Annotated in this window: 171 protein-coding genes, 2 tRNA genes and 2 pseudogenes; 91 read left to right on the forward strand and 84 right to left on the reverse strand. The window is 67.8% G+C overall.

Features of this window, described 5'->3' with window-relative positions; translation table 11 throughout:
* Positions 1–1,031: 1,031 nt before the first annotated feature.
* Entirely contained in the window at positions 1,032–1,397 is a 366-nt protein-coding gene (locus CMC5_RS49240; protein WP_082362891.1) for a YraN family protein, read from the forward strand.
* A 489-nt stretch (positions 1,398–1,886) separates the two neighbouring features.
* On the opposite strand, the gene CMC5_RS28725 is transcribed toward CMC5_RS49240, so the two are convergent.
* Both CMC5_RS28725 and CMC5_RS28730 read right to left on the reverse strand, forming a co-directional pair.
* Complete coding sequence (locus tag CMC5_RS28725) at positions 1,887–2,717, reverse strand: methyl-accepting chemotaxis protein (RefSeq protein WP_050433391.1); 831 nt, start codon at positions 2,715–2,717, stop codon at positions 1,887–1,889.
* A gap of 106 nt (positions 2,718–2,823) precedes the next feature.
* Positions 2,824–3,657, reverse strand: a complete 834-nt coding sequence (locus CMC5_RS28730) for a HEAT repeat domain-containing protein (RefSeq protein ID WP_082362892.1) — start codon at positions 3,655–3,657, stop codon at positions 2,824–2,826.
* A gap of 1,291 nt (positions 3,658–4,948) precedes the next feature.
* Between CMC5_RS28730 and CMC5_RS28735 the strand changes: the two genes are divergently transcribed.
* From CMC5_RS28735 to CMC5_RS28780, 9 genes are all read left to right on the forward strand, one after another.
* The gene (locus CMC5_RS28735; protein WP_156338928.1) at positions 4,949–6,298 is read left to right on the forward strand and encodes a carboxypeptidase regulatory-like domain-containing protein; all 1,350 of its coding nucleotides are present in this window, start codon (positions 4,949–4,951) and stop codon (positions 6,296–6,298) included.
* 130 nt (positions 6,299–6,428) lie between these two features.
* A complete protein-coding gene (ftsY, locus tag CMC5_RS28740; RefSeq protein WP_245677796.1) occupies positions 6,429–7,880 on the forward strand; it encodes a signal recognition particle-docking protein FtsY in 1,452 nt (483 codons plus the stop codon).
* Between the two features lie 317 nt (positions 7,881–8,197).
* Entirely contained in the window at positions 8,198–9,130 is a 933-nt protein-coding gene (locus CMC5_RS28750) for an outer membrane beta-barrel domain-containing protein (protein WP_082363538.1), read from the forward strand.
* Positions 9,131–9,183: 53 nt separating this feature from the next.
* Positions 9,184–10,065 (forward strand): porin family protein, encoded by an 882-nt coding sequence (locus tag CMC5_RS28755; RefSeq protein ID WP_245677797.1) that lies wholly within the window; start codon positions 9,184–9,186, stop codon positions 10,063–10,065.
* 135 nt (positions 10,066–10,200) lie between these two features.
* Positions 10,201–10,980 carry a HEAT repeat domain-containing protein gene (locus CMC5_RS28760; protein ID WP_245677798.1) on the forward strand — a complete coding sequence of 260 codons (780 nt, stop codon included), beginning with the start codon at positions 10,201–10,203 and terminating at the stop codon, positions 10,978–10,980.
* Between the two features lie 154 nt (positions 10,981–11,134).
* Positions 11,135–12,748 (forward strand): hypothetical protein, encoded by a 1,614-nt coding sequence (locus tag CMC5_RS28765; protein WP_245677799.1) that lies wholly within the window; start codon positions 11,135–11,137, stop codon positions 12,746–12,748.
* Positions 12,749–12,831: 83 nt separating this feature from the next.
* Positions 12,832–14,253, forward strand: a complete 1,422-nt coding sequence (locus CMC5_RS28770; RefSeq protein ID WP_245677800.1) for a cytochrome c3 family protein — start codon at positions 12,832–12,834, stop codon at positions 14,251–14,253.
* Between the two features lie 108 nt (positions 14,254–14,361).
* Positions 14,362–14,616, forward strand: a complete 255-nt coding sequence (locus tag CMC5_RS28775) for a hypothetical protein (RefSeq protein ID WP_050433398.1) — start codon at positions 14,362–14,364, stop codon at positions 14,614–14,616.
* A gap of 77 nt (positions 14,617–14,693) precedes the next feature.
* Positions 14,694–15,809 (forward strand): hypothetical protein, encoded by a 1,116-nt coding sequence (locus CMC5_RS28780; protein ID WP_050433399.1) that lies wholly within the window; start codon positions 14,694–14,696, stop codon positions 15,807–15,809.
* A 22-nt stretch (positions 15,810–15,831) separates the two neighbouring features.
* Here CMC5_RS28780 and CMC5_RS28785 read toward each other — a convergent pair whose 3' ends face one another.
* A complete protein-coding gene (locus CMC5_RS28785; protein ID WP_425394842.1) occupies positions 15,832–16,722 on the reverse strand; it encodes a diguanylate cyclase in 891 nt (296 codons plus the stop codon).
* 179 nt (positions 16,723–16,901) lie between these two features.
* Here CMC5_RS28785 and CMC5_RS28790 point away from each other — a divergent pair, with 179 nt between their 5' ends.
* On the forward strand, positions 16,902–21,218 hold the full coding sequence (locus CMC5_RS28790) for a sigma-54-dependent Fis family transcriptional regulator (RefSeq protein WP_050433400.1): 4,317 nt from the start codon (positions 16,902–16,904) through the stop codon (positions 21,216–21,218).
* Between the two features lie 100 nt (positions 21,219–21,318).
* Here the strand turns inward: CMC5_RS28790 and CMC5_RS28795 are convergent, their stop codons facing one another.
* The 5 genes from CMC5_RS28795 to CMC5_RS28815 all read right to left on the reverse strand — a co-directional run bounded on the left by CMC5_RS28795 (position 21,319) and on the right by CMC5_RS28815 (position 27,772).
* The gene (locus tag CMC5_RS28795; protein ID WP_050433401.1) at positions 21,319–22,020 is read right to left on the reverse strand and encodes an SCO family protein; all 702 of its coding nucleotides are present in this window, start codon (positions 22,018–22,020) and stop codon (positions 21,319–21,321) included.
* An 11-nt stretch (positions 22,021–22,031) separates the two neighbouring features.
* Entirely contained in the window at positions 22,032–22,955 is a 924-nt protein-coding gene (gene cyoE / locus CMC5_RS28800) for a heme o synthase (RefSeq protein ID WP_425394843.1), read from the reverse strand.
* A gap of 404 nt (positions 22,956–23,359) precedes the next feature.
* Entirely contained in the window at positions 23,360–24,628 is a 1,269-nt protein-coding gene (locus CMC5_RS28805) for an ICP22 family protein (RefSeq protein ID WP_050433402.1), read from the reverse strand.
* A gap of 115 nt (positions 24,629–24,743) precedes the next feature.
* On the reverse strand, positions 24,744–26,624 hold the full coding sequence (locus CMC5_RS28810; RefSeq protein ID WP_050433403.1) for a prolipoprotein diacylglyceryl transferase: 1,881 nt from the start codon (positions 26,622–26,624) through the stop codon (positions 24,744–24,746).
* 302 nt (positions 26,625–26,926) lie between these two features.
* Entirely contained in the window at positions 26,927–27,772 is an 846-nt protein-coding gene (locus tag CMC5_RS28815) for an SDR family NAD(P)-dependent oxidoreductase (RefSeq protein WP_050433404.1), read from the reverse strand.
* Positions 27,773–28,150: 378 nt separating this feature from the next.
* On the opposite strand from CMC5_RS28815, the gene CMC5_RS45090 reads away from it, so the two are divergent.
* Positions 28,151–29,470 (forward strand): DnaJ domain-containing protein, encoded by a 1,320-nt coding sequence (locus CMC5_RS45090; RefSeq protein ID WP_050433405.1) that lies wholly within the window; start codon positions 28,151–28,153, stop codon positions 29,468–29,470.
* A gap of 103 nt (positions 29,471–29,573) precedes the next feature.
* Here the strand turns inward: CMC5_RS45090 and CMC5_RS28825 are convergent, their stop codons facing one another.
* From CMC5_RS28825 to kamD, 3 genes are all read right to left on the reverse strand, one after another.
* On the reverse strand, positions 29,574–30,008 hold the full coding sequence (locus CMC5_RS28825; protein WP_050433406.1) for a hypothetical protein: 435 nt from the start codon (positions 30,006–30,008) through the stop codon (positions 29,574–29,576).
* A 104-nt stretch (positions 30,009–30,112) separates the two neighbouring features.
* Positions 30,113–30,871, reverse strand: coding sequence for a lysine 5,6-aminomutase subunit beta (kamE, locus tag CMC5_RS28830; RefSeq protein ID WP_082362894.1), 759 nt, complete (start codon positions 30,869–30,871; stop codon positions 30,113–30,115).
* Complete coding sequence (kamD, locus tag CMC5_RS28835) at positions 30,868–32,427, reverse strand: lysine 5,6-aminomutase subunit alpha (protein ID WP_050433407.1); 1,560 nt, start codon at positions 32,425–32,427, stop codon at positions 30,868–30,870. Before kamD ends, kamE begins: the two co-directional genes overlap by 4 nt.
* Before the next feature lie 282 nt (positions 32,428–32,709).
* On the opposite strand from kamD, the gene CMC5_RS28840 reads away from it, so the two are divergent.
* Positions 32,710–33,252: an inorganic diphosphatase gene (locus CMC5_RS28840; protein ID WP_050433408.1), complete on the forward strand. Its 543-nt coding sequence runs from the start codon at positions 32,710–32,712 to the stop codon at positions 33,250–33,252.
* Positions 33,253–33,497: 245 nt separating this feature from the next.
* On the opposite strand, the gene CMC5_RS28845 is transcribed toward CMC5_RS28840, so the two are convergent.
* Positions 33,498–34,112 (reverse strand): hypothetical protein, encoded by a 615-nt coding sequence (locus CMC5_RS28845; protein ID WP_218920085.1) that lies wholly within the window; start codon positions 34,110–34,112, stop codon positions 33,498–33,500.
* A 680-nt stretch (positions 34,113–34,792) separates the two neighbouring features.
* Positions 34,793–36,043 carry a hypothetical protein gene (locus CMC5_RS28855; RefSeq protein WP_050433411.1) on the reverse strand — a complete coding sequence of 417 codons (1,251 nt, stop codon included), beginning with the start codon at positions 36,041–36,043 and terminating at the stop codon, positions 34,793–34,795.
* Between the two features lie 962 nt (positions 36,044–37,005).
* On the opposite strand from CMC5_RS28855, the gene mntA reads away from it, so the two are divergent.
* From mntA to CMC5_RS28870, 3 genes are all read left to right on the forward strand, one after another.
* A complete protein-coding gene (mntA, locus tag CMC5_RS28860) occupies positions 37,006–37,410 on the forward strand; it encodes a type VII toxin-antitoxin system MntA family adenylyltransferase antitoxin (protein WP_050433412.1) in 405 nt (134 codons plus the stop codon).
* A complete protein-coding gene (gene hepT, locus CMC5_RS28865) occupies positions 37,403–37,834 on the forward strand; it encodes a type VII toxin-antitoxin system HepT family RNase toxin (protein WP_050433413.1) in 432 nt (143 codons plus the stop codon). The genes mntA and hepT overlap by 8 nt, the downstream gene beginning before the upstream one ends.
* A 70-nt stretch (positions 37,835–37,904) precedes the next feature.
* The gene (locus CMC5_RS28870) at positions 37,905–38,891 is read left to right on the forward strand and encodes a hypothetical protein (RefSeq protein WP_245677803.1); all 987 of its coding nucleotides are present in this window, start codon (positions 37,905–37,907) and stop codon (positions 38,889–38,891) included.
* Positions 38,892–39,024: 133 nt separating this feature from the next.
* Here CMC5_RS28870 and CMC5_RS47920 read toward each other — a convergent pair whose 3' ends face one another.
* A complete protein-coding gene (locus CMC5_RS47920; RefSeq protein ID WP_245678597.1) occupies positions 39,025–40,692 on the reverse strand; it encodes a hypothetical protein in 1,668 nt (555 codons plus the stop codon).
* 249 nt (positions 40,693–40,941) lie between these two features.
* Here CMC5_RS47920 and CMC5_RS49245 point away from each other — a divergent pair, with 249 nt between their 5' ends.
* Positions 40,942–41,100: a hypothetical protein gene (locus CMC5_RS49245; RefSeq protein WP_281180737.1), complete on the forward strand. Its 159-nt coding sequence runs from the start codon at positions 40,942–40,944 to the stop codon at positions 41,098–41,100.
* Positions 41,101–41,448: 348 nt separating this feature from the next.
* Here the strand turns inward: CMC5_RS49245 and CMC5_RS49250 are convergent.
* Positions 41,449–42,192: pseudogene (locus CMC5_RS49250) on the reverse strand (metallophosphoesterase family protein); the annotation flags it as partial.
* A gap of 185 nt (positions 42,193–42,377) precedes the next feature.
* On the opposite strand from CMC5_RS49250, the gene CMC5_RS28880 reads away from it, so the two are divergent.
* Together CMC5_RS28880 and CMC5_RS28885 are read left to right on the forward strand one after the other, a co-directional pair.
* Positions 42,378–42,764 (forward strand): hypothetical protein, encoded by a 387-nt coding sequence (locus CMC5_RS28880; protein ID WP_156338929.1) that lies wholly within the window; start codon positions 42,378–42,380, stop codon positions 42,762–42,764.
* 99 nt (positions 42,765–42,863) lie between these two features.
* On the forward strand, positions 42,864–44,045 hold the full coding sequence (locus CMC5_RS28885) for an AAA family ATPase (RefSeq protein ID WP_050433416.1): 1,182 nt from the start codon (positions 42,864–42,866) through the stop codon (positions 44,043–44,045).
* Here CMC5_RS28885 and CMC5_RS28890 read toward each other — a convergent pair.
* The 10 genes from CMC5_RS28890 to CMC5_RS28935 form a co-directional block, all read right to left on the reverse strand.
* Positions 44,000–45,676 (reverse strand): MFS transporter, encoded by a 1,677-nt coding sequence (locus CMC5_RS28890; protein WP_050433417.1) that lies wholly within the window; start codon positions 45,674–45,676, stop codon positions 44,000–44,002. The genes CMC5_RS28885 and CMC5_RS28890 overlap by 46 nt on opposite strands.
* A 115-nt stretch (positions 45,677–45,791) precedes the next feature.
* Entirely contained in the window at positions 45,792–47,585 is a 1,794-nt protein-coding gene (locus CMC5_RS28895) for an amidohydrolase (RefSeq protein WP_050433418.1), read from the reverse strand.
* A gap of 316 nt (positions 47,586–47,901) precedes the next feature.
* Positions 47,902–48,546, reverse strand: a complete 645-nt coding sequence (locus CMC5_RS28900; RefSeq protein WP_050433419.1) for a hydrolase — start codon at positions 48,544–48,546, stop codon at positions 47,902–47,904.
* A gap of 298 nt (positions 48,547–48,844) precedes the next feature.
* Positions 48,845–49,930 carry a LysR family transcriptional regulator gene (locus CMC5_RS28905; RefSeq protein ID WP_063796367.1) on the reverse strand — a complete coding sequence of 362 codons (1,086 nt, stop codon included), beginning with the start codon at positions 49,928–49,930 and terminating at the stop codon, positions 48,845–48,847.
* A gap of 225 nt (positions 49,931–50,155) precedes the next feature.
* Complete coding sequence (locus CMC5_RS28910) at positions 50,156–50,968, reverse strand: OmpA family protein (protein WP_050433420.1); 813 nt, start codon at positions 50,966–50,968, stop codon at positions 50,156–50,158.
* 286 nt (positions 50,969–51,254) lie between these two features.
* A complete protein-coding gene (locus CMC5_RS28915; protein ID WP_050433421.1) occupies positions 51,255–52,874 on the reverse strand; it encodes a hypothetical protein in 1,620 nt (539 codons plus the stop codon).
* Positions 52,875–52,965: 91 nt separating this feature from the next.
* A complete protein-coding gene (gene wecB, locus CMC5_RS28920; protein WP_050433422.1) occupies positions 52,966–54,084 on the reverse strand; it encodes a non-hydrolyzing UDP-N-acetylglucosamine 2-epimerase in 1,119 nt (372 codons plus the stop codon).
* A gap of 125 nt (positions 54,085–54,209) precedes the next feature.
* On the reverse strand, positions 54,210–55,088 hold the full coding sequence (locus CMC5_RS28925) for a glycosyltransferase (protein WP_050433423.1): 879 nt from the start codon (positions 55,086–55,088) through the stop codon (positions 54,210–54,212).
* Between the two features lie 85 nt (positions 55,089–55,173).
* The gene (locus CMC5_RS28930; RefSeq protein WP_050433424.1) at positions 55,174–55,896 is read right to left on the reverse strand and encodes a class I SAM-dependent methyltransferase; all 723 of its coding nucleotides are present in this window, start codon (positions 55,894–55,896) and stop codon (positions 55,174–55,176) included.
* Positions 55,896–56,711: a methyltransferase domain-containing protein gene (locus tag CMC5_RS28935; RefSeq protein WP_050433425.1), complete on the reverse strand. Its 816-nt coding sequence runs from the start codon at positions 56,709–56,711 to the stop codon at positions 55,896–55,898. Before CMC5_RS28935 ends, CMC5_RS28930 begins: the two co-directional genes overlap by 1 nt.
* Before the next feature lie 280 nt (positions 56,712–56,991).
* Between CMC5_RS28935 and CMC5_RS28940 the strand changes: the two genes are divergently transcribed.
* From CMC5_RS28940 to CMC5_RS28955, 4 genes are read left to right on the forward strand one after another with little or no spacing between them, the layout of a single operon-like run.
* Entirely contained in the window at positions 56,992–58,161 is a 1,170-nt protein-coding gene (locus CMC5_RS28940) for a glycosyltransferase family 4 protein (protein WP_050433426.1), read from the forward strand.
* Between the two features lie 11 nt (positions 58,162–58,172).
* Positions 58,173–59,348: a glycosyltransferase family 4 protein gene (locus tag CMC5_RS28945; RefSeq protein ID WP_050433427.1), complete on the forward strand. Its 1,176-nt coding sequence runs from the start codon at positions 58,173–58,175 to the stop codon at positions 59,346–59,348.
* Positions 59,345–60,976, forward strand: coding sequence for an oligosaccharide flippase family protein (locus tag CMC5_RS28950; RefSeq protein WP_245677804.1), 1,632 nt, complete (start codon positions 59,345–59,347; stop codon positions 60,974–60,976). The genes CMC5_RS28945 and CMC5_RS28950 overlap by 4 nt, the downstream gene beginning before the upstream one ends.
* Positions 60,977–61,035: 59 nt before the next feature.
* On the forward strand, positions 61,036–62,418 hold the full coding sequence (locus CMC5_RS28955; RefSeq protein WP_050433428.1) for an amidohydrolase family protein: 1,383 nt from the start codon (positions 61,036–61,038) through the stop codon (positions 62,416–62,418).
* Between the two features lie 156 nt (positions 62,419–62,574).
* On the opposite strand, the gene CMC5_RS49255 is transcribed toward CMC5_RS28955, so the two are convergent.
* Both CMC5_RS49255 and CMC5_RS49260 read right to left on the reverse strand, forming a co-directional pair.
* A complete protein-coding gene (locus CMC5_RS49255; RefSeq protein ID WP_425394816.1) occupies positions 62,575–62,703 on the reverse strand; it encodes a hypothetical protein in 129 nt (42 codons plus the stop codon).
* Between the two features lie 492 nt (positions 62,704–63,195).
* Positions 63,196–63,459, reverse strand: a complete 264-nt coding sequence (locus CMC5_RS49260; RefSeq protein ID WP_082362899.1) for a hypothetical protein — start codon at positions 63,457–63,459, stop codon at positions 63,196–63,198.
* Positions 63,460–63,524: 65 nt separating this feature from the next.
* Here CMC5_RS49260 and CMC5_RS49265 point away from each other — a divergent pair.
* The 5 genes and pseudogenes from CMC5_RS49265 to CMC5_RS28975 form a co-directional block, all read left to right on the forward strand.
* A pseudogene (locus CMC5_RS49265) lies at positions 63,525–63,914 on the forward strand (5'-nucleotidase C-terminal domain-containing protein); the annotation flags it as partial.
* A 24-nt stretch (positions 63,915–63,938) separates the two neighbouring features.
* On the forward strand, positions 63,939–64,094 hold the full coding sequence (locus CMC5_RS47935) for a hypothetical protein (RefSeq protein WP_245677805.1): 156 nt from the start codon (positions 63,939–63,941) through the stop codon (positions 64,092–64,094).
* A 34-nt stretch (positions 64,095–64,128) separates the two neighbouring features.
* Positions 64,129–65,760 carry an L-glutamate gamma-semialdehyde dehydrogenase gene (gene pruA, locus CMC5_RS28965; protein WP_050436196.1) on the forward strand — a complete coding sequence of 544 codons (1,632 nt, stop codon included), beginning with the start codon at positions 64,129–64,131 and terminating at the stop codon, positions 65,758–65,760.
* Between the two features lie 373 nt (positions 65,761–66,133).
* The gene (locus CMC5_RS28970; RefSeq protein ID WP_050433430.1) at positions 66,134–67,627 is read left to right on the forward strand and encodes a PPC domain-containing protein; all 1,494 of its coding nucleotides are present in this window, start codon (positions 66,134–66,136) and stop codon (positions 67,625–67,627) included.
* Positions 67,628–67,678: 51 nt separating this feature from the next.
* Positions 67,679–69,841 carry a M3 family metallopeptidase gene (locus CMC5_RS28975; RefSeq protein ID WP_050433431.1) on the forward strand — a complete coding sequence of 721 codons (2,163 nt, stop codon included), beginning with the start codon at positions 67,679–67,681 and terminating at the stop codon, positions 69,839–69,841.
* Between the two features lie 141 nt (positions 69,842–69,982).
* Here the strand turns inward: CMC5_RS28975 and CMC5_RS28980 are convergent, their stop codons facing one another.
* Complete coding sequence (locus tag CMC5_RS28980) at positions 69,983–73,246, reverse strand: tetratricopeptide repeat protein (RefSeq protein ID WP_050433432.1); 3,264 nt, start codon at positions 73,244–73,246, stop codon at positions 69,983–69,985.
* Positions 73,247–73,406: 160 nt separating this feature from the next.
* Between CMC5_RS28980 and CMC5_RS28985 the strand changes: the two genes are divergently transcribed.
* Entirely contained in the window at positions 73,407–73,694 is a 288-nt protein-coding gene (locus CMC5_RS28985; protein ID WP_050433433.1) for a hypothetical protein, read from the forward strand.
* Position 73,695: 1 nt separating this feature from the next.
* On the opposite strand, the gene CMC5_RS28990 is transcribed toward CMC5_RS28985, so the two are convergent.
* Both CMC5_RS28990 and CMC5_RS28995 read right to left on the reverse strand, forming a co-directional pair.
* Positions 73,696–74,952 (reverse strand): serine/threonine-protein kinase, encoded by a 1,257-nt coding sequence (locus CMC5_RS28990; protein WP_050433434.1) that lies wholly within the window; start codon positions 74,950–74,952, stop codon positions 73,696–73,698.
* A gap of 146 nt (positions 74,953–75,098) precedes the next feature.
* Entirely contained in the window at positions 75,099–76,016 is a 918-nt protein-coding gene (locus tag CMC5_RS28995; RefSeq protein ID WP_342673970.1) for an FHA domain-containing protein, read from the reverse strand.
* 395 nt (positions 76,017–76,411) lie between these two features.
* Here CMC5_RS28995 and pilB point away from each other — a divergent pair, with 395 nt between their 5' ends.
* The 6 genes from pilB to CMC5_RS29025 all read left to right on the forward strand — a co-directional run bounded on the left by pilB (position 76,412) and on the right by CMC5_RS29025 (position 83,620).
* Positions 76,412–78,109, forward strand: coding sequence for a type IV-A pilus assembly ATPase PilB (gene pilB, locus CMC5_RS29000; protein ID WP_050433436.1), 1,698 nt, complete (start codon positions 76,412–76,414; stop codon positions 78,107–78,109).
* Positions 78,110–78,111: 2 nt separating this feature from the next.
* On the forward strand, positions 78,112–79,266 hold the full coding sequence (locus CMC5_RS29005; RefSeq protein WP_050433437.1) for a type IV pilus twitching motility protein PilT: 1,155 nt from the start codon (positions 78,112–78,114) through the stop codon (positions 79,264–79,266).
* Positions 79,267–79,418: 152 nt separating this feature from the next.
* Positions 79,419–80,099, forward strand: coding sequence for a transcriptional repressor LexA (gene lexA, locus CMC5_RS29010; protein ID WP_050433438.1), 681 nt, complete (start codon positions 79,419–79,421; stop codon positions 80,097–80,099).
* Positions 80,100–80,336: 237 nt separating this feature from the next.
* Positions 80,337–80,603: a DUF4398 domain-containing protein gene (locus CMC5_RS29015; RefSeq protein WP_245677806.1), complete on the forward strand. Its 267-nt coding sequence runs from the start codon at positions 80,337–80,339 to the stop codon at positions 80,601–80,603.
* Positions 80,600–81,748 carry an OmpA family protein gene (locus CMC5_RS29020; RefSeq protein ID WP_050433440.1) on the forward strand — a complete coding sequence of 383 codons (1,149 nt, stop codon included), beginning with the start codon at positions 80,600–80,602 and terminating at the stop codon, positions 81,746–81,748. Before CMC5_RS29015 ends, CMC5_RS29020 begins: the two co-directional genes overlap by 4 nt.
* A gap of 204 nt (positions 81,749–81,952) precedes the next feature.
* On the forward strand, positions 81,953–83,620 hold the full coding sequence (locus CMC5_RS29025) for a hypothetical protein (RefSeq protein WP_245677807.1): 1,668 nt from the start codon (positions 81,953–81,955) through the stop codon (positions 83,618–83,620).
* A gap of 46 nt (positions 83,621–83,666) precedes the next feature.
* On the opposite strand, the gene CMC5_RS29030 is transcribed toward CMC5_RS29025, so the two are convergent.
* Complete coding sequence (locus CMC5_RS29030; protein ID WP_281180740.1) at positions 83,667–84,101, reverse strand: PilZ domain-containing protein; 435 nt, start codon at positions 84,099–84,101, stop codon at positions 83,667–83,669.
* Between the two features lie 84 nt (positions 84,102–84,185).
* On the opposite strand from CMC5_RS29030, the gene CMC5_RS29035 reads away from it, so the two are divergent.
* Positions 84,186–85,826: a TIGR02266 family protein gene (locus tag CMC5_RS29035; protein WP_245677809.1), complete on the forward strand. Its 1,641-nt coding sequence runs from the start codon at positions 84,186–84,188 to the stop codon at positions 85,824–85,826.
* 101 nt (positions 85,827–85,927) lie between these two features.
* Positions 85,928–86,911 (forward strand): hypothetical protein, encoded by a 984-nt coding sequence (locus CMC5_RS29040; RefSeq protein ID WP_156338930.1) that lies wholly within the window; start codon positions 85,928–85,930, stop codon positions 86,909–86,911.
* A 210-nt stretch (positions 86,912–87,121) separates the two neighbouring features.
* On the opposite strand, the gene CMC5_RS29045 is transcribed toward CMC5_RS29040, so the two are convergent.
* The 8 genes from CMC5_RS29045 to yajC all read right to left on the reverse strand — a co-directional run bounded on the left by CMC5_RS29045 (position 87,122) and on the right by yajC (position 96,285).
* Positions 87,122–87,196 (reverse strand) — tRNA-Val (locus CMC5_RS29045).
* Between the two features lie 54 nt (positions 87,197–87,250).
* The gene (locus CMC5_RS29050) at positions 87,251–88,450 is read right to left on the reverse strand and encodes a pyridoxal phosphate-dependent aminotransferase (RefSeq protein WP_050433444.1); all 1,200 of its coding nucleotides are present in this window, start codon (positions 88,448–88,450) and stop codon (positions 87,251–87,253) included.
* Between the two features lie 180 nt (positions 88,451–88,630).
* Positions 88,631–89,746, reverse strand: coding sequence for an MlaD family protein (locus CMC5_RS29055; protein WP_050433445.1), 1,116 nt, complete (start codon positions 89,744–89,746; stop codon positions 88,631–88,633).
* 33 nt (positions 89,747–89,779) lie between these two features.
* Positions 89,780–90,559 (reverse strand): ABC transporter ATP-binding protein, encoded by a 780-nt coding sequence (locus tag CMC5_RS29060; RefSeq protein WP_050433446.1) that lies wholly within the window; start codon positions 90,557–90,559, stop codon positions 89,780–89,782.
* A gap of 59 nt (positions 90,560–90,618) precedes the next feature.
* The gene (gene recJ, locus CMC5_RS29065; protein WP_082362902.1) at positions 90,619–92,406 is read right to left on the reverse strand and encodes a single-stranded-DNA-specific exonuclease RecJ; all 1,788 of its coding nucleotides are present in this window, start codon (positions 92,404–92,406) and stop codon (positions 90,619–90,621) included.
* 103 nt (positions 92,407–92,509) lie between these two features.
* Positions 92,510–93,751 carry a protein translocase subunit SecF gene (gene secF / locus CMC5_RS29070; RefSeq protein WP_050433448.1) on the reverse strand — a complete coding sequence of 414 codons (1,242 nt, stop codon included), beginning with the start codon at positions 93,749–93,751 and terminating at the stop codon, positions 92,510–92,512.
* A gap of 24 nt (positions 93,752–93,775) precedes the next feature.
* A complete protein-coding gene (secD, locus tag CMC5_RS29075; protein ID WP_050433449.1) occupies positions 93,776–95,950 on the reverse strand; it encodes a protein translocase subunit SecD in 2,175 nt (724 codons plus the stop codon).
* A gap of 53 nt (positions 95,951–96,003) precedes the next feature.
* Positions 96,004–96,285, reverse strand: a complete 282-nt coding sequence (yajC, locus tag CMC5_RS29080; protein ID WP_063796368.1) for a preprotein translocase subunit YajC — start codon at positions 96,283–96,285, stop codon at positions 96,004–96,006.
* A 427-nt stretch (positions 96,286–96,712) separates the two neighbouring features.
* On the opposite strand from yajC, the gene CMC5_RS29085 reads away from it, so the two are divergent.
* The 3 genes from CMC5_RS29085 (at position 96,713) to infC (ending at position 100,005) form a co-directional block, all read left to right on the forward strand.
* Positions 96,713–96,784, forward strand: a tRNA-Val gene (locus CMC5_RS29085).
* Between the two features lie 208 nt (positions 96,785–96,992).
* Entirely contained in the window at positions 96,993–98,951 is a 1,959-nt protein-coding gene (gene thrS / locus CMC5_RS29090; RefSeq protein ID WP_245677810.1) for a threonine--tRNA ligase, read from the forward strand.
* Positions 98,952–99,276: 325 nt separating this feature from the next.
* Positions 99,277–100,005, forward strand: a complete 729-nt coding sequence (infC, locus tag CMC5_RS29095) for a translation initiation factor IF-3 (RefSeq protein ID WP_050433452.1) — start codon at positions 99,277–99,279, stop codon at positions 100,003–100,005.
* Positions 100,006–100,847: 842 nt separating this feature from the next.
* On the opposite strand, the gene CMC5_RS29105 is transcribed toward infC, so the two are convergent.
* The 4 genes from CMC5_RS29105 to glgB all read right to left on the reverse strand — a co-directional run bounded on the left by CMC5_RS29105 (position 100,848) and on the right by glgB (position 106,996).
* Positions 100,848–102,578, reverse strand: a complete 1,731-nt coding sequence (locus tag CMC5_RS29105; protein WP_169796697.1) for a serine/threonine protein kinase — start codon at positions 102,576–102,578, stop codon at positions 100,848–100,850.
* Between the two features lie 40 nt (positions 102,579–102,618).
* A complete protein-coding gene (locus CMC5_RS29110; protein ID WP_050433455.1) occupies positions 102,619–103,593 on the reverse strand; it encodes a hypothetical protein in 975 nt (324 codons plus the stop codon).
* A gap of 120 nt (positions 103,594–103,713) precedes the next feature.
* Positions 103,714–104,508: an SMI1/KNR4 family protein gene (locus tag CMC5_RS29115; protein ID WP_063796369.1), complete on the reverse strand. Its 795-nt coding sequence runs from the start codon at positions 104,506–104,508 to the stop codon at positions 103,714–103,716.
* 49 nt (positions 104,509–104,557) lie between these two features.
* Positions 104,558–106,996: a 1,4-alpha-glucan branching protein GlgB gene (glgB, locus tag CMC5_RS29120; protein ID WP_063796370.1), complete on the reverse strand. Its 2,439-nt coding sequence runs from the start codon at positions 106,994–106,996 to the stop codon at positions 104,558–104,560.
* Between the two features lie 164 nt (positions 106,997–107,160).
* Between glgB and CMC5_RS29125 the strand changes: the two genes are divergently transcribed.
* Genes CMC5_RS29125 through CMC5_RS29135 form a run of 3 tightly spaced genes read left to right on the forward strand, consistent with a single transcriptional unit; the run spans position 107,161 to position 110,357 of the window.
* Positions 107,161–108,735, forward strand: a complete 1,575-nt coding sequence (locus CMC5_RS29125) for an aldehyde dehydrogenase family protein (RefSeq protein WP_050433457.1) — start codon at positions 107,161–107,163, stop codon at positions 108,733–108,735.
* Positions 108,736–108,776: 41 nt separating this feature from the next.
* The gene (locus CMC5_RS29130) at positions 108,777–109,220 is read left to right on the forward strand and encodes a hypothetical protein (protein WP_050433458.1); all 444 of its coding nucleotides are present in this window, start codon (positions 108,777–108,779) and stop codon (positions 109,218–109,220) included.
* Positions 109,221–109,280: 60 nt separating this feature from the next.
* Positions 109,281–110,357, forward strand: coding sequence for a serine/threonine-protein kinase (locus tag CMC5_RS29135; protein WP_050433459.1), 1,077 nt, complete (start codon positions 109,281–109,283; stop codon positions 110,355–110,357).
* A 68-nt stretch (positions 110,358–110,425) separates the two neighbouring features.
* Here the strand turns inward: CMC5_RS29135 and CMC5_RS29140 are convergent, their stop codons facing one another.
* Positions 110,426–111,604 (reverse strand): hypothetical protein, encoded by a 1,179-nt coding sequence (locus tag CMC5_RS29140; RefSeq protein WP_156338931.1) that lies wholly within the window; start codon positions 111,602–111,604, stop codon positions 110,426–110,428.
* 379 nt (positions 111,605–111,983) lie between these two features.
* Here CMC5_RS29140 and CMC5_RS29145 point away from each other — a divergent pair, with 379 nt between their 5' ends.
* From CMC5_RS29145 to CMC5_RS29170, 6 genes are all read left to right on the forward strand, one after another.
* Entirely contained in the window at positions 111,984–112,883 is a 900-nt protein-coding gene (locus CMC5_RS29145; RefSeq protein ID WP_050433461.1) for an STAS domain-containing protein, read from the forward strand.
* A 61-nt stretch (positions 112,884–112,944) separates the two neighbouring features.
* Positions 112,945–113,847, forward strand: coding sequence for a PAS domain-containing protein (locus tag CMC5_RS29150; RefSeq protein ID WP_050433462.1), 903 nt, complete (start codon positions 112,945–112,947; stop codon positions 113,845–113,847).
* A 44-nt stretch (positions 113,848–113,891) separates the two neighbouring features.
* Positions 113,892–114,797, forward strand: coding sequence for a PAS domain-containing protein (locus tag CMC5_RS29155; protein WP_050433463.1), 906 nt, complete (start codon positions 113,892–113,894; stop codon positions 114,795–114,797).
* A gap of 446 nt (positions 114,798–115,243) precedes the next feature.
* Positions 115,244–116,560, forward strand: a complete 1,317-nt coding sequence (locus CMC5_RS29160) for a hypothetical protein (protein ID WP_050433464.1) — start codon at positions 115,244–115,246, stop codon at positions 116,558–116,560.
* Positions 116,561–117,417: 857 nt separating this feature from the next.
* On the forward strand, positions 117,418–118,377 hold the full coding sequence (locus CMC5_RS46125; protein ID WP_050433465.1) for an acyl-CoA thioesterase: 960 nt from the start codon (positions 117,418–117,420) through the stop codon (positions 118,375–118,377).
* Positions 118,378–118,416: 39 nt separating this feature from the next.
* Positions 118,417–120,381 carry a CocE/NonD family hydrolase gene (locus tag CMC5_RS29170; RefSeq protein ID WP_050433466.1) on the forward strand — a complete coding sequence of 655 codons (1,965 nt, stop codon included), beginning with the start codon at positions 118,417–118,419 and terminating at the stop codon, positions 120,379–120,381.
* A gap of 110 nt (positions 120,382–120,491) precedes the next feature.
* On the opposite strand, the gene CMC5_RS43280 is transcribed toward CMC5_RS29170, so the two are convergent.
* Both CMC5_RS43280 and CMC5_RS29180 read right to left on the reverse strand, forming a co-directional pair.
* The gene (locus CMC5_RS43280) at positions 120,492–121,346 is read right to left on the reverse strand and encodes a nuclear transport factor 2 family protein (RefSeq protein WP_050433467.1); all 855 of its coding nucleotides are present in this window, start codon (positions 121,344–121,346) and stop codon (positions 120,492–120,494) included.
* Positions 121,347–121,488: 142 nt separating this feature from the next.
* Complete coding sequence (locus CMC5_RS29180) at positions 121,489–122,082, reverse strand: Uma2 family endonuclease (protein ID WP_050433468.1); 594 nt, start codon at positions 122,080–122,082, stop codon at positions 121,489–121,491.
* Between the two features lie 148 nt (positions 122,083–122,230).
* Between CMC5_RS29180 and CMC5_RS29185 the strand changes: the two genes are divergently transcribed.
* The 3 genes from CMC5_RS29185 to CMC5_RS29195 all read left to right on the forward strand — a co-directional run bounded on the left by CMC5_RS29185 (position 122,231) and on the right by CMC5_RS29195 (position 124,367).
* Positions 122,231–122,680 (forward strand): hypothetical protein, encoded by a 450-nt coding sequence (locus CMC5_RS29185; protein WP_050433469.1) that lies wholly within the window; start codon positions 122,231–122,233, stop codon positions 122,678–122,680.
* A 15-nt stretch (positions 122,681–122,695) separates the two neighbouring features.
* Positions 122,696–123,436, forward strand: coding sequence for an N-acetylmuramoyl-L-alanine amidase family protein (locus CMC5_RS29190; protein ID WP_050433470.1), 741 nt, complete (start codon positions 122,696–122,698; stop codon positions 123,434–123,436).
* Positions 123,437–123,545: 109 nt separating this feature from the next.
* A complete protein-coding gene (locus tag CMC5_RS29195) occupies positions 123,546–124,367 on the forward strand; it encodes an alpha/beta fold hydrolase (protein ID WP_050433471.1) in 822 nt (273 codons plus the stop codon).
* 84 nt (positions 124,368–124,451) lie between these two features.
* Here CMC5_RS29195 and CMC5_RS29200 read toward each other — a convergent pair whose 3' ends face one another.
* From CMC5_RS29200 to CMC5_RS29220, 5 genes are all read right to left on the reverse strand, one after another.
* Positions 124,452–124,778: a YnfA family protein gene (locus tag CMC5_RS29200; RefSeq protein WP_050433472.1), complete on the reverse strand. Its 327-nt coding sequence runs from the start codon at positions 124,776–124,778 to the stop codon at positions 124,452–124,454.
* Between the two features lie 93 nt (positions 124,779–124,871).
* On the reverse strand, positions 124,872–125,252 hold the full coding sequence (locus CMC5_RS29205; protein ID WP_050433473.1) for a hypothetical protein: 381 nt from the start codon (positions 125,250–125,252) through the stop codon (positions 124,872–124,874).
* A gap of 44 nt (positions 125,253–125,296) precedes the next feature.
* On the reverse strand, positions 125,297–126,415 hold the full coding sequence (locus tag CMC5_RS29210; RefSeq protein WP_050433474.1) for a glycoside hydrolase family protein: 1,119 nt from the start codon (positions 126,413–126,415) through the stop codon (positions 125,297–125,299).
* An 85-nt stretch (positions 126,416–126,500) separates the two neighbouring features.
* Positions 126,501–127,568 carry a DMT family transporter gene (locus CMC5_RS29215; protein ID WP_050433475.1) on the reverse strand — a complete coding sequence of 356 codons (1,068 nt, stop codon included), beginning with the start codon at positions 127,566–127,568 and terminating at the stop codon, positions 126,501–126,503.
* Between the two features lie 66 nt (positions 127,569–127,634).
* Positions 127,635–128,813 (reverse strand): D-Ala-D-Ala carboxypeptidase family metallohydrolase, encoded by a 1,179-nt coding sequence (locus tag CMC5_RS29220; protein ID WP_050433476.1) that lies wholly within the window; start codon positions 128,811–128,813, stop codon positions 127,635–127,637.
* Between the two features lie 504 nt (positions 128,814–129,317).
* Between CMC5_RS29220 and CMC5_RS29225 the strand changes: the two genes are divergently transcribed.
* From CMC5_RS29225 to CMC5_RS29240, 4 genes are all read left to right on the forward strand, one after another.
* Positions 129,318–131,009 carry a DUF1592 domain-containing protein gene (locus CMC5_RS29225; protein WP_050433477.1) on the forward strand — a complete coding sequence of 564 codons (1,692 nt, stop codon included), beginning with the start codon at positions 129,318–129,320 and terminating at the stop codon, positions 131,007–131,009.
* Positions 131,010–131,131: 122 nt separating this feature from the next.
* Positions 131,132–132,385, forward strand: coding sequence for a DUF1552 domain-containing protein (locus tag CMC5_RS29230; RefSeq protein ID WP_245677811.1), 1,254 nt, complete (start codon positions 131,132–131,134; stop codon positions 132,383–132,385).
* A 26-nt stretch (positions 132,386–132,411) separates the two neighbouring features.
* Positions 132,412–133,662: an FG-GAP repeat domain-containing protein gene (locus CMC5_RS29235; RefSeq protein WP_050433479.1), complete on the forward strand. Its 1,251-nt coding sequence runs from the start codon at positions 132,412–132,414 to the stop codon at positions 133,660–133,662.
* Positions 133,663–133,746: 84 nt separating this feature from the next.
* Entirely contained in the window at positions 133,747–134,784 is a 1,038-nt protein-coding gene (locus CMC5_RS29240; protein WP_050433480.1) for an SMP-30/gluconolactonase/LRE family protein, read from the forward strand.
* Between the two features lie 26 nt (positions 134,785–134,810).
* Here CMC5_RS29240 and CMC5_RS29245 read toward each other — a convergent pair whose 3' ends face one another.
* From CMC5_RS29245 to CMC5_RS29315, 13 genes are all read right to left on the reverse strand, one after another.
* Positions 134,811–136,475 (reverse strand): gamma-glutamyltransferase, encoded by a 1,665-nt coding sequence (locus tag CMC5_RS29245; protein WP_050433481.1) that lies wholly within the window; start codon positions 136,473–136,475, stop codon positions 134,811–134,813.
* A gap of 101 nt (positions 136,476–136,576) precedes the next feature.
* A complete protein-coding gene (locus CMC5_RS29250) occupies positions 136,577–136,990 on the reverse strand; it encodes a hypothetical protein (RefSeq protein WP_050433482.1) in 414 nt (137 codons plus the stop codon).
* Between the two features lie 244 nt (positions 136,991–137,234).
* The gene (locus tag CMC5_RS29255; protein WP_063796371.1) at positions 137,235–138,602 is read right to left on the reverse strand and encodes a glycoside hydrolase family 5 protein; all 1,368 of its coding nucleotides are present in this window, start codon (positions 138,600–138,602) and stop codon (positions 137,235–137,237) included.
* Between the two features lie 604 nt (positions 138,603–139,206).
* The gene (locus tag CMC5_RS29260) at positions 139,207–140,451 is read right to left on the reverse strand and encodes a vWA domain-containing protein (protein WP_050433483.1); all 1,245 of its coding nucleotides are present in this window, start codon (positions 140,449–140,451) and stop codon (positions 139,207–139,209) included.
* Positions 140,448–141,797, reverse strand: coding sequence for an AAA family ATPase (locus CMC5_RS29265; protein ID WP_050433484.1), 1,350 nt, complete (start codon positions 141,795–141,797; stop codon positions 140,448–140,450). The genes CMC5_RS29260 and CMC5_RS29265 overlap by 4 nt, the downstream gene beginning before the upstream one ends.
* A gap of 344 nt (positions 141,798–142,141) precedes the next feature.
* On the reverse strand, positions 142,142–142,381 hold the full coding sequence (locus CMC5_RS29270; protein ID WP_156338932.1) for a hypothetical protein: 240 nt from the start codon (positions 142,379–142,381) through the stop codon (positions 142,142–142,144).
* 150 nt (positions 142,382–142,531) lie between these two features.
* Positions 142,532–142,879, reverse strand: coding sequence for a hypothetical protein (locus tag CMC5_RS29275; protein WP_050433486.1), 348 nt, complete (start codon positions 142,877–142,879; stop codon positions 142,532–142,534).
* Complete coding sequence (locus CMC5_RS29280; protein WP_050433487.1) at positions 142,876–143,886, reverse strand: formate dehydrogenase accessory protein FdhE; 1,011 nt, start codon at positions 143,884–143,886, stop codon at positions 142,876–142,878. Before CMC5_RS29280 ends, CMC5_RS29275 begins: the two co-directional genes overlap by 4 nt.
* A gap of 267 nt (positions 143,887–144,153) precedes the next feature.
* Positions 144,154–145,092: an NrfD/PsrC family molybdoenzyme membrane anchor subunit gene (gene nrfD / locus CMC5_RS29290; RefSeq protein WP_050433489.1), complete on the reverse strand. Its 939-nt coding sequence runs from the start codon at positions 145,090–145,092 to the stop codon at positions 144,154–144,156.
* Positions 145,089–145,988, reverse strand: coding sequence for a 4Fe-4S dicluster domain-containing protein (locus CMC5_RS29295; protein WP_082362906.1), 900 nt, complete (start codon positions 145,986–145,988; stop codon positions 145,089–145,091). Before CMC5_RS29295 ends, nrfD begins: the two co-directional genes overlap by 4 nt.
* Positions 145,988–149,224, reverse strand: coding sequence for a formate dehydrogenase (gene fdh / locus CMC5_RS29300; RefSeq protein WP_082362907.1), 3,237 nt, complete (start codon positions 149,222–149,224; stop codon positions 145,988–145,990). Before fdh ends, CMC5_RS29295 begins: the two co-directional genes overlap by 1 nt.
* A 133-nt stretch (positions 149,225–149,357) precedes the next feature.
* The gene (locus CMC5_RS29310; protein WP_050433492.1) at positions 149,358–150,749 is read right to left on the reverse strand and encodes a PQQ-dependent sugar dehydrogenase; all 1,392 of its coding nucleotides are present in this window, start codon (positions 150,747–150,749) and stop codon (positions 149,358–149,360) included.
* A gap of 215 nt (positions 150,750–150,964) precedes the next feature.
* Positions 150,965–151,192 (reverse strand): hypothetical protein, encoded by a 228-nt coding sequence (locus CMC5_RS29315; protein ID WP_156338933.1) that lies wholly within the window; start codon positions 151,190–151,192, stop codon positions 150,965–150,967.
* A gap of 185 nt (positions 151,193–151,377) precedes the next feature.
* Here CMC5_RS29315 and CMC5_RS29320 point away from each other — a divergent pair, with 185 nt between their 5' ends.
* The gene (locus CMC5_RS29320; RefSeq protein ID WP_050433494.1) at positions 151,378–152,310 is read left to right on the forward strand and encodes an ABC transporter substrate-binding protein; all 933 of its coding nucleotides are present in this window, start codon (positions 151,378–151,380) and stop codon (positions 152,308–152,310) included.
* Positions 152,311–152,327: 17 nt separating this feature from the next.
* Here the strand turns inward: CMC5_RS29320 and CMC5_RS29325 are convergent, their stop codons facing one another.
* The 4 genes from CMC5_RS29325 to CMC5_RS29340 all read right to left on the reverse strand — a co-directional run bounded on the left by CMC5_RS29325 (position 152,328) and on the right by CMC5_RS29340 (position 159,036).
* On the reverse strand, positions 152,328–154,859 hold the full coding sequence (locus CMC5_RS29325) for a Vps62-related protein (protein ID WP_169796699.1): 2,532 nt from the start codon (positions 154,857–154,859) through the stop codon (positions 152,328–152,330).
* 502 nt (positions 154,860–155,361) lie between these two features.
* On the reverse strand, positions 155,362–156,636 hold the full coding sequence (locus CMC5_RS29330; protein ID WP_050433496.1) for a hypothetical protein: 1,275 nt from the start codon (positions 156,634–156,636) through the stop codon (positions 155,362–155,364).
* A gap of 44 nt (positions 156,637–156,680) precedes the next feature.
* Positions 156,681–158,066, reverse strand: a complete 1,386-nt coding sequence (locus CMC5_RS29335; protein WP_156338934.1) for a hypothetical protein — start codon at positions 158,064–158,066, stop codon at positions 156,681–156,683.
* 118 nt (positions 158,067–158,184) lie between these two features.
* A complete protein-coding gene (locus tag CMC5_RS29340; protein WP_082363540.1) occupies positions 158,185–159,036 on the reverse strand; it encodes an SDR family NAD(P)-dependent oxidoreductase in 852 nt (283 codons plus the stop codon).
* A 152-nt stretch (positions 159,037–159,188) separates the two neighbouring features.
* On the opposite strand from CMC5_RS29340, the gene CMC5_RS29345 reads away from it, so the two are divergent.
* The 4 genes from CMC5_RS29345 to CMC5_RS29360 all read left to right on the forward strand — a co-directional run bounded on the left by CMC5_RS29345 (position 159,189) and on the right by CMC5_RS29360 (position 162,888).
* Entirely contained in the window at positions 159,189–159,833 is a 645-nt protein-coding gene (locus tag CMC5_RS29345) for a TetR/AcrR family transcriptional regulator (protein WP_050433499.1), read from the forward strand.
* 80 nt (positions 159,834–159,913) lie between these two features.
* Positions 159,914–160,513 (forward strand): Uma2 family endonuclease, encoded by a 600-nt coding sequence (locus tag CMC5_RS29350; RefSeq protein WP_050433500.1) that lies wholly within the window; start codon positions 159,914–159,916, stop codon positions 160,511–160,513.
* Between the two features lie 247 nt (positions 160,514–160,760).
* Entirely contained in the window at positions 160,761–162,215 is a 1,455-nt protein-coding gene (locus tag CMC5_RS29355) for a serine/threonine-protein kinase (protein WP_169796700.1), read from the forward strand.
* A 73-nt stretch (positions 162,216–162,288) separates the two neighbouring features.
* Positions 162,289–162,888: a Uma2 family endonuclease gene (locus CMC5_RS29360; protein ID WP_050436198.1), complete on the forward strand. Its 600-nt coding sequence runs from the start codon at positions 162,289–162,291 to the stop codon at positions 162,886–162,888.
* Positions 162,889–163,073: 185 nt separating this feature from the next.
* Here CMC5_RS29360 and CMC5_RS29365 read toward each other — a convergent pair whose 3' ends face one another.
* Positions 163,074–167,324, reverse strand: coding sequence for an MYXO-CTERM sorting domain-containing protein (locus tag CMC5_RS29365; RefSeq protein WP_050433502.1), 4,251 nt, complete (start codon positions 167,322–167,324; stop codon positions 163,074–163,076).
* Positions 167,325–168,221: 897 nt separating this feature from the next.
* Between CMC5_RS29365 and CMC5_RS29370 the strand changes: the two genes are divergently transcribed.
* The 9 genes from CMC5_RS29370 to CMC5_RS29410 all read left to right on the forward strand — a co-directional run bounded on the left by CMC5_RS29370 (position 168,222) and on the right by CMC5_RS29410 (position 177,923).
* Positions 168,222–169,247 carry a 1,9-bis(guanidino)-5-aza-nonane synthase gene (locus CMC5_RS29370; RefSeq protein ID WP_050436199.1) on the forward strand — a complete coding sequence of 342 codons (1,026 nt, stop codon included), beginning with the start codon at positions 168,222–168,224 and terminating at the stop codon, positions 169,245–169,247.
* Between the two features lie 29 nt (positions 169,248–169,276).
* Entirely contained in the window at positions 169,277–170,020 is a 744-nt protein-coding gene (locus CMC5_RS29375; protein WP_050433503.1) for an SDR family NAD(P)-dependent oxidoreductase, read from the forward strand.
* The gene (locus CMC5_RS29380) at positions 170,020–171,462 is read left to right on the forward strand and encodes an FAD-binding oxidoreductase (protein WP_050433504.1); all 1,443 of its coding nucleotides are present in this window, start codon (positions 170,020–170,022) and stop codon (positions 171,460–171,462) included. Before CMC5_RS29375 ends, CMC5_RS29380 begins: the two co-directional genes overlap by 1 nt.
* A gap of 137 nt (positions 171,463–171,599) precedes the next feature.
* On the forward strand, positions 171,600–173,204 hold the full coding sequence (locus CMC5_RS29385; RefSeq protein ID WP_050433505.1) for an ABC-F family ATP-binding cassette domain-containing protein: 1,605 nt from the start codon (positions 171,600–171,602) through the stop codon (positions 173,202–173,204).
* Between the two features lie 99 nt (positions 173,205–173,303).
* Complete coding sequence (locus CMC5_RS29390) at positions 173,304–174,044, forward strand: cell envelope integrity TolA family protein (RefSeq protein ID WP_156338935.1); 741 nt, start codon at positions 173,304–173,306, stop codon at positions 174,042–174,044.
* Positions 174,023–174,655, forward strand: a complete 633-nt coding sequence (locus CMC5_RS29395) for a S1 RNA-binding domain-containing protein (RefSeq protein WP_050433507.1) — start codon at positions 174,023–174,025, stop codon at positions 174,653–174,655. Before CMC5_RS29390 ends, CMC5_RS29395 begins: the two co-directional genes overlap by 22 nt.
* A 215-nt stretch (positions 174,656–174,870) precedes the next feature.
* A complete protein-coding gene (locus CMC5_RS29400; RefSeq protein WP_050433508.1) occupies positions 174,871–175,473 on the forward strand; it encodes a hypothetical protein in 603 nt (200 codons plus the stop codon).
* Positions 175,474–175,479: 6 nt separating this feature from the next.
* Positions 175,480–175,707 (forward strand): hypothetical protein, encoded by a 228-nt coding sequence (locus CMC5_RS29405; protein ID WP_050433509.1) that lies wholly within the window; start codon positions 175,480–175,482, stop codon positions 175,705–175,707.
* A gap of 473 nt (positions 175,708–176,180) precedes the next feature.
* Positions 176,181–177,923 carry a hypothetical protein gene (locus CMC5_RS29410; RefSeq protein ID WP_156338936.1) on the forward strand — a complete coding sequence of 581 codons (1,743 nt, stop codon included), beginning with the start codon at positions 176,181–176,183 and terminating at the stop codon, positions 177,921–177,923.
* An 81-nt stretch (positions 177,924–178,004) separates the two neighbouring features.
* On the opposite strand, the gene CMC5_RS29415 is transcribed toward CMC5_RS29410, so the two are convergent.
* Positions 178,005–179,660: a right-handed parallel beta-helix repeat-containing protein gene (locus CMC5_RS29415; RefSeq protein ID WP_050433511.1), complete on the reverse strand. Its 1,656-nt coding sequence runs from the start codon at positions 179,658–179,660 to the stop codon at positions 178,005–178,007.
* A 180-nt stretch (positions 179,661–179,840) separates the two neighbouring features.
* On the opposite strand from CMC5_RS29415, the gene CMC5_RS29420 reads away from it, so the two are divergent.
* Positions 179,841–180,713: an SDR family oxidoreductase gene (locus CMC5_RS29420; protein WP_245677813.1), complete on the forward strand. Its 873-nt coding sequence runs from the start codon at positions 179,841–179,843 to the stop codon at positions 180,711–180,713.
* Positions 180,714–180,829: 116 nt separating this feature from the next.
* On the opposite strand, the gene CMC5_RS29425 is transcribed toward CMC5_RS29420, so the two are convergent.
* Together CMC5_RS29425 and CMC5_RS29430 are read right to left on the reverse strand one after the other, a co-directional pair.
* Positions 180,830–182,095, reverse strand: coding sequence for an efflux RND transporter periplasmic adaptor subunit (locus tag CMC5_RS29425; RefSeq protein ID WP_050433512.1), 1,266 nt, complete (start codon positions 182,093–182,095; stop codon positions 180,830–180,832).
* Positions 182,092–185,259 (reverse strand): efflux RND transporter permease subunit, encoded by a 3,168-nt coding sequence (locus tag CMC5_RS29430; RefSeq protein ID WP_050433513.1) that lies wholly within the window; start codon positions 185,257–185,259, stop codon positions 182,092–182,094. The genes CMC5_RS29425 and CMC5_RS29430 overlap by 4 nt, the downstream gene beginning before the upstream one ends.
* Before the next feature lie 132 nt (positions 185,260–185,391).
* Here CMC5_RS29430 and CMC5_RS29435 point away from each other — a divergent pair, with 132 nt between their 5' ends.
* Together CMC5_RS29435 and CMC5_RS29440 are read left to right on the forward strand one after the other, a co-directional pair.
* A complete protein-coding gene (locus CMC5_RS29435; RefSeq protein ID WP_050433514.1) occupies positions 185,392–186,315 on the forward strand; it encodes a LysR family transcriptional regulator in 924 nt (307 codons plus the stop codon).
* Positions 186,316–186,404: 89 nt separating this feature from the next.
* Positions 186,405–187,472, forward strand: coding sequence for an enoyl-CoA hydratase/isomerase family protein (locus CMC5_RS29440; protein ID WP_050433515.1), 1,068 nt, complete (start codon positions 186,405–186,407; stop codon positions 187,470–187,472).
* On the opposite strand, the gene CMC5_RS29445 is transcribed toward CMC5_RS29440, so the two are convergent.
* Both CMC5_RS29445 and CMC5_RS29450 read right to left on the reverse strand, forming a co-directional pair.
* Positions 187,459–188,484: an AraC family transcriptional regulator gene (locus CMC5_RS29445; RefSeq protein ID WP_082362909.1), complete on the reverse strand. Its 1,026-nt coding sequence runs from the start codon at positions 188,482–188,484 to the stop codon at positions 187,459–187,461. The two genes, CMC5_RS29440 and CMC5_RS29445, sit on opposite strands and share 14 nt — an antisense overlap.
* Entirely contained in the window at positions 188,481–189,389 is a 909-nt protein-coding gene (locus tag CMC5_RS29450; protein ID WP_050433516.1) for an NAD(P)/FAD-dependent oxidoreductase, read from the reverse strand. The genes CMC5_RS29445 and CMC5_RS29450 overlap by 4 nt, the downstream gene beginning before the upstream one ends.
* Before the next feature lie 544 nt (positions 189,390–189,933).
* Here CMC5_RS29450 and CMC5_RS43285 point away from each other — a divergent pair.
* The 5 genes from CMC5_RS43285 (at position 189,934) to CMC5_RS29470 (ending at position 195,718) form a co-directional block, all read left to right on the forward strand.
* The gene (locus CMC5_RS43285; protein ID WP_082362910.1) at positions 189,934–190,158 is read left to right on the forward strand and encodes a hypothetical protein; all 225 of its coding nucleotides are present in this window, start codon (positions 189,934–189,936) and stop codon (positions 190,156–190,158) included.
* An 84-nt stretch (positions 190,159–190,242) separates the two neighbouring features.
* Complete coding sequence (locus CMC5_RS29455; RefSeq protein ID WP_050433517.1) at positions 190,243–192,903, forward strand: glycosyl hydrolase; 2,661 nt, start codon at positions 190,243–190,245, stop codon at positions 192,901–192,903.
* 140 nt (positions 192,904–193,043) lie between these two features.
* Positions 193,044–193,652, forward strand: coding sequence for a hypothetical protein (locus CMC5_RS29460; RefSeq protein ID WP_156338938.1), 609 nt, complete (start codon positions 193,044–193,046; stop codon positions 193,650–193,652).
* A gap of 146 nt (positions 193,653–193,798) precedes the next feature.
* Complete coding sequence (locus CMC5_RS29465) at positions 193,799–194,683, forward strand: AAA family ATPase (protein WP_050433519.1); 885 nt, start codon at positions 193,799–193,801, stop codon at positions 194,681–194,683.
* Between the two features lie 183 nt (positions 194,684–194,866).
* Entirely contained in the window at positions 194,867–195,718 is an 852-nt protein-coding gene (locus CMC5_RS29470) for a hypothetical protein (RefSeq protein ID WP_050433520.1), read from the forward strand.
* Positions 195,719–195,820: 102 nt separating this feature from the next.
* On the opposite strand, the gene CMC5_RS29475 is transcribed toward CMC5_RS29470, so the two are convergent.
* On the reverse strand, positions 195,821–196,822 hold the full coding sequence (locus CMC5_RS29475) for a beta-ketoacyl-ACP synthase III (RefSeq protein ID WP_245677814.1): 1,002 nt from the start codon (positions 196,820–196,822) through the stop codon (positions 195,821–195,823).
* A gap of 103 nt (positions 196,823–196,925) precedes the next feature.
* On the opposite strand from CMC5_RS29475, the gene CMC5_RS29480 reads away from it, so the two are divergent.
* Both CMC5_RS29480 and CMC5_RS29485 read left to right on the forward strand, forming a co-directional pair.
* On the forward strand, positions 196,926–197,708 hold the full coding sequence (locus CMC5_RS29480; RefSeq protein WP_050433522.1) for a hypothetical protein: 783 nt from the start codon (positions 196,926–196,928) through the stop codon (positions 197,706–197,708).
* Between the two features lie 42 nt (positions 197,709–197,750).
* Entirely contained in the window at positions 197,751–199,307 is a 1,557-nt protein-coding gene (locus CMC5_RS29485; RefSeq protein ID WP_050433523.1) for a hypothetical protein, read from the forward strand.
* Positions 199,308–199,358: 51 nt separating this feature from the next.
* On the opposite strand, the gene CMC5_RS29490 is transcribed toward CMC5_RS29485, so the two are convergent.
* Both CMC5_RS29490 and CMC5_RS29495 read right to left on the reverse strand, forming a co-directional pair.
* Positions 199,359–200,027, reverse strand: a complete 669-nt coding sequence (locus CMC5_RS29490; protein WP_050433524.1) for a DUF7002 family protein — start codon at positions 200,025–200,027, stop codon at positions 199,359–199,361.
* On the reverse strand, positions 200,027–201,631 hold the full coding sequence (locus tag CMC5_RS29495) for an adenylosuccinate synthetase (protein WP_050433525.1): 1,605 nt from the start codon (positions 201,629–201,631) through the stop codon (positions 200,027–200,029). Before CMC5_RS29495 ends, CMC5_RS29490 begins: the two co-directional genes overlap by 1 nt.
* A gap of 481 nt (positions 201,632–202,112) precedes the next feature.
* On the opposite strand from CMC5_RS29495, the gene CMC5_RS29500 reads away from it, so the two are divergent.
* On the forward strand, positions 202,113–203,609 hold the full coding sequence (locus tag CMC5_RS29500; RefSeq protein WP_050433526.1) for an MFS transporter: 1,497 nt from the start codon (positions 202,113–202,115) through the stop codon (positions 203,607–203,609).
* On the opposite strand, the gene CMC5_RS29505 is transcribed toward CMC5_RS29500, so the two are convergent.
* The 4 genes from CMC5_RS29505 to CMC5_RS29520 all read right to left on the reverse strand — a co-directional run bounded on the left by CMC5_RS29505 (position 203,599) and on the right by CMC5_RS29520 (position 208,995).
* Positions 203,599–204,717 (reverse strand): sialidase family protein, encoded by a 1,119-nt coding sequence (locus CMC5_RS29505; RefSeq protein WP_245677817.1) that lies wholly within the window; start codon positions 204,715–204,717, stop codon positions 203,599–203,601. The genes CMC5_RS29500 and CMC5_RS29505 overlap by 11 nt on opposite strands.
* A gap of 206 nt (positions 204,718–204,923) precedes the next feature.
* The gene (locus CMC5_RS29510; RefSeq protein ID WP_050433527.1) at positions 204,924–206,708 is read right to left on the reverse strand and encodes a radical SAM protein; all 1,785 of its coding nucleotides are present in this window, start codon (positions 206,706–206,708) and stop codon (positions 204,924–204,926) included.
* Positions 206,705–208,567 (reverse strand): radical SAM protein, encoded by a 1,863-nt coding sequence (locus CMC5_RS29515; RefSeq protein WP_050433528.1) that lies wholly within the window; start codon positions 208,565–208,567, stop codon positions 206,705–206,707. Before CMC5_RS29515 ends, CMC5_RS29510 begins: the two co-directional genes overlap by 4 nt.
* Positions 208,568–208,617: 50 nt before the next feature.
* The gene (locus CMC5_RS29520) at positions 208,618–208,995 is read right to left on the reverse strand and encodes a hypothetical protein (RefSeq protein ID WP_050433529.1); all 378 of its coding nucleotides are present in this window, start codon (positions 208,993–208,995) and stop codon (positions 208,618–208,620) included.
* A 113-nt stretch (positions 208,996–209,108) separates the two neighbouring features.
* Between CMC5_RS29520 and hxsC4 the strand changes: the two genes are divergently transcribed.
* Both hxsC4 and CMC5_RS46130 read left to right on the forward strand, forming a co-directional pair.
* Positions 209,109–210,149, forward strand: a complete 1,041-nt coding sequence (gene hxsC4 / locus CMC5_RS29525; RefSeq protein WP_169796702.1) for a radical SAM protein HxsC4 — start codon at positions 209,109–209,111, stop codon at positions 210,147–210,149.
* A 106-nt stretch (positions 210,150–210,255) separates the two neighbouring features.
* The gene (locus CMC5_RS46130; protein WP_050433531.1) at positions 210,256–210,993 is read left to right on the forward strand and encodes a glutathione S-transferase family protein; all 738 of its coding nucleotides are present in this window, start codon (positions 210,256–210,258) and stop codon (positions 210,991–210,993) included.
* A gap of 12 nt (positions 210,994–211,005) precedes the next feature.
* On the opposite strand, the gene CMC5_RS29535 is transcribed toward CMC5_RS46130, so the two are convergent.
* Positions 211,006–212,520 (reverse strand): hypothetical protein, encoded by a 1,515-nt coding sequence (locus CMC5_RS29535; protein ID WP_050433532.1) that lies wholly within the window; start codon positions 212,518–212,520, stop codon positions 211,006–211,008.
* 215 nt (positions 212,521–212,735) lie between these two features.
* Here CMC5_RS29535 and CMC5_RS29540 point away from each other — a divergent pair, with 215 nt between their 5' ends.
* The 5 genes from CMC5_RS29540 to CMC5_RS29560 all read left to right on the forward strand — a co-directional run bounded on the left by CMC5_RS29540 (position 212,736) and on the right by CMC5_RS29560 (position 219,866).
* The gene (locus tag CMC5_RS29540) at positions 212,736–213,659 is read left to right on the forward strand and encodes a sigma-70 family RNA polymerase sigma factor (RefSeq protein ID WP_169796703.1); all 924 of its coding nucleotides are present in this window, start codon (positions 212,736–212,738) and stop codon (positions 213,657–213,659) included.
* Between the two features lie 117 nt (positions 213,660–213,776).
* The gene (locus tag CMC5_RS29545) at positions 213,777–214,400 is read left to right on the forward strand and encodes a hypothetical protein (RefSeq protein WP_156338940.1); all 624 of its coding nucleotides are present in this window, start codon (positions 213,777–213,779) and stop codon (positions 214,398–214,400) included.
* Positions 214,401–214,434: 34 nt separating this feature from the next.
* On the forward strand, positions 214,435–217,185 hold the full coding sequence (locus CMC5_RS29550; RefSeq protein ID WP_050433535.1) for a serine/threonine-protein kinase: 2,751 nt from the start codon (positions 214,435–214,437) through the stop codon (positions 217,183–217,185).
* A 743-nt stretch (positions 217,186–217,928) separates the two neighbouring features.
* Positions 217,929–218,903 (forward strand): CPBP family intramembrane glutamic endopeptidase, encoded by a 975-nt coding sequence (locus tag CMC5_RS46135; protein WP_050433536.1) that lies wholly within the window; start codon positions 217,929–217,931, stop codon positions 218,901–218,903.
* A 159-nt stretch (positions 218,904–219,062) separates the two neighbouring features.
* Positions 219,063–219,866, forward strand: coding sequence for a phytanoyl-CoA dioxygenase family protein (locus tag CMC5_RS29560; protein ID WP_050433537.1), 804 nt, complete (start codon positions 219,063–219,065; stop codon positions 219,864–219,866).
* A 123-nt stretch (positions 219,867–219,989) separates the two neighbouring features.
* On the opposite strand, the gene CMC5_RS29565 is transcribed toward CMC5_RS29560, so the two are convergent.
* A complete protein-coding gene (locus CMC5_RS29565; protein WP_050433538.1) occupies positions 219,990–220,583 on the reverse strand; it encodes a Uma2 family endonuclease in 594 nt (197 codons plus the stop codon).
* A 294-nt stretch (positions 220,584–220,877) separates the two neighbouring features.
* Between CMC5_RS29565 and CMC5_RS29570 the strand changes: the two genes are divergently transcribed.
* Positions 220,878–221,417 (forward strand): hypothetical protein, encoded by a 540-nt coding sequence (locus CMC5_RS29570; RefSeq protein WP_050433539.1) that lies wholly within the window; start codon positions 220,878–220,880, stop codon positions 221,415–221,417.
* A 193-nt stretch (positions 221,418–221,610) separates the two neighbouring features.
* Here the strand turns inward: CMC5_RS29570 and CMC5_RS29575 are convergent, their stop codons facing one another.
* A complete protein-coding gene (locus CMC5_RS29575) occupies positions 221,611–222,210 on the reverse strand; it encodes a hypothetical protein (protein WP_156338941.1) in 600 nt (199 codons plus the stop codon).
* Between the two features lie 1,721 nt (positions 222,211–223,931).
* On the opposite strand from CMC5_RS29575, the gene CMC5_RS29585 reads away from it, so the two are divergent.
* On the forward strand, positions 223,932–229,658 hold the full coding sequence (locus tag CMC5_RS29585) for an NHL domain-containing protein (protein ID WP_156338942.1): 5,727 nt from the start codon (positions 223,932–223,934) through the stop codon (positions 229,656–229,658).
* Positions 229,659–229,725: 67 nt separating this feature from the next.
* On the forward strand, positions 229,726–230,493 hold the full coding sequence (locus CMC5_RS49270; protein WP_425394817.1) for a DUF6968 family protein: 768 nt from the start codon (positions 229,726–229,728) through the stop codon (positions 230,491–230,493).
* Positions 230,494–230,686: the final 193 nt, after the last annotated feature.

Raw genomic sequence — 230,686 nt, forward strand, 5'->3', positions numbered from 1 at the left:
TCCGCTGACGTTGTGCCAGCAGATCCCCAGAGCTGGGCGTCTGCTCGCCTCCGCAAGTCTCAAGTTCCGATTGGAGGCGCGTCCTGCCGCCGAAGGAGCACGTTCTGATGACTCGATCGATTGTGTCCGGCTTGCTCGGCCTCCTCAGCGTCGCCATCGTAGGCAGCCTCCCACTGGCCTGCCAAAGCGGTGGTGTTGGAGATCCGTGCATCCCGGAGGATGAGTACGATCCAGGGTTTGCCGGCTTCAAGGTGACCGAGGAGAACATCGAGTCTCGCTCGTTTCAGTGCCAAACCCGTATCTGCCTGGTGAACCACTTCCAGGGACGCTCGAGCTGCCCACTGGGTCAAGCGGCACCTGTAGCGTGCGACCCTGCTGACGGTGGGACAGAGGTCGGTGGCAACACCAGCTGCCAGGTGGACGAGGCTTGCACCCAAGCAGCGGTCTACGCTCCCGAGTGCGATAGTGACGCAGACTGCCCCAGCGGTGTTTGCGATCCGACTCGTAAGATCTGCGGGTGCTCAGACAGCAGTCATTGTCCGGGAGGTGCCACGGGCAACTGGATCTGCGAGGAAGAAGGCGACGGAGGGTTGCAGGTCTGTCGATCATATGTGTGTTTCAACCCGACCAACGGCTGCCAAACGGCTGAGGCGGGTACGGATAACGAAGGAAAAGCCTGCTGCGTACCTGGTACCAACACCCCTGTTGCAGCTCCCGTATGCGGGCAGTGCGGTTCGAGAAACGCCGAAGCGGCCGTCTACTGCTCTTGTCGCTGTGGCGCAGCAGAGGGCTCGAACAACCCCGAGGACGAAAATTTCAATTTCTGTGAGTGCCCAGATGGCTTTGAGTGCTCAGAAATTCGTCGCGATGTTGGACTTGGCGATCCTCTGATCACCGGCAAATATTGCATCAAGCGCGACACGACTTACGACAGCGCCGACGCTAACGGGTCGTGTGGTAGCGTAGCTGGGAGACTTGACTCAGCCTGCGCCGGTCAGCTGGCTCAGTAGAGACGTGCACCGTCTGTCACCTTGACGACCCCGTATCAGCAGTTAGGTGTTCGTGCAGAATGCATCGTCGCTGAGCACCTGACTGCTAACGGGTTAAGGATCTTGGGGCGCAATATTCGAGTCGGTCGGATTGAGATCGATATCGTTGCACAAGATGAGCACGTAATTGCGATTATCGAGGTCCGCACCCGAGGACCCGGTTCGTATGTGCGCCCCTTGGACAGCATCGACTCAAGAAAACGTGCGCGGCTCCGAAGAGCTGGAACGATATTATGGGAACGTTCATTCTCACGCATTTCCGAAGTGACGAGAATGCGTTTCGATGTGGCAGCGGTTCACTTCCAACCGGATGCCGCAACGATCGAATACATTAAAGCTGCGTTCTGAATGTCTGGTCGCCGATTTGCAGTCGGTTCTGGCGCTTTGACGCTTGAAAATCGAAACATCCTCCCGGCTTCCTTGCGAAAACAGCAGAAGCACTAGGGCTTTTAGCTGGCTACGGCGCTCCTCCGTGCGCCCAAAGCGTCAAGCTCTTCTGCGGATCTTCGTTGACTATGTTGCGTGAGGGCCCCGGGGAACCGCTCATGGCCCCACGGTGCCCCCGCGCCACCGTCGAGTCGATGTTGAGCCATCGCCTGTCGATCTCAGCCGGCGCGCTTGATGCACGCTAGGCGGGGCCTAGCCTCTTCTGACACCAGAGCCCATGAAGCACACACTCGTGAAGTGCTCACGGTCAGGACGTCTGCTCGTCAACCTGCGACCGCACTTCCCTGCAAAATTTTCCCGATGTGACAATGCAGCTCCACTTCTCAGCAGAAATCCTGGTTTCTGATCTGAGTCTTACCTGCGCTCCCACCGTTCCTCGCGAAGCGCAGTTCATCCATCGAGCTGCTGCCTCATGTCACGACGCAGTTCTTTGAGGAGGGTTATCCCATCCTGAGAAGCCTCAAGCTCGCTAGCCTCAATCTTCTCAAGGATCACATCGACCTTGGCGATCTCAGCCTGCTGTCTGGCACGAAGGTCATCGACCATTTTTTCGAACGTGTCGAAGAAGTGTTGCAGTTCATCCCCTTTACGCAGCCGCTCCCGTACGAGGAGCTGCCCCTCCCCCACTTGTCGCAAAAGTCGCTTCATCTTGAAGATTGGACCAGCAACCTTGTGGGTGAAGACAATTCCCGCAAGCCCGATGCCAACGACCAACAGTGACAAGACGACGACGAGAAGACTCAGAAAAGTGCGCTGTTGCTGCGCAACCTCTCCTGCGTGACGTTCTAGGTCAGCGGCTTGTTGCGCAAGAGTTTCAGCATCTCGTGTCAACCTGCTCTGATCATCCGTCAGCTTCTCTTCTTTGCCTTTGGTGTCTTCCTCGAAGATCTTCGCAAGCTCGGGGTAATCGCGATACTCCTTGGCGATGTTCATCTTGACGATGTCACTCGCAATGCGACTCTGTTCGATCGCCTGTTGGTGACGCTTCACGGTCTCCTGTCCCTGCGCGACCGTCAGCTTTCCTTGAGCAACAGCGGCTTCACTCTGACGGATGATCTCCGAACTGGTGCGCCATAGGATAATCCCTAGTGCGAGTGAAAGCGCTGCAGCGATCCCCGCCAACATCCCGGCATATTTGAGCTGAAAACGCCTATCAAGCAGGTAGTTCCTCGCGCTGCGATGGTACTGCGGATGCGCGACCGTGCTCGAAGCATCACTCATAGGATCCTCTGCGGTTCGGTACTCAGTGCTTGGCGAAAATCCAAAGTCTACGGCGGGAGCACACACGGTATGAGATGGTGTCCCCGAGATCTATCGGCATAGCGGCTCAAAGTGATGCCACCACTTTTTGAAACGTCTCAACGGCGTTTTCTATGCACATTTTCATGAGCACGTTCTCGCTCTCCTTGTCAGCCGAGGGAGTATCGCTCTGCGTGAGCTTCGGTGCGAACTCCCCTTGAAGTGCTTTGCCTGGATACGTCCACATGCTCACACGAACAACCTGAGTGAGGTTCCCGCCGGAGTACACGGGGGGTTCGACAGTTGCGATCAGATAGAAGCCCTTCAGCTTCTTGTCGCCGTTCACAACCTTACCGCCCTGCGCGAGTGTCTCGCCTTTTGGAGCGACGGCGTAACCCGGTTTGGCCAAGACCTTCGCTTGCATCGTTGATCGAACCATCGCCTCAATCTCTGCGGCGGGCCTTCCGCTCTTGTTCGAGATCTCGATCGCGACATAGAACTTCGTGTCGGGACCTGGAGGTGGAGGAGTCGGGACTCCACCGTTCTTGATCAACGCAATCGACTTCTGCAGCTGAGTCTTTACTGACGCAGACGTCTCTTGCTTCTCCGCCTTCTGAAGACAGGGGAGAGCTGAGGATTTACCTAGCTTTCCGAGCGCTGCTGCTACAGCGACTTTCACAGTGCCGCTCGTGTCACTCAGCGACTCGCAGAGAGGTTTGACTGCCCCCTCATCCCCCGATGCTCCAAGAGCCAACGCTGCTTGCGTGCGAACTCGCTCGTCGGTCCCCTTGAGCTGCTGCGTGAGCTGACCGATGTTCGCCCCCTTTTGGGCAGAGCTGGGAGCAGCCCCTAGCAACAGCGCTAGCGCCAGGAGCGATGAACAGAGCAAGAGCGCAGGACGTGACATTGAGCCCTCCAGCATACACAAGCGCTGTTCCCACTTAGCGCACGGATTGTCCAGCTGACGCCCCGATCTCGATGCACACATGCTCACACTCCTAACCTCGGGGTAGCTCCTATCTACCTGCCACCTGTCTGTCCGCCACGCTCAGGCACAGCAGACACGGAGCCTAATTGGACGCGCTTCTTCCTGGCTGCTTCAACACTTGAGTTCGAAAGTTAGTCGGACGGAGCGTCCACCGCATGATTCTGTAATGCGCGAGGGCACACACCAAGCAACCAACCACCCCGCTCTCGTTCTCATGCAAATCGCTGCCGCCCACCCACTCCTCCGCCGGATCGCTCAGCTTCACCTCTGTTTGTCGACAGGTACGCGCACAGCGATCACTTAGGGCGAAGAGACCGATTATTTAGCACTGAGGGCGCGCTTCGAAGCGGACCTAGCAGCCACCAGCATTTCAGTGAAAGGTCGTTTTTGCGATCTCGACAGCCGATCCCCGACTGGAGGTCGCGCATGCCCCACGGACTCTTCCAAGTCGTCGCCGAACGCCCACGACGTCATCTTTTTACGAAGTCAAGCCCTCCAACATACTGCCACCGGCGACGATCAACAGAGGGAAACCTCCACGCCAAGCATCACTGACCTCGTGCCCGGCCCCGTCATCCTCTCGGAGCTTTCGCTTCTCATGCGGTCGACGTGCTCTCTTTCCGAAACTCCTCTACACAACGCTTCAAGTCCTCGAGACGGGCGGCACACAGATGAAGTCGTGACGCGGGTCGAGGAGCCTGGAGCGGGTCTGGGGTAGCCACCGCACCGACATGGCATCGCACCAAGTACTTCCCTCCCCGACGCTGGTTGGCGAATACTGCCTCACATGAGGTCAACGTCACCACGTACTGCGCGGCGTGCATGGTGGACGGCAGCATTGAGCCTTGCTGCGGTGGCGACGGCAACTCCGGCTCGGGGACAGTCCAATGCTCACCACCGCGTACATGTTCGTGGAAGCTCTCAGCTCGAGGCTGTTTCATGGTCGGAGTCCAATACCTTCGTTCTGAGAGGGCTGCTGCTAGACGATGCAGGAGTTCCTATTTCCCAGGCCCCTCTCACCGTCGCTCCCGTCGGCAAGCCTGAAGCAGGCGCATCCCTGCCCCAAGCTAGTAACTGCTCAGTTCGTCTTCGGGGAGCCACCCAGGCTCTGCGTACCTCGTCCGAAGGGTACCTGGTCGAAACCAGCGAGCGCGGCACCTTTTGCATACGAGGGCGCGCAGAGCTGGCAACCGGCGGGCTACGTCTCCGGTTCGCTGGAAACAGTTTGTACGACGGCGCAGAGCGGCTGATCCAGCTCGAAGTCGCCGGCACATCGCTGTCACCCGTTACCCTCAGGTTCACTCCAGCTGTTGAAGAAATCGACCTGGATCGAGAGCAGACTCCGATCGTGGTCGCCCTTCACATCGAACGACGACAACCTCCCCATTTCGAACAGAGCGCGCTGGAACAACGGGAAGGGCTTGTCGTCCATCTAGAGGACGAAGCAGGCAAGAGGCTCGGAGAGGCCATCACATCAGGTGATGGAAGGGCACGCTTCGACCTACGCACGGCGGCTCTACCCGGCCCAGGACAAGGCGAGCTACGCGCCAGCTTTCCGGGTACCGAAGCGCTCGTTCGCGCAGTAGTGACGCAGCGAATTCTGAGATACGCACAGGCTTCTCTCTCTCTTGCTCATCCGATCGAAGCAGCCGACGCCGAAGAAGGTGTGGCCATCGACGTGTCGGCGTCATCATCACGTGGCCCCGTGGATGGAGGCTTGATCGAAGCCCTGCGTGGAAGCGAGATCGTTGGGACTGCCATGGTTCACAACGGTCACGCGCGACTCCTTGCCGTGTTCAGTCCGGGCCCGGATACCACCGCCTCCCTCTCGCTCCGCTATGTGCCGTCAGCACCTTGGTGGCGCGCTGGTGCTCCACTGCAAGTCGAGGCACCAGTCCGTGAACCCGGCATAGTTCGACAGATCTGCATCGGCGCTCTGGTTCTAGCGGTCGCCAGCTGGATCCTCGGCGGCTGGAGACGCGCCCCCAAACCTGCCGAGGCCACACGCAACGCGACCACTCCACTCGTCCCGACAGGCCGAGCTGGTGTGAAGGTCGTGAACTCCGAGGGACGCACGCGGGGATGGCGCGGAGTCATCACTGACGCACACGATGGCGCCTGCATCGCTGGAGCAACGATCATCATTGTCGCTCCTACCTTTGAAGGGGATGGGGTGGTCGCGCGCGCTTCATCCGACCAGTTCGGAGCATTCTCGCTCGACGCGGAACCACGACAGGACGCGCGACTGATCGTCGATGCGCCCCACCACAGCACGTACACCCAGGCCCTCCCGAGTCCGAGCACGCTGGCCATCTCGCTGGTCACCCGCCGCAGAACGCTCCTCGACAACCTCATTCACTGGGCCAGACGCCGAGGTGCCCCCTTCGAGACGTCTCCTGAACCGACGCCCGGACATGTCCGTAGAGCCGCCAATCGCTCCAAGGATCCTGATGTTGAACGTTGGGCAGGCTGGGTCGAGGAAGCAGCATTTGGACCCAAAGTGGTTGACGAACACCTCGAGAACGAAATCCGGAGCGCCGAGCCAGGTTTCGTCGCTGAACGAAGCAAGGATTAGAGAGACTTTCTTGGCGACGTTCCGGCAGATCTGAGGCTTCAAGCCCACGGGGGCCACGCCTCGTGTCCCGGCGCCGTTGACGTACGTAGCGCGTCCCATATAGTCGGCCCGACGCCGGAGAACGCCCAACGTGGAACCTTCCTATATCGTCGCGATCATCCTGGGGGTGATCCTACTCCTCGCGGTTATCTTCTTCCTCGGGAGAAAGAAGCCAGAGCTGCCCCAGGGGCGGCAGGAGTCGCCGAGGCTCGCAACGCCTGACGAACCAGCCAAGCCTTCTGCTGCCGAGAAGAAGGGTCGGCAAGAGCGTGCGACCGAGAAGCCCAAGTCGGTCAAGTCAAGCGAGACTCCCCCCGCCACGAGGGAACCAGCATCTGCAGGGCTCACCTCTACGGAACAGGTCTCGACCAAGCCTGAAGCGGAAACCCCTCCACCTCGAGAGAAGAAGCCTGAGTCTTCCGCGCCCGAGAAGGCCGCATCGGAGAAGCCCAGCACCGAGGCTTCACTCCGCGCAAAAACAGCGGAGGAGCAACTCGAGGAGAAGAAGGCCGAGCCCTCTTCGAAAAAGGCCGAAACGCCTTCCGAGAAAAAACCGACGAAGCCAGCTGTCGCCCCCAAAGCAGCCGCTCCCCGGAAGCAGGATGTCGAGGGACTGCGAAAGGGACTCTCCAAGGTTCGAGAGAAGGAAGGGTTCTTCGGTCGCCTGAGGTCATTGCTCACGGGCAAGAAAGAACTCGATCCCTCGATCGTGGAGCAGCTCGAAGATGTGCTGCTCACCTCGGATGTAGGCGTAAAGACCACCGAGGTCCTCCTCAGCGCCATCCGAGAGTCGCTGAGCCGACAAGAGCTCGCTGACGACGAGAAGGTATGGGAGGCCCTGCGCGCACAAGCCGCTCGCATTCTTCATGTCAGCGGAGGCGGAGGCCTGCGCCTCGATTCAAGCCCGACCGTCGTGATGGTCGTCGGCGTCAACGGCGCAGGGAAGACCACGACGATTGGAAAGCTGGCCACTCAACTCAAGAGTGAAGGCAAGACGGTCGTCTTGGCTGCTGGCGACACGTTCCGAGCTGCTGCAGTGCAGCAGCTCGCCGTCTGGGGGAAGCGGGTCGGCTGCGAGGTCGTCCGAGGCAAGGACGGCGCCAATCCAGGGGCGGTGCTCTTCGACGCCATACAGAAAGCGAAGGAGATCGGCGCAGACGTCGTCCTCGCAGACACGGCGGGACGTCTCCACACCAAGACGAACTTGATGGACGAGCTGACGAAAGTCGCGCGTACCATGACCAAGGCACTCGATGGAGCGCCCCATGAAACCCTGCTCGTGCTCGATGCGACAAACGGCCAGAATGCCCTACAGCAAGCCGCGATGTTCAAAGAGGTCCTTCCTCTCACCGGGATCGTCCTGACCAAGCTCGATGGGACGGCGAAAGGCGGCGTCATCCTGGGCGTCACTGCCGAGCAGGGGGTCCCGGTTCGATACATCGGCATCGGGGAGAGAGCAGAGGATCTGCGAGAGTTTGACGCCGACGAGTTCGTGGAAGCGATGCTCGGTCGCCCCTCCAAAGCCGAGGAGGCCGCCGCGTGAACCCGGGCATCATTCAGTCTCGTAACGTTCCGAAAATGACCTACTCTGGTCGAGAGGAGTTGTCCGACTACGGGGTCCAGGGCCGTGTCCAGGCGAGCATCGGGGAGCCGGTGGCACCGACCCCCCAGTACTTCTTCGGACAGGTTTACCAGCATGGAGCACCGGAGGATTTGGTTGTTGATCGCGCGATTTTTCACGTGATATAGTCCGTCCGGCTCGGCGCCAGGCCGATTTGTTTAATAAATTCGCATAGTTAGGGAGCTGTTCACCTCGGCGATGAACGCCCATACGTCGCACGGACTGCGAAAGGGATGGCGATGAACCAGGCTCGCGTGGGGCTTTTCATGGCGGCTGCGCTGCTGGCAGTGCCGCTAACCGCATCGGCTCAGCAACAACCAAAAGAGATCAACCTCGACGAGCCGGAGGCCCCCGAGGAGACGCCGGCCGATGTCCCCGTTGAAGAGCCGGCGGATGGAGACTCTGGTCTAGGTGATATCTGCAAGATTGATCCTGGAGCCTGTCCGTCAATTGACATGGACAAGGCTGCGGCGAGGGATCTGAAAGAGGAAGTCTACGCCGTTCAGCAGATCTACGCACTGCGTCGGCACCGCTTCGAGGTGAACCCCTACTGGGCGGTCACGATGAATGACCAGTTCGCGGGACACCCTGGTCCAGGGCTCGCAGTCAACTGGTACATTACCAATGTGCTCGCAGTCGGCATCAACGGTAACTTTTACGCTGGCTTGAACTCAGTCTCGGACTTCAACTTTCAAACCAGCCGAGCTGCGCGTGTTGGTCAACCGATCACCGAGTACGCTTGGAATGCGAACGCCAACTTCACGTACGTTCCGGCGTATGGAAAGTTCGCGGGTTTCGGGGATTTCATTTTCCACTACGACTTCTACGTCGTGGGTGGCGTCGGAGCGATTTCGACTCGCCCGATCGCCGTCGTGGACCCTGACAACCGTACGTTCAACTTCGAGCCGAAGATCACGTTCCGCGTGGGCGGCGGGTTGCGCATCTTCTTCAACCGCTGGTTCGCGGCGATGCTCGAGGTGAGTGACTACATCTTCTTCGATAAGCTCGAGAACCCGTCAATCGCTTCAGGTACTGACGGAGACGACCGTTCTAACGCTCAGAATCCCAATACCTGGCTCGCAGAGGGGACTAGCTTCACGAACAACGTCCAGGCGCAGGTTGGTATCTCAATCTTCCTGCCGTTCACGTGGGAGTACCGGCTGCCGAAGTAGGGCTGCGGGCGGAGAGAAAAGTTAGGGATGGTTCAGCCAACGACGGGGAAGGCATGATGCGTCGATTCGTCAAAGGCCTCTGCAGCGTGCTCGCGGCGCTGTCTGGCTGTGCGGTACTGATGGCGACCTCGCCGGCGGAGGCGCAGGAAATTCAGCTCACGGGACCACTCGCCGGTGCACCGGCAGTGCGCAAGCTCCGGCTTTATCGGGAAGGCCGCGTGGAGCTCAGTCCGAGCGTCTCGTTCTCTCTTCTCGATGAGTACCAGCGCACGATCATGCCAGGTCTGCGCGCCACTTATCACTTCACAGATTGGCTGGGAGTTGGCGTGTGGGGAGGCTTCGGCTTCCAGTACACGACCAACCTCACCGATGAACTCCAGGAGAAAGCAGTCAATGCACGCGACTGCGCCAACCGCGAGTTCACCAAGGCATGCCGGCTCACCGCTGGTAACTTGACGAGAGGGAACCTCGCGGAAGATCAGCTGGGTCGGATGCAGTGGATCGCCGCTCCACAGCTCACCTTCGTACCGTTTCGCGGAAAGCTGGCGTTGTTCGCCGAGCTTTTCGTCGACACCGACGTAAACATCTTCGTAGGACCTGCGTTTGTCGGTCTTCAGGAGAGGAGAGAGTGCGGCTCTTCGGGAACTCCCTGCTCTAACCCTGAGAGTTTCTCGTTGGAGAGTCGACTGGCGATTGCTCCGACATTCGGGCTCGGGATCAATTTCTATCCCACCAACTTCTTCGGATTTGGCGTCGAGTACCGAGGGCTTCCGTTCTCCTGGAACACCTCCGGGTTCGACAACTACGGTGGTGGGCCCAACGGCGATTTTCCTGACACCGCCGTGAACAGTGAGGATCGGCAGTTCTTCTTCAACAGCCTGCTGACCCTCAACCTCACCTTCTTCCTTCCCACCAAGGTGAAGATTCAGGACTAGGCGATGCCGAACTGACCGTGGCCTCCAAAGGTCGCGGTCAGGTGCTATCCTGCCCTCCGCCACAGGGACGACAGTCCCTCACCCAGTGTCTCAAATTCCATCTAGCTCGAGCGTTGCTCGGCACCGGATGGCGGCGTGCCGCCGGAGGTAGTGTTGGGTATTTTCGACTTCCTTCGCAAAAGTTCTGCGCCTTCGAGCGCTCCCCCGCTCGATAAGAAGGTCGCAAGCTACGCCAAGGTCGCTGCCGACAAGCGCGCGCAGGCCTACGATCGCATCGAGGCAATCCAAACGTTGGCGTCGATGAAGAGTGTCGACGCAGCGAGTGCCCTTCTGAAGCGATTCACCTTCACCATCGATCCATCCATCACCGATCAAGATGAGAAGGAAGTGGCCTTCCAGGGCGTGGCGGATGCTGGGAAAGGCGTCATCCCTGCCATCCGAGACTTCTGCATCAAGGCCGAGACCCTCTCATGGCCCATCAAGATCCTGCGCTCGTTGCTCGATGATGATGAGTACCGCGATGAACTCATCTCTCTGCTCGAGATGTTCGATACGGAGTACACCCGCAACGTTGAGCCCAAGCAGCAGATCATCACCGCGCTGGGAGGGCTCAGTGGTGGCGAAATTCGAGAGGCCGTCGAGCGTTTCCTGGATGACGTCAACGAGACCGTGCGCTTTCACGCCGTCCAGACGACCTTCGCCCAGGGGAGTGACGAAAGCGTCCCTGCTTTGATCAAAGCCATCACCACCGAAGAGTCGGTCCGCATCAAGAACAAGGTTGCGGAAGGGCTGATGGGTCGAGGCTGGATCATTCCTGAAGAACTGAGAAGCGCAGCACGAGAAGCCCTGAGGGACTCGGGTGGCTTCGTCATCGCAGACAGTGGCCGAGTGCAGCGCGGCTCCGGCTTCGGCTGACATCCACCACCCCGTTGACAGCGTCAGCTTAGCTGGACGACCATTTCTCCATGTGTCGTGTGCGCCAGCTCTTCGCGCTCATGAGCACTGACGTGGAGCTCGTCCTGGCGAGAAAGCGACGACGGTCGACATGACTCGACCTACGACGCCACGAGTGCGGTTCATCGCATTCGTGACCGGCGCTGCTTCCCTCTTCACGACACACCCAGCTCGGGCGGTCGATGTCGAACTCCAGTCGACGACGCTCACTCAGGCGTACGAGGTGACTAGCCCCTGGGGCTCTCCCAACCTGGATCGACGCCGGTTGCTTCAGACCATCTCCCTCGGGTTGTACAACCTTCAGGGTCAACACAGCCCAAATCGTCCCGACTACTCGGTGATGATGATGCTGCGGCTCGACGCTGACTTCGGCGCCAACGCCCATCTCTCCGGCGCAGATGCCGGCGGTGAGACGGACTATGCGCGCGGCGGCGGCGCCCGCTACCTACCTGGCTACCAAGCCGCCTTGGTCGACGTGATGTTCGGCTACGTCGAAGGCAAACGCCTCGCCGACGGCTGGCTCGGGTTCCGGCTGGGGCGCCAGTACATCGTCGACGCTCTCGGCTGGTGGTCCTTCGACGGAGCCCGTGTGCAGCTGACCACCCCCTACTTCGTGCAAGCCGAGATCTACGGCGGATTCGAACAGCGCGGTGGCCTCCCCCTCTCGACATCCCGGTATGAACCCCAAGGAATCTGGCGGGGCAGCCATGCCCGCTTCGGGGCCGCGGCAGGGCAACCGAACTCCACCACCTACCCGTCCTACCAGTTCTCCGCTCCCGCTCCTGCGTTCGGCGTGGCGCTCGAGACATCGGGCCTGAGCTTCGCCCATGGCAGGTTCACGTACCGACGCGTCTACAACACAGCGGCTTCCATCACCCAACAGTTCCCAGGCGCTTCCGGTAACTATCCCACGCTCGACGAGGTTCGCATCTCGCAGGAGCGCATCGGCTATGAACTTGGCGCCAACCTCCCCTCGGTGGGCGGGCTCAAAGGCGGCTTTTCCTACGATCTCTACAACCAGCTCGTCGGCATGGCACAGGGCAGCATCGACCTGTACCTCGGTCAACGCCTGACGGGAGGTGTCGACGTCGACTATTTCGTCCCCACGTTCGACGCTGACTCCATCTGGAACTGGTTCACGCGAAGCCCGATCACGACTGCCACGGGCCGCGTCAACATGCGACTCTCCGAGAGATTCGACATCGCGGCATCAGGGGGCGTGAGAAGCTGGTCCACCGATGCAGACCCGGAGAGCTTTCGTAGAGGGCAATGTGCCGAGCTCGGCCTCTCGATCTCCACATGTGACGGCGCCTTCTCGGAGACCGACTCACTGAAGAGCTACACCCGCGCAGAAGAAAACCGCACAACCTCTCTGAGCGCCGACGCACTTGCGAACCTGTCCGGACGCTACCGCCTCCTCAGCGCAGAACTCGGCCTGCGCGCCATGCTGCAGGCCGGAAAACAAGGTCGCCGCCTTGGAGCCGATCTGAGCGGAGAGAAGCGGCTCGACGGCGGCCGCTATGCCTTCAACGCCCGCGTCTCACTGTACGACTGGGACGACCCACTGCGCCCTGATCGCAGCGCGACCTCGTTCATGTATGTGCTCGGCGCCGGTTACCGGCTGCTCCAGATGGCGGACATGCGCCTGGAGTGGGAGCACGACATGAACCGCTTGGTCGGCCACCGATTCCGTGTGCTCGGGGCACTCTCTCTTCGGGTCTCGCGATGATGGCCGACCAGCGAAGCACCACCCAGAGCGGAGCCTCACGAGCGGAGCACCCCCTCCCCGCATGGCTCGCCTTGCTCGTGTGCATGAGCGCCCTGGTCCTGGCGCTGCTCTCCCCCACCGCCGCGGCCCAGTCGCGCCCATCACAGCAGGCCACAGGTGACGCCGACACATCGTCCCCAAGCCCCTCTTTCCACGCCCCCTCCAGCGTCGCTCCTGCCCTCCCTTCCCCTCCAGCGGCGGCTCCCCCCTCGGCGCCTTCTCCCCCCCCTCAGCCCGCGCAGGCGCCTCCTTCTGACGCCTACAACTCGGGCCTCTCCCCCTTTCCTGGCGACGCCGAAGTGCCCCTCGCCTTCATGCCCCCTGGCACCGCCGTCAGCCCCGTCCCCAGCGACGAGATCTTCCCGCCTCAGACCATCCCCCTGCGCTTCAACCACAGGAAGCACGTCCAGGAACTGAAGCAGCCGTGCAAGTCATGCCACGCGGCAGCCTTCACCAGCCGAACCGTCACCGACCGCCTCCTCCCTGCAGGCACCCAGTGTGACAGCTGCCATGACGTCGATCATCGAGACCTGAACCACGTCGAAGCGGGAACAGATGCCAACGGCCAGTGCTCTTACTGCCACCTCGGCGAGAACGCCGGCGCAGGGGGCAAGGTCGCGCACGTCGTGATTCCACACGCCAACCTCCGCTTCCCCCACGACAAACACCTCGCCCGCAACATCCAGTGCGGCCAGTGTCACGGTCAGGTCGGTGAGCTGGAGCTGGCCACACGGGATCAGCTTCCGCGCATGGCGGGATGCTTCACGTGCCACAACATGAGTGGCGCAGCGCAAGGCGAAGCCAAGGGTGAGTGCACCGTCTGTCACCTCACCCAGCCGGACGGCCGCCTCGTGCAGTCCTTCTCCACGGGCGACCTCTTGCCGCCCCGCTGGCTTCACAACGCAGCGCATACAGCCGACTGGATCGAGCGGCACAAGATCGTTGCAGGCGCCAACAGCGAGCTCTGCGCCTCCTGCCACTCCCCTCAATACTGCGCGGATTGCCACGATGGCCGAGTCCGACCGCGCAAGGTGCATCCGAACGACTGGCTATCGATGCATCCCCAGGCAGCGCGGCAAGACAACCCACGCTGCGTGAGTTGCCATCAACAGCAGACGTTCTGTGCGGACTGTCATCGACGCACGGGTGTCGCCCGCGACGTTGCCAGCGGCAACCGACCGGTCGGTCGAAGATTTCACCCACCACCTGCCGAGTGGACGCTCGCACCGCGTGGCGCCAAGCATCATGCTTGGGAAGCGGAGCGCAACCTCAACGCGTGCGTCTCGTGTCACACCGAGCGTGACTGCGTCACGTGTCACGCGACCAAGGGATTGTCGGGTGGACAGGGCGTGAACCCGCACCCGCTCGGCTTCGAGCACAAGTGCAGGGCGGCCTTCACGAAGAACCCGCGACCATGCCTCGTGTGCCACCAGTCGAACGACTCGTTCCTTCGGAACTGTCGATGAGAAGTCGACAGACGACCGGATATTCCTTGCGTCATCCTTCCGGCGGCGGGTATAGCCAAGGGCGCGTACCCCCTGCAATGGATGCCGGGAACGCCAAGGAGAGTGGGCGTGAAGGAGCTGATCAAGTACCTGCTCGACAATCTCTACCTCGATTTTCAGGGGGAGATCACCCTGGAAACGGTCCGTGGTTTTCTGCGGGAAGACGATGGCCGCGAAGCTCGCCAGCTGCTGGCGAAGCTGATCGAGGAGAAGGGCGTCGAAGATATGCTGATCACGCTCGCCGACTGCCTGAAGGAGCAAATCCAGTCGGGCATCAACGAGAAGGTCGTCCGCGAGCAGCTCTCTATCTACTCGGACAGCTGACCTCGACACCACGTCTCGTCCTTCGGTTCGCCTTCTCCCTCGCGACCCTCACCCCGACGACGGGCTGCGACTGGGGAATGACCGGCTCCCAGCCTCCGGACCTCACGCCACTCACACTCCTTGAGGTCCGCGCGACCACAGACCTCGACACAGCCCTCGAGCCTCGACGCAACCCACTCGCTGCCGACGGCTCGACGCGCGTCCTCCCGACCGCGAGCTTCATCCTGAAGTTCGACCGCTTCCTCTCCCCCAGCACTGCGACCAGACAGTCCGTCTGCATCCACTCCGCGCTGACGGCCTCCATCCGCACCTCCTCGGAGTGCCAGCAGCTCCCAGCCGCGACCCGACTGCTCCTCGAGCCCACGTACAACCCCGTCGAGCGAGAGGTGATCTACCGGCAGCGACCGGACCAGCCACCTCTGGCTCCCGGACAGAAGTACCGACTCATTGCGTTCCGACCCTCCGATGAGGACGCCTCTGGCTTCAGAGCCTTCGACGACGCTCCCCTGCAAGCCACCCGGCAGTTCGACTTCTCCGTGCTCCCAGAGAGCCCCCCGGGCGCGACCCAGGAGCGCCTCCCTCAGAGCGACTTTTATTGTCGCCGCGATCCAGCATGCCTCGCGCAATGCACCGACGATGCCTGCCGACAGCAGTGCACGCTCTGGGGATCGGGTGTCGAGCCCTACCTCCGGCGCTGCTCCTCGGGGGCTGGCTGCCACGCCTCACCGGACACGGCGGGCTCCGGCCTCAGCCTGCTGAACAGCGATCTCATCCAGCGCACGGCCATCGGCAAGACTGCGCACCAGACGCAGACGGGCGAGCATGCCGACGAACCCGAGTTCAGCCCGCGTCGGTTCGGCCGCGCCATGCCCATCATCGATCCACAGAACCCGGGCAACAGCTACCTGCTCTACAAGCTGCTCATCGGCCCGAACGCCATCGATCATACCCTCGACCCCGACGACGCCATGCAGCTCGAAGGCGAACTCGCACGCCTCCACACCTCCGTCGTCGTCGGCCTGCCGATGCCCCCGCAGCGCACGCCCTCGTTCTGGTTGCACGACCCGAACCTGCCCGACGTAGACCCTGCCAGCATCGTCCCGCGCGTCGACGGCGGCGACATCGACATCATCACCGCGTGGATCATCCTCGGCGCTCCGATCCGCGACTGCGCCGAACCTCCCTACGAGTGAGCCGTGAGGCGCTGGTGACCCGTCAACCGATCACCCGGTTTCGACCGTCACGCTTCGCCTGGTAGAGCCGCTCGTCGGCCTGCCGGTACAGCTCCAGCGTCGAACAAGGCGCGTCGGGGCGAATGCTCGCCACGCCGAAGCTCGACGTCACAGGGATCTCCACCTCCTCGAACCTGAACGACGCCTCTGCGATCAAGGACCGGAGCTTCTCCGCCACCAGGCAGGCACTCTCCTGCGTGATCTCCGGCAGGATGAGCGCAAATTCCTCCCCCCCTACCCGCGCCAGCACATCGTCCCGTCGGATGTGAGAGGACACGAGCGCCGCGTACTGCCGCAGCACAGCGTCACCGGCGAGGTGACCTCGGGTGTCGTTGATCCGCTTGAAGTGATCGATGTCGAACACGATGAGCGACAGGTGCCGCTGGTACCGCGTCGCGCGAGAGACCTCACGCTCGAGCGCGGCATCGAACGACCGCTTGTTGTGGACCTGCGTGAGCGCGTCGCAGGTCATCAGCCGATAGATCTCCTCGTGGTACGCGAGTTCGATGTTCCCGCCTTGCATGAACTTGAAGATGGTCCGCCCGATCTTGAGCTGGTCGCCGTCGCGCAGCACCCGCTCTTTCACGGCCACGTCGTTCACGTACGTCCCGTTCGTCGAGCCGAGATCGCGCAGCAGATAGCCCGTGCCGCTCCAGCTGACGGATGCGTGCCGTCGACTCACCGCGTCATCGTCCAGAGGCACGTCACACTGCATGGACCGCCCGCATTCGATCGTCTCGGTACCGAGCGGCAGACGCCTCCCGAGATCAGGACCGTGACCCGCACCCGAGAGCGTGCGGATGATCACCAGACACGCCGTTCCAGGCCCTGCAGGCTCGTCCGAACCCGACGCAGGCGCCCCGATCGTCACGATCGTCCGACGGTAATCGGTGTCTGAGTCGAAGTCGGATTCGGAGTCTGACACGCCCCCGAAGTACACCAGAGCTGACCGCGGACGGCAACGCGCCCATCGCCAGGGCAACCGAGTTGACATCGCCCCTACCATTCTGGACTATTATGGGGGTGCAGCATCGCGGACATCCGTCATCTACGTTGGCATCTCGGTTCGCCTTGCTGGAGCGGGCGGGCGTGGGTGGCTCGGCGGAGGTGTGGCGGGCGACGGAACTCGGGACGGGACGGCTCGTCGCGCTCAAGCTGGCGCGGGAGGCGAGCGGGAGAGAGGTGCTTGCGCGAGAGGCGATGCACGCAGCCCTCGCCCCTTCTCCCCGACTCCCCGAGCTGCTCGACGTCGGCTGGAGCCCCGAAGACCAGCAGGCATATGTCGCGCTCCGTTGGGTGGAAGGCCGACCGCTGACCAGGGTGGCGGAGGGCACGGAAGACCCTACCTCCCTCGCACTTCTCATCGCGCGTGACGTCGCAGAGGCGCTCGCGGACCTGCACGCGCTCGGCCTCGCGCACGGAGATCTGAAGCCCGACAACCTCCTCATGACGCCGGAGAGGCGGATCCAGGTGATCGATCTCGGTCTCGCCTGTCCCCTCCATCAGACGGACGTGGAAGGAGCCACGCTCCGCTACCTCGCGCGCGAAGACGCAGACATGGGGGATGCGCGCGCGCGCGACCTGCTCGCGCTCGGTGTCCTGCTCGCAGAGATGGCCTCTCCTCGGGTCGCAGCCTCCAGCGAGCCGCTCCGCGAGGCCCGCGCAGAGGCGATCTCCCCGAGCGGACTGGGCGCCCACGGCGCCTCACCACAGGGCCTTCGGCTCCAGATGATCTGCCGCGCGCTCCTCTCCCCGAGCCCCGCTGCGCGCCCCTCTGCAGCCTGGGTCACGGACGCGGCCTCCCTCACCGCGCCTCCCGCCTCTCCCGACCACGACACCACCAGCGGGACTCGTGAAGTCCCGCTCCCTGGCCCCTCCGAGACGCGCCACGACGCCACGACGCGCCACGACGCCACCGAGCGCGACCGAAAGGAGCGCGACCCGAGGCGGATCCGCGCGACCTACCTGCGGCTCCGACGCATGGAACTGGAGCGGGCCACGGGAGCCCACGAAGACACCGCGCCGTGGCTCGGAGAGACAATCCAGCTCGTGCGGCGAGCGCGTGCGCTCAGCGGCGCCCCGTCTCCCGTCGCCTGCGAGCTACAGCCCCTCGACCACCACGGCCTCGCCCGCTGGTTGACGGCGCTGGTCGGACCGAGCGCCGCCGGGTGGCCGCTCGGCACGCTCACTGCGATCCCGGAGCGGACACTCGCCACGGCCTTGAAACACCTGGCCTACCGCATCCCGCCGCGCGCCTGGACCCTTGCCGACGTCGAGTCCGCGGCGCTCGGGAACGAGCATGCCCCCCGCCCCACTCCTGCCACGCTGACGCACGACGCGCCGCTCGACGCCGCCACGGCCGCCCAGCTCACACTCGCCATCACGCGCGTCCCCCCCGATCCCCTGTCGCTCGAAGCCATCGAGCGCCTCCCCAGCGTTCCCCCTGTGCTCCTCGTGGCCGCCGCCGACGCGCTCCGTCGCCTCGGCGAGGTCGGTCGCGCACGGAGCCTGGTGCTCCGTCAAGAAGCCACGAACGCACCAGAGACGGCCGCCCTGGCTGCCGAGGTGCTGCGACGGGCGGGCGATCGAACCCTCGCAGAAGTTCGCGCCGACGCCGCGCGCCGGACCAACACCGACCCGGAAGGCCGCGCCAGCGCGACCCTGGCTCGGCTCCGCATCGACGAAGGCCACCTCGACGACGCCGAGCGCCTCGTGGGTACCACCCTCACGGCCTCCTGTTGCGAGATCCGCGCCCTCTGCGCGATCCGACGCAGCGACGAGCCCCGCGCGCTCGCCGAGGTCGATCGCGCAGCGGCCCTCGCATCCACCGCCGAAGAGCGCGCGCGCGCCACCGCCCTCCGCGGCTATGCGCTGCACGGCCACGATCCCGAGGCGGCGCACGCGGCCTTCAGCGCCGCCGTCGACCTCGCCGTCCGCGCAGGCGCCGTCGTCGAAGAGGCCACCTACCGCACGGGCGAGGCGGCTTCCGCCGTGGACCTCGGCGAGCTCGGCGCCGCGATCACCACCTCCACCCGGGCGGCGCTGCTCTGGGAGCACCTCGGCCGCCCCGCCCAGGCCGCGCGCGCCTTGCTCGCCTGCGCTGCCGCGTACGCCACCGCCGGCATGATCCACGAGACCACGCGCGCCGCGCACGAAGCCATCGCCCGCGCCCGCGACGCGCACGACACCCATGCCGAGGCCTACGCCTGGTGGGCCATCGCCGACGTCCTGCCCTGCCGCGACGCCACCACCGCCCCCGAAGCCCCGACCGAACTCGACGAAGGTCTGCACGCCGCCGAGCGCGCCGCCCACCTGCTCGGCGACGTCGACGGCGACGACGCCCTCCGCGCAGGCGCCCGCCTGCTCCGCCACCGCTCCCTCACCCTCGACCCACGCCGCATCCAGACCCTCGACACCCTCGCGGGTGGCGACTCCCCGACGAGCACAGCAGCGCGCCTCGACTGGTGGGGCGCCCGCGCCCTCCAGCAGCTCCATCCAACGGCCCCCATCTTCCCCGAGCGCGGCGACCTCGTCCTCCAGGCCCTCCACGCCCTCTCCGGCGCCCGTGCCCCGGTCGCCGCCCGCGGCCCTGCCCTCGCTGCCGGCCTCGACCTCGCCACACGCCTCGGCGCCACCGAACCAGCCCGACGCCTCCTCGCCTCGCTGACCGACGTCGCCCACGATCTCCTCCGCCGCGTCGACCGCGCCGCCCTCTCCACCTTCGACAGCCAGCTCCCCGTCCCCCCCTCCTCCATCGCCGACGCCGTGCGCCTCCTCCCCTGGATCACCCGTGCGCAGGTCGCCCCCCAGGACAACCTCCGACCCGAGCAGGCCCGCGATCTCGCCGCCCTCGTCGGCTCCCTCGGCGATCGCGAGCGCCTCGGCCCCCTCTTCAACCGCGTCGTCGACGCCCTCGTGATGTGGACCGGCGTCGAGCGTGGCCTCCTCCTCCTCAAGGCCCCCAACGGCAACCTCCGCCCTCGCGCTGCCCGCAACCTCGCCCGCGCCGACCTCGGCCCCGAGCAGCTCACCCTCTCGCAGACCCTCGCCCGACGCGCCCTCGACGCAGGCGAACCCGTCATCGCCGTCGACGCCGCCGGCGAACTCCCGAGCCTCCACCACAGCGTCCACGCCCTCAAGCTCCGCAGCGTACTCGCCGTCCCCCTCATCGCCCGCGGCGAAGCCCTCGGCGTCGTCTACCTCGACGACCGCGTCCGCCGCGGCGCCTTCGGCCCCGACGAGCTCCGATGGACCCGCACCATCGCCGCCCTCGCCGCCCTCGCCATCGCCGACGCCCGCGACCAGGTCCTCCTCCGCCGCACCGCCCGCCGCGCCGAACGCGCCTCCGCCCGCCTCGCCGAAACCCTCGCCCGCCAGGAGACCGCGCTCGACATCGCCGAACGCCAGCTCGCCGAAGCCCGCGGCCACCGCGGCACCCGCCACCGCTACGGCACCCTCATCGGCGAGAGCGAGCCCCTCCTCGCCATGCTCCGCCTCGTCGATCGCGTCGCCACCGCCGACATCCCCGTCCTCCTCTCCGGAGAGTCCGGCAGCGGCAAAGAACTCGTCGCCCGCGCCATCCACGACAACGGCCCCCGCGCCGACAAACCCTTCGTCAGCGAGAACTGCGGCGCCATCCCCGAGAGCCTCCTCGAGTCGGCACTCTTCGGCCACGTCCGCGGCGCCTTCACCGGCGCCGACCGCCCCCGCGCCGGCCTCTTCGAGGTCGCCGACCGCGGCACCCTCTTCCTCGACGAGATCGGCGAGATGAGCCTCTCCATGCAGACCAAGCTCCTCCGCATCCTCGAAGACGGCCTCGTCCGCCCCATCGGCTCCGAGCGCACCCGCAAGGTCGACGTCCGCGTCATCGCCGCCACCCACCGCGATCTCGAGGCCATGGTCCGCGCCCGCACCTTCCGCGAAGACCTCTTCTACCGCCTCAACATCATCCTCCTCCGCATCCCACCCCTCCGCGACCGCGCGAGCGACATCCCCCTCCTCGTCCAGCACTTCCTCCGCAAGCACGGCAAAGGAGGAGAGCGCATCAACCGCGCCGCCATGGAGCGCCTCATGGCCCACACCTGGCCAGGCAACATCCGCCAGCTCGAGAACGAGACCCGCCGCGCCCTCGTCCTCTCCGACGGCCCCATCGACGTCGAGCACCTCTCCCCCGAGCTCACCCGCCCCACCGCCGCCCAGCCCCAGGAACTCGGACTCAACGTCCGCCAGCGCATCGACGCCCTCGAGATCACCCTCGTCCGCGACGCCCTCACCCGCACCCGCGGCAACCAGACCCAGGCCGCCAAGCTCCTCGGCCTCTCACGCTTCGGACTTCAGAAGATGATGAAGCGCCTCGCGATCGAGCTGTGACCTCCTCGCGGAGCGGAAGCGCATCGCGCGCGCACGCGGATCAGCGCACGACGAAGCAGCGCCTCGCGATCGCGCTGGACTCGGATCGCAATGCCCCGCCTCAGGATGCTTCGAGCAGCACCCCGAGATCGCGCAGCAGCTTCTCCATCCCCTCGTCGTCGGCCTGGTAGTAGCCCCGGATCGTCCCCTCACGATCGACGAGCACCAGCCGCTCCCCGTGGAAGATGTTCATGATCCCATCGCCGGGCTCGGCGCGCCCCATCGCGACCTTGAACCCCTGCACCACCGTCGTCTCGATCTGGTTCAGCGGACCGGTCAGGAACGTCCAGCGCCCCTTCACCGCACCGCTCTTCGTCGCGTAGCGACCGAGCACCTCGGGCGTGTCCGTCTCCGGATCCACCGTGAAGGTCACCAGATGGACCGCGTCCCCGTGCTGCTCCGTCCGGCGCTGCAGCTCGGCCATCCTCTCCGTCAGCTTCGGGCACACCGTCGGGCAGGTGGTGAACACGAAATCGGCGACCCACACCTTGCCCCGGAGCTGCTCCAGACCGAACCGCTGCCCCTCCGTGTCGAGCAGCTCGAACGGGGGCAACGGGAAGCGCACGTCGGGCTCGATCATCCCGCGGCTCCGCGTCGAGAGCAGCACCGCGACGGCCACCCCCGCGCACACCACCAGGAGCCACAGCACCTTCCGCAGCGCCCCGAGCCCACCTCGCCCCGACCCCGCGGACATGCCACCAGTCGCCCCACCGATCCCCTGCGGTGCCTCCAGCTCCTCGGATGGCATGCTGCTGCTCGACATCCCCTCTTCTCCTAGAACCCGGCCATCAGCGCCGCGAACAGAAGCACCAGGTAGATCATCGACCCGAAGAACAGCCGCCGCGCCCAGCCCAGCCCTGCCGTCGGCCGCAGCCCCGCTGCGCCCAGCGCGAAGAACCCACCCCCGAGCGCCAGCGCCGCCACCAGGTACACCGGCCCGGCCACACCCGACACCGAGAGCATCGCCGACACCATCACCAGCACCGCGCTGTACAGCACGATCTGGACCCGCGTCGCCCGGTCCCCCTTCTCCACCGGCAGCACGCGCATCCCTGCACGCCGGTAGTCCTCACAGCGGAACGTCGCGATCGCGAGGAAGTGCGGGATCTGCCAGAGGAACATCACGCCGAACAGCAGGAGCCCCGGCCAGTCCATCCGCCCCGTCACCGCCGTCCAGCCCAGCAAGGGCGGGATCGCCCCTGGCACCGCACCGATGGGCAAGGCCAGCGACGTCTTCCGCTTCAGCGGCGTGTACACCAGCACGTAGCTCAGCAACGCCAGCGCCCCGAGTGCGCCGGTCACCGCGTTCACCGCGAACCACAGCAGTGGCACCGACACCAGTGACAGCGCAATCCCGAACGCGAGCCCCACCTCGGGCGAGAGCCGCCGCGCGGCCAGCGGACGCTCACGGGTCCGCGCCATCAGCCGATCCGTATCGCGCTCGATGTACATGTTCAGCGCGTTCGCGCCGCCGACCACCAGCGCCGTGCCGAGCAGCGCCAGCGCGAGCGTCCCGATCGAAGGCACCTCCCCCCCGAGCGCGCGCTCGAACCGGCTCGCGACCCACATCCCCCCGAGCATCGTCACCACCACCATCGCGGTGACCCGGGGCTTCGTCAGCCGCACCATGTCGCGGACCATCGACGACGCTCCCGCAGGCGGAGGTGGAGCGTCACGGCCGTGGACGGCTTCGTTCATCGCAACGGTGGAAGTGGCAGCAGGCGCCGACGTCATCGCGGGCGGAGCCTAGCGCGACGTCCGCGCCCCGGGGAGCCACTTGCGCCCGAAAACCCCACGAAAAACGCGCCGAGGACGGTTGACTGGCCCCTCCTCGTCGACCGGCGCACACCGCGAAGCGCGGCGATTTGCCGCGGGCGCGGCGAGCCGCCGCGGAGAACGAACGCACCCGCGGCATGAAGCCCCACCCTCACGCGGCGTGCCCCCCGCCATTCCATCGCCCCTCCTGGATTTTCCAGAGACTCCACCCCGCTCGCGAGTCGCCATCGCCCCTCGTCGCGGCCCCCCACGAGACCACCACGCAGCCCACCGGCGAGACCCTTACACAGCACCCCCACGAGACCACTGCACGGGAGTCGACGACATCACCGCTCCACTCCGTCCTCCCGCACCTTTTCCCCGGCCCCAGCATCTCCCGCGCGCACGCCGTCACCGCGCACGTCAGCATCGCCGGAGCGCTCTCCCTCGCCGTCCCTCGCGCCGTCCTGCAGCTCCGCGTCCGGCTCCGCCTGCGCCCCTGCCCCCGGCTCCGCCTGCGCCTCCACGCCTTCCGCCGCAGCCGGCTCCTCCCCGCGTCCTTCCGCCTTCTCGCCGTGCCCACCACCCGAGGCACGCCCTCGGTCCGCACCGAGCAGCGCCGCCCACAGACCGCGCTCATCACGCGCGGCCAGCAGGATCCCCATCGACGCCAGCGACAGCGAGATCGCTCCCAGAGGCGCCCCCACGGCACCGCGCGACAGCAGCGCGAGCGCCACCACCGCCGACAGCGCCGGCGTCGGACGCCGCACCGCGAGGGCCAACCCCGCCATCACGAACGACAGCGCCGCCACGAAATGCTGCGCCCCCAGCGGCGCCGTCGGGAGCGGGCGCACCACCAGCCGATCCAGCATCCGGAACACCAGCAGCTCGCCAGGATGCACCTCGTTGCTCGCGGCACTTGCCGCGTAGCGCGTCGCCACGAACGCGAGCCCCAGCGCCAGCAGCACCATCGGGCTCAGGAGTGGCGACGACGTCGGCGCCTGATCCGACCCCGCGCTTGCCCTCGGATCCCGCCGCTTCACGAGCCCCGCCGCGGCGACCAGCGCCCCCAGCCCATCGAGCACGAACGCCGCCGTCGAGAGCCCCTGCGCGACGCTGCCCACCGCGACGGACGACGTCGCAATCGCGCGCACTGCCAGCAGCGCACCGGCCAACCGCAGGAGCCCCCCGAGCCCCAGGAGCCCGAGCACCAGCGCCGCGTGCCGCGAGAACACCGCGCGCCGCGCGTCCCATGCCGCAACCAGCGCCAGGGTCCCCACGATCCCTGCGATGAACACCGCCATCACCTCGGGCACCCGCTCGCGCCCCGACGCGTAGATCACCTCCAGCGCCACCAGCGACGACGTCATCACCGCGAACACCCGCAGCGCGATCGGGCTCCGGCTCTGCGACACCAGCGACACCAGCGACGACGTCGCCACCACCGCCAGCAGCGCGAAGAGCTGCGACAGCATCCCCCCCGCGCGATCGAGCTGGAGCACCAGCCCCTCCAGCCCCACCGTGATGCCCCCGATCGAGGGCGCCAGCATCTTCCCGATCAGCGTCGCCAGCACCCCGAGCGCCGCCAGCGGCCACAGGAACCGCAGCGCAGGCACCGCGGTCAGCGTGCGACGGGGCGCACCGTGGGCGGCAGCGCCGGATGCGCCGGATGCGCCGGATGCGACGGGCGAAGTGGACGTAGAACCGGACGTTGCCGCCTTCACGGGTCCTTCAGCGTTTGAGCGGCAACAAGGGGGACGACGGCGGACCACCCGGCGCGCCCTCCGAGGAACCGCGCGGCTTCTTCTCCGGCAGAGGCGTCGGCGTCGCTGGCTGCGCGGCGCCCCCCTTCAGCAGATACGGGCGCGCATTGCGGGTCGTGCAAGCGTCGAACGGATCGCGGTGGAACTCCCAGTGCAGGTACACGTTCCCGTCCGGGCTCACGATCGCCTCGGGCGCCTCGCCGAACGGCGACGACCGGTGCACCGAGTTCAGCGCCACGATGTCGAACGCCGTCAGCCCGCTCGTCCGGGTCACCCCCAGCCGCACGATGCGCCCCGTGTCCTTCGCCAGCACGATCTCCAGGTGCGTCACCAGGTTCGGATTGTTGAACGCATGCGACTTCGACAGGTCGTCCAGCGACGCCAGGAACTCCTCCGCGAAGATCGGGTGCAGCCGGTTGTGGATCCGGTTGATGTACGTCGCGAAGGGCACCCGCGCCGCGTTCAGCGCCGTCTGGTTCCCCACCTTGACGGTCGGATCGTAGTTCTCGATCGCCGCCCGCCACCGCTCCCACTTGTTCGTCTCCCAGGAGCCGCGGTGACGGCTCCGCCGTGACGCCCCCTCGGCAGCGCGCTCCCTCTTGAGCGTCTCGTGCCCCACCGCCGCTTCCACACCCGCCATGCTCAAGTTCAGGTTCGGTCCCCCCGGCGTCCCTGGTGCGCCGAGCCCGATCGAGCCCACCTTCACGGGCGGCTCGTACGGCTTCGGCTTCCGGCGACGCCCTGCGGTGCGGCTCTTTCCATCACCACCCGGGTTCGCTGGATCCAGCGTGTAGCCCCCCTTGTCGGCCGCGATCGCCTCGGGAGACGCAGGCCCTGCACCGCCCAGCGAACCCTTCTCCGCCGGCTGCTCCGGACGCGGTGCCTTTGGCCCTGCCGCCCCCTTCGGCCCACCCGCCACCGACGCGGGCGCGCTCGGCGGCGGCCCTTCCTTCTGCGCTGGAACAGGGGACGCCGACGGCGACTCCTTCGCCGGGTTGTGGTGCTCCGCCGTGCGGCTGTCCGGCGCGGCTTCACCAGGCGCCTTCGTCTCGTCGCCGGCCTTGTCCTCGCTCTGCGCGCTCTTCTCCTCGTCGCTGTCGCCGACCTTGTCCTTCGGCCCCGCGGACTGCCCTGGCGACGGCTTCGGATCGTCCTGATCCTTCGACCGGATCTGCGCCATGGTCTCTTCTTCGACCTTGTTGGCCTGATCCGCGATCCGGTTCGCGTTCGGGTTGTCCTCTTGCTCCTTCTCGACGTGCTGGCTCACCGCGAGGCGCCGATCGATCTCGATCGGATCGGGGGGCTTCGGCGGCTCTGGCTTCGGCTCGTCCTTCTTCGGCTCCGGCGGCGGAGGAGGCGCCGCGGCCATCGGAGGCGGCGGCGGAGGCGTGAGCGGCGGCAGCGCTGGCTTCGGCGGCTCCGGCTTCGGCTCCTCTTTCTTGGGCTCTTCTTTCTTCGGCGGAGGCTTCGGCGGCTCCTTGGGCTTCGGCTTCTCCTCCGGCTTCTTGGCCTTCGGATCGGGCACCGCGTTCGGATCCGGCGGCGCGTTCGGATCCGGCTTCGCGTCCGGATCGGGCGTCGCTTCCTCGTCCGCCTGGTCTGCGTCACCCTTCTCCGGCGTCGTGCTCGGCGGCGGCGGCATGTCCGGCGTCGGGTTCAGATCGGTGAAGATCTCGAACGTGGTGTCCGGGTGACGGAGCCCGTCACGCAGCGAGAACACCATCCGGCGCCACTCCGCCCGATCTTCGAGCTCACGCGCCACCTGGACCGCGCTGCCCCCGCCCGCCATGTGCGCCAGGATCGCCACGGAGACCCAGAGAGCGAGCGGGATATGGGCGTCACGTGCCATTCGGTATGAAGCTCTCTACCGCCCCCGCCCGTCGCAGCGCGCGCTAGGGTGCCGTCAACCTAGCATCGGGGTATGCCAGCAGCAACGTTCCAAGCGCACGCTGGCAGCCCTGAACACACACGGAACCACCCTCTCCAGGTCCACACCCGAACCTCGAGGTTCCCTTGTGAAGTCCACGCCTTTCCGGCATCGCTCTCCGCGTCGCCGGCGCGTGCCAGAGCCCGCTCCAGGTGCTGGCTTGCGCCCCGCGTCGGCGCTGCCGCTCGCCCGCCGCGGCCACGTCCCCCCGCGCCGCGCCTGGCTCACACCTTGACGATGGCGTCCCAGTTCTCGGCGATCTCCGAGGCCGTCCACACCGCCCCCTCGTCCTTGAACTTCCCGGGCGACTGCACGACTTTGTAAGCATACATCTGCGACCCGGCCACCGCGAGGACGTGCCCCGTCCGATCTGCGCACAGGTCCGATGCCAGGAACAACGCCGCGGGTGCGACATGCTCCGGCGTCATCGTGTCGCGCGCCGACTGGAACATCGGCAGGTCTTCCGTCATCCGCGTCTTCGCGATCGGCGCCACCGCGTTCACCGTGATCCGCTGCTTCTGCAGCTCGATCGCCGCCGTCCGCGTGAGCCCGTAGATCCCCGCCTTCGCCGCCGCGTAGTTCGACTGCCCGAAGTTACCGAGCATCCCGGACACGCTCGTCGTGTTCACGATCCTCCCCCCGTTCCCCTGCGACACCATCTGCCGCGCCGCCGCCTGCGTGCACAGGAACGTCCCCTTCAGATGGACCGCGATCACGCTGTCCCAGTTCGCCTCGTCCGTCTTGAGCAGCGTCTTGTCACGCAGGATCCCTGCGTTGTTGACCAGCACGTCCACGCGCCCGAACGCATCGACCGCCGTCTGCACGATCCGCGCGGCCCCCTCCACCGTCGCCACCGAGTCGAAGTTCGCCACCGCTTTCCCGCCGGCGGCCTCGATCTCCGCCACCACCTGACGCGCCATCGCGTCGTCCGCGCCCACCCCATCGCGAGCGCCCCCCACATCGTTCACCACCACCCGCGCCCCCTCCCGAGCGAACAGCAGCGCCTCCGCGCGGCCGATCCCGCCTCCAGCGCCCGTGATGATCGCCACCTTCCCGTCCAAGAGACCCATCGTGACCTCCACCGAAGCGCCCTTCGGCGCCCCTGCTCCCTTTGGCACCGAAGCCCCCCGGACGACAAGCGCACAAGGCGCCCCGTGCTGAAGCGCCTGACCACGAGCACCTCCCGCCCCTGCGCCAGCGCCCCCTGGACGACGGCCGCCTCGACCCGCAGCGCTGGCGCCATTCGACCCAAGGCACCTGGATCCGCCGCTCGGGCGCCCCTGGACGAAACCCGCCGCGACCCGCTGCGCCGACGCCCTCTGGACGACGGCCGCCTCGACCCCTGTGCTGGCGACCCCTCGCCTGCACGCTCTCCCCGCCGCGCCCCGCACCTTCCCCTTCGCCGCTTCTTTGTCCCGTGCTCCCCGCGGATGATAACGGCGAGGTCGATGCACCTCCCCAGCCGCTTGTCGACGTCCACCCTGGGCGACCTCCTCGGCGCGCTGTACCGAGACAAGACCACCGGCCTGCTCGACCTCTGCGAGCTGTGGACCCCCACGGGCAGCACCGTCCCTGGCCGCCAGCACCGCATCCTCCTGCACATGGGCCTCGTCACGGGCGTCGAGACGGCGTTCCCCGCCCTCCGCCTCGGCGAGCTCCTCGAGCGCCGCGGGATCATCCTCTCCACCGGCGTCGCGCGCCTCGCCGCGGTCACCGCCTCTCGCGCTGGCCGACTCACCGGCGAGCAGCTCGTCTCGTCCGGCCTCATCAGCCGCGACGAACTCGAACACACCCTTCGCACCCAGCTCCGCACACGCCTCGACGCCCTCTTCAACATTGACGAAGCGTCCATCTGCTTCCACACCGCGCGCCCCCTGTGCGACTCCCTCCGGAGCATCGGCCCCCTCGACCCCACCGAGGTCCTCCACGGCCGCGCCCGCGCCCGCGATCGCCGCCGCCCGGCCTCGCCTTCTGCAACCCCTCGCCCCCCGTTCGCGAGCAGCGCCGCCCCGCGCACCGCAGGCAGCACGCCTCCGCCCCCGCACACGGCACCGTCGCCCGCAAGCGCGACCCCTCGCCCCCCGCAAGCGACTGCCTACGCGACCGGCGCAACCCCGCGCCCCCCGCAAGCTGCCGCCTACGCGACAGGCGCAACCCCGCGCCCTCCACAAGCTGCAGCCTACGCGACCGGCACGACGCCGCGTCCCCCGCAAGCTGCCGCTTACACCACCGGCACAGCCTCGCGTCCCTCCTACGCATCCCCTCACACGACCGGCGCGACCCCGCGTCCTCCGAGCGCCGCCCCTTCTTCCACCGGCTACGCCTCCACCGGCTACGCCTCGACTGGCCACGCGTCCGCAGGCGCAGGCTACGCCTCGCGCAGCACGTCTTCCCACGCGCCCTCATCGCGCAACCCTTACGCACAGAGCGCTTCCTCCCCGCGCCCCTCATCGCAGAGCACCTCCGGGCAAGGCACCTCCGGGCAAGGCACCTCCTCTTCGCGCCCCTCATCCCACGGCGCCTCCTCGCGCAGCGGCGCTGGCGCAAGCTCCGCTCCTCCCCCGGGAAGCGCCCGTGCCTCTCGCCACGACGAGCGCAAGCGCAACGCCCTCCACCTCCTCGGCCTCGCCGAAGGCGCCACCGAGACCGACGTCCGCCGCGCCTTCCGACGCATGGCGGCCCGCCTCCACCCCGATCGCGCCACCACCGGCGACGCCACCGCCCGCTTCGCCGAGCTCTCCGCCGCGTACCACGTCCTCGTCGCGTGAACGCAGCGACACGCCTTCACGGATCACCGACGCGAGACCTCAGCGACTTCGCGCACTCCCTGCGGCACCCGAGCTGAAGTCGCCAACCCGGTCCGACGTTCCGTCACCAGCGCGAGTACATCGATCCCAGCGTCACCGACGTCGACACCCCGAAGGCGTTCTGGATCTCCACCAGGCAGAGCTTCCTCGGATCGGTGCGGTCCACGACGACGACGCACGGTGCCCCGGCCTGCACGAGCTGTCGGAGCGTCTCCGGCACCACGAGCGAGGAGGGGACCTGCTGCCATCCCCCCTCCAGCTCCAGCAGGATCTCGATGCCCACCTTGTAGAACCGCACGGACCCCACACGCCCCGACAGCGCCCCCGCATCGACGGACTGGAGCCTGCCGCGAACACGCAGCCCGGTCGCGAGCAGGTGATCGAGCTCGCCACGGCCGGCGTGCAGCGCGCGGTGAACAGCAACGACGAACAAGGCCATCAGACCGCCGTTGACGATCACGCCGATGAGGATGAAGAGGGGGATCCAGAGCTTATCCATCGTGCGCACTCCCTCAGCACCGCGCCCCCATCCCCGCGGTCACGATCTCGCGCTCTCGCAGCAGACCTCGTCGTGACCGCATCCCCGCGGCCACGACCTCGCGCCTACTGCTCCAGCTTCGCCGGCGGATAGGCCCGCCCGATCATGTGCTCCATCACGTACGACGCCACCGCGTTCGGCTTCGTCCCTGGCCCGAACCCCGCATCGAAGCCCAGCTCCACCGCCAGCCCGTGCGTGATGCGCGGCCCACCGAGCAGCAGCAGCACCTTCTCCCGGAAGCCCTGCGCCTTCACCATCTCCACCAGCGCCGCCGAGTTCTCCTTGTGGCAGTTCCGCTGCGTGATCACCTGCGACACCAGGATCGCGTCAGCGCCCAGCGCCTTCGCCTTCTCGCACAGCTCCTCGTTCTCCACCTGCGCGCCGAGGTTGTGCGTGTCGAAGCACTTGTAGCTCTCGAGCCCCTTCTCGCCCGCGAACCCCTTGTAGTTCAGGATCGCGTCGATCCCCACGGTGTGCGCATCGCTCCCCGTGCAGGCCCCGACCACCACCACCTTGCGCCCCAGCTTCTTGCCCTGCGCCTCCACGTCCTCGCGCGTCAGCGGCTGCGCGGCCAGCTCCTCCACGTGGATGTCGGACATGTCCACGAGGTGCGGCGAGTGCCCGTACACCACGAAGTAGGTGTACTCCCGGCTCACCTGCTCCATCGCCGTCACCAGCGGGTCGCGCAGACCGTGCGCCTCGGCGAACCGCTTCGCCGCCTCCCGCGCCCGATCCCCGGGCAAGATCCCCAGGGTGAACGACATCTGCACCATGCCGTCCCCTTCACGATCCCCGTAAGCCCTCAGGTATCTCTGCTCCGTCACGGCGCCTCCGGGCGCTCCAGCGCCTCCAGGATCGGGTTCACGTAGTCCGCGTGCCGCTCCACCACCCCGCGGAAGCCCTTCCCCCCTGTCCGCGTCCGCTTCACATCGCCGAACGCCCCCCGCCCGATCGCGTCCCAGATCGTCTCTTTCCGGACCTCTTCGAGCAGCTCCAGCGCACTGTCCAGCACCTCCCGGGCGCGCGTCTCCACGATCCCGCCCGGCTTCCACTGCGCGATCTCCTCGCCCAGGTGCCGCCCCGCCCCGAAGATGTACCGCGCGCTCTTCAGCGACAGGTACCGGTCCATCAACAGCGGCGTGTGCACCGCCTCGCTGAACATCCCCAGCAGCTCGATCGACTGCCCCGTCATGATCCCCGCCAGGTTGAACATCGCGTCGTGCACGTGGCTGTGGAAGATGTCCCCCGTCTTGAACTTCGTCGGCGGCATCCACTTGATCGGGTGCCTGTCGAAGATCTGCCGCACGAGCTGCGCCTGGGCGACCTCGAACAGGAAGCTGTCCTCCAGCCACGGGTTGATCTCGAACGCGTGCCCGAGCCCCATCTGCTCTTCCACGAGCCCCGCCCGCTTCGCGAACGCCTCGTTGATGAACTGCGAGGCCAGCACCGTGTGCGCCTTCTCCACCGCGTCGGCCGTGGTCAGGTAGTTGTCCTCGCCCGTGTTGATGACGATCCCGCTCCGCGCGATGATCCGCCGCGAGAAGTACTGATCCACGAACGTCCGCTGCATGTTGATGTCGCGGAACAGGATCCCGTACATCGCGTCGTTGAGCAGCATGTCCAGCCGCTCCACCGCCGCCATCCACGCGATCTCGCTCATGCAGAGCCCCGACGAGTAGTTCGTCTGCGCCAGGTACTTCCCCGTCTCCTCCGCGCTCTGGTCCGCCGCCTGCCGGATGATCCGGAAGTTCTCCTGCGTCGCGTACGTCCCCCCGAACCCCTCCGTCGTCGGCCCCTCCGGCACGTAATCCAGCAGCGACTGCGCCGTCGCCCGGATCACCGCCACGATGTCTGCCCCCGCGTACCGCGCCGCCTTCGCCTGGAGCGCATCGTCGTAGATGTTCCCCGTCGCGACGATCACGTACTTCAGCGGCAGCTCACCCGCCGGGAACCGCGCCTTGAACGCCTCCCGCGCCTCGCGCGCCCCATCGATCCGCGCGAGCCCCGCCGCCGTCGCCTGCGTCAGCGCACCACGCGCCTCCGCCGCGCTCACACGCCCGGGCGCCAGATCGGCCTCCTCGCTGTACGCCAGCACCTCGGCCGCTTCCTGGATCGACCCGGCCCCCTCGACCAGCGCGCGCCCCAGGAAGTACGCCACCCCGTGCCCCAGGTGCCCGGCCTTGTGCAGCCGGTCGACCAGCACGTTCGACAGTGGCGTCCCCTCCCCGTCCGCACCCTCCACCCCGTACGAACGCGCGACCGTCCGCTCCACACCGACCGTCGTGTGACGATCGATGAAGTGCTGCACATCGTCAGCGACCTCTGCCGCACAGGCGCGACAGGCATCCACCTTGGCTTGATCGACCGGAACCCTGGCCATCCTTCAATCTCCCGAAGAACCCGGGGTTCTACTCCACACCTCAGGGCCGCGTGAACCCCCTGCGCGCCCTCCACGCATGACCCGGTGCGTCTGCTGTCGCGTCTGCCTCGGTCGCCTTCGATCCGCCGTTTCCCGCGGCACCGATCCGCCGTCTCCAGCGGCACCGATCCGCCGTTTTCAGCAGCACCGATCCACCATTTTCGACAGTACGGAGAAGATTTGCCGCGGTGTGTCGTAGCTGTCTACCGAACTGCGTGGACCTCTCCTATCCTCCGCGGCGCAATGACTCACCCCTTGCATGACATCCAGCTTCCGCAGCGCCGGGACGAATTCTTCCCTGTCGTCATCGAGATCTCGAAGGGCTCCAAGAGCAAGTACGAGCTCGACAAGAAGACCGGCCTGCTGATGCTCGACCGTGTTCTCTACTCGTCCGTTCATTACCCCGCCAACTACGGCTTCATCCCCCAGACCCACGCCGGCGACGGCGACCCCCTCGACGTGCTCGTGCTCATGCAGGAGCCCGTCATCCCCCTGACCCTCGTCCGCGCGCGCGCCATCGGCGGCTTCTCCATGCGCGACGACAAGGGCGTCGACGACAAGATCATCGCCGTCGCCATCGACGACCCGTCCGTCTCCCACTACCAGACCCACGACCAGCTCCCGCCGCACGTCTCGAAGGAGCTGATGCGCTTCTTCGCCGACTACAAGCAGCTCGAGAACAAGCTCTCCGAGGTCGACCGCATCTACGATCGCAACCGCGCCCTCGAAGTCATCGAGGAGTCCATCGCGACCTACCGCTCCATGAGCGGCTGGTCCAAGGGCTGATCCGCACGCACGCGGCTCTCCGCGGCGCGCCTTCCCCCCGCGCGCCGCACGCTTCTCTTCCTCCCCCTCTCGCCAGCGCACCTCATGGTGCTCCATGCAGCCGGCGCGCCGACCGAGACCCCCCTCTCGTGTCGACGCCCTGCACGCTCATCCACACCGCCTGCGCGCCGCCCGACCGAACCCGCGCGCGTCGTCACGCTCATCCACACCGCCTGCGCGCCGCCCGAACGGATCCGCGCGCGCTGCTACCGCTCGCGCTTGTACACGCAGTACGCGCTACCGACCTGCTCCGCTGGCCCCGACGTCTCCGGATCGATCACCATCTTGTCCGGGAACGGCGTCCCCTGGCTCGGCTTCGGTCCTTCGAGGCGGAAGATGATCTCGTTCCCCTGCACCACGTAGACACCTCGGCGCCCGACGATGCCCGACCACACGCACGTCACGCCTGGCGGACAGGGCGACACCAGATCGCTCGCCTCGAACCTCCCGCCCGCTTGCAGGTTCAGCACCCGCTCGTAAGCGCGCGGCCCGCACGAGGACGAGTGCCACGTCCCCACCAGCCCGCGCTCCGCTTCAGGCGCCTGGTTGTTCCCGTCGACCTGCGAAGGCAGCTCGTTCCGCGCGGGCGGCTGCCACCGCTTCACGCCTGCCTGAGGCGCCGTGGGCTCCCTGTCCACGTCCGCTGGTTGTGCCGCATTTTCGCTCCCCGGCGACGCACCTTCGGGCGCTGCCTGCATCTCCGAAGGCTGCGCATCCGCCGGTCCCCCGGACTGGACGACGCACGCCGCCGGCGCACCGAGCAGCACCGCGACCACGACCCCACGAAGAGCACCCATGTCATTCCAGGAGGATCGCCACATGCGTAGGTCCTCCCACAGCTCTCCCGCCTCGGCAACCGCCGCGAAGCCTCAGCCATTCGCCCGCTGAGGCGAGAGCACGAGCCCGGCATGCCGTGCTCGACGAGCCTGAGAAGTCCGGCGCTCCCCGAGCGCGCGACGCCTCCGGAAACCCAGGATCTCCGCGCCATTACGCGCAACCTTCAGCCGTACGACGCGAGCCTGAGCTCGTCCTTCCCGAGAAGCACTCCCCTGCCCTCGCGCAAGCCTGCTCCCGACACGACCTGAGCACGCGCCCGTCACGACATGAGAGCGCATGCCACCAGAAGAAGTCGAGCCGTCACCCGAGACGAAGTGAAGGCCCCGCCTTCGATACGCACTGCCCATCCGGCAAGGGCCTGATTTTCACTGCGGGCCGCTCCTCCAGCAGAGGCCTCGCAGCGAAGGCCTCGTTCCAGCGCAAGGGTTCGCCTTCGAGTCAGGGTTCGCTCCAGCGCAGCCGTCGCCTTCAAGGCACGAGGCTCGAACCTGATGACATCGAACCTGACGACATCAAGCCTGACGACATCAAGCCTGACGACATCAAACCTGACGACATCAAACCTGACGACATCAAACCTGAAGTCACTGAGCCTGAAGTCACTGAGCCTGACGACATCGGGCATCGAGGCATCGCGACCAGCGACCTTCGAGCGACGTGGCGCTCACGACGTCGCAGAAGACTGGGGCGACGCCATGTCCCCACGCCTCACGTCCATGTGCAGCACCGCGAACCCTTCTGGAACCGACGGCCGCACGCTGGGCGTCGCTCCTTCCACCAGCACCGTCACGGGTCTCTGCACCGCCCCACACGACGTCCCTGGCCTCTGCATCGCCCTGCACGATGTCACTGGTCGCTCCCGCACTACACCCGACGTCGCCAGCCTCTCCGGCGTAACGCACGATGTCACCAGCCGCTCCAGCGTGACGCACGACGTCGCCAGCCTCTCCGGCGCAACGCCTGGAACCTCCCCCCTCTCCGCTTCCATGCGTGACATCACTGGCTCGACTCGCTCCCCACGAGCCGCCTTGGAGTTCAGAAGCTCCACGCGCGATGGCCCGGGACTTCCAGGAGCAGGCGCCTCTCTCGGCGACACGCCCAAAGGCGCCCCGGAGTTCACCAGCTCCACGTGCGATGACGCGGGACTTCCAGCGGAGTTCACCAGCGCCACGTGCGATGACGCGGGACTTCCAGGCGCGGGGACATCGCTCGACGACGTCGACGTCACTTCCTCCTCCGGGGACGGTGCCGGCACCTCTGGCGCCTTCTTCGCCTTCTTTCGCCGCCGTAGGTTCCGCAGGAAGAAGCGGTCCGCCATCCCTGGGCGCGCCTTGTAGTAGCTCCGGAGCTGCCCGTAGGCGCTGTCGAGCTGCTCGCGCACGGCCCGGCATGCGCTCTCCAGGTGCGCTTTCCGCAGCGCGATCGCGCCGAGCGACATCTCGTCCGCCTGGAGCGCCGCCTTGAAGGCCGCCTCCATGGCATCCAGCGCCCCGGCCCGCGCCGCGACGGCCGGGTGCACGAGGAACCCCGAAAGCCGCGCCCTCAACCCGGGCAACACCCCGAGCTGCGCTGCCCCTTGCCGCTTGATCACCTTGCCGAACCCCTCCGGGAACACCGTCCGCCGCGCGTTCAGCGTGCCGTCCGCGCGATCGAGCTTCCCCAGCTCGCCATCGAGGTCGCGGATCCCGTTCTCCAGGTCGATCTCCGCCGCGTGGACCTCGGCGAGCGTCTGCTGCCGCGCATCCTCCGCATCCTCGACCGCGCGCTTGTCAGCGACCAGCGCGAGGTAGCACCCCTCGATCGCGACCCCGAGCGCCTCGTGGAACGCCGTCCGGCTCCTCCGACAGGCGCCGAGGTGATAGCTGGCCGCGTCGCGGTGCACCTTCGTCCCATCGTCGATTCGCAGCCGTTCCACGCATCCCTCCCTGGGTGGATTCCCGGGGGTCACGCCCCGGGTGACAGCCGTCCACGCGAGACAATCCGGCGACGGCGACGGTTAGACGGAAGGCGGCAGAACTTTACGCATGCCCCGCGAAAGAAAATTTGCAGGTGCGGTGAGGGCGGACGGGTCGGGGGGCGGGCGAGGGTGCGGAAGGGCGTCTGGAGGGGAGCGGGGATGAAAGCGTCGGTCCGCAGGAGGGCGAGGGTGGAGAAGAAGGAGGCGCGAGGGGGTGGGAGTTTGAGGGGGGAAGGTTGGAGGCGGGACGCCAAAGCGGGGTGGGCGGGCTTTGGGGGAGATGGAGCGGGCGGCGGAGGAGCACGAGGGTCGGCGGGGAGGCCAAGCGGTCCGCTCACCTGGACAGAGGGTGCCGATGGCTTGCTGGGTGCTCCGTCCAGTTGGACAGAGGGTGCCGATGGGTTGCTGGGCGCTCTGTCCAACTGGACAGAGGGCGCGGATGGCTTGCCGGGCGCTCCGTCCAACTGGACAGAGGACGCAGACCGCTTGCTCGGCGCGCTGTCCAGGTGGACAGAGGGAGCAGACAGCTCGCGCGACGCCCTGTCCAACTGGACAGAGGGCGCGGCAGGCTTGCCGGACGCTCTGTCCAGCTGGACAGAAGTCACGGACGGCTTGTCTGATGCGCTGTCCCTCCTCACGCGGCTCGGCAACACGCTGAACGAGGAAGGCCGGCAACACGCTGAGGGCAGCCAACACGCTGAGGGCAGCCAACACGCTGAGGGCAGCCAACACGCTAGGGGTGGGCAACGCGCCGGGGACCCGCTCCATCCGGAGGGAGGGGGCCATCTGCCAGCACGACGCGTCCCCCCTGGCTCCTCGTCCACCAACTCATGCATCGAATGTCAGCCGACAGCGTGCCGACATCCCCGAGTTCGCCAGTTCACGGGACGGTTCGCGCTCGGCCAGCTACCCTGCGCTTCATGGCACATCCCGACCTCCTGCAACGGCTTCGCCAGACGCTGGCCGGTCGTGCGGACGTGCGGGTCGCCGTGCTGTTCGGCTCTGAAGCGCGGGGCACGGCCAGGCCAGACTCTGACGTGGATGTCGCCGTCGATGCCCCAGGTGTCGATCTCCTCGACCTGAGGGCGCAGCTCTCCTGTGCGCTGGACCGAGAGGTCGACGTCGTCGCACTGGAGGAAGCCTCCATCCCGCTCCACGAGGCCTTGATCCACGACGGCGTCGTGGTCCACGAAGGCTACCCCGGCGCTGGCGCGCTCTGGCGCTCACGAACGCTGGCGATGCTGGAGACCGATCGGCCCTGGTACGCGCGGATGCGGGACGCCTGGCTCACTCGCGTGAAGGAGAAAGGGTTCGCGCGTGGTTAACCGAGATCTGGTCGCCGCAAAGCTCGCCGAGCTGGACGATCGCATCGCGCGCATCCGTGCGAAATGCCCGGCGACGTCCGCGTTGCTGAGCACGGATCGCGACGCCCTCGATCTGGTGAGCTTCAACCTGATGCTCGCCGTGCAGAGCTGCTCCGACATCGCGAGTCACCTGATCGCCGACGAGGGCTGGCCTGCTGCCAACCACCTCGCCGCTTGCTTCAACCGGTTGCGTGACGAGGGCGTGCTCTCGGCGACCACCGCCGCATCCCTCGGCCGCGCCGTGGGCCTTCGCAACGTGGTCGCGCACGGCGACTCGGGGATCAACCCAGCGATGGTCCATGCTGCTGCCACGCAAGGAGCACGTGATCTGGAAGCCTTCGCGCGCGAAGTCGCCGTCTGGCTCGCACAACGTCATTCCCCCTGAGCCCGACGCTCTGCCTGCCCCCCGCGCAGCGTCCAGATCACGCCAGCGCACGGCTCGCAATTACGAACTCATGCGCGATTTCGCGTGCATGAATCCGCCATTCGACCGTCGCGATCACCTGGTCTTCTCGGCCCATCGTGGCTACCTCGATCCCATCCGCATGGGCCAACCGGACCTCTTCGCCAAGCGCACCTTCGCCGAGGAAACCGAGCGCATCACGCAGGGCGCCGTGACCTGGGAAGACCCTCCCGAGATCCGGCTGGAGCGCGTGCAGAGCGACGGCTTCCTGGTCGTCCGCCGCGCACAACACCTCGCTTCCCTCGCAGCTCCTTGGCCCGCCGCGAGCGCACACGACGAGGTGATGGTCGAGGTGAAGATGCCCGGCGATCACCTCGCCATGTCGAGCGTGGAGCGCGCGCTGCTCCGCCGGCAAGCGCGGCAGGTGCAGCGTGTCGAGGAGCACGAGCCCGTGTGGCCAGGCGACGAGCCGCTCTGGGTGATCGCGCCGCACGTGCCGCAGTGGCTGGGGTCGGTGCGCTCTCCCGTCCGCTTCGCGCCGGGCTGCTACCGCATCGAGCCGCTCGGTCACTGGCTCGTGTGGATCGCTGCCAACGAGCTGCCGTTGCAGGAAGAACTCCTGCCTTTCCTCGTCGCCCGTTCCGGTCGGGCGCTGTCCGAGTTCATCCTGTGGGTGGCCGACCGGAGGCCGCTGGAGTGGGTCATCACCATGCTAGAATCAACGTCGATGCCGGCCCTCACCCGCGAAGAGCTGGAGCGCAAGTTCCCTCCGACCGACGATCCGGTCCGGCTGGAGAACCGCCGGCAGATCATCGGGCTGCTGCTCGCCATCACCCCGCAAGTGAAGCAAGAGCTGCTGGATGAAGGGCGGTTGACCGAGGCGCGCGCGGCGGTCCGCCGGGTGCTGTCGCGTCACAAGCTGTCGCCGAGCCCTGAGGAAGAGGCGCAGATCGAGGCCTGCACTGACTTGCCCACGCTGGCGCGGTGGCTGGAGCAAGCGCTCACCGCGGCGACCGTGGCCGAGGCACTCCGCACGTAGGCAGAGCCGAGCGCGAGCGCCGACCTGACGCGACACGCATCGGCCGGGAGACGCAGACGAAGCCCGACCATGCCTGTCCACCGCATACGTCATCATCCGGTCGATGACGGTCCGGGAGCGAGCGGGCGACGCTTCAATTCAGCCCATGATGCTGCTGAATCTGCAGAATGATCTTGGCCTCTGGGAGCTGCATTCGTCTGGCAGCATCCAGCGCATCGGAGAGATGTTTGGCGGCAACGCGTCGATCGTCTTCCTGTCCGCGGGCAAGCAGCACCAAAGCGATCCTGGTCCGGCAGACGACGACGTCACGGGCGGCGCCCAACCGTTCGTACACGGGAAGCTCTTCCTCCTTCCGGATCCGCAGCGCCTCCTCCAGCTCTCCGCGCGCCTGCTGGATGTCCGCTATCTTTCCCTTCGTCACGGCGCTCGAACGCACGTCACCGAGCTTCTCGTACACCGGAAGCTGTTCCTCCTTCCGGATCCGCAGCGCCTCCTCCAGCTCTCCGCGCGCCTGCTGGATGTCCGCTATCTTTCCCTTCGTCACGGCGCTCGAACGCACGTCACCGAGCTTCTCGAACACCGGAAGCGCTTCCTCCTTCCGGATCCGCAGCGCCTCCTCCAGTTCTCCGCGCGCCTCCAGGATGTCCGCTATCTTTCCCTTCGTCACGGCGCGCGAACGCATGTCATCGAGCTTCTCGAACAAAGGAAGCATTTCCTCCTGCAGGATACGCAGCGCCTCCTTCAGCTCTCCGCGCGCCTCCAGGATGTCCGCTCGACAGGAACGAGCGATGGCGACCTCTTTGTCATCGCCGCGCGCACGATCGATGCGCTCTTTCTCCGCCGCGACGTTCAGAGCCTTTTCCAGTTCGCCTCCTCGCATGGCGACATGGGCCAGTGTCCAGAGCAGGTTCGACCGCGCGTTGGCATCCTCGTGCGTATCGAGCGCGCGTGTAAGGAACGATTCCCAAGCATGCGATTGACCAGCATGAATCGCGTACTCAGAGCCGGCACGTTCCACACGCACGACGTCCTCGGGCGACCTTTCGAGGACCTGCATCAGCCAGAAGGCCAGCGCTTCGTGCTCGGCGTGGACCTCTGGCCAGCGCTGCCCTTGGGGCGCTTGTTCCTTGGCGTGCGTTGGTTGAAGCCTTTCGATGAACCATTCGGTCATCCGGGACAGGACCTCACGCCCGTCGCTGTCTTCGCGCAGCCGTTCTGCAAGCAGCGGGTGAACGCGCCAGGCGTCGTCGTTCCTCTCTTCCCACGGCAAAGCCATGAGCAGGGAGAGCTTGCGGGCAGCCGCGGTCAGTTGACTGAACGAGAGCCTGGAAAGGCCCGCTATCGTTGCCCCTAGCGCACGTCCGAAACCTGCGACTGGCGCGTGACCCAGCGCGAAGAATCCGGCCATGAGTTCATCCGCATCCAGGCCGTCCCGCTCCAGGTGGCGTCGCAGCAAGCTCAACGACAGCTCGAAGGTTTTTCGCAGGTTCGCGCGCGGGTCGTCCCGAAGTCCCGGTGCCAGGTCCAATCGACGGCGACGCAGGTCCTCCAGGAACGTGTCAGGGGTGAAGTCCCCCTCGCGCAACGCGGAGGCAGCAAGGTGCAAGGCCAGCGGGAGGTGACCGAGTTCACCGGCAAGCGTTCGAAGGGCCTCTCGTTCCCGCGCATCACGTGGCGCACGCCCGAGCTCCTTCTCGAACAACTCGAGCGAGGACGCTGGCGTGAACGGCGTGATGTGGATGCCCGTCCAGCCGGGCTCACGCTCAAGTCCCTGGTAGCGGGCCGAGACGACGAGGGCCACGCCTGGCAACCTCCGGGCGAGCAACGCCACACCACGCGCCGCTGGCTCTGCGTCGACGTTCTCGATGTGAAGCAAGGTCCTGGGCTGGAGCAGCCGGTCCAGGAGGGGATCCGCTCCCCTCTGAACGCTTGCCGGTAGCTTCAGGCGGTCAGCGATCTGACCGCGGAGGGCTTGTGCCAGGGGGTCGGGAGAACGGTCTTCGTCGGGCTCCAACACCAGGCGAAGGATGCCGCCAGGAAACTGTGCCCCGTGCAGGTCGACGAAATGCTGGGCGAGGTAGGACTTGCCCGCGCCCGGCATCCCGTGGAGCGCACTGATGGCGGTGGGACGGGAGGGGCCAGCGGCCGGCAGAAGGGCGTCGCGCAGCGCCTGCAGCTCCGTGTCTCGTCCGACGAAGATGCCTGGTGAAGGACGGGTGGCAGGGGGAGGCGGCGTCGAGAGACCCGTCTCCCAGTCAAGAATGCCCGCCGGCGCAGCGCTGTAGAGGCTTGCGTCGTCGTGCCAGAAGCCTTTGTTTCGATCGGAGTAGCCGCGGAGCCGGACTCGGTAGCCCGTCGGGCGACCGGCATCGTCGAGGCGGATGTCGATCAGATGGCAGGCATTGGGCCATGTATTCGCCAGGTGGCCTTCGTAGAGGCAGCCGGCAGCGACCTGGCGCAGGCGTAGCTCCGGGCCGATCCAGGTCGCGAGGTCCTCGTGGTGCAGGTGGCCTCGGAGCAGGAGATCGACATGTTTGGCGAGCAGATCACGACAGGCGTCGCCATCGTGCAGATCGCTCAGGGGGTGGTGGACGAGCGCAAGGCGAAGGCCACCGAGATCCTGGCCGTCCGCTTGGGTCGACAGCAAAGCCACCTGATCCTCGGTGAGAAGCAGCTTCCCGCTGTCGGCGTCGTCGCCACAGAGCCAGGCCGAGTCCAGGCCGATGATGTGAACGTCGAAGGGGAGATCGCGCACACGCAGGGTCACCCGGTAGCCGACGTGCGGATGCAACGGCGCAGCGGGAAGCAGGGCTTCTCGCCCGAGGGCACGCAGCCAGGCACGGAAGGCTTCCCCACGGTCCAGAAGCTTGTTTCGGTCGGCCTGCTCGTAGCCCCGCGGCAGCGCGTTCCCCCGCAACCAGCGCGACCGCTCGATGGCTGAGGAGTTGAGGAGGACGTTGCGCAGCCGCTTCCAGACGTCCTCGTTCTTCTTCCGCTGGATGTCATGATTGCCCGGCACTACGAAGAGTCGCTCCTTCGGGAGGTTCAGCCGTTCGAGCAGCGACTCCACGAGATCTGTGGCAGCCGTGTATTCATCAGGCATCCCCCAGTCGGCGACGTCGCCGGTGAAGCACACCAGGTCGACCGGCACGCCATCACCGAGCAGATCATCGAGGTTGCGGAGCCACGCCTCTCCCAGGACACGCCGCCGGCGCCACGGCTCGCTCTCTCGGGCAGCACGCTCGTGGAGATCCGAGATGTGGAGGACCCGAAGACGATGCTCGGTCATGCCACCCGCCATGAGAAGTGAGCCCAGGCTTCCCGTCCAGCCTTTCGGCTTCGAAAGGCTTCCTGGCGGCTCTCGATGGTGAGCGTCAGGGAAGCTCCACGCATTACGAGGGTCCCGATATCAGCGCTGCTTCAAATCAGCCCTTTTACCGCGACGAAGGGCTGGCCATCGCAACGTACGCTCGCTACCTCGGCGCAATGCCGCCCCTCAGCCGCGAAGAGCTGGAGCGTAAATTCCCCCCGACCGACGACCCGATCCGACTGGAGAACCGCCGTCAGCTCATCTGGTTGCTGCTCGCCACCACCCCCCAGTTGAAGCAAGAGCTGCTCGCCGAGGGACGACTGAAGGGACTGCTGGAGGCACGGTTGGAAGGGCGCTTGATCCAGGCACGCGCGTCGGTCCGCCAGGTGCTGTCGAGCCGCGGGCTGACGCTGAGTCCCGCGGAAGAGGACCAGATCGAGGCCTGCGCCGACCTGGTCACGCTGGTACGGTGGCACGAGCAAGCGATCAGCGCGACGACCGTGGCCGAGGCACTCCGTACGCAGGCGGGGCCCGGCGCGAGGCCGAGCGCAGACCCGGTGTGACACGCGAAGCGACCGCTGCACACCGACCGGCAAGGCCTTTTCGGCTCGGGAATTCGCTGGCCGCGCCACGCCGCCGCAGCTAACACCGGGTGGCCCACGATGCGCATCGACACGCTCCGGTTGATCAACTTCCGCGTCTTCGAGCGCTTCGAGCTGCGGCTGGAGCCCACGCTCACGGTGCTGGTCGGGCGCAATGGCGCCGGGAAGACGACCGTGCTCGAAGGGCTCGCGGTCGCGCTCGGAGCCTGGGTGAGCGGGTTCAGCGGGATCCGGGAGGACTACCCGATCCCCAAATCGTCTGCCCGGCGCGTGACGGCGAAGACGTCGACGGACCTCCCGACGGAATCGACGAGCTACCCGGTGCGCGTCGAGGCCGAGGGGCAGCTCCGCGACGCAGCAGGTGGTGACGCCCGGATCGCCTGGGCGAGGGAGCTGCGAAGTGTGGAAGGGCGCACCACGAGCGGGGAAGCCGTGAGCCTCCGAGACCGCGCCGAGGCGACGGAGCAGCAGCTCTCGTCCAGCACGCCCACCGTGCTCCCCGTGGTCGCGTACTACGGGACGGGACGGCTCTGGCTCCACAAGCGCGAGAAGCGGACGGAGAAGCGTCATCTCAAGTCCCGGCTGGAGGGCTACCACGCAGCCCTGGAAGCGGCCTCGGATCACAAGGGGTTCGAGGCCTGGATGGCGTGGCGCGAGGAAGACCGGGTGCAGCGGCTGGCGCGGGCGGCGGACGAAGGGCGTCTCCTGACGGAGGTGCGCAGCCCGGAGCTGGAGGCCGTCAGCACGGCGGCGAGTGGGTGCCTGGAGGGGGCGCAGCGCATCTACTTCAGCGCCAACCACCAGGAGCTGCGGGTCGACTTCGACAACGGGACGTCCATCCCGTTCGATGCGCTCTCGGATGGACAGCGCAACCTGATCGCGGTGGCGGCGGACATCGCCTGGCGCGCGACGCAGCTCAATCCGCATCTGGGGGCCGCAGCGCCGTCCGAGGCCACGGGCGTCGTGCTGATCGACGAGGTGGATCTGCACCTTCACCCGGCGTGGCAGTGGCGTGTGCTGGAGGATCTGACGCGGACCTTCCCTCGCATCCAGTTCGTGGTCACGACGCACTCGCCGCAGGTGATGTCGTCAGCGCCGGCGGGATCCGTGCTCCAGCTCGACGCCGAGCACCAGCCGCTCTCTGGAACGGGAACAACTGGGAACGAAGCGGACACGGATCCGCTGATCCGACACGATCACCCCACCGGCTCGCCGCGCGCGCTCGCCTCGGCCGCAGCGTAGGCGTCGATCAGGTGGGTGACGCCTTCGTCGCGAGCCACCTGGTCGAGGGCGTCGAACAGCTTCTGATCAGCCGCCGTCGCGCGGTGGTGCTGGCGGAGATGCTCGCCCCAGGACGCGACGAGGAAGGTCTCGATGAAGATGCCCGGCGCGGCGACATCCTCGAACAGCGTCCACGTCATCGCGCCATCACGTCGGCGCACAGGCTCCAGATCACGCGCGAGCCGCAGGAACGCCGCCCGCTGCTCGGGAGCGACGACATGGCGGCGCTGGATGAGCACAGGACCCGCGTCGATGTGCACGGGCTGCGCGAGGACGGGCTCGGGGAAGGCGCGCCAGGGGGCGACGTCGTCTTTGCTCACGATGCCGAGGCGGTGACGCACGGCGATGAGGAGACCGACGAGGAGCGCGCTCGCAGCGATCGTGAGGGTGAGCGCGGTCCCGAGGCGACCTGCGAGGGCGCCCCAGGCGAGGCTGCCGAGGGCTTGTCCGCCCTGGAAGACGAGCAGGTAGAGGCCAAGGGCGCGTGACTGCACCCACCCTGGCGCAGCCGAGGCGGCGGCGACGTTGAGGCTCGACAGGATGGCGATCCAGGCGACGCCGGTCGCGGTCATGGCGACATAGAGCGCAGGCGCGAACCGCACGTGCGCGAGGGTGAGCATCGCGGCGGCGTAGAGGAAGCTCGCGAGGACGACGAGGCGATCGGTGCCGAGGCGCGCACGGTAGCGCGGGAGGATGGCGGCGCCCGCGAGGGCTCCCGCGCCGATGCAGCCGAGCAGCAGGCCGAAGCCGAGGGGGCTGAGGTGCAGCTCGCGGCGCGCGACGAGAGGGAGCAAGGCCCAGAGGGCGCTGCCCGCGAGGATGAACGCGCCCGAGCGGAGGAGCACGGACTGGAGAGCAGGTGCGCGGCGCGCGAAGCGAAGGCCAGCGATGATGGCGCCGACGACACGCTCGGGGGGGAGATGGCTCGTGGGGCGTTGCTGTTTCCAGCGCACGACCTGGAAGACGACGACGCTGAAGGCGAGGGCGTTGAAGGTGTAGACGGGGGCGCTGCCGGCGAGGGCGATGCCGATGCCGCCGAGGGCCGGGCCGACGGCGCGCGCGATGTTGATGGCGACGCCGCCGAGGGTGACGGCGGGGGCCAGCTCGGTGCGATCGACGAGGGTCGGAAGGATGGACTGCCAGAGGGGGGCGGAGAGGGCAGCGCCGAGGCCGAGGGCGAAGGTGAGTGCGAGGAGACGCTCGGGGGTGAGGGTGCCGGTGAAGGAGAGGGCGGCGAGGGTGGCGCTGGTGAGAGCCATCCAGGTGGCGAAGGAGAGGAGCAGACGGCGGCGATCGAAGATGTCGCCGAACGCAGCGGCAGGGAGGCCGACGAGGAAGACGGGGAAGCTGGAGGCGGTCTGGAGCAGCGCGACGTGGAGGGGTGCGCTGCTGAGGGTGGTCATGTCCCAGCTTCCGGCGGCGTTCTGGATCCAGAGGCCGAGGTTCGACGCGAGGGCGGCGAGCCAGAGGGAGCGGAAGGCAGGGTGACGGAGGGGGGACCAGGCCGAAGGAGGCGCGGTGACGACGGCAGAGGATGACGTGCCTTCGGACGATGGCGCCGGGAGGTTGATGGCAGGGATGTCCTTGGCCATGGGGGATCCGGAAGAAGGTCGAGGCAGGAACGATCAGAACAGGTGTGGGTCGGCGTCGATGCGAGATGCGAGGCGCACACTCGACGCCGGCCAGAGGTGACGGTGAGGCGCCGGCCTAGATCACGAAGCAGTCGCAGCCGGCGTCGAAGCCGCGATTGCGGGCTCGGGTGGCGCTGGGGTGAGCGACGGCGGACTTCACCGCAGCCGCGTGGTAGCCGCCGTAGGTGCCGGGCGGGGACCAGGAGGGGCTGAACGGGAGCGGCGGGGGGTTGTGGCCTGCGAAGGGGCCGGCGCCGTGAACGATCTTGCCGCCGAGCACGGTGAGCACGGATTCGAGGGACTTGATGCGCTCTTCGGGGATGGTGAAGTAGTCGTCGGTGAGGGCGACGAGGTCGGCGAGCTGGCCGGGTTCGATGCGGCCTTTCTTGCCGGGTTCGCCGGAGAACCAGGCGTTGTCGGTGGTGTAGAGGCGAAGGGCTTCTTCGCGGGTGAGCTTCTCGGTGTCGGTGTACAGCGGGGTGCCGCCGACGGTCTTGCCGGCGACGAGCCAGTAGAGGCCGATCCAGGGGTTGTAGCTGGCGACGCGGGTGGCATCGGTGCCGCCGCCGACGGGGATGCCGGCGCGGAGCATCTGGCGGATCGGGGGCGCGTGGCGGGCGGCTTCGGCGCCGTAGCGGTCGATGAAGTACTCGCCCTGGAAGGCCATGCGGTGCTGGATGGCGATGCCGCCGCCGAGGGCGGCGATGCGGTCGAGGTTCTTTGCGGAGACGGTCTCGGCGTGGTCGAACCACCAGCGAAGGCCGTTGAAGGGGATGCGGCGGTCGACCTTCTCGAAGACGTCGAGGAAGCGGGTGATGGACTCCTCGTAGGTGGCGTGGAGGCGGAAGGGCCAGCGGTGCTCGGAGAGGAAGGCGATGACGGGCTCGAGGTCGCCTTCGAGGGAGGGCGAGAGGTCGGGGCGGGGTTCGAGGAAGTCCTCGAAGTCGGCGGCGGAGAAGACGAGCATCTCGCCGGCGCCGTTGCAGCGGTACATGTCGTCGCCGTCGCCAGGGCGGATGAGCTTGGACCAGGCCTTGAAGTCGTCGAGCTCGTTGCCAGGGCGCTGGGTGAAGAGGTTGTAGGCGATGCGCAGGGTCATCTGGTCGTCGCGGGCGAGCTGCTCGATGACGGCGTAGTCGTCGGGGTAGTTCTGGAAGCCGCCGCCGGCGTCGACGACGCTGGTGAGGCCGAGGCGGTTCAGCTCGCGCATGAACTGGCGGGTGGAGTTGAGCTGGTCGGCGAAGGGGAGCTTGGGGCCCTTGGCGAGGGTGGCGTAGAGGATCATCGCGTTGGGTTTGGCGATGAGCATGCCGGTGGGGTTGCCGGCCTTGTCGCGCTGGATGAGGCCACCGGGCGGGTCGGGGGTGTCCTTGGTGTAGCCGACGGCGCGGAGGGCGGCGCCGTTGAGGAGGGCGCGGTCGTAGAGGTGGAGGATGAAGACCGGGGTCTCGGGGGCGGCGGCGTTGATCTCGTCGAGGGTGGGCATGCGGCGCTCGACGAACTGGAACTCGGTCCAGCCGCCGACGACGCGGACCCACTGGGGCGCCGGGGTGCGGCGGGCTTGTTCTTTCAGGAGGCGAAGGGCGTCGGCGAGGGAGGGGACGCCGTCCCAGCGCAGCTCCATGTTGTAGTTGAGGCCTCCGCGGATGACGTGGAGGTGCGAGTCGGCGAGGCCCGGGATGACGCGGCGGCCCGCGAGGTCGATGACCTTGGTGCGGTCGGTCTTGTGGCGGAGGACCTCGGCGTCCGTGCCGGTCGCGAGGATCTTGCCGTCACGCACGGCGACGGCCGACACGTCGGGTTTGCCGTCGCTCAAGGTGGTGATGCGGCCGTTGTGGAGGATGAGGTCGGCGTCGGACGGGGTGCTCATGGTGTTGCCTTTCGTTCGTGCTGGTGCGGCGTCGGCAGGCTTCGTCGCAGGTCGTCTCGCGTCACGGTGTCGCAGGTCGTCTCGCGTCACGGTGCGGCGTCGGCAGGCTTCGTCGCGGGTCGCTGGCTCCGCGGGAGGGCTTCGTCGCAGGGTGCTGACGAACGGAGGGCGCGTGTGTCGCTCGGTCCGTCAGCGGTCTGCGGCGCCGTCGTCTCCCGTCGAGCCAGCGGCCGGCGCGTGGCTCGTCACCCGCTCTGCCAGCGGCCAGCGTGTCGTTCGCGGGCCGCTGGGTCGCGTCGTCTCGATCCGTGGTCGGTCAGTGCTTCCCTTCGTTGGCATCGGCGCCGAGCACGGCCTTGGCGTACTGGATGCCAACGCCGTAAGCGCCCGCGTGCTCCATGGCGAGCTTGGTGACGGCATCGTACGTCTCCTGGCGCGCCCAGTCGCGCTGAAGCTCGAGGAGGACCTGGAGCCAGGTGACGGGGACGGCGCCCGCCTGGACCATGCGGGTGATGGAGTGGTCGTGGGCCGCCTGGGACACGTCGCCCATGGCGTCGGCAACGACGTAGACGGAGTAGCCCTCTTCGAGGAGCTGGATGGTGGGGAAGTTGATGCAGGCGGTGGTCCAGAGGCCGCCGAGGATGAGGGTCTTGCGGCCGATGCGCTCGACCTCGGCACGCACGGCCTTGTCCTCCCAGAAGTTCATGGAGGTGCGGTCGAAGGACTTCGCCTCGGGGATGACGTCGGTGAGCTGCTTCCAGGTGGGGCCGGAGAAGGACTTCTCTGCGACCGTGGTGAGGATGGTGGGGATGCCGAAGATCTTGGCGGTCTTGGTGAGGCCGACGGCGTTGTTGATGAGGGTCTGGACGTCGATGTTGCCGACGGCGAACGACATCTGGGGCTGGTAGTCGACGAGGACGAGGGTGGGGGCGTCGGGCGTGAGGAGGGGCTTGATGCTCATGATGGAGGTCTCCTGTCGCGTCGCGCGAGGCGGCGCACGGCGTCGGGTGACGCGATGAACGGCGGTGCGTCGCGCCCTGAAGGCCACCACGGCCTCGGGTCACGACGTGCAAAGGACTGTGCCGCGCAGGAGGTGTTTCCGGAATGGGCATTCGCGAGATGGGGATCATCGCGCGCGGAGATGGTCACGGGCCGGGGTCGCTCACGCGGCCTCGACAGGGCGTGGGGCGCCAGGCCTGCGTGGTCAGCTCATGCGCGCGCTCGACGAGGCGGCACGGCAGCGGGAAGCGCGGAGGAGGTCACGAGGATCGGGGCGATCGCGGTCGGGATTTCCTGGCCGAAGGAGAGGAGCGCGGCTCGGACGGGCTCGGCTCGGACGGGCTCGGCTCGGCGGAGCTCGGTGCAACGAGGCTCGACGCGGAGGCGTTCGCGCTGAACGCGCTCGGCTCGGGTGTGCTGGGAGGGCATGGAAGATCGAGCGCCTCGGTCAGGTCGCGGAGACAGAGAGCCTTGAGGTGTTCGAGGAGCCAGCGGTGCGCAGGGCCGAAGGCCTGGTCGCTGCGGTAGACGGCGGAGAGGTAGAGGCGATGTTCGTCTTCGCCCCAGGCCTGAAGGCGGAGCTTGACGAGGCGGCCCGCGCGGAGATCGTCGCGCGCGATGTGCTCGGGGAGGTTGCCCCAGCCGAGGCCAGCACGAAGCATGGCGTGCTTGGTGTGGAGGTCGCAGACACGCCAGGTGCGGGGAGAGAGGACGGCCTGGTCCGGGACGCCGGAGTCCTGGCGCTCGGACAGGACGATCTGGATGCAGTCGGCGAGGGCGGTGGTAGGGATGGGGTCGCGGTGCGCAGCGAGGGGGTAGGTCGGCGCGACGACGGGGATCATGCGGACGGGAGCGAGGACGGTGCTCTCGAGGCCCGGGGCGACGCCGAGGGGGCTGACGACGCCGAGGGTGGCGCGGCCATCGAGGACGCGTGCGGAGACGGTGGACAAGGTCTGGGTGTCGATGCGGAGGTCGACGCCAGGGAAGTGCTGGGCGAAGCCGACGCAGAGGTCGACGAGGGCGCTGGTCGGGCAGAGGACGTCGACGCAGAGGGAGACGGTGGCTTCGAGGCCGACGTGCATGCCCGCGGTGAGCTTGCGGAGGGCGTTGACCTCGTTGCAGACGCGGCGGGCGGCGGCGAGGACGGCTTGGCCTTGCTCGGTCAAGGTGGCGACCTTGGTGGAGCGATCCCAGAGCTGGACGCCGAGCTGGGCTTCGAGGTTGGCCATGGCGGTGCTGACCGCCGACTGGACGCGCTGGAGCTTGCGGGCGGCAGCGGAGAAGCTGCCTTCCTCGACGACGGCGATGAAGGCGCGGAGCTGGTCGAGGGTGATGGGGTCGAGCACGGTGGACGACGATCCCACGAGGGAGGGAGAGGCGGCAAGGCGAGGGCCGAGCGGGAGCGCCGACCAGGCGCAGGCGCGCGTCGCGTGTGAGCGCGGACCGGACGCAAGCGCAGGTCGTGTACAGGCGGGGGTGGGGCGTGTGGGGCGTGAAGGTGGAGGCGGGTGCGTCATCGAGAGGGGAGGCGCGAGGGCGGTGTGCCCTGCGCCTCGCCCTCCCCTGCCCGGTCAGGACTTGCCGGGCACGGCGCCAGCGATCTTGGTGAGGTCGAGCATCTCGTCGACGTCAGGGACCACGATCAGCTCGCAGCGGCGGTTCTTCTGCTTGCCCTGGGGCGTGGTGTTGGGGCCGAGGGGGTCGGTGTCGGCGAAGCCAGCTGCGCTCCAGTGCTGGCGGGGGAGGCCGCCTTCCTTGCCGATGAGGTGCAGGAGCACGGAGCGGGAACGGGCCAGCGAGAGGCCCCAGTTGTCGTTGAACGGCGGGCTGTTCAGCGGGGAGCTGTCGGTGTGGCCAGCGACCTGGTAGTCGCGATTGATGAGGGCCTTGTCGCTCTTGATGGCCTCAGCGACCTTCTTGAGGATGTCTTCGCCTTCCTTGCGGAGCTTGTCCTTGCCGGAGTCGAAGAGGACGTCGCCAGGGAGGGAGATGATCATCCGGTTCCGGCGGATGTTCACTTCCAGGCCGAGGTTGACCAGGGTCTGGAGCTTCTGACGGAGCAGGTCGAAGCGGGCCTTGATGGCCTCGAGCTGCTTGGCGCGGGCCTTGTACTCGGCGAGGGCCTTGTCGCGGTCTTCGAGTTCGCCGCTCACCTTGTTGAGCTGAACGCCCTGATCGGAGAGCTCCTTTTCGAGCTGCGCCACGCGGTCACGGGCGGCTTGGAGCTCTTTCTGGAGGTCGGCTTCCTTCTTGGCGCTCTCGCTCTGGAGCTGGCCATACTTGGCGAGCTGGGCTTGCCATTCGTCCTCGGAATAGCCGCAGCCACTGACCAGCGGCGCAGCAGCCAGGAGGAGCAGTGCAGCAAGGGGGGTTCGCTGAAGCATGTGGTTATTTCCTTTTTTTCCCGGACCGACGGGTTCCGGCTGAGTCAGGTTAGCCAACATGCCAGCGACTTCCAGCGATTGAACGGAGGCTGTAGCTGGTGGTTGGCGGACGGAATCATGCGTGGGCCGTCGAGGGGATGAAATGAGGTCGTGCCTCAACAGTGACCGCGTGAGATGCCGACGAAGGCTCGGGAAATGGGTGGAGTGACGGTGTCGGGAGATGCCGGAACGCGCAGAGGAGAGGGTTCCACTGCGCGCGTCCAACAGCACGCGCTGAGCGGCAGGCTCAAAGGCAGACGCGCTTGTCGCCGCTGGTGACCCACAGCTCGCAGGGCTGATCGCCAGCGGGCTTCTCGGCGGGAGCAGGCTTCGTCGTGTGGCTCGCGGGGCGCGTGTCACCGGCGGGCGCGGCGGGCTTGGTCGCCACGGCGGGCTTGGTGGCAGGGGCCGGCTTCGTGGCGGCGGGCTTCGCGTCTTTGCTCGCCTTGGCGTCCTTGCTCGCTTTCGCGTCCTTCGCGGGCTTGGCGGTGCCAGGCTTGGCGTCCTTGCTCGCCTTCGCGTCCTTCGCGGGAGTGGCTTCCTCGTCGGAGGCGTCCGCGACCTCGGTGCTGGAGGCGCTGGTCTCGCAGGTGAACGCGACCAAGCCGCCGGGGGTGCGCTCGCCTCGGGGAGCCGCAGGGGCGGCTTCGTCGGCGTCGTCGCCGGCCTTGGGCGGGGTGGCGCCGCTGGAGACGGTGAGCTTGGCGAGCTCGTCGCCAGCGTTCTCGGCAGAGGAGGGCTTCTTGATGCCCAGGCCTTCGAGGGCCTTGTCGATCAGCGCTTCTTCGAAGCTCAGGAGGGACTGGCTGCGGTTGATGTACGCAGGCAGCTCGGCGACGCGGCCGACGTAGTCGACGACGCGGGACATGGTCTTCTTGGTGAGATCCTCGACGGAGATGTCGCCGATCTTCTCGACGGGGATGCCGCTCAAGGTGACCTTGGGGGTGAACCCGTCGAGGGAGACGTCGGGCTTGAAGCCGCTGAGGTCGGGGCGGCTGCCGGTCTGCTCTTCGATGATGTCGGCGATGATGCGGCGGGTGGCGGCCTGCACGTCGTCGCTCATGCCCGGGAGCGCCAGGGGGTAGCGGATGAGCGCGACGGCGTTGGCGAGCTTGGCGTCGGCGACGGCGTACTTGAGGTTGACGAGGAGGCCGCCGATGCGGGCCTTGGTGTTCGGTGACGCCTTCTTCGCCTCGGCGACGAGCTTGTCGAGGAAGGCTTCGCGGTCGGTGTCGAAGGTGTCTTCGAGGGACGAGATCGTCTCTTTGATCTCGTCGTTCTTCTTGTCGAGCGCGGCCTTCTCGCTGGCCGTGATGCCGTCGCCGTCCATGGCTTGCTTGTTGGACGCGATCTGGCCGTTGAGGTCGGCGATCTTCTCCTGCTGTTCGAGGAGCTTGTCGTACTGGGCGCCGGCGCTGGAGCTGATGGCCTCGATGATGCTGTTGTAGTCGCCTTCCTCGGAGCAGATGGTGGGGAGGACGTGGGCCCAGACCTCGGCGGGGACGACGCGGAGCTGGAGGCCCGGGGTGGCGACGTACGCCGGTGAAGCACCGAGCTGCTTGAGCAGGGCCTCGGCGTCGGCGGACTTCATCGAGGTCTTCTTGGTCCAGGCGGACTTGTCGTCGACGCCGGTCTCGCCGAGGAGGCGCTTCACGGCGTCGGCCGTGGTGGTGGCGACCTCGGCGCGCCGGACGACGACGCTCATGGGCGTGGACTCCTTGATGGCCCACGCCGCCGAGGGGTTGCCGAGGGCCGAGAGGGCCCCACAGCCGGTGCCGATGACGAGAAGGGTGGCGGCAAGGGTGAGCCGCACGATGAGCGCGAGTCCGCGGTGCAGCGCGGTGCGCCGAAGATCAAGACAAGGCATGTGTCCTCCCCCGGAGTCCGGGTTTGCGGGACCATTGCCCGACGATCGGTCGCTGCGTCAATCCCTCCCGAAAGAGGTTGGTGTACGAAGTTCAGGCGCGGGGGCCAGAGGTCCGCGGTGGCGGATTTCCAGCCAGGAATGCCTGGAGTGCGTCCGCAATCCTGTCGGCGGTATTACCGTCCCAGCCTTCCGGAACGCGACCCTTCTTGGCGCGGTCGGCGAGGATGGTGTCGACCTCGCGCGCGATGAGGGCGGCATCGAGACCGACGATGATGTTGGTCCCCTCGGTGACGGTGATCGGGCGCTCGGTGCCCTGGCGCATGGTGAGGCAAGGGATGCCGAGGGCGGTGGTCTCTTCCTGGATGCCGCCGGAGTCGGTGGCGACGAGGCGCGCGTTGGCCATGGCGGTGACGAAGTCGTGGTGGCCGAGGGGCTCGATGGCGCGGAGGCCCGGCATGGAGCGGAGGCGCTCGGCGAGGCCGAAGGTCTCGGCGCGCTGCACGGTGCGGGGGTGGACGGGGAAGATGGAGGGGATGCGCGAGGCGATGGCCTCGACGGCGTCGAGGGTCTCGCGGAGCTTCTCGGCGGTGTCGACGTTGGCGGGGCGGTGCAAGGTGACGACGGCGTAGCCGCGGGGTTCGAGGCCGAGGCGCGCGAGGACGTCGGTCTGGTGGCGCAGCGACCAGTGGAGGGAGTCGATCATGATGTTGCCGACGAACTTGATGCGCTCGTCGGGGATGCCCTCGGCCTTCAGGTTGGGCGCGGCGTCGTGCGAGGGGGTGAGGAGGAGGTCGGAGAGCTGGTCGGTGAGGATGCGGTTGATCTCCTCGGGCATGGTCCAGTCGCGGGAGCGGAGGCCCGACTCGATGTGGACGACGGGGATGCCGAGCTTGGCGGCGGCGAGGGCCGCAGAGAGGGTGCTGGTGACGTCACCGACGACGACGACGACGGAGGGGCGGTTCTGGAGGAGGTCCTTCTCGACGCCGACGAGGATGGACGCGGTCTGCTCGGCGTGAGAGCCGCCGCCTGCGCCGAGATGGACGTCGGGGGTCGGGAGGCCGAGGTCGCGGAAGAAGACGTCGCTCATGCTGGCGTCGAAGTGCTGCCCGGTGTGCAGGAGGCGGACGGGGAGGTCGCGCGCGCGGAGGGCGCGGTAGACGGGAGCCACCTTCATGAAGTTGGGGCGGGTCGCGGCGATGAGGAGGATCATGGTGGTCGGCGAGCATGCCGCGGGGCGCGACGGAGGACCAGCGCCATCCGGGGGGGATGACGGGGGTTCGTCGGGGTCGCGACGGTGGGTCGAGGGCGTGGCGGCGTCGGGTCGCGGCGGTCGTATCAGGAGCCGCGGCGACGGAAGGGGCGCGGGAGCGCGAGCGGCCACAGGGCGCGGTCGTGCCAGAGGCCGCGGCGCATGGCGGCGCGCGCGAGTTCGGCGGCGCGCTGGTGGTTGCCAGCAGCCCGGTTCGCGAGGGCGGCGCGTTTTTCGCCCTGGGCAAGGAAGCGCTCGCGGCGGACAGGATCGGCGAAGTAGCGGGGGTGCCGGGCGACGATGATCTCGTGGGTCTCGTTGTAGCGGAGGGCGTAGCCGCTGGAGACCTTGTGGGTGTGGCCGACGCGGTAGTGCATGAGGATGCCGCCCAGGTGGAGGGTGGGCGCGCGCGCTTCGAGGACGCCGATGTGGAAGTCGTAGTCGGCGTTGCCCCGGGCGAGTTCGGGGGCGAAGCCGCCGAGCTGCTCCCAGAGGGATTTGCGGTACACGCTGCCGCCCGGGATGGGCTGGGAGACGAGGAAGGCCTCGGGGTCGATGTGCTCGGGGTAGCGCCACATGCCGGCGTAGCCGCCGAAGAGCTGGTAGTCGCCGTAGATGACGCCCGCGTCGGGGCGCGCCTCGATGACGCGGTAGACGCGGGCGAGGACGTCGTGCGGGAGCTTGTCGTCGCCGTCGAGGTAGAAGTGGTACGGGGTGTCGGTCAGCTCGAAGGCGCGGTTGCGGGTGGGGTACGGGCCGCGGTTCTCCGATGAGCGCTCTTTGCGGAGGCGGGGGTGTTCGAGGGACTCGAAGATCTCGATGGTGGGGGCGTGCTGGGTGCCATCCATGACGAGGACGGCCTGCCAGCGGTCGTCGGTCTGGGCGAGGAGGCTCTCCCAGCACTCGAGGAGCCAGTCGCCTTCGGCGTGGCAGGTGATGCCGACGGTGATGAGGGGGCGCTTCATCGCCAGCGCCTCGAAGGGGTGAGCAGAGGACTCCGGGCGGGACGGGAGGTCGCGCGAAGCGCTCGAGGGAGAGGGAGCGGGCGGTTCATGGTCGGCGCTGGAGGTAGGCGAAGGTGCCGTCGATGTTGAAGAGGCCCGTGGCCTGGACGAGCTCGGCGACGGCGACGCCATGACGAGGGACGAGGCGGTCGACGAGCCGGGGTTTGAGGAGATCGCGCTTGAAGTAGTGGAAGCGGTGAGGAGCGACGTAGGCGTCGAGCTCGTCGAAGGTGAGGCACTGGTAGTCGGCGGTGCCGGTCACGGGTCGGCGGGTGACGACGTCGTAGAAGAAGAAGACGCCGCTCGGTTTGAGGAGGGAGAGCGCTCTGTCCACGATGCGCCGCTTGAAGGCGGGGTTCACGACGCTGGTGAGGACGGCGATGAGCATGACGACGTCGTAGGGGCCGCCGACGTCGGTCTCGGTGATGTCGCCGGCGAGGAAGTGGATGCCTTTGAAGCGGGCGCGGGCGACGTCGACGCGGGGTTCGAGCAGGTCGATGCCGGTGAGGTGGGCGGGATCGGCGCCGAGGTCGGCGAGCCAGGCGAGGTTGTTGCCAGCGCCGCAGCCGATGTCGAGGGCGGTGAGGTCGCGGAGGCGATCGGCGGCGCCATAGCCGCAAGCGACGAGGGCTTCGCGGAGGCGGCGCTGGCGCTGGCGCTGGTAGAGGTAGGGCTGGTTGTTGATGAGGGAAGCCCAGGGGCTCGAGGGGAGGAAGCGCTCGAGGTAGTGGCGCTCGATCGCCGCGCGGTCCTGTTCGAACTCGCCCATCAGGTGGCCGCCTTCCGGCGGTAGAGGGTGACGATCCAGTAAGGCTGGGGGGCGCGGCCGGCGCGGCGGCTCCAGAGGTCGGCGAGGTGGTCGAGGCCTCGCTCGGTGGCGCGGCGCAGGGGGCCTCGGCGGGGCTTGCGGAGGGAGGTCTCGCCACAACGGGGGCACACGAGGCGAAGGTCGTCCCACATCCACCAGTGGTGGCAGAGGTGCTGGCGGGTCCACTCGAGGGGCGCGTACGTGGGGGGTTCGAGGGGGCCAGTGAGTTCGGTGTGGATCCGCTCGAAGGCGGGGAAAAGCTGGTCGAGGGCGGCGGCGTCGAAGGCGTGGAGGTGGCCGTCGATGTGGAACTGGAGCTTGCAGGTGGAGCAGCGGGCGTAGCGGCGGCGCAGGGTCTCGCGGTGGGGGACGGTGACGAGGAGGTGGGCGGTGGCGAGGCGTTGCATCTCGCGCGCGGCGCCGTGGAGGACGTCGGCCGGGAGGTGTTCGAGCATCTGGCTCGAGAAGACGAGATCGACGGCGCGATCCGGGAGAGGGATGGCGTCCGCGCTGGCCTGGATGGCGCGGATGGAGGCGGTCTCGCGGAGGCGGTCGAGGGCGACGGCGCTGCGATCGACGGCGATGACGTCGTGCCGTTCGGCGAGGCGTCGGGTGAGGTAGCCGTCGCCGCAGCCGATGTCGGCGAGGGTGCGGACGCCTTCGGGGAGGAGGGCGAGGAGGCGGTCGCCCTTCGCGACGATGTGCGGATCGGTGGCCGTCCGGGTGTGCTCCCAGTGGCGGTCGTAGAACGCCGCTTCGTGGCTCTCGGCCATCATGTGCGCGGCACGCTGCCATGGTGGACGAGCCGCCGCCAGCGGCTGGCTGGACCGGCATCCCCGGTGTCAGGCGCCGATCGGGCCCTGCACGACCGCGGATCGCCACGCCTGCTCTCTTCGCAGCGGGGCCTGACCAGGTGCGCGCCACGGCGGGGACGGTGAGGTGGGAGGGCGGATGAGGAGGTCTGCTCGTGGTGGGGGTTGGCCGGCTGGGCGCCTCCGACCCGCGCCGCTGGAGCGCTTTGCGGGGGTCGCGCCTTGGAGTACACGGGGGCCGATCATGTCGCAGTCCCCGCTGACCGTTCTCCTGCACGGCGATCCACGGGCGACCCAGCAGGTGCGGCTCGGCGCGGCGCTGCACGCGCGCGGGCACCGGGTGCTCGTGTGCGATGCGCCGATGGTGGCCGGTCAGATCCGGGAGCAGTACGGGGCGGCGTGCGAGGAGGTGCGGGTGCGTCGCAAGTTCCTCCCGGAGGCGCTGGAGCGCGTGTGGGCGGGGAGGCTCTCGCGCTCGCTCGGGGTGGACGTGGTGCACCTGAACTTCATCCGGCCATGGCACCAGATCTGGTCGCGGCTCGAAGGGGGGCCGCCCTACGTGGCAACGGCGTGGGGGACCGATCTGAACGACGAGGTGTTCCAGAAGCGGCCGGAGGTGATCCGCGGGGTGAACCACGTGCTCGCGCACGCGTCGGCGTTGACCTCGGACTGCACGCCGCTGCTGGAGAAGGCGAAGCGGCGCGCAGGGCGCGAGGTGCCGTCGTCGCTCGTGCTGTGGGGGGTGGATCTGGCGACGTTCGATCCGGCGCGGGTGGCGCGCGAGGCAGCGGCGTGGCGGGAGCGGCTGGCGATCCCGGCGGGGAAGCGGGTGGTGCTCAGTCCGCGGCAACCGAAGCGGCACTACCACGTGGACCGGATCGCGCGGGCGTTCGCGAAGAGCCGGTTCCGCGAGGAGGGGGTGCTCGTGATCAAGCTCTACGGTCGGAAGGAAGAGGTGGAGGATCACGAGCGGCTGAAGGCGCTGGTGGCCGAGCTGGGGATCGCGGACGTGACGCGGTTCGCGCCGGCCTGTGCGTACCCGGAGCTGCCGGCGCTCTACGCGATGGCCGATGTGGCGGTGTCGGCGCTGGAGGTAGACGGCGGGCCGTCGACCTTCTGCGAGCTGCTGGCGCTCGGGGTCCCGCTGGTGGCGACGGATCTGCCGGCCTACGAGGGGCTGATCGCGCACGAGGAGAGCGCGCTGCTGGTGCCGCCAGGAGACGAGGCGGCGCTGGTCGAGGCGCTCGATCGGCTGGCCCGTGACGCGGTCCTGGCGGCGAGGCTGCGGGCGCGCGGGAGGGCGTGGGCGCAGGAGGCGGCGGACTGGGAGGTGTGCGTGGATCGGTTCGTGGCGGTGTACCGGGCCGCGATCGAAGCGCGCGGAGAGGCGACGGCGCGCCGCGCCGCGGGTTGAGCGAGGGAGCGATGCCCGAGGGCGTGTCAGGGCGGTCCGATCGGCTGACGGTGCTGCTCAGCGGTGATCCGATCGCGACGCAGCAAGGGCGGCTGGGGGCCGCGCTGGCGCGGCGCGGTCACCGGGTGATCGTGGCCGACGCGCCGGGGGTGGCCCGGGCGATCCGCGAGGAGCACGGGGCGCGCTGCGAGGAGGTGGTGCTGGAGCGGCCTCGGTTGCCAGCGATGGTCGATCACTGGCTGGCGCGGCGGGCAGTGCGGGCCCTGGGTGTCGATGTGGTGCACCTGAATTACCTGCGGCCGCGGCACCGGCTGTGGGCGCGGATGGACGGGGGGCCACCCTACGTGGCGACGGCGTGGGGCTCCGATCTGAACGACGAGGATTTTCCGCGGGCGGCAGCCCACGCGCAGGCCGTGGACGAGGTGCTGCGGGCGGCCGGGGCGCTCACGGCAGACAGCCTGCCGTTGCTGGAGCGGGCGCAGCGGAGGCGGCGAGGGGCGGCCGAGGTGAGCGCGCAGCTGGTGCTGTGGGGGGTGGATCTCGGGGCGTTCGCAGCGGAGCGGGCTGCGGCAGGGGCCGCGATGTGGCGTGAGCGGCTCCAGGTGCCCGAGGGGCAGCGGGTGCTGCTGAGCCCGAGGCAGTGCTTTCCGCACTACCACACGGACCGGATCGTGCGGGCGTTCGCGAGGAGCCCGTGGGCACGCGACGGGGTGCTGGTGCTGAAGCTGTACGGGCGCGCGGGGGAAGAGGCGGATCGGGTGCGGCTGGAGCAGGTCGCGGCGAGCGCCGGGGTGCGGGAGCGGATCCGGTTCGCGCCGCCTTGCGCGTACGGGGAGCTGCCGGGGTTGTATGCGCTGTGCGATGGCGCGGTGTCGGCGCTGGAGGTCGATGGGTTTCCATCGACGTTCTGCGAGCTGCTGGCGCTGGGGGCGCCGCTGATCGCGACGGACCTGCCAGCGTACCGGGGGCTCCTGGAAGACGAGCGCAACGCCTTGCTGGTGCCGGCAGGGAGCGATGACGGGCTCGTGGGGGCGCTCGAGCGGCTGGCCACGGAGGAGGGGCTCGCGGCGCGGCTGAGGGCGCGCGGGGTGGCGTGGGCGCGGGAGGTGGCGGACTGGGAGGCGTGCGTGGATCGGTTCGAGCAGGCTTACCGGGCAGCCATGGGGCGGAGCAGCGCACGCGGATGAGCGGAGACGCGAACACGCAGGGGAGCGGAGACGCAAAGGCGATGGCGACGGAGGAGCCGCGCACGGAGAGCCCCGCCGAGGTCCAGGAGGCGCAGGCCCAGGAGGCGCAGGCCCAGGAGACGAAGACGTCGCTGGCCGATCGGATCGGGATGATCGTCGGGGGGCAGTTCGTCACGACGATCATCGGCCTGCTGCAAGGGATCCTCGTGGTCCGGCTGCTCCCCAAGTCGAGCTACGGGTCACTGGCGTTCGTGATGATGCTGTACACGACGGCGCGGGATCTGGCGCTGTTCTACATCCCGGAATCGCTGCTCTACTTCGCGAACCAGATCTCCAGGGCGGAGCTGAAGGGGCTGGTCCGGCAGAGCATGGCGCTGCTGCTGGGGCTGGGGGCGCTGGTGGCGCTGCTCCTCGCGGCGCTGGCGCTGAGCCCAGGGCTGTTCCTCGATGGACGCGATGACCTGACGGCGCTGCTCTTGCTGGCCGGGGTGACGGCGATGCTGGGGCTCCCGGGCAGCGTGTTCGGGAACGTGTTCATCGCGACGAACCGTCACCGGGCGTCGGCCGGGATCTCGCTGGTGGTGACGCTGGTGGGGACGGTGACGACGCTGGTCCCCGCAGTCCTGGGGTGGCACGTGGCGTGGATCCTGGTCGGGCAGAACGCCACCACGGCGCTGCGGCTCGCGCTGTCTTACCGGGTGTACCAGGGGCTGTTCCCGGGGGTGAAGACAGCACCGTTCCCGGGCGGGGTGCGGGCGCAGATGCGCTACGTGACGCCGCTGGCGGTGGGGCGCTTCGCGGGGCTCTTCAACCAGAAGCTCGACAAGTTCGTGGTGGGGCTGTTCTTCAGCGCCGCAGCGTTCGCGGAGTTCGCGATCGGCTCGCAGGAGCTGCCGCTGGTGAGCATCCTGCCGTACACGGTGGCGTCGAGCATGCTGCCGCAGTTCGTGGAGCGGTTCCAGGCAGGGCCGAGCCGGGAAGCGGGGGCTCGGGACGCGATCGCGCTGTGGCACGCGGGCATCCGGAAGACGACGCTGGTGATGCTGCCGGTGGCGGTGTTCCTGCTGCTGGGCGCCGAGGCGCTGATGGTGCTGCTCTACGGGGAGGCATACCGGGGCGCGGCACTGCCATTCAGGATCTACGGCGCGCTGCTGCCGCTGCGGGTGACGGCGTTCGGGATCATGATGATGGCGTTCGGAGAGACGAAGATGATCCTGCGGACGCAGATCCAGGGGATGGTCTTCAACGTGGTGGCGGCGCTGATCCTGCTCCCGACGGTGGGGATGATGGGGGCGCCGCTCGCGGCGGTGCTCACGCAGGTGATGATGATCGTCTACTATTGCTACCGGATCGAGCGCGTGGGCCGCGTGGGTCTGTCCGGGATCTTTCCCTGGGGCCACTACGGGCGCACGGCCCTTGCGGCCCTCGTGGCCGGGGTGCCGGTGATGGTGGCGATGATGACGCTCGGCGCGCGGCTCCACCCTGCCCTGCTGCTCGGCGCTGGCTTGCCCATCTATGCAGCGCTCTACCTGCTCGCGGCGCGGGTCGCAGGCGTCATCGCGCCGGAGGATCAAGCGTTCGTCGCGCGATGGTTGCGGCTCGAACCACTTCGCAAGAAGACAGGGTGAGCGGACGCCAGAGCAACGCACTGGTTGACAGATTTGCGGTCGAGTTGAACAGTCTGGCCATGAAGGCGCTCAGATTTCTTGCTGCGGTGGGCACGGCGCTCGGTGCGCTGTGCGGTGCCGTCCCGGTCACCGCCCAGGAGATCTCCGTGACCGCACTTCAGGGTGCGCGGCTCGTCGATGGCCGGGGCGGGACACCGCTGGAGCCGGCAACGATCATCGTGCGAGGAGAACACATCGTCGCGGTCGGTCCGACGGACTCGCTCCCCCCTCCCGCCGTCGCGACGGTGGTGGATCTGCGCGGGAAGACGGTGATCCCTGGCCTGATCTCGAACCACGCGCACGTGGGTCAGACGAACGGGACCGAGCAGGGGGCGGCCAACTACACGCGCGAGAACGTGCTGCGGCAGCTCCGGCAGTACGAGGCCTACGGGGTCACCACGGTGACGTCGCTCGGCGTGAACGATGCCTCGGTGTTCTATCCGCTGCGGGCCGAGCTGCGGGCCGGGAAGCTGCAAGGAGCCGATCTGTTCGGCGCCGATCACGGGGTCGGGACGCCCACGGGAGCGCCTCCCCAGGCGATGCTCAAGGCGGCACCAGGTCAGATCGACCGGCCTGATACGCCGGAGAAAGCACGGGCGTTCGTCGGTGAGCAGAAGGCGCGCGGAACGGACCTGGTGAAGGTGTGGGTCGACGATTTCAACCACTCCCTGCCTGGCAAGATGGACCCGGCGATCTGGCGCGCCGTGATCGACGAGGCCCACAAGCTGGGGCTGCGGGTGGCCGCCCACATCTACTATCTCGCCGACGCGAAGGCGCTGGCCGAGGGCGGCGTGGACATCATCGCGCACGGGGTGCGCGACGTGCCCGTGGACGCGGATTTCATCAAGGTGATGAAGGATCGTGGGACCTGGTACATCCCGACCCTGGAGCTGGACGAGGCGACCTTCATCTACGCGCAGCGGCCCGCCTGGATGAGCACGCCGTTCTTCCGGAACTCGGTGCAGCCGCCCCTCCGCGCACAGCTCGACAGCCCAGCGTGGCGATCGAAGAAGCAGGCCGATCCGGCTGTGGCGATCGCGAAGCGCAACCTGTCGATGAACCTGAAGAACCTGAAGGCCCTGCACGACGGTGGGGTCCGCATCGGGTTCGGGACGGACTCGGGGGCGAATCCGCTGCGCATCCCTGGCTTCTCGGAGCACAGAGAGCTCGCACTGATGGTGCAGGCAGGGATCTCTCCGATGCAGGCGATCACCATCGCCACCCGTGACGCAGCGGCGCTGCTGAAGCTGGATGATCGGGGGGTGATCGCGCCCGGGAAGCTCGCCGACATCATCGTGCTCGACGCCGACCCCACGCAGGACATCACGGGCACCAGCCGGATCCTCGCGGTGTGGCACCGGGGGCGTCAGGTGGCCGGACCGGTGACGAGCTTCAAGCCCTGAGCCGGGTCGGGGGCCGAGGGACCCTTCGCGCACGCGGAGAGTCAGGAAGGCCCCTCGACGCGGGATGTGTCCTCCCTAAACTCCTTGCCCCGGCGCCACCCCCTGCGGAAGACTGCGCCCCGTGGACGCACGAACCTCATCGAGTCGCCATCGCTTTCACGCTCTCCTCGCTTCGACCGCCCTGGCCGCAGGCGTCACCGCAGGCTGTGACCAGCCCGCGCCGCAACCGAGCGCGGCGACGAGCGCCGCCCCGACGAGCAGCGCTGCGGTCGCCGCGCCCGTCAAGGTGACCCTGCTCTACACCGCCGACGAGAACGGTTTCGTCCTTCCGGAAAAGAAGGACGGAAAGTCCGTGGGGGGTGCGGCAGAGCTGCTCGGCGCCTGGCTCGCGAAGGAGAACCACTGCACCGGTCCCCAGGGGATCGCCAAGCCGTGTGACAAGGAGAAGACGCTGGTCCTCTCGGGCGGCGACAGCTTCTCGGGATCGCCGATCTCCACGGTGTTCCACGGCGACTCGATGGCGGAGGTGATGGGCGCCCTGGGCTACGTGGCCACGGCGTTCGGGAACAAGGACCTCGATTTCGGGCGCGAGCAGTTCGCGAAGAACAGGGACGCCGCGAAGCTGACCTACCTCGGCGCGAACGTGGAGGTGCAGAACCCGGAGTGGAAGAACCTGGAGATGAAGCCCTACCTGATCGTGCCCCGCGAAGGCGCGAAGATCGGGGTGATCGGGCTGACGTCCCCCACCAACAAGGCGCGCGCGATGGCGGATCGCTTCTATGGCCTGGAGTTCAAGCCCATCGAGGAGGCGCTCAGCGCCACGGTCCCCGCGGTGTGGAAGGCAGGCGCCGACGCGGTGGTGGTGATCGCGCACGAGTGCCCGGACCAGCTGAAGCCGATGCTCGAGAAGCATCCGGACTGGAAGATCTCGTTCGTCGGCGGCGCGAACTGCGCGAAGAGCTTCGACGAGCGCGCGGCGGGTGCGGTGCTGATGGCCCCCGACAAGCGGCTGCGCCAGTACGCGCGCGCTACGCTCACCATCGACCTGTCGAAGCCACAGAAAGAGCGGGTCACCGGCGTCGAGGCAAAGGCGATCGACGTGGTCGATGCGCCGGCCGAGCCGAAGGTGGCGGAGCTGGTGGACAGGTGTGGACAGGTGGAAGAAGAAGCTCGACCAGTCGCTCGGGGAGGAGATCGGGTACACCGAGAAGGGTCTCGACGGCGACACGGTGAGCAAGCTGCTGATCACGCGGGCCTGGCGCGAGCAGCTCAAGGCCGACGTGGCCCTCATCAACAAGAAGGGTGCCGAGGCGCTGCCTGCCGGCGCGATCACCAAGGCGAGCGTCTACGCGATGATGCCCTTCGACAACAGCGCGCTCCTCCTGGACGTGAAGGGGGCCGATCTGCAGGCGGCGCTGGAGAACCCCGAGGCCGTGGTCTCCGGCGCGACGCAGCAGGGCAAGACCTGGAAGATCGACGGGAAGCCGCTCGATCCGGCGGCGACCTACAAGGTCGCGACGGTGGAGTACCTGTACTTCGGCGGTGACAACTTCGCGCTCCAGAAGGCTGCGCCGGAGCCGACCGAGACGGGCATGGACTGGCGGACGCCCGTCGTGGAGTGGTTGCAGCAGCAGAAGACCAGCCAGAAGGATCCGCTGGAAAAGAAGCTGAAGTAAGCGCGGCTGGCGCGGCTGATCTATGCTCCGCGCCATGCTCGACGCCATCGCATCGCCGCCCCTCCCCCAGAACGAGCCAATCCACGCCTACGCTCCTGGCACGCCCGAGCGCGCAGCGCTGAAGGCGGAGCTTGCGCGCCTTTCCTCCACGACGGTGGAGATCCCGATGTTCATCGGTGGCGAGGAGGTGCGGACCGGCGACCTGCAGGAGGTGCGCGCTCCCCACCGCCACGATCTGCTCCTCGCGCGCGCTCACCAGGGAAACACCGAGCATGTGAAGCGCGCCATCGAAGCCGCTCGGCGTGCGCACAAAGGGTGGGCCTCGCTGCCCTGGACCGCTCGGGCCGCGGTCTTCCTGAAGGCCGCAGACATGCTGAGCACGCGGCTGCGGCCAACGATGAACGCGGCGACGATGCTCGGGCAGAGCAAGACGGCTTATCAGGCGGAGATCGACGCGGCCTGCGAGCTCATCGACTTTCTGCGTTTCAATGTGCATTACGCACGGCAGATCGCGGCGGAGCAGCCGGGGAGCAGCCGCGGAAGCTGGAACATGCAAGAGCCCCGGCCGCTGGAGGGGTTCGTCTTCGCCTCCACGCCGTTCAACTTCACCGCGATCGCAGGGAACCTCCCGACGGCGCCAGCGCTGATGGGCAACACGGTCGTGTGGAAGCCGTCCGCAAACGCCCTCCTGTCGGCGCACTTCGTGATGAACCTGCTGCGCGAAGCCGGCTTGCCCGACGGGGTGATCAACCTCGTGATGGGGCCTCCCGAGGAGGTAGCGAATGCATGCCTCGCGCACCAGGATCTCGCCGGGCTCCATTTCACGGGCTCGACGGAGGTGTTCCAGGCGCTGTGGCGGCGTATCGGTGACAATATCGGCAACTATCGGACCTATCCCCGGGTGGTCGGTGAGACTGGCGGGAAAGACTTCGTCTTTGCTCACAAAAGCGCCGATCTGGAGGGACTCGCCGTGGCGCTCGTTCGCGGCGCGTACGAATACCAGGGTCAGAAATGCTCGGCGGCCTCGCGCGCTTATGTGCCGCGCTCGCTATGGCCAGCCCTGAAGGATAGGCTGGTCGGGCTGATGGAGGGGTTGCGGATGGGGGACGTCGCCGACTTCCGAAGCTTCCTTGGCGCCGTCATCGATGAGCGGGCGCACAAGCGGCTGGCGGGCCGGATCGGGGCGGCGAAGGGGGACCCGAGCTGTACGCTGATCGCTGGCGGTGGGACGCCGGCCGACGTGGGCTGGTTCGTGGAACCGACGCTCATCGAGGTGCGCGATCCGAAGCATGCGCTGATGCGTGACGAGCTGTTCGGGCCGGTCCTCGCCCTGTGGGTCTATCCCGACGGCGAGGAAGAGGCGGCGCTGAAGCAATGCGACGAGGGCTCTCCCTACGGCCTGACAGGCGCCATTTTCGCGCGGGATCGGATGTTCATCGAGCAGGCCGCGAGCACGCTGAGGTTCGCCGCAGGGAACCTGTACATCAACGACAAGCCGACAGGCGCCGTGGTGGGACAGCAGCCGTTTGGTGGAGGTCGCGCGTCGGGGACCAACGACAAGGCGGGAAGCTCCCTGAATCTGTTGCGGTGGGTCTCTCCGCGTGTGGTGAAAGAGACGTTCGATCCGCCGCGCGAGGTTGGTTACCCCTCGATGCGCGAGGCTTGAGGCCCATCACACCCCAGGCCGAGGTCGCTCCCCTCGCCTGCCCCCCCGTCTCCATCGGCTCAAGAAGCTCCTGACACCACGATACGGGATCCCATTGTCGGGATCCTGCAAACATCGATCATGACGATAACGGTGGAATCGACACCACTGATTTCGTCTTGATGGTGCAGCCATAGTCGACTCCATGCATGGAGTGCGCCGCTGCGGGCAGACCGGGCTTTTGCTCGCCCAGATCATGCTCCACAGCCCGTGACGCCTTCATCGCGCTTGATAACTCGTGCCTATCTGGGATAAGCCTACCAGGACATCCTTGGTGAGCCTTCCTACGGTTCCACGCCGCGGGAAGGATCTGAAACGAATGAGTGGAGGCGCCATGAGGTCGACGTTCTTCTTGGGTTTGCTGACGGCAGGGTTGATCGCAGCAGTCGCTCCCGGATGCAGCGACGGTGGGGACGATAACACTGGCGGAAACGGCGGCGCCGGCGGTGGAACTGGCGGGAGTGGCGCCGGGACCAATACCGGCGGCGCGGGCGGCACGGGCGGCTCCTCCGACAACAACAATTCGTTCGAAGAGGCCCAGGAAATCGCTATCGATGGCGATGTCGTCACGGCCGAGCTGGATCCGGTCGACAGCGATGTGGACTACTACAGGTTCAACGGCACGAAGGGTCAGGCCATCTCGATCCTGACCGCTGCCAAGCCCTCGCTTCCCGGTGATCCATTCGATCCAGCGTACCCGGATCTGGTCATCACCCTGTTCAACGCCAATCAGGAGCAGATTGCGGAAAACGACGATCCGCTGGTGCGAAATACCAACGATCCGCACCTGATGACCATTCTTCCCGACGACGGGGTCTATTACATCCGCGTCACCGAATGCAATGCGTGGTTCAGCCTGAATGGGGCCACGCCGGCGTGCTCCCCGACGAGCGAGATCATCAACTTCGAGTATCGGCTGCTCGTGACGGAGATGGATCCGTCGCTGGAGAGCGTCGTCCAGGATACCGAGCCGAACAATGACACGGCGACGGCGAATCCGCTGGAGTATGCGCTCACCGACAGCGGGGACGCCTACTACATCACCCAGGTCTACGGCACGTTCTCCGACGACATGGATGTCGACGTGTACTCGTTCAGCCTGCCCGCGGATCCTCCGATCACGGAGGGTCGTCTGACGGGCTCCTTCGAGGTGTACCCGCACGGGCCCACCGAGAACGGCTCCACGACCCCGATCGGAGAGTTCACCATCGTGAACTCCAATGGCGATGTCATCGCGCAGATCGATGCGTCGCTCGGTGGCGAGCTCTCGCCGCCTCTGGATCCCGGCGTCGAGTACTTCCTTTACGTGAAGCACCCCGGAAGCCCGGCGGGCTCGAACGACTTCTACTTCATCAACCACGTGCGCGGCGGCTCCAACCCCGTCGAGACGAAGGAAGCCGACAACAACGCGCCGCTCACGCCGGAAGAGCTGACCGGGGTCGCCAACAGGTCGGGTGGCCAGAGCTTCTTCGTCGACGGGACGCTCGACGACGGGAATCCCCAGGACGTGGATTACTTCTCCATCGCGGTGCCTCAGGAAGGCATCGACAACGGCTGGCGGCTGAGCGTGGCCTGCGGCGCGCAGCGACTGGGCTCCGGAGTCCGCGGTCTGAAGGTCGAGGTGCTCAACGGCAATGGCGCCGGCCTCGGTGCCAGCTACACCCGCACCGAAGCCGCAGACACGGACCTGCTGATCAGCAATCAGGCTCTCCCGGCGACGGTCGCGGCAGGCAAGCTGCTCGTCCGGGTCTCCGCAGACGTGGGTGATGGCACGGTGCTGAGCCGGTTCTATCGTTGCGGTGTCCACCTCTCCCCCGTGCAGAACTGATTCGACCGCCCGGCACGCACGGCTCATCAGAGCATGCTATAGCCCCGCCCCATGCGGCGCTGCCGGGCTTCCACCTCCCCCTCCCTCCCAGTCCTCCTCTCTCTGTTCCTGGCCGCGTGCGGCTCGGGGGCGCCTCCTGAGGCGGCGACGCCCCTCTCGCAGGGCCACGAGCCGTCCGCGACTCCCGCGGGCGGCACGCAAGGGGAGGTCGGAGCGCCCGACGAGAAGTCCGAGCACGACCCGGTAGCCATCGGAATGACGCCGGAGGGTGTTCGATCCCTCTGCGATGACCACCTCCAGCTTGCACGCAAGCACCTGGACACCATCAAGGCGCTACGCGGGAAGCCCTCGACGGAGTTGACCTGGGCCAACACGATCGGCCGGTTCGACAGCGCTCTGCTGGAGATCAACAACGCAGGCGAGTTCCCGTACCTGATGGGGGTGGCACACCCCGATGCGGCCGTCCGCGAGGCGGCCAAACAGTGCGAGCCAAAGAGTGACGAGCTGACCACGGCCATGTGGCTCGACGGCGACCTCGCGGCAGGGATCAAGGCTTACGCACAGAAGGGGGAGAAGCTCGAAGGGGAGCGAGCGCGTCTGCTGTCGGACGTGCTGCGCGATTTTCGACGCAATGGCCTCGATCTACCTGCGGACAAGCAGCAGCGGCTGCGTGAACTCAATGCAGAGATCACGAAGATCGGGCAAGAGTTCATGTCGAACCTCGCCTCCGCTGTCGCCACCATCGAGGTATCGCCGAAAGCCCTCGAGGGGCTGCCCAAGGAGTACGTCGACAAACACGTACCCAAGGCCAATGGAAAGATCGATATCACCACCGATTACCCCGACTTCTTTCCATTCGTGACCTACTCCAGAGATCGCAAGGCGGCGCTGGAGCTGTGGAAGCTGTTCACGAACAAGGGGGGAGACCAGAACGTCAAGCTGCTCGAAAAGCTGCTTTCGCTGCGCGGCGAGAAGGCGAAGCTGCTCGGGTACAAGAACTGGGCGGACTACGCCATCGAGCCCCGCATGGCGAAGAGCAGCGAGGCCGTGCGCGAGTTCCTGGGCAAGGTGCGCGATGCGCTCAAGGAGCCGGCGGCTGCCGAGATGGCCGAGCTGATGAAGAAGCACGTGAAGCTCGGCGGAAGGAAGACGGACAAGCTCGCCCCCTCCGAGCGGTACTTCCTCGAAGATCAGGTCCGCAAGGAGGCCTACTCGTTCGACTCGCAGGCACTCTCCGCCTATCTGGACATCCGCGCCGTGAAGAAGGGGCTGCTCGACATCACGGCCAAGATGTATGGGCTCGCCTACCGCCAGGTACCGGCGAAGGCGTGGCACGCCGACGTGGACGCCTACGAGGTGCGCGACGCCGCGAGCGATAAGCTCATCGGGAAGTTCTACCTGGATCTCTACTCTCGCCCCGACAAGTACAAGCACGCCGCGATGTTCACCGTGAGGACCGCGAAGCGGCTCGACGATGGGACGTGGCAATCCCCCGTGGCAGCGCTGGAGTGCAACTTCCCGAAGCCAGCAGCGCAGGCGACGGGGGACACGGCGCCCGCGCTGATGTCGCACGAAGACGTGGTGACGTTCTTTCACGAGTTCGGCCACGTGCTCCATCACCTGCTCACGCAGTCGGAGCTGGCGGCGTTCTCGGGGACGGCGGCGGTCCGGGACTTCGTCGAAGCGCCGAGTCAGATGTTCGAGGAGTGGGCCTGGTCCAGGGAGGTGCTGGACATCTTCGCGCGACACCACAAGACGGGAGAGAAGATCCCGGACGCGATGTTCCAGGCGATGACGCGATCACGGGCCTTCGGGCGGGCCCTCGGGACGCAGCGGCAGCTGTTCCTGGCGCTGCTGGATCAGGAGCTTCATAGCCGGGTCCCCGTGGGCGATTCGACGAAGATCGTGGAGCAGGTGCAGCGCTCCACGGACTCATTCGATTACGTGAAGGGGACGCACTTCCAGTCGAGCTTCGGTCACCTGATCGGCTACGACGCCGGCTACTACGGCTACCAGTGGGCGCTCAGCCTGTCTCGGGACGTGCTGACGCGCTTCCGCAAGGAGGGCCTGCTCAACCCGGTGACGGCGAAGGCCTGGCGCGACGAGGTGCTGTCACGCGGCGGCGGCGTGGACGAGCGAGAGATGATCCAGCGGTTCCTCGGTCGCCCACCGAGCCCGGATGCCTACATCGGCTATCTGCAAGGAAAAGACTGAGCAGGCCTGGCGAGCGCCCGTGATGAGGCTGTTGCGCTCATCTCGGGCGCCGCGCCCTCATCTCGAGCATCGCGGTCACGCGGAGGTGTCATCCCGCCGGATGGTGATGCTGGGCGCGAAGGCTCGCCGGTCGGGATGAGTTCAAGGCTGGATGGCGATACCCAGCTCCGAACGGAGCTGGTGGAAGGCATTCGAGACGGTGAAGCCGTAGAGGTCGCCGATCTTCTCTTCCGAGGGGAGCAGCCCGGTGGGTTCGTCGTGGATGAGCCGCACGGCCACATGCAGATCGCCTGAGAGGAGATAGCCGACACGCGCCGCACAGCGCTCGACGGCGCCCGCCCAGTGGACGAGGTCGGTGTGCGCGCCGGCTTCTTCGAAAGCTCGAACGGCGACGGAGAGCTGCTCGCGCGCCTGCTCGTCAAGGCGCGCCTCGAGGCCGGGTGCCGTCTCACGCACCAGCGGCTCCAGCGCAAGGGGAACGGAGAGAGAGGGGCGCACGAGGCGGACCGCTGCAAGGAAGCATGCGGCGAGCTCGTCGACGGAGGAGTAGTACAGGAGGAGGCGGTGCGGGCCGACGTGGTAGGCGAGGTGGCTCCCGATGAAGAAGGCCAGCTCGGTCATGGTGCGACCACGCAGGACGCCTGCGCCAGCGATCACAGCCGGGTGATCGGCGATGGCTGCGACGAGTGCGAGGGAAGCGTCTTCACGGAGGTAGATTGCCGGTGGGTCGATGCCGAGCAGGTGGCTGGCCCAGGCGAAGCTGCGGACCGCGCTGACCGTGCTGAGCTGGAGGTCCTGGCGGGCCCTGGAGTCGAGCTGCGTGAGGGTGCCACTCTCGGTTCGCTGAGCGATCTTTGCTTCGATGGCCGCGTCGGCGATCACCGTCAAGACGGCTTCGACTTCGTGATCTCTGTCCGCTGCGCAGAGCAGAGGCCATGAGGTCTGACGGAGGGCGCTGGTGAAGCGAGGGATGCCGTCGGGTCGGTGCTCCTCGAAGATGAAACGCTCGCGTGTCTCGGCCACGCCGAGATCGGTTGTCACGCTCGCTGCGGCCCATGCTTGGTCGGGGCGTCGGAGCTTCTGGTAGAGCTCGAAGAGCTGATGGTAGAGGCCGGCATCTGCCGGGTCCTGCACGGCCGCCGCTGCGAGGTGCTCCGCCGCGCGATCGGGACGAGCCGCAGCCCGGGCCATTTCTGCGGCGACGTACAAGGTGGGTAGGTCGTGCGGCTTGGCCTCGAGTGCGCCCTCGAAGGCTGCGAGGGCGGAGGTGGGATCCTCGAGGTGATCTCGGTAGAGCAGCCCCAGGCGTCGGCTCAGCTCCCAGTGGACCTCGGCGCGCACCGAACGCGAAGGGATGCGCGCGATGCGGCCCAGCATCTGACGGTAGGCGAGTTCGAGCTGTCCCCACTCCTGGCGTTCGGCGAACAGCCTCGCCATCAGCGCGAGGGGTTCGAGCAGGCTGGGATCACTCTCCAGCGCCAGCTCCAGCATGCGAATGCCGCGCTCTTCGTCTCCTCGCTCCTCCAGGAGGACCTTGCCCAGCTCGAAATACTCGCGGGCCTTTTCCGATGGCTCCTGGGTGGCCTCGGCGATGCGCTGGCGAACCGCGATGGTCTCCTTGTCGGCCCGAGCCGATTCATAGAGGCGCCTCAAGGCGCGGAGCACTTCCAGGTCGTCGGGGCGCAGCGCGCGCGCGTTTTCGTAAGCGCAGCGCGCCCGCTCTTCATCCCCAGCGAGGTCTTGCCAGCGCTGGGCGAAGCGGGTGAGCAGCTGGAAGCGCTCGTCGTCCCCCTCGATGGAGGTGAGGAGGCGCTCCTCGGCCGCCTGGAGGCCACGCCAGTCGGCCTGTTCAACGTTGAGGGTGATCAGCGCCTCGAGCGCAGGTCGGTACTCGGGGACGATCTGGAGGGCCTTCTCGAAGGCCGCAACCGCCTCTCGGGGGCGCTCCTGCTGCCATCTCAACGAGGCGATGCGCACGTGCACATCGGCACGCTCACGCTTCTGGCCGAGGCCGAGCACCGCGAGGGCTTTCTTGTACTCGGTGAGGGCGCCGTCGAGATCGTTCTCTCCAGCGAGGCGCTCCGCTTCGCTCAGGTAATCCTCCGCTGGACCATACGGAGAAGCGACCGGCGGCGCACTCCACCCGGGCGGGGGGCCGCTCTCACCGGCACTCCCGAAGACCTGAGACTTGCTCACGCCCCCCGCAGGTGGGGGATAGCTCCGCCCTGGCGGGTAGCTTCGGATGGGGGGGTAGCTGCGCAGGGGCGGCGGAGGTGTCTGCGAAGGTGGGTGGCTTCGTCTCGGTGGCGGGTAGCTCTGCACCGAGGCTGCGGAGTCTCTGGGCGGCGGAATCGGAGGCGCCGGCTCCGCGGCGACGGGTTCATCGTCGAGGAGGACCGAGATCCGCGAGGGATCGGGGGCGCGCACGGAGGGGGGCAGTGCCTCGAGAGCGACGGGATCCTCGTCGAGGAGAACCGAGATCCGCGAGGGATCGGGGGCACGTACCGAGCGAGGGGGAGGTGGAGCCGACGATGGCATCCGCGCAGCAGGCGAGGGCTCCTCCCGCGCGTCAGTCGAGCCAGATACCTCGATCGAGCCAGGCGCTTCCATCGAGCCAAGCTCCTCGATCGAGGCAGGGGCTTCGGTCGAGCCAGATGCTCGCGTCGAGCCGCGCACGTCCTCGTCCTCATCCAGCGCGGCGAGATCGAGTCCCGCTCCGAGGACCGGAAAGGCTCCATTTCCACGAGCCCAGGCCGTTCCAGGGACGATCCCGGTCAGCCGACCGCTCTCCTGGATCCGCGCGTAGATGGCGCCAGCCGTCAGGCCAAGGTCGGGATCGCCGTTGTCCAGCTCCTCCACGAAGGCGCGCGTGAAGGCGGATGGCATGTCGGCCTGTGCGGCGTCGAGGGCATGCGCGGCGACGAGCAAAGAAATGGAAGGGTGGTGCGCTGTCACGGCCTGTTTGGCTGCGTCCACCACCGCCGTCGATACGAAAGGATCGCCAGCCGCCGGAGCATGATGGCACTCGATCAGGAACAGCACGCGACCGCGGACGCGCTCGGTGAAGACCGCGGCGATGTCCGCAAGCGCGTCCCCGACGCCAGGGTTCGCGGGATCGACGCAGAGGAAGAGTTCTCCCTCGGTCGACAGCGCGACCGAAGTCGAGGCATAAAACAAGACGAGAGGAGGAGACGATCCTTCGCTTCCAAGCGCTCCGCTCGCGGCGAGGTCGTCGAAGAGCTGATCGAGTTGTTCAGCGAGATCGCGTGACGGATCGAGATCGATGACGCGAAAGCCTGTGTCCGACAGGGGGAGGCGCGCCCGGATGAGATCTCCATCGAGAGCACCCGGAGCAGGCCTTTGGTCGGGCAACAGAGCGGGCGTGGCGACGATCGCGAGGCGCATCAGGCGGCCCCCTGGAGCCGGCATGTCGTCATGGTCGACAGGAATCTATCAGGGTCGACCAGCAAGCGGGTGACGACGAAGGGAGGTTCCGTTGCCCTTGACGGGCCGATAGCCCTCGGATTACGAAGGTTCGGCTTTGGATCGCAGGTTCTCAGCAGTCGTGTGGCCTCTGAAGGCAGCGCCGGTGGTCATCATGGTGGCCGCTCTCCCACTTCTTGGATGCGGGAACACGTGCGAGGAGGCCTCGGCCAGGATCGCCGAGTGTCTGGGGAACGACGGGAACAGCTACCAGGGCAGCGAGCCTGAGTGCAGTGCGGCCATCGAGTGCGCGGCAGAGTGCACCATCGAGGCGCGTTGCCAGGATATCTACGATTTCTTCCGCTACCTGCCGAATCCAGCCGACAACAACTACACAGCCTGCGTCACGGCCTGCAAGGACGTCGAGTAGGTCACGGTAGCGCTTCGACCAGCTCGGCCCCGTTCCTCGGGCGCTCGTCATCCGGCCCCAAGCAGCGGAGTGAAAGCGTCCTCCAGGCTTCCAGCCCCACATCGCTGGCTGACTGTCCGGAGTTCGCCAGGGCCGCGTCAACCCGGGTGAGAACGTCCTCGATGACGCGGCCGTAACCATAGATGTCGTCTCTCGGCTCTGCGAGACGTCCGGCCAGGCGCTCGGGTGACATGTAGCCCGGGCTGCCGCCTTCGTAGGATTCGCCTCGCCGAGACGCGATCCCGAAATCGCTCAGCACCGGCTCGGAGAGCTGTCGGAGCAGAACGTTGGCAGGTTTGACGTCTGCGTGAACGTAGCCACACGCGTGCACTCGTTCCAAGGCGCGTGCCAGAGCGCGCGCCCACGGCTCGACGGGTATGAGGAGCCGTGCGTCTCCGCTGCGCAGAACATCGCGAATGGACCCACGAGCGATCCACTCCAGCGCAATCCAACCTTCACTCGGCGCGAGGTCGAGCACGCGTATGACGCCCGGCCCCGAGATGGCTGCAGCGATGCGGGCTTCGCGCTCCAGCTGCAGACGCTCACTCGTGTGGTTGTGGTAGACCTTGAAGGCGATCCTCCTGCCCAGGAATTCGTCTTCTGCTTCGTAGACGACGCCTGCTCCTCCGCGCGCCACCTCGCGCAGGATGCGGAACGGGCTGTTCTGTGTCGCTGGCGCCAGGATCGTCGCCTCATCGGAACGTGGTGCCATGCGCTGCGGAACCCCGAGCGCGGAGCGCCAGCGTTGATGGCGCTCGAGAGCGCCGGGAGCATCGATCTCACGGGCGAGCACACGTTCGATGGCCCCCAGCGCGCGGGGGAGTTGTCCTTGGCCAGCATGTAGATCCGCCAGAAGGATGAGCCCCGCCGTGGAGGTCACGGGCGCCACGGATTTCGAAGCGTTCCCCCCCTCGAGGAGTCGCAATGCGCCCAGCTCATCACCGCGGGTGGCGAGGATGTCAGCGCAGGCAATGCGCACGTCGTCTGCAATCGGTCGCTCGGTCAGGGCCACGAGAACCATCGCGATGGCATCGGTCTCACGCAGGGTTCCTCGCAGGCGTCGCAGGATGCCGATTGCCTCCTCGGTCGAAGGCCCTCGGGGCGAGCCCAGACGGCGCAGCAAAGCCAGTTCGTCGTCACCTGGAGAGGCACGGAGGCCGACATCACTGCCGTCGGGGTGATCCAGAGCGCCACCGGCAGCCGAGGGACGCGTCGTCACGGAAGCCTCGCTCAAGGACCGAGGCGGAGAAGGCACGGAGAATGCTCGCAGGTCGGTCGCATCCTCATCACGACCTCCCGGCTCCGCTCCCTCATCAACGAGGCTCGGCTCCGTTCCGAATAGCTTCCGAAGCCGTCGCCACACACTCACTGGAAACGAGCCTGTCCTGATCCGAAGTTCGCGGTAGCGGTCCCTGCGAGGACGCGAACGATGGGCTCACCGTCGCGTGCCAAGCCCACCGTGTCACCTCGACAGAGCTCCACTTCAGCGGCGAGGTGATAGGCCCCCATGAAGGCTGGGGGAGCACCTGGCGGCGTCCGCAACACCACAAAGGAGGTGGGCTCGGCGCGTTCGTAGCGGAGTTTCCAGGGTCCCACGGAGAGTTCTCCTAGAGGAGCAATGAGAGACGTACCAGCCAGCTCCAGCTCGCAAACATCGTGTTCGAGGGGAAGAATCCGACACGGGACCTCTCCCCCGAGGACGAGGCGGACCTCGCCATGAATGATCAGCGGACCGGAGAGGCGCGCTCCCGCCAGCGTCGTACCGTTGCGAGTGCCCAGATCTTCGAGCTCGACATCTCCCCGAGGGTTACGCCGCAGACGCACGTGAACACGGCTGATCGCACGCGAGGGGATGACGATCGTCGCGTCTCCACGTCCGATCGTCAGCTCGTCCCCGAGCGCGTACCGTCTGCTCGTTCCCCCGATGTCGAGATCCACCACCGGTCCCGTCAGGAGTCGTGCATGGATGGAACGCGCAGCATCGGCGACCTGTTCATCCTGGTTCGTGGCAAGCCATCGTCCGGCTTCCTCGAGCGCCGCTCGTCGCTCGGCCACCCGATCGAAGTCTCCGATGCGCGCGAGCACCGCCCCTCGGTCTCGCTGAGATCGAGCTTCGGAGAGAGACACCCGGAGTCGTTCTTCCAGTTTGTCGATCGCGCCGGCAGCGGTGAGGGCTCGAGCTTCGGCCTCCTGATCGCCTGCCATTGCATAGGCCTCGGCCGCGCGCTCCATCTCTCCGGCGTCCTCGAGCTCCCGGGCGACAGTGAGAACCTCGCTTCGCATGACAGAGGCGCCGCGGGAGACGAGCACATCGTAGCCAAGAAGCGCCTTGCGTCGCCGAGCGCTCGTCAGGAGCGTGTCACTCTGAGCGATGCGCGCAGCCGCTGCGCAGAAAGCGATGCGTCGTTCGGGTGTTGGCTCTGCGTCAGCGCGCAGAAGCAACACCCGCGCGGCTTCGTCAGGGAGGTCTGCCTCCAGGTAGAGGTCCACAGCCGCCGCGAGATCCCCAGCAAGCTCCTTCGCAGCGGCCTTGCGCCGCCCGTCTTCCCGACCCCAGCCGAACCGATCGAAGAATCGCACGTGCGTCAGATGCTACCCCTGAACCAGCACGTTTCCCAACGCCGCTAAAGACTCCTCGTTGACTCTCCCAGGGGGCGCCCGCAGGATGCTCGTGATCGATGTCTACCAACCGCCTTGGAGAGCTTCTCGTCCGCGAAAAGCTCATCAGTCTTCAGCAGCTCCGCCAGGCTCAAGAAGAGCAGCGAAAGTCCGGGAAGAATCTCGGCTACGCTCTCGCCAAGCTCGGGTACATCTCTGACGGGGAAATCACCAACTTCCTTTCGGCCCAGTACCGTGTCCCCGCCGTCGACCTCGCCGAGTACGAGATCGACCCCGACGTGACCAAGCTGGTGTCACGCGAGGTGTGCGAAAAGCACAAGATCATCCCGATCTCCAAGAGTGGCTCGTCGCTGGTCGTGGCGATGGCCGATCCGACGAACCTGCACGCCATCGACGACATCAAGTTTCTCACAGGCTTCAATGTGGAGCCCGTGGTGGCATCCGAGCAGGGGATCACGGAAGCCATCGAGCGCTCGTACAACATCGGCCCCTCCTACGACGAGGTGCTCAGCGAGTTCGGAGAGGAGGAGGTCGGCTACACGGTCGAGCAAGATGAGGAGAACATCCTCGAGCTCGAACGCGCTGCCGAGGGCGCGCCGGTCGTGCGCCTCGTCAACGCCATTCTCCTCAACGCCATCAAGAAGGGCGCGAGCGACATCCACATCGAGCCTTATGAGAAGGCGCTGCGGGTGCGATACCGGGTGGATGGTGTGCTCATGGAGGAGATGCAGCCCCCCATGAAGCTCAAGGCGGCCATCGCGAGCCGCCTGAAGATCATGAGCTCCCTCGACATTGCCGAGCGCAGGCTCCCGCAAGACGGCCGCATCAAGCTCAAGATGGGCAAGGGGCGGGAGATGGACTTCCGCGTCTCCGTGCTGCCGACGATCTGGGGCGAGAAGATCGTCATGCGCCTCCTGGACAAGTCGAACTTGCAGCTCGACATGGCCAAGCTCGGCTTCGATCCGAAGCCGCTGGCAGACTTCCAGTGGGCCATCGGTCAGCCGTGGGGGATGGTGCTCGTCACGGGTCCGACGGGCAGCGGCAAGACCACCACCCTGTACTCTGCGTTGAGCGACCTCAACAAGGTCGGGGTGAACATCAGCACGGCGGAGGATCCGGTCGAGTACAACCTCCCGGGCATCAACCAGGTGCAGATGCACGACGAGATCGGGCTCAACTTCGCGATGAGCTTGCGATCATTTCTGCGGCAAGATCCGGACATCATCATGGTCGGCGAGATCCGCGACTTCGAGACGGCAGAGATCGCCGTCAAGGCGGCCCTCACAGGTCACCTCGTGCTGTCGACCTTGCACACGAATGACGCCCCCGCGACGATCTCCCGCCTGCTCAACATGGGCGTGGAGCCGTTTCTGATCACCGCCAGCGTGAACCTCGTCCTCGCGCAACGGCTCGCGCGCCGCATCTGTAGCGAGTGCAAAGCCCCGTTCAACGTGGACCACAGCGCGTTGCTCGACTTCGGCTTCACCGAGGAGCAGCTCTCTCGAGCCCAGCTCATGAAGGGCACTGGATGCAAGAACTGCAACGGTAGCGGCTACAGGGGCCGCGTCGCTCTCTATGAGGTAATGCGCTTCAGCGATCACCTCAAGGAGATGGTGCTTCAGGGCGCCTCGACGGCAGAGCTGAAGGCGGGTGCGATCAAGAGCGGGATGCTCACCCTGCGCATGAGCGGTATCGAGAAGATCCTCGCTGGCGTGACCACCACCGAGGAGGTCGGCCGGGTCACCATGGGCGACTGACAATGAGCAACGATCCCGGCACGACGACCCAACAACCGCAGGATGGCCTGCGTTACTCGCTCCAGCAGCTCTTGCGCGCCATGGTCGACAAGGGTGCGAGCGACATGCACATCACCAGCGGCACACCGCCGCTCTTGCGCATCGACGGCGCCATCGTTCCGCTCAAGTTGCCACCGCTCACCCCACCCGAGACCAAGCAGCTCTGCTACTCGGTCCTGAGCGACGAACAGCGCGCCATCTTCGAGCAGAAGAACGAGCTGGATCTCTCCTTCGGAATGAAGGGCCTTGCGCGGTTTCGCGCCAACCTGTTCGTGCAACGGGGCGCGGTTGCCGGCGCGTTTCGTCAGATCCCCTTCAAGATACTGAGCTTCGAGGAACTCGGTCTACCGCAGGTCGTTCTGGACATCGCCTCTCGTCCTCGCGGATTGGTGCTGGTGACCGGACCGACGGGCAGCGGCAAGACCACCACGCTCGCGAGCATCATCGACAAGATCAATGCCGAGCAGCGGCTGCACATCCTCACCATCGAAGACCCGATCGAGTACCTGCACCCGCACAAGCTCTCGATCGTCAACCAGCGAGAACTGGGGTCGGATACGATTTCGTTCAGGGAAGCGCTACGTCATGCGCTGCGTCAGGACCCTGATGTGGTCCTCATCGGCGAGCTGCGCGATCTGGAGACCATCGAAGCGGCATTGACCATCGCCGAGACAGGTCATCTCGTGTTCGGCACGCTCCACACGAACTCCGCCATCTCGTCGATCAACCGCATCATCGACGTGTTCCCGCCTCACCAGCAGTCGCAAGTGCGACAGCAGCTCTCCTTCACGCTGGTCGCGGTGATGACACAGCTTCTGCTGCCGCGCGCAAGCGGTCCCGGGCGTGCCATGTCCATGGAAGTGATGATTCCCAACGCCGCCATCAGGAATCTGATCCGCGAGGACAAGCTGCACCAAGTGTATTCCCAGATGCAGATGGGTCAGGCCGGCAGCGGGATGCAGACCATGGCCCAATCGCTCGCATCCCTGTTTCAGCGCCGTCTCGTCTCCTTGGAGGATGCACTCGCTGCAGCCGCCGATCCCGAGGAGCTGAGGACCATGCTCGACCAGCCCAAGCACTCTGCGGGAAGTCGTCCTTCCTCTGGAAAAGTCGCTTAGTGTCACGGCAGTCCCTTGAAATTTGCCGTCATCGCTCTTGAGCCTGCTCCCTGAGGGCGGCTCGGATCGCGGAGCGAGCGAATTCCGCACAGATCAAGGGCAGCTCACACTTTTTTGACATCTACCCAACCGTTCAGTAGGGTTGGCGATCGATGCAAGGGCTCACCGATCGGCAGCAGCAGGTTCTTCATTACATCCGGCAGTCGATCGCAGAGCGGGGATATCCGCCCACGTTGCGAGAGATCGGCGCGCACATGGGGATTCGTTCGACGAATGGGGTGAACGATCACCTGCGAGCGCTCGAGCGGAAAGGCTATCTGACGCGCGAAGACATGAAGTCCAGGGCGCTTCGGCCCCGAGACATGCCGTCGAGCGTGCGAGGCGAGTCGCTCGACGGAGAGGGCGGGCTGGACGGAGTTCCAGCCAACGACCAGGAAGTGGAGATCGTCGAGATCCCGGTGGTGGGCCGGATCGCTGCCGGCCTGCCCCTGCTCGCCGAGGAACACATCCTCGACACGGTCCGCATCGACAAGATGCTGATTCGGGGAGGGAGAGAGGTGTTCGGCCTGCGTGTGACCGGGGACTCGATGATCGAGGCCGGTATCTTCAGCGGCGACTACATCTTCGTCCGCAAGCAGTCGACAGCCCAGCGCGGGGACATCGTGGTCGCGCTCATCGGGGATGAGGCGACGGTGAAGTACTACTTCCCCGAAAAAGACTACATCCGCTTCCAGCCTGCCAACGCCGCGATGGCCCCCATCTTGGTACGAGCCAGTGATTTCAAGCCGACGATGCTCCTCGGGCTGGTGGTCGGCATCTATCGGCGACTCTGAGGCTTGCCCACGCCTCCTCACCCCCGGAGGCCCCCTCGGAGTTCGCGCCTCTCTCCTCGGACCCCTCCCCTCTGCTGCCTTGCCCTCTTCAGCCCGTTGACGGCTGAACGTAGCAGTTGGTAGCGTCCCTGGCGTTGTTGTAGGTCGATTCCCGGGGTCCGCTCCAGAAAGAACGCGATCGTGAAGACGCACGGGCGGCGGTTCAGCACTTGGAAGACGGTTGGCTTGGCGCTCGCGGTGACATTCACCAGCGGATGCGGAGGCACCATCTACGCTTTCACGGCGAGTTCTGCCGAGAGTCGGCTGGAAACCGCCCAGGCGCTCGGAGCGGAGAAGTACGCGCCCTACGAGTATTACTTCGCGCGAGAGCATCTCTGGAAGGCGAAGGAAGAAGCCGCGGTGGCCGACTACGGTGACGCGATCGATTTCGCCGACATTGCCTCCGAGTACGCCGACAAAGCGATCACTCTCTCCAAGCAGGCGCACGAGGGCGCAGGCCGATGAGCCGTCGAAGCAAAGGCATGGCGCTCGGCAAGCTTTCGCTCGCCCTCGCCGTGGTGGCGTCCGGCTGCTCCCAGGTGCCCCAGATGCGGGGTGAGATTGAAGGCCTGGCGAAGATCGCTGAGCAGGCGGAGCGAAACGGTGCATTGCGCTGTGCACCTCGGGAGCTGGCGATGGCCAAATCGCATCTCTCGTTCGCCGAGGTGGAGCTCGATCAAGGCTTCTTCGCTCGAGCCAGCGACCATCTGAGCATCGCGAAAGCCAACGCGCACGCGGCATACGATCTCTCGCCTCCTGCGAAGTGCGCAGAGCGTGGCTTCATCGAAGAAGAGGCGCCTCCCCCGCCGAAGCCGGGAGACTGCGACGGTGATGGGTTCCTCGATCCAGAAGAGACCGAGCAGTGCCGATGCGAGCCAGAGAACTTCAACGGCTTCGAGGATGATGACGGATGCCCGGATGATCCGGATACGGATGGCGACGGGATCCCCGACTCGAAGGATGCATGCGTTCTCCTGCCCGAAGACAAGGACGGCTACCTCGATGAGGATGGCTGCCCCGACATCGACAACGATCTCGACGGCATTCTGGACGCCAACGACAAGGACGAGACGGGTCGGAGCTGCATCAACGATCCCGAGGATCCTGACGGCTACGAAGATGCGGACGGTTGCCCCGAGCCGGACAACGACCAGGACAAGGTGCCCGATCTCGAAGATCAGTGCCCGAACGAGCCTGGCGTGCAGGGAGGCGACAAGCCTGGCTGCCCGAAGAAGCCGAGCCTGGTGATCGTCACCGAGAAGGAAATCAAGATCACCCAGCAGATCCACTTCGAGTTCGACAAGGACAAGATCCGCTCCGAGAGCTTCCCGATCCTCGATGCGATCGTCGAAGTCCTGCAACAGAACCCGAAGATCAAGCTCGAAATCCAGGGTCACACCGACAACAAGGGCGCCCCCGCGTACAACAAGGGTCTGTCCGACAGGCGCGCTGCCGCAGTGAAGAAGTATCTGGTCGCCAAGGGAATCGATACGAACCGGCTCACGTCGAAGGGCTACGGCATGGAGAAGCCCATCGTTCCCAATACATCGGACCAGAATCGCGCTCTCAACCGCCGAGTACAGTTCGTCCGCACGGAGGGCTCGCCGTAACAGAGCCCCCGCTCCTCGGGCGGCTCCCCGGTTCCCGCCCGAAGCCCCCCCAGTATCTCGATCGTCACAGTGCCCCCGCTCTGGAGGTCCCGACCCGTGTTCCTTCGTTCGTCCCGCGCGCGTTTTGCTTTCACCATCACCTCCCTGGCCCTGCTCGGACTCCCAGCCATTGCTGGCGCCGCTGGGGAAAAGGACGCGGAGGCGATGAAGCTCCATGACCAGGCGATGGACGAGGACTACCTCGCCGTCGAGTTCGACAAGGCCGAGAAGAAGATCAAAGACGCGCTGAAGCGGTGCGGCAAGGACGGTTGCACGGACAAGGTGCTCGGCAAACTGCACATCGCCCTCGGCACGGTCTACGGAGGAGCCGAGCGACTCGACGAAGCGAAGAGCGAGTTCGTCGCAGCACTCAAGGCGGATCCCAAGGCCGCACTCATCGATGCGCTCACCACCCCAGAACTCGCCAAGGCCTACAAGGACGCGCAGAAAGAGGCAGGTGGCAGTGCGTCGACGCCCGCTGCACCAAGCGGACAGGGGGATGGCGGGCAGTCCAGCTCGAAGCCAGAGGGAGACATCTCCCACACGCCTACCGCGGAGCAGGCCGTCAATACGCCCGTTCCTGTCTACATCGAGATCCCCGAAGAGGTCGGCGCCGCCAAGGTGGGCATCCGGTACAAGCCCTTCGGTTCGAAGAAGTGGAAGTCGCTCGACATGCAGCAGGTCGGCGACGGCTGGGGTGTGGAAATCCCCTGCGACGACGTCACCACCACGGGCGACCTCCGTTACTACATCATCGCCAAAGACGAAGCCGGAGACCCCGTCGGGACTGCAGGCTCGTTGAAGGTGCCCTACAAGGTGCCAATCAAGAACGAGATCGACGAGGCGCCGTCGCTTCCGGGCAAAAAGCCTCCTCAGAAGTGCGCAGCCAAAGAGGATTGTCCCCCAGGTTTGCCAGGCTGCCCCGGCAGTAAGGGTGATGGTGAGGCCCGTGGCGACAAGCCCTGGGGCTCGAGCTGCGAAGAAACGCGGGAGTGCTCTTCGGGTTTGATTTGCCTCAATGGCACCTGCGAAGAAGGCTCAGAGACGACTCCCGACAAGAAGAGCACGGGCAAAAAGAATCTCGCCGGCTTGTGGGGGCAGCTCGATCTGCTCCTCATCAGCGGGAAGGAGCAGGGGGTCTGCTCGGGCGACGATCCCTCCTATGTGTGCTTCTACCAGGACGGTGGGCAGTTCTATGGCCAGCCTGCCGCCATCCCTGGAACGAACGGGATTCAGGGGGGCCTCGGTGCTGCAGGTGCCAGGGTTCTCCTGTCGTACGACCGGCATATTTACCAGATCACGCCGAGCGTCGCCCTCACGGCGGGCCTGAGGCTGGGCTTCGCCTTCGGTGGCTCCCCTAGCTCCAGCGAAGGTCCGCGGGCCTGGGAGGAGGCCGCCGGGTTGCCCGCCCCCATACAGAATCCGCATGCTCAAGCGAACGGCTTTCTGCCGCTCCATGCCGAGCTGCGAGTCGGTGCGCTGTTCGGCAATGCGACTCTCGCCAAGAAAAAAGTGATCCCCTTCGCTTTCGTGGGCGGCGGTCTCGCCCAGGTCAACGCTTCGGTGAACGTCAGCGTCTGCGATTATCGCGGTGCCGATGGGTCGTCCCTCGCCGGCGGAGGAGGCGAAGGCTCCTGCCCAGCGGGAACCCGAGCGGTACGGGATTTGAACGCCTACCAGATCACTGGCCTGAACTTCATCGGCTTTGGCGGCGGAGCGATCTACGGCATCACGGACAACTTCGGCGTCGCGGCAGAGCTCAAATTCATGCTCATGCTCCCGACGTTCGGCTTCGTCATCGCTCCCAACGTCGGGCCAGTGTTCGCTTTCTAGAAGGTCTGGGGGGCTGAGGCCCCTCTCAGCTCACCTGCCGCGTGGTTCACACCTCGAAGGCGAACGATCCCAACAAATCATAGAGCGCCAGGAGATTGGCCGCGTCGTGGTGATCGAAGCGCACTCCGACCCGTGTCCGCCACGAGGCGCGCCGTACCCATGCGACCCGTCCACGGAGCGGAAGGGGGTCCCAGAGCGTTGGGGCGGTCAGCTCGATCGTGACTGCCAGTTCTGGCTCCAGCAGCGCTCCAAGGTCTGAGTTGATGTCAGGCCAGCCTGCCGCTGCCCCAGGCTCATGGGAGGGCCTCCGATCGAGTTCCACGTAGGCTCCACCCAGTCCCAGATCACGAACGATCACTGTCTGCTCATCAGCAGTCTGCCGATCCCGAAGCATCGCCGTCAGCTCGACACGCCGACGAGGGTGAGCACGAAAGTGATCTCGGGTAGCCAATGGACGCGCAGCCTCCAGGGGGGCGACCATACCATGGCAGGAACGGGGTTCAGGTAGGCTCCAGCGTCACCGGACGCTCGCATCCAGCCTGTCGAAGGGCCGTGGTTGCCGCGTTTGGAGAGGATTCGTACGCGACTCTCGTTACCCTTTGGGTCTCAGCGCGATCCTTGGGTAACATGCGGGCTGCTGTTGAGAGCGAGTCGAGAAGCTCGGAGTTCTACCTTCATGGCCCAGGACACACGCAAAGATCCGCGAGCGAAGGTGCTGTCGATGACGGTGCGCTACAAGAGCGCAACCGTCGACGAATTCATCGAACACCATGCGCAAGATGTGAGCCGCGGCGGCATTTTCATCAAGACGCCGTCGCCTTTCCCGCCCGGAACCCTGCTCAAGTTCGAGATACGCCTTCAGGACGAGCAGGCAGTCATCGCGGGCGTAGGACGGGTGGTCTGGAAGCGCGAGGCTGCGCAAGCAAACGAGTCTCTCCCCTCCGGCATGGGGGTCAAATTCATCAAGATCGACGACAAGTCGAAGGCTCTGATCTCCAGAATCGTGGAGCAGAATCAGAACGCGGGCGCAGCCTTCGAGGCCGGCGGTGGCGAGCAGCGCAACACGCCGACGGGTGATGGCGAAGCCGAAGCGGACAAGTCGAGCGCTGACCAGGCGACGGCCGCGCGAAAATCTGACGCTCCCCCTGCCAAGGCAGGGGCAAAGCGTGCTTCGACCATGCTCGGGCTCGGCAGCATCGGCGCATCGGGCAAGGTGGAAGCCGTCACGATGTCGACGTCCGAGTCGACGTCGGACGAGGGTGGCTCGTTCTTCCCCAAGACCGAGCCCGAGAAGGAGATGCCGCCGACCGAAGAGCGGACGATGATGAAGCAGGCCAAGGAGCTCCTGGCGCAGGCGCTCGCGGAAGCCGGCGCATCGCTGGAAGATCTTGGCTCCAAGGAAGAGCCGCTCATCGCGCCGGAGCCCAAGAAAGAGGAGCCGGCAGAAGCGAAAGCCGAGACCAAGATCGAGGCAGCTCCGAAGGAGGAGCCCGCAGCGGCGCCGAAGGATACCCCCAAAGAAGAGGCGCCAGAGGCGGCCCCGGCCAAGGTCGCCGAAGCCGACAAGAAAGAACCGGTCTCTGAGCCCAAGCCCAAGGCTGCCAAGTCGGCAGACAAGGAGGCTGCGCGGACCGACAAGCCGTCGGAGAAGAAGCCAAGCCGTGACGAGGTGAAGACGGTCGATGAGCGACCGAAGCGTACAGGCGCGGCCAAACAGAGGACCGAAGAACGCGCTGCAGCGGCGAAGCCCGCACTTGCGGCAGCACACGAGGAAGAGAGCGGAGGCTCCGGAAAGATCATCGCTTTCGTGGTGATCGCCGCGGCCATCGTGGGTGCCATTCTGTACTTCACCCAGAAAGACGAGGCTCCGCCCGCGCCACCAGCTCCGGCAACGACGCAGCCGGCTGAGGCTACCCCGCCGCCGGCCCCGAAGCCGGAACCGACGCCTGCGCCCACGGAGAATGTCGTTCCTGCGTCGAGTGCAGCCGTGGAGCCCACAGCGGCTCCCAGCGCCACCGCCCCCGCAGTGTCGGCAAGTGCCGAGCCTGCGGCCGCACCAAGCGCAGCGCCAACGGCATCTGCAGTGAAGGCACAGCCATCGGCCGAACCCAAGCCGACTCCCACCGTCCAGGCTCCGGCGCCCAAGCCACCGACTCCCAAACCGCCGGCTCCGGCTCCCAAGCCCAAGGATGATGACGTCTACTGATCGACGTGACGCGGACGTCTCACGATCGCTCTAAGCACTCTCCTCATCCTCGTCCTCAGCGCGCATTGCCGCGGGCTTCAAGCCGCCTATAGTCGAGCGTCATGATCGGCGCCCCCGACCCTACCGCGGACCGGGAGTCCATGCCGTCTGGTCCGCATCAAACCGCTACGGCGGAGACGGTGCTCGACTCGCGGCGTCCGGACGTCCCTGCAGCGGTAAGACCAGAAAGTCGCCGCTCCAGGCTCCCCGCAGCCGCACTCTTCTCGTCCTTGGGCCTCTTCAGCGTCATCGCCATCGTCTCGACCGCGGTGGCGCTGCGCCCCACTTCGGCGATCGTGGCCCTGGAAGAAGGAGCCTCCGCCAGCAGCTCGAACGAAGAGCCCACCTCCGCTTCTGGCGAAGAGAAAGCGCCAGAGGAGGAGCCCCCTCCCGCGCCCCCACCACGCACGACAGCCACACCAGAGGAGCTCATTGCAGCCCAAGCGGAGGGTGTCCCAGCCTTGGCTGCCCTCGTGAGCAAGTACCCAACCGATGCAGAAGCACTTCGGGTGCTCGCCCTCGCGCAAGGGCGTGACCGAAACAGCTTGGTGGAGGCGGTCGCTTCCGTGAAACGCTTGCTGGAGATTGCCCCCACCCAGTCGGCCAACACAGAGCTTCGACCCCTCCTGCTACGTGCAGCCAACGCCACCCCCGATCTCGCTGCGGCGGCGTTCGATGTACTCGCGAGACGGATGGGCAGCCACGGGCCGGACCTGCTCTACGAGATCACCATCAACCCTGGAATGGGGAAACACCCCGTGGAGCGTGCTGGCACGCTGCTCGCCGAGGAAGCGGTGAGGAAGCTCGCCTCTCCTGCACTCCTGGTCGCCGACGATCTACGGCGCCTGAAAAAATGCCCAACGAAGCCGCTGCTCGAGAGAGCGCGTCAGCACGGCGACGCGCGCGCTCTCCACTATCTCAACCCGATCAAACGACCGGTGAAATGCGGGTTCTTGAGCCTGAAGCGATGCACGCAGTGCCCCTCTGTCTATGCCGAGGCCGTCGCAGCGATTCAGGAGATCGAGCAGCGTCGCGAGCCGCAGTAAGCCGACAGCAGCAGGAGGACATTCTCCTCGCAGCCCCAGGGCGGTGCCACCATCTCCATCAACGGTGGTTAGGCTATCGCAGTCAAAATGGTGACGGCACACCGTCACAATAGAGAAGGCGACGCTCTCTCTACGATAGGGTGACTATCGTAGAGCCGCTTGTACTCGCTTCATCGAGTCTTCAAAGACTCGGCAGCAAGCTCCGTAGCATGGTGGGCGCAGCAAGATTCGAACTTGCGACTTCATCCGTGTGAAGGATGCACTCTACCGCTGAGTTATGCGCCCTGACGCTCTGTCCGCGTCGCTTCAGGTCCGGCGTTCTTAGCTGTTCGATCGCTCCTAGTCAAGCATCTCCATGGTCGATCGGATCGCTGCGACGCCTGCCTCAATCTCGGCTTCATCACAGGCATAGGAGAGCCGCAGGTAACCCGGTGCTCCGAATGGTGTTCCAGGCACTGTCGCCACATGGCCTTGTTCGAGGAGAAAATTGGCAAGATCGATGTCATCCCCGAGCGTTCGGCCCTGAAAGGAGCGGCCGATGACACCTCGAAAATCGGCGAACGCATAGAAGGCGCCTTCAGGTCTGCGACAGCGCACGCCTGATATCGCGTTCAACCCACGCACCATCACGTCGCGCCGCTTGGAAAACGCGTCACGCATGGCATGAACCTCGACACGTGAGCCGCTGAGTGCCGCGACGGCCGCTGCCTGGGAAACAGCGGCAGCGTTGGTCGTACTCTGCCCCTGCACCACGTCCAGCGCCTTCGCCACCTCGAGGGGGGAGATGCTCCAGCCAATTCTCCAGCCTGTCATCGCGTAGGTCTTGCTCACCCCGTCGACGATGATGGTTCGAGGCGCAAGATCCTCGGCGATGGCTGGAAGCGCCACGTGGCGGAAACCGTCGTAAACCAGGTCACTATAAATCTCGTCCAGAATGATCCAGCAGTCGTGGCGCCTCAGGACTTCCGCGAGGCAAGTAAGTTGCTCCGCGGAATAGGCAGCGCCTGTCGGGTTGGACGGGGAGCACAGGATGATCGCCTTCACTTGAGGTGTCAGCGCTGCGCTCAGTGCCGCCGGGGTCAGCAAAAACCCCTGCTCCTCTGTGGTCTCGACGATGCGCGGGGATGCCCCAACGAGGCGCACCTGCTCCGGATAACTGACCCAGTAAGGCGCAGGGATGACAACCTCGTCCCCTGGTTCGAACAGGGCCATCGCCAGGTTGAACAGCGCATGCTTCGCGCCGCAGCTCACGGTCACCTGGCTGGGTTGTGGCTTCCATCCCCGGTGGCGCTCCGTGGCGGCACAGATCGCGGCCTTCAGCTCCGCGGTCCCCGTCACCGGCGTGTAGTGCGTTGCCCCCGCATCCAGCGCGGCCTTCGCTGCCTCGCAAATGTGGCTTGGAGTGGCAAAGTCGGGCTCCCCGACACTGAAGGAAAACACCTTGTGACCTTCGCCTCGGAGCCTGGCGGCTTTGGCAGCCATCGCGAGCGTGGCGCTGGGAGCAACCGAGGAAAGACGTTCCGACAGCTTCCTGGGCATGGGCCATTTGGGATAGGCGGGGAGGCCGATGGAAGCAAGGAAACATCCTCTACTCTCACTGCCAGGAGAGCGTAGGTTCGCAGAGCGTGGGCGGAACCCGAGGGCCACTGCGTACGCGACGGTTACCAGGCCGTGGCCTCCTTGATCCGCCGAAGACTGCGCGGACAGAGCCGTACGACCTCACTCTTTCGTCGCAGAAGCGTCGACTGCGGGCTTTGGCTCAGGAGCCTTCTCGTCCTGCTTGATCGAGTAGCGTACCAGCGCGCGGAGGACGTCATTCCGCTGCACGTTACCAAGCAGCACTTTGAGATCCTCGTAGATCGAGGGATCCACGAGCAGCGCTCCGAGTGTGCCTTTCCCCGCACGAACATCGCGCGTGATGCTGCGAAGATCAGCAGTGATCGCCGTCACGTTGGAGAGCGCTTCGGCGCTATCCCCCTTGCCGCCGAACAGCACATCATGAGCGAAGCTGTCGCTCTCGCGGATGCCTCGAAGCGTGAGTCCAACCTCTTCGGCAGCTCGACCGAACTGTTGGATCTCCTTCTGAGGCCCTGCGCCATAGATCATATCGTGAGCAAAACCTGGCCCTGATTGCACGCGAGCGACGACCGCACGCACATCGCGTAGCGTGAGAGACAGCTCGGTACCTGCTCGTTCGAGACTCGTCACCGCCCGAGAGATGCGCTCCGCTTCATCAGGGCTGGCGAGCAACCGGTTCGCATACCCTTCCCCTTGCGCCACGTGACCGAGAACTCGATTCATCGAAGCGACCGCGGCTCGAAGATCGTCGTGCAGTCGCTCATCCGCGAGGCTCGCCGATGCCCGCTCGATGTTACCCAGCGCGCTCTCGGCCTTCACCGCAAGCTCACCAACGGCACCGAGCATATCTTTGGGCACCTCTGCCTGAATCTCGCTTCCAGGGGGCAAGCCTTCTGCCGATTCCCCCTTCGAAAGCTCGATCATCTTGTCGCCGAGCAGACCTTTGGTAGCGATCTTGACCGTGCTGTCCTTGCGGATACGGCCAGCTTCACTCTCGACGATCTTCAGCGTCACGTAGATGGTCGCATCACGCGCATCTGTTCCGTAACCGACCTTCGATACGTGGCCCACGTCGATGCCGCCCATACGGACCGGAGCACCGGCTTTCAGCCCTTGCACGTCCGCGAACTGCGAGTGGAACTCCACTGACGGATTGAACAGCCGCCGCTCGTCACCGATGAGAAAGATGACCAGAGCCGCAAAAAACAGCCCCGCCAGCACGAAAATCCCGACCTTGAGCTCGCGTGAGCGTCTCATCGTTCCCCATCTTGCGCGATTCCACCCAAGCCGTCACGCACGGAGAAGAGTCTCCACATCCTCTGTCACGGGCGCCGTCCCGTTGATGAAGTCGGCAACCCTTGGATCTTTGGAACGGCTGAAGTCGTCCGGTGTGCCGACGGCGATGATTTCACCGCGAACGACCATCGCCATGCGATCAGAGATGGAGAAAGCGCTCTTCATGTCGTGGGTCACAACAATGCTCGTCACGTTCAACGCCTTCTTCAGGCCGCGGATCAGATGGTTGATCCGCTCGGTGTTGATCGGATCGAGCCCCGTCGTCGGCTCGTCATAGAGCAGGACCTCTGGCTGGACCGCGATCGCTCGCGCGAGTCCCACGCGCTTCTTCATCCCGCCCGACAGGTCTGCCGGGCGCATCGCCTCGATCTTGGGAAGCCCGACGAGAGACAGTGCCCAGTCGACCCGCTCCGCGATCTGTTGCTCGGACATGGTGTCGCGAAAGTGCTCCCGCAGGCCGTACGCCACGTTCTCCCCCACAGAGATCGAGTCGAACAAGGCGCCGCCTTGAAAGAGCATGGCGATGCGCCGTCGAACGCCTCCGATCTCTCGCTCCGACATCCTGGTGATCTCCTCACCATGGAAGGAGACTGAGCCTCCATCGACGTCGAGCAGGCGAATGAGCAATTTGAGCATCACGCTCTTGCCCACTCCGGAGCCACCCATCACCGTCAGCGTCTCGCCAGGAAAAATATCCAGGTTGAGATCTCGGTAGATGGTCTTGGGGCCGAAGGCCTTGCGGACATGGGAGAACCGGATCAGCGGCTCGGCCACGTCGAAAACCTATCATGAGCGTGATTCATTTCGGAACCCTCGGCTGGAGCGGGAGCACGTCAAACGCAGGGCGACAACCGCTCGATGCGGAGCTCGACCGCATTCCCCCCGCGCCACGTATCTCTGCGAAGGCGCCCGACCACCATCGCGCGTTTGCCTGCGAGCCGTGGCGCCAGCTCGCCGAGTTCTGGACCGAACGCGCTGAGTTCGCGTCCCTGCATTCTCAGTTCCAGTTTCAGATGGCCCTTCAGTGCGCGCGCAGCATGTATCGTTACATCGGAGAGGAGCACACTCGAAGCACGATTGCGCTCCCCGCAGGGCTCCAGCCGCTCGAGATCGGCGGTCACGGCTGCGGGATCATCCCGCTCATCCAACCTGACGGAAGCTTCGACTTCAGGGGAGGAGGAGGGGCTACCAAGAGCGCTCCAAGCAGCGCACCAGGATGCACGCAAAGCCTCGATCCGCTCAGCGCGCACCTCGACACCAGCTGCGGCTTGATGCCCTCCGAAGCCAACCAGCACGTCTCTGCAGCGTGTCAGAGCGTCATGCAATCTCGCGCCAGCCGGACCGCGCACGGAACCGCGCCCCGAGTTCCCCTCGAGACCGATCACGATCGTGGGCTTACCAAGCCGTGAGGCGATGCGACCTGCCACGATTCCGACGACACCAGGATGCCAGTCCTCACGAGCGAGAACGATACCCGGCTCCGTCGCGTACTTGCCGTCCTCGATCTCTGCGAGAGCAGCAGACATCATTTCTTCCTGAATGGCTCGCCTCTGGATCTGGAGTTGCTCGATGGAGGCGGCCAAGGCGGAGGCCGAGATGGCGTTCTGCGCCAGCAGAAGCTCCAGCGCAACATCGGGGGTTCCCAGACGTCCTGGCGCGTTGAGACGTGGCGCAATCCGGAACGCCACATCCTCGGCATTCAACCCGTTCCCGAGATCCAGGTTCGCCACCCCCGCAAGCGCACGGAGGCCAGGCCGACCACCACCTTGAAGCACGGTCAATCCAGCTCGAACCAGCGCGCGGTTATCCCCGTCGAGTGGAGCCACATCTGCGATGGTTCCAATCGCGACCAGATCCAGAAAAGGCCTCACATCCAGCGCAGATCCGAGAATCTTGCGCACAGCCGCGCCGATCGACAGGGCCAGCCCACACGAAGCCAGCCCTTTGTAGGGAAAGCGACACTCCGGTCGATGCGGATTCAGAAATGCCACCACCGGCAGCGGCTCAGCCGGCACGAGATGATGATCAATCACGATGCAGTCGATCCCGCTGGCTTGTGCCACACGCAGTCGTTCGTGATCACTCGAACCACAGTCGCACGTGATGAGCAGCGATGGGTTGAGCGCACGCACACGCGCCAAGGCAGGCTCGGAGAGCCCGTAACTGCCTTCAGTACGAGTGGCTAGGAGGGGGATGACCTCGCCTCCGAGGGCGCGCAAGATGCCCGTCAGGATCGCCGTGGCCGTGATGCCGTCACAGTCGTAGTCACCGAAGACGACGATCCGCTCTTTCTTCCGTACCGCACGCGCAATGCGCTCCGCACTCACCTCTCGATCGGCCATTCCCTCAGGAGGCGTGAGATGAGCCAGCCGTGGGTTGAGGAAACGCCGAGTCTCTTCGTCTGGCTTCCGACCCGCACGGTGGAGAATGTCAGCTACCGTGATCGACAGACCCAGCTCCCTGGCCAGCGCGATGGCCTCAGGGGATGCAGCCCCCGGGTCAGTCAGCGGCGCAGCGCTCCACACAGGTCCTATCCCAGCGGTCTCCCTGGCAGGGAGGGATCGCTCGGCGCGCACCTGCCATGAGGTCGCTCTACCCGCTCGAGCAGCGGCATCAGGCATTGAGTGGCAAGTACACTGGCGTGGCCGTGGAGTCTACAGGCCACGCACAGTCGAAAAACGCGGAGATCGGGGGAACACTGCTCACGCACGAAGCAACGGTCACTCAGACCACTGCATCGACACGCTTGTCAGCACGGACGCGGCGAACCTTCTTCCGCTTGTACGTCGATCCCTTGAAGAACCGGCGATCGACCCACTCGGTGAAGGGAGCAGCCACATAGATGGAGGAGTACGTACCGACGACGATACCGACCACCAGGGTGAACGCGAAATCCTTCAACGTCCCAGTTCCCCAGATGAAGAACATCAACAGCGACAGCGAGGTCGAAGCAGAGACGATGATCGTACGACCCAGCATCTCGGAGATCGACATGTTGATGATCTCCGAGAATGACTTGTCGCGGTGCTTGCTGAGGTTCTCCCGGATACGATCGTAGACCACCACGGTATCGGTGATCGAATAGCCGACGATCGTCAGCAAGGCCGCAACCGTGGAGAGCGTGATCTCACGTCCCGTGATGATCATCGCTCCAAGCGCGATGCCGACATCGTGCACCAGGGCGAGGATCCCGCCAGGAGCGAAGCGCACATCGAAGCGAAGGGCGACGTACGCCATGATGAACAGCAGCGACACCAGCACGCTCTTCACGGCAGAGTCGCGCAGCTGATCGCCAGCTTTGGGACCAATCCACTCCACACGGAGTGCCTGGGCTGGCACTTTCTCAGCCCCGAGCTGGGTCCTGAGGCCGTCCATGAGCTGGTCGCCCTTGGACTTGAGGTAGATCTCGACCTTGTGATCGCGCTCGCTCACGATCACCGGGTTGTTCTCCCCTTCCCGGAGAGACACCCCTTCGATGCCCAGGAGCTGCTTCTTGATCCCTTCGAGATCAGGCGCCACCTCGTATCGAGCGGAGATCTTGTCACCCCCGGGGCTGAACTTCACCTCGTTGGCGCGGACCGCGGGGGGGCATCGATCCTCGGCGACCGGTGTCCCCTCGGGGGGATGGCACAGGTGGTCACGGACCATGTCCCGCTGAGGCTCGCCGAGCGCCGAGACCTCCTGGACCCTGATGAGGTATCGGTTCGGGTTCGCGGCGTCGCTCACCGCCACGACGTCGGGGGAGCTGAAACCGGCCTTCTCGATGGCTTCACGCACATCGGCGCTCGAGACCTGGGCCGTGAAGGCCACCTCGATCTCGGTTCCACCTTTGAAGTCGGTCCCAAGCTTGGGTCCCGGATAGACGAATGAGAACATCGACAGCAGCAGCAGCAGCAGGCTGAATCCGATGAACAGCCACCGCTTGCTCATGAAGTCGAACTGTCGACCAGGCTTGATGAGTTCCATGTCGGTCCCAGGCTCGAGGCTTCGTTACACGGACGCGGCGGTCTTGATGCCAACCGACAGTTTCTTCACCTTCCGGTGACGGACTGCCCACTCGAACATCAGGCGGGTGCACACGACACCCGTGAAGAGGCTGGCCGCAATGCCAATGATGAGGGTGATGGCGAAGCCCTTGATCGGGCCTGTGCCGTATTGGGCGAGGATGAGGCCGCCGATGAACGTGGTTACATGTCCATCGAGGATTGCACTGAAGGCCTTGTCGTAACCGATGTCGACCGCAGCGCGTGGGCTCTTTCCGAGACGGAGCTCTTCTCGAATGCGCTCGTTGATCAGCACGTTGGCGTCCACGGCGACACCGATCGTCAGCGCGAGCCCGGCCATTCCAGGCAGCGTCATCGAGGCGCCGAACATCGCGAGGACCGCGATCTGAATGACGAGGTTGAAGAGCACCGCGACGTCGGCGATGACGCCCGCACGCCGGTAGTAGACCATCATGAACAGCAGCACGAGCGTGCCGCCACCCAGGGCACCTTTGAAGCTCTCGCTGATGGCATCACGCCCGAGCGTCGGTCCGATTCGCTGCTCGTTCGACAGCGAAATCGGAGCCGGCAGTGCACCGGACCGGAGGACCAGCTCGAGCTTGCGGGCGTCTTCGAGCTGCTGGGTGACGTTTCCAGCGCCCATCGTGATCGTCGCGATGCCGCCAGGAATCTTGGTCTGGATGACCGGCGCGCTCTCGACTTTCGCATCCAGGATGATCGCGAAGCGGCGCTTGATGTTCTTCCCGGTGATGTCCTCGAAGCGGTCTGCGCCGACGGGCGTGAGCTCCATCCGGACGTACCAACCGCCCATCCCTCGATCACCTTGATCCGGGACCGCCTGGGCGTCGCGGATCATGTCACCGGTGACTTCCGCCTTGCTGAACAGGAAGTAGGTTCGCCAACCGATGTCTTCGAAGGTGTCCGTCTCTTCGTCGTACTCGACGAACTTGCCGAAGCCGACCTCGTTGTCCTGCGGGACCTGGAGCGTCGCGACCCACTCCTGCATCCGCTTGAGGGCATCCCGCATGTCCTCATTCTCCCCGCGGAGCATGAGCGCGTAATAGTTCGGCTTGGTCTTGTTCGGGCCGACGGGCGCATTCTCGATGCGGAAGTCGAGCCCCTTCGGGAGGTCCTCCCGCTTCGCGCTCCGCGCGATCGGCTCGAAGAAATCCGTGTCGTCATCGACCATCTTGAACTCGAGCCGAGCCGTCTGGCTGATGATGTCGCGGATCTCGTCGAAGGCGCGCTCGTCCTCGCCGGGCACCTCCACGATCACGTCCTCGTCTCGCGTGCTGATGCCGGCCTCCTTCAGGCCCAGCGCATCCACGCGCCGCTCGACGGTCTCCTTCGCCTGAGTGACCGCGCGCTCGCGGATCTGGCTCTCGACCTCATTGCGGATGCGGAACGTGGCGGTCTTCAGATCGCTCGACCAGTTGACCTGCACCTCCGCCTTGAACTGCTGGAGGAACTCGTCCGTGATCTTCTCCGAGTCGGCCCGATCGTTCAGATACAGGGTCATCGTATCGGCACGGTCGCGTGCCTTCTCGATACGGACCTTCTCCTGCAGCTTTTGAAGCTCCTCGATGGTCGGCCGCGAGTCCCCCTGGTGGTAGCCGAACAGCGTTGCCAGCTTCGCCCGAAGGTCGTCGTAGTAACGATCTCGCTTGTCCTTGATCGCCTCGTCGACGTCGACCGTATAGACCAGCCGGAGGCCGCCCTTCAGATCGAGACCACGAACCAGGCGGAACGAGATGTTCGAACGGACGAACTGACCGAGGCCGAGCTCCCCGCGCTGAGCCTTCGTTTCCTGCTCGGATCGGACATCGGACGCCAGGTGGGACTGGTCTTCATGCCCGTGGTACTCGTCGTGAAACGTCGGGTAGATGCAGAGCACCGACCCGAGGGCGAGGAAGAGCACGAAGCCCGTCTTCATGCGCCACGCCATGTCGATCCACGGCCCAGCGCACACGAGCGCCCAGGGGATCATCAGCGAGAACAGCGCGAGCGACCAGAAGACGTAGTAGTGGGCCGAGATCGCCGCTGCACCAGCGGAGATCGCAGCCCACATCAGAACGCCACGCTTCGCCCGGCTGAGCCAGGCACCGAGGAGGCACAGGCCGGCGATGCCGGCGAACCCGAATTGGAGGATGTTGTGGAGCATGGGGGTGCTGCCGATGAGGAGGCGGCGAAGATTCCTGGTGCCTGGGGAACGGACTACTTTTTATCCGGGGCCTTGTCCTTCGCCTCGACCGAAGCCTCGCCACCGTCCACGCCTTGAATCGCGGTCTTGAGGATCTGCACGTTCACGCCGGGGGCGATCTCGAGCTTCACCCTGTTCGAGGTCGAACTCATATCGACGATCTTACCGATGAGCCCCGCCTGGGTGACGACACGATCTCCCACCTTGAGGCCGGCCTCCATCTGCTTCTGCCGCTTGTTCTGGCTCCTGGTCATCATGAAGATGAGGAGCAGCGGCAACGCAAACATGAGGAGCATCGGCAGCCCACCCCCCAACCCGGGGGCTTGCGGGGGCGCTTGGTCCCCGGCGGGCGCAGACTGCTGAGTCTCACCCGAAGGCGCGGCCTCACGCCCTGGGGCGGAAGTCGGCTGAAATCCGTATGAGCTTGCCACGGTGACGAGTCCCTTTCGCCCCCTCGGGGCGCCGCCCGGGATGTCCAGGCCCTGCGGCCACTCCGGGGGTAGATGCCACGGCGCGGATTCTCCGCGTGTCGCACCAGCCAGTACGAGGCCCGCCTCCATACCGGGGATTGGAGGGTCGCGCAAGCCTGGTGGGCACGCGTCTCGCAAGTGGCTGGCTGGGTACACGGGGTTGTGTCCAACGACTTTCGGGGTCTTCCGTCGCGACCTCTTGACAGGAGTCCCCCCCCTTGGTAGGGACGCGCTCCTCACTTCTCGCACGAGAAGGCACGTAGCTCAGTGGTAGAGCACTACCTTGACACGGTAGGGGTCGCCGGTTCGAAACCGGCCGTGCCTACAGAAGCTCATCGAGCGTCCCGGCCCTGATGCCTGGCGACACAGCTTCCTCATCTCACAATATAAATAGCTCAATGGCCTCCGACGAGAATGCTCCCGCTGGGAGCTCGCAGTCCTTGGTGGAGGGCAGCGCCGCCGGCGCGCACGCTCGCACCACCGCGCGAGAGATCCTCGCTGATGCGATCGCGAAAGATCGAACCATCATCGGCGTGCGGGTTGGAGGTCGTGTCGTCGACCTCCACACACCCTTCAGGCATGACGGAGCGACGCCCGTCGAACCCATCAGGACGACGGACGCCGACGGGCTGCGGATCATCCGGCACTCGACCGCGCACGTGATGGCCGATGCGGTTCAGCGTCTCTTTCCTGGGACGAAGGTGACGATCGGTCCCGCCATCGATGCTGGGTTCTATTACGACTTCGATAAGCCGAACGGCCCCTTCACCGACGAAGATCTCGAGAAGATCGAGTCCAAGATGCGGGAGATCGTCGCCGCTGGGAAGCCGTTCCGCCGTGAACTGGTCGACCGCGAGACGGCCCATCAGCTCTTCGCCAGGATGGGCGAGACTTACAAACGCGAGCTGATTGACGCGATCCCCGCGGGAGAAGAGGTCTCACTTTACCACCACGGTGACGGGACCAGCGACTGGGTCGACCTCTGCGAAGGCCCTCACGTACCCGACACTTCACACCTGGCAGCCATCAAGCTCGTGAGCGTGGCCGGAGCGTACTGGCGAGGCGACGAGCGCAACCCGATGCTCCAGCGCATCTACGGGACGGCGTTCCCGAGCCAGAAGGCGCTGGACGAGCACCTCAAGCTCATCGCCGAAGCCAAGGAGCGAGATCACCGCAAGCTCGGCAAGGAGCTCGAGCTGTTCATGTTCCACGAGTACGCCCCGGCGATGCCCTTCCTCCTCCCCCGAGGAGCCGTCGTCTACAACGCCCTCGTGACGTACATGCGGGATCTGTACCTCGACTACCGCTACGACGAGGTGATCACGCCCCAGATCTTCGACAAGAAGCTCTTCGAGACGAGCGGCCACCTACCCAACTACCGCGAGAACATGTACCTCCCGGTCACCGCGGAGCACCTGGATCAGGCCCGGATGGCGCTGCGGCTCGGGGTCGGCGGGGACGACGCCTCCTACCGTGAGGCCGACGCAGAGCGAGACAAAGCCGTCATCCAGCACCTCGCCGAGCTCGAGCGGCTCTCGCAGAAGCCCATGAACTGCCCGAGCCACTGCCTCATCTTCGGGCAGCGACGCCGGAGCTACCGCGAGCTGCCGTGGCGCATGGCCGACTTCGGACGGCTTCACCGCTACGAGCGCGGCGGCGTGGTCCACGGACTCGCTCGTGTCCGGTCCTTCTGCCAGGACGACGCGCACATCTTCTGCGCCCCGGAGCAGATGCAGGTCGAGATCGCCTCGTTCCTCCGGCTGCTCCAGGAAGTCTACGCCGCCTTCCGTTTCAACAAGGTGGACATCAGGCTCGCGACGCGCCCCCAGAAGCGAATCGGAACCGACGCCCAGTGGGATGCTGCCGAGTCCGCGCTGGCGCTGGCGCTTCAGGACGCCAAGCTGCCGTACGAGGTGGCCCCTGAAGAGGGCGCCTTCTACGGTCCCAAGCTCGAGTTCCATGTCGAAGATGCTCTCCGCCGCAGCTGGCAGCTCGGCACCATCCAGGTCGACTACGCTCTGCCCGATCGCTTCGACCTGGAGTACACGGGTCAGGATGGCGCCTCCCATCGCCCGGTCATGCTGCACCGCGCGATCCTCGGGTCCCTGGAGCGGTTCTTCTCCGTTTTCCTCGAGCACGTCGCCGGGGCTTTCCCGGTGTGGCTCGCACCCGAGCAGGCGGTCATCGTCACGGTCAGTGAGAAGCAGGCCGCTTACGCCGAGGAAGTGGTCAACCTCCTCCGCAGCCGCCGTCTCCGCGTCCGGGCCGATGTCGGCGCGGACAAGCTGGGCGCGAAGATCAGGAATGCCCGGCTCCTTCGAGTCCCCTATGTCGTGGTCATCGGAGACAAAGAGGCCGCCGAGCGAAAGGTCGCCCCTCGCTCCCGCGATCTGAACAAAGACCTGGGCGCCATGACACTCGAGGACTTCGCGAGCCGGCTCCAGGAAGAAGCGGTGCCGCCCCGCTTGAAGGCTGGTTCCACCTGGGCTTGACGACTTCGAGCCCCCGGCCGGGTCGGACGCACCGCGACCGTCACCCCCGCCCCCCCTGTCCCCGGGTCTCTCTTCACCCGGGGCTCGGCAGGCCCAAGCCCGCCCAGACCCCCCTGCACGCCGCGACCGCGCGCTCTTCTGACGCGAACAAGTCGCCGGCGCCGTTGCCTACGGCTGCGAGTCGGGCGACATTGGCACCCGGAGACGGGTGTACCCCCCCCTCCTACGTCGACCCCGCTGGCTGTTGCGGCGGGCCCGCGCACCAGATGGTCAGCGGAACGACGGATGTGACGACCAGGAGATCAAGGAGACAACGGAACACCACATGGCGATGAGACGCTTCGACCCCCGGCAGGCCCAACGTGGACCGCAGATCCGCATCAATCAGCGCATCCGCGTCCCGGAGATCCGTGTCATCGGCGACGACGGCGAAATGCTCGGCATCATGCCGACACACGAAGCGCTGCGCCGAGCGCAGGAGAAGGGGCTCGATCTCGTCGAGGTCAACCCCAAGGCCGAGCCGCCGGTCTGCAAAATCCTCGACTTCGGCAAGTTCAAGTACGACGAGAAGAAGAAAGCCCGCGAAGCGAAGCGGAAGCAAAGCGTCGTCGAGATCAAAGAGATCAAGCTTCGCCCGAAGACCGACGATCACGATCTGGACTTCAAGGCCAGAGCAGCCCAGCGGTTCATCACCGCCGGACACAAGGTGAAGTTCACGGTCCGCTTCCGCGGCCGCGAGATCACGCACCCCGAGAAGGCGCAGGAGCAGCTCGACTGGATCGTGAAGACCCTCGAGGAGGTCGCGAACGTCGAGGTACGCCCCATGATGGAGCAGCGCACCATGACCCTGATCATGGCGCCCAAGCCGGCCGTCATGCAGAAGGTGCAGCAAGCCCGCCAGGCTGCCGAGAAGGCACGGCAGAAGGCCATCCAGGAAGGTCGCGCAGCGCCGCCCATCCCGACCGAGGAAGAAGAGCTGGAGCAGCTCGAGCAGCAGCTCGAGGATCGCGACGACGACGACGACGACGACGACGAGGACGAAGGGGGTGGCTGAAGGGCACGGAGGGCGCGCCTCGATCCTGAAGCGGCTGCGCAGGCAGCCGCCTCTCCTGGTCGGCGCGCTCCTCGTCCCTGTCTTGCTCCTCCCCCTCGTGACGCGCGCCCTCACGGACGCGGTCGCCGCACGGAGCGGCGCACAGCTGGCCATCCTCACCGAGCGCCTGTCCAGCCCACCTTCACCCTCCCTCCCTTCCCTGCCTGCCATCCCCGCCTCGGCTCAGGACGACGAGTCTCCTCGTGACGCCCTCGCCTCTGAGCGCCTTCAACCAGTCCGCCCCGCTGCCCGCGGGAGCACCGCACCGAAGCCCGGCGCGAGCAGCTCACCGAGCGCGGATTCTGGCAAACCTGGCCTCCCTCGTGCCCTCCACATTCGCATCGGCACCGTCCTCCGCGCAGCCCGCAGCGGCGCTCGACCCAGCGGAACCCCCGTCCCCGCCCTGGGCGATCGCCCTGCTGGACTTGCCCTTCAGGGCGTCGGCCACTTCGGAGCAGGACTGCTCGACGGAGACATCCTCACCCACGTCAGCGGTGCCCCAGCGCGCTCTGTCAACACCGTGGTCGGCGCCGTGATGGGGGCGCTCCGGGCGGGCGCCCCTGCCCTGGGCGCAGTGGTCTGGCGGGGCGACCAGCCGATCCAAGTCTCTGTCGAGCTGCCGCGCCTCAGCGCCGACAGCCTCCCCTCTGCTGGTTCGGCGCCCCCGCCCGCTCCGACAGCGGCGCCCCGTTCAACGACAGTCCCTCGGTCGGCTTCCACTCCCTCTTCGAAGACGCTCCCCCATGCGACGGCGGCCCCTCGGTCGCCCCCCCCGCCTCCTTCGAAGACGGCCCCCCGCGCAGCTACTGCGAAATGAACCCGCCGAAATAGGCCCCCGCGGCAAGAGCCGCCAGGGTCGCCACGAGCAACAGCATCTTGATGGCCCCGCCGCCTGAGGTCGCCGCTGTGGCCAGCGGCGCCGGCTCTTCGCGTGCGATCGCCTGACGCTTCCTCGCTGCCGCGGCAGGGGTCCTCGGGCTGTCCCCCGTCACATCTTTCGCGGTGACACCGACGACGCCCCTCTTCGAAGAACCGCCCTGGATGGGCCCCTCATCATCGGCACCATCCGTCGGAGCGCTCGCCTTGGCGATTTCCTTTACCGACGCCGCTCCTGACGTCACCGCCTTCGGCTCGTTCACGCCCGGGGGGACCGCCTTCTCCTCGGCCAGCCTCTCGGGGGCGGATGCTTCCTTCGGGGCGAGGCGGCCTCCCTCGTGCGTCGCCTGCTTCTCGCCCACTCGCCCTTCCCCTTCAGCTGCCACCGGCCTCTCCGAGGTAGCCGGAGGCCGCTCCGACCTCCTCGCCACCACCAGCGGGACGGGCGCCGACGCTGGCCCCCCTTGCCCGGACGACGGCACCTCCGACGAAGCTCCGGCCGCCTCCGCATCCTCTTCGGCCTCCCCTCGCCGCCCTTCTTCGAGCTCCGGAGCAGGCCCATTGATCTCATCGGCCCACGTGCTGATGTCATAGAAGCCAGGCAGCTTCGCGGGCTCCTCGTGTCCCGTCGCCAGCGCCTTCTCTTCGTCCGTCTGCAGCGACGTGAACTCCAGCAGCGTCTCCTCGATCAGCTTGTCGATGAGCGACGCCTGCGCGCTCGCGGGCGCGCGCCGCCGGAGGCTCATCGCCCCCCGCACCAGCTCTGCCACCTCGAACGCACTCACGCTGCGACCGAAGCGAAACAGGAAGTCCCACAGATCCCGGCCGAACTCGCGCGCCGAGCCGTAACGCTGATCCCGATCACGCGCCAGCGAGCGCGTCACGATCGCGTCGAGATCCGGCGGGACGGCTTTGTTGCGCGACAGCACCGACTCCACCTCGGCCTTCTGCACGAGCTTCACCGTGTGGAAGTCATTCTCCCCCACGAAGAGCCGCTTCCCGGCCAGCATCTCCCAGAGGATGATCCCTACCGCGAAGACATCGGCGCGGTGATCCAGCTCCAGCCCTTCCGCCGCCTCCGGCGACAGGTAGCTGTACTTGCCCTTGATGATCCCCGCCTCGCTCTTCTCCAGCTGGCTCGTCGCCTTCGCCAGACCGAAGTCGACGATCTTCACCTCGCCGAATTTGGTCAAGAGCACGTTCGGCGGCGACATGTCGCGGTGCACGATCTTCAGTTGCTTCCCGTCGGAGCCCTTCAGCTCGTGCGCGTAGCTCAGGCCCTCGCAGATCTTCGCAGCGATGTAGACCGCTGCCTCCGTGGGCAGCGGCTTCCCGCTCTTCTTCATCCACTCGATGACGGCCTTCAGATCGGCTCCATCGACGTACTCCATCACGATGAAGTAAGCGTTGTCGCCGACGCCGATGTCGAAGACCTGCGCCACGTTCGAGTGGGACAGGTGCGCCGAGAGCCTCGCCTCATCGAGGAACATCGCGATGAATCGCTTCTTCTCGCTGAGCGCAGGCAAGACGCGCTTGATCGCGACTTGCTTTTTGAACCCCTCGATCCCTGCGCTCTCCGCGAGGAACACTTCGGCCATCCCGCCAGAGGCGAGCTTCTCGATGACCCGATAGCGCTGTTGCTGGTGGGGGTCAGTCATCCTGCCGCTTAGTACACCATGACCAGCGGCCCGCGCCCAATCAGCGGCCACGACCTTCATCTTCCTCGCCGCTCCACCAGGACGGTGTCGGCGGCGAGAGTCCTCTGGGCGGATCCTCGTGGTGTTCAGGCTGATCGTGCGGAATTTGTCGCGTCTCCTCCCCCGACCAGGTCGAGATGGCCTCGATGTCCGAGGCGCTCAGGCTCATGGGCGGCGTGTCATCCGACTCGGGCATGAGCTCCATGGCGTCGTCGGCTTCCCAGGAACCGCCATGTCGCGCGGGGCCGAGCGGCAGCGCGCCAGCAGCACCACCTCGTGCTCCCCTGGGAGGCGGCGGAGGCACGGAGGAGCGCCCTCCCGCTGGGGGAGGGTTCGGGGGTGCTGGCACCGATCTCCCTTTCGCTGGTGAAGGCGGCGGCGGCGGCGGCGGAGCGACGGATCTCCCTCTCGTCCCCGCCACGGATGGCGATGGGGGCGGGGGGGCTGCCGATCTCCCTCTCGCTCCCGCGAACGATGGCGCAGGTGGCACCTCGGATCTCCCTCTCACGACCGGAAGCGGCGGGAGTGGCTGGGGCGGCAAGGTCGACCTCCCTGCACCCTCCGAACCTGGAGGAGAAACGAGCGGCACCGTCACCGGCTTCCATGCAGCGCCGACCACCTCGGCGGCCAGCTCCCCTGCGAACGACGTCGAAGACCACAGCGGCACCGTCAGCGTCATCTCGCCGTCCTGCTGGTACGCCCCGGGCCCCTGGTAGTCGATGCGCTCGATCACCGACGTCTTCAGCAGCACGAAGCGGCCGCTCTCTCGCCGCACGAAGAGCCCCGCCGCGCCCACGCGCAGCTCTCCGACCAGACCCCCGTCCACCCGCAGATCGAGGCACGCCACGAACTGCGCCCCCATGCAGCGATCCTGCGCCTCACTGCCGCTCGGAGAGAGCACCCAGCCACAGACCCCCTCCTCGTCCAGCATGTACGTGCAGGTCCGCGTGTGGACCGCGTAGACCATCTCCGCCATGCGTCCCGCTCCGGGAGAAGAGCCTCTCGACCACCGGAGCAGCTCCGGAAAGAGCCCCCCGACATCGAACGCGAGAGAGCTACCACGGCGCCCCCGAGGCCGGAACCACCTCGGCTCGGCTCAGCCGAACAGCGCGATTCTCGCGACTGGACGTGCCGCCGGGCGCATCGACGGCGGGGGAGGCATCACGCTCCCGGCCCTCGCCCGCGACCCCCCCGGGGTCACCTCGCGCACCCCGCTCGTCGGCGCCGGCGTCACGCTCGGAGGTGCTGGCGTCACGCTCGTGGAGACCGACATCGCCTCCTCCACGGGCAGCTCCAGCTCCGCCTCGAGCATGTCCGCCACGAGCTCCAGCAGCTCGGGAAAGCTCGACAGCCGCATCCCGAGCCCGCTCATCCAGACCACCACGTCCATCTCGCCGTCGTCGCGCGCTGTCTCAGGATCCCAGGCGAACAGCGTCTCCGCGTCCGGGTCGATCCCGAAAGGCACCAGCCCAGCGGCGCGCATCCGCCCTCGCGCGCGATCCGGACCTGGCCCATCGAACCACGTCCGCTGTGCCCCGGCCTCTCCCTGCCGCGCGCGCGTCGCCTCTCGCGCTCGCGCCGCGCCACGCCCCCGCGCGGCGCCCTCGTTCTCTTCGAGCATCATCTGCGCCACGCCCAGGTACGCCCCACGCGTCAGCGGCCGACTCCCCAGCAAGCCGGCCCCAGCAAAAATCTGCGGCCACCCATCGTGCATCGACAGCAGCGCGCGGTAGCTCGGCGGCAGCCGCATCCCCATCCGCCGCTCGGCACACGCGATCGCCTCTTCCGCTGCCCCCTCGGGCGGCGCGACGGGCATTCCGCGACGCGGATCCCTGCGCGCAAGCTCCAGCCGGAGCGCTCGGATACGGCGGATCGCGTCGAGCAAGTCCATGGCGGGGGACCCTAGGCATGGCCCCCTGGCCGAGGCAAAAAACCAGCGCCTACACCTCCGAAGAGCGAGCCTCCGACGCCTCCGTCACCTCGCCCGCCATGCGCTCCGCCACGCTCTCACCTTCACGCGACGACGCTTCCTCGGGCACGTCATCCGCTGGTCCATCCTCCGGCACGACATCAGGCCCGGAGCGTTGCCGCGCGGCGGCCTCTTCCGCTGCTACCGCAGCATCCGCCGCCTCCATTGCCGCGATCTCCTCCTCGTTCGCGTCGCGCTCGGGCACGAGCCACAGCACCCCGAGCGGAGGCAGCGTCAGCACCAGCGACTGCGCGAACCCATGAGACGGCACCGCCTCTGCCTCGATTCGCCCCAGATTTCCCACACCGCTGCCCCCGTACACCGAGGCGTCGGTGTTGATCACCTCCAGGTAGGCGCACCGCCGAGGCACACCGATCCGGTAACCCCCCCGCACCACCGGCGTGAAGTTCCCCACGAACACCACGAACATCCCGCGCGGCGACTCTTGCCGCCCTGCCCCTTCGCCGTAGCGAACGAACGACGCCACGCTCTGATGGCTGTCGTTCGCGTCGATCCACCGGAACCCTTGCGCCTGATCATCCAGCTCGTACAGCGCCGACTGGTTCACATAGACCCGGTTCAGATCCTTCAAGAGCTGCGAGATCCCTGCGTGGCCAGGCAGCGCCAGGAGCCCCCAGTCCAGCTCCGTCTTCTCGCTCCACTCGCTGAGCTGACCCAGCTCCGCCCCCATGAACAGCAGCTTCTTCCCCGGATGGGCCCACATGTACGCGTACAGCATCCGCAGGTTCGCCAGCATGTGCCAGTGATCCCCTGGCATCTTCGACAGCAGCGACTTCTTCAGGTGCACCACCTCGTCGTGGGACAGCGGCAAAAGGAACCGCTCCGACCACGCGTACATGATCCCGAACGTCAGCAAGCCGTGGTGGAACGAGCGGTAGACCGGGTCTTGCTTGAAGTAGTTCAGCGTGTCGTGCATCCACCCCATGTTCCACTTCAGATCGAACCCGAGCCCACCCAGGTAGGTCGCTCCGGTGATCGCAGGCCACGACGTCGACTCTTCCGCGCAGACCACTGCCCCGGGGAACTGCGTGTGGACCCGATCGTTCAGCTCCCGCAGGAACGCGATCGCCTCCAGGTTCTCCCTGCCCCCGTGCTGGTTGGGCACCCAGTCCCCTGGCCCCTTCGAGCCGTAGTCCAGATAGAGCATCGACGCGACGGCATCGACCCGGATCCCGTCGATGTGGAACTCCTCCAGCCAGTACAGCGCGCTCGCCACCAGGAAGTTACGCACCTCGTTCCGGCCGTAGTTGAACACGAACGTGTTCCACTCCCGGTGTTCCCCTTGCCGCGGATCCAGGTGCTCGTAGAGCGCCGTCCCGTCGAAGCGCCCGAGCGCCCACGCATCCTTCGGAAAATGCGCCGGTGGCCAGTCCAGGATCACCCCGATGCCCCGCTGATGCAGCCGATCGATCAGGTAGCGCAGATCATCGGGGCTGCCGAACCTGCTCGTCGGAGCGAAGTAGCCGACCACCTGGTAGCCCCACGACCCATCGAACGGATGCTCCATCACCGGCATCAGCTCCACGTGCGTGAACCCCAGCTCCGCCAGGTAGTCCGGAAGCACCTCCGCCAGTTCCCGGTAGCTCATCCACCGCTTGCGGTCGCCGTCCTCCGCCTTGCCGGGCACCCTTCGCCACGAGGCCAGGTGCATCTCGTAGATGCTCATCGGCTTCTTCAGCGCCTTCCCTGCCGCCCGCGCCTCCATCCACGCCCGATCCTCGAACTCGTAGCCGCGCTCCACCACCCGCGACGCGTTCTTCGGCCGCAGCTCCATCGCGCGCCCGTACGGATCGATCTTCAGCAGGTGCACGCCCGACGGCGCCTTGATCTCGTATTTGTAGATCGCTCCTGCCCCCACCTCGGGCAGGAAGATCTCCCACACCCCGTGCCCGCGCCGCCGCATCGCGTGGAGCCGACCATCCCAGCCGTTGAAATCCCCCACCACGCTCACCCGACGGGCAGCGGGCGCCCACACCGCGAACGCAGTCCCGGCAACGCCCTCCACGATCCGCGGGTGCGCTCCCAGGCATGCGTGCACCTCCTCGTGCGTCCCCTCGGCGATCAGGTGCAGATCAACATCCCCCAGCACCGGCCCGAAGGCATACGGATCCCGCAGCGAGAACGAGCGATCCCCGTAGCGCACCTCGAGCCGGTACCCGAAACGCCCTCGCTCCCCTCCGAAGTGCGCCTCGAAGACCCCCGCCCCGTGGACCCGGCGCATCGCGCGCGCCGGCACCGCAGGATCGTCGGGCACCACCACCACCTCCGTCGCCTCCGGCCGGAAGCAGCGCACCGTCGTCCCCCCCTCCTCCTCGTGTGCCCCCAGGATCCGGTGCGGATCCACGTGCTCCACTGCCGCGATGCGCTCGATCTCTCGATGGTCCACCATGATCGCAGCGCGCGTATACCGCCCTCCCCGCTGCACGTCACCCTCCCCCGGAAGCGCCGATTCCCCGCACACGCAGCCGCGCGGGACCGCGGTTGCTCACCCCACCCAACCGGGCTAGGGTCGCCCCCACGGCGCATTGCGTCGCGCAAAGCGGGAGGTCGATCATGGGACAGTTGGCGAGCGAGCAGATGGCCAAGGGCAACGGCCAGAGCCTGAACGGGCAGAGCAGCGCGAAGCTGAAGAGTTACGCCCCGGCGACTGGAGAGCTGCTCGGCGAAGCCCCCAACATGGGCCCTGACGAGGTGCGCGCCGTGGTGGAGCGTGCCCGACGCGCGCAGGAGGCCTGGGGCGCTCTCTCGATCGAGGAGCGTGGCGAGCGCATGCTCCGCTTCCGGGACGCGCTCGTCGATCGCGCGGACGAGGTGATCGACCTCCTCTCCCGCGAGTGTGGCAAGCCGCGCCACGAAGCCCTGCTCCACGAGCTGATGGTCGTCGCCGACGTCATCACCTTCTTCGCCAAGGTGGCCCCCCAGGCGCTCGCCCCGCGCGAGATCTCGCTCCACCTCCTCAAGCACCGCAGGAGCTTCCTGCACTACAGCCCGCGCGGCGTCGTCGGTGTCATCTCCCCGTGGAACTACCCCCTCCAGCTCCCGCTCCGTGACGTCGTGCTCGCGCTCGTCGCCGGCAACGCCGCCGTACTCAAGCCCAGCGAGGTCACCCCCCTCATCGCCCTCAAGGCCAAGGAGATCTGGGACGCCGCCGGCCTCCCCGAGGACGTCTTCCAGGTCGTCACCGGCTACGGCCCCACCGGCGCCGCCCTCATCGACGCTGGCATCCAGCTCTGCGTCTTCACGGGCGGCGTCGCCACGGGCAAGCGCGTCGCGGCGGCCTGCGGCGAGCGCCTCATCCCGTGCGTCATGGAGCTGGGTGGCAAGGCCCCCCTCATCGCCCTCGACGACGCCGACATCGAGCGCACTGCCCAGGCCATCGTCTTCGGCGGCTTCACCAACGCGGGCCAGGTCTGCATCTCCGTCGAGCGGGTCTACGCGCACCAGAAGGTCCACGATCGCGTCCTCGATCGTGCCGTGGAGATCACCCGCTCCCTCCGCCAAGGCGACCCTGCCAGCGACTTCGTCGACGTCGGCGCCATCATCTTCCCCCACCAGATCGACGTCGCCGAGCGCCACATCAAGGACGCCATCGAGAAGGGCGCCCAGCTCAAGGTCGGCGGCAAGCGCCGCGAGGGTACGGGCCAGTTCTTCGAGCCCACCATCCTCAGCGGCTGCAACCACGACATGACCGTCATGACCCAGGAGATCTTCGGCCCGGTGATCCCCTTCATGGAGGTCGCCTCCGAGGAAGAGGCCCTGCGCCTCGCGAACGACTCCCACCTCGGCCTGAACGCCTACGTTTTCACCGCCGACCGCGATCGAGGCCACCGCCTCGCCGAGCGCGTCCAGGCGGGCAGCGTCCTCGTCAACGACGTCATCACGAATGGCGGCACCCCCGACGCTCCATTCGGTGGCATCAAACAGAGCGGATTCGGCCGTGTCCTCGGAGAGGACTCGCTCCGCGACATGTGCGACGTCCGCCACATCAGCACCGACCGCGTCCGGATGACCGGCAAGGACCCTCTCTGGTATCCCTACAGCGAGACCTCCTACGGCTGGTTCAAGAAGGGCCTGCGGGCCCTCTTCTCCGGTGGCGGAATCGTCCAGCGCATCCGCGACATCCTCTGAACCCTGCTGCGCGAGAGCGCATGCACCCCTGACCTCCCCGCATGGCCAACTCCGACCACGACGACGATCCCAACAGGGGCAGAGCCGCGCTCTCCACCTGGGAAGCCCTGCACGCCTATGCCCGCGACAACTACGCCCTCGACGCCGAGGGTGAAGGCTGGCTCGCCACGACCGTCTTCTGGTCGGACACCCCACGCAGCCAGCAGGTGCGCATCTCCGCCTTCGATCGCGCCGACGGCGCCCCATGGATCGCCTTGCGCAGCACCGTCTGCCGGAAAGAGCAGCTCGAACCCGAGGAAGCCATCCGACAGAACGACGACCTCGCCGTCGCCACCCTCGCCCTCACCGACGACGACTCCTACGAACTCGTCTACTCCTTCCCGCTGGCCGCGCTCACGGGCGCCGTACTCGATGATCTCGTGAACCACGTCGCCGCTGCCGCGGACGATCTCGAAGAGCCCACGACGGGCGGCGACGAGTACTGAACAAGCCCTCCTTGCTTGCAAACAGCCGCCGGGAGGGGCTATCCGGAGAGGAGCCCCTCCATGCTCTGCCCTCGTTGCTCCAGGCGGTACGACGACGAACACCGCTTCTGCCCCCACGACGGCACCCAGCTCACACCCCGGCCCGACATCCGGCGCATTCGCACCAAGCCCAGCGAGAACGTGGGCATGGTCGTGGGTGGCCGCTACCAGGTCCGCGGCCTCATCGGCGCCGGCGGTATGGCCGAGGTGTTCCTCGCCCAGGACAAGACCACCGGCGACCCGGTCGCGGTCAAGATCCTGAACGCGCGCCACCTCAAGGACCCCATGAAGAAGGCCCGCTTCATGCTCGAAGCGACGGCCGGCGCCAAGATCCGCCACGACAACGTCCTCGAGGTGCTGGACGTCGGCCTCCGAGACGACGGCGCCCCTTACCTCGTCATGGAGTACCTCTCCGGCGAGTCCCTGGGCGACTGGCTCCGCCGCGAGCGCGTCATGAACGCGGCCATGGCCCTCCCCCTCCTCATCCAGATCGCCAGCGGCCTCGCCGCCGCACACCGCGCTGGCATCGTCCACCGCGACATCAAGCCCGGCAACGTCTTCCTGATCGGCGAGAGAGGCGCCCCGCACACCGCCAAGGTCGTCGACTTCGGCTTCGCCCGGCTCGCCGAGTTCCGCGGCCTCACCCAGGCCGGCATGGCCGTCGGCACCATCGAGTACATGGCCCCCGAGCAAGCGGTCGGCGACGCCGCCGAGGTCCGCACCGACATCTACGGCCTCGGCGTCGTCATGTACCGCATGTTCACCGGCCGGATCCCCTTCTCGATGCGGAACGACGCCGAGCTCCTCGCCCACCACTTCCTCGTCCCCCCGCCCCCGCCCTCGCTCGGGCAGGAGGGCATCGCGCCACGCATCGAGGCCGTGGTTCGCAAGGCGCTCCGCAAGAACCTCGACAACCGCTACGCCACCATGGACGCCCTCATCGGCGACCTGGAGCGCGTGACCCACCCCTCTGGCCCCACCGTCGCCCTCGCGCCCATCACCGAGCCCGACGAGTACAAGCCCCTGACCCCCTTCGCGGCCAACACCGCGGGGTACTACCGCCGCCTCCTCAGCAGGCCCGCACCGAGCGGCGCCTGAACGCTCGTCCTCCCGCGCTCGCCGCTCGCAGCGCCCTCACCTCACGCAGCGCCCCCCGGCGCCTGCCGCTACCCGCGCGTCACCTCGAAATCCAGCAGCTCTTCCAGCCTCGGAAGCGCATCCTGGAGCAGCTCCAGCCCGTACAGCTCACGGAAGCCCAGCACCAGCGCGTGCGCGATGTCGTCGAGCACCACGTCCACCTCCGGCGGCACTGCGCTCAACTCGTGAAACGGACCTCGCTGCTCCGCCTCCTCGCGCGCCACCCCGCCGCCCTCGCCTCGCCGCGTCGCCGCGAGCCGCCGCCACGCCTCATGGATCCGCTCTCCGTGCTCGCGCAGCCGCTTCCGACCCACGGCCACCGAGATCGCAAGCGACGGCGCGTTCCGCCCGAACACCGCTGACCCCAGCGCCTCGTCCAGCAGTGCGGCCCGCCGCGTCGCGCGCGCATCCTCACGCGCCACGCGACACGCAAGCTCGTCCAGCCAGAGCAGCGCGGGTGATCGCGGCGAAGCATCCACCAGCGCCCCCAGCCGCTCCAGGCTCGCGGCGCATCCCGCACCGATCACGTCGAAGGCCCTGCACAGTGGCTCCCATACCGAGCCCCTCCGCTCGGGATCTCCCTCGCGACCGAAGCGCTCCCACAGCAGCGCTCTTCCCTCGGCCAGATCGCTTCGCGACGACCCTCCTGCGCCCAGGACGGCGATCCGGTAGGCCGCCGCCTCCCGCTCGTGGCGACACCCCTCCTCCGGATCCACCCCGGCGGCGTCGTCCGCGCCACCACCGAGCGCGCGCTGCTCCTCGCGCTCGACCTCGGCGAACCGCACCCGCAGCTCACGCGCAGCCTCGGGCCCGCACGCCGCTTCCATCGACGCCACCATCTCCAGCGCGTCCTCGTCGAGCAACCGGATCGGCGCCTCGCGCCGCTGCAGCGCCAGGAGCTCCCAGGCCAGCGCCCAGAGCGCCTTCACCCCGTAGTCCTTGGGCCGCGCCAGCCCGGTCAGCCCCGCGGCCACCTCGACCACCGAGAGGGGAACACTCCCGGCCGCCACGAGGTCCACCGCCGCACGCGCCGCGCCATCGACCGCGTACCACGCCTGCTCGATCGCGCTGTCCGAATCCTCGCCGTCGAGGATCTCGCGCGCTGCCACCATCAAACGTCGCGCCTCGCAGATCGCCGTCGTGCCCGACTCGGCGAAGAATGGCGAGAATGACCGGGAAACAGGGGGGTGCTCGGAGGGAATGAGCATGACCGACGGCTCGCTTTGGTCAGGGTAGACCACTCCACGGCGGCCGTACATTGCCGGCCACGGCTCGGGATAGCTCCGGTGCGCAGACCACCGCACACCCTCCCCCCCGAACGACCAGAGCATACGCCACCTGCCCGCGCGTGGCGCATCTACCTTCGCGACGAGATCCCGGGGCCCCACCATGTCCGACGGACGCCCCACGCAGCGCAGAACGCCATGCTCTGGCTCTGGCCACCGCGTCTGGCGATCCCCGCATTTCCTGGAGCGGCAGCTGCGCACAACGCCTCACCCCTGTCCGAACCGCGCTCCCACGCTAGAACGGATCATCCGAGACGATCTTCCGGAGCCTCACCCGGAGTCCCAGGCGGAAAGGAGCATCATGAACCAGGAGCCTCTCGATCCCATCGACACCGAGCTCGCCGCGCTGCGGGAGCGCATCGCGCACCTCGAGGCCTCCGAGCGGCAGCTCCTCCAAGAACTCTCCCGCATGGAGCGCATCGTCGACAAGCTCCCCCAGAGCGTCTACCTCTTCGACGTCCAGCGACGCGAGAACGTCTACGTCAACGGGGACCTCATCACACTGCTCGGCCACTCCGCCGACGAGATCAAGCAGATGGGCTCCTCGCTGCTGCCCAGCTTGATGCACCCCGACGACTGGGCCAGCTACCAGACGTACGCCGCGCAGTTCTCCCAGCTCCGCGAGAGCGAGGTCATCCACATCGACTACCGGATCCGCGACCTCACCGGCGCGTACCGCTGGGTTCGCAGCTTCGAGCGGGTCTTCTCGCGCGACGCCTGCGGCGCGGTCGAGATCATCCTCGGTCTCGTCCAGGATCTCACCGAAGAGCGGCACGCCGATGCCGAGCGCGCGGCCCTCCGGGAGCAGATGATCGTCGCCCAATCAGCCGCGCTCCGGGAGATCGGCACCCCCCTCATCCCCATCTCCCAAGGCGTGGTCGCCATGCCTCTCGTCGGCGCCATCGACGACGACCGCGCCGCCCGCATCCTCGAGGTGCTCCTCGACGGAATCACCGAGCGGCGTGCGCAGGTCGCCATCCTCGACGTCACCGGCGTGAAGGAGATGGGCGAGCGCACCGCGGCGGCCCTGTGCAAAGCCGCGCGCGCAGGATCCCTCCTCGGCGCGAAGGTGATCCTGACCGGCGTCCAGCCCGAGATGGCCCGCATCCTGGTCGCGCTCGGCGTGAACACCTCCGATTTCACGACACGCGCCACCCTGCAAGAAGCCATCACCCACGCCCTCGATCACCGCGCGCGGTGACTACCCACCGAGCTGCCCTCGGGGCTACTCTGGCAGAACCGCACACCAGACGAGGAGCGACATGAAACCGGCCACCACCACGGATCCGCACCGTGACGACCCGAAGAATCCCCGCGCTCGTTTAGCAGAGCTCGAGCAGTCCGAGCATGCTTTGAAGCAGGAGCTCGAGCGAATGCAGCGCATCGTCGGCAGCCTCCCGCAGAACATCTACCTCTACAACATCCAGGAGAACCGCAGCGTCTACGCCAACAACAACCTGGGGCGCCTGCTCGGAAACTCTCCCAACGAACTCGTGGACATGGGCTCGGCCCTGCTCACCACGATCATCCACCCCGACGACTGGGACCCTTACCGCCAGTATGCCCAACAGTTCGCGACGTTGGAGGACGGCCAGCTGCTGAAGCTCGACTGGCGCGCCCGCAGGCAGAACGGCGAGTACCACTGGATTCGCAGCTTCGAGCAGGTGTTCTCCCGCGATGACAGTGGCGCGGTCGAGGTCGTCCTGGGCATCGTCCATGACCTCACCGAGGAGCTTCGGGCAGACGCCGAGCGCGCCGCACTGCGCGAGCAGATCATTGCCGCCCAGTCAGCCGCGCTCCGAGAGATCGGCACCCCCCTCATCCCCATCTCCGAAGGCGTGGTTGCCATGCCCCTCGTCGGCGCCATCGACGACGACCGCGCCGCCCGTATCCTCGAGGTGCTGCTCGAAGGCATCTCCGAGCGCCGCGCCCGCATCGCCATCCTCGACGTCACCGGGGTGAAGGAGATGGACGACCGCATCGCGGATGCACTCTGCAAGGTCGCGCGTGCAGCCTCCCTCCTCGGCGCCAAGGTCGTCCTCACCGGAATTCAGCCCAGCACGGCGCGCGCGCTCGTCACCCTCGGGGTGAACACGTCCCATCTCACCACCCGCGCCACGCTCCAGGAAGCCATCGCCGACGCCCTCGTCCGTCCTTCACGCTGAGATCCCATCCGTCGTTGGACCAGCGTAGCCTGGGAAGACCCACCATGACGTCGAGTCCACTCCCACTGACGGCCACGCAAGACGAAGCCTCCTCGATCGCGGAGCGCATCGCTCAGCTCGAAGCGTCCATGCTGCCCATACGGCGCGAGATCGACCGCTTAAAACACCTGGCCTCGCTGATCCCGGCCAACATCTACATCATGGACTTCAAGCAGCTCAACGCGGTCTACTCGAACCGAGAGTTGAGCGCCCTCTTCGACTACACCGCGGAAGAGCTCCGGCGCATGGGCACCGCGCTGGTGCCGACCCTGGTGCACCCCGATGATCTCACGCGCTATTCGGCCCACCTCGAGCGGCTGACGCAGATCGAGGACGGTGAGGTCCTCAAGCTCGACTACCGCATCCGTCTCCGGAGTGGCGAGTACCGCTGGCTCCGCACCTTCGAGCAGGTCTTCTCCCGCAACCCCGACCGCAGCGTGCACCAGATCCTCGGTGTCGGCATCGATCTCACCGAGGAACGACAGGCCGAGGTCGAACGCGCCTACCTCCGCGAAGAACTCCTCCACGCTCAGACCGCTGCGCTCCAGGAGATCGGCACTCCACTCGTTCCGATCACATCGGGTGTCATCGCCATGCCGCTCATCGGGAGCATCGACGAACAGCGCGCCGCTCGCATCCTCGACGTACTCCTCGACGGCATCGCCGAGCGCCGCGCCCGCATGGCCCTCCTCGACGTCACCGGCGCCAAGGACGTCGACGCCCGCCTCGCCGCCACCATCCTCAAGGTTGCGCGTGCCGCCTCTTTGCTCGGCGCCGAGGTCGTCGTCACCGGGATCCAGCCCGAGATGGCGCGCATCCTGGTGCAGGAGGGCGCCAACCTCGGCCAGCTCAAGGCCTGCGCGACGCTGCAAGAGGGCATCACCCTCGCCCTGAGCCGCGCCGCTGGCTGAACGAGTCGCCCTCGGCCGCCCACGTCACGCCGCTGGATGCGCGCGTCGTCAGCACCATCACGAGCAGTGATCGTGTCCCGCACCACGTCAGCGGAACCAGTGATCTCTCAGGACGTCAGCACCACCACGGACAGCAAGGTTCCACGAAACGAACCGCGCGCAACTGGCGCAACTTGCGCTTGCAAGGTCCTTCTCGTCGACGTGATGCGATCCCTCCCTCCGTGAGCCGCGCCGCATCCACGCGGCATCGACGCCACACACGCGCAAGGCGTCGCAGGGTTTCGAACCACTGCGCGACGCCCGGGCGCCCCCTCCGACGACGCGCAGGTCTCCGGCACGGTCGCTGCAATGGATACGCGACGACGTTGCACCGCATCGACCAACGTCACCGATCCATCGATGCATGCCACGCCGCCGCGAAGCCGCGGCGGTCGAGGAGCCCTGCCATGTCTTCGAAGTTCCATGTCTCGCTTCTGATCCCCGCCCTGCTCGGCGGCGCCGCCTTCATCGCCTGTGCGCCAGCCGGAGAGTTCGACGATGACAGCGCGGAGGATCTGACCGGCGAGGCCGAGCAACAGGCCATCTGCACCACGTGTGGCGGCGATCCCCCCGATCCGCCCGATCCTGGCGAACCCCCGCCCTACACACCGCCCCCCTGCTCCGCGACGCACACGAACCCGGCGAGCCCCACCCCGTGGTTGAACGCGCCGTCGAGCATGCACCGCTACGCCGGCCGCTACGCCGACCGCAGTGGCTTCCCGATGGGCTTCCTCAACTACCACAAGGCGAACTACGGGCAGGGCACCGTCTGGGGCACCTTCCTCATCAACCAACACGGCTATGCGGGCTGGGAAGACGTCCCCCAGACCACGCTCGGCAACCCGAACGTCAACGACATCCCGGCGATGATGCGCGCCGCGCACACCATCGCCGTCGCACGAGGACACGCCGCCGGCATGCCGACCTTCGAGGAGGCGGTCAAGAACGGCGTCCACGTGAAGGGCATCGTCTTCTTCCCTCAGAGCGGCGTGGAGATCCGGGACGTCCATCCCTGCGAGCTCGGCTACCCCAACATCAACGACTACAGCCAGATGTTCCGCGGCGCGAACGACTACGGCGTGCGCAACGGCCTCTACGCGACCTACCCGACGTTCCACACCCTCAGCACCAGCCAGGGCACGCGGCACCGGCTCGTCGGCTTCAAGGCCGGCAAGACCGAGTGGCGTGACGTGCGCGAGGCCGACCTGTTCACCACCTGCGGCGGCGCCGGGCAGTTCCCTTGCAGCGGACAGTGCGACACGGGCGTGAACCACTTCTGGGATGACCGCTGCCAGGCGGGCCCGAAGCCTCCGCCCTGCGGCAACTACAACCAGCAGTGCTGCAGCGGTGGATGCAACTTCAGCACCCTCTACTGCAGCGCCCAGAATGTCTGCGAGCAGCACGGCAGCTCGACGAGCAGCACGTTCGTGGGCATGTCCCGGGACCCGGCGAACTTCTTCCGGTTCATCAACAACAACGTGCCGAACCCGGTGTTCAGCCCGACGCATGCAACCATCACGTCGATCGAGAACACGAGCGGCCATGCCATGCAGCTCCGGCACGTGGACGTGAACGGCGTCCCCGCAGTCATCAACCTCAACGCCGGGCAGACCGTCTCGCAACCGTTCACGGGCCTCACGGTCGCGGGCAGCTGGAGCGCCGATCTGAGCGGCGTCACCCAGACGAACAGCCCCTCCAGCATCTCGGTGAAGGTCCAGTACTGAGATCCCCGTCTCGGCGCGGCCCCTCCTGAAGCCCCCCAGCCTGGCCGGGGGCGGGCCGCGCGTCGTTCATCCCCAGCGCTCGTCGAACGGGAAGCTCCGAGACCAGAACTCGGTCAACCGCGGCTCGGCGTCGACCCGCTTCACCACCTCCGTCATGTTCGGCGCCACCTCGTAGAAGCGCGGACGCCTCGGCCCACGTCGCCCCTTCGATGAGCGTGTAAGGAATCCCGAGGAGCGCCATCGCAGCTTCCACCGCGACCGAGCCGGAGCCTTCCGCCCCGTAGAGGGTGATGGTCGACATGGCGCGCAAGAGGACCATCCCTCCGGGGGTCGACGCCATGGCGTCCCGGGGGCGGGTAGAGGCCAGGTCATGGATTCCGCCATGGACGACGACACCAGGGCGCAAACTCCCCTCCTCTGGAGGACAGAGCGTCCGGAGGGCTTGCCGGCACCTCTGTCCAACTGGACAGAGCGCCCGGAAGGCTCGCTGGCACCTCTGTCCAACTGGACAGAGCACCCGGAAGGCTCGCTGGCACCTCTGTCCACCTGGACAGAGCGTCCGGAGGGCTCGCTGGCACCTCTGTCCAACTGGACAGAGTGCCCGGAAGGCTCGCTGGCACCTCTGTCCAACTGGACAGAGCGTCCGGAAGGCTCGCCGGCACCTCTGTCCACTTGGACAGAGTGTCCGGAAGGCTCGCCGGCACCTCTGTCCAACGGGACGGACCTCGATGGCGGTGTGCCGTGGCCCCTCTGTTCACCAGGTCACGTCGACCCAGCCTCTCTCCCACCCCTGTCCACCTTCACCACCCATGGGAGCCTGTCGGGACACAACATTGCGCTCATTGAGCCGCCTTCCCATGGACTACGTTCCGCCCGTGGCTGCCGACCTCGCCCTCGACACCGCCGTCACGCCGGTTCCGGAGGTTCCCGGCGCCTTCACCGCCACCCTGACGCCGGCATGGAACTGGCATCTGCCCGCGGGTGGGGTGCTCATGACGGTGGGCCTCCGCGCCATCGAGGCGGCGATCGGCGACCCCTCTCTCCAGCCGGTGTCGGCGACCACCTTGTTCTGCGCGCCCGTGCCCCCCGGGCCCGTGGCGATCCGCGTCGACCTCTTGCGCCGTGGAAACGCCACCGTGCAGGCCCGCGCGTCGGTGCGCTCTCTCGCTTCCCAGGGTACCAGCGGTGCGCCGCCCGGAGAGGGATCGGCGCAGCGAGGGCTCGCAGCCTCCTCGCTCGAACCATGCGGGGCGCCCGACTTCGAGGTGAGCGCCACATTCGCCCGCGCGCGGGAGGCGTTCGGCATCGACGTCCTCGACGCGGCGCCCCCCGTCGTCCCCTCACCCGCGGAGGCGCCGCCGTATCTGGAGCCACGGCGCGGCGGCGCAGGCTTTCCCTTCCTTGCGAACTTCGAGTCGAAGCTCGCGCTGGGGAAGCCGTTCTGGAGGCTCGGGTGGGAGCCCGGGCCGGCGCGCTTCGCCCGCTGGATGCGCTACCTGGTGCCGCAGCGGCGCCCCGATGGCACGGTCGATCCGCTGGCGCTGCCGCCCATCGCCGATCTCATGCCCACCGCCCTCACCCAGAAGCTCGGCCCCGAAGGGCCTCGGTTCATGGCGCCGAGCCTGGACCTCACCGTGCATTTCCTCGACCCTTCGACCTCGGACTGGCTCCTGATCAGCACCTGGGTGCGTCGGGCCCGGGCCGGTTATGCCACGGGGGAGGTGGAGATCTGGGGGGACGACGGGCGCCTCCTCGCATACGGCAACCAGACCATGATGCTGCGCAAACCCACGCCGCCCACGCCGCCCACGCCCTGACACGCGGCGCGTGCCCACGACCTGACGCTGGAGACCACCATGACTTCTCACGCCCCCCTGCCCGACGCCCACTGGTCCCCCGCCCTGCTCGAGCGCACCCGCTGTCGTACGACGCGTCCGGCGATCCGCGAGAGCCGCTACGTCACCATGCGCGACGGGGTGCGCATCGCGGTGGATGTCTACCTGCCACCGGGGCGCGGAGCCGCGGATCGGTTGCCGACGATCCTGCGGCCGACGCGGTACTTCCGGGCCACGGCGGTGCGGCGGCCATTCCACCTGCTGCCCGTCGCGGAGCTGCCGGATCTCTACGCAGACGCGCGGCGGCGCTTCCTCGCGGCGGGATACGCGTGGGTGGACATGGACGTGCGCGGGTCCGGGGCGTCGTTCGGGCACCAGGCATACCCCTGGTCGCGAGAAGAAGTGCGCGACGAGGGCGAGGTGGTGGAATGGATCGTCACGCAGTCCTGGTCGAGCGGGCGGGTGGGCGCGCTGGGCGTGTCCTATGACGGGACGGCATCCGAACTCTTGCTGACGAACGCTCACCCGGCGGTGCGGGCGGTAGCGCCGATGTTCTCACTGTTCGACGCCTACGCAGACGTGGCCTTCCCGGGCGGGATCCACCTCTCGCGGTTCACGGAATCGTGGGGGATGTTCAACGCGGCGCTCGATCGCAACGACAACCCGGCGGCGATGACGATGGCCCTCTGGCTGACGCTGCGCAGCGCGCACCCAGGTGGGGCGGCAGGGCGGCCGACGCAAGAGCGGCTGCTCGGGGCGGCGCTCGACAAGATCCCCGAACCGGCGCTGCGGGCGGTGGTGCGCGGGACGCTGGGCGCAATGCTGGCTGGCGTGCGCCCGGTGGACGAGGATCGCGGCGGGGCGCTGCTCGCGGCGGCGATCGCGGAGCACGCGAGGAACTTCGATGTCCACGCGGCGATGGGGCGGGTGCGCGCGCGGGACGATCGAGGGCTGAGCGCCGAGCTGCCCGACGAGACCATCGACGTGTGCAGCCCGCACCAGCGCGCAGCGGATCTGCGGGCCTCGGGCGCGGCCGTGTACGGCATCAGCGGGTGGCGCGATGGGGCCTACCAGCGGTCGGCGATCCACCGGCACCGCACGGTGGGGACGCCCGGAAGCAAGCTGCTCCTCGGGCCGCTCTGCCACGGGGGGAAGCTGTACGTGTCGCCCGGTCGGCCCACGCGGCCCACGGCGCTGGATCTCGACGGGGAGCTGTTGCGCTTCTTCGATCTGCACCTGCGCGAGCGCGACGACGGGATCGGGTCGGAGCCAGCGGTGCGCTACTACACGACCGGCGAGGAGGCCTGGAAGTCCGCGTCGTCGTGGCCGCCGCCCGGCGCGCAGGCGCGGACGCTGCGGCTCGGTGCGGAGCGGGCGCTGAGCTGGGCCGACGAGGGGAACGGAGCGGATCCAGGTGGCAGCGACGAGGTGACGGTGGACGCGACGCTCGGGACCGGAGAGCGCTCGCGCTGGCGAGGGCTGGTGAGCCCGCTGGTGCAGTCGGACTATGCAGACTGGGGGGCACGCAAGGGGCGGCGGGTGTCGTACACGTCGGCGCCGCTCCCGCGAGACCTGGAGGTGACGGGGCACCCGCTGTTGACGCTGGCAATCGCCGCAGGTGGGCCGGACGTGACGGTCTTCGCGTACCTGGAAGAGGTGATGCCAGACGGCAGCGTGCACTACGTGACCGAGGGTCAGCTCCGGGCGCTGTACCGCGCCGTGGAGGAGCAGGCGCCGTACCAGAGCGCGGTCCCGTACCACTCGTTCATGAGCGCGGACGCGACGCCGCTCGTCCACGGGCAAGAGACGGAGCTGGTCTTCGATCTGCTGCCCATCTCGCACCGCTTCGGGCGAGGAAGCGCGATCCGGCTTTCGATCGCCGCCGAGGATCGCGATCACTTCGAGGCGCCGCCCGAAGGGGGTGGCTTCCGGGTGCTGCGCGGCGCGGGGCACGCCTCGCGGCTGGAGCTGCCGGTGATGGGGTGACGAGGGAGGCTGGTCTGGCGCGCCGTCACGCGCGGATGGCGTGACGTCGCCAGGTCAGAGATGCGGCTGCCAGGCAAGAGGTGGCGGCCCGGGATCGCTCCGAGCAGGCGTCAGGGCTGCGGCTCGGGCGGCGGGGGCTCGGCTTCCTCGTCGCGGTGCTGCAAGGGACCCCAGAAGCCGAGGATGTGGCTGATGCGGCCGTCGGCGGCGAAGAACCCGACGTCGACACCGTGGAGAACGGGCTTGTCGCCCTCGAACATGTTCCAGGCGAAGTGCAGGACGCCGTGCTGCTCGTTGGTGCCTGAGCCAGGGCGGATCTCGCCGGCGCCGCTTTCGAGGAAGCCAGCGATCATCTGGTCGAGGGCGTCGCGGCCGGTGGTCTCGTTCCGGGGGTCGACGAAGTAGCCGTCGTCGGCCCAGGAGGTCTCCAGGAGGGCAGCGCGGGCGGTGGGCTCGGCCTCGGTCCAGGCATCCTGGTAGGCCTGCGAGATGGCGCCGGTCTGCTCCACGGGGGGAAGGTCGCCGGGCAGGAGCACGATGTGGCTGTAGGATCCGCCGGTCGCTGGGGGCTGGAAGGTGACGAGCAGATCTTCGGGGGCAGCACTGGTGCCGCGAACGCGGGTGCGCTGGATGGTGTGGTGGGCGTCGACGGGGGAGCTGCGGACCCAGCCCATGCGGCGCTGGGTGAGGTGGGCGACGAGCGCGTCGACGCCCTCCACGCGGCCGATGGTGTCGACGTAGATCACGGCGGGATCGACGAGACGGGTGAGCGTCTCCCGGTCGGCAGCGCCGAGTGCGTCGAGGAGCGTGTCCATGTCGCGGGTGGAGTTCGCGGCGCCGCCGCCTTCGGTCCCGGCGCTGCCACCAGCACCGTTGCCACCAGCGCCCGAGCTGGAGCCGTCGTCCGAGCCGCAGGCGAGCAGGTTCAATCCAAGGGCGAGACTGGTGAGGATCAAGAAGCGCATGCCGTTCCCTGTAAGCTGAAGAGGGGTCCTCGGTGGCGCGTCGTGGATGCGCCTTGCCGTCGAGGAGAGCCTACCAGGGGCAGCATCACCCGCCTTGGCCATTGCGGCCGGTGAGTTTGCCGAACCGGCCACGCTGGATGGATCAGCGCGCGGCGGGAGCCGTGTCCTCGGCGAAGACGCCGAGGTACACCTCGTCGAGCGCGAGCTTGCACCCGACCGAAGCGAGGTCGAGAGCGCCGCTGCCGTCGGCCTCGTAGAGCGTCCAGGAGCCGTCGTCGTTGCGACGGAACAGCTCCACGCGGCGCCTGGACTGGGACACGAGCACGACCTCGCGGAGCGAGGGGAGGCGGCGGTAGTGGGCGAACTTCTCGCCGCGGTCGTAGGCCTCGGTGCTGGGCGAGAGGACCTCGACGAGCAGGACGGGGTTCACGAGGGTGCTCTCGTCCTCGGGATCACGGGCGAGCTCGCCACACACGACGCTGACGTCGGGGTAGGTGGCGAGGCCGGTGGCGCGGACGCGGATGCGGACGTCGGAGCTGAAGACCTTGCAGCCGCGCCCGCGGAGGGCGCTCCGCAACTCGGCACCGATGTTCATGGCAATGAGGGCATGCTCCGGAGAGCCACCGGCCATCGCGTAGACCTGGCCGTTGACGAGCTCGTGGCGGGTGGAGCGATGGCGCTCCTGGGCCACGTACTCGGCGAAGGTCGTGGCGAGGAGACGCGCGGGCTCGGACATGCGGGTACCAGGAGGTTATCATGAACCCCGGGCGCGTGCCGTGGGAGGCATCGCCCGGCCGCCAATGGCGCTGCCTTCCACCGTCACGGGCGCCCCTTGACGGGGTGAGGGCGGTGCGATCTCCTGCGGGCAGGCGGAGGAGGCGGCGGTGCTGATCATTCACGCCGAGCAGGTCGTGGCGCTCGCCAGGGCAGAGGTGAACGGGTTCGAGGATCGCATGGTCCTCCACCTCGCCGAGGTGATCCCCGAGACGACGGGCTTGGGAGAGGCGGAACTTCGCGCGCAGATCCAGCAGGGTCTGGAGCGCGCGGCGCGCTGGGGGATCGCGCGGGAGTACGATCTCGCGCTGTACCTCCAGGTGATGTTCGCCCTCGGCCCGGGGTTCGAGGAGGCGCCATCGTATGCCTGGGCGCGGACGCTGCTGGATGCGGCGGGGCGAGGGGCGTCGAGCCGTGTCGACGCGCTGCACGATCGGGTCTTCGATCCCGAACACGCGGATGCGCCGATCAAGGACGGGGAGGACGATGACGAACTCCCCGACTCCGCGGAGACGAGCGACGCGTCGGCCACCTCGGCGCGCACGAGCGCGCAGGATTGAGTTCTTCGGAGAAGCATGGCGAACCAGAAGAAGCAGGCTGCAGCCACGAGCACGACCGGCACGACCCCTGACGCCACGGTGTCATCGTGCCCGAACGAAGTCGTGGTGGTCATCGATCCGGGGCATGGCGACGTCCTCCGGGACAAGAATCCGAACAATACCCTCGTCGACCCCGGCACGACCTGGCCGCGCGACAGCCAGGGCAAGGAACCGCCCGGCGTGCCGCTCACGAAGGAGAAGGACCTCGCGCTCGGGATCTCGCAGGCCATCCGGGACAACCTCAAGGGCAAGCCCCACGTGAAGGACGTCGTCCTGACCCGCGAGGGCGACGTGACGGCGCAGACCGTGCGGCACAAATGGCGCAAGGACGTGGCCATGGATCACGACGCGCGGGTCTTCGTCAGCGTCCACATCGAGACGGCCTGGCCCAACCGGAGCCTCCAGGGGCAGCGGACATACTGGTATCCAGGGCCGCTGCGAGCGCAGAGCGAGAAGCTCGCGCAAGCGATCGCGGCGAAATACAAGACCATCGCGCCGCTCGGCACGGGCTACCAGGAGCGGAAAGAGCGCATGGGGCTCATCGAGTTCGGCGCTCCGTACCCGGTGAAGGCCGCGGTGTTGATCGAGGCGGGGATGATCTCCAACGACGGCGATCGGACCACGCTGCACGGCCAGCGAGGGCGCATCGGGGCGGAGATCGCATCCGGGATCGCCGACTACATCGCGAAGCACATCACGCTGCTCTGCCAGGGGTGAGCGCGGGGTAGGCGCATCCGAACGCGCGCTGGAGCATCGGATAGAGGGCCGCCGGAGGAGCTCTGGAGGTCTGTCCAGGGTCGACGCGGCGAAGCGCGAGGAGAACGCCATGCCGTACCTGGAGACACGCGATCGGACGACGATCTTCTTCAACGACTGGGGCGCCGGGCCCCCGGTGGTGCTGATCCACGGGTGGCCGCTGAATGCGGACATGTGGGAGTACCAGTCGTCCTACCTGGCGCGGCAGGGGGTGCGCTGCATCGCGTACGATCGGCGCGGCTTCGGCCGGTCCAGCCAGCCATGGTCGGGGTACGACTACGATACGTTCTCCGATGATCTGGCGGCGCTGATGGAGCAGCTCGATCTGCGGGACGCGACGCTGGTGGGGTTCTCGATGGGCGGAGGCGAGGTGGTCCGCTACCTGGCCCGCCATGGGAGCGCGCGGGTGCGCAAGGCCGTTCTGGTGTCGGCAGTGCCACCGTTCCTGCTGAAGACGGAGGACAACACCGAGGGGGTGGAGCCCGCCGTGTTTGCGGAGATGGTGGACAAGATCATGGAGGACCGGCCCTCGTTCCTCGCGCATTTCGGCAAGCAGTTCTTCGGGGTGGGGCCGCTGAAGCACCGGGTGTCGTCGGAGATGCTGGAGTGGACGCGCAACCTGGCGCTGCAAGCCTCGCCCCAGGCGACGCGGCTCTGCGTGGCGGCGTTCTCGACGACGGACTTCAGGGGGGATCTGCCGAAGGTGCAGGTGCCGACGCTGGTGATCCACGGAGATCACGACACGACGGTGCCGATCGACATCTCGGGGAGGGTGTCGGCGCGGATGATCCCGGGCGCAGAGCTGAAGGTCTACGAGGGAGCGCCCCACGGGCTGTTCATCACGGACAAGGACAAGCTCAACGCGGATTTGATCGAGTTCATCCGGCGCTGAGCAGCACCGCGAAGGCCCCGAACACCGACGCGGGACGCAGAGCTGCCGTCACGGGTCACGGGTCGCCTTCACCACGGGAGCGTCTCAGGACCGCGGAGCGAACGCGATGATCGCCATGCCCACCAGGCACACCGCCGCGCCAATGAGGTCCCATCGATCTGGCGTTTGCTTCTCGACCAGCCACCCCCACACCACGGCCGACGCCACGTAGACGCCACCATACGCCGCGTAGGCGCGGCCCGCGCTCGGATGGAACGACAGAAGCCACGCAAACAGGGAGAGAGAGACGGCAGCGCCAGCGAGCAGCAGCGGTGACCGCGCGCCTCGCACCCAGAGGAACACGAGATAACAGCCGACGATCTCGGCGAGTGCGGTCAGGGCGAAGAGCGGCAGGGTGACGAGGGGTCGCATACGCGTCGCGGCAGTGTACTCCCAGCGCTGCGTGCTGCTCCCGTACGGACGGCAGGGCGCAGAGGGCCCGGGCGCAATGGGCTGAGCCCCACGTCAGCGCGCCGGGGCGTTCCCCGTCGCTGCGGCATCCTCACGGACGCGCACCTGCTCGATGGCCTCGCGGTAGAGCAGCTCGGCCACGGGGGTTCCCTCCGCGCGCTCGGCAAGGATCTTCACGGCCCAAGGCTCGGCGGTATCGAAGGACGGGCCGAAGACCATCATCATGACGGCAAACTTGAAGGCATCCCGGGTGGCGTTCATGCCGAGCGCAGCAGCCTTGTCGATGGCAGCCGACACCAGGCCTCGGGCGGCTTCCTCGGAGGGCCAGGGGGGCGTGCCATCGAAGTGCTCACGGAAGAGGGCGAAGATGCGCTCCTCCGACTCGGCCCTCGCCTCGGCGCCGAGCTGGGCGAGCTGGGTGCTGCTGATGAGCATGCAGGAAGGCTACCACGCGCGCGCGCGGTCACGTCCTCCAGGGATCAGCGCGAGCGGAAGAGGCCGATCCGGGCGTCACCGTCGTCGCACAGGCCCGCCAGACTGCACCCATAAGCCGCCATCAACAGGGAGCCATCGGCGTCGACCAGCACGTCCGACGACAGCACGCGCATGTCGTTCCAGCTCCCGGCAGCTCCAGGGCCGAGCACAGGGTTGCCCGGGTGGCGTTGCCACGTCACACCGTCCGCCGACGTTGCCAAGCCGATCGCGATGCGCGTGGCGTCGCCGAGCGGCTCTTCATAGCCGCTGTACCACATCCAGAACTGGCCACCGAAGTAGCGCACGGTGGGCTCCAGAACAGCTTGATCCCACCCCCCGAGGTCCCGCTCGAGCACGGGCGCGTGATGAGGTTGCCATGTGTCGCCGCCGTCGTTCGAGGTGAGCAGCCCGATGCCGACGGTGGTGCCGGCGCCGGAGTAGTAGAGCCGCCACACGCCGTCCGGTCCGATCACGACGCTGGCGCCGGTGATGAACAGTCCATCCCATGCATCCGGCGCCGGGCGGTAGATGGGCTCGGGGTTTCGCTGCCACACCTTGCCTTCGGGGTCGCTCGACGTCATCTGGCCGAGCGCCGTCCCCTGGTAGGTCGTGGGGCCACCGTCGACGTAGTTAGGATCGCCGGGGCGGGCTTCGTAGCCCATGTAGACCATGCGGTAGCGAGACGTTGCGGGATCGGCGAACACCGACACCGTCTCGACGTGGCGGTCCCACGCGCCGACGGGGGCGGCATCGACGACGGGCCGGTCGACGGGGTCGAGCACGAAGGTCTCCTGTCCGTCCGCGCGCCGTGCACGACCGATGGTGGGCCCCCAGACGGCATGGCTGCCATCGCCTTCCTCGCGAATGCCGCCCGCCGAGAAGTAGAGCAGCAGGTCGCCATCGGCCGAGCGCACGAGCGAGGGATCCGTGGTGGCGAGGCAGGAGAACGAGGGACACGGGCTCGAGAGCGCGAGCGGCGAGACGCTCTCGGCCTCCCATGCCGTGCCCAGGGTCTCCGGAGGTGGAGGTGTCGTCGGGGTGCCCGACGAGCCGTCGTCAGCGCTACCGCACGAAACCGGCAGGACGAGGAGCGAGGCGAGGAGTGGGACCACCTGGGGACGCATGCGTCGCAGGATAGCGGCCCGCAGGCGCGCTGCGAACGGTCATGGGTCGGGGGCATTCACGAGGCGAAGCGGTCGCTGCAACCCGTCACGCGTGTGCGTGCTCGTGATCGTGATCGTGATGGATGTCGGGTGCGTGATCGTGCGCGTGCTCGACATGGTGGTGGTGGTGCGCATGCGTGTGCTCCCCGAAGAACGGCGGATCGTGCACGTGGTCGTGGTGACCGTCGTCATGGCGGTGGGGGTGGTCGTGCTTCATCGCCGGGTGCACGTGGTGATGCTCGTGCCGCTCGGTGATGTGGAGGGCGACCCCCACCGCGAACAGCGAGGCCGAGAGCAGCGTCCAGGGGCCCAGCGGCTGATCGCCGAGGGCCCACCCCAGCGACGCGCCGATGAACGGCGCGAGGGCGAAGACGGAGCCGGTGCGCGCTGCCCCCATGCGCCGCTGCGCGAGCAGGTACAGCCGCAGGCTCAAGCCATAGCCGGTCGCGCCACAGGCGAGCAGCACCAGCGCGGGGCCGGGCCTCGGCCAGGGGTCGTGCGTCATCCAGGCGATGGCGCCCGTGAGCGCAGCGCCGAGCGCTCCTTTGCTCGCGACCACCGCCGAGGGATCCTGCTCCGCAAGGCCGCGGGAGAGCGTATTGTCGAGCGCCCAGGCGAGCGTCGCCCCCGTGATCGCCGCCGCCCCGAGTCCATCGAACCCGACGGAGGAGGCCGCGTTCATGGTGAGTGCGACGCCACCGAGGGCCATCACCAGAAGAGCCACGACGACACGACGGCCGAGAGGCTCGCGGTAGAAGCGCCACGCGAGGAGTACCGTGAACACCGCTTCGAGGTTCAACAGGAGCGAGCCCGTCGTCGCGCCGGACCTCTGGACGCCCCACGCGAGCAAGGTGGGGGCGACACCCGCTCCAAAGACGGCCATGGCGAACAGCCTGCCGAGGTGCTGTCGGCTCAGCCGGGCGCTGTCCGGCGTGGCCACGCAGCCGAGCGCGAAGGCGGCGATGGAAGCGCCCGCGTAGAGCACGGCAGCGGTGGAGAAGGCGCCCACACCTCGCCCGGAGCGCTCGACGACCGGGGTGGTGAGCCCGAAGCTCAGGGCGGCCAGGGCCGCGAGCCCCGCGCCCGCTGCAATGTCGGACCGACGGCGTGTCACGCGCGCAGCGTAACCGGACCGCCACCGGACGACATCACGATGCGGGCTCTCATGAAGCGGCTCGGCTCAGTCGTCTTCTCCACCGTTCGGCGGATCGCGGTCGATGTGTACGTGGGTTGCGTGGGCGAACTTGCCGTCCATCGTGTCGGGGACGCCGTTGTTGTTCTTGTCGGGGGACTCGTCCGAGATCGCGGGGACGGCCTTGTTCGTCGGGTAGATGGCCGTCCCTCCATGCTCGAGGATGGCGGCGCGCCCGCCCGATTTGAGGGCAGCGTTGTAGATCTGGTACATGCCACCCGGCTTCCCGGCGCCGTCCACGGTCGGTTTCATGTCGACGGCGCCACCGTGCTGGTGGTTGCTGTTGGTCACGCCGCCGACGGCCTGGTTGCGACGGGGGTTTCGCCAGCCGCTGTTGACGGTGACCTTGCCGCCGAGGTTCGCCTCGACGGCGGCGAGCAGCTCCGACGTGGCCGAATCGACGACGAGGCTGTAGTTGCCCGTGCGCAGCGAGGGACGCGAAGGGGCAACGACGTGGTTGCGCAAGGGGACGTGGAGCACGAACCTGTCGCCCTTCTTGCCGACGAACCAGGTCCGGAAGTCGACGTACTCCTGCCGGATGATGTCTTTCTCGTCCTGCTTGATGGTCTCGACGACCTCCTGGGTGCCACCGTTGTGGGTGACCGTCGCGGTGATCTTGTACTCGACGGGCTTGTTCGGTGACCGGGAGCCCGAGGCGAGCGGCTTCCGCTTGTCGGCGTTCGGGGTGTAGTCGAACTGGTTGCCCGTGCCCGTGGCCGGCTTGACCACGCCGCTGTGGTCACCGACCGGCTCGATCTTCCAGGTGGCCGAGGCACCGGCGGGCTCGGCGACGCGGACGCTGAGCACGCGCTCCTGGCCGATCAGGAAGGTGAACGGCGCGTCCCAGGGGACCCACTCCTTGTCCAGGTACTTCTTCGTGTAGCGGCTCTTGTGCTCCAGCCGGACCTTGAAGGGGCAGGTGGAGCACGCGCCATCGGCCTGGGTGTCGCCGAGCTTCTGGTCGGCCTCGTTGCCAGCATCCGTCATGCGCTTCGAGAAGCGGGTGGGATCGCCGTCGACGGGCTCGGGGGAGACGGCCTTGCCGCTGAAGGTGCTCGGCGTGCCCGACGTGTTCGGATCGAGGAGGCTCTTGCTCCCGAAGACAGGCGCCTGGAGGCCGGGTTGCTGGGCGAAAGGGGTGGATGAGAAGGGATCGAATTGACCCATGGTGTCGTCGTGCTGCGGCAGGTTTGCGGGCAGGTCGCGAGGGAAGTGCGCTCCTCGTGGAGCGGCACCACCGGTCAGGGGAGCGGAGCGTCCCCTGCCCTGTCAAGGCGAGCGCGTCGAAGGCCGGTGGGCAAGTGCGCGTGATGTTTGGTACAGCACCGGCAACGCGACGCGGCATGTCGCGACAGAGGCGTCTCCCCGAAGTTGTACACGACCGCGGGGGTTCGCGAACGCTGGTCGAAGTGCGCTGACGGATCATGCGACGCATGGCTGTCGCAGACGAGGAGCGTCGAGAGGACCGATGCGCGGGAGCGCGTCGTGCGCGCAGAAATGCATTGAAAAGTGCGTCGAGGTTGCACGGGTTCCGAGGATGGATGGCGCCTCGATGGGATTTTCCTCCAGCACGACATCCATGGCTGAAAAACCGAGCACTACCGGGCTGTTCCATGTTGAGCCACGCGAGCGCGCAGCGCATTCTCGCCGCCGTCTGGAAGGAGACACGCGATGGGTCTTCGTGATCGGCTTGATGTAGCTTCGCCGCGCTGGTTCTCGCGCCTGCGCACGAGCGCGCTGCTCGTGGCGCTCGCCACGCCGGCGTGCACCGGGATCTTCGGCGATCCCGACAAGGTCCCCGGCCCGAAGGGCAACGAGGGGGTCGAGTCGCTGAACGCGCGCAGCCAGTTCCCTCGGCTCAGCCACGCGCAGTGGGAGAACACCACGCGCGATCTGCTGCGCCTCGACGCGCGGACAGGGATGTCGGCGTCGTTCACGCGCGACCCGCTGGGCGGCGTCTTCGACAACAACGAGATCGTTCTCCAGGTGACACCTGGGCTGTGGAGCGACTACCAGGTCGCGGCCGAGGAGCTGTCGGCGCTGGTCACCTCGTCGTCCGAGCTTCTCGGGCGGATCGTACCAGCCGACACGGGCGGCGATCAGGAGGCGCGGGTCCGGGAGTTCGTCACGTCGTTCGGTCTGCGCGCGTTCCGTCGCCCGCTCACGGACGTCGAGGTGGGCCGGTTCCTCGCACTGTACCGGAGCGCGCCGGAGGTGCTCACCGACACGGATCCGTTCGTCGGCGGGATGCAGCTCGTGCTCCAAGCGTTCCTGCAGTCGCCGTTCTTCGTGTACCGGGTGAACGCCGGCGGGACGCCGCGACCGGACGGGTTGATCCCGCTGACCGGCTACGAGATCGCGACGAACCTGTCGTATTTCCTGTGGAACACCATGCCCGACGACACGCTGCTCGAGGCGGCGACGTCCGGGGAGCTGAGCACGCCCGAGGGCGTGCACGCCTACGCCAAGCAGATGCTGGAGGATCCGCGGGCGCACGAGGTGGTGGGCTCGTTCCACGGGCAGCTCTACAAGTTCGAGCACTACCTGGATCTCGCGAAGGACCCGGAGCTGTTCCCGAACTTCACCCCCGAGATGGGCGAGGACATGGCGCGCGAGGCGGAGATGTTCGTCGAGCACGTGGTGTTCTCCCAGAACGGGAGCCTCGCGGACCTGTTCACCTCCCGGACGGCCTTCGTGAACGATCGTCTCGCCGAGGTGTATGGCCTCGAGGGCGACCACTCGGAGGAGTTCAAGCAGGTGACGCTCGACCCGGCGCAGCGCTCGGGACTCCTGACCCGCATCGGCTTCCTCGCGTCGAACGCGACGGCGCGGCAGCCGGACACGATCCACCGAGGCGTTTTCGTGAACCTGCGCCTCCTCTGCTCGAAGCTGCCGTCGCCGCCGAACAACGTGGAGGCCCTGCCGGCGAGCACCGAGGGCACGAACCGCGACCGGGTGGACGCGCACACCGGGAAGGGCACCTGCGGCGCGGCGTGCCACGCCACGATGATCAACCCGATCGGCTTCGCGTTCGAGAACTACGACGCGCTCGGTCAGTGGCGCACCATGGACAACAGCCTGCCGATCGATGCGGCCGACGAGTTCCACTTCGCCAGCGGCGCCCAGCGCTTCGAGAACGGCGTCGAGCTCAGCCAGGTCATCGCCGAGAGCGACGAGGCCCACAGCTGCTACGCGAAGCACTGGCTCCAGTTCGGGCTCGGCCGCGACACGACGGACGCGGACGCGCCCTTGCTCGTGAAGATCGCCGAGTCGTCGCGCGGAGGCGCTCCGGTGAAGGAGCTGATCCTCGATCTCGTCGCGTCCGATGCCTTCCTTACTCGCTCGCCCGTGGAGGCCCCATGATCAACCGACGTCGTTTCCTTCGCGGTCTGTTCGGAGTCAGCATCGCGATTCCGTTCCTCGAGAGCGTGGCGCCTCGCAAGGCAGAGGCCGGGCCGGGCGACATTCCGCCGTTCGCGATTTTCATGCGCCAAGCCAACGGTGTCGTGCAGAGGACGAACGACGAGCCGGAGCTGTTCTGGCCGAGCGCCCTCGGGCCCCTGACCGTCGCGTCGATGACGGCCGACGGGGAGCGCGCCGTGAGCGAGCTCAAGGACTACGCGGAGAAGCTGACCCTCGTCCGGGGTGTGAACTTCGCGTTCCCGGGCAACGGGTGCGGCCACTCGGGCGGCGGCAACCAGTGCCTGACCGCGGCGCGGGTGTCCGACGATCCTTCCGGGAACGCGTCGCTCTCGATGGGCGAATCCATCGACAACCGGATCGCGCGCGAGCTGAACACCCCCGGCGTCGAGCCGCTCACGCTCTATGCCGGCAAGATGAACGGCTACATCGACGAGGTGATGTCGTACCGCGGGCCCAGGCAGCTCCGCGCTGCCGAACGGAACCCGTACAACGCGTACATGGCGCTGTTCGGGTTGTCCCAGCTCGAGCCCGAGGTGCTGAAGCGTCTGGCGGCCCAGCGGACCAGCGTCAACGACCTGGTGCGCGAGCAGATGAACACGCTCCTCAAGAGCACGGCGCTGAGCAAGAACGACCAGCAGAAGCTCGACATGCACTTCCAGTCCATCCGCGATCTGGAAGTGACCATGAGCTGCCAGCTCCCCGACCCGACCGTGCTCGAGATGGAAGCGATCTCGGGCAGCGCCGGCGCGAACGACAACGTGGAGGCCGTGGCGCGGATGCAGATGGACATCATCGCGCTGGCGATGGCCTGCGGCGTGACCCGCGCGGCGACGCTCCAGATCGGCGACGGTAACGACAGCACCGAGTACACGATCGACGGGGTGCGTCAGAAGAGCTTCCACAAGATCTCGCACCGCATCGACAGCGACGGCGACTCGGGGCCGCCCATCGAGGGCGCGATGATGCTGCACCACAAGATCGACCGCATCCACGGACGGCTGTTCAAGCACCTCCTGGACCGGCTGTCGGCGTACGAGTTCGGCAGCGGGAAGCTGCTCGACTACGGCGTGGCCGTGTGGCTGAACGATCTGGCGAACAAGTACCACTCGTACACGAACGTGCCCTACGTGCTCGCGGGCAGCGCGAACGGCTTCCTGAAGACGGGCCACTACATCGACGCGGGTAACGTCGCGAACAACCGGCTGCTGAGCACGATCGGCGCGGCCGTGGGCTGCCTCAACGAAGAAGGTGCGCCGCTCGACAACTTCGGAGACTCGAGCCTCCCGCGAGGGCACATCAGCGAGATGCTGGGCTGACCATGCCACACCGAAGGGGAGGGGCCATGAAGGGCGTCGCCGGGGGACTCTCGGTGGCGCTCGCGCTGGTGGTCGCGGCGTGCAGCAGCGACGTCGACCCGCCGGGGACACCAGGAGGCACGGGCGGGGGGGGAACTGGCGGCACCGGCGGCTCGGATGGGGGGGCCGGCGGCGCGGCGGGTTCGTGCGTCGATGCGCCCCCCGGAGACGACCTCTCCTTCGTCGCCGGAGGCACCTACGCGGCCGTTCCCCCGAGCACCGAGGTGAACGCGCTCGCCCTCGGTGATCTCGACGGCGATGGCCGTGTCGACCTCGTGTTCGGAGGGAACCCGAGCCCGACGGCGCAGGTGTGGCTCAACGGTGGCGACGGCACGTTCACCAGCCGCGGCGCGGTCCCCCTCGATGACTGGCCCAAGGCGCTGTACCTGGGCCGCCTGGACGCCGACGCAGGGCTCGACCTGGTGAGCATTTCCGAGTGCGCGGCCTCGGACTGCGCCTACCTCGAGGTACTCTCCGGCCTGGGCAACGGCACCTTCCTGACCGCGCAGAGGGCGATCGTGCCCGAGAGCCACATGGACGTGCTCCTCAGCCGGGCAGCAATCGGCGACGTCGATGGTGACGGGCGCGACGAGATCTACGCCACCGGAGAGTCGGAGCTCTACGCCTGGCTGGTGCGGCGGCAGATGAGCGGCATGCTGGAGGCCAGCGAGGTGCGCGCCTTCGACGCGGTGGTGCTGGCCGACTTCGACGGCGATGGCGCGCTCGACGTGGCGGGCACGACGGCGGACGCGGATCTGTACGGCCTGCACGTGCATCTGAACGATGGCGACGGCACCTTCATCGTCCGCGCTCAGGTGGCCTCTCTGGCGCACCGGACACGCCACCTCGCGGCTGGCGATCTGAACGGCGACGGGCAGCAAGACCTCGTGACGATCGACGAGATGCAGACCCTGCAAGTGTGGATGGGCTCGGAGGATGGGAGCACGTTGACACCGAGCCAGTACGCGCTCGGAGCGGGACCGAACCGGTGGCCCGTGCTCGCCGACATCGATGGGGACTGCGATCAGGATCTGCTGCTCACCAGCGGCTCCCGGGTGCAGATCCTGCTGAACCGGGCCGGGCTGCTCGTGGAGGGGCCCCAGATCGACGTGGGAGGCGAACCGAGCGCGCTCGCGGTGGTCGACGTCGATGGGGATGGTCGGCTCGACCTCGTGGTGGCCCGGCGCGATCTCGCCGATGTGCGCGTGTTCTTCAACCGCCATTCTGCTGCGCCCTGATTCTCGCGTCCGAGGTGTGCGCGAATCGGGCGCGCCGCAGCGTCGAGGTCTGGTAACGCCTCGGTCGACGACTAGACTGCGCGCATGCGTTTCCTACATGCTTTCGCGCTCGGTTTGCCCCTCGCCCTCCTCGCTGCGTGCGGAGGCGACGACGATGGCTCGTCGACCACGACCACGAGCACCACGAGCACCACGTCGACCTCGGGCGACGGCGGCAGCGGCGGTCAGGGAGGCCAGGGCGGTGGGACCGGGGGCAACGGAGGCCAGGGGGGTCAGGCCGGCGGGATGAGCTGGGAAGGGGTGAACCCCATCGAGGACATCGACGCCGTCAGCATCGTGTCGCAAGGCCACAGCTTCACCGAGGGGACCTGCTGGTTCCCCGCGGAGTCCGTGCTGCGGTTCACCGACATTCCGAACAGCCGCATCCACCAGGTCTCGGCGGGTGGTGACGTGACGGTGTGGCGCGAGCCCTCGGGGCAGACCAACGGCCTGGCGCTCACGCCGAACGGCGAGGTGATCGCTTGCGAGCATGCGAACCGGCGGGTCACCCGCACGTTGGCCGACGGCACCGTGGAGGTCGTCGCGGAGCGCTACCAGAACAACCGCTTCAACTCGCCCAACGACGCCATCGTGCGGAGCGACGGGACGATCTACTTCACCGATCCGACCTACGGTCTCGGAGGCGCGCCGCAGGAGATCAATTTCAGGGGCGTGTTCCGGGTGGCGCTCGACGGGACGGTGAGCGTGGTGAGCAACGCTTTCACCCAGCCGAATGGGATCGCGCTCTCGCCGGACGAGAAGACGCTCTACGTGACGGACTCGCAGATCGGTGAGCTGCACCGGTTCCCCGTCGAGGAGGATGGGTCGACGGGACCTGGAGAGCGGATGCTGGACGGGATCGCGGGCCCGGACGGGATGGCCGTGGACGACGGGGGCAACCTGTACCTGACCACCGGCAACGGGGTGCTGGTGCTCCAGGCCGATGGGACGACCTGGGGGACGATCCCGGTCCCGCAGCAGCCGTCGAACTGCGCGTTCGGCGACGCGGACCGGAGGACGCTCTACATCAGCGCCCGCACCTCCGTGTACAAGGTCCGGCTGGGCATCCCCGGAAAGCCCTGAGGCGCGACGGCGACCCGGGGGGGCGCCTACCGCGATTCGTCCGCCGCGACGGCCGCCGACCAGGGGGACATGACGTCGGTGATGCCCGCGAGGGTGCTCTCCTCGCGCCGGATGACGTTCGGCGCAGCGAAGCGCTCGGGGGCGGTGACGTGCTCCACGACGTCGAGCGTACCGTCGGCGGCGAGTCCCTCCAGCACGTCGGGCGGCAGCCGGCGGTCGGCGCTGACGAGATCGGGGCCCATGACGTCGAGGCGGGGAGCATGGGCGACGTCTTCCAGGGTCATGCCGAAGTCGAGGGCGAAGGCGAGCACCTGGTAGACGCTGGCGAGGATGCGGCGGCCGCCCGAGGAACCCGCCGCGAGCAGGGGGCCCGCGGTGTCGTTCGCGGAGACGGTGACCGGGCACATGTTGCTGAGCGGGCGCGCGCCAGGGCGGATGGCGTTCGGGCTGCCCGGGGTCGGGTCGAACCACATGACGCCGTTGTTCATCAGCACGCCGGTGCGGGGGAGCACGACGCGGCTGCCCATGGAGGACAGCAGGGTGCTCGTGAGGGCGATCATCGTCCCTTCGCCGTCCGCCACGGTGAGGTGGGTGGTGCAGGTGCCCGGCGGTTCGAGCGTCCGGGTGCCCTGGGGCGAGCCAGGGGCGCCCGTGGCGGTGGGATCGGTGCCGGGTGGGGCGCTGGCGCCGAGGCCGGCCAGACGGGCCGCGTAGGCGCCCCGCAGGGCCTGGGCGAGGGCACGGAACCAGGGGGCATCCGGGGCGGCGCCGAGGGGGGCGTCGCGCATGGCCTCCACGACGCGGGCGAGGGTCGGCGAGGCGGTGAGGCCACCGGCGGTGTGGAGGGTATAGCGACCACGCCAGTCGAGGCGCGTCGCGGGGTAGAGCGAGGCCCGGCACTGCGCGAGATCGTCGGCGGTGATCAAGCCGCCCAGCGCGCGGATGTCGGCGATGAGGTCCGCTGCGACGCCGCCTTCGTAGAAGTCGCGCAGGCCGCTCCGGGCGAGCCGCTCGAAGGTCTCGGCGAGGTGGCCGAGCCGGAAGAACTGGAGCCCGCCCTGGTAGGGCGGGACGGGCGGCAGGCCGTCGGGGAGGTAGATGCGGGCACTCTCGGGGTAGAGGCGGAGCATGCTGGCCTGTGCGGCGATCTTCAGGGTGGCGAGCCAGTCCTGGGGCAGGCCACGCCGGGCCAGGGCGATGGCCGGGCCGAGCAGGTCGCTGACCGGCATGCCGCTGCCGAAGCGCTCACGCAGGAGGTCGTAGCCGGCGACCGCGGACGGGGTGACGAAGGACAGGGGGCCGTGGATGTTGCGGTCCCCCTCGACCTCGGGCCAGGTGAACAGATCGCGCTTCATGCGCCCGGTCAGCGGGAACGCGGAGGGGTCGACGCCTCCTGGTGCGACGGGTCCGAAGTCGACCACCTGGGCCTCGGCCTCCCCGGTGCGGTGGACGACCGCGAAGCCGATGCCGCCGATGCCGCTGCTCCAGGGCTCGACGGCCGAGAGCGCGAACGCGGCGGCGACGGCCGCGTCGGCCGCGTTGCCGCCAGCCTCCAGGACCTTCGCCCCCACCTCGGCCGCCGCGCGGGACTGGGACGCGCAGACGCCGCGACGACCGCGCGCCGCGGGCTTCTCGACGTGCCAGGTCTGCGTGACGTGAGGGCTGGGCTGGTAGTCGGAGAGATGGGACATGGTGGCTCGTGCAGGGCTCGTGGTGCGTCGGGAGAGGACGGGAGCCTCTTCCCAAACGCCCACGAAGACAACCCCGCAGCCACCCGGAGGGGGCCGTCAGGTCACTGCACGATGGCCATCTCGTAGGCGTTGTGCGGGTTGTACTTCACGGTGATGACGTCGCCCACGCGAGGGATGGCGATCTTCGAGACGGCCGTGCGGAGCTGCATCTGGAACGGCTGCTGCCCCTCGGGGTACACGTCGAGCATCAGGTCGACGACGGGGTTGAAGTTGATCAGGGTACCCGTGTCCTGGATGTGACGCACCGTGGCGCGCGCCGGGACGCCCGTGGCGAGGATCCGCTGCTGCATGTCGGCCTGGTTCAGGTGCGCCTGGGCTTGCTCGATCCCAGCGTTCATCTGGTTGGCGGCGCTCTTGCCCATGAAGAGGCGCGTGAGCCATCCCATGAACCCTTTGCCCTGAACCAGATTCTGCGCCTGCTGCAAGTTCGCTCGCGGATCTCTGTACTGCGTCATGGCCGGTCTCCTGGGAAGCGCTCCGTCGGAACGAATGACGAAGGCACTACGTTGAAGGTAAAAACCTGCCGGGAGGGTAGCCCGCCGAAGAGAGAGGCGCGATCCGAATCCACTTCACACGACCCCAGGGAGCGCGCATGTTTTGCGTGGGGACGCAGCCTGCGCCCCGCAGCGGCACGCATGAACGACGTGCGCAGCGCTCGTCATCGTGACGCACTCGCACGACTGCACGAGCCGCGTCGTTTCAGCCAGGCCAGGGCTGCGAGGAGAACGTTCCCACCCCGCCCTGGTCGTCGGTCGCGGTGAAGATCACCTGGGTGCCGGCGGGTACGGCGCTCGGCGGGCTGATGGCCCACTCGCCCCAGGACTGGAGCACGAGCGGGTAGGTCGCGTTACCGACCTTCGCGGTGACGCTGGTGATGACGCGACCCGGATTGGACACGGCCACCTGGATCCACCAGGGGTTGATGTTCGGCGAGACCGAGAACTGGAACAGGGGCGAGGGGGTCGGCTCTTCGTCGTCATCGTCGCCACCTCCCGGATTCCCGCTCCCATCGAGGAGCTTCTGCTTCACGAACGCACCCGACGTGGTGAGCTCGGAGCCGATCCAGGGGCCGGTCGTGTTGGCGTGCGGGAGGAGCGCCGAGGCCGTCTCCTGCTTGCGGTTCAGCGACCAGTTCGCCCAGCTCAGCTTGTTGGTGTTCATGTAGTCGATCCACACCTGCGACTCGGCGAGGTTCAGCCCGCCGTTGCCGGAGGCGTCGCACGTGCCCCACTCGGTGACGAAGAGGGCGACGCCCTTGTTCAAGGCGTAGGTCGCCTTCTGTCGGAGGCTGCTCCCGTGGGTTCCCGCGTAGAAGTGCAGGGTGTAGGCGATGTTCGCGTACTGGGTGATGGGGTTGTCGGCGGCCAGGTTCACGTCCTGGGACCAGGTGGGGGTGCCGACCACGACCAGGTTGTTCGCGCCCTCGGCCCGGATGGCACCGATCACGGTCTCCGCATACGCCTTCACGTCGGTCCAGGCGTGGTAGTTCAGCGGCTCGTTGAAGATCTCGAAGATGACGTTCGGCGTGTTCCTGTAGGCGCGGGCCATCCTGCCGAAGAAATCGCGGGCCTGCTGGGTGTGCTGGTGGGCGGCGTGATCGTGCCAGTCGATGATGACGTAGATCCCCTTGGCGATCGCCGCGTCGACGACGGTCCTCACCCGGTTCTCCTCGGCCGTGGGATTCACGAGGTAGCCGTCCGGCTCCACGCCCAGCGCGGCGCGGACGAGGTTCGCGTTCCAGCCGTCGGCGAGCGTATTGACGACCGAGGCCTTGTAGAACTCATTGCCTGGTCCGCCGGTCTGACCCCACTGGCTCCAGAAGAGGCTCATGCCGCGAAGCTGGACGTCGCTCCCGTGCTGGTCCTTGATCCGGTTGCCGACGACCTGGAGCGCGCCGTGCTGCGAGACCGGCGTGGGGTTCGCTGCGAGCGCCACCTCGTCGACGAGCTCGGCGCTCTCGTCCGAGGACGCCACACAGCCCGCCAGCGTCGCCTGCAGAAACGCGAGACCGAGACCGATTTGCCATGCTGGAGTCGTCAACCCGTCGAGAAGCGAGCGCTCGTTCATTCCGACCTCCTGGTGAATGGACACTGGATTCACCACTGAATCCCACATGGCCCTTGGCGCGACGACGAGGGTGAACGCATGTCGTTCGCCATCGATGCAATTCGACGCGACGACGGGCACCGCGACATCACGTGCCCGCCAAACCTCTGCGGCGTCGCGGCCAGGGCAGGCAAGTCATAGCATGCGAAAAACGGATCTCCAACGAATGACACGCCGGCTCATCGAATGCGGCAGCGATGAATCTTTCGATTGAACGTCCTTCGACGATCGCTCATTCGACCCATCGGATCGATTCGATCACCCCCGGATCCCCCACAGAGACGCTTCGTACCTGCCTCGAATCACTGACCTGGATCGACTCGATCACCCCTCGAATGGCGCACCTGGATCATTTCGATCGTGGCTCCGAGGGACGGCTCGGATCAATTCGATCACCCTTCTTTCCGGCGCGTGGATCGATTCGAAGCGCGTTCGTTCCATGAATGGCGCTCGATTCGGATGACGCTCGATCCACCATGAACTTCAGCCTCCCGTGGACGCCAGGACGTCATCACACGGCCACCCTTCTGGCGCGCTCGTCGTGAAATGTCAGCGCAGCTCGGACTCAGCCAGCGGAGGGGGAACGCGGAGATCCTCCGCGTTCGAGCCAGGCGCGCTCACCCCAGCGGCAGGCGAAGTCGAAGGGCTTGGTGAGGATCCACAGCACCGGCAGCGGTGGGGGCAGCTCCGGCGTCGGGCCGAGGCCGTCGGTGAAATAGACGACGCCGTCGACCTTCTGGGCGGCGAGGAAGGCGGGTTCGAACACAGGGCGGAGATCGGTCCCCCCGCGACCCGCGACCTGCTCCAGCGCGCCGCGGAAGGGGTAGACGCGGGTGATCTCGGCGTCGCACTCGGCGACGATGACGCGGGCGTGGTCGCGCATCGCCTCGAGCTGCCGCGCGATCTCGTCGAGCTCGCCCACGCGCATGCTCATGGACGTGTCGATGGCCACCAGCAGCAACGGCTTCACGATGGCGCGGGGCGCGTACGTGCGGCCCGGGACCTCGCCGACGCGACCCGGGAACCTCCGGTTCGGGCGCGCGTAGGTGTGCACGGGGGCGCGCGCGCGGGCGACGAACATGCGGAGCGCCGTCCGCCAGTCGAGGAAGTGCTCGCGGGGGCCGAGCGCGCCGGTGAGGTCCTCGAGGAGACGACCTGGTGCCCGGCCTGCGACGAGCAGGCTGAGCGCGTCCTCTCCACCGCGCGAGGCGGCCTCCTCGGCGGCTTCCACGAGGAGCTGCCGCGTGTGCTCCACCGCCCCCGGCTCCCTCGACGGCGCCCGCAGGATGCGGTGCTCGTCGACGGTCTCGCCGTCCCGTCGCTCCAGCCTTCCGCAGTTCGCTGCGTCCACGAGCAAGCGGTAGCGCTCCAGGGTGCTCTGGCCCGCGCGGATGCCGACCTGTGCATAGGCGCGCCAGACGATGGGATCGGGCAGCGGCTCCTCGATGAACTCGTTCGCGGACATCTCCAGGGCCAGCTCCATCAGCTCGGAGTCTTCCGCCTCGGCGAACTTGGGGTGGCTGAGGTGGCCGAGCGCCACGTGGTGGACCTCGTGGAGCAGGATCCCGCGCAGGTAGATCGGCTCGCGCGCGAAGGACTCGATGTTGACGTGCAGGTAGAAGCGGCGGTCGTGGAGCGACACCGCCATGCGCTTCACCGAGGGATCGGCCACCGGGGTGAGGCGCGCCAGGATCGCGGCGTAGAAGGGGTACCGCTCCAGGAAGATCGGGTCCTGGACGAACCGGCCGAGCCACAGGCCCAGCTCGCCAGGGGCCAGGTCGGCGCCGCGAGCACCGCCTCCCGGGCTCACTGGGGCCTGATGGGGGTGATGCCGGTCTTCTTCAGCGTCTCGACCAGCCGCAGCGCCCACGGCTCGGGGAGCTGGGTGAGGATCTGACCGAGGGCGATGCGCGCGGCGTTGCTCCGTCGAATGTCGGTCAGACGTGCTTGCACCTCCAGATGCGCGCGGAGCGCGGTCACGGCGAGGCCGACGCGGTACCGCCGGAGGGGATCGGCGCGCCAGGCCAGGATGCGCCGCTCGGCCGCGCTGCCAGGGTAATTCTGGAGCAGCTCGTCGGGGCGCACGTCGATGAGGGAGGTCGCCGTCGCATTGCTCCCCAGCGCCTCTTCGAGACGCTCGCGATGATCGCCAGGGAGGTCGGCGCAGAGGGCCTCGAAGGCCGCGAGGGAGAGCCGCCCCTGCGACGCCAGCACCGCCACCTCGGGACCCGCGAGCAAGGGGGCGAGGCGGGCCACCACCTCGTCGAAGCGGTCGGTCTCACCGCGCTCGCGCGCCTGGGCGAGCTCGCGCGCGGCCGGAGAGCCTGGCCCGTACGTGGAGAGCAAGCTGCGGATGTCGAAGCTGAGGCGCGACGACCAGGCATCCCTGGAGGCGATGAGGACCTCCACCCAGCTCGGTGGCAGGTAACCCGCGAGGGCATCGCGCAGGACCTCACCGGCCGCGATCTCCTCGGGGCGCAGGACGGAGAGGACCTGGGCGGCGTAGGTCCAGGTTCGCGGTGGCACGTCGTCGAAGGCGCGTTCGTGCGCCCGGACCAGCGCGACGACGCCAGGGTGCACGCCGTTCACCTCGGCCCAGGCCAGCCAGGTGGCCCGGTCGGCACGCACGTTCACGCCGAGAAAGCGAGCACGGAGGGCGCGATCGAGGGGCGTGACCTGGTAGTCGGCGGACTCCGGGTTGATGGCCGCGAAGCACACCCACCCGGGCGGCAGCTCGTACTGGTGGAGGCGCCGCGCGCTCAGCAGCTGGAGGGCTGGCTGCTGGATGTAGCGCTCGGCGCGGTTCAGCTCCTCCAGCATCAGGATGCCAGCCCCGCTCTGCGGGAGGACCTCGGGCGCCGCATAGATCGTGCGACCGTCACGGATGACGGGCAGACCCACGAGATCCGGCGGCTCGAGGAGGCTGAGGTCGAGGACGACGGTACCGATGCCCAGCTGCTCGGCGAGCGCGCGGACCAGCTCGCTCTTGCCAATGCCCGTTGGCCCTTCCAGGAGAACGGGGCGTCGCGCCCGGTAGGCGACCTCGAGCACCGCGAGGAGCCGTGGCCCGATGGGGATCGCCGTCGGACGAGCGTCGACGCTCAGGGAAGGAGGGGCAGGAGGCGGAGCAGCCGCCTGGGCTCTGGGTTTGGCCACGGGGCGTTGTAATCGATGCGGGAGCACTTTGAAGAAGGAAACGCGCCGCGCTCGCGCTGCAGCTGCCAGGACGAACGAGGTCGACCGAGGCGCTGAACACAGCGCATTGCCCGCTCACTCGCTTCGTCGCGAACGGGGGACATGAACGACGCTGCGCGCTCGGTTCCGACAGACCGAGCGGTCCGAGGAGGCGCTTGGTGGTGCAGGAAGATATGAAAAAACCCCTGCAGCCATGGGTGGAGGCTCGGCAAAAAGCCACCCGGTAGGCTGGAGGGGTCGAGCGGGGCTCGGCTTGGAGGAGCTCTGGTGAGCCCTCGCTCCCTGTCATCTAGGCCCTTGGCACATCAGCGCTTCGGGTTCTGGGGATTGGGCGGCTGCTGTCGTTGCTGCGGCACCTGCTGCCCGGCGTTCGGTTGACCTTGCTGGGGGCGGACATCCCCTTGTCGCGCGGTGTCTCCCTCTTGCCCTGGAGCGCGCATCCCGCGCTGCTCGTTGCGATTGGCCTGGTCTGTCCGGAAGGCCTCGTTGTTGGGATTCTTGACGTTGGACCGCTGGTCGTTCGGGTTCTGTTGATGCGGTTTCATGGGAATGCCTCGCTCCTGGCGGTTACCCCCGGCCTCCGCGACCGAGAACTCCGTCACGAACGACCTATGAGGCCACGCCTCGGTCGACGTCAGTCAGGTGATCGCTGGAGGCTCGACTCGGCAATGCCAGCGGACCACCCGAAGCGCTCCTCACGGGGCGCCCTCACCGCCGACGTCGTCCGAGGGCGCACCCCGTTCGAGCCAGGCGCGAAAAGCCGGCTCCCGTCGCGCCATCTGCCACTCGTCGTGGATGTCGCGTGCCATGGCCCGAGCGCCCCCATCGCCGCCGAGGGTCACGCCGAGCAGCCACCCTTCGAAGGCGTCGGCCGTCGGGGCCTCCTCGGTCGCGCGCTCCAGCAGCTGGCGCTTCATCCCGAGCCCGATCGCGTCCGGTGTGGTGTTGCGCTTGCGGCGACGACGCCGGCCGTCCGACGCCTCCAGCGTCCGGAGCAGGAGCCGGCAAAACTCGACCGGCGAGAGTGGCTCGGGCGCGCTCATGCGAGGAACCTCCGCAAGCTCCAGCGTGGCTCGGGTGCCTCCACCAGCGTGACGCCCGGCGCCGCTCCAGGATCTCCGGGTCGAACATAGCCGCGATCGAGCGCGACGAGGTCGAGGTCGATCGTGGCCAGATCTTCCAGCAGGACGACCTCGCCGGGCCACGCGGCCAGCGTCGTCAACGACTTCAGGTAGCCACGACAACCGAGGCAAGCATCCACCTTGCGCGCGCCGCCCCCTTGCTCGGGTTGCAGGGCCACCAGCTTCTCGTGGTCCTGCTCTCCGCACAGCGCGCAGGCCAGCACGGGGGTTTCCCAGTCCGCACCGCAGCGACCGCAGCGAAGGTGCCGGGTGCGCGCGAGACCCCTGGCTTCGACGAGCGTGGGCCAGGCGCCGCACACCGGGCAGTGGGGCAGGACGTGCGCCCCTCGGGCGGTCCCTGCAGACGCCTCCAGCACCGCGGTGCCCGGCGCGTTCAGGGAGGCGCTTCCGGGCTCGCGTTCTGGTGCAGGCTTCGTCGCGACGGCAGCCTCCAGCGCGCGCCGACAGACCTGAAGGAGGGGCATCACGGCGAGCTGGGCGACGGGCCCCAGGGCGGCGGGGGAGACCCCCAGGGACGCGGCGCTCCGGGCGAGACGAGGCGCCTCGTGATCGATGGCCGCTTCGAGCAGCGCGAAGAGGTCTGTACCTTCCAGACGAGCCGCGTCTCGAAGCGCCCGCAGCGCTCCACCCGACGCCCCCTCCCCCCCGGACGCGCCTCGCGCGGCCGCCTCACAGAGACGCCCCCAGAAGCGACGCAACGGCGCTCGGGCGACGGGAATTCGAACGCCCGCGAGGGCCGGAGCCAAGCCGCGCCGTCCCTCCCCCCCGCTCTCCGGGGTGACCGCGGACCAGGTGGGCTCGGCGAGCTCCGCGAGCACGACCTCGTAGATCGACAGCCACGGCGCGAGTTCCGGCGCCGTCGCCGAGATCGCGGTGATGCGGGTCCTGGCCGCGCTGGAGAGGCTCATCGCGCGTTCACCTCACCCGACGTCGCCACGGGCCTGCTGGAGGATGCGGCGACCGGCAGCTTCCGGGGCGTCCCATGGAACGGGTCCACGCGTCCATGCACCGCCACCTCCGCCCCTCGGTTGCCCGGGTCTGCCCCAGGTCCCCCGCCGCGCGTTCGCTTCGCCTCGGGACTCGCGCAGCCTCCGAACGAGAACGCGAGCGCTGTCACGACCAGCCACCTCATCGCGCGCCCCGCCGTGAAACTCCGGCGCCCTCGCCCCCCTCCCTCATGCATGCCCCACCGCCTCCGAGGCGAGCACGATGGCCGCCCGGAGCGCCAGGCTGCCCACCAGCACGAACCCGACCCCGAGCACGCTCAGCCCCCCCTCGATCGCCTCGGGCGCGCCTCCCCGCTGCGCTCGCCGCCGCCTCGCCCACGAGAGCCCGAGCGGCGCCACCAGCCCGAAGACCACCGCCACCCCCAGCAGCACCCCGTACGGGCTCCGCCACGCCGCCACCGCAGGCCCGAGCCACACCAGGAAGAGCACGAGCACCACCAGCTCGACGAACGCCGCGACATGCTCCATCCGCGACAGCCAGGGCAACGTCGGCGCGTACGCAGCCCCGCGCCGGGTTCCCAGGAAGCCCACCAGCACCGCCGAGGCCGACATCGCCGACGCCGTGAAGAGCAGCCCGAGCAGCGGCGTCTCTGCCCAGAAAGGCCGGTTCGTCACCGAGAGCAACACCCCCGTATAGCCAGCGATGAAGAACGCGAACCCCGCCCCCCCCACCGCCAGGAGCTTGCCCACCACCCCTCTTCCCAGCCCCCCGAGCCGCTCCGGCACCCAGCGCGGGCGAAACCCCTCGACCGCCAGCGCCCCCAGGAACGACGCGCACGAGAATGCGCCGAACGCCAGCAGCGCCCAGGAGCCGATCGACATCGGCGACCACCACTTGAACATCAAGCCTGGGCGCTGGGACCACAAGAACAGGTGCCAGAAGCGCTCCGGCCGATCGAGATCCACGATGAGCAACGGCGGGCAGACCATGAGCGCCGGCAAGGACACGAGGTAGCCGAGGCGCGAGGTCGGCCGATCCTCCTCGCCACCGAAGAGGTGGAGCAACGCCGCCAGCACGTAGCTGCACGCCGAGATGCCCCCGAAGAAGAAGTAGACGACGATCAGCCCGTGCCAGTGGGCCGGCGCGGTGAAGAGGACGTCTCTCATGACGTCGACCCCTCCCCTGCCCCCGACGGCGCCTCGGCCTTCCCTCCACCACCGCCGCTCCCCTCCGCGGACGTCACGCCCCCCTTCCCTCCCCCGGGCGCCAGCGGCGGCTCCCCTCGCTCTCCACGCCGCCGCGTGCGCAACGTGATCAACCCCCACAACCCCATCACCGCCGCCCCCACCACCGCCGCAAAGGAGCTTCTCCAGAGGTTCCGCGACGGGAGCTTCGGCGCAGCGGGGAGCCCGTAGACCTCGGGCTTGTCGACCAGCAGGTAGAACGAGTTCAGCCCCCCGAGCATCTCCTCATCGCCGTAGATGTACGCCTCGCGCTGCCCCTGCGCGTGGAGCTGTTCCACCCGCGCATCGGCCCGCTCGCGCAGCTCCCCGATCGTCCCGAACTGGATCGACGCCGTGGGGCAAGCCTGCGCGCAGGCCGGCGTCATGCCCACCTGCATCCGGTCGTAGCAGAGCGTGCATTTCTGCGCGGTGTGCGTCACCGGGTTGATGTCGATCACCCCGAACGGGCACGCCGGCAAGCACGCTCGGCAGCCGATGCAGGCGTCCTGCTGAATCACCACCGTGTCGAACTCGGTCCGGATGATCGCCCCGGTGGGGCACACCTCCAGGCACCCTGCCTGCACGCAGTGCTTGCAGACGTCGCTCATCATCAGCCAGCGCGCCTCGGTGGTGCGGTCCTCGCTGAACTGCTCGATGAACTTCACGTGCCGCCAGTGCTCACCGTCGAGCTTGCGCGTGTTGTCGTAGCTGTCGCCCGACAGCACGTTCTGCCCCCCGTTCGTCGACGAGATCTGGTTCCACGACTTGCAGGCGACCTCGCACGCCTTGCAGCCGATGCAGACCGTCGTGTCGGTGAAGAACCCCATCGGCTCTGCCATCACGCCTTCTCCACGTTGCAGACGAACGCCTTCCCCTCGTGGATCGACACATTCGGATCCCCGACCAGGGCCGACAGGTCGTTCACCACGTCCCCCGTCACCAGGCCCTGGTAGCCCCAGTGCCACGGCATCCCCACCTGGTGCACCGTCTTGCCGTCGATCTGGAGCGGCCGCATCCGCCGGGTCACCAGCGCCTTGGCCCGGATCGAACCACGCGGCGTGGAGATGCGCACGAAGTCGAGGTTCTCGATCCCGTGGACGCTGGCCAGCTCGGGGCTCAGCTCGACGAACAGCTCCGGCTGGAGTTCCGCGAGCCACGGCAGCCACCGGCTCATCACCCCGGAGAGGTGGTGCTCCGTGAGGCGGTACGTGGTCAGCACGTGCGGGAAGCGCGGATCCTGCGAGACCACGAGGTTGTCGTCGCGCCGCCACATCTTCAGCACCGGGCTCGTCTGCTGCTTGTACAGCGGGTTCTGCACCGGCGACTCCACCGGCTCGTAGTGGGTGGGCAAGGGGCCGTCCACCAGGCCCGTCGGCGCGAAGAGCCAGCCCTTGCCGTCGATCTTGAGGATGAACGGGTCCGTCCCCGCGTGGGCGTCCAGCCCGATCGCATCGGCCCGCGCGGGGGCATCCGGGCGCTTCGTCAGCGGAAAATCGGGCACGTCGTACCCCGTCCACCGCTTCCCGTCCCACCAGACGTACTTCTTCCGCTCGCTCCAGGGCGTGCCGTCGGGTCGCGCGGACGCGCGGTTGTAGAGCACGCGCCGGTTCGCGGGCCACGCGAAGGCCCAGCCGAGGTGCGTCTGCGGCCCCTCGGGCGGATCGGGATTGCGGCTCTCCGCGAGGTTCTTCCCGGGCTCGGGGTAGATCCCGCAGTAGATCCACGACGCGCAGGTCGTCGAGCCGTCGTCCTTCAGCTCCGCCGCACTGGCCAGGTGGCGCCCATCGGCCGAGTGGAAGCCGTTCACCTCCCGCAGCACCTTGCGCGCGTCGGGCTCGTCCAGGATGCGCGAGCCCGGCTCGGGGTGATCCGCGTCGAAGTCCCAGACCAGGTTCTGGATGCCCCGGTCCCGCTCCAGCGTGCTCGCGGCGTAGCGCTGCTTCAGCCGTTTGCCGAGCTGCACCGTGAACCACAGATCGGAGCGGCAATCCCCGGGTGGATCCGCCGCCTTGGCGTGCCACTGCACGAGCCGCTGGGTGTTCGTGAAGCTCCCATCCATCTCCCCCACCTGTGCCGATGGGAACAGGAACACCTCGGTGCCGATCGCTTCCGGCTTCAGCTCCCCGCTCTGCACCTCGGGCGAGGTGCGCCAGAAGGCCGCGGTCTCGGTCTCGAAGTTGTCCTTCACCACCAGCCAGTCGAGCTTCGCCAGCGCCTTGCGCTGGAGGCGCGCGTTCTGCGCCCCGACGGCGGGGTTCTGCCCCATGGCGAACATGCCCCGCACCCGCCCCTCCATCATCGACACGGTCATCGGCAGGTGGGAATGGTCCCCGGCGATCTGCGGGTGCCATGCATACCCGAAGTCGTTCTCCAGCGTCGCTGCGTCGCCGTACATCGACTTGAGGTAGCTCACGATGAACCTGGGCAGGTTGGACCAGGTGCTCGCTGGCAGCGTCTCCGTCGCGATGTAGTCGGTCAGCGTCTCGTGCCGCTTCAGGGTCGACGGCGCCGGCATGTAGCCGTGAATGGAGTGATAGAGCGTCGGAATGTCCGTCGACCCCTGGATGGTCGCATGCCCCCGGAGCGCCAGGATGCCGCCCCCCGGCCGGCCGATGTTACCGAGCAGGAGCTGGAGCATCGCGCAGGTGCCGATGAGCTGGGGCCCATAGGTGTGCTGCGTCCAGCCGACCGCGTAGCAGAACGCCGTCGTCCGGTCCGCGCCGGAGTTCGCGGAGATCGCTTCGGCCACCTTCAGGAAGATCTCCTTCGGGCAGCCCGTCACCCGCTCCACCATCTCCGGCGTGTACCGGCTGAAGTGGCGCCGCACCACCTGGAACACACAGCGCGGATCCTGGAGCGTCTCGTCGCGAAGCGGCGGCGGCTTCTTCATCGACCGCACCAGGTCATCGAACGGCGGCCCTTGGCGTGGTGGACGCTTGCCCTTCTCGGGCCCCTTGTCGGCCAGATCCCCACGCTTCGCCGGGTTCTCGCTCGCCTGCCCCGTCGAGGCCGCATCCCCTGCGCGGTGAGAGCCCGTGTCCCCGCTCGCGTACTGCCAGCTCGCCGTGTCGTACTCGCCGACGAACCCGTTGATCGCGTCCCCGTCGTAGCCGTGCAGGCCGGAGAAGACGCCTTCGAGATCCTCCGTGTCCTGGAAGTCCTCTCGCACCAGCGTCGCCGCGTTCGTGTAGTGGACGACGTACTCCTTGAAGTACTTCTCGTGCTCGATCACGTACCGGATCAGCCCACCGAGAAAGGCGATGTCCGAACCTGCGCGCAGCGGCGCGTGGATGTCCGCCATCGCGCTGGTGCGGGTGAAGCGCGGATCCACGTGGATGATCTTCGCCCCCGCGAGCTTCGCCTGCATCACCCACCGGAAGGCGACCGGATGGCATTCCGCCATGTTCGAGCCCTCGATGACGATGCAGTCGGAATGCACGAGGCTCCCCGCATACATGGTGGCCGCGCCGCGACCGAGCCGGATCCCCAGACCGGGGACACTGGAGCTATGTCATATGCGCGCCTGGTTCTCGATCGCCACCACCCCCAGACCGCGCATCAGCTTCTGCTGCACGTGGTTCCACTCGTTGTCCATCGTCGCTCCCCCGAGCGAGAAGATGCCGAGGGTGTGGTTCAGCCGCTTGCCGCTCGGGCTGCGCTCCACGAACGTCTCGTCACGGGTCTTCTGCACCAGCTCGGCCACGCGATCCATGGCCCGGTCGAGCTCCCACTCCTCCCACTCCGTGGCGTAGGGGGCGCGGCGCAGCACCTTGGTGGTCCGGTTCGGGTTGACGTGGAGCTGGAAGATCGCGGCGCCCTTCGGACACAGGTTCCCCTGGTTCACCGGGCTGCGGACGTCTCCCTCGACGTGGACGATCTCGTGCCCCGCCGCGTGCACCACCGTCCCGCAGCCGACGGCGCAGTAAGGGCAGACGCTCGGGTAGGCCTTCGTGTCCTTGATCCGGAGGGCCTCGGCCCGCGCCGTCGCTGGCGCCAGATCGATCCCGAGCCCCACCAGACCGCCCAGCGCCGTGCTCGTGGAAACCCGGAAGAAGTCGCGCCGCGAGATCGTCATGAGCCCCTCCTGCTCGGCAGCCTACCACGCCCCTCCCAGTGGGCGACGCGCTCGAGCGCGCCCCCGGTCTCGCCCCCCCAGGGCGACGTCCCCGCCCTCGCCCCTTGCTTCGCTACCGACCGAGAGCGACGCGCTACCGACCGAAAGCCACACGCCAGACCGTGTTGCTTTGATCGTCCGTCACCAGCAGGGCCCCGTCCCGGGCGACGGCCACCCCCACCGGGCGACCCCACACGTCACCATCGTCGTTCACGAAGCCGGTGAGGAAATCCTCGTAGTACCCCTCGGCCTTCCCGTTCGTCACCGGCACGCGGATCACCTTGTACCCCGTGCGCCGCGAGCGGTTCCACGAGCCGTGCTCCGCCGCGAAGATGTGCCCTCGGAACTCCGGCGGGAACTGCTGCCCCGTGTAGAAGCACATCGCCAGGGACGCCGAGTGCGACTGGATCAGCACGTCGGGCACGATGACCTTGTCCCTCAGCGCCGGGTGCTTGCCCTCGTGGCGCGGGTCCTGGTTCTTGCCGAGGTAGAACCATGGCCAGCCGTAGAAGCCTCCCTCCTGCACCCGGGTCACGTAGTCGGGCACGAGGTTGTCCCCCAGCTCGTCCCGCTCGTTCACGCTGGTCCACAGCGCCCCCGTGGCCGGCTCGATCGCGATCCCCACCGGGTTGCGGATTCCCGAGGCGTACAGCACCTCGTTCTTCCCGTCCGGCGTGAAGGCCAGGATGCTCGCGCGGCGCTTCTCCGAGTCGTCGTCGGAGACGTTCGAGCGCGACCCCACCGACACGAACATCCGCTGGTTGTCCTTGCTGAAGGCGATGTCGCGCGTCCAGTGCCCCCCTCCGCCCAGCGCCTCGCCCCCCGACGGGATGTTGTCGACGATCTTCTCCGCAGGTCCGCTCGCCGCGCTGTCGCCCGGCCTGTAGGGATAGCGCACCACGCTGTCCGTGTTGGCGATGTACACGTGCGTCGGCGTCTCGGCGTCGGCCGGGTAGAACGCGAGCCCGAAGGGCTTCTTCAGCCCCTCGACGTACACGCTGCGGCTCTCGGCCTTCCCATCCTTGTCGGTGTCTCGAAGGACCTGCACGCGCCCTTCGCGGCTTTCCACCACGAACACGTCCCCGTTCGGCGCCACCTTCACCACCCGAGGGTTCTCGAGGCCGCTCGCAAACTCGTTCGCGGTGAACCCGGCGGGCACCTTCGGGAGCGCCCCTGCAGGTCGATCCGCCTTCCTGGGGCGGTTCGACACCGACTCCTTCTCGTTCGGCGGTGGCAGATCGGCCACGGTGATCTTGCGCTTCACGCCAGGCGCGTCCGACGTCCAGTCCCCCATCGCCTCGGCGCCCGTGAGCACGATGTCGGTGCGCGCCGTCTGCCGAGGCTTCGCCTCCGTGGGCTGCTGGGGCTTCGTCTCCGCGGGCTGCTCGCTGCGCTTCGGAGAGCAAGCGGAGACCCCTCCCGCGAGCAGGAGGGCGCCCAGGATCAGACCTGGAACGGCACGTCCGTCATCTTTGCGCGGTCTCATGGCGTGGCCACATCGTTGCCACAAGGCTCTCCCCTGGTGCAGCCCGGAGAGCCCTGAACGCGGCACCGGGAGGCGCCGAAGTGAGACCTGTCAGCGGAGGGCTCCGCGCCCCATCTTGCCCCAGCATGGACATGAAAAAGGCCTCCCGATCGCGAGAGACCTCCTCCGTGCGACACCTCGACGGACTCGGGTGTCCCGACCTGCCCAGCACACCGTCAACGATGGATCGTGACGGCCCCCGGGCTGATGAACGACGAACCGGTCGAAGCCGGCGAGATCACCGCATCCTGATGGTGACGGTGCCCCTCGTGCTCCTCCTCCTCGCGCGACTCCGCGTCCGTGCGGGAGACGTCCGGCTTCGACGGCGGCTTGGACGGCTTCTTGTTGCGGCTCGGAGGCACACGAGGATTTTCATCGACGGACTTCCTGAGACTCTCGGCCATGGCGACATCTCCTTTCATACCGTGCAGGAACACGGCTCTCGATTGTCGGTGTTGCAGGCATCGGGCCATCCTCGTCCGGATACCCCGCTGACCCGGAAGCAGCCAACGACCGGACGACACGGCTTGCATGGAGCAGGCAGCCGGCAAAGGAGACCGAACCATCACAACCAGCCTATGCTCGGGCCGTGCCACCTCGTCGCATCGTCTCCTTGCTCCCCTCCGCCACGGAAATCGTGTGCCTCCTCGGCGCCACGGACGCGCTCGTCGGCATCTCCCACGAGTGCGACTTCCCCGAAGCGATCCGCGATCGCCCCGTGCTCACCAGCGCTCGCGTGCTCTCCACCGGATCGAGCCGCGCCATCGATGCCGCAGTGCGTGACGTCGTCCGCGATGCGCTGAGCCTCTATACCGTCGACCAGGCGCGCCTCGCCGCCCTCTCCCCCGATGTGATCGTCACCCAGGATCTGTGCGAGGTCTGCGCGGTCTCCCTCGACGACGTCCGCAGCGCCGTCGCTCGCCTCGCGCACCGCGAGGAGGTGTGCATCGTGAGCCTCACGCCGACCCGCCTCGACGACATCCTCGACGACATCGAGACCGTCGCCGCCGCCCTGGATCGAAGCGAGCACGGCCGCGCTGCCCGTACCGCGCTGAAAACGCGCATCGAGCACATCACCCACCGCGCGTCGCAAGCCCCCTTGCGCCCGCGCGTGGTCTCCGTGGAATGGCTGGAGCCCATCATGCTCGGCGGCCTCTGGATGCCCGAGCTCATCGAGCGCGCTGGAGGCCTCCCCGTCGGCGTGAGAACGGGCGAACCGGCCCCGACCCTCACCCCGGAGGCGCTAAAGCAGCTCGCCCCCGACGTGATGCTCGTGAAGCCCTGCGGCTTCTCCCTCGACCGCGCCCTGGCGGAGCGGGACCTCATCACCCGCACCCTCCAGCCAGCGCTCTCCCCGGGCGGGCGCCTCGTCGTCACCGACGGCAACGCCTTCTTCAACCGCCCTGGCCCCCGCATCGTCGAGTCGCTGGAGATCCTGGCCGCTTGCGTGCATCCCGAGCTCTTCCCGGACTTCGCGCAGAAGCACGCCGCGGCGCTTCACCCGCTCGACGGCAGCGAGTGAAGCCCGAAGCGCGCGCATCACTCGATGGCGATGACGCTGGGCCCCGCCGAGAGCCCCACGCCCTGGAGCCGCGTGTCCGCATGCCAGGTGCTCCCGTCGAACACCGAGTACCACAGCTCGCCATTGTCGCCGTGCCCCTGGTGGAAGCAGTACAGCTTGCCGTCGAACACCACCGCCGACGGGCTGTCCGACATCCCTACCCGCTCCACCTTCGTGTCGCCCAGCCAGCGATTGCCGTCGAACACCGAGTACCACAGCTCGCCGCAATTGCCGTACCCCTCGTGGAAGCAGTACAGCTTGCCGTTGTACACCGCCGCCGACGGGCTCGACGACATCCCCACGTGCTGGACCTTCGTGTCGCCCAGCCAGCGATTGCCGTCGAACACCGAGTACCACAGCTCCCCGTTGTCGCCGTGCCCCTGGTGGAAGCAGTACAGCTTGCCGTTGAACACCACCGCCGACGGGCTCGACGACATCCCCACGTGCTGGACCTTCGTGGCACCCAGCCAGCGATTGCCGTCGAACACCGAGTACCAGAGCTCTCCGCAATTACCGCCCCCCTGGTGGAAGCAGTACAGCTTGCCGTTGAACACCACCGCCGACGGGCTCGACGACATCCCCACGTGCTGGACCTTCGTGTCGCCCAGCCAGCGATTGCCGTCGAACACGTTGTACCAGAGCTCGCCACAGTCACCGTACCCCTGGTGAAAGCAGTAGATCTGACCATTGAACCGCACCGCCGACGGGCTGTCCGACATCCCCACGTGCGGGATCTGTGCGTCCCTCGACCACTGAGTGCCGTCAGAGAAAGTCCGCCAGAGCTCCCCGCCATCCTTCTGACCCTGATAGAACGTGATCAGCCCTCGACCGGGTAGCCACGGCGGCGAGACCGACTCGTCGTCCCCCGACCAGGTCGCATTCCAGCTCCCTTTCCTCGCTGGTCCCTCGGGCCCGCTCTCACTGAAGATGTCCTTGGGGAGGCTGTTGACGATCTTCTCGAGCGCCCCCTTGATCGGCTCGGGAACCCCACCGAACGAAGGTCGAAGGAGCTGCCCGATCTTGCCCCAGCGCCCGGTGAAATCGAGCCACTTCGGCGGAGGAAACACGGTGGGTGACAGGTAGTTGGCGCAGAGGATCTGGCATTTCCCGATGAAGTCTTTCGACCTCCCTCGGCTCGTGTCGTTCCGGAGCCCCACGTCATACAGCTTGGAGACATGGGAGCGAGGGTGGATGTTCGAATCTGCGCGCGGATAGCAGGCGTGGCCATTGAGAGACGAATAGACCACCGGCCTCCCCCGCTCCCACTCGAGGTCCTGCGCAGGCTGCCCGAACCACGTCCCCCCGGCGTGCTGTGACATGTAGACGCTCTCCAGCGCCATCGTGTCGCGGACGAAGCGGAACGTCACGTGCTCCCAGTCCCCCTCGTGGCGCCCGAAAGGGGCCAGGGACAGGTGGTCCTTGAAGGGGAATGCCTTGGCCGTGGCGTGCCCGTTGTACGGGTAGAAGAACCAGTACTGAAGATCGAGGTACTGACCTTCTCCGTTGAGCTTCACCCGCACCAGCGCCTCGGCTTCGTCGAGGTTCCCGGCGCGCTTGTCCTGGGGCACCGTGAGATAGACCTTGTCCTTGGCATCGGGGTGGGTGGGCAGGTTGGCCGCCTGACCCCGGAGCGCGCTCGACGTCCCGGTGTCGACCTGGAACATCGTCGCCTCGTCGAGAAATCGCTGGGGGGAGCCGACCACGTACGGCTCTTCGGGATGGAAGAAGAGCGTCGGCGCATAGCGCTGGACCAGCTCCCGGATCTGTCGCGCCCCCAGCGCCTCGATCACCCGCCACCGCTCCCACTCTTGCACGTGGCCGACCGTGTACACGCTCCCATCGGGCCGTGCGCCCAGGTTCAGCCCGTGCTGTGCCGAGACGATGGCGAACGCACCTTGGCCGGCGGCCTTGATCCTCCAGCGCTCCCACTCGGCTCGGTTCTCCGTCGTGTAAACGGCGCCATCCGCCTTCGAGCCGAGCAGCCGCCCGTGAGGATTCACGAGGTAGTACTGCCCATCACCCGCACTTTCGAGGGTCCACGTCTCCCAGAATGGCCTGATCTTGGAGGCGGAGAGGCCACCGTCGGGTGCGGCGACCAGCCTGGTTCGATGCTCCGCATTGGCGAAAACGACGCTCTTGCCGAGGAGCGTCGCCGTCGCCACCGACCACTTCTCCCAGGCTTGCACGTGACCGGCCATGAACAGGCTCCCGTCGGGCCTCGCGCTCAGGTTCGTCTTGTGCTCCGCCGAGGTGATCGCCACCGCGCCCTGATCCACCCCGGTGATCCGCCACCGCTCCCACTCGAGCCGGTTCGACGACAGGTAGACCGAGCCATCCGGCCGAGCGCCGAGCTGCAACCCGTGCTCGCTCACCAGATAGACGAGCCCATTTCCGGCATCGTCCACCGTCCAGGAGAACTGCGCGCCGTACGACTCGGCGCGCGCTTGGACGCCGCCGTCGCTTCGAGCCCCGAGGGAGGTGCGGTGCTCCGCGTTGACGACCGTGATCATCTGACCCACGTACTGGGATTGAGACATGGCAGCCCTGCTTTCCGGATGACGCGTTGAATGAACGCCATTTCGCAGGCGTGGGTGCAAACCCAACCTGGGAAGGCACGTCGAGAGATCGGTCCGACCGACCGACACACGGACGAGACAGCGAGAAATCAGTTCGACCGTCGCACGGACGACACATCGAACCCCCTCACGACGAGGTGCACTGGGCCGACGATCGAGTGTGAAAAGAATAGACACTCGACGATTGAAAGGACAATGCGCAGATGACGGGTGCGTTCTCGGGATCTGGCCATGACGAGCCCATGTCGCCTTGTGGATGGCTCAACCTCCCCTTCGGGCGTCCATCACCTCGGGCTCGCCGAACGGCGAACGTCACGCGCGCATCACATCGCGCGGGCGTCCGCCTCACGGAGGCCAGGATCTCTGAATTCGCTCATCGAGACGCGCGCCCCCACCCCGCCCGTGAGCCAGGCGCGCCCTGGCCCATCGCTGCCGATCAGGGCGCCGCTCGACCGCGCGCGAGCTGTTCGAAGAGCGCCCACGGGTCCCCCGCGACGATCGCCGGCTCCACGCCCCCCTCCCCCGTCATCACACGCCCCGCCGGGTCCATCCAGTATGTGCCCCCCGGGAACCCGCCCATCGGCACCAGGTCACCGCGTGGCAGGACACTCCCCTCGACCTCCAGTCCGATCCCGAACCAGAATGCCTCCCCCTCGGCCGACGGGATGCAGAGGCCCCCGAACGTCTCCTCGAACCGCAGCATCGGCTCGCTCACGCTGACCCCCAGGCTGCCCAGACGCTCGCGGAGGGCCTCCGCCGACAGCGCGCGCCCAGGCTCCAGCACCGCCCCGCGCGCGTTCAACCACGCGACGGCCTCGGACGACAGATGCCCGAGCAGAGCATCCCCGGCCGTGCGCCCCCCCACCCCCTCGATCGCGCGCCCCGCGTGGGCGTCCCACAGCGCGACCTGCGGCGCGTCCACCTCCACCGGCGCCCCCATCCCCCGGAGCGCCTCGACCGCCGCGGCGAGCACCAGCGTCGAGCGCGTCCACAGCCACGTCGTGTCCGGCTCCAGCCCGGCGAGATCCCCGTCATGGAGCAGCGCCTGCTCCGCGTACCACCAGCGCTGGAACCGATCGCTCGCGGCCTCGTGCGGGTCCGCTGCGACAGGCTCGGCCAGCACGGTGCCCACCCGTCGCCCCACCGAGAGCACGAACAGCCCCGCGTCGTCTCCCCGCATCGCCAGCAGCAGCCCGATCCGCTCGACCAGCACCCGCGGTGCGCTCGCGATCGCCGACAGCGCCCCCCGCGTCGAGTGCCCGCAGAGGAACACGGTCCCGCTCGGATCGAGCGCGTAGTCGTCCACCGCCGCCACCCGCACCACGCGATCGTGTCGCCGCGACAGGACCGGCGTGCCCGCCGCGAGCCCGGCGATGGGCACGGAGCGACCGAGGGGCGCCCACCCGGCCGGCAGCTCCTGCGCGAGGAGCCGCGACCGCACCGAAAGACGAGGCCCGAGCGCCACGAGCGTCGACCGTGGTGCCGCGAAGAAGTCGAGCTCTCCCGAGAGCCCCAGGCGAGGCCCGGCGAGGCCCCCCACGTCCTCCTCGGCGCCGATCACCGCCTCCGACGCGGGCAGCCCGAGCCGCGACAGCTCGGCCACGATCGCCTCACGCCCCCCCGAGACCCCCTCCACCCGACGGATCCCTTGCGCGGCGAGCCCGGCAGCCGCCTGGAGAGAGAGCCAGCCCATGTCCGCATTCCTCATCATCGGCGCGGATCATCCATCCACCCTCGGCCCCCTCGAAGCAACCGCTACGGCGCCGGCACCGAAAGGCGCACCGCAAACAAGCCCCGGTTGCCCGAGAAGACCGCGAGCCCCTGCTCCACCCGGACATCACTGAGCTGGCGCGATCTCGGCGCCCAGAACGTCGTCACCCGACCGCTCTTCAGCTCCACCAGCCCCAGCACCGACCCGGCGTCGGTCTCGTCCGGTGGAGGCAGCGTGGCCCCCAGCACCGTGAACGATCCTTCCGCGATGTCCCTGGGGATCGTGGAGACGTAGCGGCGGAAGACGACGCCATCCCCCAGCGACCCGACGAAGGTGCAGCTCCCGGGCACGATCACCGTCCCCAGCACCCGCAGATCAGGTCCGAGGCGGACCAGCACCGTCCCCCGACCTTCCCTCGTGATGTCTTCCCAGTAGTCGAACGGGATCACCATCTCGCCGCTCGGATGCAACAGAGGACGCATCAGCCTCGGGTCCCGGACCCCGGGAACGGGGACCTCCACCTCGATGCGCTGCGCTGCGATCTTCCGCCCATCCGACCCGACATGCTGCGCGACGAACACGATCGGCAGGCCGCCCTGGTGGTTCTGGTGCGCGACGTTCACCACCCCCTCCGTGGGATGCCGGCTCAACGCCCCACGAGAGCACTGCGGCGCGCACGCCCCCTGCGACCCCAGCGAGAGCTCGTAGACCGGCTTCCCTGACTCGACATCGAAGCCGTGCACCACGCTGTGCACCTCCCCTGACGGCAGGATGGGAAGGTCGGCCAGGTGCACCACCCCGCGCCCATCCAGGACCGGATCCGATCCCCCCACCGCACGCACCCACCGCAGCTTCCCGTCGGCTCGCTTCAGCGAGGCGAGGAAGTTCATCCCCCCGTTCTGCGCAAAGACCCTTGCATCGAACCCCTCCAGCGGGCGCCCCGCTGGCTGAAACGCCCCGGAGAACCACCCCTGGGCGATCACATCCCCCTTCTCCGTGAACAGGACGTCCGCGGTGAGACCGGACAGCCCGTCCCGTGCCATCCACGTCCAGAGATGCTCCCCGCGTGGCCCCAGGAGCGTGACCGACGGGTCCGGCAGCCCACCGCACGTCCGGTTGCGCCCCCCTGCATCACGGAACGAATCGACGCAGTGCCCTGCCACCGCGACGACCCCGTCGCCCCCCACCGTGGTGCGGGTCATGATCACCCCGCCGCGCTGACCCGGCCCTTGCGTGAAGAGCTGCATCTGCCACTCGTACGGCGGCGTCACCACCGCCGGAGGGGGAGGAGGCGGCGGCGGTGCTGGCGCGGGCGACGCCATGCTGGGCGCCGGCGTCCAGGCGAAGGGGCGAGGGCCACGCTTCGCCGGAGACGAGCAACCGAGAAGAAAGAGCGCAAGAACTCCGAGAGCGCGTCCACGTGCTGCCATACGCCGTTGCTTCGTACACGAGGACGACCACGCCGCCACGGCGAGAGCATGAATCGACCCGCATTCTCTGCGCGCGAGCGCGCGTCACCTCGGCCAGCGGATCACGTCGGCCAGCGGATCACGTCGGCCAGCGGAAACGCGCGTCCTTCTGGTAGTCGTCGCGCCGTCGCTCCAGGACGACACGCAGGTGCTCGGGCGCATCGGCGCCGATCAGCACCCGCAGTGGCCCGTCTTTCCGATCCACGTGGGCCAGCAGCGCCTGCGCCGCCACCTCCGTCCCCGCGCTCGTGTCGGCCCCTTTCGCCTCCATGTCCCACGGGACCTTCGCGCTTCCGAGCACCGACTCGCGCAGCGCGTCGTAGGCAGGCAGCGGCTCCGCGAAGCGCATGCTCCCCCAGGCCCAGTCGGTCGCGAACCCGCCCAGCTCCGCGATCGTCACCCGGATCCCGAACGACGCCACCTCCGCCGCAAGCGCCTCGCTGAATCCCTCCAGCGCCCACTTGCTCGCGTTGTACAGCCCCATCGTCGGCATCGTCCCCACCCCGCCCACGGACGAGATCTGCACGATGTGCCCTGCCCCGCGCGCCCGGAGATGCGGCAGCACCGCTTGCGTCACCCACAGCGCCCCGAAGAAGTTCGTCTCCATCATCGCCCGCGCCTCGGCCTCCCCCGCCTCCTCGATGGCGGCGACCAGCCCGCAGCCCGCGTTGTTGACCACCACGTCCAGCTTCCCGAACGCCACGATCGCGCGTTGCACCATCTCGAAGACCGTCTCGCGCTCCGTCACGTCGAGCTGCAAGACCTGCAGCCGCTCCCCGTGAGCCTCCTGCAGATCGCTCAGCGCCTCCGCCTTGCGCACCGTGGCGACCACCTCGTCCCCGGCCTCCAGCGCCGCCACCGTGAAGGCCCGCCCCAGCCCCCGCCCCGCCCCTGTGATGAACCACGTGCGACGTGAAAGAGAGGTCGCCATGCCCATTCCTTCCGCTCCCTCGCCCACCAGGCGTTGTAAACGAGACGTACCGTCTCGCCACAGAACCCTGACGAGAAGCTGGGTTCGTGTCAACGTGAGACGTCGCGTCTCGTTGACCACCCGACCGACCACCTTCCCCCGAGGGCCTTCCCGTGCCGCTCCGAAAACTCCCTGACGAAGCCCGGCGAAGCGAACGCGCCCGGCGGGCCATCCTCACCGCTGCCCGCGATCTCACCCTCGACCAGGGCTACGCCCGCCTGACCATCGAGGGCATCGCTGCGGCCGCGGGCGTCGGCAAGCAGACCATCTACCGCTGGTGGCCTTCCAAGGGCGCCATCGTCTTCGACGCCTTCCTCGCCCTCTCCCAGGACGCCGCCGGCAACCTCGAACTCCCCGACACGGGTGACATCGAGGCCGACCTCCGCACCGTGCTCCGCGAGACCATCCTCGAACTGCTCGACCCTCGCCACGACGCCGCCTTCCGCGCCCTCGCGAGCGAGATCCAGACCGACCGCAAGCTCGCCGACAACCTCGTGCAGGCCCTGCTCGGCCCCCAGATGGAAGCCACCAAGCGCCGCCTCCAGAGCGCCCAGCGCGCAGGCCAGCTCGCCCGCAGCCTCGACCTCCAGCTCGCGACCGAGCTGTTCTACGGCCCCATCTTCCACCGCTGGCTGCTGCGTACGGCCCCCCTCGATCCCACGCTCGCCGACGCGCTCGTCCCCCTCGTCTTGCGCGCCCTTCGTCCAAAGTCGGCGAAATCACCTCCCGACCCCCGCGAGCGCGACGGTACACGGTGACCCGCACGCGCCGCACAGCCAGCATCACGAACTGCCATTCCCACAGGCCACCGCACGGTTCATCGAGTACCCTCCTGCGCATGGGCCACCCTGCAGAACGCCGCCCTCGGTTCGCCACGCCTGCCGATCTCGAGGCCGCACCAGCGCAGAACCTCACCGAGTTCATCGCGGGAACACGCCACCCCTTCCCTCGACACACCCCGGCGCAGGCGCACACCGCGTCGCGCCTCGGCCGGCGGCTGGGGCCGTTCGACGACGATCCGGGCGGTCCCGGCGGCTGGGTCCTCCTCGACACGCCCGAGCTTCACCTCGGCCAGAGCGTGCTCGTCCCCGACCTCGCCGGATGGCGCATCGCGCGGATGCCGCGCTTGCCGAGAAAGGCGCACTTCACCCTCGCCCCCGACTGGATCGCCGAAGTCCTCTCCCCCTCCACCACCGCCCACGATCGCGCCGCGAAGATGCCAGTGTACGCCGCGGCCGGCGTCCCCTGGGTGTGGCTGATCGATCCGCTGCTCCGGTTTCTCGAGGTGCATCACCTCGGCCCTGACGATCGCTGGACCGTCGCGCAGGTCTACCGAGGAGAAGGCCGCGTGCGGGCCTTTCCCTTCGACGCCATCGAGCTCGGCCTGGCGTCCCTCTGGCCCTCGTTCGAAGACGAGCCCCCCGACACGACCCGCTGAGCCAGCCCTCTTCACGGACCCAGCCCCCTGCGTGAGTACAGCCCTCCTCGCCTGAGGCCTCCAGGCATCACTCACGCTGCCAGCCTCGACCGCAAATCCCGGCTCCACGCCGCCGACGAGCGTGTGGCCTCGGGGTTGCAATGCCCGTCCTCGGCACATGGGAGGACTCTCGATACGCACCGGACCTCCCGAGCAGGCGCCAGGGCAGCTTCCCGTCTGCACCTTCGCCGGGAGAGAGATGAAGCCGATGAGGTCCGAAGGAGTGCTCGCACGCCAGGTCGTCGCCAGCGCCTTCCGAACGACGGTCCGACGCCCCGTGGACGCGGACAGCGACGAGACGTGGTCCCAGCGCCCTGGCGCCATGGTCGACGGCAAGTACCGCCTCATCAAACCGCAACGCCATGAAGGCGTGACCGAGGTCTGGCTCGCCGCCCACGAGCGGCTGCGCCTGGATTTCGTCGTCAAGTTCATCCACGAAGCGCTGCTCCCCACCGCAGAGCGACGTCAGGCCGCCCTCGAACGCTTCCGCTTCGAGGCGCAGGTCTCGGCGCGCCTCGGCGCCCGCACACGCCACATCGTCGCCGTGCACGACGCCGGCACCCACGACGGCGTCCCCTACTACGTGATGGAGCACCTGCCTGGCAGCTTGCTCTCCGACCAGATCGCCCAGCACGGCCCCCTCACGCCCGCGCGCCTCGCCGACCTGCTCGACCAGACCGCCCAGGCGCTGGAGGCCGCGCACGCCATGAGCATCCTCCACCGCGACCTCAAGCCCCAGAACCTCCTCATCTCCGGCGACCCCGAGGAGCCCTTCGTGCGCGTGGGTGGCTTCGGCCTGGCCAAGGCGCTCGATGCCGACCTCGGCCTCGATACGCCAAAGAAGACCCAGCGCGGCGACGTCCTCGGCTCCCTCCCGTACATGAGCCCGGAGCAGATCCACGGCACCGAGACCCTCGACGCACGCACCGATCTCTGGTCGCTCGCCGTGATCGCCTACGAGGCCCTCACCGGCAAGATTCCCTTCGAAGGCGACAGCGACACCAAGCTCGTCACCGCCATCGGCACGCGCCCCCTCGTCCCGCCTTCACGCCTCCGGCCCGACCTCCCGCGCGCCCTCGACACCTGGTTCGCCCAGGCGCTCGCGAAGAAGCGCGACGAGCGCTTCACCTCGGCCACCGAGCTCTCACGCACGTTCCGGGAGGCGATGAACCAGCCTGACCCGCCCGTCGTCGAGCCCTCCCGCCGCGAGGCCGTGAAGGCCGGCATGGTGGGCGTCGTGCTCGGCGTGGCCTGCGCGCTGAGCCTGACGGCGGCGCTGCTCTGGACCTTCGGGGAAGACGACGTCGACGAAGCGCGCGCCGCACCGAGCACGACCTTCGTCGCGCCACCTCCGGCTGCCACCGAGCTGGCCCCCGAGGCAGCCGAGGCCGGGACGGCCGCCCCTGCGGCAGAGCGTGGAAGCGCAGCGGCGCCGGGCAGGACGCCCGCGCGAAGCGACGCCACGAAGGCCCCGGCGAGCGCCCGCGCCGGCCACGACACGCCCCCCGTCGACACCACGCTCCCAGGCGCGACCAGCAGCCTCGGGACGCTCCCTTCCGCCGCGCCGCTGCCCCTGGAGTCCTCCGGCAACGCGACGACCTCCGCCCCTCCCCAGGAGGACACGCCACGCCCCCGGAAGCCCGATCCGAGCGCCATCCAGTGAGCCCCTGGCCGGACCCGCTCCACGATGTGCGGCCTTCCTGTCAGCCCAGCGCAGATGAGCTAGCCTCATGCCGATGGGTCGATCCGCCGAGAAACGCCTTCCTTCTGCCACCTACGCAGATCTCGAAGCTGTCCCGGCTCATCTGCGCGCGGAGCTGATCCGGGGCGTACTGCACACCTTCCCGCGTCCCGCCTATGCGCACACCCGAGCGGCTTCGCGCCTCGGCGCGGTGGTCGTGAATCCCTTCGACATGGGGATCGGCGGCCCAGGCGGCTGGGTCATCCTCGATGAACCCGAGGTTCACCTCGGGGAAGACGTCCTCGTCCCCGATCTCGCCGGCTGGAAGCTCGACCGCATCCCTCGTCGCCCGCGAGAGCAGGCCTTCTTCACGGTGCCGCCCGACTGGGTCTGCGAGGTCCTCTCTCCCTCGACGGCGACCTACGACCGCTTCGACAAGATGCCGGTCTACGCCGCAGCAGGCGTCCCCTGGGCATGGCTCCTGGATCCGCTGACGCGGAGCCTGGAGGTCTTCCTGCTAGACCCGCGAGGCCGGTGGGTCGTCGAGCGCATGATCCGCGGCGACGCGTCGGTTCGCGTTCCCCCGTTCGACGCCATCGAGCTGAATCTCTCCTCGTTGTGGCCTGAAGCCGAGGACGAGGACGCCAGGGAGTAACGTCCCATCAGCTTCGCGTGAGTCCTGACGCCTCGCCATGGCGCCAGGCCTCTCTTCGCCTTCGCCCTCCGTGCCAGGCCCACTTCGCATTCGGCCCGACCGGACGAGAGGGGCCCCGAACGGGTGCTCGACGGCGGCGCTCATGGCGCGCCAGACGTCACCCGAACGGGGCGAGGAACGAGGTTCTACAGGAGGGATGGCGTCACGGCGGCGCGCGCACGGCCTTGCCGCCGACGACGGGCGACGAGCAGGCCGAGCGCGAGCGTCGCGATCGGGAAGCCGCCGGTCGACGAGCCGTGCGTACGGCACCCGCAACCGCCGTCGTCCGAAGGCGCCTCACCGCTGCCTCCAGCGCCAGACGTGTCACCTCCCACGCCGGTGCTCGTCGCACCTCCCACGCCGGTGCTCGTGGCGCCTCCCACGCCGGTGCTCGTCGACGAGGACGTGCCAGCGCCGCCCCCGCCGGAGCCGGTGGGCAAGACGATCTGGCACGTGCCATCGACACAGATGCCCCCGGTGCAGGGCGTGTTGTCGGGCAGCGCGGGGTTCGTGCAGCCTCCCGCGCTGGCATCGCAGACGCCTGGCGCGTGGCATTCATCGAGGGCCGCGCAGACGACCGCCGTCCCGCCGCACGCCCCTTGGCTGCAGCGATCGGTGCTCGTGCAAGGATCGCCGTCGTCGCAGACCGTGCCTTCGGGCAGTGGGGCGATCCCCACGCATTGCCCTGTACCCGGGTTGCAGATGCCGGCGCTGTGGCACACGCCCGGCGCAGGGCAGAGCACCGGGTTTGCGCCCACGCAGGCGCCCCCCTGGCAGGAATCCGATTGCGTGCACGCATTGCCGTCATCGCAGGACGTCCCGTTGGGCTTCGCGGGATTCACGCACATGCCCGTCGCCGGGTTGCACACACCCTGGTCGTGGCAGGCGTCGAGGGTCGGACAGATCACCTCATTCACGCCGACGCAGACACCCGAGAGGCAGGTGTCGAGCTGCGTGCAGGCGTTGCCATCATCGCACGCGGCGCCGTCCGGCTTCTCGGTGACCGGACAGATCCCCGTCGCGACATCACACGCAGCCACCACGTGGCACGAGTCCACCATGGGGCAGATCACGGGATTCTGGCCCGTGCAGGTGCCACCCTGGCACGTATCCGACTGCGTACATGCGCTGCCATCGTCACAGGGCGAGCCGTTCGGCTTGATGGGCGCCGAGCACTGACCCGTGACCGGGTTGCAGGTGCCGGGCTCGTGGCATGCGTCCTGCGCGACGCAGACGACGGGATCGGCCCCGAAGCACACGCCGGCCTGGCAGGTGTCCGTCTGCGTGCACCCATTGCCATCATTGCAAGCGACACCGGTGAGCGGAGTGCATACGCCGTCGGCCGTGGCGCCAAGGGCAGCGCTGCACGCCTGACAGTCGGCGGCCGAGTTTCCGCAGGGGGCATTGCAGCAGACCCCATCGACGCAGAAGCCGCTCGCGCAGTCCGAGGCCGCCGAGCAGGAGGCTCCAGCCACGAGAGACGACGTGATCATGCGCGCGTGCATCCGGTGGGCCCCGATCGGGATGAGCGGTTCGGCACGGGACGCCGCCATCAACAGCCGGCCTGCACCATCGCTGGCGAGCGCCGGCGGTCCGTGATTTTTCACGCTGGGTGCGGAGACGGCGAAGCCAGTCGAGGGGAACACGTTGCCCGTTCGGTTGACCCATGCCCCGTAGATCTCGGCATTGAGGCTGTTGCGCTCGTCGCGCCAGGCCACGAAGCAGTCCGTGCCGTCGAACGCAACGGCGGGACTGCTCTGGATGTTGACGGCCGCGGAGATGGGGAACCCACCACTGGAATCCAGAAGCGTCCCTGCGCTGGTGACGCGGGACCCCAGGATGTTGTCGTAGCTGCGATACACCACCAGGAAGTTGAACCCATCGAAGGCGGCTGCGGGCATGGTTCCGGCCGTCGAGATCGTGAAAACGGAACCGACTGGCGTCCCCGCCCCGCTCACACGCACGCCGGCGATCGCCGACCCGCTGGTCGTCCACACGACGAGAGCCACGCTCCCGTCGTACACGACCCCTGGACTCATGAGGGCTGCGCCGGTCGACGCAAGCACGATCCCGGCAGGATTCTGCACGCTCCCGGAGGGTGTCACCCGCGTGCTGATGATGCGCACGGGGTTGTTCCGTTGATCGATCCACGCCACGAGATACGCCGCGTCACCGTAAACGAGATTCGGTGTCGTCTGCTTCTCCACCGTCCCCGAGACCATGAGCCCCGCAGGGTCGAGCACCGTGCCATCGGCGTCGACGCGGGTCCCCATGATGTCGGCGTCCGCGCTGCCGGCGCGCTCGTCCTGCCAGACAACGAAGAACGATGACCCATCCGAGGCGATCTTGGGACGCGCCTGGTTCCCTGGCGCGGTCGACACAGCGATCCCCGAACCGTCGAGCACCGCCCCCAGCGCGCTCACCCGGACACCATAGATGTCCGACATCGACCCAGATCGCTTGTCTTCCCATACGACCAGATAGTGGGTCCCGTTCCACCCGACGGCGGCATTCGACTGGTCGTTGGCCGCCGTGGAGATGGGAAACGCTGCATCGACCACGGCGCCAGCACCCGAGAAGCGCGCGCCCCAGATGTCCCAGGTCGCGTCGGCGGCTCTGGCCTCCCAGCCGATGAGACACTCGGACACCGAGCAGGCCATCGTCGGCGCCGAGTTCGGTATCGTCGGATTCGAGAGGGGCACCGCCTGGGCGTCGAGCAGCGCCCCACCCGCCGAGATCCGAGCGCCGCGGATCTGCGAATTGCTCTGGCTGGCATCCTTCCACACGACGACGTAGTTGGTACCGTCGAACCCGGCGGCGGGCCTCGATTGAGCCCCCGGGGCCGAGACGATCTCGATGCCACCGGGATGCAGGTTCGTCCCCGAGGAATCCACGCGCGTGGCATAGATGTCCGGATCGCCCCACTTGCTGTCGTTCCACACGATCAAGCAGTTGATGCCGTCACAGGCGACGGAGGACTCGCTCTGATTGTTGGCGCCTCCGCTCAACAGGGCGCCGCCACTGGGGATCAGCCCGCCGGATGCGCCGACGCGCCCAGCGAAAATGTCATAATTGAAGCCATTCCGCAGATCCTCCCAGGCGACGACGAAATCCGTGCCGTTGAAGGCGACGGAGGGATTGCGTGACGTCGCGGAGGTTGTCCCGATCCTCAACCGGTTGTTCAGTGCCCCCCCCGACGAGCTGACCCGCTGGCCCCAGCTGCTCGTCCCGTCGTTCCACACGACGAGGTAGTTCGTGCCATTGAAGGCAACCTGGATGTTGCTGAGCGGCGTCTGGTCGGAACTGGAAGTCTCGTTGAAGAACGTCTGTCCGTTCTGAGAGCCGAGCACGGTCCCGTCCCTCGACACGCGGACGTTACGGAGCTGCTTGCGCCAGGAGCCCGACACGCTATCCCGGACGGACCAGACGACCAGATAGTCCGTCCCATCGAAGCCGACGGCAAGCTGCGTCACGGAAGAGAGCTGCGTGCCGACTGCGATCCCCCCAGGATCGAGCACGACACCCGCAGGGCTCACCCGGGTCGCGTAAATTCGCCATCCAGAGTCCGTCAGATCAAGCGCTCTGTAATCGAACCAGACGACGAAATAGTTCGTCCCGTCGAACACGACGTCAGGCGCGAGCTGGTCCTTCTCGGCCAGCGCCGTGACGATGAGCTCATCCATCCCGAACTCAGAAGAGATCGTCGGATCCAGCACCGCCGGATACGCGCTCCCCTCCACCAGCACCTCGGGCACGGCGATCGTCAGCTCGCCGTCCGCGTAGCGCACCGGCAGCAACGAGGTCTCTCCTCGTCCATCGATCCACTGCGCGCGCCCATAGCGCAGGCCAATCCCCGTCGCCGGATCCACGAAATGGTGTCCCGTGGGCGACTCGCCCGAATACACCTGCCCGGAGACCCGCACCCGCACCACGAGATCGCCGCGACCGCGCGGGCGCTCCTGGAACGAGAAGCTCTGCTCCACGCCCTCCTCCCCGTTGCGGAGATGCTCCACGACCCAGCCCCGTTCGAGCGCGAGGTGACCGTCCGCCTCGACGCGCCCGACGCCAGGGACGACCGCCGAAGGCTCGCTTGCACGCCCGATGGCATGGGTCTCGAAGGTGACCGGCGCCCCGCTCTTGCTGTCGGTTTGCAAAGGCGTGACCGTGAAGCCCGACGTCGCAGCGTGGACCCGATAAGCGCCGTGGCCGCCGCTCCAGCCAGGCCTGGTGTCATCTGGCCGGAAGGCGAAATGCACCTGCCGCATCACGGCGCCGAGATCGAACGAGGGAGAATTCCCTGAAGGGGTGAGCTGGTTCGGCGCCTCGGAGGGCGCAGGCAGCGCCGAGGACTCGCTCGCGGTCGGGTCGGAGCCCGAACACGCCACAGCGAGCACCACGAACCATGCAAAAACTAACAGGGAGGAGCGAGTGGACTTGGTAGCGATACGTCGGGGGACAAACACACCTGGATGCCAACTCAACAGACTCAGCCATGTCAAGCGGATCTCGTCTCATGGCGTCGTAAAATTTGACTCGCACTTCGAGTGGCCCCACCCCTGGCCGTTCTCGGCCCGCACTCCCGGCCCTCTCACAGTCCCTGCGCCCTTCATCTCACCCGTCAGGAGGTGCGGAGCCTGCCCGAGGACCTCAAGCAGAGACGCCTCGCACACCGCCCACAGCCCCCCAAGGCAGACCGCGTTCACGCCAAGGCAAGCCTCACTCACTCCAAGGCAGACCGCGTTCACGCCAAGGCAAGCCTCGCTCACTCCAAGGCAGCCGTCGCTCACTCCAAGGCAGCCGCCGCTCACTCCAAGGCAAGCCTCGCTCACCCCAAGGCAGCCGCCGCTCACCCCAAGGCAGCCGCCGCTCACCCCAAGGCAGCCGCCGCTCACTCCAAGGCAGCCGCCGCTCACTCCAAGGCAGCCGTCGTTCACCCCAAGGCAGCCGTCGTTCACCCCAAGGCAGCCGTCGCTCACCCCAAGGCAGACGGTGCTCACCCAGATGCTCCGTGTGTCACCTCACCCATCCTTCCCTCCCTCACCGCCGCTCTCCCCTGCCCTCCCTCGCCCCAGCCCCCCCTCTCCCCTCCCCTAACCCACCGACTTCCTTCACCTTCCCCCGCTCCTCCCCCACCGAGTGGCACGCCTCCACCCAACTGTGCTACGCCTTGGCGCTCAGCCACCTGACGGTCCGATGGCGGCGGGCATCCAGCTCTCCGTAGGCCGTTCCGCGGTGGCTTGCGCTCGACCCTACGGGCCATCGTGGGTGATTTCCGGGTCGTTCAGGACTCACGGATGGCTACCACCAAGAGCGATCTCCTTCGTCAGCCCATCGCCCACATCGACATCAAGGCCTTCGACGCGCGCCCCATCGTGGACGCGATGGGCGGCATGGCGTTCCAGGCCAGGAACCTCCACCGCGCCGCCACCATCCTCGACGGCATGATCCGCGAGCCCGAGGGTGGGGTGATCCTCTGCCTTGCGGGCTCGCTGGTCTCGGCGGGGCTCAAGCAGGTCATCGTCGACATGATCCGCCACAACATGGTCGACGCCATCGTGTCGACCGGCGCGAACATCGTCGACCAGGACTACTTCGAGAGCCTCGGGTTCAAGCACTACGTCGGTTCGCCGTACGCGGACGACCACGCGCTGCGCGACCTGGGCATCGACCGCATCTACGACACGTACATCGACGAGGAGGAGCTGCGGATCTGCGACATGACGGTGGCGAAGATCGCGGCCGAGCTGGAGCCGCGGCCTCACTCGTCGCGGGAGTTCATCGGCGAGATGGCGCGCTACCTGGTCGCCCAGGGAAAGAAGACGGACGGGATCGTCCTCGCGGCCCACGAGTGCGGGGTGCCGATCTTCTGCCCGGCGTTCAGCGACTGCAGCGCCGGGTTCGGCCTGGTCCACCACCAGTGGGAGCGGCAGGGCAAGCCTCAGCTCAGCATCGACAGCGCCCGGGACTTCCTGGAGTTGACGCGGGTGAAGCTCGCGGCCAAGGAGACCGGCCTCTTCATGATCGGTGGCGGTGTCCCCAAGAACTTCGCGCAGGATACGGTCGTCGCGGCCGACCTGCTCGGCAAGCAGGTGAACATGCACAAGTATGCCGTGCAGCTCACCGTGGCCGACGAGCGGGACGGGGCGCTGTCGGGCTCGACGCTGCGCGAGGCGTGCTCCTGGGGGAAGGTCGATACGGCCTACGAGCAGATGGTCTATGGAGAGGCCACCACAACCATGCCGCTCATCGTCTCGTATGCATTCCACGCGGGGAACTGGAAGTCCCGGAAGCCGCGCCGGTATGCCGAGATCTGCGGCTGAGCGCAATTTGACGGGATCGAGGTAGGTCAGTGAGTGCTTCCTTCAAGAAGGCCATCGTCGTCGGGGCCTCGTCGGGTATCGGCGAGGCCATCGCGCGGCGCCTCGCGGACGAGGGCGCGGACGTCGCCATCGTGGCGCGGCGCGAGGACGAGCTGAAGCGCGTCGCAGCGTCGGTGCCGGGTGGCAAGATCCGGCCTTACGCGCACGACGCGGCCGACTTCGAGGGCGTGCCCGCGCTGTTCGAGCGCATCGTCGCCGACCTGGGTGGGCTGGACACGCTGGTCTACGCGGCGGGGGCGATGCCCGCGATCGCGGAGGGCGAGTACAGCTTCGAGAAGGATCGCACCATGGTCACGGTGAACCTGCTCGGCGCCATGGCCTGGATGAACCCCGCGGCCGCGCGGTTCCAGGCGGCGCAGAGCGGGACCCTCGTCGGGATCTCCAGCATCGCCGGGGAGCGCGGGCGCCGGGGGAACCCGGGGTACTGCACGTCGAAGGCGGCGCTGTCGACCTACCTGGAGTCGCTCCGGAACCGCTGCTCGCGCTACGGGGTGAACGTGGTGACGGTGAAGCCGGGCTTCGTCGACACGGCGATGACGCGGGGAATGAAGGGGCTGTTCTGGCTCATCTCCGCGGACGAGGCGGCGCGGCAGTCGCTCGCGATGGCGAGGCGGGGGTCGAGCGCGAGCGGGTTCGTCCCGTCGCGCTGGGCGCTCGTCGCGCTGGTCGTGCGCATGCTGCCGTCGTTCGTGTTCCGGAAGCTCAACTTCTGATGAGCACGATGGCGATCGCTCCACTTCGCACCACGGCGCCCTGGCAGGTCCTCGAAGGCTTCGGCCGGGCCGTGCGCGCTGCGTGCCGCTACGCCGCGCCCCGCTCGGTCGACGAGCTGGAGGCGGTGCTCGAGCGCGCGAAGAGCGAGGGGCTGAGCGTCGCGTTCCGGGGCTCGGGGCGGAGCTACGGGGACGCGGCGCTCAACACCGAGGGCCTGGTCATCGACGCGACGGGGATCGATCGCGTGCTGCGCTGGGAGCCGGAGTCGGGGATCTTCGAGGCGGAGCCCGGGGTGACCATCGAGGGCCTGTGGCGGCGCACGATCGAGGATGGCTACTGGCCTGCGGTGGTGCCGGGCACGATGCGGCCGACACTCGGTGGCTGCGTGGGGATGAACATCCACGGGAAGAACAACTACCGCGCGGGGCCGTTCGGCGATCACGTGCTGGAGCTGGAGCTGCTCACGCCCGCGCGCGGGCGCTTGCGGTGCAGCCGCGCGGAGAACCCGGAGATCTTCCACGCCGCGATCGGGGGGCTCGGGCTGCTCGGTGCGGTGACGCGCGTGAAGATGAAGCTGAAGCCGGTGGGGAGCGGGCGGCTGCGGGTCGCGTCGCTCACCGAGGGCAACCTGGAGGCGCTGTTCGATCGCTTCGAGACCTGCCTGCCCGGCTCGGACTACGTGGTCGGCTGGGTCGACTGCCTGGCGCGCGGGCGCGGGCTGGGGCGGGGGCAGATCCACGCGGCGAACTACCTGGAAGCGGACGAGGATCCGGAGGGGCGGGAGTCGCTTCACGTGGAGCGGCAAGGGCTGCCGCCGCACATCCTCGGGGTGCCGAAGAAGGTTCTGTGGCGCTTCATGCGGCCCTTCCTCAACAACCCGTGCGTGTCGCTGGTGAACGCGCTGAAGTACCACAGCTCGCGCTGGGCCCACGGCACCTCGTACCTCCAGTCGCACGTCGCCTTCGCGTTCCTGCTCGACTACGTGCCGGACTGGCGCCTCGCCTACGGCCCCGGCGGCTTCATCCAGTACCAGATCTTCGTGCCCGACGAGACCGCGCGGGCGTGCATGCGTGACGTGCTCTCGCTGTGCCAGGAGGAGGGGCTGATGTCGTATCTCGGGGTGCTGAAGCGGCACCGCCCGGACGCCTTCCTCCTGTCCCACGCCGTCGACGGCTGGTCGCTGGCGCTCGACTTTCCTGTCAAGAAGACGACACGCGCTCGCCTCTGGGCGCTCACCGAGCGGCTCACCGAGCGCGTCCTCGCCGCAGGTGGGCGGTTCTACTTCGCGAAGGATGGTGTCCTCCGGCCCGAGGACGTGGAGCGCGCCTACGGGCGTGAGCGGCTCGACAGGTTCCTGGCGCTGAAAGCGGAGCTGGATCCGCAGCAGATGCTCACGAACGATCTGCTCCGCCGCGTGCTGCCGTCCCGGCCGAGCCCCTGAGCCGGCCAGGCCCGAGCCGACCAGGAGCGTGACGGCCCGGGGGGCCGGTGGCCCCGCAGCCGGGCCGGCCGAGCGGTCGAAGGGGGCGCCATTTCCCCCGAAACGCCCTCGGAAACGTGCTAGTGCCAGGGCCCTTCATGATCACGCTCGAGAAGCTCACCAAGCGGTTCGGCCCCAAGATCCTGTTCGAGAACGTCTCGATGCGGTTCGACCCCGCCAAGCGCTACGCGCTGGTCGGCGCAAACGGGGCAGGCAAGTCGACACTCCTCAAGGTCATCTCGGGGGAGCAGGACTCCGATCAGGGCTCGGTCGAGATTCCGAAGGCCCTCAAGGTCGGCGTGCTGAAGCAGGACCACTTCGCCTACGAGAGCGTCCGCATCCTGGACGCCGTGATGATGGGCAACCGGGTCCTGTGGGACGCGATGCAGGAGAAGGAGAAGCTCTACGCGGGCGAAATGACCGACGAGATCGGCATGCGTCTCGCCGAGCTGGAGGGCGTCGTCGGCGAGGAGGACGGCTACACCGCCGACGCCCGCTGTGCCGCGCTCCTCGAAGGCCTCGGGATCCCGACCAGCCGCCACGACGACACGGTGAGCACGCTGGCCGGCGGATACAAGCTGCGCGTGCTCATCGCGCAGACGCTATTCGCAGGCGCCGACGTGCTGCTCCTCGACGAGCCCACGAACCACCTGGACCTCGAGTCGATCCGGTGGCTGGAGACGTACCTGACCCACGACTTCCGCGGGACGCTGCTCATCGTCAGCCACGACCGTCACTTCATGAACGCGGTGGCGACGCACGTGGCCGACGTCGATTACCAGACGGTGACGGTGTACACCGGCGACTACGACGACTTCGTGGAGCAGAAGACGACCGGCAAGCGCCAGTCCGAGGCCGACGCGGCTCAGAAGAAGAAGAAGATCGCCGAGCTGAAGGACTTCGTCGCCCGCTTCGGCGCGAGCGCGAGCCGCTCCAGCCAGGCGCAGTCGCGCGTGAAGGAGATCGAGAAGCTGGAGGGCAGCATCCAGACGAAGCGGTCGAGCGTGGTGCGACCGTACATCAAGTTCGAGATCGAGAAGCCCTCGGGCCGCGACGTGTTGCGCGTGAATGGCCTGTCGAAGAGCTTCGGCGACAACCACGTGATCAGGTCGCTGGATCTGAACCTGAGCCGCGGCGACAAGCTGGCGGTGATCGGGCCGAGCGGGATCGGCAAGTCGACGCTGCTCAAGCTGCTGGTCGACGAGTACCAACCCGACGCGGGCGAGATCATCTGGGGCCACGAGACGAACGTGGGCTACTTCGCGCAGGACCACCACGAGGCGCTCGACGCCGGGTACTCGGCGTACGAGTGGCTGCACCGCTTCGATCCGAACGCGCCCCTGGAGCACGTGCGCTCCGTGCTCGGGAAGCTCCTGTTCAGCGGCGAGGCCGGCCTGAAGAAGACCGAGAACCTCTCCGGTGGCGAGGCTGCGCGCCTGCTGCTCGCGAAGCTCATCCTGCTGAAGAACAACGTGGTGGTGCTCGACGAGCCGACCAACCACCTCGACGTCGAGAGCATCGACGCGCTGCTCCAGGCGCTCATCGACTTCAAGGGGACGGTGGTGGTGACCAGCCACGACCGGCACTTCATCGGGAAGCTGAGCACCCGGGTGCTGGAGCTGTCGAAGAAGGGCGCACGCCTGTTCAACGGCTCCTACGAAGAGTTCCTCGAGAAGTTCGGCGACGAGCACCTGAAGACCTGATCATGCGCACCAAGATCGCCCCGGATGTGTACATGAAGCGTCCGGAGGGCCAGCGCGAGGCCTCTCGGCAAGACGACGGTCCGCATGCAGAGGGGGGGCATGAGCCCCCTCGGCGTGACGACGGCCCGCGTGCCGAGGGGAGGCGTGAGTTCCCTCGGCGCGACGACGGTCCGCGCCCGGGCTTCCGCCGAGACGAGGGTCCGCGCCCGGGCTTCCGCCGAGACGAGGGTCCGCGCCAGGGCTTTCGCCGAGATGACGGTCCGCGCCAGGGCTTTCGCCGAGATGACGGTCCGCGTGACGGCGCCCGCCCAGACGGACCGCGACGCGACGACGGTCCGCGCCAAGGCTTCCGCCGAGACGATGGCCCGCGCCAGGGCTTTCGCCGAGACGATGGCCCGCGCGACAGCGCTCACCATGGTGGACCCCGGCGCGATGACGGCCCGCGCCAAGGCTTCCGCCGAGACGACGGTCCGCGTGACGGCGCCCGCCCAGACGGACCGCGACGCGACGACGGTCCGCGCCAAGGCTTCCGCCGAGAAGATGGTCCGCGCCAGGGTTTTCGCCGAGACGATGACCCGCGCTACGGCGCCCGCCCAGACGGACCGCGACGCGATGACGGCCCGCGCCAGGGCTTCCGCCGAGACGATGGCCCGCGCGACGGTGCTCGCCCTGGCGGACCGCGGCGCGATGACGGCCCGCGCCAAGGCTTCCGCCGAGACGATGGCCCGCGCGACGGTGCTCGCCATGGCGGACCGCGGCGTGACGACAGCGCCCCCAGGGGTCCTTCGCATGCTCATGACCCGTCCGCGGAATCACCGATGCTGGAGGTCGGTGAGGTGAGGTTCCTGGAGGTCACGGGTGTGACCTCCTTCGGCGCCTTCGTGCGCTGGGGCCTCCAGAAGGACCTCCTCGTGCCCATGGCGGAGCTGATCCGGGACGTGCACCCGGGCGAGCGTCACCCCATCGGGCTGTTCCTCGACCGGCAAGGGCGCCCCACCGGCACCATGCGCATCAGCGAGATGCTGCAGGACGGTGGCGAGTTCGAGCTCGACGAGTGGGTCGAGGGCGAGTCCTGGCGGAAGGAGCCGACCATCGGGGTGTTCGTCATCCTGAAGCGCCGGTTCGTGGGCCTGGTCTCCGCCAGCGAGCCGAACCAGCTCGCGCGCGGCGAGGCCGCCCGGTTCCGGGTGGCGAGCATCCTGCCCGACGGGAAGGTGGAGCTGACCCTGCGCCGCTTCGTCAGCGAGGAGATCGAGGGGGACGCAGCGCGCACGCTGGCCGTGCTGCAGAAGGCGGACACGCCGCAAGTGGGCGATGATTCGCCGCCAGAGCAGATCCACGAGCTGTTCGGGCTGAGCAAGAAGGCGTTCAAGCGCGCGGTGGGGCGGCTCTTGAAGCAGGGGGACGTGACCCTGGACGCCGAGGGATTCGTGGTCGTCACGCAGCGCTGAGGGGTCGCCGAGGCGCTCCTGGGCCCTTGCGGCCCCGGGACGCCCTCCGGGCGACCATGGCGCCGAGACGCCATCACAATCCCAAACAATCCGTTCATCGTCGCCTCACGGCCTCCCCTCACCCTGAGCGAGGCAGGCTGGACACGGGCCTGGCGTGAGGGTCGGGCCCCCGCGCGACACGGTCCGTGACGGCCGCCCACCGGAGAGGATCGGCCATGAAGAAGACACGATGGATCGCGTCCTGGGTCGCGGCGATGGTGCTCGGTGCGGGGCTCGCATCGGCCCAACCGCCGACGGCTGCGCAGCAAGGTGGCGCGCAAGGGCGACCCGGCGCGGGCGATGCCCGAGGGCACGGGGAGCGTGGCGGCAAGCCCGGTGAAGGGCCTGGTCCTGGCAGGAGCGGCGAGCCGCGCGCGGGAGAGCCGCCCAGCGGCGGGAAGAACGGGGAACAGCGCCCCGGGGAGTGGCAGGGCAAGCCCGGGGAGGCAGGCCAGGGTCGCGGGGAGCGCGGGGAGAAGGCCGAGGGGACGCGGGGGCAGCCGGGTGCGGCGCGAGGGCAGGAGGACGGCGAGCACGCGAAGCGGCGCAAGACGCAGGTCGACAAGGAGCGGCCTGCGCTCGACGAGACGCTGAAGACGCGGCCGATGGACGAGGCGCTGAAGAAGGAGATGCAGAGCCACGCCGAGCGGGTGGCGCGGCTGGAGCGGATCCAGACGCTCGCCGAGGCGTCGGGAGACACGGCGACGGCGGCGCGGGCGAAGGCGCTGCTGGAGCAAGAGAACGCGCGCTACAAGACCTATCTGAACAACAGGAAGTAACGACCCATGAACCGATTTGCATGGCTCGCTCCCCTGCCCCTCTGCCTCGCGCTCGTCGGCTGCGATGGTGGCAACGCCGGTCCCGAGGTGGCGAGTGTGGCGACGGCGCAAGGGGCCGTCGCCGACACGGAGATTGCGGTGCCCGCCGACTACGAGGAGAAGGCGAAGACGCAGATCACGACGGACAGCTACAAGAAGGAGCTGGACCAGCTCGAGGCCGAGATCAAGAAGTGATGAATCAGAGCGACGGCGTGAGTGCTTCTCGATGTAAGCGCGCCCTTCGCCCGCGTGCGGCAGCCTGATTCGGCCTCTGGCAGAGGGCGGCCGTACCAGACAGCCTACTCTGTTGCTCTGACTTTGTACGGTAGAGGAGCGCCCCCTTGCCGCACCGCCGAGCAAAACTCGCCGGGTCTCACCACCCAGCGATCCACCCGTAAAACTCAGGCATGTCTCGTCGCTTCGGACCTAACGCTCGTTGCATCGGGAGGCAGGCGAAGTCCCCGGCCATATGCATGAGACTCAGCGACGTAGATCCAACATCGTGAGGGGTCCCTGTCCGAGCAGGGATGTGCAGGCTTGCGGGGGGCGCGTCCCGATCGCCCCGGTCAGCAGGGCAAGTAGCTTTGAGGGCTCACGAAATGGCCCTCCGCTTCCCACGAGAAGACGCTCGCCGACAGCGGGCGACGTGGTACGAGAGGAAGTGGGCCATGACTGACCTTTACGACGAACTCGAGTTCCCCGCACGCGCCGAGTATCTCGATCAATACGAGAACTACCAGGTCGACATCGCGCACTGGAAGGAACTCGCTGAGCAGTTCAAAAAGGCCTTCCGCCAAGTCTACGCGCGCCGTAGCGCCGCGGTACTGCTCGTTCATGGTCCCCAGGGTTCGGGGAAATCGATGTTCAGCACCCGCCTTTCGCAAGACTACGAGCGCACCAAGAGAGGCGAATCGAAGCCAGACCTTCGCAACAACCTCTGGCACCTGCTCGTGGCCACGGATTCACCTGATGAACAGGCAATCGAAAACGCTACAAGGCACGCCGTGTTCAAGCTCGTCGATGAGCACAAGACGCAGAACTGGCTCGAAGAGCTGAGGGGATTCGTCAAGTCGGACGACTCTCGCGTCCGCGTCATCGTCTGCGACGACATGCACAAAGACAGCATGCTCAGGCCCTGGACGGAGATGTCTCCCAAAGAGTTCTATGAGGCCAGGCAAGCGGGTCCTGATGCTGTGCTCGCCCACCTTGCGGAGCGGCTCAACGATGCATGCCGTCACGACTTCCAGCGCACGCTCTTCGTGATGCTCTCGAATGATCGCGCATGGCTCGACAAGCTGCACGGCCACCTCGAACGTTGGTACGAGGGCCTCTCGATCGTGCTGGCGCTGCCAGTGCCAAAGCCCCCGACGCTGGAGCGAATCGTCCGGATCAATACGAACCGACTGAACCGGGTGAGCTACTGGTATTGCCTTGATGCAGCCCATGCCAAGCAGCGTCAAAAAGTGCGGAAGGTGCTCATGGAGGGCAGCGGATTCACGAGTTCCTTTTATGCCGTCAGCCAATCACTGGATGCCCAGTCACGACGTCAGGGCAGGCCAGGAAACCCGAATACTCTGACGCTCGTCACGCTTGGTTCCGAGTTTGCCGAGGTCGAGACCTTCCTGAACGATCGCGAAATCGAGGCGGAGCCTGGGTACGCCGACACGCCTCGCCATCTCGGCGTTTGGGAAGTGCGTGGCCCGTGGGCATCGAAGGTCGTACGCCAGCGAGATCGAGACTTTCTTCGGAGAGCACGCATGCTGGAATCGGAATTCATGCTGCGCTGGGTGAGTCTCGATATGGCAGCAACCTACGCTCTCCTGCAGCCGCCCACGCCCGGAGATCCCGGCGAGGGCCTGATGCAGTTCATCCTCCGCCGTCCTTCGATCGCCACGCCAACCGAGACCCGTGAAGCATGGCGATTGGAGTGCACCACGCTCGACACGCGACTCGACACCCTCCTTCACACCTCCACGGAGGAGGTGGAGAAGCTCACCGAGGATTTCAAGAGACTCGGACAGCGTCGCAGCACCGTGTACGAGCCGGCCATTCGAGTTCGCGCGGGCCTTACAAGTAATTTTGGTCGTGGGTTCGCCGCTTACAAGTCTCTCAAGCCTGATCTGATTGCAATGGACGCTGGCCCGCCGAAATACGGTGAATACACGGTCTGCGCACTCACGAGTGCACCGCCGGAGGACGCTGAGGACCTCGCCGGCGCGCCCACGAGCGCATCGCCGGAGGACGCTGAGGGCCTCGCCGACGCGCCCACGAGCGCATCGCTGAAGGACGCGCTCCGCCGCACGGGGCACAGCGTTGAATTCACAGCGTTCCTTCGTGAAAATCTCGATGGGCTGGAGAGTTATCTCCGGGACAAGATCGAGCGTTACACTGCGATGCTGGAATCTGTGTGACGGTGAGGTGCAGCACGCACGCTCATCAGACCTCGGTCGTGCAGAAAAACCGCTGAGACAACAGTGGCGGAACGCTCGGAATCAGCGAGCGAAGGCGCCGAGGTCGATGCCCGCGGTGGTGGAGCGGGCGACGCCGGCGTAGTCGTCCGGCGGGGGGGTGGTGAGCGCGCCAGGGCAGGCGAAGGCCGGGGTGAGGGCCGAGGTGCCCGCACGGACGGCGGGGCTGTTCGGGGCGAGGTGGTAGTCACCGCGGGCCGGGTCGAGGAGGCGGGGGTCCTCGCCGAGGCGGTTGTGAGCGCCCAGGGTGCAGAGGGCGGGGCCGGTGCAGCCCGAGGCGAGGACGTTGTGATCGAGGGTGATGTCCTCGGGGATGGCGCCGCTCGTGGCGGACAGGATGTCGCGCGCGCCGTTGGCCCAGAAGACGTTGTTGTAAGCGGTGACGGTCGAGTCGAGGACGTAGACGGCGCCGTCGGAGTTGCCCGTGACGGTGTTGTTCGCGATCGTGGCGTAGCCGCGGTCGTCAGGGGCGTTGCCCGAGCCGCGGCCGTCGACGCAGATGGCGCCGACGCCCTGGTTGTCGACGATGACGTTGTTGACGAGGGTGCCGATGGAGGCCTCGTCGATGAAGATGCCGCCGCCGGCCTTGGGGGCGACGTTGCGCGCGATCCAGTTGGACTCGATGGCGACGGTGATGAGGGGGTACTGGGCGATGATGCCACCGCCCACGCCCTGGCCGCCGGCGCCGTTCAAGGGGGCGTGGCCGCGGTTGCCCTCGATGCGGTTGTGGTGGATGTGGGCGTTCATGCTCACGGAGATGCCGGCGCCGTGGGGGGTGTCGTAGCGGGCGACGTTGTCGCGGACGATGTTGTGGGCGATCGTCGCGAGGGCCGGGCTGACCTGGAGGGTGCCGCCGATGCGGGTGTTGCGCTCGGAGGAGGGCGAGGAGCCGATGAAGATGCCTGCGCCGCCTGCGCCCGCGGCGTTGTTCTCGATGAGGTTGTGCTCGATCACGACCTGCGTCCCGGAGAGGCGGAGGCCGCCGCCGCGGTGGTCGTGGTGGCCCTCGATGCCGTTGTCGTGGATGTGGTTGTTGCGGACGACGAGGGTCCGGCCCGCGGAGTAGCCGCTCGCGATGAGGACGCCGTGGAGGCCGCCGGAGAGGTCGAGGCCGTCAAGGGTGAGGGATCGGACGTTGCCGAAGACGAGGGTGCCGCTCGCGCGGTCGGGCGCCTTCACGGCGGTGCGGTAGCGGACGCTGTCGCGCTCGGCGAAGCTCTGGCCGGCCCGGAAGCCGCCGACGAGGGTGTACTCGGTGCCCGAGGTGAAGCGGTCGGCCTGGCTGCCCACGCGCTCGACGTAGGTGCCCTCGGCGATGCAGAGGATCGCTTTCTGGCCGCTCTGGATGGCGAGGTAGGCAGCCTGGAGCGTGGCGAAGGGGGCCTGGCGCGCGCCGCTGCCACCCGGCGCGGCCGCCGCGTCGACGAAGAGGTAGGTGTGGCCCGGGAGCGCGCCGCCGGGCTCGCAGCCGTAGCGTTGCCGGGCGCCCGCGGAGGAGATGCCGGGTTCGGCGTCGCTCGCGCCGATGCCAGGCTCGGGTTCGCTTCCGGTGAGGGCCGCCGCCGACTCCAGCTCCTCGGGGGTGATCGTCACGGTGGCGTCGTCCGAGGGCTGGCCGCTGCATGCGGCACAGAGGAGGGCGAACAGCGGGGTGGAGCAGACGAGTCGGCGACGGATCATGGACCTCCTCCGGGAAACGTGCGGATGAGAAGCGCGCTGGCGTCAGGCGTGGAACGCGCTGGGGGGAGAGGAGGGCGGAGGTGCAAGCGCCAGGCCGGTCGCCGCCGTGCTCCGCGCGCTCGCTCGGGGTGGGCACGGGGATCCACCGCGCTATCCTGCGCCGCAAAGGACGAGGACAGAATGGCGTTCGATACGATGGAAGGGCGGATCGTGGTGCTCACCGGCGCGACGGGAGGCATCGGGAAGGCGGCGGCGATCGCGCTGGCACGGAGCGGGGCCTCGGTGGTGCTGGTGTGCCGGGACCGCGCCCGGGGCGAAGCGCTGCAGGCCGAGATTCGCGAGGCGACGGGCAAGGAGACGGACCTTTTTCTGGCCGATCTCGGGGTGCAGGCGGAGGTGCGGCGGGTCGCAGGGGAGCTTCTCGGGCGCTACCCGCGCATCCACGTGCTGATCAACAACGCCGGGCTGGTGAACCTGGAGCGGGAGGTGACGGTCGACGGGATCGAGGCCACGCTGGCGGTGAACCATTTGGGGCCGTTCCTGCTGACGAACCTGCTGCTCGAAAGGCTGCGGGAGAGCGCGCCGGCCCGCATCGTGAACGTGTCGTCCGACGCCCACCGGTTCGCGCCGCTCGATCTCGACGATCTCCAGAACGAGCGCCGCTACGGGTGGATGCGGGTGTACGGGCAGTCGAAGCTCTGCAACATCCTGTTCACGCGAGAGCTTTCGCGTCGGCTCGCCGGGAGCGGGGTGACGGTGAACAGCGTGCATCCAGGGGCGGTGGCGACGGGGCTCGGCAAGAACAACGGGGTGTGGGCGAAGCGCATCATCGGCCTGCTGAAGCCGTTCTTCCTGACGCCCGAGCAAGGGGCGGACACGGCGGTGTACCTGGCCAGCGCGCGGGAGCTGGAGGGGGTGAGCGGGGAGTACTACGTGAAGCGCAAGGTGAAGCGGCCAGCGGCGCACGCGCTGGACGACGTCACGGCGAGGAAGCTCTGGGAGCGGAGCGAGGCGCTGACGGGGCTCCCGGCCGACAAGGCGTCGGCTGGGTAACGGCCTCACGATGGACAGTCGTCGGCGGAGTTCTGGCCGCTGACGGTGGCTCGACCAAGGGCCCCGGGCGCCATGGGCTCCACGCGTGCTCCCGGGGCGTTGCGACGTCCGCTGCCCTACGGGTTCGGAGACAGGATCTCGACCGCCATGCCCTCGCTCAGCTCGGCGTTGGCGAGCTTCACGACGCGGTCGCTCTCTTCGAGGCCGGTCGCGATCTGCAAGGTCGCGCCGGTGTCGCGCTCGACGGTGATGGGCGTGAAGTGGATCGTGTTCTCCGCGGTGACGATGGCGACCCGCAGGCCTCTGGAGTCGCTGTAGAGGGCCGTGGCGGGGACCTCCAGCACGCGGTGCGGGGACGGCAGCGTCAAGGAAGCCTCGGCGTACATGCCGACGAGGAGCTTGCCGTCGGGGTTCGGGACGCGCACCTCGGTGTTCATCGTGCGGGTGGCGGCGTCGAGAGCGCCGGACGTGCGCGCCACGGTGCCCTGGAAGGGCTGGCCGGGGAACTCGCGCACCTTGATCTCGGCGGGGGCAGAGACCTTGACGCTGGGGGCCACGTCCTGAGGGATGCCCACGAAGACGCGCACCGGGTCGGTGGCGGCGATGCGGAAGAGGGGGGTGCCGTTGCCCGCGGTGACGAGGGCGCCGCGCTCGATGGTGCGGGAGGTGACGGTCCCGGCGAAGGGAGCGACGAGGCGAGCGAAGGCCTTGAGGTCGCGGAGGCGCTGGATGTTGGCGTTCTGAGCGGCGATGGTGGCCTGCGCGACGGTGACGCTGGCCTCGTCGACGCTGGCCTGGCCCTGGCGCTGGTCGAGCTCCTGCTGGGAGGCGACGCCCTCGGGGACGAGGGCCTGGTAGCGCTTGAGGAGGGACTTCGACAGGTCACGGCTGGCCTGGGCCTTGACCAGGCCGGCGCTGGCCTGGGCGAGCTGGGCGCGGGCCTGGGCCAGTTCCATGTCGAGCTCGGGGGTGTCGACCTCGGCCAGGAGCTGGCCTTCCGTCACCTTGTCGCCGATGTCGACCAGCCACTTGCGGACATAGCCGCTGACCCGGGGGTAGATGACCGTCTCTTCGAGGGGCTGGACGCTGCCTGGCAAGAGCATGGCGCGATCGCTCGACAGCACCTTGGGCGTGAGGACCTCGACCCGCAGCGCCGCCCCCTCCTGCGCCTTCACGCCTTGCTCCAGCGCGATCCGGGCGCTCCGGCGCGGGAGGTACGCGGTGGCGAACGCCGCGCCGAGCACGCCGACGGCGATCAGGCCGACCGCGATCAGGCGGATCGGCGTGACGATGGCCGGCGCGGGCAGGTCGAAGCCGAGATCGTCGGCGGGCTGGACAGGGGGATGCGTCTCGGCGGCGGGGTGTTCGTCTCGGGGGGTCATAGGTTCTCCGCAAGTGGATCCGTGGCCGGCGCTTTCTTCCGGAGGATGCTGTACATCACGGGCACGAAGAAGAGGGTGGTCATGGTGGCGACGAGCAGGCCGCCGATGACGGCGCGGCCGAGCGGGGCGTTCTGCTCGCCTCCCTCGCCCAGGCCAGTCGACATCGGGAGCATGCCGATGATCATCGCGAAGGCGGTCATGATGACCGGGCGCAGGCGGGTCATGCCGGCGGCGAGGGAGGCGGTCGTGGCGTCGCGGCCCACCTTGCGCTGATCGTTGGCGAAGGTGACGACGAGGATGCTGTTGGCGGTGGCGACGCCGACGCACATGATCGACCCCATCAGGGCAGGCACGCTGAGCGTGGTCCCCGTGAGGAAGAGCATCCAGGCGATGCCGGAGACCGCGCCGGGCAGGGCCATGAGGATGACCAGCGGGTCGAGCCACGACTGGAAGTTCACCACCATCAGCAGGTACACGAGCACGACGGCGAAGATCAGGCCGTAGCCGAGGCCCCGGAACGAGGATTCCATGCTCTCGACCTGGCCCTTGACGGTCGCCTTGGTGCCGCGGGGCATCTCGGGCTGGAGCTCGTCGATGACGCGGTTGACGGCGCTGGCCACGGAGCCGAGGTCGGTACCTTCCACGTTGGCCTGTACGTCGAAGGTGCGGGCGACGTTGTAGTGGGTGATGTTGACCGGGCCGGTGTCGCGCGCGACCTGGGCGACGTTGGAGAGGAACTGGGGCTGGCCGCCGGTCGACAGGGGGGTGACGTTCACGTCGTCGAGGGACCCGATGGCGTGCTGCGGGGTCTGCACGGCGACGAGGTACTGCACGCCGCGCTTGTCCAGCCAGTAGCTCGGGGAGACCTGGCCGCTCGACGAGAGCGAGACGAGGATGTCGCTGGCCACGTCGCGCTGGCTGAGGCCGAGCTGGTCGGCCATGGTGCGGTCGACGTTGATGCGGAGCTGCTGGCGGTCGTTGACCTGGGCGAGGTGGACGTCGACCGCGCCGGGGATCTTCTTCATGCGCTCGGCGATCTTGACGGCCACCTCGTAGGTCTCGGGCTCCTTGCCGATCGGGCCCACCACCTGGACGTTGATCGGGGCCGGGAGGCCGAAGTTCAAGACCTGGGTGGTGATGTCCGGGGGCAGGAAGAAGAAGGTGGTGTCCGGGTAGGTGGCGTTGAGCTTCTCGCGGAGGCCGCGGACGTAGCCTTCGGTCGGCTGATGCCCGTGCTTGAGCGAGATCATGATCTGCCCGTCGGCCGAGGAGATGAGCGCGCCCTCGCTGAGGGAGAGGTTGATGCCGCTCGCCGGGATGCCGAGGTTGTCGATGAGGGTGTCGATCTCCTCGGAGGGGATCACCTCGCGGATGGTCTGCTCGATGCGGGCGATGTTGCGCTCGGTCTCTTCGAGGCGGGTGCCGGGGGAGCCGCGGACGTGGAGCTTGATGAGGCCCGCGTCCACGTTCGGAAAGAAGTCGCGCCCGAGCAGGGGGAGCAGCGAGACGGAGGCCGCGACGAAGACCAGGAAGCCGGTGACGAAGCCGAACCGGTGGGCGAGGGCCCAGGCGAGGAGCTCGCCGTAGGCCATGCGCATGCGGTCGAAGCCGCGGTTGAAGGCGGCGTAGATGCGCCCGAAGAAGCTCTTCGGAGGGCCGTGATCGCCGTGGGCGTGCTCCTCGGACTCGCGCTCCAAGAGCAAGCGCACCATCGTCGGGACGAGCGTCCGCGAGAGGACGTACGACATGAGCATCGCGAAGACGACGGCCAGCGCGAGCGGGACGAAGAGGGACTTCGCCGCGCCGGTGATGAACGCCACCGGCACGAAGACGATGCAGATGCAGAGGGTGGCGACGAGCGCGGGGACCGCGATCTCCTGGGCACCGTCGACGATGGCGCGGATGAAGGGCTTCCGCTGACCGAGGTTCCGGTGGATGTTCTCGATGGCGACGGTGGCGTCGTCGACCAGGATGCCGACGGCGAGCGCCATGCCGCCCAGGGTCATCGTGTTGAGGGTGTGCCCCAGCGCGTCCAGGAGGATGATCGAGACCAGGATCGAGAGCGGGATGCTGGTGATGACGATCAGCGTGCTCCGCCAGCTCCCGAGGAAGAGCAGGATCATCAGGGCGGTGAGGGCGGCGGCGATGATCGCCTCGTGGACGACGCCATCGACCGCGGCGCGCACGAAGACCGACTGGTCGAAGAGGAGGGTCGCCTTCAGCTCCTTCGGCAGCCGGTCCATGGTGGCGGGGAGCATCTCGCGGATGCGCGCGGCCACGTCGAGGGTGCTGGCGCTGCCGGCCTTGAGGATGGTCATGAGCACGCTGCGCCCGCCGCTCACGTGGACCATGCTCTGCTGGGGCGAGTTGCCGTCGCGGATGTTGGCGACGTCGCGCACGAAGATCGTCTTGCCGTTGACGGTCTTGATGGGCAGCGATCCCAGCTCCTCCAGGGCCGCCGGGCTGCTGTTCATGATGACGGGGTACTCGTTCTCCCCCATCTTCGCCGAGCCGGAGGGCAGGATGACGTTCTGCAGCCCGAGGGCGGTGTTCACGTCACGCGGCGAGAGGCCCCAGGCGTAGAGACGCTGGGGATCGATGTCGACCATGATCTGGCGCTGCTTGCCGCCGTAGGGCCAGGGGATCTGGGTGCCCTTGATGGTCGCGAGATCGGCGCGGATGAAGTTGACGCCGTAGTCGAAGAGCTGCTGTTCGCTCATCGACTCGCTCTCCAGCGCCGCCTGCATGATGGGCACGTTGGAGGCGCTGTAGCGGAGGACCAGCGGTGGCGTCATGCCTGGAGGCATGAAGCGGATCACGCTCTGCGAGGCCGCCGTGATCTGCGCGATGGCGGCGTCGACGCTGGCGCCCGGCTGGAGGAAGACCTTGACGATGGAGATGCCGGTGAGCGACTGGCTCTCGACGTGATCGATGTCGCTGACGACGGTCGTCAGGAAGCGCTCGTAGTTGTTGACGACGCGCTTCTCCATCTCCTCGGCGGGCAGACCGCCGTAGTTGAAGATGACGGAGATGACCGGGATGTCGATGTTCGGGAAGATGTCCGTCGGCATCCGGACGATCGTGAAGATGCCCATGATGAGGATGAGCATCGACATCACGATGAAGGTGTACGGGCGCTTCAGCGCGGTGATGACGAGCCACATGGCGCCACTTCCTTCTGCCTCCACCCGCGACGACGCCCGGAGGCGGGGCCACGGCGAGGGTGAGGTCGACAATTGGGTCGGAGCGGCCGTTCGTCCAATATATTGTCGGGCATTGCGCTATACCTTCAGGGTATGGAGCTGCGGCACCTCCGGTACTTCCTTGCTGTCGCCGAAGAGCGACACTTCGGCCGCGCGGCCCAGCGTCTGCACATCGCGCAGCCCCCGCTCAGCCGGCAAATCCAGGACCTGGAGGCGGAGATCGGCGTCTCGTTGTTCGATCGCTCTCCTCGGGGCGTGGAGCTGACGGCGGCCGGCAGCGTGTTCCTCACGCACGTCCGGCGCATCTTCGGCACGGTCGAGCTCGCCTTGCAGGAGACCAAGCGAGCCAGCGTGGGAGAGACGGGCCGGCTCGTCATCGGCTACCTGTCCTCGCTCGCTTACAGCGGCATCATCGATCTGGTCCGCGCCTACCGGCTCCGCTTCCCCACGGTCGAGCTGGCCCTGCGGGAGATGTACCCGCAAGAGCAGCTCGAGGCCCTCAAGGAGGGGCGCATCGATGTCGGGTTCGTGCGGGCGCCGCTCGATGATCCGACCATCGCGCGGCAATGCGTGCGTAGCGAGGAGCTGGTGGTCGCCTTGCCGAGCGAGCACCCCCTGGCCGCTCGAAAGCGCATCCCGCTCGCCCTCCTGGCCAATGAGCCCTTCGTCTCCTTCCCACGGCAGCGCGGGCCTGGCTTCTTCGACCAGATCATCACGCTGTGCCGCGCGGCGGGCTTCTCTCCTCGCATCGTGCAGGAGGCGCCGCTGCTCGACATCCCCAGCATGGTCGCCGCCGGCTTCGGCATCGCGATCCTGCCCGAGTCGATCCGGCAGCTCGGCCGTCGTGGGCTGTCGTTCAGGCCGCTCGTGGGCGGGCCGAGGACGAGCCTGCTGATGGTGTGGCGGCAGGACGATGGGTCACCGACGATGGAGGGGTTCATCGCGTTCGTCCGGCGCGTCGGCGTGCCCAAGCTGCGCGCCGGAGCGAGCGAGAAGAAGAAGACGGCGAGCGGCTGAGCGATCACGGGTCGCGGCGTTCGACGTCGCGAGGCGTTCCATGTCGCCACGCATTCTCCAGGTGCGCTGGATCGGGTACACAGGGCGCCATGAGCAAGGACGTACGGCTGGAGACCCGCGGGCCCCTCGGCGTGGTGACCCTCGATCGCCCGAAGGCGCTCAATGCGCTCGATCTGGGGATGATCCGCGAGATCGCTCCGCGCCTCGAAGCCTGGGAGCGCGACCCCGAGGTGAAGGCCGTCGTGATCCGGAGCGCGGGCGGCAAGGCGTTCTGCGCGGGCGGCGACGTGCGCGCCGTGGCCGTCTCGGTCGGCGCTTCGTCCCCCGCGGGGGAGGAGCCGCTCCACCTGGCGTACTTCCGCGAGGAGTACGCACTGAACCACCGCATCCATCGCTACGCGAAGCCGTTCATCGCGCTGGTGGACGGGATCAGCATGGGCGGCGGTCTGGGGCTCTCGCTCCACGGCTCGCACCGGGTGGTCACGGAGCGGCTGATGTTCGCGATGCCCGAGACGGCGATCGGGCTGTTCCCCGACGTGGGCGGCGGGTGGTTCTTGCCGCGCTTCCCTGGCGAGGCGGGGACCTACCTGGGCCTGACGGGTGCGCGGTGCAATGCGGCGGATGCGCTGTGGCTCGGGTACGCGACGCACCACGTCCCGCAGGACCGGCTCGACGCGCTGCTCGATGCGCTGACGGGTGCCCGCTGGGACGAGGCCGATGCGCACGGGCTGGTGTCCGAGACCCTGGCGCGCTTCACCACGGACCCTGGCGCCTCCCCCTTGCGCGCCCACGCCGAGGTCATCGATCGCTGCTTCGCCGCCGACCGCGTGGAGGACATCCTCGACGCGCTGGCAGCCGAGGGCTCGGCGTGGTCCGAGGCGACGAGGAGTACGTTGTCGCGGATGTCTCCCTCCGCCTTGAAGGTGACGCTGCGGCACCTGCGCCTGTGCCGCGGCCTCCCATACGAGGACGTGAAGGCGATCGAGACCCACCTCAGCGAGGCGATGGCCCTGCGCCACGACTTCCGCGAGGGGATCCGCGCGGTGCTGGTGGACAAGGATCACGCGCCGCGCTGGAAGCCCGCCACGCTGGCCGAGGTCACGGACGAGGACGTGGCGTCGTGCTTCGTCGGCGCCCGCGCGCTCACCACGCCCTGAGGGGCGCGGTCCCGCGGGGGGAGACGAAGGGGGACGCGGGAGCTTCTGCGACGAGGGCATCGCCGCGATCGGAGACGAGGCCACCGGGGAGCAATCCCGGACGGTGCTTCGTCCGCTCGCGCGCGCGCCAGGCGGCAGGCGCCATGCCGTGGTGGCGGCGGAAGAGACGGCTGAACTGGCTGGCGTCGGCGTAGCCGACCCGCTCGGCGATGATCTCGACGAACTCGTCCGTCTCACGCAGGCGTCGCCGCGCCTCGGCGAGGCGGCCTTCGACGATCCAGGCGACCACCGAGCGCCCCGTCGCCTGCTTCACGGCCGTGGTCAGGTGAGCGGGGGAGCGGTGCACCGCCCGGGCGACCTCGCCGAGGGTCAAAGGTCCCAGGCAGCGCGACTCGATGAAGGCGAGCGCCTCGGCGACGAGGGGAGGCGTCTCCCGGAGGGTCGTCTCCACGGGCGCCGCGCGCACGATCTCGGCCAGGATGAGGCCCAGCAGGCTCTCGGCCACGATGGGCAGCATGCCCGCCGAGCGCGCGAGTTCACGCTCGAGCTCTTCGAGCAGGTGGAGCACGTGCGACTGCCTTTCGGTCGGCAGCTCGACGACCGGGAAGGCCCCTCGGCGGACACGGTCGAGCGGTGCGAGAAGATCGCGAAACCGATCCTCGGCGAGACAGCTGTGGCAAAAGGCGATCCCGCACATGTCGACGGCGCTCGCCGCCAGCACGCGGTGCGCGTCACCAGCAGGGATCAGGTGAACCTGTCCAGCCGTCAGGGTCAGCTCACCGTGATGCTCCATCCTGAGCTGACCGCCCAGATGGAACGCGAGGACGGCGTAGGAGTGGACGGCTGGACGCTTCGTCGACCGGAACCGCGCCGCGGGCTGTCGCCCGACACGGATGAGGTCGGAACCGAGGGAGTCGATCGGGAACTGCGCATCGGCCGCCACCCGCCGAGGGTAACACGCCCCCGCCGTCGTGCAGGCGCAGCAGCGATCGGAGGCCCTCTGCCGGGTCACGGGACGGAAGCTCTCCGGCCTGCGGCCTCGACCGTCAGACCGAGGTTCAAGAAGGCTGCGGCCAGCGTGCCGGCCGATGCGGACGCGATGGCTGCCTGCATCATGGTGGACGCGTCGCCCGCCACGGACACGCCCGGCATCGAGCTCTGCTGCTGGGCGTCGACGCGCACGACGCCGTGCTCGTCGAGCGCGAGCCCGAGCCGCTCGACCAGGGGCGCAGGTCGCTGCGCCGGTCGAAGGAACAGCATGCGCCGGGCGACCTGATGGCCATCTTCCAGCTCGATGGCTTCCAGCATCTTCTCTCCGAGAAGGCGCCGGATGCGGCGCGGCTCCACGCGGACGCGCGCCCGGGAGAGCCGGTCCAGGATGTCGGGTGGCAGCTCCACCCCCTCGGAGAAGACCACGAGATCATCGGTCCAGCCCGTGAGCAGCAGCGCATGCTCGGCGAGCGGTGCGCTGGTCGCCACGACGCCCCACGGGAGCCCCCGGACTTCGAAGCCATGGCAGTAGGGGCACTGGGCGATGCTGTGACCCCACAGCTCCCGGGCGCCGGGGATGTCGGGCATCACGTCGACGACCCCCACGGTGAGAAGCACCCGCCGGGTGAGGTGGGAGGCGCCATCGTCCATCGTGACGCGCAGGAACTCGCCTTCGCGCACGACATCGACCACCAGCCCGTCCCGCAGCGTCACCGACTCGTACGCGGCGAGCTGCTCGCGGGCGATCCGCCGGAACTCGCGCGGGGGTGTCCCGTCTCGGGTGACGAAGTTGTGCATCTCCGCGGCCGCCGCGTTACGCGGGATGCCTCCGTCGCAGAGCAGCACCTTCTTGAGGCTCCTCCCGAGGGTGAGCGCCGCGCTGAGGCCCGCAGGGCCCCCTCCCACGATCACGACATCCTGATTCATTCTCTCCTCGTCGCCTTTCAGGTGCTGGTGTGGCCGAGCCGCTCCCCGGTTTTGCTGATGTCCACAGCCCGTGCCGAGGAGCGCGCCTGCCCCGAGGGCTCCCCAGCCCAGCAGCGCCCGCCGCGTGCAAGCGACGGAGGTTTCACGGTTCTCAGCCACCCCCGGAGCATGACGCCTGGCGGAACGGTGACGAATGGCGGTCTTTTCGGTCGGACTGGCGAGACTTCAGAGAGACCTCGTCGACGTCGGCGGCCGCACCGGGGCCCCCCACGGACGACGTCGTCAGCAGCCGCGTGGTGACCAGGAGCGAGGACGGCACGCCACGCCGGTCGGTCGCACGGAAGCGAATGCGACCGAACGCACGGCATCGCACACCGTCGTCGAATCAATGAATTCGTGGATTCCGCAACTGGTGAAAGGACCGCAGCGAAAGCATGCAATGATGCGGTCTCGCGCCCTATCGCTCGCTGTGAGACATGTCGCAGAGGCGACGACGCGGAGGCGAATCTTTCGACGCGATGATGGCCGCCGTGATGAGTGATGTATGCGCGAGGAGGGACAGGTGTTCCTTTCGCACCAGCTCGGCAATTTGCAATCATTCGCCGCCGAGAACCCGGCACTGCGCAGCAAATTGCAGCCACCTCGTGCGCAAGAACAGGTGCCTTTACCTTGCGCCAACGAAATCGCAGAGTGGCGTTCGCTGCGGGCTGTGCAAGCTCGCTTCGGGCCACAGGTGTGCTCGCGGATCGCGAGCAGCGAGGAGAACTGAATGCAGCGTACGAGCAAGGCGTCGGCACGAGCGATTAGCATCCAAGGGGGAGAGCGACGGGCGCGCGGCGCCCGCGTCGGGGGCGTGGGTGGTCATCGGCCGGGCGCCCCGACCCGCATCCTGGGCTTCCTGGCGTTGCTGGGAGGCGTCGGTGCAATCGGCGCGGCGTGCGTGGCTCCCCCGGGGGACGACGAGTTCGACGAGTTCGACGAGGCAGAGATGGCGCTCTGCCCGGGTGCACGCAACCCGTACGCGAGGATCGAGGCAGAGAGCGCCAACGCCTCGCAAGGAGTGACGTTCGAGACGACGACCGACACGGGCGGGGGACAGAACGCCGGCAGCATCGCCAATGGCGATTACCTGCGCTTCAATGCCGTCGACTTCGGTTCACCGGGTGCCAACAACGTCCAGGCCCGCGTGGCCTCCGGCGCGTCGGCCGGCGTGAGCGGCCTCGTGGAATACCGGCTCGGCGGGGTGAACGGCACGCTGATCGGCTCCTTCTCGGTGGGCAGCACGGGTGGCTGGCAATCGTGGCAGACCGTCCCGGCCAACGTGCAGGCCTCGGGCATTCACGACCTCTACGTCGTCTTCAAGAGCGGCCAGCCCGCGGATTTCGTGAACCTGAACTGGATCCAGTTCCAGGGGTCGATCGGCAGCGGCTCTTGCCCAGGGGCGACGAGCAGCTCGAGCGCGACGACGAGCACCTCCTCCACCAGCGCCACGACCGGGAGCGGCGGCAGCGGAGGGACCGGCGGCGGTGGCGGGAGCGGCGGCGCCTGGACGTACAACCCTGGCCAGGCGTTCGCCACCACGGCCCCGCCCTTCACCAACGTGACCCATCCCCTTCAGCCCACGGGGCTATGGGGTTCGATCGGTGGCGCTCGCCCCACCAACGCGTCGTGGCTCAACGTCGTCCTCGGCTCGGGCGACGAGCGCATCCCCCAGTGGCCGTACACCGTCAAGGCGCAGGCCCAGACGCTCGGCGTGTCGCTGCCCGGACGCATGGTCGCCGCGCTCTCCATCACCACGGGGGCGGACGTCCACGTCCAGCTCGGCGCCGTCGAGACCTTCTCCGGCCACGTGCTCACGGGCCACGATGCCCTCTCGGCGACGCTCCGGTGGAATGCCTCCGGCGGCTCGATGACCACCCCCATCGTGTACGGCGCGCCCTACGTGACGGCGCAGTACGCAGGGCTGCGGCCGAGAATCACGACGGGCGGGCCGGCCATCCTCTCGGTGAACGGGAGCGGCAGCGGCAACGTGAGCGGCACCCGCTTCGAGATCACGCTCAACAACGGGCAGACCTGGCTCCTCTACGCGACCAGCAACATCACGCTCTCGGTGGCCACGTCCGGCCTGAGCGCCACCTCGGCGTACACGGGCGCCCTGCGCGTGGCCCTGCGCCAGAGCGCCGCCGCGGCCACGGTGCTCGACCAGCACGCCGCCGCCATCCCCACCGGCGGCTCGTTCGGTGCCAGCGTCAACGGCAACACGGCCACGGTGACGTACCAGTGGACCAGGACCGGCTCCGGCACGCTGCTCACCATGGCCATGCCGCACCACCAGTCACGCCTGTCCGGCGCGACCACCACCTCCCTCACCTACACGACGCTGCGCGGCGAGCTGAGGGGCATCGCGGGCAACTCGTGGACGCTGAGCTACCCGCTCCCGGCCACCGACTTCGACGCCCCCAGGGCCATCGATGCGTCACGGCGCGCCGCCGTCGAGAGCGCGCTCCTCGCCGATCAGTCGTTCCAGCCGGACGCGACCACCGTGAGCAACGATCCCTATTTCGGTGGCAAGCAGCTCGCCAAGCTGGCGCGGCTCGCCGTCATCGCCAGGGCGGTCAACCGGACCGACATCACCTCCACCCTGGTCACCCGGCTCAAGCCCCTGGTGAATGCATGGCTGAATGGTACCAACGGGAACCCGCTCCGCTATGACAGCACCTGGGGCGGCCTCATCACGGCTGCAGGACGCAACGATCCGTCCGCCGATTTCGGAATGGGATACTACAACGATCACCACTTCCATTATGGCTATCACCTCTACGCGGCCTCGGTGATCGCGCGGGAGGATCCGGCGTGGGCGACCACCTACGGAGGCCGGGTCATGGCGCTGGTCCGCGACATCATGAATCCCAGCCCCTCCGATCCGTACTTCACCCCCTTCCGGAACTTCGACTTCTACGAGGGTCACAGCTGGGCCGCCGGGCTGTTCGTGTTCGGCGACGCCCGCAACCAGGAATCCACCTCCGAGGCCGTCAACGCCTGGTACTCGACGGCGCTCTACGGCCAGGCCACCAGCAACACGAACCTGCGCAACCTGAGCCGCGTGCTGCTCGCCATGGAGATCGACAGCACCCAGCGGTACTGGCAGGTCCGCAACGCCGACACCATCTACCCCGCCCCCTTCCGCGACTTCCACGCGGTCGGCGTGCTCTGGGGGACCAAGGTCGACGCAGTGACCTTCTTCGGTGCCAACCCCGAGCTGGTCTACGGCATCCAGATGATCCCCTTCACCCCGGTGTCCGAGGCGCTGCTCAACCCGGCCTGGATCCAGGACGCCTGGCCGCAGATGGCGTCCGCCGCGACGAGCGCGTCGCAGGGCTGGCGCGGGTTCATGTACATGGCCCACGGCGTCATCGACAAGAACGCCGCCTGGAGCGAAGCGTCGACCTTGTCCAGCTACGACGACGGCAACAGCCGCACGAACACGTTGTACTGGCTCGCCACGCGCCCCTGATGCCCGCGCACGTCGCTCGGAAGGCAGGCCCTCCCGGGCGACGTGCGCATCCCTGACCCGCTCGGGTCCAGTTCCTTCCTGCGCATCACCGCTCGTAGCGACGGGCAGGTGGTCTATCCTGGCAGCGGAGGCCCCCCTGCATGAGTCAGTTCCGAGACGATCGAGTGGCCCTCCGCGCTCGCACGGAGAACCTCGAGCGGCAACTCGCCGAAGTACAGGACGAGCTGCGACAGTCGCAAGCTGCGCTGCGCGACGCCGAGCAAGCCATTCCCCGAGAGCGTCTGGAGGAACTCGAACAGAGCAAGGCCGGCCAGAGGCACCAGCTCGTCAAGATTCGCCGAGAGCTGCGCCAGACGCAGAAATTGCTGACCGAGACGCAGGAAGCGTTGACCCAGGCCCAGGAGGCCGCGCCCCAGGAGCGGCTGGAGCACCTCGAGAAGGCCCTGGAGGAGCAGCAGCGAGAGAACGCCGAGCTCCAAAAAGAACTGCGTCGCTCGCAGCGAGCGCTGCACCGGTCTCAGAGGTCCAGCTCCCCCGAGCAGGTGGAGCAACTCGAGCGCGAACTCGCAACGGCCCGGGAAGCCCTGAAGAGACGACGGGGAAAGACGGAGATCATCCCCCTGGACGAGACGATCCGCTTCGTTCCCATGCGCCCGGAGCTCACCGCCAGGGATGCTCTCGTCTCCATCATGCTGCTCGCCGTGGGCTTCAGCCTGTATCTCTTGATGAGCTCTTGCGCGGGCACGTGAGCATCGAGTTCGAGTGACGGGCCATCTGACCCGAGACGTCTCGACCCGTCGACCGTGCAGCAGGCCGTCTCCTCCCACCTCACTCCTCCCCGGAGTCCGCTCATCGGCGGATTGCAGATGGGTTATCCTGGAACGAGGATGCACGCATGAGCCAGTTCCGGGACGACCGAGTAGCTCTTCGCGCCCGTGCGGATGGGCTGGAGCAACAGCTCGCCGAGGTCAACGAAGAGCTACAGCGCGCGCAAGAGGCGCTTCGCCAGGCCGAGCAGTCCACGTCCCGTGACCGGGTGGAGCAACTCGAACAGGATGCGCAGGGGCAGAAGAAACAGCTCGCCGCACTCCGCAAAGAGCTACGCCGGACGAAGAAGGCGCTGAACGAGGCCCAGGAATCGCCGTCCCAGGCCCAGCTGAACCAGCTCGAACAGGAGCTTGCAACGACACGACAGACCTTGAAACAGCTTCAAGGTCCGGTGAACAAAGTCCCCCGTGCGCACGACCTGACGCCGCGACAGCATCATCTCCGGCTGGTCGTCGGGCTCGCTTTCATCGCCCTCGTGCTCCTGGCCGCCCGCAGCGCCATCTCACCTCCAGCCTCGGCACCAGGGCTCAGGAGCGCAACCTGGGATGGCAGCGTCGTGGAGTCCTCCGACCCGAGCCTGAAGCCAGGGACCCCCTGCATCGTCATGGCAGGATTCGCCGAGCTGACGTACGGCTCGACCAGCAAGGTCGACCATCTCCAGGTCCACTGCAACGGGAAGACCGTCTTCGAAGCCGGTTCTGGCACACCGCCTCGCAACGCTGCGGTCACCGAGCAGCAGGGTGGGAACGGGGCGCTCGTTTCGCCCATGCTCTACACGCTGGTGTACGACCATGAAGAGGACACGCTGTGGGCCCCTCGTGAGATCTCCCTGAGCTCACCGGCACGCACGGCCAGGATCTGGCGCGACACGTTCCCCCACGTCGACCTCCGCCTGAGCCTCGAACCCACGTCGCATAATTTTCTCTCCGAGGTCCTCTCGCCTCGCCGATGACGTCGCGCTGGACGTCACCTCCTGTTCCACCACACGCCCCCGACGGCCGTATCGCCCGTGCGGCTGCCCGCTCGCCGGACGACGTGCTCGGTCCTTCGACCGAGCCAGACGTCCGCCTGCTTTCCACCTCGCCGGTCGCCGGCTGACGCCCCGTGCGTTACCCTGACGAAGGGAGACGCCTGCATGAGCCAGTACCGGGGAGAGCGAGACGCACTTCGCGCACGCGCAGAGGGCCTGGAGCAGCAGCTCACCGAGGTCCGCGGCGAGCTGCAACAGACGCGCTCGGCGCTGCACCACGCCCAGCAGTCCACGCCGTGGGAACGGCTGGAGCAGCTCGAACGCGATCTCGCCACGGCCCAGAAGGCCGTGCTGGAGCTTCGAGGACAGATGTCCTCCACCGTCCGACCGGCACCTCGCGCGAACGGGGCAGCCGTCGCTGCCGGGATGGTGGCCCTCATCCTGGCAGGGACGGGCACGGCCTTGATCCTCGCCGCGCGCGCGGGAAACAGCGAGCCACCGCCGCGTCGCACCACGGTCACCTGGCCGCCTCCCACGCCCGCCGCGCAGACCCCACTCGCGGGCGCCACGGGCAAGGTCCCGAGCGCGGTGACCCCCGCTCCAGAGCGCATCGAGGCGCGGTGGAACGGGCAGGTCGTGAGTGCCTCCGGGCTGAAGCTCGCGCCAGGGACGGCGTGCTCGGCCGAGGCGACGCTCCTCGACACGCACGAGCAAGGGGCCCTCGGCGTCGACGCGCTCACGGTTCGCTGCGGCGGCCAGGACGTCTACCGCTCCAGCGACGACCTCAATGGCATCTCGATGCTCCGCTCGGGCGCCTCCACCCAGGAGAGCGAGGGGCGGAAGTCCTACACGCTGGTCTACGACGACACGGGGGACAGAACCGGGGACCGCAACCAGATCTCGCTGAGCACGTCGGGACGCGAGGCGCGGATCTGGCGGGCCACGGTCCCTACATTCGACCTTCGCCTCCGCCTCGAACCGCTCGCCAGTGGCACGGCCACCAACACGGGCTTCTAGCGCACGCCGTCGACGCCCACGTATGCCGCCCCCTCGCGGGTCCCCCCCAGCAAAGCCGTCAGCGCGCCAGGTCTCCTGACCTCGCGGCGCCTTCGGCAACGATCACATCCGCACCATCGCAGCGCCCCAGGTGATCCCGGCACCGAGCGCGCAGAGAAGCACCGCGTGGCCCGGCTGCACACGCCCGTCACGCACCGCACCATCCAGCGCGATCGGGATCGACGCCGCGCCCGTGTTGCCCGTCTCGGCGAGGTCCTCGATGAACTTGTGGCGTGGGTAGCCGAGCCGCGCCGAGATCAGATCGACGATGTTGCGGTTGGCCTGGTGCGGAATCACCCAGTCGAGCTCCGCGCTCGTCAACCCCGCCGCCTTGAGCGCCTGCATGGAGTACGAGGTCAGGTGCTTCACGCTGATCTGGAACAGCTCTCGGCCCTTGATCTGTAGCCGGTGCCGCTGTCCTGCGAGCGCGTCTGCCGTCACGGGCTCGGCCGAGCCGCCCGCGGGGACCGACATCAGGCCGGTCAGGCCACCGTCCGCGTGGATGCGGGTGGAGAGGATGCCCCGGTTGTCGCCGGTGGCCGGCCCGAGGACCACCGCGCCCGCACCGTCACCGAAGAGGGGCACCGTGGTCCGGTCCTCCGGGTTCACGAGCCGCGTCATCATGTCCGCGCCCACCACCAGGATGGTGTTGAACGTGCCGGCGGAGATGAACTGGTCCGCGACGGTCATCGCGTAGAGGAAGCCCGCGAACGACGCCGCGATGTCGAAGGAGGGGATCATGTCGGCGCCGATCTTCTGCTGCACGTGCACGGCGGTGGCCGGCATGGGCGAGTCCCCGCTGGTGGTCGCCACGATGATCATGTCGAGATCCGCCGGCGTGAGCCCGGCCGCCTCCAGGGCCGCGCGGCTGGCGGCTGCGGCCATGTCGCTGGTGACCTCGCCCGGAGCCGCGACGCGCCGCCGCTGGATCCCGGTGTGCTCCTGGATCCAGGCGTCCGTCGTGTCGAGGCGCTTCGCCAGCGCGTCGTTGTCCACGATGGTCGCGGGCAGGTAATGCCCGGTACCCACGATGCGGGTCCGCGGGATGCTCATCTGTCGTGCCATGCGGCGCAGGCTAGTACAGCCAGGCCGGGTTCGGAGCAGGAAGCGGGTCGAGACACCGGAGCGCTTGAGTCCTGGGCAACACCGGGTACATAAAGCGCCCGAGATGGCGAAGAGCGACAGCCGCAAAAAGCGCCCCGGTGACGACGAGCCGGTCGACGCGAAGACGTCGTCCGAAGAACGCGACGCCGACACCGAGGCGACGGACGAGACCTCCGAGACGGCCGACGAAGCCTCCGAGACGGCCGACGAGGCCTCCGAGAACGACGCCGACGAGGCCTCCGAGGAGAAAGCCAAGGCCCCTGCCCGCGAAGGGCGCGCAAGGGCGAAGGGACGGCCGACCCCCCGCGCGCTCCCGCCACCGCCCCTCCCGGTCCAGGGCGGTGCGCTGGGCAAGAGCCTGCTGCTGTTCGTGCTCATCATCGGCGGCCTGGCTGCAGCGTTCGCCATCTTCGGCCAGGAGACCGGGGGGCGCGGCGCCGTCGCCTGGAAGCCAGGCTCGAAGACGCAGGTGGAGATCACCCTGGTGGCCAGCGACAAGCGCGACCTCTCCTGCTGGTCACCCCAGGAGCAGAACGAGCGCCACTGCGGCTTCGAGGCTCCCGCCAAGCCCTGGTCGAAGGGTGACCCGAACGACGACAAGCTCCTCTTGCGCCCGTACACGACCGTCGACGGCGTGCAGTTCCTCGCCGCCGGCGTGTGGAGCGATCCCGCGCTCGCCGGCAACCTGCCCCTCGGCCGCTTCTCGGTGAAGTGCACCTTCAACGTCGAGGGCTCGTTCAAGCGGCCCAGCGTGCGGTGGTCCTCCGAGGGATCCTGGCTCGACCAGACGAACGACTGGATGACCGGACACGTCTCCGGCTGCCGGCTCATCGGCGCCACGCCCTGACCCCCGTCGAGGTCCGACGTCCCACCAGGGTAGAATGCCCTGATGTACGCCGGACCCGTCCGACGCTTTGCTTCTTCCCTTCGCGCGCTCGCCGCGCTCACCCTCACGGCCGTCGCCTCGACCGCTGCATGCGGCTCCACGACGGTCCAGCCTCCCCCCGTCATCGACGACACAGCCGTCCCCCCCATCTCCGTGCTGGAGCGCTGGCTGGACGACCGCGCGTCCCTCGACGGCGGCTTCATGCCCACGGGCTCGCCGTCTCATCGCGCCTACGTCGACCGCCTCGAAGCGTGGTTGCATACCACCTGCGCCGTCGACATCCAGCGTGAGCCCTTCAGCTTCCTCGACTGGAAAGCGTCCAAGGTCTCGCTCGAACTCACCGGCCCCGAGACGCCCATCCCGATCGACGTCCTGCGCGCGACCCCTCATTCCGGCAGCACACCGGCCCAGGGCGTCCACGCCGACCTCGTCATCCTGCCACCGCCCACCGTGAGCGTGACCAGCGTCCGGCTCGACGGCAAACCCTTCGCCGAAGGCCTCGACGCTCACGACGTGGCCGGGAAGCTCGCCGTCGTGCGCCTCCCCGTCCCGGTCCTCCCCCTCGGCCTCTTGCGCGGCAGCTTCTACCACGTCGTCGATCGAGGCGAGTCCCTCCCCTCGCACGCCCCGCGCATGCCGCTCGCGGTGCTCACCAGCATCACCGAGATCGCGTTCGCGCTCCGCGATGCAGGCGCCGCTGGCCTCGTCGCCGTGCTCCCCTCCGAGGATCCCTACGTGGTGGACCAGTTCGGCCCGATCACCCCGGACGAGCTGGGCATTCCCAGCGTCTACGTCTCCCCTTCCGCGGGTGCCGCGATCGAGGAAACGGTGGCGTGGGGCGGGATCCGCGGCCACCTGCGGCTCGTGGCGACCGGCGCCACCGGGACGATGGACAACCTCGTCGCCCGCATCCCCGCCGAAGGGCGCGAGCGCCTCGTCGCACTCAGCACCCACACCGATGGGACGAACCTTCTGGAGGAGGACGGCGCCGTCGGCATCCAGGCGGCCGTGACGCACTTCTGCTCGCTCCCTCCCGCAGAGCGCCCCGCCGACCTTCACGTGCTGCTCCACGGTGGCCATTTCCCGGGCAACGTCTCTCTACGCCAGCACGTCGACACCCTGCCGAGCGATGTGCGCGAGCGCATCGTGTCCGCCGTGGAAGTCGAGCACCTCGGCGCGCGGGAGCTACTCCCCGACGAACAAGGCCGCTACGCGACGACCGGACGCCCCGAGCTCTTCCTCGTGACCACCACCGAGCCCACCGTGGCCCCCATCGAGGCAGCCGTCACCTTCGCCGAGCGCCTCGATCGCGTGATCCTCAGCGCCCGCTCCACCCTTCCCATCGGCTCCGGCACCGAGTGGCAAGAGGTCGCGCCGCTGGTGCAGCTCATCGCCGGACCGAACTACCTGCTGAGCGTCGAGAAAGACGCCGGTCCCATCCGAGAACTCATCGACGTCGACCTGCTCCGCACCCAGGCCATCGGTCTCGTCGGGCTCGTCTCCCACCTCGCCCTCGCCCCACAGGACGACTACACCCGGCGCTCCGAGCGGGCTCCCTGACGCGCATCGACACCGTGGTGCACCCCGCACCAGCCCACGCCACGGCGAGGCTCACGCCCACAGGGTCACCGGCTCGATTCCCCCGCCCACCTCTTCGACATGCACGACCAGCTCAGCGATATCGGTCACTCCCCGCTCCACCGTGAGTTCGACCACGGCATCGCGGACACCTCGCTTCGCTCGCCAGGAATCAAAGGGATAGTCTGACAGCGGCAAGAACGTGTCGCGCCCACGTGGCCGGGGAACCGGCTTCGTTGCCCCACTGTTGATGGGGGAAAGATGCGTGCGATGAGCATGCCGCTCCAGCAGCCGCGCCGTGTCCACCGTGAGCACCGTCTGGCGCTTGTCTCGGTAGGCGCGTGCCTGGAGCAACGTGTCGAGCCTCGCGCGGGACAACCAGAAGAAGACCTTGCCGTTCAGCAGCTCGTACCACGCCTTCGGCGTGAGTCCGTCCATGAGCGCTCGCACGAGGCCCTTGTCGTCCATGGGTAGCTGATCGCGAATCACGGCGGCACCGTGGATGCGATGCTCGATCTTCCTGGACGCCGGCCGATGCGACGACTCAAGAGCGTATCGGGCGTCACCCTGGACCTCGAAGAGGTCCAGGAGGGAACTCGTGCTGAGCAAGCCATGACGCAGGATTCCCGGCCAGCTTCCAGCCTCGGCCATGTGATAGAGGCGAGGGTAGTGAGCAACGAGCGTTGCAGGTGTCACGCCCATCACCAGCTCCGCCGATCAATGATGCTGCGCACGTCGAACCTCGTGGTGATGAGAGAGACGGGGGCCGAAGCAACACGCTCGATCTCCTCGACGAAACGAATGGTTTCTGGGGTGAGCTGCTCGAACCGGCGCGCTTTCTTGTTTTCGCGATCGATGTAGTCCACGAAGGTCAAAGCGATGTCAGTCGGCCCATTCAAGCTCACCGCACCTCGCAGCAGAGACCAATCGAACTCTCCGACCCGTCGATCACGTCGCGTGGTGGAAGTCTTCTCGATGCTCCGTAGCTCCTCGGCATCCAAGCCCGAGCGCCTCGCCACTTCATCCCAGCCGATTTCTCCAGCCAGAGGACCCGAAGAGCCTCCTTGTGGGTTCTGAACCCGGATCGGATAGGCGCGACACGCCATGATGATCTTGCGGACCCGGCTGGGAGCAATCCCTGCTTCCGCCAGGCAGCCGCTCACCGTGGTGTCACGAGAGGTGACATACGGATACGCGCCATGGTGGAGGCTCAACCCTGTCCCCTGAGTTCCTTCCAGCAAGATCTTTCGCCCTTCGGAAAAGGCATCATCCAGTACCTCCCGTGCAGATCGGAGATAGGGCTGCAGGGCCAGGACATCCCGAGCGAGTTGAACTGCAGGCGCTGCTGCTGTCCGCAAGACCTTTCGCGAAGTTGCAACGCCGACCCCTTGCCCTGTCGAACCGATGGCCCCCGTGAGCATCTGCGCCTCGAGCGCAGAGTCGTGAGAGTCGATGACCATGGCCTGGGGATCGATGAAAAGCCGGCCCGGCATGACCTGACACTCCTCGATTTCCTTGCGCAACGTCTCGGTATGAATCACCGCCCCCGGTCCGAGCAGTAGCTGGGCAGAGCCATGTCGGGTCCCGGAGGGAAGGAGATGAAATGTGTAGGGCTTCGGCCGCTCGTAAACGGTATGACCCGCATTCGGTCCGCCGACCCGAACCAACAGGTCATAGGCCGGTGCGAGGTACGACACGATGTGCCCTTTGCCCTCGCTACCAAACTGACCACCGACGACCACGTCCACGAGCCGCTCGATTCCGCGGCCGTAAAGCCCCAGATGACTCGCGACACGCACGACGACGTCATGTTCGGAGCAACGCGCAGTGTCGATGACGACATCGGCGATACTCGCAAGGCTCTCCACATCACGCTCCGTTGCGTTCGCCCGCACATCGTCATACGACGCCAGCTCGGCGACACGCCCCCTTCGTTGCGCATAGCGGTTGGCAAGCACCTCTCCTGGGGCTCTGACGTGCACGTGGATGACATGCAGGCCGAAGATTTCGCGAATCGCCTCGATCTGCTTCTCGATGCGAACGGCATCTACAATGACGGTTGCATCGCGGGATGGCCCCGAGAGCACTCTGGAGAGTTCCTGAGCGACCCACTTTCCATCCGTCTCTCGATCGAGAGCCTCCCCCGCCTCCTGGAGCGCGGCTCTCTCCTCCGCAGTCTTCGACGACGAACGTATGAGATCGCGAGTTTTCAGCCGCTCGAAACCATAGCGCGCGATCAGGGCATCTCCCAAGGTGGTCTTCCCCGATGCCACAGGACCCGATAACACAATGATTCGCTTCGCCATCGCGCTCCTCGTCCCTTCCGCGGTGTGCGCACGAGCCGAGACCGCAGCGGAGATCACGGGTGAACCGTCAACGACGCCGCGCCAAAACGGGCACGGCTGACCATCCCCTGATTCAACGAGCGTGCCAGCGTGGCGACATACGCCCACGGAGAGGACGTGATAGGGAGACGAACGTTGGCAATTGAGTGCAGGAGCGAGAATCTGTCGGTCATGTGAGGAAGACTCGTCGCCACGCCACACGTCGCAGGCGGCAAGCTCGCTCCCTTCGGTGACGGCACGTAGCGTCTTCTCGACTCACCTCGTGTCCACACGGCCACGAGTGGCCATCCGAGCGCGCGGTGTACCTCCTTTGCGGACAGACCTGGCCACGCTGAACCGAGGCCCATCAACGCTGCACCACGACCCCTCAGGCCCCTCCCGTCCCCCTCCTCCGCCCTCCCCTGGCGTGACGCACCGCGCGCTGCCGGCTTAGCTCCCCTCGGTGCAGCCCACGACGCCGACCGCCCCTCCCTCCCAGCAGCCGGCGCCCGCACCCGCCGAGGAGCAAGCCGGCAAGTGGACCGTGCTCGCCATCGTCGCCATCGGCGTCGTCATGGCCACGCTCGACACCTCCATCGTCAACATCAGCCTCCCCGCGATCGCCGCCCACTTTCACGTCCCCCTCAGCGGCGCCATCGCGTGGGTCATCATCGCCTACCTCGTCGTCCTCGCCGCCCTCACCCTCACCGCCGGCCGACTCGCGGACATGTTCGGCCGCAAGGCCGTCTGGATCGCCGGCCTCGCCCTGTTCACCACCAGCTCCGCCCTGTGTGGTGCGGCCACTTCCCTCGGCATGCTCGTCGCGTTCCGCGGCCTCCAGGGCATCGGCGGCGCCCTCCTCATGGCCGTCAGCCCGGCCATGCTCACCCGCGCCTTCCCCCCTTCCGAACGCGGGCGCGCCCTCGGCTTGAACGCCGTCTTCGTCGCCCTCGGGGTCAGCGCCGGCCCGACCCTCGGGGGCCTCATCACCGCCCACCTGAGCTGGCGCTACATCTTCTACGTCAACGTCCCCGTCGGCGCCCTCGGCATCCTCGCCTCGCTCACCCTGCTCACCGAGCGTCTCCGCCGCAGCCACAGCCGCTTCGACTTCCCTGGCGCCTGCCTCCTCGGCGGCGGCCTCGCCGCCCTCACCGGAGGCCTCTCGTTCGGCCAGGAGCTCGGCTGGCGCTCACCCCTCCTGCTCGGCCTCCTCGGCACCGCCCTCCTCCTCCTCGGCGTCCTCCTCGTGCACGAACGTCGTCACCCTGCCCCGCTGATCGACCTCACCCTCTTCCGCCACCGCGTCTTCGCCTCCTCCAGCGTGAGCCTCGTCCTCAGCTTCTTCGCCCTCTTCGGCGGCAGCATCATGATGCCCTTCTACCTGGAGCAGCTCCGCGGCTTCTCCGTGCAGACCTCCGGCCTCCTCATCACCCCCCTCCCCCTCACCCTCGCCGTGGTCGCCCCGCTCAGCGGCTCGCTCGCCGACCGGCTCGGCTCCCGCTGGCTCACCGCGGCGGGCCTCTCCCTGGGGTGCGCAGGCCTCCTGCTCACGGGCAACCTCGACGCCCGCAGCTCGATCTCCGCGATCGTGGGTAGCCTGGTCGTCACCGCGATCGGCCAGGGCCTCTTCCAGGCACCGAACAACAGCGCCCTGCTCGGCGCCGCCCCGACCGACAAGCAGGGCGTCGCCTCGGGCTTGCTGGCGACAGGCCGGGTCATCGGCCAGAGCATGAGCGTCGCGCTCGCGGGCGCCATCTTCCCGAGCCTCGGCGGCGCCTTCGCTGGCCACGAGCTGACCCGCCTCCGCGAGAGCGGCGCCACCCCCGAGCGCATGGCCCCCCTGGAGGCGACCTTCTCCACCGCCTTCAGGACCACCTTCCTGGTCTTCGCCGCCATCGCCTCCCTCGGCGTGCTCGCGACGCTCGTCCGAGGCCGGGAAGGCCGGCGCGCTAGGCCCTGAGACCGAAGGCGATCACCCAGACCATGCCGAGCCCCTCCAGCACATGCTCCACATGGTCCCCCCCGTCGCGCGTCATCCACACCGTTCCGTCGGTCAGCCCGGCGCACACCGTGTCCGGATCACCGGGATCGACGCACGCCGCGAAGCTCCCTCCCGGGATGAACGGCGTGTCTCCCACGCGCCGCCAGGTCTCGCCCTGGTCGTCGCTCCGGTAGAAGGCGCCATCGCCTCCCCGCGTCGGATCGAACCACGCCGGCGGCGGACGGCGCACCGCGAACACGAAGAGCGTCTCCTGCCTGGCCGGGTGCATCACCAGCGGAGACAGGTACGTCCGATCGAGCCCTTGCCGACACCGCCGGAAGTGCGCGCCAGCATCGTCGCTCCGGTAGAACCCGTCACCGCTCGTCGCCAGCATCACCTCCGGCGCCTCCGAGGGCAGCACCACCGAGTGCGCGTCGAACTCCATCCCCACCGTCAGGTTCTCCCACGTTTCGCCCCCGTCCTCGCTGCGGACGATCCAGCCCTCCTCGATGGCCGCCGCGATGGTGCGCGGCCGCGCTCGATCCAGCCCGATTCCCCTCACCCGCGGCAAGGGAGGCTGGTTCGGCGAGGTCCACTCCTCGTAACGCGGCAAGCTCGACATCGACCCGCAAGGTGCCCAGCGCGCGTCGCCAGGGTGCTTCTGGTACAGGTTCGCGGGCTCGGTGCCGGCGTACAGGGTGCCCGTCACCGGGTGCTGCACCAGCGACCAGATCCGCATCGCCCCGAGGCCCTCGCTGTCCGGCGTCCAGGTCTCTCCTGCGTCATCGCTCCGGTACACGCCAGCGTCCGTGGTCCCCACGTAGAGACGCCCGGGCTGCTGCACGTCGACGACGAGCCCTCCCTTCGGGATCGCCACGTCCGAACCTGCCTCCCCCATCGAGGCCGCGGCCTTCCTCGCCAGCTCGGCCCACGCGCGATCGGGATCGAGCGGCAGCCGCCCGAGCGGCCTGGCCACGTAGCGATCGCCCTCTGCCCGGGCGACGAAGAGGCCCCGTGTCGAGCCAATGTAGAGGGGCGCTCGGGAAGGAGCCGAGGAGGTCGGATGGGTGCTCGCTGGATCGGTCATGATCGCCTCATGACGATCTTGAACCCGCGGAGCGCGCCTGCAAGCCGTAGAAGGACGCGCTCTGCTGGGTCAGGCCAGGCGCCGCCCGGTCATCGGGGAACCTCTCACGACGCCAGCCAGCCGTCCCACCCGAGGCAGGCGCGCGGCTCCGGGGCCACCTGACGCTCGTTGCCCTGAGAAGTGGTCGAAGCCCCGGGCCGCAGGGTTCAGGTCTGCACGGGCGCGACTCCCAGCGCCGTTGCCGTCTTCGCCTCCGCTTCCGCGACGGCGCCGACCGCCCCCTCTTGGACCCCTTCCCGGATCGGCTGGAGCCCTGCGTACGAGTGCGCTCGCACCCAGTTGATGTGCATCCCCCGGCACCGCGTGCTCTCCACGCAGTCCTTGCAGCCCAGCGCCTTGGTGTAATAGCCGTCGGCCACGTAGCGCTGCGTGTAGCGGTTCATGTCGATCCGCGCGTCCTGCCCCAGCATCTCCACGTCCAGCACCTGCCGCGTCGGCCGTGGCGCTCTCCCCGAGAGGCAGCGCGGCACGTTCTCCACGGGCACCTCGGCAGGCAGCTTCGCGAAGAACGCCGGCAGATCCACATCGTTGTCCAGCGCGTCCGTCACCCGATCGTGGTTGCGCTGCACCACCAGCACCCGCCGCCGTGCCTCCGCCTCGAGCCCGAGCAGCACCGGCGCCGTCTCCTGCGTCAGGAACACGCCGATCTCGAAGTCCCCCGGCAGCGCGAGCAGCCGCTCCAGCGCCTCGGGCCGCGCCGTGTCGCAGCGGACCAGCGTCTTGCCGAACAGCATCCCGCCCGGCTCCAGAGCCTCTGCGATGCCGCGGTACTCCGCCAGCTCCAGCTCGATCTCCGCGGGTGCTGCCGCCAGTGCGAGCCGCCGTGCCCCCTCCAGATCCGGCGCCACCAGCCGCGCCACCTTCGCCGTCGGCAGCTTCCCTGCCAGCGGCGGCTCCCCGGCGAAGCGCAGCACGTCGACGGTCTCCTCGCTCCGGGTGGCGATCGCCTCGTCCAGCGTGTCGCAGAGGCTCTGCAGGTAGCAGTGCTTGCAGCGCTCGGCCTCGCGGCAGTGCAGCTTCTGGCCGAGCGACAGGTACCGGTCGTACTCCTCGCGCCGCCCCCGCACCTCGTCGTTCAGCTTGTACGGGTCCTGGATCAGCTCCTCGAACCCCTCGGTGTACGGCGGCGGGAAGCGGTTCAGCCAGATGTGGATGTCGGGCCGACGCGCGTACGCGAACGCGCGCTGCAGGTGCTGGAGGTTCCCGTCGAGATCGTAGAACAGATGGTGCCGGGCGTTGCTCCAGGCGTTCCCGAACGGGATGACGTGGAGCAGGTCGAACTCCTTCACGCCCCAGGAGATGAACGTCTCCAGCATGTCCGGCAGGTGGCGGACGTTCTGCTTGTTGATCACGATGTCGATGTTGATGATGAACCGCTGCGCCGCGAGCGCCGCCTTGAGCCCCTCCACCTCCTCCACGAACGCGCCGGGCGTCCCCACCAGCGCGTCGTGCAGCTTCGCCGTGTGGCCGTGCAGGGAGAAGGTGATCTCGTCGAGCCCGTTGCGCGCCGCCGTCTCCAGGAACTCCGGGTAACGGAACATGCGCCCGTTGGTCACCGTCTGCACCTTCGGGTAGCCGGCGCGCTTGCCGAGCCGCACGAAGTCCAGGAAGTTGGGGTGCATCGTCGGCTCTCCCCCGGAGAGGATCAGCCGCTGGGCGCCGCGCTTCCGCCCCTCGATGATCTGGACCTTGATGTCCATGTTCTTGCGCATCGTCCCGTCGTGCGCGTTCGAGTCGAGGCAGAAGGTGCAGCGGTTGTTGCAGTCGTACGACAGCCGCACCCAGTTGCGCTTCTCGTGCGCCGCGTCCTCGTGCTGCGCGACCTTCTGCGCGCCCTCCATCCCCTCGGGGCCGCCCTCCGACCCGCCGCGCGCGAGCAGGGCGTCGTTCTGGAAGTCGGCGAAGGTCGAGTCCTGTACGGCTTGGGTCACGGGCGGCCTTCCTCGGCGGCGATGCGCTGGTAGCAGAGCATCCACTGGTTCGACGTCTCCGGACCGACGGCCCGGCGAGAGAGAAGCGTGAGCGGGCGCCCGGCGAGGCGTCGTGCTGCCTCGTCCGCGCCGTCGTTGCGGTAGTGCTCGAAGCGGTTCACCGGGGCGGCCTCGGCGCGGGCGGCGTGGACGCGACTGCGCACGAGCCCGAACGCCACGTTGTCGACCACCATCAGCGTGCCCCCGGGCCGCAGCCGCTCGAGGACCCGGTCCAGCACCCCCCCGGGATCGATCAGGTGGTTCCAGCTCCGCAGCACCAGGACGTGGTCGAACTCCCCGAGATCGTCGGGCAGCGCCTCTGCCGGGGCCGCCACGAAGCGACCGAAGGGAAAGCGTGACGCGAGCACCGCGAGGCGCCCCTCGTCCGGATCCACGCCCACGTACTCGATGGCCCCCTCCCGCGCCTGCGCCGCGAGCACGTCGAGGTACGGCCCCTCGCCGCAGCCGAGATCCAGCACCCGCCCCCGCAGCGCCCGCAACCGCTCCAGGACCAGCGCGTCATCCCGCGTGAACACATCCTCGCGCACCGCCTCCCAGCACCCGGTGCACTCGGGCCGACGGGGGCAGGCCTCGCACTCGGCGGAGACGCGCAGCTTGCGCAGATCCCGAGCGAAATCATCCGGCGCCAGCTTGGACGAGACGTCCACGTAGAGCTGCCCCAGGTCCTCCTTCACCGCGAGCAGCTCCGTGTCCGCGAAATCGCGCGTCCCGGTCCGGAAGAGGCGCATCCGGTCCTTCAACCGCAGGAAGAGCGTACGCCCTCGATCGTAGGGCCGGACGCCGTCCCTTCGGACGGGGCACGGCGCCCCGGGAGGTCGCAGCAGATCACGCTCCGGCACGAAGTGGTACGAGTTCGCGCGGGGCTGGTCCACGACCGGCCGCAGCGCCTCGTCCCCTCGGGCCTCGTGATAGCCCCGGTACAGCCCCGGACAGGCCCCGCGCAGCGAGCAGTCCGCGCACTTCTCCGGGTGGACCTTGGCCACGTCGTCGACGGGCACGAAGTCGTCCTCGTCGGCCTCGATCATCGACGCGAAGCGGTGCGTCTTCAGGTCGTCGTACAGGTGCTCCAGCCCTGGCAGCAGGCAGAACGGGATCCCGTCGTGCGCGAACCGCAGCGTCCCTGGCGCGGCCTGCGCAACCCCGTACTCGATCGCGTCCTTCACCGCCTCCGCGCACACCGAGACATCCGGCGCGAGCACGTCGTACGCCCGGTCCGCCGCCCCCTTCGGCTGGGTCATCGAGAACTTCAAGCACAGGTCCGGCAGCGCGATCAGCCGATCGACGAGGCCCCGCAGGTGCTTCACGTTCGCCCGGGTGACCACGCAGTTCGCCGTCAGATCCGGGACACGGCCGGCGAGGTTCTGGAGCGCCCCCACCGCCTTCTGGAACGTGTCGGCCCGGACCACGGAGTTGTGGACCTTCGACGCCCCCCCGTGGATCGACATGTACACGTACCGCAGCCGGCAGCGCTCGATCAGCTCGTCGACCACGTGCGGGTACGAGAGCAAGAGCCCGTTGGTCACCAGCCCGAAATCGAGCCCGAGGCCCGCCACGCGGTGCGCCCAGCGGAGCAGCTCCGGCCGGATCGTCGGCTCGCCCCCGGAGAGGACCACCATGCTGTACCCGAGGCGCTTCGCGCGATCGATCTTCCACTCCACCCGCTCGGCGGAGTCGTTCATCTCGCGCAGCTCGGCGGTGTGGCAGAACGTGCAGTTCTCGTTGCACGCGTAGCCGACCTTGATGAGCGCCTTCACCGGACCACCGATCGTCGATGCTACCCCGGCGAGGTGATTCGCCAAAGCATCGAGTCTCTCGCCCGTCCCCCCCCGACGGCGCACGGTCTCGGCCGCTAGAGGTCGGTCTTCTGGAAGACTTTACCGGGGAACTTTCGCTCGAAGTGCTCCACGATGGCGAAGCCCAGCACCTCGACCGTGACGCCAGCGACCGCGAGACGGACGGCCAGCCCTGCAGGCGCCGGCAGGAACGTCCCGACGCGGCGCGTGAAGAATCGGAGCCCCTGGCCGAGGATGGTGAAGCTCCCCCCGAGCGCCGTCGTGCTGACCACCCCCACCGTCTCGCCGTAGATCGACCCGATCACGCTCATCATGTGGGTCTCCAGGGTCGCCAGGCCGGCCGTGGTGCCTGTCAGTGGGATGGCCGCGAAGGCCGCACCGCCAATGGCGTAGCGGTGGACCCAGCGGCGCGATTCTTCCTTGCAGGTCGTCATGGTCCCAGGTGTACCAGATGTCGGCCGCCCGTCCACGCCGGCACGGCCGGAAGAACGCCTTGCGCGTTGACCCGAGACCACGTCCTCCCGCACCATCGTCTGTGGAGTACACCGTGACCCGAGCTGCCCAGACCGCCGCCGACCCACGCGCGATCACCTCCATCGCCGAGCGGATCTCCGGCCAGAAGGACCGGATTCACGTCTCCATCGGCGCCGTCTGCAACAACAACTGCGTCTTCTGCATGGAGGAAGACCGTGACGGCCGCTACGAGAACAACTCCGCCATGACCACCGAGCGTATCCGGTGGATCCTGGAGCAAAATCAGGGCGCGGAGGAGGTCTGCTTCACCTCCGGCGAGCCCACCACCCGGCCCGAATTGCCCGATCTCGTGGGCATGGCCAAGCGCATGGGCTACCGCCGCATCAGCGTGATGACCAACGGGCGCCGCTTGATGCACCTGCCCTACGCCGCGCTCCTCGCCAAGGCGGGCATGAACCGCTTCTACATCTCCATCCACGGCCACACGAAGAAGCTCCACGAGGGTCTCACCCGCACCCCCGAGAGCTTCGAGCAGACGGTGGCCGGCATGGACAGCGTGGCCAAGCTGAAGCGCTTCGGCGTCGAGCTGCACACCTCCACGGTCCTCACCGACCGGAACCTCCCCCACATGCTCGACGTGTACCGCTTCCTCCGGGAGCACGGCGTCGACCAGGTGGTGTTCAACGTCATGCAGGCCAATGGCCGCGCCGACACCTACTTCGAACAGATCTTCCCCTCGTACACCGAGACCGCGGCCGCCTTCCGGTCCTTCCTCGACACCGTGGGCGAGGCGCAGCCCCAGGCCTTCCTCGTCGACATCCCCCTCTGCACCACGGAAGCGATCCCCGACTTCAACCGCGGCTACGTCGAGCGGCACGCCCACTACGACATCTCCCGCCGCAACACCACCGTCCTCAAGGAACAAACCGCCACGCGCGCGCAGCAAGGCGGAGGGCGTGGCCTGGTGCTCCTCACCCGGCAAGACCTCGACGAAGCCGAGCGCGCCAAGCGGGACACCTGCGCGACATGCCGCTACGACGGCGTGTGCGAGGGCGTCTGGAAGAACTACCTCAAGCGCAACGGCTGGGACGAGTTCATCCCCATCCCTCCTTGACCGCTCGCCCCAGCGTCCCATCCCTGCGCTCGCGCAACGCCCCCCGAACCGCCTCCCGCCCGCCCCCTTCCGACCGCGAGGCGCCTGTCCTAGGCTCCACGGCCTGATGACGCGGCTCCACCACCTCCCCTTCTCTCCCTGGTCCGAGAAGGCCCGCTGGGCACTCGACCACCACCGGGTTTCCTACGAGACCGTGCAGCACGTCCCCCTCGTCGGCGACATGCGCTTGCGGGTGCTGCTGCGCAAACCGCGCGGGAGAGTGACGGTGCCCATCCTGGAGGACCAGGGCCAGATCTTCCCGGACTCGCTGTCGATCGCGCGCCACGCCGAGGCCATCGGCACGGGGACCCCCCTCTTCCCCGCCGAACACGCGACCCAGGTGCAGCGATGGCACCAGTTCTCGGAGGAGCTCCTCAACGCCGGCCGCGGCGTCTTCGCCCTCAAGCAAGCCGACGACGTGCAGGCCGCTCAGGCGGCGCTCCCCCGCAAGCTGCATCCCGCGGTGCGCAGCCTCCTCGCGCCCGTGGCACGTCAGACGATGAACCTGTTCGTCGCCAAGTACCGGATCCGCGACAGCGAGCGCTCCCACCGGCCCGTGCTGGAGAGGCTCCTCGAAGGCCTGGCCACGGTCCTGTCGGATGGGCGCCAGTACCTGGTCGGGGAGCAGCTGACCTACGCCGACCTCGCCGTGGCGCCTGCCTTGCAGATGGTGAGGCCCGTCGACAAGCGGTTCATGCCGGTCGGCCCTGGCGGACGAAAAGCCTGGTCGAACGACGACCTCGCCGAGCGCTTCCCCCAGCTCCTCGCCTGGCGTGACGCGCTCTACGAAGCGCACCGTTCGTAGAAGCGTGGCCCCTCAGCCCAGCGCCCTGAACCCCACCTGCACGTCCGGCGGATTGCAGTAACCAGAGCGCTGCTGCTGGTGCCGGCTCGCGTGATGCACCTCCACGCGACGGGCCAGCGCCTCGCGACCGAGGGCCTGGTAGGCCTCGACCATCAACGCCAGCGCCTCGGCTTGCCACAGCGCGTACTCCGTCGCCCAGCACGAGGCGTGGAGGTCTCTCCCGAGCGCGAGGGCATGGCGCGGATCCCCTTGCGCCAGCGCCTCACGCGCGCTGGCAATCCAGCCCGCTATCGGGGCCTGGAGGTCGCCCCGCGCAACCTGATAGTCGCCACGCTCGGCGGCAAACTCGAACTCGCCCGCGTCCCCCAGTGGCGTGACGGGACCGACGCCGCACGCCGTGTTCGCCATGCCCAGCCGCTCCTCGTACGGATGGAGCATCCCCGCCCGGTCTTCCGCCCGGATGCGCTCGACGCGCTCCTGGAAATCGTCGAGCGCCTCCACGATCAGCCGCGCGTCACAGACCCCCTGCTTCATCTCCTCCGCGAAGGAATGCGCTGGGTACCTCAGCGCGGCCTCCAGCCGCCTTCGCAGACCATCCAGGTACGTCTCGGCCCACCACTCGTCCTGCCCGTGCCGCGGCGAGCGCACCACCCCGCTCGGCATGCGAGCGGGATCGTCGTAGAAGAGGCCGTAGCGGTCCTGGCTGTCCTGAACCATCAGCAGCAGCTCGGGCGGGTCGTCGCAGCGGACCCCGTGCATCCGCGCATCGAACCCCTCCACCAGGGGCAGCTCGAGCCAGCCCTCCCGGAACAGATCGAGCACGCCGCAGAGCCGCCCGGGCTCGAGATCCATCAGGAAGAGCGCCTGCCACTCCTGCCTGGAGAGGCTCGAAAAGAAGGCCCAGGTGAGCGCCACCTGCTTCGGCAGCACGAAGCCGTGCGTCGCCGCGAGCCGCTCGGCCACGGCCGGGTGACGCGCCATCGCGCGCTCGTAGGCCTCGTCCCGCCGGCGCACCACGTCTTCCCTTCGCTCGGGGCGAGCGATCTCCAGGTACGCCTCGTACTCCGCCTCCGTGGGCGGCCGGTCGGGAAACGCCAGCTGCCGAGACGCCTCCAGCGTCGACGGCGCCTGCATCCCCCGCGCGAAGTCGTCTGCCGTGACGAGCGTGGCCTCTCGCAGCACCTGCGCACAGCCGATGGCCCCGAAGAGCTCGGGGTGACGCGCCGCCGCCGCGCGCGCGATCAAGGAGGGGAAGGCGCGCTTCCAGCCTTCGACGTACGCCTCCCAGCGCTCCCGTGACACGCCCGCGATGTCGTAGGTCACCATGACCTCCCGGACCTTGCGCGGCGAACCCTCCTCGCCCCCCTCGCTCAGGTGGACCACGAGGAGCAGCTCGCTCCCCTCGATGCAGATGCCGTCTGCCGAGGGCCTGCCGTCCCCGCGCCGGGACACATCGAGCGTCCACCGCCCCTCCACGAAAGGAAAGAGGCGGGCAGCAAGCGCCTCGACGTCAGCACCATCCACCATGCGTGATCCCTCCTGGTCGGCTCGGCTCCCCAGCGTGCCCCTCCACGCGGGGAGGCCAAGGGCACCGCGCCGCGCGCGCGACGACTGTACATGGAAGCGCCCAGTGCCTGGGTCTGCTCTGCAGAAGCCCCCTCGCCTCCTCCAGGGTGGAGCGAGCACCCCCACCGAGGGCCGGCTCATGGAGACGAAGGTGGGACTGTGACATCATGGTCTGCGTGACGGACTCCGAGAACACGGCGCTCACAGCGTTCAAGGCGGGCCTGCCCGAGGCACTGCACGGCGACGTCGACGCCCACGTCGAGGCAGCGCTCGGCGAGGCGGTGGCGCGCGGACGCACCGCGTGGCCTTCGGTGCAGCTCGGAGACGAAGCGTGGCTCGGGCACCTCGGCAGCCGCCTCCGGGAAGGCTCCCCCCTCGTGGACCAGCTCACCGCGATCGACGCCGGGGGCCTCTACCTGGCCGCCGGATGCTTGCGCGGCGTGCCGGCCGCCCTCGCCGCCTTCGAGACCGACGTGCTCCCCTCGGCGCGCCGAGCGCTCTCGCGACGTGCCGAGCCCGCGCTCGTGGACGAGCTGCTCCAGCAAGCCCGCGCGCGCTTGCTCACCGAACTCCACGGCCCCCCGCGGCTCGCCCTCTACGCGGGCCGAGGGCCTCTGGGCGGCTTCGTGCGGACCGTGGCCATGCACCTCCTCGCCGACGACACCGCCGCTGCCAGGCCGACCGAAGGCGACGAGGTGCTCGCCGCCCTCCCCGAGACCGCCGACGTCGAAGCAGGCCTCTGCCGCCTCGACCAGCAGCAGCACTTCCGCGCCGCCTTCCAGGAAGCCCTCACCTCCTTGACCCCCCGCGAGCGCGCCTTGATCCGCCTCAGCCTCCTCGATGGCCTCTCCATCGACGCCATCGCCCCCATGTACGGCGCCCACCGCGCGACCGTCGCCCGCTGGCTCGCCGCCGCACGAGACACCCTGGCGACGCGGACCCGCAAGGCCCTCGCCACCCGCCTCGGCCTGGGCCAGACCGACCTCGAGAGCCTCCTCGGCGGCGTCCTGAGCCGCTTCGACCTGAGCCTCTCCCGCCTGATGCGCGGCTCCCAGACGGGCCAGCTCCCCGCCGCCGACCCTGCCGCCGACCCCACCTGACGGCTCCCTCCGACGCCCGGTCGGATTTCTTGCGACCTCGTCCCGCCACGACCCGTCCCCTCGATGCGGGGTGCGAGCGCACTGCCGCGTTCCCCCCGGTCACCAAGGAGTCTCGTCGTGAAGCATGTCGTCTGGACGCTCATTCTTTCTTCTGTCGTGGCCTGCAGCTCCGGCGCCGATGACGGCGGCGACGGCGATGGAGGTGAGGGCGGCAGCACCTCCTCCACCTCGTCCACCACCTCCTCGACCGACACCGGGACCAACACCAGCACCAGCGACCTCACCGAGGAGCAGCGCCTGCAGATCTTCTGCGAAAAGACGATGCTGCCGCAATGCAACGCCTGGTTCACCTCCGTGGATCAGTGCCTTCAGCTCATGCGTCAGACGGCCAGCGCCGTCTGCGAAGAGCGGTGGGTGAAGGAAACCGACTGCCTCGCCGAGACCCAGGCCGCCGACTGGAGCTGCACCGGCTTCGGCGACCCCCAGATCGCAGGGACCCGCTGCCGTGACGAGTGGGGCTTCGGCTCGTTCTGCCGCATGGTCGTCACGAAGGCAGAGTGTTACGGAGCGCCATGCCAGTACAACGCCGACTGCCCCGGGAGCGCGCGGTGCAACGAAGCCACCGCCCACTGCGTCGAGCCCACCGCGGAGTGCGGCGCGCTCCCCTGCCAGTACAACAGCGACTGCCCCGACGCCTTCACGTGCAACGACGCGCTCGAACAGTGCGTCGTGAGAGACTGATCCGACGGCGACCGACGCAAGGAGTGTCCGGCTGATGGGCTGCCTCGACGAGAACCTGCTGTTCGAGCTGACCCAGGGGCTGCTCGACGAGGCCGCCCTGAGCGAGGCCGAGCGCCACCTGGACACCTGCCCCCGCTGCCGCCGCGCCGCCGCCGAAGCCCTGCGCACCAGCGAAGCCGCCGCCCCCCTGCCCCCTCCGCTCGTCGCGCGCGGCGCGGCCATCGGCCGCTACCTGGTCGTCGAGCGCGTGGGTGTGGGCGCCATGGGCCAGGTGTTCTCGGCCTACGATCCAGAGCTGGACCGCAAGGTGGCCCTCAAGCTGCTGCGCCCCTCGTCCCGCTCGGAGCAAGACGAGGCCGGACGCCGCGCGCGACTCGGCCGCGAGGCGCAGACCCTGGCCAAGCTCTCCCACCCGAACGTGGTCACCGTCTTCGATGTCGGCACCTGGGAGCAGCAGCTCTTCGTCGCTTTGGAGTTCGTCGCCGGCGGGTCGGCCCGTGACTGGATCGCCCGCGCCCCCAGAACCTGGCGCGACGTGGTGCGCCTCTGGGTGCAAGCAGGGCGCGGGCTCGCCGCAGCGCACGCAGCCGGGGTGGTGCACCGTGACGTGAAGCCCGACAACGTGCTCGTGCGCGACGACGACCGCGCCCAGGTGACCGACTTCGGCCTGGCCGCCGACACCCGCCCGAGCGACACCGCCCACGCCGCCCGAGACCTCGGCCTCACCGAGACCGGCGCCTTGCTCGGAACCCCGGCCTACATGGCCCCGGACCAGCTCGAAGGCGCCCCCGCGACCGAGGCGTCCGATCAGTTCGGCTTCTGCGTGTCCCTCTGGGAGGCGCTGTACGGGTCACGCCCCTACGAGGGGACCACCATCCCCGAGCTGGTGAAGGCCGCGCGCAAGGGCCCTCCGCGCGCGCCCCTCTCCGCGGCTTCCTCGGACGACCCGGCTTCCCCGGGCGACGTGGCCTCGCTCGACGCCACCACCACCTCCGCCGCGGCGCGACCTCCCCCTCCCCCCGCTGGCGTCCCGCTCGCCGTGCGCCGCCTCCTCCAGCGCGGCCTGCACCCCGACCCCGGCCAGCGCCACCCCTCGATGACCGCGCTCGTCGACGCCCTCGAACGGGTCACCCAGCGACCCCGGCGCGTGGGTCTCGCGGTGGTCCTGGGGTCCGTCGCGGTGGCCGCCGCGGCCCTCTTCGTCACGGGCTTCACCCGGCCCGTCCAGCGCCATCCGGCCTGCGTGCTCGCCGAGGAGCGACAGCAAGCCGGCTGGGACGACGCGGCCCGCACCACCCTGCGCGAGACGTTCGAGCGCACGGGCCTCTCGTACGCACGGCAGGCCTGGGAGCTCGTCGACGGCGCCGTGTCGGCGCGCGCAGAGGCCTGGCGAGGAGAGCGCGCCGAAGCGTGCGAGGCCGTGGTCGACACGAAGGCCCCCGATCCCCTCTTCCGGGCCCGGATGGCCTGCCTCGACGAGCGCCTCGCCGAGCTGACCGCCGCGGTCGAGGTGCTCGCTCTCGGTGGCGCGGCGTCCGTGAACCACGCCGCCAAGGTGATGTCTCACCTGCCCCCGCTCGGCGCCTGTGCCGGGGTGTCGGCCGAGAACGCGCCAGCAGGTCCGTGCGCGCCGTGCGTGGCCGCCCACGCCGACGTGGAGCGTGCCCGGGTGTTCCGGGAGCTGGGTCGGTTCGAGGATGCCGAGCGCATCACCCGGGAAGCGCTGGAGCGCCCTGCGACGCCCGAGCTCTCGGAGGCCCGCGCCGCGCTGCGCCTGGAGCACGCACGCGCCCTGGAGGCGCTCGGTCGCATCGACGACGCCGAGCGAGAGCTGCTCGACGCCGCCGTGGCCGCCGAGGAGGTGGGCAGCCGCGCCGTCGCCGGCGAGGCGTTCATCGAGCTGGGCTACCTCGTGGGCTACCAGCGGTCGCGCCCCGACGACGGGGAGCGATGGACGCGCCTCGCCGACGCCCTGAGCGCGGAGGAGGGCCCGGTGGCCGAGCGTGTGGCATCAGTCCGGGGGGTGATCGCAGCACGTCGGGGAAACCTGCCCGGCGCCGAGACGCACTTCCGCGCGGCGGAGGCGCTGATCCAGAAGCGGCTGGGGCCAGCCCACCCGCAGCGGGCGCGGGCGCTGTCGAACCTGGCGAACTCGCTGGTGCACCAGGCGCGCTTCGACGAGGCGCTGCCGCTGCTCAGGACATCCCACGAGCTGATCGTGGCCGCCCTCGGGGCCGATCATCCGGATGCATTCCAGGCGCTGAACTCGTGGGGAGCGGCGCTCGGGAACTCGGAGCGCTTCCAGGAGGCGGTGCCGGTCTTCGAGCAGGTGCTCGCGGGCTACAAGCGGACGCTGGGAGCGACGCACCCGCGCCTCGGGACGGCCGCGCTGAACCTCGCCGAGGCACACTTCCGGCTCGGGCACCACGCGGAGGCGCGGACGTTCTACGTGGAGGCCGCGGATGCGTGGGAGCGGGCGCTGGGGGCCGAGACGGCGGATCGGGCGCTCGCGCTGGCAGGTCTGACGCAGGTGCATGTGGCCGAGGGGCGGTGTGCCGAGGGGCTGGCGAAGGCTGAGGAGGCGCTGGGGATCTGCGGGAAGGCGTCGTGTGAGCCGATCGATGAGGCGACGATCGCGTTTCTTCTGGCGAAGTCGGCGGTGTGCGCAGGGCGGTCGAAGGCGGAGGTGATGCCGGTTGCGCGGCGGGCGCTGTCGCTGTTCGAGGTGCACGGGGCTGCGGCCGGGGAGCAGGTGGGTGAGGTGAAGGCGTGGTTGGGGCGGTGAATCCCACCGACGTGGGTTCGGGGTGGCTCTCGGGGGGTGGGGGGTTGAGCAGCCTCTCGCGGGGGTCGAGCAGCGCAGAGGGTGTGCCACGGGCGGAGGGGGTTCTTTCAAGTCATGCCGCGGGCAAGGTGGTGCGCGCGACTCCTTGGAACGCTGGCTGGGACATGGATGCTGGCTGGAGTGGAGCGCTGCTGGCTGGAGTGGAGCGCTGAATGGCGGCTCGTCAGCGTAGGAGCAACGCTTTCGAGACCAGAAGCGTAAGCTCACTCGTCGAGGGACCATGCGGAGGGCGAGTCTCTGGCGGCATGCTCGTAGGTCGGCCGCACGGGGGAGGAACTCACCAGCTACTTCACGCAGTTCGCGCTGACGTCGCCTCAGCGCTGGGTCTTCCACCAGGCAGACTCCCCCACGATGACCAGCGCGGCCCCCGCGCTCTCCACGAGCACGGCGAGCATCGTCGTCACCGCTCTTGGCGTCATCGCTGCCCTCATGACCTTCCTGGCGAGAGAGCGACGCGCCAGCGCCGACCCGCAGCCATGATTCCTCCTTGCCTCGCGAGGCCGGACGTCGCTCCGGTTGGAACGGGGGAATCGCGCTCCGGGAGCAAGAAGGGCACCACGCTCGGAGTCAGGGGCGTAGGATTCTCGTCGAGCGAGCAACGGCGGGGTCCTGGCGGCGAGCGGGTTCGTCGCTCGCATCAGGGCTGGGTGCATCACGACCGCACCACGCACGAGAGGGACGAGATGGCAGCACCGGCCCACCACGACGAAGAAGCCAGGACGTCATCGACCTCGCGGCATCCGCGCAACGGCCTGTCGACGGACGAGGGGGTGCTCGGGGAGGGGGTCCCCGCGGAATCCATGCCCTCGCCGGGGAAGGTCCTGGGTCTCGCGCTGGGGTTCGTCGTCGTCAGCCTGGCGGTCCGGGTCGGGGTGTGGATGGGCCTCTCGTCGGGGGCAGCGTGGAGGTTCTTCCGGGAGGCGGTGACGGCCATCGTGTCGCTGGGGATCACCATCGCGCTGACGGTCTGGGTTCAGCGAAAGCGTCCGGCGCTCCAGCATCCCGATCTCACGCTGCGCCCGCCGATCGGTGCGGCGAGTGCGCGCGTCGTCCTGGTGGGGCTCGCGGCGGGGACGCTGCTCTTCGCGACCGTCTTCGCCCTCGCGTGGCTCCTGGGGGAGGTCCGCAGCACCTGGCATGTCGCCGACCCCTCCGCGGCGATCACGACGCTGCTCGTCACCTCCGTGATGCTCTTCCTGGGCGCCACGTGGGAGGAGTACACCTTCCGGGGCTGGGCGTTCTCGGCCTGCGTCCGGCGGTTCGGGCCGCACGCGGTCGCGGTCGGGCTCGGGACCGCGTTCGGGCTCGCGCACCTCGTGAACGACGCTCCGAGTGTCCCGGCGATCGTCTCCGTCACACTCGCCGGGCTCCTCCTCGGCTACGCCATGCTCGCGTCGAGGAACATCCTGTTCCCCATCGGGCTCCACGTCGGCTGGAACGTCACACAGTTCGCGCTGACGTCATCGCATCTCTGGGTCTTCCACCAGGCGGGCGCTCCGACGCTGCCCAGCCAACCTCCCCAGCTCGAAGAGAGCATGGCGGGCATCGTCATCACCGCCCTCGGCGCCCTCGCTGCACTCGTAGCTTTCCTGGCCAGAGAGCGACGCGCCCGCACCGACCGGGAGCAAGAGGAGCGCGCGCTCCTGCCTCACAGGTAGCCACGAAGGGCGCGCAGCGTCTCCTGGACGCTCGGGGCCGCGAGCACCTCGTCTGCGACCTGGAACGCGCAACCTGCCCACCGGCGGCCGCCACTCTCAGCTTGCGCCTCGGAGACGCCTCGCGTCTATCCTGTGCTTCCAAGCCTCCTTCGTCGCGCCATGCTTTCCACCGACACCACCCCGCCCCTGAGCGAAGCCCAGATCCAGCAGTTCATCCTCGACGGCTTCGTGAAGCTCGACGACGCCTTCCCCCGCGCCGACGCCGACGCGGCCCGCGCCATCCTCTGGCGCGACACGGGCTGCGACCCCGAGGATCCCGCCACCTGGACCGAGCCCGTCGTCCGCCTCGGCATGTACGGACACGAGCCGTTCGCGCGCGCCGCGAGCAGCCCACGCCTCCACGCCGCGTTCGACCAGCTCGTCGGCGAAGGCCGCTGGCAGCCCCCCATCGCCCTCGGCACCTTCCCCGTCCGCTTCCCTTCCACGGACGACCCTGGCGACGCGGGCTGGCACATCGACGTCAGCTTCGGCATGGAGGACCCCGACTTCCTCGCCTGGCGCGCCAACGTCACCTCCAAGGGGCGCGCCCTGCTCATGCTCTTCCTGTTCTCCGACGTCGGCCCCGACGACGCCCCCACCCGCATCCGCGTCGGCTCGCACCTCGACATCGCACGGATGCTGGCCCCCGCGGGCGAAGCCGGCCTCTCCTTGCGCGAGCTGGCGGCGAGCGGCTTCGAGGAGACCGCGGGCCGGCCCGAAGAACTCGCCACAGGCGCAGCCGGAACCGTCTACCTCTGCCACCCCTTCCTCGTCCACGCGGCCCAGCCCCACCGCGGCCTGCGGCCCCGCTTCATGGCCCAGCCGCCACTCCTTCCGACCACGCCCTTCCAGCTCGATCGCCCCGAGAGCGAAGCGTCCCCCGTCGAGCTGGCCATCCAGCTCGCCCTGCGCGTCGACGACTGACCCGCGGGACCAGGCGAAGACACTCACCGCCCCTGCGCGGTCTCACGTCTTCCCCGTCAGCTCACGTCACCTCTCACGCCACCTCGCCAGAGTGCTCCCCTGGGTCACGTCACGTCCCCTGGGTCATGCCACGTCGCCCGGGCGCTTCGGCCACAGGGCCGAGAGGTCCAGCTCGATGGCGTCGAACGGCGCCGCGCGCACGAGTATGTCGTCACCCGCGAACACCTGCTCCAGCTCCCAGAGCGTGCGCGGCCCGAGGTGGAACACCTCCAGCGAGCGCGCCAGCGGATCGATCAGCCACAGCCAGCCCACCCCGGCGCGCGCATAGACTGGCATCTTCCGCGCACGGTCATGCACCGCCGTCGACGGCGAGAGCACCTCGCATACCCAGTCCGGCGCCAGCGTGAAGTATGCCGTCTCCGGCAGCGCTGGCATCCGCTCCAGCCTCCAGCCCGCAAGATCCGGCACCAGCACGTCTCGACCGACGTGAAGCTCGGGCTCGTCGAGGATGCGCCACCCACCGGGCCCTCCACGACCACGATGGAAGGGGCCGATCAGGTCCGCACCGAGCAGGGAAGCCAGCTCCGTGTGTGCCGGACCCGGACGCGGGAAGGTGTGGAGCACGTCACTCAGGATCTCCGCGACCAGGTGCTCCGGCACGGCTTCGAGGTCCGCGTACGTCGCTGGAGCTGCTTGCTTCCTCGCCGCCTCACCCATGGACACGAAGGTAGCGCATCATGGCGGCCGGCGCGCGTCATGGCCCCGCCCTGCCGCTTCGTCGCCTCGGCCTTGGCCCGCCCTTCCGTCTCGCCGCCTCGGCCTTGGCCCGGCCTGCCGCTTCGCCATCTCGGCGTTGCCCCGGCCTGCCGCTTCGCCGCCCGCAGCGTCGTCTCACCACCCTGCCGCTGCGCCCCTCGTCCTGCCGGGCCCCCGCCGTCAGCGCCACCAGGCGAACGTCCCCCCTGTCTCCGTCCCCTCCAGCCTGACCCGCTTCCAGCCTACGATGTCCCCATGCGCGTCCCCCCTCCGCGTGCGCTCCGAACCGCATGCATCGCCGGAGCTCTCCTTTTCTGGCCCGGATGCCGGCCCGATCCCGCCGAACCGCCCTCCCCTCCCCCGGCTCCGTCCGTCACCCCAGCGCCGCCCTCGCCTGCGACCACCGCTCCCGCATCGACCCCGGGCAGCACCGCGCCCCTGGACAGGGCCTCCTCGCCTCCAGAGAACGCGCAGCACCCGGCAACCAGTGACGCAAAACCATCGCCGTTCGAGGTCACCCTGAAGGCCGTCGTCGCCGACCAGGCCGATGGGAAGGCCAAGGCGCTCGTCGTCCACGTCGACCCGCGCTTCACCGTGCGCCTCCGCGTCACCCAGGTCGAGCCTGCGACCGCGCTGCTCGAACCAGGCCTCTACGACGTCGCGCTCCACAGCCCCTCGCGCACCTTCGGCACCAGCGAACTCCCACCAGGCCGACGGCTGCGGCTTCGGCTCACGGTCCACCCTCCGCTCACGCCGGATGCCCTCCCTGGTTACTCCGGCCTGCGGGTGGAGTGACGCCGACCGCACCGGGACGGTAGCCACGCAGAGTGAACGCCGCGCAAAAGCAAAAGGCCGACGAGGCTCTCCCTCGCCGGCCTTTGCATTGGCCTACGGGCCATTCATCCGGCATTCCACCGGTTCATGACGACCAATGAAGCGTGAATTCAGCAGTCGGTGCCCGGCGCGATGGCCAGAGTCACCTTCGCCATCAGCTCACCTCCGCACACGCTGCGGCCTCGGACGACTCGTCCACCACCACCGTGCCCCGCGTCGTGGTGGTTGCCTCGACACGTGGCCCCTCGACGAGCGCTCTCGCCTCGGGTTCCGCGGCGAGCGCCACGACCTCTGCCTGCTCCTCCGCGTTCTTCTTCCGCGTCTTTGCGGCCTTCTTGGCGATGGCCGAGCGGTAGGTCCGGGTCTTCTGGTACCTGGCCAGAAGCTCCGGCATCTCCTTCCCGCGCCGCTCGACGGAGGCTCCGATGTTCAGCAGGATGTGCTGACGCTGGTCTTCGAGAACGTAGCGCGTCTCGGAGAGCATCTCGGCGAACTTCAGCACAGGCGCAAGAAATTCGTCGATGCGCGCGATTCGCTCGTTCAAGAGGAAGAGCTGGGTCATGTCGGCGGTGGTGACACCCGCCTTCTCCGCCCACACGACCTCGTTCCCGATGATCTCGGCGAGCACCCTGTCGAGGCCCCTCTGCGCCGTTCTCATTCCCTTCAACGCGCTCGGTTCGAGATCGACCAGATAATCGAACTCCGCGCCATTGAACACACGCTCCCCCACGAGGGGGTTTAACGGTCCAGCCATGGTTTCCTCCTGGCTCTCACCTCGACAGGGATCGTGGCGAGCGAATCTCGCTCGGCCCCTGTCAGGCAGTGCCGGTTCGATTGCGCAATGCATCGCAATCGTGGCAACGATGTTAATGGCGGAAAGTCGACCGTCAAGGGCGGGTCTGACGATTTTGACTTCTTCCAGTTTCACGGAAACCAGCCCAAGCGCGCCAGTCACCACAATCCAAGGGTGAGAGCACGACACACAAACACATCATTCAATGATTCCCGACGGATACACCACCACGAGGGCCTCACGGTTCTCTCTGAACGGCACGGCAGGGGCAAGCCGTGGCGGTTCACGCACCTCCTGCACGTGCTTCCCCAACCACGTGCTCGTGCTTCCCCAACCACGTGCACGCGCTTCCTCTACCTCCAGTTCGTGCTTCCCCAAGCACGTGCACGCGCTTCCTCTACCTCCAGTTCGTGCTTCCTCCACCTCCAGCTCGTGCTTCCCCAACCACGTGCACGCGCTTCCTCTACCTCCAGTTCGTGCTTCCCCAAGCACGTGCACGCGCTTCCTCTACCTCCAGTTCGTGCTTCCTCCACCTCCAGCTCGTGCTTCCCCAAGCACGTGCACGCGCTTCCTCTACCTCCAGTTCGTGCTTCCCCCACCTCCAGCTCGCGCTTCCCCAAGCACGTGCACGTGCTTCCTCCACCTCCAGCTCGTGCTTCCCCAAGCACGTGCACGTGCTTCCTCCACCTCCAGCTCGTGCTTCCCCAACCTCCAGCTCGTGCTTCCCCAAGCACGTGCACGTGCTTCCTCCACCTCCAGCTCGTGCTTCCCCAACCTCCAGCTCGTGCTTCCCCAACCTCCAACTCGTGCTTCCCCCACCTCCAACTCGTGCTTCCCCAAGCACGTGCACGCGCTTCCTCTACCTCCAGCTCGTGCTTCCCCAACCTCCAGCTCGTGCTTCCTCCACCTCCTTTCATGTGCGTCTTCAACCTTGCTCCTGGATCATTTGTACCCCCGGATCACCATCGATCCAGATTCGTGCCTCCTTCTGAAGCTCGCCCCCCTGCCCGACCCAGATGCTCGCGCATTGGACGCAAGGACCAACTCGGTCGTGAGGCACAGCGTGTGCAAACGAACAGGTGACACTGCTGATAGCGCGGTGTCGACAGGAGGACTTCCCTTCGATGTTATCGACGAGGCTCGGCTTCCCTTTGAGGACGGCGCTCGTGGCACTCTGCGCCTGCAACCCGGCTGCACCTCTCCCTGCGTGTGGAGGTGGATCTGCAGCCGATGACCCACACAGCAGAGAGAGCGGTGCTCCTGCGCAGAACGGCGCAGCTGGCGCTGGCGGCCATGCTGGGAGCGGCCATGACCCCGCCGGCGCTGGAGGTCTCGGTGGTGCCCACGGCGCCACCAACGCAGGTGGACAGGGGGACGCCGGAAGCCAGGGTGCTGGAGGAGGCCAGGGTGCGGGCGGAGGCCAGGGTGCGGGCGGAGGCCAAGGTGCGGGCGGAAGCCAGGGTGCGGGCGGAGGCCAAGGTGGCAGCGCTTCGGCCACGATCTGCCTGCCTCATGGCGAACATGGCCAGCCCGCGCCACCAGGGACGCCCTGCCCCGATACCGACCCGTGCAACGGGAGTGAGGCTTGCGACGGGGCCGGTCATTGTGTCGCAGGTCCGCCTCCTGCGATTGATGATGGGAATCCCTGTACGTTCGACGCTTGTGATTCCATGAATGGCGTGATGCACACGGCCTGCGCGCCACTGGATCGCACGGTCGTCACCTTGCCAGCGGACGGGCTGGCATTCCTCCTCGAAGGCGCCGATCCCATCCAGACCGGCGCGGAGCCGGGGATCTTTTCCCCACGGCGCGCGGCTGGGCTTCGAGGCACGGTCCGCACCGTCGATGGCACCCCGTTGCCTGACGTCACCATTGCGCTCCTCGATCACCCCGAGCACGGGACGACGCGCACCTTTGCGGATGGTGGTTTCACGATGGTGGCTCGAGGGGGCGGTTCGCTCGTGGTCACCTACCAGGCCGATGGGTTCTTGCCGGCAGCCCGTCGGATCGACGTTCCGTGGCAAGGCTATGCGCACGCCCCGGAGGTCGTGCTCGTCCCACGCGATCCTCGGGTCACGCTGCTCGATCTCGATACCGCTCCTCCGTATGCCGAAGCCCGCGGCAGCGTCGTCACCGATGCCGACGGCACGCGCCAGGCCACGGTGCTGTTTCCGCCAGGTACGACAGCGGATCTCCTGCTGCCAGATGGGACGCTCCAGCCCATCAGCACGCTGAGCTTACGCGCGACCGAGTACACCGTCGGCGCGCAGGGCCCGGCGGCGATGCCCGGGGAGCTGCCGCCGACGAGCGGGTACACGTACGCCGTCGAGCTGAGCGCGGACGAAGCGCTCGCAGCAGGTGCGGTGAGCATCGAGTTCAACCAGCCGATCCCGTTCTACGTCGACAATTTCCTCGGATTTCCTGCCGGCACGGTGGTGCCCATGGGCTACTACGACCGCGCTCGCGCGGCGTGGATCCCGTCGGACAATGGGCGGGTGATCGAGATCGTCGACGTCTCGGGTGGCCTGGCGATGCTCGACACGGAGGGGGACGGTGCACCGGACGACAGCGCCACGCTCGATGCGCTCGGCATCACGCCGGAGGAGCAAGCGAAGCTCGCGCAGCTCTACCCACCCGGGCATTCGCTGTGGCGGGTGCCGATCCAGCATTTCACGCCGTGGGATTGCAACTGGCCGTTTGGCTTCCCGGCGGATGCCTGCGTCCCGCTGAGCCTGACCTGCTCGATGGAGGGCGGCGAGGGCGGCGAGGGCGGCGAGGTCGGCGAGGGGGGAGACGAGAGCCGCGATCCGGACCGGAGTGAGCCGGAGCCCGCGGCCTGTGAAGAGAAGGGCTCGATCATCGACTGCGAGAACCAGGTGCTCGGGGAGACGCTGCCGATCGTGGGGACGCCGTTCTCGCTGCACTACCGGAGTGATCGCGCGGCCGGTCATGCGGCGCGGAGCACGATGACGATCCCGCTCGCGCGTGGAGGCGTGCCTGCGTCGGTGAAGCGCATCGAGCTGCACATCGAGATCGCGGGGCGTCACCTCGAGCAGTCGTTCGTCTGTCCATGCGAGGCGAGCAGCGAGACGACCTTCGTATGGGACGGCAAGGATGCCTTGGGCCGCGAGACGCAGGGTGAGCAGAAGGTCACGGTGCGCATCGGGTATGTCTACGAGGGGGTGTACCTCGCTCCGGATGACTTCGGGCCTGCGTTCGGTGCGTTCGCAGGGGCGGAGCTCTCGAACAGCCGCACGCGCAGTGAGGTGACGACCTGGAAGCGATGGGAAGGGCGGCTCGGAGGGCTCACGGCGTCGGCGCTGGGGCTCGGCGGGTGGAGGGTGGATGTGCACCACGTCTACAGCCCGGGGGCGGAGGTGCTCTACCTGGGCGATGGGCGGCGGCGCACGGGGGCCGCGCTGGGCACGGAGCTGCGGACGGTCGCGGGCAAGGGGGGAACCACGGGGGCGCTCGGGGATGGGGGGCCTGCAGTCAGCGCGCCGCTGGATACCGTCTCCGGGGTGGCGGTCGGTCCGGATGGGAGCGTGTACCTCAGCTCGACGGGGCAGGCGCGCATCCGGCGGGTCGATCCGGAGGGGGTGATCTGGGCGGTCGCTGGGACGGGGGTGAGCGGTGGTGCGGGAGATGGGGGGCCGGCCTTGCAGGCGCAGGTACAGGCGCCGAGGGGGCTGGCGCTGGGCGCGGATGGGAGCCTCTACGTCGCGGAACAAGGTGGTCATCGGGTGCGCAAGATCGCGGTGGATGGGACGATCACCACGGTCGCTGGAGACGGGACGGCGGGGGTCTCGGGGGACGGGGGGCCGGCGACGCAGGCGCAGCTCCGGAATCCGTTCAGCGTTGCGGTGACCGACGACGGGACGCTGTTCATCGCCGACACGCAGAACCATCGGATCCGGCGGGTGGGGATGGATGGGACGATCACGACGGTTGCGGGGACCGGAACCGCGGGGTTCTCGGGGGATGGAGGGCTTGCGACGGCGGCTCGGCTGGGGAGTCCTCGAGGGGTCGTGGTCGCGCGGGATGGTGGGTTGTTCGTCGTCGACCACGACAACCACCGGATCCGGCAGGTCGATCGGCGGGGGAGGATCACCACGTTTGCGGGGACGGGTGTCGCGGGGACGACGGGGGATGGAGGGCCGGCGCGTGCGGCTCGGCTGCGGAACCCGACGGCTGCGGTGCTGGACGCGGAGGGGACGCTCCATGTGGCGGATAGCGCGGGCTACCTGATCCGGAGGATCACGTCGGAGGGGGTGATCCATGCGGTCGCCGGGACGGGGAGCTGCTGTGATGTTCCTCTGCCGGAGGGGGAGCGGGCCTTGAATGCGCGCGTCGGGACCATCGCGCAGCTCGCGCTGGGACCGGATGGGGGGCTCTACACGGCCGAGATGGTGCTGCACCGGGTGCGGCGCATCGCTCGGTCGCCGCTGCCTGGGGTGGCGCTCACCGAGCTGGCCATCCCGAGCGAGGATGCGCGGAAGGCGTACGTGTTCAGCGGGACGGGGCGGCACCTGCGCACGATCGATGTGCGGACGGGCGCGACGCTGCTGGGGTTTCATTACGATCCGGCGGGGTTGCTCACGGGGATCGAGGATGGGGATGGGGCGCTGATGACGATCTCGCGGGGGGCCAGCGGGACGGCCACGGGGCTCACTGGAGCGTTCGGGCAGACCACCACGTTGAGTGTCGATGGGGAGGGGTTGCTGGCAGTCGTGAGGAACCCGGCCAGCGAGAGCACCACCCTCGGCTACGACACCCGCGGGCTGCTCACGCGGCGCACCGATGCGCTCGGCCGCGAGCACAGCTTTGCGTACGACAACCTGGGGCGGCTCACGCAAGACAGCGATCCTGCTGGCGGGAGCAAGACGCTGACGCGCAGTGGGACCGGGAGCGGGCGTGCCGTGAGCGTGACGACGGCGCTCGGTCGGACCACCACCTATGCGGTCCAGCGTCCGGGGGCGGCTGACGTGCAACGCAGCGTCACCAACAGCGCCGGGCTGCTGGGGACGAGGGGTCCTGGTGCTGCTGGCCAGACGGCGATGCAGCTTCCGGACGGGCGCACGGTGCGCTGGTCGCTGGCGCCGGATCCGGTGTTCGGGATGCTCGCGCCTTACCGGAAGCAAGAGAGCGTCACCACGCCGGGGGGCCGGACGCTCACGGTGACGCGCTCGCGCAGTGCCACGCTGTCGAACCCTGCCGACCCGTCGAGTTTCGTGTCGCTTCAGGACATGACGAACATCAACGGAAAGTCGTTCGTCGACGTATATGCACGCGGCACACGGACGACGACACGCACGACACCGGCAGGCCGGAGCTTCGTCATGACGACGGATCTGCAAGGCCGGGTCGAGCAGATCGTGGTAGCAGGAATGCATCCCGTGCAGCTCACCTACGGGCCCCACGGACGCCTCGACGCCATGACACAGGGGATGCGCACGATCTCGCATGCCTACGGTCCGCACGGGTTTCGGGTCAGCACGACCGATCCGCTCGGGCAGGTGGAGGGGTTCATCCTCGATCCGGTGGGGCGCGTGCAGGAGGCACAGCGGCCGGATGGTGACGTGGTGCTCTACGAGCATGACCTCGTCGGGAACCTGGTCTCGGTCACGCCGCCGGGCCGACCTGCGCACAGCTTCGGGTACACCGCGCTGGATATGCGGGCGTCGTACACTCCGCCGCCGCCGGCCGCTGGGCCGACGACATCGACGCAATGGGGCTATGACCTCGACGGTCAGCTCGCCATGACGACCCTGCCTGGTGGCGCGACGCTGACCCATGCGCGGGATGCGGCGGGGCGCTTGTCCGAGCTGGCGTTTGCTGGGGAAACCGTTGCACGCACGTACCACCCGACCACGGGCAAGCTCACGTCCATCACGGGGCCTGCTGGCGTTGATTTGAACTTCAGTCATGACGGCGAGCTGCTCACCGACGTCACGTGGACAGGCGCCATCAGCGGCACCATCCATCGGGTTTACGACAACGATCTAAAGCTTGCGCAGGAGCAGGTGAACGGCGGGCATGCCGTGGCGTTCGGGCGGGATCCTGATGGGCTGCTCACGAGTGCTGGACCACTCAGCCTCACACGCGATCCCCAGAACGGCTTGCTCACGAGCATCACCGTCGGGCAGGTGGTCGAGACGTTGAGCCATGATGCTTACGGGGAGATCATCGCGCGGAGCGTGACGATCGATGGCGCTGCCCTGATGACGGTCAGCTACACCCGCGACCTGCTTGGCCGCATCGTCGAGAAGACCGAGACGCTGAGCGGGATCACCCACGTCACCGGCTACGACTACGATCTCGCGGGCCGGCTTCGCGAGGTCTACCTCGACAGCAGCCTGGCGCTTCACATCGACCACGATGCCAATGGCAATCCGCTCGCCCGCGTCACCCCTGATGCCGTGGTCGAGGAGCAATTCGATGCGCAGGATCGTCTGCTCTTCCAGGGTGATCTCGCCTTCACCTACGACGACGCGGGCAACCTTCAGAGCCGCACCGACACCGCGACCAGCGACACGACAAACTACGGCTACGACGACCTCGGCAACCTGCGCCAGGTGACGCTGCCCAGCGGAACGGTGATCGACTACGTCGTCGATGGCCTCGGGCGCCGTGTCGGGAAAAAGGTCGACGGTGTGCTGGTGAAGGGCTGGCTCTACCGCGACAGGCTCCAGCCGGCTGCCGAGATAGGCCCGAGTGGTGCGGTCGTTGCCCGCTTCATCTACGGTGAGAGGATCAATGTTCCGGAATTGATGCTCAAGGGGGGAGTCGTGTATCGGCTGGTCACCGATCTGGTCGGTAGCGTGCGTCTTGTAGTCGACGTCATGACGGCCGCCATTGCACAACGTCTTGATTACGACGCCTTCGGCCACCTCTTGCTCGACACCAGTCCAGGCTTTCAGCCGTTCGGCTTCGCGGGAGGATTGTACGATTCAGACACGCAGCTCGTGAGGTTCGGCGCGCGCGACTACGACGCCGAGGCGGCCCGGTGGACGGCCAAGGATCCGCTTCTTTTCGACGGTGGCGATACCAATCTCTACGCCTATGCGCTGGGTGACCCGGTGAATCGGACAGATCCGACCGGGCGGTCAGCCGTGGTGTGGGAGTGGTTTGGACAAGGGGTCTCGGTGACTGGCGGCGTACTCCTTCTGCCGGTGGCGATACCAAGTCTATGCATCCTGATGGCTTTGACGCTGAAAAGCGATGCAGCCTCCGAGGACGGCGACGAGGAAACGCGCCAGTATTGTGAGTCGATCCGAAGTGTCGACATCGCGACATGCAGAGGACTGAAAACGAGTAGAGGAAGGGCGGTTTGCTACTCCAGCGCAAACGAGCGGTATGCAGCCTGTATCGTTGGCAGACCGATGGAGGGTCTTGTCACGTGGGGGTAGTCGACAGCCAGGAGAGCTGGCGGGCCAGGGCGACCAAAGTGATCGATTCATGGCAGGCAGGCGAAACATGAAACGCACGTCAAAGGACCGTCCACTCGCAGTGCGTAATCTACAGATCCGCAACGAGGAGGGGAAGAACACCGCACTCGTCGCTGAAATCTACCCTCCGACACGACAATACGCTGGCATGCCGTGGGAGTGCCGTTACCGGATCACCGGCCTCCAACCAAGTCCTATCGAAGGAATGAGCGCAGGAGAGGATGGCATTCAGTCACTGCACCACTGCATTCAGGATATTGCAAATAGGATGGACGCGGAGGTCACCCGAGGAAGGGTTTCGTATCCAGACGGAGAAAGGTTCGACAACCTGGAGCTTTGCCGAGAGACCATCGCCAGCAAACGCCCGAAAAGGAACAGATCATCGCTCCCCACAGATGCATCGCTTGTGCGAGAGATTCGAAAGGTCGCGGCGGCTGTACATGAAGATCCTGTGGGCGTACGAAGGGCACTACGCGTACTGCGTCGGCGGGCATCCGCCCAGGGACTCATTGCAGATGTCCTCCTATGTCTCGAAAGTGAACTGGCCGCTGCAAGGGTATTGCGTGACGATGCTCTCGAGTTGCGGCTGCTCCGTAGCATCGCGCAAAGCCAGCCCTCAGCGGCCAATCTCGCTGCGCTTGCAGATGCACTCGTACAGCATGGCCATGCCCGTGCTGCACGAGCATGGCTCGCGAGAGCTGCCGCTGTCGTGGAGTCAGGAACGAGGCTCGAGCGCCTCATCCTCCATAAGATCGAACGAGAGGGTCGGAAGCCGGACTCGGATAGCCCCGAATGAGCGACGTAGTGTAACGAACGCGCCGACCAATGAACACCTCCTTCGATATCATCGCGACGAGAACGTTAGAGATACTCGACGATAGCGCTCAGCCGGTGGGCAATGCCTTGTTCATATTGGACGACCTGGGCAAGATCCTTCGGGCGAATGGTTCGTGCCGTACAAGATCGAGGGCCTGGGCCCCGGGCTTCCA

This window comes from Chondromyces crocatus, assembly GCF_001189295.1.
Taxonomy (GTDB): Bacteria; Myxococcota_A; Polyangia; order Polyangiales; family Polyangiaceae; genus Chondromyces; species Chondromyces crocatus.

What these genes read in the sequence shown, in the direction of transcription:
- CMC5_RS29190 (WP_050433470.1), top strand. Translation starts at nt 122,696, where the DNA reads ATGGCGAACCAGAAGAAGCAGGCTGCAGCCACGAGCACGACCGGCACG.
- CMC5_RS28950 (WP_245677804.1), top strand. Translation starts at nt 59,345, where the DNA reads ATGAGCGGAGACGCGAACACGCAGGGGAGCGGAGACGCAAAGGCGATG.
- glgB (WP_063796370.1), bottom strand. Translation starts at nt 106,996, where the DNA reads ATGGTGGACCATCGAGAGATCGAGCGCATCGCGGCAGTGGAGCACGTG.
- pruA (WP_050436196.1), top strand. Translation starts at nt 64,129, where the DNA reads ATGCTCGACGCCATCGCATCGCCGCCCCTCCCCCAGAACGAGCCAATC.
- CMC5_RS28890 (WP_050433417.1), bottom strand. Translation starts at nt 45,676, where the DNA reads ATGGCCAAGGACATCCCTGCCATCAACCTCCCGGCGCCATCGTCCGAA.
- CMC5_RS45090 (WP_050433405.1), top strand. Translation starts at nt 28,151, where the DNA reads ATGCACCTCCCCAGCCGCTTGTCGACGTCCACCCTGGGCGACCTCCTC.
- CMC5_RS29055 (WP_050433445.1), bottom strand. Translation starts at nt 89,746, where the DNA reads ATGAGACGCTCACGCGAGCTCAAGGTCGGGATTTTCGTGCTGGCGGGG.
- CMC5_RS28810 (WP_050433403.1), bottom strand. Translation starts at nt 26,624, where the DNA reads ATGGCACGTGACGCCCATATCCCGCTCGCTCTCTGGGTCTCCGTGGCG.
- CMC5_RS29465 (WP_050433519.1), top strand. Translation starts at nt 193,799, where the DNA reads ATGAGCCAGTTCCGGGACGACCGAGTAGCTCTTCGCGCCCGTGCGGAT.
- CMC5_RS29235 (WP_050433479.1), top strand. Translation starts at nt 132,412, where the DNA reads ATGAAGGGCGTCGCCGGGGGACTCTCGGTGGCGCTCGCGCTGGTGGTC.
- CMC5_RS29295 (WP_082362906.1), bottom strand. Translation starts at nt 145,988, where the DNA reads ATGGCAGAGCCGATGGGGTTCTTCACCGACACGACGGTCTGCATCGGC.
- CMC5_RS28975 (WP_050433431.1), top strand. Translation starts at nt 67,679, where the DNA reads ATGCGGCGCTGCCGGGCTTCCACCTCCCCCTCCCTCCCAGTCCTCCTC.
- nrfD (WP_050433489.1), bottom strand. Translation starts at nt 145,092, where the DNA reads ATGAGAGACGTCCTCTTCACCGCGCCGGCCCACTGGCACGGGCTGATC.
- CMC5_RS29485 (WP_050433523.1), top strand. Translation starts at nt 197,751, where the DNA reads ATGTACGCCGGACCCGTCCGACGCTTTGCTTCTTCCCTTCGCGCGCTC.
- CMC5_RS29415 (WP_050433511.1), bottom strand. Translation starts at nt 179,660, where the DNA reads ATGATCCGTCGCCGACTCGTCTGCTCCACCCCGCTGTTCGCCCTCCTC.
- CMC5_RS29270 (WP_156338932.1), bottom strand. Translation starts at nt 142,381, where the DNA reads ATGAAACCGCATCAACAGAACCCGAACGACCAGCGGTCCAACGTCAAG.
- CMC5_RS29340 (WP_082363540.1), bottom strand. Translation starts at nt 159,036, where the DNA reads ATGGCGACCTCTCTTTCACGTCGCACGTGGTTCATCACAGGGGCGGGG.
- CMC5_RS29135 (WP_050433459.1), top strand. Translation starts at nt 109,281, where the DNA reads ATGCTCTGCCCTCGTTGCTCCAGGCGGTACGACGACGAACACCGCTTC.
- CMC5_RS29565 (WP_050433538.1), bottom strand. Translation starts at nt 220,583, where the DNA reads ATGGGTGAGGCGGCGAGGAAGCAAGCAGCTCCAGCGACGTACGCGGAC.
- CMC5_RS29315 (WP_156338933.1), bottom strand. Translation starts at nt 151,192, where the DNA reads ATGGCCGAGAGTCTCAGGAAGTCCGTCGATGAAAATCCTCGTGTGCCT.
- CMC5_RS28955 (WP_050433428.1), top strand. Translation starts at nt 61,036, where the DNA reads ATGAAGGCGCTCAGATTTCTTGCTGCGGTGGGCACGGCGCTCGGTGCG.
- CMC5_RS29390 (WP_156338935.1), top strand. Translation starts at nt 173,304, where the DNA reads ATGAGCCCCCTCGGCGTGACGACGGCCCGCGTGCCGAGGGGAGGCGTG.
- CMC5_RS29310 (WP_050433492.1), bottom strand. Translation starts at nt 150,749, where the DNA reads ATGAGACCGCGCAAAGATGACGGACGTGCCGTTCCAGGTCTGATCCTG.
- CMC5_RS28930 (WP_050433424.1), bottom strand. Translation starts at nt 55,896, where the DNA reads ATGGGCGAGTTCGAACAGGACCGCGCGGCGATCGAGCGCCACTACCTC.
- CMC5_RS29405 (WP_050433509.1), top strand. Translation starts at nt 175,480, where the DNA reads ATGAACCGATTTGCATGGCTCGCTCCCCTGCCCCTCTGCCTCGCGCTC.
- CMC5_RS46125 (WP_050433465.1), top strand. Translation starts at nt 117,418, where the DNA reads ATGGACTACGTTCCGCCCGTGGCTGCCGACCTCGCCCTCGACACCGCC.
- CMC5_RS29575 (WP_156338941.1), bottom strand. Translation starts at nt 222,210, where the DNA reads ATGGCTGGACCGTTAAACCCCCTCGTGGGGGAGCGTGTGTTCAATGGC.
- CMC5_RS29380 (WP_050433504.1), top strand. Translation starts at nt 170,020, where the DNA reads ATGAGCACGATGGCGATCGCTCCACTTCGCACCACGGCGCCCTGGCAG.
- CMC5_RS29400 (WP_050433508.1), top strand. Translation starts at nt 174,871, where the DNA reads ATGAAGAAGACACGATGGATCGCGTCCTGGGTCGCGGCGATGGTGCTC.
- CMC5_RS29110 (WP_050433455.1), bottom strand. Translation starts at nt 103,593, where the DNA reads ATGGCGGAGATGGTCTACGCGGTCCACACGCGGACCTGCACGTACATG.
- kamD (WP_050433407.1), bottom strand. Translation starts at nt 32,427, where the DNA reads ATGGCCAGGGTTCCGGTCGATCAAGCCAAGGTGGATGCCTGTCGCGCC.
- CMC5_RS29105 (WP_169796697.1), bottom strand. Translation starts at nt 102,578, where the DNA reads ATGACTGACCCCCACCAGCAACAGCGCTATCGGGTCATCGAGAAGCTC.
- CMC5_RS29140 (WP_156338931.1), bottom strand. Translation starts at nt 111,604, where the DNA reads ATGCTCATTCCCTCCGAGCACCCCCCTGTTTCCCGGTCATTCTCGCCA.
- CMC5_RS29245 (WP_050433481.1), bottom strand. Translation starts at nt 136,475, where the DNA reads ATGTCCCATCTCTCCGACTACCAGCCCAGCCCTCACGTCACGCAGACC.
- CMC5_RS29335 (WP_156338934.1), bottom strand. Translation starts at nt 158,066, where the DNA reads ATGGCAGCACGTGGACGCGCTCTCGGAGTTCTTGCGCTCTTTCTTCTC.
- CMC5_RS28870 (WP_245677803.1), top strand. Translation starts at nt 37,905, where the DNA reads ATGCGCGATTTCGCGTGCATGAATCCGCCATTCGACCGTCGCGATCAC.
- CMC5_RS29200 (WP_050433472.1), bottom strand. Translation starts at nt 124,778, where the DNA reads ATGCGACCCCTCGTCACCCTGCCGCTCTTCGCCCTGACCGCACTCGCC.
- CMC5_RS29030 (WP_281180740.1), bottom strand. Translation starts at nt 84,101, where the DNA reads ATGGTCGCCCCCCTGGAGGCTGCGCGTCCATTGGCTACCCGAGATCAC.
- lexA (WP_050433438.1), top strand. Translation starts at nt 79,419, where the DNA reads ATGCAAGGGCTCACCGATCGGCAGCAGCAGGTTCTTCATTACATCCGG.
- CMC5_RS29395 (WP_050433507.1), top strand. Translation starts at nt 174,023, where the DNA reads ATGCTGGAGGTCGGTGAGGTGAGGTTCCTGGAGGTCACGGGTGTGACC.
- secF (WP_050433448.1), bottom strand. Translation starts at nt 93,751, where the DNA reads ATGGAACTCATCAAGCCTGGTCGACAGTTCGACTTCATGAGCAAGCGG.
- CMC5_RS29570 (WP_050433539.1), top strand. Translation starts at nt 220,878, where the DNA reads ATGCGCGTCCCCCCTCCGCGTGCGCTCCGAACCGCATGCATCGCCGGA.
- CMC5_RS29155 (WP_050433463.1), top strand. Translation starts at nt 113,892, where the DNA reads ATGACGTCGAGTCCACTCCCACTGACGGCCACGCAAGACGAAGCCTCC.
- CMC5_RS29230 (WP_245677811.1), top strand. Translation starts at nt 131,132, where the DNA reads ATGCGCCAAGCCAACGGTGTCGTGCAGAGGACGAACGACGAGCCGGAG.
- CMC5_RS29210 (WP_050433474.1), bottom strand. Translation starts at nt 126,415, where the DNA reads ATGCGTCCCCAGGTGGTCCCACTCCTCGCCTCGCTCCTCGTCCTGCCG.
- wecB (WP_050433422.1), bottom strand. Translation starts at nt 54,084, where the DNA reads ATGATCCTCCTCATCGCCGCGACCCGCCCCAACTTCATGAAGGTGGCT.
- CMC5_RS28750 (WP_082363538.1), top strand. Translation starts at nt 8,198, where the DNA reads ATGAACCAGGCTCGCGTGGGGCTTTTCATGGCGGCTGCGCTGCTGGCA.
- CMC5_RS29440 (WP_050433515.1), top strand. Translation starts at nt 186,405, where the DNA reads ATGAGCAAGGACGTACGGCTGGAGACCCGCGGGCCCCTCGGCGTGGTG.
- CMC5_RS29495 (WP_050433525.1), bottom strand. Translation starts at nt 201,631, where the DNA reads ATGGCGAAGCGAATCATTGTGTTATCGGGTCCTGTGGCATCGGGGAAG.
- CMC5_RS28885 (WP_050433416.1), top strand. Translation starts at nt 42,864, where the DNA reads ATGCGCATCGACACGCTCCGGTTGATCAACTTCCGCGTCTTCGAGCGC.
- CMC5_RS28935 (WP_050433425.1), bottom strand. Translation starts at nt 56,711, where the DNA reads ATGATGGCCGAGAGCCACGAAGCGGCGTTCTACGACCGCCACTGGGAG.
- CMC5_RS28880 (WP_156338929.1), top strand. Translation starts at nt 42,378, where the DNA reads ATGCCGCCCCTCAGCCGCGAAGAGCTGGAGCGTAAATTCCCCCCGACC.
- CMC5_RS29460 (WP_156338938.1), top strand. Translation starts at nt 193,044, where the DNA reads ATGAGTCAGTTCCGAGACGATCGAGTGGCCCTCCGCGCTCGCACGGAG.
- CMC5_RS28755 (WP_245677797.1), top strand. Translation starts at nt 9,184, where the DNA reads ATGATGCGTCGATTCGTCAAAGGCCTCTGCAGCGTGCTCGCGGCGCTG.
- CMC5_RS28895 (WP_050433418.1), bottom strand. Translation starts at nt 47,585, where the DNA reads ATGAGCACCCCGTCCGACGCCGACCTCATCCTCCACAACGGCCGCATC.
- CMC5_RS29020 (WP_050433440.1), top strand. Translation starts at nt 80,600, where the DNA reads ATGAGCCGTCGAAGCAAAGGCATGGCGCTCGGCAAGCTTTCGCTCGCC.
- CMC5_RS28780 (WP_050433399.1), top strand. Translation starts at nt 14,694, where the DNA reads ATGACCGGCTCCCAGCCTCCGGACCTCACGCCACTCACACTCCTTGAG.
- CMC5_RS29255 (WP_063796371.1), bottom strand. Translation starts at nt 138,602, where the DNA reads ATGAACGAGCGCTCGCTTCTCGACGGGTTGACGACTCCAGCATGGCAA.
- CMC5_RS29490 (WP_050433524.1), bottom strand. Translation starts at nt 200,027, where the DNA reads ATGGGCGTGACACCTGCAACGCTCGTTGCTCACTACCCTCGCCTCTAT.
- CMC5_RS29220 (WP_050433476.1), bottom strand. Translation starts at nt 128,813, where the DNA reads ATGGGTCAATTCGATCCCTTCTCATCCACCCCTTTCGCCCAGCAACCC.
- CMC5_RS28900 (WP_050433419.1), bottom strand. Translation starts at nt 48,546, where the DNA reads ATGAGCATCAAGCCCCTCCTCACGCCCGACGCCCCCACCCTCGTCCTC.
- CMC5_RS29505 (WP_245677817.1), bottom strand. Translation starts at nt 204,717, where the DNA reads ATGACCGATCCAGCGAGCACCCATCCGACCTCCTCGGCTCCTTCCCGA.
- CMC5_RS49270 (WP_425394817.1), top strand. Translation starts at nt 229,726, where the DNA reads ATGAAACGCACGTCAAAGGACCGTCCACTCGCAGTGCGTAATCTACAG.
- CMC5_RS29550 (WP_050433535.1), top strand. Translation starts at nt 214,435, where the DNA reads ATGGGCTGCCTCGACGAGAACCTGCTGTTCGAGCTGACCCAGGGGCTG.
- CMC5_RS29150 (WP_050433462.1), top strand. Translation starts at nt 112,945, where the DNA reads ATGAAACCGGCCACCACCACGGATCCGCACCGTGACGACCCGAAGAAT.
- CMC5_RS29170 (WP_050433466.1), top strand. Translation starts at nt 118,417, where the DNA reads ATGACTTCTCACGCCCCCCTGCCCGACGCCCACTGGTCCCCCGCCCTG.
- CMC5_RS29225 (WP_050433477.1), top strand. Translation starts at nt 129,318, where the DNA reads ATGGGTCTTCGTGATCGGCTTGATGTAGCTTCGCCGCGCTGGTTCTCG.
- CMC5_RS28980 (WP_050433432.1), bottom strand. Translation starts at nt 73,246, where the DNA reads ATGCGCCTCGCGATCGTCGCCACGCCCGCTCTGTTGCCCGACCAAAGG.
- CMC5_RS29250 (WP_050433482.1), bottom strand. Translation starts at nt 136,990, where the DNA reads ATGACGCAGTACAGAGATCCGCGAGCGAACTTGCAGCAGGCGCAGAAT.
- mntA (WP_050433412.1), top strand. Translation starts at nt 37,006, where the DNA reads ATGGCACATCCCGACCTCCTGCAACGGCTTCGCCAGACGCTGGCCGGT.
- CMC5_RS49260 (WP_082362899.1), bottom strand. Translation starts at nt 63,459, where the DNA reads ATGGTGAGCGTAGCGCGCGCGTACTGGCGCAGCCGCTTGTCGGGGGCC.
- CMC5_RS28915 (WP_050433421.1), bottom strand. Translation starts at nt 52,874, where the DNA reads ATGCCTTGTCTTGATCTTCGGCGCACCGCGCTGCACCGCGGACTCGCG.
- infC (WP_050433452.1), top strand. Translation starts at nt 99,277, where the DNA reads ATGGCGATGAGACGCTTCGACCCCCGGCAGGCCCAACGTGGACCGCAG.
- CMC5_RS29330 (WP_050433496.1), bottom strand. Translation starts at nt 156,636, where the DNA reads ATGATGAGGAATGCGGACATGGGCTGGCTCTCTCTCCAGGCGGCTGCC.
- CMC5_RS28725 (WP_050433391.1), bottom strand. Translation starts at nt 2,717, where the DNA reads ATGAGTGATGCTTCGAGCACGGTCGCGCATCCGCAGTACCATCGCAGC.
- CMC5_RS29410 (WP_156338936.1), top strand. Translation starts at nt 176,181, where the DNA reads ATGACTGACCTTTACGACGAACTCGAGTTCCCCGCACGCGCCGAGTAT.
- CMC5_RS28925 (WP_050433423.1), bottom strand. Translation starts at nt 55,088, where the DNA reads ATGAAGCGCCCCCTCATCACCGTCGGCATCACCTGCCACGCCGAAGGC.
- cyoE (WP_425394843.1), bottom strand. Translation starts at nt 22,955, where the DNA reads ATGAACGAAGCCGTCCACGGCCGTGACGCTCCACCTCCGCCTGCGGGA.
- recJ (WP_082362902.1), bottom strand. Translation starts at nt 92,406, where the DNA reads ATGCCTGATGCCGCTGCTCGAGCGGGTAGAGCGACCTCATGGCAGGTG.
- CMC5_RS29145 (WP_050433461.1), top strand. Translation starts at nt 111,984, where the DNA reads ATGAACCAGGAGCCTCTCGATCCCATCGACACCGAGCTCGCCGCGCTG.
- CMC5_RS29040 (WP_156338930.1), top strand. Translation starts at nt 85,928, where the DNA reads ATGATCGGCGCCCCCGACCCTACCGCGGACCGGGAGTCCATGCCGTCT.
- CMC5_RS29180 (WP_050433468.1), bottom strand. Translation starts at nt 122,082, where the DNA reads ATGTCCGAGCCCGCGCGTCTCCTCGCCACGACCTTCGCCGAGTACGTG.
- CMC5_RS29535 (WP_050433532.1), bottom strand. Translation starts at nt 212,520, where the DNA reads ATGGTGGATGGTGCTGACGTCGAGGCGCTTGCTGCCCGCCTCTTTCCT.
- CMC5_RS28970 (WP_050433430.1), top strand. Translation starts at nt 66,134, where the DNA reads ATGAGGTCGACGTTCTTCTTGGGTTTGCTGACGGCAGGGTTGATCGCA.
- CMC5_RS29475 (WP_245677814.1), bottom strand. Translation starts at nt 196,822, where the DNA reads ATGGCACGACAGATGAGCATCCCGCGGACCCGCATCGTGGGTACCGGG.
- CMC5_RS29280 (WP_050433487.1), bottom strand. Translation starts at nt 143,886, where the DNA reads ATGAGCCTCTCCAGCGCGGCCAGGACCCGCATCACCGCGATCTCGGCG.
- CMC5_RS28840 (WP_050433408.1), top strand. Translation starts at nt 32,710, where the DNA reads ATGACTCACCCCTTGCATGACATCCAGCTTCCGCAGCGCCGGGACGAA.
- CMC5_RS28730 (WP_082362892.1), bottom strand. Translation starts at nt 3,657, where the DNA reads ATGCTGGAGGGCTCAATGTCACGTCCTGCGCTCTTGCTCTGTTCATCG.
- CMC5_RS29005 (WP_050433437.1), top strand. Translation starts at nt 78,112, where the DNA reads ATGAGCAACGATCCCGGCACGACGACCCAACAACCGCAGGATGGCCTG.
- secD (WP_050433449.1), bottom strand. Translation starts at nt 95,950, where the DNA reads ATGCTCCACAACATCCTCCAATTCGGGTTCGCCGGCATCGCCGGCCTG.
- CMC5_RS28910 (WP_050433420.1), bottom strand. Translation starts at nt 50,968, where the DNA reads ATGCTTCAGCGAACCCCCCTTGCTGCACTGCTCCTCCTGGCTGCTGCG.
- CMC5_RS28845 (WP_218920085.1), bottom strand. Translation starts at nt 34,112, where the DNA reads ATGTGGCGATCCTCCTGGAATGACATGGGTGCTCTTCGTGGGGTCGTG.
- CMC5_RS29050 (WP_050433444.1), bottom strand. Translation starts at nt 88,450, where the DNA reads ATGCCCAGGAAGCTGTCGGAACGTCTTTCCTCGGTTGCTCCCAGCGCC.
- CMC5_RS29360 (WP_050436198.1), top strand. Translation starts at nt 162,289, where the DNA reads ATGGGTCGATCCGCCGAGAAACGCCTTCCTTCTGCCACCTACGCAGAT.
- CMC5_RS43280 (WP_050433467.1), bottom strand. Translation starts at nt 121,346, where the DNA reads ATGCGCTTCTTGATCCTCACCAGTCTCGCCCTTGGATTGAACCTGCTC.
- CMC5_RS28825 (WP_050433406.1), bottom strand. Translation starts at nt 30,008, where the DNA reads ATGGATAAGCTCTGGATCCCCCTCTTCATCCTCATCGGCGTGATCGTC.
- CMC5_RS29350 (WP_050433500.1), top strand. Translation starts at nt 159,914, where the DNA reads ATGGGCCACCCTGCAGAACGCCGCCCTCGGTTCGCCACGCCTGCCGAT.
- CMC5_RS28940 (WP_050433426.1), top strand. Translation starts at nt 56,992, where the DNA reads ATGTCGCAGTCCCCGCTGACCGTTCTCCTGCACGGCGATCCACGGGCG.
- CMC5_RS29370 (WP_050436199.1), top strand. Translation starts at nt 168,222, where the DNA reads ATGGCTACCACCAAGAGCGATCTCCTTCGTCAGCCCATCGCCCACATC.
- CMC5_RS29130 (WP_050433458.1), top strand. Translation starts at nt 108,777, where the DNA reads ATGGCCAACTCCGACCACGACGACGATCCCAACAGGGGCAGAGCCGCG.
- CMC5_RS29425 (WP_050433512.1), bottom strand. Translation starts at nt 182,095, where the DNA reads ATGACCCCCCGAGACGAACACCCCGCCGCCGAGACGCATCCCCCTGTC.
- CMC5_RS29355 (WP_169796700.1), top strand. Translation starts at nt 160,761, where the DNA reads ATGAGGTCCGAAGGAGTGCTCGCACGCCAGGTCGTCGCCAGCGCCTTC.
- CMC5_RS29025 (WP_245677807.1), top strand. Translation starts at nt 81,953, where the DNA reads ATGAAGCTCCATGACCAGGCGATGGACGAGGACTACCTCGCCGTCGAG.
- CMC5_RS29195 (WP_050433471.1), top strand. Translation starts at nt 123,546, where the DNA reads ATGCCGTACCTGGAGACACGCGATCGGACGACGATCTTCTTCAACGAC.
- CMC5_RS29240 (WP_050433480.1), top strand. Translation starts at nt 133,747, where the DNA reads ATGCGTTTCCTACATGCTTTCGCGCTCGGTTTGCCCCTCGCCCTCCTC.
- CMC5_RS29450 (WP_050433516.1), bottom strand. Translation starts at nt 189,389, where the DNA reads ATGAATCAGGATGTCGTGATCGTGGGAGGGGGCCCTGCGGGCCTCAGC.
- CMC5_RS29115 (WP_063796369.1), bottom strand. Translation starts at nt 104,508, where the DNA reads ATGGACTTGCTCGACGCGATCCGCCGTATCCGAGCGCTCCGGCTGGAG.
- CMC5_RS28995 (WP_342673970.1), bottom strand. Translation starts at nt 76,016, where the DNA reads ATGCGAAGCGAGGTTCTCACTGTCGCCCGGGAGCTCGAGGACGCCGGA.
- CMC5_RS29435 (WP_050433514.1), top strand. Translation starts at nt 185,392, where the DNA reads ATGGAGCTGCGGCACCTCCGGTACTTCCTTGCTGTCGCCGAAGAGCGA.
- CMC5_RS29275 (WP_050433486.1), bottom strand. Translation starts at nt 142,879, where the DNA reads ATGAGCGCGCCCGAGCCACTCTCGCCGGTCGAGTTTTGCCGGCTCCTG.
- CMC5_RS29420 (WP_245677813.1), top strand. Translation starts at nt 179,841, where the DNA reads ATGGCGTTCGATACGATGGAAGGGCGGATCGTGGTGCTCACCGGCGCG.
- CMC5_RS28815 (WP_050433404.1), bottom strand. Translation starts at nt 27,772, where the DNA reads ATGGGTCTCTTGGACGGGAAGGTGGCGATCATCACGGGCGCTGGAGGC.
- CMC5_RS29430 (WP_050433513.1), bottom strand. Translation starts at nt 185,259, where the DNA reads ATGTGGCTCGTCATCACCGCGCTGAAGCGCCCGTACACCTTCATCGTG.
- CMC5_RS29470 (WP_050433520.1), top strand. Translation starts at nt 194,867, where the DNA reads ATGAGCCAGTACCGGGGAGAGCGAGACGCACTTCGCGCACGCGCAGAG.
- pilB (WP_050433436.1), top strand. Translation starts at nt 76,412, where the DNA reads ATGTCTACCAACCGCCTTGGAGAGCTTCTCGTCCGCGAAAAGCTCATC.
- CMC5_RS46135 (WP_050433536.1), top strand. Translation starts at nt 217,929, where the DNA reads ATGGCAGCACCGGCCCACCACGACGAAGAAGCCAGGACGTCATCGACC.
- CMC5_RS28945 (WP_050433427.1), top strand. Translation starts at nt 58,173, where the DNA reads ATGCCCGAGGGCGTGTCAGGGCGGTCCGATCGGCTGACGGTGCTGCTC.
- CMC5_RS29560 (WP_050433537.1), top strand. Translation starts at nt 219,063, where the DNA reads ATGCTTTCCACCGACACCACCCCGCCCCTGAGCGAAGCCCAGATCCAG.
- CMC5_RS29520 (WP_050433529.1), bottom strand. Translation starts at nt 208,995, where the DNA reads ATGACGACCTGCAAGGAAGAATCGCGCCGCTGGGTCCACCGCTACGCC.
- CMC5_RS28770 (WP_245677800.1), top strand. Translation starts at nt 12,832, where the DNA reads ATGAGCGCCCTGGTCCTGGCGCTGCTCTCCCCCACCGCCGCGGCCCAG.
- CMC5_RS29205 (WP_050433473.1), bottom strand. Translation starts at nt 125,252, where the DNA reads ATGCTCATCAGCAGCACCCAGCTCGCCCAGCTCGGCGCCGAGGCGAGG.
- CMC5_RS29325 (WP_169796699.1), bottom strand. Translation starts at nt 154,859, where the DNA reads ATGATCACGGTCGTCAACGCGGAGCACCGCACCTCCCTCGGGGCTCGA.
- CMC5_RS46130 (WP_050433531.1), top strand. Translation starts at nt 210,256, where the DNA reads ATGACGCGGCTCCACCACCTCCCCTTCTCTCCCTGGTCCGAGAAGGCC.
- CMC5_RS29125 (WP_050433457.1), top strand. Translation starts at nt 107,161, where the DNA reads ATGGGACAGTTGGCGAGCGAGCAGATGGCCAAGGGCAACGGCCAGAGC.
- CMC5_RS29160 (WP_050433464.1), top strand. Translation starts at nt 115,244, where the DNA reads ATGTCTTCGAAGTTCCATGTCTCGCTTCTGATCCCCGCCCTGCTCGGC.
- CMC5_RS28795 (WP_050433401.1), bottom strand. Translation starts at nt 22,020, where the DNA reads ATGTCGAGCAGCAGCATGCCATCCGAGGAGCTGGAGGCACCGCAGGGG.
- CMC5_RS29480 (WP_050433522.1), top strand. Translation starts at nt 196,926, where the DNA reads ATGGCGAAGAGCGACAGCCGCAAAAAGCGCCCCGGTGACGACGAGCCG.
- CMC5_RS29385 (WP_050433505.1), top strand. Translation starts at nt 171,600, where the DNA reads ATGATCACGCTCGAGAAGCTCACCAAGCGGTTCGGCCCCAAGATCCTG.
- CMC5_RS29585 (WP_156338942.1), top strand. Translation starts at nt 223,932, where the DNA reads ATGCACACGGCCTGCGCGCCACTGGATCGCACGGTCGTCACCTTGCCA.
- yajC (WP_063796368.1), bottom strand. Translation starts at nt 96,285, where the DNA reads ATGCTCCTCATGTTTGCGTTGCCGCTGCTCCTCATCTTCATGATGACC.
- CMC5_RS43285 (WP_082362910.1), top strand. Translation starts at nt 189,934, where the DNA reads ATGCGCGAGGAGGGACAGGTGTTCCTTTCGCACCAGCTCGGCAATTTG.